The organism is Streptomyces sp. NBC_01498 (assembly GCF_036327775.1).
GTDB lineage: Bacteria > Actinomycetota > Actinomycetes > Streptomycetales > Streptomycetaceae > Streptomyces.
In genome coordinates this window covers 5,057,927-5,288,612 of record NZ_CP109598.1, presented here as the reverse complement: position 1 = coordinate 5,288,612, position 230,686 = coordinate 5,057,927, and the positions used below count along the sequence as shown (strand labels likewise).

191 protein-coding genes, 6 tRNA genes, 4 pseudogenes and 1 CRISPR repeat array (2 of these 202 cut by a window edge) are annotated in these 230,686 nt (G+C 71.3%); of the genes and pseudogenes, 78 read left to right on the top strand and 123 right to left on the bottom strand.

What is annotated here, in order from left to right; genetic code table 11:
* On the bottom strand, positions 1-364 hold the 5' portion of the coding sequence (locus OG875_RS22635; protein WP_330176049.1) for a hypothetical protein. Its footprint begins 254 nt before the window's first position; the window shows 364 of its 618 coding nt (coding positions 1-364); the start codon lies at positions 362-364; the stop codon falls past the left edge of the window.
* 118 nt (positions 365-482) lie between these two features.
* On the opposite strand from OG875_RS22635, the gene OG875_RS22630 reads away from it, so the two are divergent.
* Positions 483-983, top strand: coding sequence for a GNAT family N-acetyltransferase (locus OG875_RS22630; protein ID WP_330176048.1), 501 nt, complete (start codon positions 483-485; stop codon positions 981-983).
* 13 nt (positions 984-996) lie between these two features.
* Here the strand turns inward: OG875_RS22630 and OG875_RS22625 are convergent, their stop codons facing one another.
* Complete coding sequence (locus OG875_RS22625; RefSeq protein WP_330176047.1) at positions 997-3,045, bottom strand: MDR family MFS transporter; 2,049 nt, start codon at positions 3,043-3,045, stop codon at positions 997-999.
* 183 nt (positions 3,046-3,228) lie between these two features.
* Here OG875_RS22625 and OG875_RS22620 point away from each other — a divergent pair, with 183 nt between their 5' ends.
* From OG875_RS22620 to OG875_RS22610, 3 genes and pseudogenes are all read left to right on the top strand, one after another.
* A complete protein-coding gene (locus tag OG875_RS22620; protein WP_330176046.1) occupies positions 3,229-4,242 on the top strand; it encodes a peptidoglycan-binding domain-containing protein in 1,014 nt (337 codons plus the stop codon).
* Positions 4,243-4,635: 393 nt separating this feature from the next.
* A complete protein-coding gene (locus OG875_RS22615) occupies positions 4,636-5,313 on the top strand; it encodes an HAD-IA family hydrolase (RefSeq protein ID WP_330176045.1) in 678 nt (225 codons plus the stop codon).
* A gap of 89 nt (positions 5,314-5,402) precedes the next feature.
* Positions 5,403-5,912: pseudogene (locus OG875_RS22610) on the top strand (PfkB family carbohydrate kinase); the annotation flags it as partial.
* Between the two features lie 76 nt (positions 5,913-5,988).
* Here the strand turns inward: OG875_RS22610 and OG875_RS22605 are convergent.
* Entirely contained in the window at positions 5,989-6,729 is a 741-nt protein-coding gene (locus OG875_RS22605; protein ID WP_330176044.1) for an ABC transporter permease, read from the bottom strand.
* Positions 6,730-6,976: 247 nt separating this feature from the next.
* Between OG875_RS22605 and OG875_RS22600 the strand changes: the two genes are divergently transcribed.
* From OG875_RS22600 to OG875_RS22585, 4 genes are all read left to right on the top strand, one after another.
* A complete protein-coding gene (locus OG875_RS22600) occupies positions 6,977-7,639 on the top strand; it encodes an HNH endonuclease family protein (RefSeq protein WP_330176043.1) in 663 nt (220 codons plus the stop codon).
* Positions 7,640-7,876: 237 nt separating this feature from the next.
* Complete coding sequence (locus tag OG875_RS22595) at positions 7,877-9,637, top strand: alkaline phosphatase D family protein (RefSeq protein ID WP_330176042.1); 1,761 nt, start codon at positions 7,877-7,879, stop codon at positions 9,635-9,637.
* A gap of 312 nt (positions 9,638-9,949) precedes the next feature.
* Positions 9,950-10,387, top strand: a complete 438-nt coding sequence (locus OG875_RS22590; RefSeq protein WP_330176041.1) for a DoxX family protein — start codon at positions 9,950-9,952, stop codon at positions 10,385-10,387.
* A 496-nt stretch (positions 10,388-10,883) separates the two neighbouring features.
* Complete coding sequence (locus OG875_RS22585) at positions 10,884-11,561, top strand: DedA family protein (protein WP_330176040.1); 678 nt, start codon at positions 10,884-10,886, stop codon at positions 11,559-11,561.
* Positions 11,562-11,580: 19 nt separating this feature from the next.
* Here OG875_RS22585 and OG875_RS22580 read toward each other — a convergent pair whose 3' ends face one another.
* Entirely contained in the window at positions 11,581-11,802 is a 222-nt protein-coding gene (locus OG875_RS22580; RefSeq protein ID WP_330176039.1) for a DUF2277 domain-containing protein, read from the bottom strand.
* Between the two features lie 137 nt (positions 11,803-11,939).
* Positions 11,940-12,014 (bottom strand) — tRNA-Val (locus tag OG875_RS22575).
* Positions 12,015-12,203: 189 nt separating this feature from the next.
* On the opposite strand from OG875_RS22575, the gene OG875_RS22570 reads away from it, so the two are divergent.
* The 5 genes from OG875_RS22570 (at position 12,204) to OG875_RS22550 (ending at position 16,370) form a co-directional block, all read left to right on the top strand.
* Positions 12,204-13,010, top strand: coding sequence for a DUF4097 family beta strand repeat-containing protein (locus tag OG875_RS22570; RefSeq protein ID WP_443079173.1), 807 nt, complete (start codon positions 12,204-12,206; stop codon positions 13,008-13,010).
* Between the two features lie 73 nt (positions 13,011-13,083).
* The gene (locus OG875_RS22565; RefSeq protein WP_330176038.1) at positions 13,084-14,448 is read left to right on the top strand and encodes a hypothetical protein; all 1,365 of its coding nucleotides are present in this window, start codon (positions 13,084-13,086) and stop codon (positions 14,446-14,448) included.
* 265 nt (positions 14,449-14,713) lie between these two features.
* Entirely contained in the window at positions 14,714-15,337 is a 624-nt protein-coding gene (locus OG875_RS22560; RefSeq protein WP_330176037.1) for a DUF4383 domain-containing protein, read from the top strand.
* Positions 15,338-15,346: 9 nt separating this feature from the next.
* Positions 15,347-15,565 carry an FmdB family zinc ribbon protein gene (locus OG875_RS22555; protein ID WP_330176036.1) on the top strand — a complete coding sequence of 73 codons (219 nt, stop codon included), beginning with the start codon at positions 15,347-15,349 and terminating at the stop codon, positions 15,563-15,565.
* 166 nt (positions 15,566-15,731) lie between these two features.
* Positions 15,732-16,370: a DedA family protein gene (locus OG875_RS22550; protein WP_330176035.1), complete on the top strand. Its 639-nt coding sequence runs from the start codon at positions 15,732-15,734 to the stop codon at positions 16,368-16,370.
* Here the strand turns inward: OG875_RS22550 and OG875_RS22545 are convergent.
* The 3 genes from OG875_RS22545 to OG875_RS22535 all read right to left on the bottom strand — a co-directional run bounded on the left by OG875_RS22545 (position 16,327) and on the right by OG875_RS22535 (position 21,190).
* Complete coding sequence (locus OG875_RS22545) at positions 16,327-17,166, bottom strand: HAD family hydrolase (protein WP_330177859.1); 840 nt, start codon at positions 17,164-17,166, stop codon at positions 16,327-16,329. The two genes, OG875_RS22550 and OG875_RS22545, sit on opposite strands and share 44 nt — an antisense overlap.
* A 131-nt stretch (positions 17,167-17,297) precedes the next feature.
* Positions 17,298-19,856 carry a phosphoribosyltransferase gene (locus OG875_RS22540; RefSeq protein ID WP_443079281.1) on the bottom strand — a complete coding sequence of 853 codons (2,559 nt, stop codon included), beginning with the start codon at positions 19,854-19,856 and terminating at the stop codon, positions 17,298-17,300.
* 170 nt (positions 19,857-20,026) lie between these two features.
* On the bottom strand, positions 20,027-21,190 hold the full coding sequence (locus tag OG875_RS22535) for an HpcH/HpaI aldolase/citrate lyase family protein (RefSeq protein ID WP_330176034.1): 1,164 nt from the start codon (positions 21,188-21,190) through the stop codon (positions 20,027-20,029).
* A gap of 190 nt (positions 21,191-21,380) precedes the next feature.
* On the opposite strand from OG875_RS22535, the gene OG875_RS22530 reads away from it, so the two are divergent.
* Positions 21,381-22,334 carry a TerD family protein gene (locus tag OG875_RS22530; RefSeq protein ID WP_330176033.1) on the top strand — a complete coding sequence of 318 codons (954 nt, stop codon included), beginning with the start codon at positions 21,381-21,383 and terminating at the stop codon, positions 22,332-22,334.
* A gap of 76 nt (positions 22,335-22,410) precedes the next feature.
* Here the strand turns inward: OG875_RS22530 and OG875_RS22525 are convergent, their stop codons facing one another.
* From OG875_RS22525 to OG875_RS22500, 6 genes are all read right to left on the bottom strand, one after another.
* Positions 22,411-23,142: a TerD family protein gene (locus OG875_RS22525; RefSeq protein WP_330176032.1), complete on the bottom strand. Its 732-nt coding sequence runs from the start codon at positions 23,140-23,142 to the stop codon at positions 22,411-22,413.
* Positions 23,143-23,305: 163 nt separating this feature from the next.
* Entirely contained in the window at positions 23,306-24,439 is a 1,134-nt protein-coding gene (locus OG875_RS22520) for a DUF475 domain-containing protein (RefSeq protein WP_330176031.1), read from the bottom strand.
* Positions 24,440-24,490: 51 nt separating this feature from the next.
* Positions 24,491-25,066, bottom strand: coding sequence for a TerD family protein (locus OG875_RS22515; RefSeq protein ID WP_330176030.1), 576 nt, complete (start codon positions 25,064-25,066; stop codon positions 24,491-24,493).
* Positions 25,067-25,279: 213 nt separating this feature from the next.
* Positions 25,280-25,855: a TerD family protein gene (locus tag OG875_RS22510; protein WP_330176029.1), complete on the bottom strand. Its 576-nt coding sequence runs from the start codon at positions 25,853-25,855 to the stop codon at positions 25,280-25,282.
* Between the two features lie 221 nt (positions 25,856-26,076).
* Positions 26,077-26,655, bottom strand: a complete 579-nt coding sequence (locus tag OG875_RS22505) for a peroxiredoxin (RefSeq protein ID WP_330176028.1) — start codon at positions 26,653-26,655, stop codon at positions 26,077-26,079.
* A 262-nt stretch (positions 26,656-26,917) separates the two neighbouring features.
* On the bottom strand, positions 26,918-27,355 hold the full coding sequence (locus OG875_RS22500) for a DUF3052 domain-containing protein (protein WP_330176027.1): 438 nt from the start codon (positions 27,353-27,355) through the stop codon (positions 26,918-26,920).
* A gap of 580 nt (positions 27,356-27,935) precedes the next feature.
* On the opposite strand from OG875_RS22500, the gene aceE reads away from it, so the two are divergent.
* Positions 27,936-30,680 carry a pyruvate dehydrogenase (acetyl-transferring), homodimeric type gene (gene aceE / locus OG875_RS22495; protein WP_330176026.1) on the top strand — a complete coding sequence of 915 codons (2,745 nt, stop codon included), beginning with the start codon at positions 27,936-27,938 and terminating at the stop codon, positions 30,678-30,680.
* 252 nt (positions 30,681-30,932) lie between these two features.
* Here aceE and OG875_RS22490 read toward each other — a convergent pair whose 3' ends face one another.
* Positions 30,933-31,127, bottom strand: a complete 195-nt coding sequence (locus OG875_RS22490) for a hypothetical protein (protein ID WP_330176025.1) — start codon at positions 31,125-31,127, stop codon at positions 30,933-30,935.
* Positions 31,128-31,262: 135 nt separating this feature from the next.
* Entirely contained in the window at positions 31,263-31,715 is a 453-nt protein-coding gene (locus OG875_RS22485) for a peptidase inhibitor family I36 protein (protein WP_330176024.1), read from the bottom strand.
* Between the two features lie 334 nt (positions 31,716-32,049).
* On the opposite strand from OG875_RS22485, the gene OG875_RS22480 reads away from it, so the two are divergent.
* Positions 32,050-32,949 (top strand): DUF4429 domain-containing protein, encoded by a 900-nt coding sequence (locus OG875_RS22480; RefSeq protein ID WP_330176023.1) that lies wholly within the window; start codon positions 32,050-32,052, stop codon positions 32,947-32,949.
* 18 nt (positions 32,950-32,967) lie between these two features.
* On the opposite strand, the gene OG875_RS22475 is transcribed toward OG875_RS22480, so the two are convergent.
* Together OG875_RS22475 and OG875_RS22470 are read right to left on the bottom strand one after the other, a co-directional pair.
* Positions 32,968-33,993 carry an aldo/keto reductase gene (locus OG875_RS22475; RefSeq protein ID WP_330176022.1) on the bottom strand — a complete coding sequence of 342 codons (1,026 nt, stop codon included), beginning with the start codon at positions 33,991-33,993 and terminating at the stop codon, positions 32,968-32,970.
* The gene (locus tag OG875_RS22470; protein WP_330176021.1) at positions 33,990-34,493 is read right to left on the bottom strand and encodes a MerR family transcriptional regulator; all 504 of its coding nucleotides are present in this window, start codon (positions 34,491-34,493) and stop codon (positions 33,990-33,992) included. The genes OG875_RS22475 and OG875_RS22470 overlap by 4 nt, the downstream gene beginning before the upstream one ends.
* Before the next feature lie 111 nt (positions 34,494-34,604).
* On the opposite strand from OG875_RS22470, the gene OG875_RS22465 reads away from it, so the two are divergent.
* Positions 34,605-35,417 carry a serine hydrolase domain-containing protein gene (locus OG875_RS22465; RefSeq protein ID WP_330176020.1) on the top strand — a complete coding sequence of 271 codons (813 nt, stop codon included), beginning with the start codon at positions 34,605-34,607 and terminating at the stop codon, positions 35,415-35,417.
* Here the strand turns inward: OG875_RS22465 and OG875_RS22460 are convergent, their stop codons facing one another.
* Complete coding sequence (locus tag OG875_RS22460) at positions 35,418-36,089, bottom strand: pirin family protein (RefSeq protein WP_330176019.1); 672 nt, start codon at positions 36,087-36,089, stop codon at positions 35,418-35,420.
* A gap of 40 nt (positions 36,090-36,129) precedes the next feature.
* On the opposite strand from OG875_RS22460, the gene OG875_RS22455 reads away from it, so the two are divergent.
* The 5 genes from OG875_RS22455 (at position 36,130) to fabF (ending at position 41,022) form a co-directional block, all read left to right on the top strand.
* Positions 36,130-37,329 carry a PucR family transcriptional regulator gene (locus OG875_RS22455; RefSeq protein WP_330176018.1) on the top strand — a complete coding sequence of 400 codons (1,200 nt, stop codon included), beginning with the start codon at positions 36,130-36,132 and terminating at the stop codon, positions 37,327-37,329.
* Positions 37,330-37,418: 89 nt separating this feature from the next.
* Positions 37,419-38,342, top strand: coding sequence for an ACP S-malonyltransferase (locus OG875_RS22450; protein ID WP_330176017.1), 924 nt, complete (start codon positions 37,419-37,421; stop codon positions 38,340-38,342).
* A gap of 15 nt (positions 38,343-38,357) precedes the next feature.
* Positions 38,358-39,359, top strand: a complete 1,002-nt coding sequence (locus OG875_RS22445) for a ketoacyl-ACP synthase III (RefSeq protein ID WP_330176016.1) — start codon at positions 38,358-38,360, stop codon at positions 39,357-39,359.
* A 72-nt stretch (positions 39,360-39,431) separates the two neighbouring features.
* On the top strand, positions 39,432-39,680 hold the full coding sequence (locus tag OG875_RS22440) for an acyl carrier protein (RefSeq protein ID WP_330176015.1): 249 nt from the start codon (positions 39,432-39,434) through the stop codon (positions 39,678-39,680).
* A 79-nt stretch (positions 39,681-39,759) separates the two neighbouring features.
* Positions 39,760-41,022: a beta-ketoacyl-ACP synthase II gene (fabF, locus tag OG875_RS22435; protein WP_330176014.1), complete on the top strand. Its 1,263-nt coding sequence runs from the start codon at positions 39,760-39,762 to the stop codon at positions 41,020-41,022.
* Between the two features lie 512 nt (positions 41,023-41,534).
* On the opposite strand, the gene OG875_RS22430 is transcribed toward fabF, so the two are convergent.
* On the bottom strand, positions 41,535-42,410 hold the full coding sequence (locus OG875_RS22430) for an NAD(P)-dependent oxidoreductase (protein ID WP_330176013.1): 876 nt from the start codon (positions 42,408-42,410) through the stop codon (positions 41,535-41,537).
* Between the two features lie 59 nt (positions 42,411-42,469).
* Positions 42,470-42,964 (bottom strand): DUF3145 domain-containing protein, encoded by a 495-nt coding sequence (locus tag OG875_RS22425; RefSeq protein WP_330176012.1) that lies wholly within the window; start codon positions 42,962-42,964, stop codon positions 42,470-42,472.
* A 273-nt stretch (positions 42,965-43,237) separates the two neighbouring features.
* Between OG875_RS22425 and OG875_RS22420 the strand changes: the two genes are divergently transcribed.
* Positions 43,238-44,188, top strand: a complete 951-nt coding sequence (locus OG875_RS22420) for an SGNH/GDSL hydrolase family protein (RefSeq protein ID WP_330176011.1) — start codon at positions 43,238-43,240, stop codon at positions 44,186-44,188.
* 56 nt (positions 44,189-44,244) lie between these two features.
* Positions 44,245-45,255, top strand: coding sequence for an aldose epimerase family protein (locus OG875_RS22415; RefSeq protein ID WP_330177857.1), 1,011 nt, complete (start codon positions 44,245-44,247; stop codon positions 45,253-45,255).
* A 25-nt stretch (positions 45,256-45,280) separates the two neighbouring features.
* On the opposite strand, the gene OG875_RS22410 is transcribed toward OG875_RS22415, so the two are convergent.
* Complete coding sequence (locus OG875_RS22410) at positions 45,281-47,767, bottom strand: beta-glucosidase family protein (protein WP_330176010.1); 2,487 nt, start codon at positions 47,765-47,767, stop codon at positions 45,281-45,283.
* 157 nt (positions 47,768-47,924) lie between these two features.
* Here OG875_RS22410 and OG875_RS22405 point away from each other — a divergent pair, with 157 nt between their 5' ends.
* Complete coding sequence (locus tag OG875_RS22405; protein ID WP_330176009.1) at positions 47,925-48,509, top strand: TetR/AcrR family transcriptional regulator; 585 nt, start codon at positions 47,925-47,927, stop codon at positions 48,507-48,509.
* 159 nt (positions 48,510-48,668) lie between these two features.
* A complete protein-coding gene (locus tag OG875_RS22400) occupies positions 48,669-49,928 on the top strand; it encodes a pyroglutamyl peptidase (RefSeq protein ID WP_330177856.1) in 1,260 nt (419 codons plus the stop codon).
* Positions 49,929-50,091: 163 nt separating this feature from the next.
* Here the strand turns inward: OG875_RS22400 and OG875_RS22395 are convergent, their stop codons facing one another.
* Positions 50,092-50,904 (bottom strand): EI24 domain-containing protein, encoded by an 813-nt coding sequence (locus tag OG875_RS22395; RefSeq protein ID WP_330176008.1) that lies wholly within the window; start codon positions 50,902-50,904, stop codon positions 50,092-50,094.
* A 196-nt stretch (positions 50,905-51,100) separates the two neighbouring features.
* On the opposite strand from OG875_RS22395, the gene OG875_RS22390 reads away from it, so the two are divergent.
* Entirely contained in the window at positions 51,101-53,683 is a 2,583-nt protein-coding gene (locus tag OG875_RS22390; protein WP_330176007.1) for a M14 family zinc carboxypeptidase, read from the top strand.
* A gap of 150 nt (positions 53,684-53,833) precedes the next feature.
* On the opposite strand, the gene OG875_RS22385 is transcribed toward OG875_RS22390, so the two are convergent.
* Together OG875_RS22385 and OG875_RS22380 are read right to left on the bottom strand one after the other, a co-directional pair.
* The gene (locus OG875_RS22385; RefSeq protein ID WP_330176006.1) at positions 53,834-54,262 is read right to left on the bottom strand and encodes an organic hydroperoxide resistance protein; all 429 of its coding nucleotides are present in this window, start codon (positions 54,260-54,262) and stop codon (positions 53,834-53,836) included.
* Positions 54,263-54,419: 157 nt separating this feature from the next.
* Entirely contained in the window at positions 54,420-55,436 is a 1,017-nt protein-coding gene (locus OG875_RS22380; protein WP_330176005.1) for an NADP-dependent oxidoreductase, read from the bottom strand.
* Between the two features lie 93 nt (positions 55,437-55,529).
* Here OG875_RS22380 and OG875_RS22375 point away from each other — a divergent pair, with 93 nt between their 5' ends.
* Positions 55,530-55,967, top strand: a complete 438-nt coding sequence (locus tag OG875_RS22375) for a MarR family winged helix-turn-helix transcriptional regulator (protein WP_330176004.1) — start codon at positions 55,530-55,532, stop codon at positions 55,965-55,967.
* A gap of 104 nt (positions 55,968-56,071) precedes the next feature.
* Here the strand turns inward: OG875_RS22375 and OG875_RS22370 are convergent, their stop codons facing one another.
* The gene (locus tag OG875_RS22370) at positions 56,072-56,815 is read right to left on the bottom strand and encodes an SCO2400 family protein (RefSeq protein WP_330176003.1); all 744 of its coding nucleotides are present in this window, start codon (positions 56,813-56,815) and stop codon (positions 56,072-56,074) included.
* Positions 56,816-56,936: 121 nt separating this feature from the next.
* On the opposite strand from OG875_RS22370, the gene OG875_RS22365 reads away from it, so the two are divergent.
* From OG875_RS22365 to OG875_RS22350, 4 genes are all read left to right on the top strand, one after another.
* Positions 56,937-57,536 (top strand): hypothetical protein, encoded by a 600-nt coding sequence (locus tag OG875_RS22365; RefSeq protein WP_330176002.1) that lies wholly within the window; start codon positions 56,937-56,939, stop codon positions 57,534-57,536.
* A gap of 197 nt (positions 57,537-57,733) precedes the next feature.
* Positions 57,734-58,432, top strand: a complete 699-nt coding sequence (locus OG875_RS22360) for a maleylpyruvate isomerase family mycothiol-dependent enzyme (RefSeq protein WP_330176001.1) — start codon at positions 57,734-57,736, stop codon at positions 58,430-58,432.
* Positions 58,433-59,294: 862 nt separating this feature from the next.
* Positions 59,295-60,341: a rod shape-determining protein gene (locus OG875_RS22355; protein WP_330176000.1), complete on the top strand. Its 1,047-nt coding sequence runs from the start codon at positions 59,295-59,297 to the stop codon at positions 60,339-60,341.
* 308 nt (positions 60,342-60,649) lie between these two features.
* A complete protein-coding gene (locus tag OG875_RS22350) occupies positions 60,650-62,119 on the top strand; it encodes a sensor histidine kinase (protein WP_330177855.1) in 1,470 nt (489 codons plus the stop codon).
* A gap of 312 nt (positions 62,120-62,431) precedes the next feature.
* On the opposite strand, the gene OG875_RS22345 is transcribed toward OG875_RS22350, so the two are convergent.
* The 7 genes from OG875_RS22345 to OG875_RS22315 form a co-directional block, all read right to left on the bottom strand.
* Entirely contained in the window at positions 62,432-64,639 is a 2,208-nt protein-coding gene (locus OG875_RS22345; RefSeq protein ID WP_330175999.1) for a ThuA domain-containing protein, read from the bottom strand.
* Positions 64,639-67,131 carry a PQQ-dependent sugar dehydrogenase gene (locus OG875_RS22340; protein ID WP_330175998.1) on the bottom strand — a complete coding sequence of 831 codons (2,493 nt, stop codon included), beginning with the start codon at positions 67,129-67,131 and terminating at the stop codon, positions 64,639-64,641. The genes OG875_RS22345 and OG875_RS22340 overlap by 1 nt, the downstream gene beginning before the upstream one ends.
* 560 nt (positions 67,132-67,691) lie before the next feature.
* A complete protein-coding gene (locus OG875_RS22335) occupies positions 67,692-68,528 on the bottom strand; it encodes a hypothetical protein (RefSeq protein WP_330175997.1) in 837 nt (278 codons plus the stop codon).
* 120 nt (positions 68,529-68,648) lie between these two features.
* Complete coding sequence (locus OG875_RS22330; protein ID WP_330175996.1) at positions 68,649-70,595, bottom strand: ABC transporter permease; 1,947 nt, start codon at positions 70,593-70,595, stop codon at positions 68,649-68,651.
* Positions 70,596-70,847: 252 nt separating this feature from the next.
* On the bottom strand, positions 70,848-71,657 hold the full coding sequence (gene modA / locus OG875_RS22325) for a molybdate ABC transporter substrate-binding protein (RefSeq protein ID WP_330175995.1): 810 nt from the start codon (positions 71,655-71,657) through the stop codon (positions 70,848-70,850).
* Between the two features lie 181 nt (positions 71,658-71,838).
* Complete coding sequence (locus OG875_RS22320) at positions 71,839-72,237, bottom strand: TOBE domain-containing protein (protein WP_330175994.1); 399 nt, start codon at positions 72,235-72,237, stop codon at positions 71,839-71,841.
* 101 nt (positions 72,238-72,338) lie between these two features.
* Positions 72,339-72,869 (bottom strand): molybdopterin-dependent oxidoreductase, encoded by a 531-nt coding sequence (locus tag OG875_RS22315; RefSeq protein WP_443079172.1) that lies wholly within the window; start codon positions 72,867-72,869, stop codon positions 72,339-72,341.
* A gap of 201 nt (positions 72,870-73,070) precedes the next feature.
* Here OG875_RS22315 and OG875_RS22310 point away from each other — a divergent pair, with 201 nt between their 5' ends.
* Positions 73,071-73,880: a helix-turn-helix domain-containing protein gene (locus tag OG875_RS22310; protein ID WP_330175992.1), complete on the top strand. Its 810-nt coding sequence runs from the start codon at positions 73,071-73,073 to the stop codon at positions 73,878-73,880.
* Between the two features lie 24 nt (positions 73,881-73,904).
* Here OG875_RS22310 and OG875_RS22305 read toward each other — a convergent pair whose 3' ends face one another.
* The 9 genes from OG875_RS22305 to OG875_RS22265 form a co-directional block, all read right to left on the bottom strand.
* The gene (locus OG875_RS22305) at positions 73,905-74,267 is read right to left on the bottom strand and encodes a nuclear transport factor 2 family protein (protein WP_443079171.1); all 363 of its coding nucleotides are present in this window, start codon (positions 74,265-74,267) and stop codon (positions 73,905-73,907) included.
* A gap of 563 nt (positions 74,268-74,830) precedes the next feature.
* Complete coding sequence (gene cas2e / locus OG875_RS22300; protein ID WP_330175990.1) at positions 74,831-75,172, bottom strand: type I-E CRISPR-associated endoribonuclease Cas2e; 342 nt, start codon at positions 75,170-75,172, stop codon at positions 74,831-74,833.
* Between the two features lie 36 nt (positions 75,173-75,208).
* Positions 75,209-76,222, bottom strand: a complete 1,014-nt coding sequence (cas1e, locus tag OG875_RS22295) for a type I-E CRISPR-associated endonuclease Cas1e (protein WP_330175989.1) — start codon at positions 76,220-76,222, stop codon at positions 75,209-75,211.
* A gap of 8 nt (positions 76,223-76,230) precedes the next feature.
* A complete protein-coding gene (locus OG875_RS22290) occupies positions 76,231-77,028 on the bottom strand; it encodes a type I-E CRISPR-associated protein Cas6/Cse3/CasE (RefSeq protein ID WP_330175988.1) in 798 nt (265 codons plus the stop codon).
* Positions 77,025-77,870: a type I-E CRISPR-associated protein Cas5/CasD gene (cas5e, locus tag OG875_RS22285; RefSeq protein ID WP_330175987.1), complete on the bottom strand. Its 846-nt coding sequence runs from the start codon at positions 77,868-77,870 to the stop codon at positions 77,025-77,027. Before cas5e ends, OG875_RS22290 begins: the two co-directional genes overlap by 4 nt.
* Positions 77,867-79,087, bottom strand: a complete 1,221-nt coding sequence (cas7e, locus tag OG875_RS22280) for a type I-E CRISPR-associated protein Cas7/Cse4/CasC (protein ID WP_330175986.1) — start codon at positions 79,085-79,087, stop codon at positions 77,867-77,869. The genes cas5e and cas7e overlap by 4 nt, the downstream gene beginning before the upstream one ends.
* A 168-nt stretch (positions 79,088-79,255) precedes the next feature.
* Positions 79,256-79,987 carry a type I-E CRISPR-associated protein Cse2/CasB gene (gene casB / locus OG875_RS22275; RefSeq protein ID WP_330175985.1) on the bottom strand — a complete coding sequence of 244 codons (732 nt, stop codon included), beginning with the start codon at positions 79,985-79,987 and terminating at the stop codon, positions 79,256-79,258.
* Between the two features lie 236 nt (positions 79,988-80,223).
* Complete coding sequence (gene casA, locus OG875_RS22270) at positions 80,224-81,855, bottom strand: type I-E CRISPR-associated protein Cse1/CasA (RefSeq protein ID WP_330175984.1); 1,632 nt, start codon at positions 81,853-81,855, stop codon at positions 80,224-80,226.
* 365 nt (positions 81,856-82,220) lie between these two features.
* Positions 82,221-85,160 carry a CRISPR-associated endonuclease Cas3'' gene (locus OG875_RS22265; RefSeq protein ID WP_330175983.1) on the bottom strand — a complete coding sequence of 980 codons (2,940 nt, stop codon included), beginning with the start codon at positions 85,158-85,160 and terminating at the stop codon, positions 82,221-82,223.
* A 133-nt stretch (positions 85,161-85,293) separates the two neighbouring features.
* Positions 85,294-86,542: direct repeats of the CRISPR family, unit length 29 nt; unit sequence GTTCTTCCCGCGCGAGCGGGGGTGGTCCG.
* Between the two features lie 202 nt (positions 86,543-86,744).
* Between OG875_RS22265 and OG875_RS22260 the strand changes: the two genes are divergently transcribed.
* Positions 86,745-87,556 (top strand): IS5 family transposase gene (locus tag OG875_RS22260; protein WP_330177853.1). Its coding sequence is split into 2 segments (ribosomal slippage): positions 86,745-87,068 and positions 87,071-87,556, totalling 810 coding nucleotides; the frame shifts between segments, so codons are not numbered across the junction.
* Positions 87,557-88,196: 640 nt separating this feature from the next.
* Here the strand turns inward: OG875_RS22260 and OG875_RS22255 are convergent.
* The 6 genes from OG875_RS22255 to OG875_RS22230 form a co-directional block, all read right to left on the bottom strand.
* Positions 88,197-89,240 (bottom strand): LacI family DNA-binding transcriptional regulator, encoded by a 1,044-nt coding sequence (locus tag OG875_RS22255; protein WP_330175982.1) that lies wholly within the window; start codon positions 89,238-89,240, stop codon positions 88,197-88,199.
* A gap of 46 nt (positions 89,241-89,286) precedes the next feature.
* A complete protein-coding gene (locus OG875_RS22250; protein WP_330175981.1) occupies positions 89,287-90,216 on the bottom strand; it encodes an ROK family protein in 930 nt (309 codons plus the stop codon).
* Entirely contained in the window at positions 90,213-91,934 is a 1,722-nt protein-coding gene (locus OG875_RS22245) for a class I mannose-6-phosphate isomerase (RefSeq protein ID WP_330175980.1), read from the bottom strand. Before OG875_RS22245 ends, OG875_RS22250 begins: the two co-directional genes overlap by 4 nt.
* A gap of 228 nt (positions 91,935-92,162) precedes the next feature.
* Positions 92,163-93,149, bottom strand: a complete 987-nt coding sequence (locus OG875_RS22240; protein WP_330175979.1) for an aldo/keto reductase — start codon at positions 93,147-93,149, stop codon at positions 92,163-92,165.
* The gene (locus tag OG875_RS22235) at positions 93,146-93,985 is read right to left on the bottom strand and encodes an amidohydrolase family protein (RefSeq protein WP_330175978.1); all 840 of its coding nucleotides are present in this window, start codon (positions 93,983-93,985) and stop codon (positions 93,146-93,148) included. Before OG875_RS22235 ends, OG875_RS22240 begins: the two co-directional genes overlap by 4 nt.
* An 86-nt stretch (positions 93,986-94,071) precedes the next feature.
* Positions 94,072-94,395: an L-rhamnose mutarotase gene (locus tag OG875_RS22230; protein ID WP_330175977.1), complete on the bottom strand. Its 324-nt coding sequence runs from the start codon at positions 94,393-94,395 to the stop codon at positions 94,072-94,074.
* 286 nt (positions 94,396-94,681) lie between these two features.
* On the opposite strand from OG875_RS22230, the gene OG875_RS22225 reads away from it, so the two are divergent.
* The 8 genes from OG875_RS22225 (at position 94,682) to OG875_RS22190 (ending at position 104,931) form a co-directional block, all read left to right on the top strand.
* Positions 94,682-95,554 (top strand): FadR/GntR family transcriptional regulator, encoded by an 873-nt coding sequence (locus OG875_RS22225; RefSeq protein ID WP_443079170.1) that lies wholly within the window; start codon positions 94,682-94,684, stop codon positions 95,552-95,554.
* A gap of 104 nt (positions 95,555-95,658) precedes the next feature.
* Positions 95,659-98,946 (top strand): discoidin domain-containing protein, encoded by a 3,288-nt coding sequence (locus OG875_RS22220; RefSeq protein WP_330175976.1) that lies wholly within the window; start codon positions 95,659-95,661, stop codon positions 98,944-98,946.
* Positions 98,947-99,026: 80 nt separating this feature from the next.
* Positions 99,027-100,124, top strand: coding sequence for an enolase C-terminal domain-like protein (locus OG875_RS22215; protein ID WP_330175975.1), 1,098 nt, complete (start codon positions 99,027-99,029; stop codon positions 100,122-100,124).
* Between the two features lie 123 nt (positions 100,125-100,247).
* On the top strand, positions 100,248-101,633 hold the full coding sequence (locus tag OG875_RS22210) for an ABC transporter substrate-binding protein (protein ID WP_330175974.1): 1,386 nt from the start codon (positions 100,248-100,250) through the stop codon (positions 101,631-101,633).
* Positions 101,630-102,562: a carbohydrate ABC transporter permease gene (locus tag OG875_RS22205; protein ID WP_330175973.1), complete on the top strand. Its 933-nt coding sequence runs from the start codon at positions 101,630-101,632 to the stop codon at positions 102,560-102,562. The genes OG875_RS22210 and OG875_RS22205 overlap by 4 nt, the downstream gene beginning before the upstream one ends.
* Positions 102,559-103,473 carry a carbohydrate ABC transporter permease gene (locus tag OG875_RS22200; protein ID WP_330175972.1) on the top strand — a complete coding sequence of 305 codons (915 nt, stop codon included), beginning with the start codon at positions 102,559-102,561 and terminating at the stop codon, positions 103,471-103,473. The genes OG875_RS22205 and OG875_RS22200 overlap by 4 nt, the downstream gene beginning before the upstream one ends.
* Positions 103,474-103,805: 332 nt before the next feature.
* On the top strand, positions 103,806-104,363 hold the full coding sequence (locus OG875_RS22195) for a TetR/AcrR family transcriptional regulator (RefSeq protein WP_330175971.1): 558 nt from the start codon (positions 103,806-103,808) through the stop codon (positions 104,361-104,363).
* A 178-nt stretch (positions 104,364-104,541) separates the two neighbouring features.
* Positions 104,542-104,931, top strand: coding sequence for a PPOX class F420-dependent oxidoreductase (locus OG875_RS22190; protein WP_330175970.1), 390 nt, complete (start codon positions 104,542-104,544; stop codon positions 104,929-104,931).
* A 118-nt stretch (positions 104,932-105,049) separates the two neighbouring features.
* Here OG875_RS22190 and OG875_RS22185 read toward each other — a convergent pair whose 3' ends face one another.
* Complete coding sequence (locus tag OG875_RS22185; RefSeq protein ID WP_330175969.1) at positions 105,050-106,555, bottom strand: GMC family oxidoreductase; 1,506 nt, start codon at positions 106,553-106,555, stop codon at positions 105,050-105,052.
* 285 nt (positions 106,556-106,840) lie between these two features.
* On the opposite strand from OG875_RS22185, the gene OG875_RS22180 reads away from it, so the two are divergent.
* The 4 genes from OG875_RS22180 to OG875_RS22165 all read left to right on the top strand — a co-directional run bounded on the left by OG875_RS22180 (position 106,841) and on the right by OG875_RS22165 (position 110,207).
* The gene (locus tag OG875_RS22180; protein WP_330175968.1) at positions 106,841-107,218 is read left to right on the top strand and encodes a nuclear transport factor 2 family protein; all 378 of its coding nucleotides are present in this window, start codon (positions 106,841-106,843) and stop codon (positions 107,216-107,218) included.
* Positions 107,219-107,462: 244 nt separating this feature from the next.
* Entirely contained in the window at positions 107,463-108,269 is an 807-nt protein-coding gene (locus OG875_RS22175; RefSeq protein ID WP_330175967.1) for a dioxygenase family protein, read from the top strand.
* Positions 108,270-108,563: 294 nt separating this feature from the next.
* Positions 108,564-108,959, top strand: a complete 396-nt coding sequence (locus tag OG875_RS22170) for a (R)-mandelonitrile lyase (protein ID WP_330175966.1) — start codon at positions 108,564-108,566, stop codon at positions 108,957-108,959.
* Between the two features lie 204 nt (positions 108,960-109,163).
* Positions 109,164-110,207: a zinc-binding dehydrogenase gene (locus OG875_RS22165; protein WP_330175965.1), complete on the top strand. Its 1,044-nt coding sequence runs from the start codon at positions 109,164-109,166 to the stop codon at positions 110,205-110,207.
* A gap of 546 nt (positions 110,208-110,753) precedes the next feature.
* On the opposite strand, the gene OG875_RS22160 is transcribed toward OG875_RS22165, so the two are convergent.
* Together OG875_RS22160 and OG875_RS22155 are read right to left on the bottom strand one after the other, a co-directional pair.
* Positions 110,754-111,565, bottom strand: a protein-coding gene (locus OG875_RS22160; RefSeq protein WP_330177853.1) for an IS5 family transposase whose coding sequence is annotated in 2 segments (ribosomal slippage) — positions 110,754-111,239 and positions 111,242-111,565 — 810 coding nt in all. Because the reading frame shifts where the segments join, the coding sequence is not laid out codon by codon here.
* A 436-nt stretch (positions 111,566-112,001) separates the two neighbouring features.
* Complete coding sequence (locus tag OG875_RS22155; RefSeq protein ID WP_330175964.1) at positions 112,002-112,235, bottom strand: hypothetical protein; 234 nt, start codon at positions 112,233-112,235, stop codon at positions 112,002-112,004.
* A gap of 145 nt (positions 112,236-112,380) precedes the next feature.
* Between OG875_RS22155 and OG875_RS22150 the strand changes: the two genes are divergently transcribed.
* The 3 genes from OG875_RS22150 to OG875_RS31055 all read left to right on the top strand — a co-directional run bounded on the left by OG875_RS22150 (position 112,381) and on the right by OG875_RS31055 (position 116,890).
* On the top strand, positions 112,381-113,046 hold the full coding sequence (locus tag OG875_RS22150) for an NACHT domain-containing protein (protein ID WP_330175963.1): 666 nt from the start codon (positions 112,381-112,383) through the stop codon (positions 113,044-113,046).
* Positions 112,995-115,376 carry an NACHT domain-containing protein gene (locus tag OG875_RS22145; RefSeq protein WP_330175962.1) on the top strand — a complete coding sequence of 794 codons (2,382 nt, stop codon included), beginning with the start codon at positions 112,995-112,997 and terminating at the stop codon, positions 115,374-115,376. Before OG875_RS22150 ends, OG875_RS22145 begins: the two co-directional genes overlap by 52 nt.
* A 450-nt stretch (positions 115,377-115,826) precedes the next feature.
* Positions 115,827-116,890, top strand: a protein-coding gene (locus OG875_RS31055) for an IS630 family transposase (RefSeq protein ID WP_443079169.1) whose coding sequence is annotated in 2 segments (ribosomal slippage) — positions 115,827-116,288 and positions 116,291-116,890 — 1,062 coding nt in all. Because the reading frame shifts where the segments join, the coding sequence is not laid out codon by codon here.
* Between the two features lie 3 nt (positions 116,891-116,893).
* Here OG875_RS31055 and OG875_RS22130 read toward each other — a convergent pair.
* Positions 116,894-117,388, bottom strand: coding sequence for a hypothetical protein (locus tag OG875_RS22130; RefSeq protein ID WP_330175959.1), 495 nt, complete (start codon positions 117,386-117,388; stop codon positions 116,894-116,896).
* Positions 117,389-117,397: 9 nt separating this feature from the next.
* Between OG875_RS22130 and OG875_RS22125 the strand changes: the two genes are divergently transcribed.
* A complete protein-coding gene (locus OG875_RS22125) occupies positions 117,398-117,796 on the top strand; it encodes a hypothetical protein (protein WP_330175958.1) in 399 nt (132 codons plus the stop codon).
* Between the two features lie 804 nt (positions 117,797-118,600).
* On the opposite strand, the gene OG875_RS22120 is transcribed toward OG875_RS22125, so the two are convergent.
* The 3 genes from OG875_RS22120 to OG875_RS22110 all read right to left on the bottom strand — a co-directional run bounded on the left by OG875_RS22120 (position 118,601) and on the right by OG875_RS22110 (position 119,026).
* A tRNA-Ile gene (locus OG875_RS22120) sits at positions 118,601-118,674 on the bottom strand.
* 201 nt (positions 118,675-118,875) lie between these two features.
* Positions 118,876-118,948: transfer RNA gene (locus tag OG875_RS22115), tRNA-Asn, on the bottom strand.
* Positions 118,949-118,953: 5 nt separating this feature from the next.
* A tRNA-Asn gene (locus OG875_RS22110) sits at positions 118,954-119,026 on the bottom strand.
* A 201-nt stretch (positions 119,027-119,227) separates the two neighbouring features.
* On the opposite strand from OG875_RS22110, the gene OG875_RS22105 reads away from it, so the two are divergent.
* The 4 genes from OG875_RS22105 (at position 119,228) to OG875_RS22090 (ending at position 124,942) form a co-directional block, all read left to right on the top strand.
* Positions 119,228-119,524: a YtxH domain-containing protein gene (locus tag OG875_RS22105; protein ID WP_330175957.1), complete on the top strand. Its 297-nt coding sequence runs from the start codon at positions 119,228-119,230 to the stop codon at positions 119,522-119,524.
* A gap of 85 nt (positions 119,525-119,609) precedes the next feature.
* A complete protein-coding gene (locus OG875_RS22100; RefSeq protein ID WP_330175956.1) occupies positions 119,610-121,061 on the top strand; it encodes an FGGY family carbohydrate kinase in 1,452 nt (483 codons plus the stop codon).
* 213 nt (positions 121,062-121,274) lie between these two features.
* Positions 121,275-123,008: an ABC transporter ATP-binding protein gene (locus tag OG875_RS22095; RefSeq protein ID WP_330177852.1), complete on the top strand. Its 1,734-nt coding sequence runs from the start codon at positions 121,275-121,277 to the stop codon at positions 123,006-123,008.
* Entirely contained in the window at positions 123,008-124,942 is a 1,935-nt protein-coding gene (locus OG875_RS22090) for an ABC transporter ATP-binding protein (protein WP_330175955.1), read from the top strand. Before OG875_RS22095 ends, OG875_RS22090 begins: the two co-directional genes overlap by 1 nt.
* A gap of 749 nt (positions 124,943-125,691) precedes the next feature.
* Here OG875_RS22090 and OG875_RS22085 read toward each other — a convergent pair.
* The 4 genes from OG875_RS22085 to OG875_RS22070 form a co-directional block, all read right to left on the bottom strand.
* Positions 125,692-126,966: an RNA polymerase sigma factor gene (locus OG875_RS22085; RefSeq protein WP_443079168.1), complete on the bottom strand. Its 1,275-nt coding sequence runs from the start codon at positions 126,964-126,966 to the stop codon at positions 125,692-125,694.
* A gap of 197 nt (positions 126,967-127,163) precedes the next feature.
* Positions 127,164-129,089 (bottom strand): DNA primase, encoded by a 1,926-nt coding sequence (dnaG, locus tag OG875_RS22080; protein WP_330175954.1) that lies wholly within the window; start codon positions 129,087-129,089, stop codon positions 127,164-127,166.
* A gap of 161 nt (positions 129,090-129,250) precedes the next feature.
* The gene (locus tag OG875_RS22075) at positions 129,251-130,537 is read right to left on the bottom strand and encodes an NAD(P)/FAD-dependent oxidoreductase (protein WP_330175953.1); all 1,287 of its coding nucleotides are present in this window, start codon (positions 130,535-130,537) and stop codon (positions 129,251-129,253) included.
* A gap of 271 nt (positions 130,538-130,808) precedes the next feature.
* Positions 130,809-132,140: a deoxyguanosinetriphosphate triphosphohydrolase gene (locus OG875_RS22070; RefSeq protein WP_330175952.1), complete on the bottom strand. Its 1,332-nt coding sequence runs from the start codon at positions 132,138-132,140 to the stop codon at positions 130,809-130,811.
* Positions 132,141-132,281: 141 nt separating this feature from the next.
* Between OG875_RS22070 and OG875_RS22065 the strand changes: the two genes are divergently transcribed.
* On the top strand, positions 132,282-132,995 hold the full coding sequence (locus OG875_RS22065) for a SanA/YdcF family protein (protein WP_443079280.1): 714 nt from the start codon (positions 132,282-132,284) through the stop codon (positions 132,993-132,995).
* A 495-nt stretch (positions 132,996-133,490) separates the two neighbouring features.
* Here OG875_RS22065 and OG875_RS22060 read toward each other — a convergent pair whose 3' ends face one another.
* The 5 genes from OG875_RS22060 to OG875_RS22040 all read right to left on the bottom strand — a co-directional run bounded on the left by OG875_RS22060 (position 133,491) and on the right by OG875_RS22040 (position 139,138).
* Complete coding sequence (locus OG875_RS22060; RefSeq protein ID WP_330175950.1) at positions 133,491-135,272, bottom strand: CocE/NonD family hydrolase; 1,782 nt, start codon at positions 135,270-135,272, stop codon at positions 133,491-133,493.
* A gap of 40 nt (positions 135,273-135,312) precedes the next feature.
* Positions 135,313-136,194: an ABC transporter permease gene (locus OG875_RS22055; RefSeq protein ID WP_330175949.1), complete on the bottom strand. Its 882-nt coding sequence runs from the start codon at positions 136,192-136,194 to the stop codon at positions 135,313-135,315.
* Positions 136,191-137,051 (bottom strand): ABC transporter permease, encoded by an 861-nt coding sequence (locus tag OG875_RS22050; protein WP_330175948.1) that lies wholly within the window; start codon positions 137,049-137,051, stop codon positions 136,191-136,193. The genes OG875_RS22055 and OG875_RS22050 overlap by 4 nt, the downstream gene beginning before the upstream one ends.
* 8 nt (positions 137,052-137,059) lie before the next feature.
* Positions 137,060-138,106, bottom strand: coding sequence for an ABC transporter substrate-binding protein (locus OG875_RS22045; protein WP_330175947.1), 1,047 nt, complete (start codon positions 138,104-138,106; stop codon positions 137,060-137,062).
* A 168-nt stretch (positions 138,107-138,274) separates the two neighbouring features.
* On the bottom strand, positions 138,275-139,138 hold the full coding sequence (locus OG875_RS22040; RefSeq protein ID WP_330175946.1) for an ABC transporter ATP-binding protein: 864 nt from the start codon (positions 139,136-139,138) through the stop codon (positions 138,275-138,277).
* Between the two features lie 86 nt (positions 139,139-139,224).
* Between OG875_RS22040 and OG875_RS22035 the strand changes: the two genes are divergently transcribed.
* On the top strand, positions 139,225-140,076 hold the full coding sequence (locus OG875_RS22035; protein ID WP_330175945.1) for an alpha/beta fold hydrolase: 852 nt from the start codon (positions 139,225-139,227) through the stop codon (positions 140,074-140,076).
* Between the two features lie 112 nt (positions 140,077-140,188).
* Positions 140,189-140,941, top strand: a complete 753-nt coding sequence (locus tag OG875_RS22030) for a GntR family transcriptional regulator (protein WP_330175944.1) — start codon at positions 140,189-140,191, stop codon at positions 140,939-140,941.
* A 143-nt stretch (positions 140,942-141,084) separates the two neighbouring features.
* Here OG875_RS22030 and OG875_RS22025 read toward each other — a convergent pair whose 3' ends face one another.
* Both OG875_RS22025 and OG875_RS22020 read right to left on the bottom strand, forming a co-directional pair.
* Complete coding sequence (locus OG875_RS22025) at positions 141,085-142,260, bottom strand: CaiB/BaiF CoA transferase family protein (RefSeq protein ID WP_330175943.1); 1,176 nt, start codon at positions 142,258-142,260, stop codon at positions 141,085-141,087.
* Positions 142,260-143,267, bottom strand: coding sequence for an MBL fold metallo-hydrolase (locus OG875_RS22020; RefSeq protein ID WP_330175942.1), 1,008 nt, complete (start codon positions 143,265-143,267; stop codon positions 142,260-142,262). The genes OG875_RS22025 and OG875_RS22020 overlap by 1 nt, the downstream gene beginning before the upstream one ends.
* 156 nt (positions 143,268-143,423) lie before the next feature.
* Here OG875_RS22020 and OG875_RS22015 point away from each other — a divergent pair, with 156 nt between their 5' ends.
* From OG875_RS22015 to OG875_RS21995, 5 genes are all read left to right on the top strand, one after another.
* Positions 143,424-144,269: an HpcH/HpaI aldolase/citrate lyase family protein gene (locus OG875_RS22015; RefSeq protein ID WP_330175941.1), complete on the top strand. Its 846-nt coding sequence runs from the start codon at positions 143,424-143,426 to the stop codon at positions 144,267-144,269.
* 92 nt (positions 144,270-144,361) lie between these two features.
* Positions 144,362-145,132: an aminotransferase class IV gene (locus tag OG875_RS22010; RefSeq protein WP_330175940.1), complete on the top strand. Its 771-nt coding sequence runs from the start codon at positions 144,362-144,364 to the stop codon at positions 145,130-145,132.
* A gap of 53 nt (positions 145,133-145,185) precedes the next feature.
* Positions 145,186-145,875: a hypothetical protein gene (locus OG875_RS22005; RefSeq protein ID WP_330175939.1), complete on the top strand. Its 690-nt coding sequence runs from the start codon at positions 145,186-145,188 to the stop codon at positions 145,873-145,875.
* Positions 145,775-146,311 (top strand): hypothetical protein, encoded by a 537-nt coding sequence (locus OG875_RS22000; RefSeq protein WP_330175938.1) that lies wholly within the window; start codon positions 145,775-145,777, stop codon positions 146,309-146,311. The genes OG875_RS22005 and OG875_RS22000 overlap by 101 nt, the downstream gene beginning before the upstream one ends.
* A 160-nt stretch (positions 146,312-146,471) precedes the next feature.
* A complete protein-coding gene (locus OG875_RS21995) occupies positions 146,472-147,104 on the top strand; it encodes a class F sortase (protein WP_330175937.1) in 633 nt (210 codons plus the stop codon).
* Positions 147,105-147,186: 82 nt separating this feature from the next.
* Here OG875_RS21995 and OG875_RS21990 read toward each other — a convergent pair whose 3' ends face one another.
* Positions 147,187-147,966: a sulfite exporter TauE/SafE family protein gene (locus OG875_RS21990; protein ID WP_330175936.1), complete on the bottom strand. Its 780-nt coding sequence runs from the start codon at positions 147,964-147,966 to the stop codon at positions 147,187-147,189.
* A 119-nt stretch (positions 147,967-148,085) separates the two neighbouring features.
* Entirely contained in the window at positions 148,086-148,490 is a 405-nt protein-coding gene (locus OG875_RS21985; RefSeq protein WP_330175935.1) for a VOC family protein, read from the bottom strand.
* A 307-nt stretch (positions 148,491-148,797) separates the two neighbouring features.
* Between OG875_RS21985 and OG875_RS21980 the strand changes: the two genes are divergently transcribed.
* Positions 148,798-149,958 carry an alkaline phosphatase PhoX gene (locus OG875_RS21980; RefSeq protein WP_330175934.1) on the top strand — a complete coding sequence of 387 codons (1,161 nt, stop codon included), beginning with the start codon at positions 148,798-148,800 and terminating at the stop codon, positions 149,956-149,958.
* Positions 149,959-150,176: 218 nt separating this feature from the next.
* Here OG875_RS21980 and OG875_RS21975 read toward each other — a convergent pair whose 3' ends face one another.
* From OG875_RS21975 to dusB, 5 genes and pseudogenes are all read right to left on the bottom strand, one after another.
* Positions 150,177-151,217 (bottom strand): ArsR/SmtB family transcription factor, encoded by a 1,041-nt coding sequence (locus OG875_RS21975; protein WP_330175933.1) that lies wholly within the window; start codon positions 151,215-151,217, stop codon positions 150,177-150,179.
* Between the two features lie 427 nt (positions 151,218-151,644).
* A complete protein-coding gene (gene ppdK / locus OG875_RS21970; RefSeq protein ID WP_330175932.1) occupies positions 151,645-154,392 on the bottom strand; it encodes a pyruvate, phosphate dikinase in 2,748 nt (915 codons plus the stop codon).
* A gap of 371 nt (positions 154,393-154,763) precedes the next feature.
* Positions 154,764-154,862: pseudogene (locus OG875_RS21965) on the bottom strand (transcriptional regulator); the annotation flags it as partial.
* On the bottom strand, positions 154,863-154,973 hold the full coding sequence (locus OG875_RS21960; RefSeq protein ID WP_443079167.1) for an SDR family NAD(P)-dependent oxidoreductase: 111 nt from the start codon (positions 154,971-154,973) through the stop codon (positions 154,863-154,865).
* A gap of 127 nt (positions 154,974-155,100) precedes the next feature.
* Positions 155,101-156,279 (bottom strand): tRNA dihydrouridine synthase DusB, encoded by a 1,179-nt coding sequence (dusB, locus tag OG875_RS21955; protein ID WP_330175931.1) that lies wholly within the window; start codon positions 156,277-156,279, stop codon positions 155,101-155,103.
* Positions 156,280-156,321: 42 nt separating this feature from the next.
* On the opposite strand from dusB, the gene OG875_RS21950 reads away from it, so the two are divergent.
* A complete protein-coding gene (locus tag OG875_RS21950; RefSeq protein WP_330175930.1) occupies positions 156,322-157,923 on the top strand; it encodes an MFS transporter in 1,602 nt (533 codons plus the stop codon).
* A gap of 170 nt (positions 157,924-158,093) precedes the next feature.
* Here the strand turns inward: OG875_RS21950 and OG875_RS21945 are convergent, their stop codons facing one another.
* The 3 genes from OG875_RS21945 to OG875_RS21935 form a co-directional block, all read right to left on the bottom strand.
* Positions 158,094-158,345: a DUF6243 family protein gene (locus tag OG875_RS21945; RefSeq protein ID WP_330175929.1), complete on the bottom strand. Its 252-nt coding sequence runs from the start codon at positions 158,343-158,345 to the stop codon at positions 158,094-158,096.
* Between the two features lie 201 nt (positions 158,346-158,546).
* Complete coding sequence (locus tag OG875_RS21940; protein ID WP_330175928.1) at positions 158,547-158,762, bottom strand: hypothetical protein; 216 nt, start codon at positions 158,760-158,762, stop codon at positions 158,547-158,549.
* Between the two features lie 171 nt (positions 158,763-158,933).
* A complete protein-coding gene (locus OG875_RS21935) occupies positions 158,934-160,316 on the bottom strand; it encodes a glycine--tRNA ligase (RefSeq protein WP_330175927.1) in 1,383 nt (460 codons plus the stop codon).
* A gap of 141 nt (positions 160,317-160,457) precedes the next feature.
* On the opposite strand from OG875_RS21935, the gene OG875_RS21930 reads away from it, so the two are divergent.
* The 4 genes from OG875_RS21930 to OG875_RS21915 all read left to right on the top strand — a co-directional run bounded on the left by OG875_RS21930 (position 160,458) and on the right by OG875_RS21915 (position 164,058).
* Positions 160,458-161,486 (top strand): metal ABC transporter substrate-binding protein, encoded by a 1,029-nt coding sequence (locus OG875_RS21930; protein ID WP_330175926.1) that lies wholly within the window; start codon positions 160,458-160,460, stop codon positions 161,484-161,486.
* Positions 161,487-161,788: 302 nt separating this feature from the next.
* Complete coding sequence (locus OG875_RS21925; RefSeq protein WP_330177851.1) at positions 161,789-162,610, top strand: metal ABC transporter ATP-binding protein; 822 nt, start codon at positions 161,789-161,791, stop codon at positions 162,608-162,610.
* A gap of 2 nt (positions 162,611-162,612) precedes the next feature.
* Positions 162,613-163,533: a metal ABC transporter permease gene (locus OG875_RS21920; RefSeq protein WP_330175925.1), complete on the top strand. Its 921-nt coding sequence runs from the start codon at positions 162,613-162,615 to the stop codon at positions 163,531-163,533.
* A 42-nt stretch (positions 163,534-163,575) separates the two neighbouring features.
* Entirely contained in the window at positions 163,576-164,058 is a 483-nt protein-coding gene (locus OG875_RS21915; protein WP_330175924.1) for a Fur family transcriptional regulator, read from the top strand.
* Positions 164,059-164,466: 408 nt separating this feature from the next.
* On the opposite strand, the gene OG875_RS21910 is transcribed toward OG875_RS21915, so the two are convergent.
* The 6 genes from OG875_RS21910 to OG875_RS21885 all read right to left on the bottom strand — a co-directional run bounded on the left by OG875_RS21910 (position 164,467) and on the right by OG875_RS21885 (position 170,816).
* A complete protein-coding gene (locus OG875_RS21910; protein WP_330175923.1) occupies positions 164,467-165,321 on the bottom strand; it encodes an isoprenyl transferase in 855 nt (284 codons plus the stop codon).
* A gap of 12 nt (positions 165,322-165,333) precedes the next feature.
* Positions 165,334-166,083 carry a DNA repair protein RecO gene (gene recO, locus OG875_RS21905; protein WP_330175922.1) on the bottom strand — a complete coding sequence of 250 codons (750 nt, stop codon included), beginning with the start codon at positions 166,081-166,083 and terminating at the stop codon, positions 165,334-165,336.
* 155 nt (positions 166,084-166,238) lie between these two features.
* Positions 166,239-166,934, bottom strand: a complete 696-nt coding sequence (locus OG875_RS21900; protein ID WP_330175921.1) for a TerB family tellurite resistance protein — start codon at positions 166,932-166,934, stop codon at positions 166,239-166,241.
* Between the two features lie 154 nt (positions 166,935-167,088).
* Positions 167,089-168,900: a 2-isopropylmalate synthase gene (gene leuA, locus OG875_RS21895; protein ID WP_330175920.1), complete on the bottom strand. Its 1,812-nt coding sequence runs from the start codon at positions 168,898-168,900 to the stop codon at positions 167,089-167,091.
* A 513-nt stretch (positions 168,901-169,413) separates the two neighbouring features.
* Positions 169,414-170,379: a GTPase Era gene (era, locus tag OG875_RS21890; RefSeq protein WP_443079166.1), complete on the bottom strand. Its 966-nt coding sequence runs from the start codon at positions 170,377-170,379 to the stop codon at positions 169,414-169,416.
* Between the two features lie 80 nt (positions 170,380-170,459).
* Complete coding sequence (locus OG875_RS21885) at positions 170,460-170,816, bottom strand: cytidine deaminase (RefSeq protein WP_330175918.1); 357 nt, start codon at positions 170,814-170,816, stop codon at positions 170,460-170,462.
* Positions 170,817-171,223: 407 nt separating this feature from the next.
* On the opposite strand from OG875_RS21885, the gene OG875_RS21880 reads away from it, so the two are divergent.
* Entirely contained in the window at positions 171,224-172,627 is a 1,404-nt protein-coding gene (locus OG875_RS21880; RefSeq protein ID WP_330175917.1) for a polysaccharide pyruvyl transferase family protein, read from the top strand.
* A 97-nt stretch (positions 172,628-172,724) separates the two neighbouring features.
* Here the strand turns inward: OG875_RS21880 and OG875_RS21875 are convergent, their stop codons facing one another.
* From OG875_RS21875 to hrcA, 11 genes are all read right to left on the bottom strand, one after another.
* Positions 172,725-173,078, bottom strand: coding sequence for an MmcQ/YjbR family DNA-binding protein (locus OG875_RS21875; RefSeq protein ID WP_330177850.1), 354 nt, complete (start codon positions 173,076-173,078; stop codon positions 172,725-172,727).
* Between the two features lie 53 nt (positions 173,079-173,131).
* Complete coding sequence (locus OG875_RS21870) at positions 173,132-174,436, bottom strand: hemolysin family protein (RefSeq protein ID WP_330175916.1); 1,305 nt, start codon at positions 174,434-174,436, stop codon at positions 173,132-173,134.
* Entirely contained in the window at positions 174,433-174,930 is a 498-nt protein-coding gene (ybeY, locus tag OG875_RS21865; protein WP_330175915.1) for an rRNA maturation RNase YbeY, read from the bottom strand. Before ybeY ends, OG875_RS21870 begins: the two co-directional genes overlap by 4 nt.
* Before the next feature lie 50 nt (positions 174,931-174,980).
* A complete protein-coding gene (locus OG875_RS21860) occupies positions 174,981-176,012 on the bottom strand; it encodes a PhoH family protein (RefSeq protein ID WP_330175914.1) in 1,032 nt (343 codons plus the stop codon).
* Positions 176,013-176,142: 130 nt separating this feature from the next.
* Positions 176,143-177,255 carry a carbohydrate kinase family protein gene (locus OG875_RS21855; RefSeq protein WP_330175913.1) on the bottom strand — a complete coding sequence of 371 codons (1,113 nt, stop codon included), beginning with the start codon at positions 177,253-177,255 and terminating at the stop codon, positions 176,143-176,145.
* 108 nt (positions 177,256-177,363) lie between these two features.
* Positions 177,364-178,272, bottom strand: coding sequence for a ribonuclease Z (locus OG875_RS21850; RefSeq protein WP_330175912.1), 909 nt, complete (start codon positions 178,270-178,272; stop codon positions 177,364-177,366).
* Positions 178,273-178,277: 5 nt separating this feature from the next.
* Entirely contained in the window at positions 178,278-178,637 is a 360-nt protein-coding gene (locus OG875_RS21845; protein WP_330175911.1) for a histidine triad nucleotide-binding protein, read from the bottom strand.
* A gap of 130 nt (positions 178,638-178,767) precedes the next feature.
* Positions 178,768-179,508 (bottom strand): 16S rRNA (uracil(1498)-N(3))-methyltransferase, encoded by a 741-nt coding sequence (locus OG875_RS21840; protein ID WP_330175910.1) that lies wholly within the window; start codon positions 179,506-179,508, stop codon positions 178,768-178,770.
* A complete protein-coding gene (locus OG875_RS21835) occupies positions 179,505-180,578 on the bottom strand; it encodes a nitronate monooxygenase (RefSeq protein WP_330175909.1) in 1,074 nt (357 codons plus the stop codon). Before OG875_RS21835 ends, OG875_RS21840 begins: the two co-directional genes overlap by 4 nt.
* A gap of 164 nt (positions 180,579-180,742) precedes the next feature.
* Positions 180,743-181,876 (bottom strand): molecular chaperone DnaJ, encoded by a 1,134-nt coding sequence (dnaJ, locus tag OG875_RS21830; protein ID WP_330175908.1) that lies wholly within the window; start codon positions 181,874-181,876, stop codon positions 180,743-180,745.
* Positions 181,877-182,893, bottom strand: a complete 1,017-nt coding sequence (gene hrcA, locus OG875_RS21825; protein ID WP_330175907.1) for a heat-inducible transcriptional repressor HrcA — start codon at positions 182,891-182,893, stop codon at positions 181,877-181,879. It abuts the gene before it with no gap.
* A 166-nt stretch (positions 182,894-183,059) separates the two neighbouring features.
* Between hrcA and OG875_RS21820 the strand changes: the two genes are divergently transcribed.
* Together OG875_RS21820 and OG875_RS21815 are read left to right on the top strand one after the other, a co-directional pair.
* A complete protein-coding gene (locus OG875_RS21820) occupies positions 183,060-183,791 on the top strand; it encodes an MBL fold metallo-hydrolase (RefSeq protein WP_330175906.1) in 732 nt (243 codons plus the stop codon).
* A gap of 24 nt (positions 183,792-183,815) precedes the next feature.
* Positions 183,816-184,646 carry a DUF3097 domain-containing protein gene (locus OG875_RS21815; protein WP_330175905.1) on the top strand — a complete coding sequence of 277 codons (831 nt, stop codon included), beginning with the start codon at positions 183,816-183,818 and terminating at the stop codon, positions 184,644-184,646.
* On the opposite strand, the pseudogene OG875_RS31050 reads toward OG875_RS21815, so the two are convergent.
* From OG875_RS31050 to OG875_RS21800, 3 genes and pseudogenes are all read right to left on the bottom strand, one after another.
* Positions 184,624-184,911: pseudogene (locus tag OG875_RS31050) on the bottom strand (Uma2 family endonuclease); the annotation flags it as partial. The gene OG875_RS21815 and the pseudogene OG875_RS31050 sit on opposite strands and share 23 nt — an antisense overlap.
* Before the next feature lie 401 nt (positions 184,912-185,312).
* Entirely contained in the window at positions 185,313-186,545 is a 1,233-nt protein-coding gene (gene hemW / locus OG875_RS21805; RefSeq protein WP_330175904.1) for a radical SAM family heme chaperone HemW, read from the bottom strand.
* Between the two features lie 58 nt (positions 186,546-186,603).
* Positions 186,604-188,757: a SpoIIE family protein phosphatase gene (locus OG875_RS21800; RefSeq protein ID WP_330177849.1), complete on the bottom strand. Its 2,154-nt coding sequence runs from the start codon at positions 188,755-188,757 to the stop codon at positions 186,604-186,606.
* A 315-nt stretch (positions 188,758-189,072) separates the two neighbouring features.
* On the opposite strand from OG875_RS21800, the pseudogene OG875_RS21795 reads away from it, so the two are divergent.
* A pseudogene (locus OG875_RS21795) lies at positions 189,073-189,585 on the top strand (response regulator); the annotation flags it as partial.
* Positions 189,586-189,876: 291 nt separating this feature from the next.
* On the opposite strand, the gene OG875_RS21790 reads toward OG875_RS21795, so the two are convergent.
* Entirely contained in the window at positions 189,877-191,766 is a 1,890-nt protein-coding gene (locus OG875_RS21790) for an AMP-dependent synthetase/ligase (protein WP_330175902.1), read from the bottom strand.
* Between the two features lie 229 nt (positions 191,767-191,995).
* Entirely contained in the window at positions 191,996-193,861 is a 1,866-nt protein-coding gene (gene lepA, locus OG875_RS21785) for a translation elongation factor 4 (RefSeq protein ID WP_330175901.1), read from the bottom strand.
* Positions 193,862-194,061: 200 nt separating this feature from the next.
* On the opposite strand from lepA, the gene rpsT reads away from it, so the two are divergent.
* On the top strand, positions 194,062-194,328 hold the full coding sequence (gene rpsT / locus OG875_RS21780) for a 30S ribosomal protein S20 (RefSeq protein ID WP_330175900.1): 267 nt from the start codon (positions 194,062-194,064) through the stop codon (positions 194,326-194,328).
* 278 nt (positions 194,329-194,606) lie between these two features.
* On the opposite strand, the gene holA is transcribed toward rpsT, so the two are convergent.
* Positions 194,607-195,593, bottom strand: coding sequence for a DNA polymerase III subunit delta (gene holA, locus OG875_RS21775; protein ID WP_330175899.1), 987 nt, complete (start codon positions 195,591-195,593; stop codon positions 194,607-194,609).
* 106 nt (positions 195,594-195,699) lie between these two features.
* Between holA and OG875_RS21770 the strand changes: the two genes are divergently transcribed.
* Positions 195,700-195,960, top strand: a complete 261-nt coding sequence (locus OG875_RS21770) for a hypothetical protein (RefSeq protein ID WP_330175898.1) — start codon at positions 195,700-195,702, stop codon at positions 195,958-195,960.
* A gap of 551 nt (positions 195,961-196,511) precedes the next feature.
* Here OG875_RS21770 and OG875_RS21765 read toward each other — a convergent pair.
* From OG875_RS21765 to leuS, 6 genes are all read right to left on the bottom strand, one after another.
* Positions 196,512-197,357 carry an arylamine N-acetyltransferase family protein gene (locus OG875_RS21765; RefSeq protein WP_330175897.1) on the bottom strand — a complete coding sequence of 282 codons (846 nt, stop codon included), beginning with the start codon at positions 197,355-197,357 and terminating at the stop codon, positions 196,512-196,514.
* Positions 197,358-197,487: 130 nt separating this feature from the next.
* The gene (locus OG875_RS21760; RefSeq protein WP_330175896.1) at positions 197,488-200,046 is read right to left on the bottom strand and encodes a ComEC/Rec2 family competence protein; all 2,559 of its coding nucleotides are present in this window, start codon (positions 200,044-200,046) and stop codon (positions 197,488-197,490) included.
* A 101-nt stretch (positions 200,047-200,147) separates the two neighbouring features.
* Positions 200,148-200,852: a helix-hairpin-helix domain-containing protein gene (locus OG875_RS31045; protein ID WP_443079165.1), complete on the bottom strand. Its 705-nt coding sequence runs from the start codon at positions 200,850-200,852 to the stop codon at positions 200,148-200,150.
* Between the two features lie 711 nt (positions 200,853-201,563).
* Positions 201,564-202,409: a DegV family protein gene (locus tag OG875_RS21750; protein WP_330175894.1), complete on the bottom strand. Its 846-nt coding sequence runs from the start codon at positions 202,407-202,409 to the stop codon at positions 201,564-201,566.
* A 349-nt stretch (positions 202,410-202,758) separates the two neighbouring features.
* Entirely contained in the window at positions 202,759-203,631 is an 873-nt protein-coding gene (locus OG875_RS21745) for a hypothetical protein (RefSeq protein WP_330175893.1), read from the bottom strand.
* Between the two features lie 187 nt (positions 203,632-203,818).
* A complete protein-coding gene (gene leuS, locus OG875_RS21740; protein WP_330175892.1) occupies positions 203,819-206,719 on the bottom strand; it encodes a leucine--tRNA ligase in 2,901 nt (966 codons plus the stop codon).
* Positions 206,720-207,202: 483 nt separating this feature from the next.
* Between leuS and OG875_RS21735 the strand changes: the two genes are divergently transcribed.
* Positions 207,203-208,837: a hypothetical protein gene (locus OG875_RS21735; protein WP_330175891.1), complete on the top strand. Its 1,635-nt coding sequence runs from the start codon at positions 207,203-207,205 to the stop codon at positions 208,835-208,837.
* Positions 208,834-210,432, top strand: a complete 1,599-nt coding sequence (locus tag OG875_RS21730) for an NADH-ubiquinone oxidoreductase-F iron-sulfur binding region domain-containing protein (RefSeq protein WP_330175890.1) — start codon at positions 208,834-208,836, stop codon at positions 210,430-210,432. The genes OG875_RS21735 and OG875_RS21730 overlap by 4 nt, the downstream gene beginning before the upstream one ends.
* A 113-nt stretch (positions 210,433-210,545) precedes the next feature.
* On the opposite strand, the gene OG875_RS21725 is transcribed toward OG875_RS21730, so the two are convergent.
* Entirely contained in the window at positions 210,546-211,445 is a 900-nt protein-coding gene (locus tag OG875_RS21725; RefSeq protein WP_330175889.1) for a methyltransferase type 11, read from the bottom strand.
* 74 nt (positions 211,446-211,519) lie between these two features.
* Positions 211,520-211,592: transfer RNA gene (locus OG875_RS21720), tRNA-Ala, on the bottom strand.
* A gap of 119 nt (positions 211,593-211,711) precedes the next feature.
* Here OG875_RS21720 and OG875_RS21715 point away from each other — a divergent pair.
* A complete protein-coding gene (locus OG875_RS21715; RefSeq protein WP_443079164.1) occupies positions 211,712-212,986 on the top strand; it encodes a glycosyltransferase 87 family protein in 1,275 nt (424 codons plus the stop codon).
* Here OG875_RS21715 and OG875_RS21710 read toward each other — a convergent pair.
* The 8 genes from OG875_RS21710 to OG875_RS21675 form a co-directional block, all read right to left on the bottom strand.
* Entirely contained in the window at positions 212,965-213,198 is a 234-nt protein-coding gene (locus OG875_RS21710; protein ID WP_119295655.1) for a hypothetical protein, read from the bottom strand. The genes OG875_RS21715 and OG875_RS21710 overlap by 22 nt on opposite strands.
* Before the next feature lie 3 nt (positions 213,199-213,201).
* The gene (locus OG875_RS21705; RefSeq protein ID WP_330175888.1) at positions 213,202-213,366 is read right to left on the bottom strand and encodes a hypothetical protein; all 165 of its coding nucleotides are present in this window, start codon (positions 213,364-213,366) and stop codon (positions 213,202-213,204) included.
* Between the two features lie 198 nt (positions 213,367-213,564).
* Positions 213,565-213,637, bottom strand: a tRNA-Ala gene (locus OG875_RS21700).
* Positions 213,638-213,767: 130 nt separating this feature from the next.
* Positions 213,768-214,421 (bottom strand): histidine phosphatase family protein, encoded by a 654-nt coding sequence (locus OG875_RS21695; RefSeq protein WP_330177847.1) that lies wholly within the window; start codon positions 214,419-214,421, stop codon positions 213,768-213,770.
* A complete protein-coding gene (gene rsfS, locus OG875_RS21690) occupies positions 214,418-214,849 on the bottom strand; it encodes a ribosome silencing factor (RefSeq protein WP_330175887.1) in 432 nt (143 codons plus the stop codon). Before rsfS ends, OG875_RS21695 begins: the two co-directional genes overlap by 4 nt.
* A 75-nt stretch (positions 214,850-214,924) precedes the next feature.
* Positions 214,925-216,685 carry an LCP family protein gene (locus OG875_RS21685; protein ID WP_330175886.1) on the bottom strand — a complete coding sequence of 587 codons (1,761 nt, stop codon included), beginning with the start codon at positions 216,683-216,685 and terminating at the stop codon, positions 214,925-214,927.
* A 19-nt stretch (positions 216,686-216,704) separates the two neighbouring features.
* Positions 216,705-217,334: a nicotinate-nucleotide adenylyltransferase gene (nadD, locus tag OG875_RS21680; protein WP_330175885.1), complete on the bottom strand. Its 630-nt coding sequence runs from the start codon at positions 217,332-217,334 to the stop codon at positions 216,705-216,707.
* Between the two features lie 38 nt (positions 217,335-217,372).
* The gene (locus OG875_RS21675; RefSeq protein ID WP_330175884.1) at positions 217,373-217,537 is read right to left on the bottom strand and encodes a hypothetical protein; all 165 of its coding nucleotides are present in this window, start codon (positions 217,535-217,537) and stop codon (positions 217,373-217,375) included.
* 191 nt (positions 217,538-217,728) lie between these two features.
* Here OG875_RS21675 and OG875_RS21670 point away from each other — a divergent pair, with 191 nt between their 5' ends.
* A complete protein-coding gene (locus tag OG875_RS21670) occupies positions 217,729-218,847 on the top strand; it encodes a M48 family metallopeptidase (RefSeq protein WP_330175883.1) in 1,119 nt (372 codons plus the stop codon).
* A gap of 114 nt (positions 218,848-218,961) precedes the next feature.
* Here the strand turns inward: OG875_RS21670 and OG875_RS21665 are convergent, their stop codons facing one another.
* The 8 genes from OG875_RS21665 to OG875_RS21630 all read right to left on the bottom strand — a co-directional run.
* Complete coding sequence (locus OG875_RS21665; RefSeq protein WP_330175882.1) at positions 218,962-220,062, bottom strand: SCO2583 family membrane protein; 1,101 nt, start codon at positions 220,060-220,062, stop codon at positions 218,962-218,964.
* A gap of 72 nt (positions 220,063-220,134) precedes the next feature.
* On the bottom strand, positions 220,135-220,731 hold the full coding sequence (locus tag OG875_RS21660; RefSeq protein ID WP_330175881.1) for an SCO2584 family spore wall biosynthesis protein: 597 nt from the start codon (positions 220,729-220,731) through the stop codon (positions 220,135-220,137).
* 69 nt (positions 220,732-220,800) lie between these two features.
* Positions 220,801-222,093 carry a glutamate-5-semialdehyde dehydrogenase gene (locus tag OG875_RS21655; RefSeq protein ID WP_330175880.1) on the bottom strand — a complete coding sequence of 431 codons (1,293 nt, stop codon included), beginning with the start codon at positions 222,091-222,093 and terminating at the stop codon, positions 220,801-220,803.
* Between the two features lie 94 nt (positions 222,094-222,187).
* Entirely contained in the window at positions 222,188-222,715 is a 528-nt protein-coding gene (locus OG875_RS21650; RefSeq protein ID WP_330175879.1) for a hypothetical protein, read from the bottom strand.
* A 162-nt stretch (positions 222,716-222,877) separates the two neighbouring features.
* Positions 222,878-224,005, bottom strand: coding sequence for a glutamate 5-kinase (gene proB, locus OG875_RS21645; RefSeq protein WP_330175878.1), 1,128 nt, complete (start codon positions 224,003-224,005; stop codon positions 222,878-222,880).
* Between the two features lie 584 nt (positions 224,006-224,589).
* Complete coding sequence (locus OG875_RS21640) at positions 224,590-226,734, bottom strand: hypothetical protein (protein WP_330175877.1); 2,145 nt, start codon at positions 226,732-226,734, stop codon at positions 224,590-224,592.
* A gap of 141 nt (positions 226,735-226,875) precedes the next feature.
* The gene (locus tag OG875_RS21635; protein ID WP_330175876.1) at positions 226,876-228,378 is read right to left on the bottom strand and encodes a bifunctional cytidylyltransferase/SDR family oxidoreductase; all 1,503 of its coding nucleotides are present in this window, start codon (positions 228,376-228,378) and stop codon (positions 226,876-226,878) included.
* A 294-nt stretch (positions 228,379-228,672) separates the two neighbouring features.
* Positions 228,673-230,686 carry the 3' portion of a glycosyltransferase family 4 protein gene (locus tag OG875_RS21630; protein WP_330175875.1) on the bottom strand. It continues 20 nt past the right edge of the window, so 2,014 of the gene's 2,034 nt are visible here — the last part of the coding sequence; its start codon lies off the right edge, out of view; its stop codon occupies positions 228,673-228,675.

Genomic DNA, 230,686 nt, shown 5'->3' with positions numbered 1-230,686 from the left:
CGTCCGGGAAACCCCGGTCGGCGGCCAGCCGGGAGATCAGTTTGTCCGCCTCGACCACAGCCTGGCGCGGGTTGTCCACGAAGCGCTCCTGGAGACCGGCCCAGTGCGCGACGTACTGGTCGCGCGCCTCGGCCGGCAACGGGCTCGGGTTCAGGTCCCCGTGCCGTTCGACCAGCGCGGTCAGTTCGGTCTCGGCGGCCTTGACATCGCCGTGGTGCCGGTCGACCGCGCGGTCGTACTCGGGGCCGAAGCGCCGTTTCAGCCCGCCGCGTCCGCCGCCCGCCTTTCCGGTCCTTTGCAGGACGGCGGCTACGGCCACGGCGATCACCACGATCAGCGCGACGACGATCAGGACAGTGGACATGGTTGCCTTCCCGGATGCGACTCGTGTCTGGGGAGTGTCTGGTGAAAGGGCGCCTCGTAAAGTCGGGTTGCCCGGAATCGGCCGGCCAAACAGCGCGGGCCCGGACAGAGAGATGACCATGAGCTGGCACGTCCGCCCCGAGTCCTTCGCCACTCCCGAGGCCACCCGGCTGCGCCGCGACTACTACGACGAGGTCGCGAGCCGCTACTGGAAGCGCCCGGCGACCGGGGCGGAGATCGACGCGGGGCTGGCCGACGACCCGCCGGACCGGCTCGTGCCGCCGACGGGCGAGTTCGTCGTGGGGCGGTACGACGGAGTTCCGCGGGCGTGCGGAGGCGTCCTGCTGCTGCCGGCCGGTCCGGGGCCCCGCACGGCCGAGTTGACGCGCGTGTACGTCCGGCCCGCCGTACGCGGTACGGGCGGCGGTCGCGCACTGGTCACGGCCCTGGAGACGGCGGCCCGGCACCTGGGCGCGACGCGGGTCGTGCTCGACACCCGGCTGGACCTGGTGGAGGCCCGGGGCCTGTACGCGGCGTGCGGATACGCGGAGATCCCGGCGTACAACGAAGGCCCGTACCGGGAGGTCTGGTTCGGCAAGGACCTCGTCCAAGCACCGTGAGGGCGCCGGGCGTTCAGAGCGCGTGGTCCCCGCGCGGTTCCGGGCCCCTGGGGTGTTCCGCGGTCGAGCCGCAGAGTTCGGCGCTCAACTCGCTTACCAGCTCTACCAGATCGGTCGGGCGGTCCGGGCCCCACCAGTCGCCGAGCAGGTCGGCCAGGGACTCCTCCCGGGCCCGTGCCAGCACCGTCGCCACCTTGAGGCCGTGCTCGGTGAGGACCAGGCCCCTGCCGTCGCGGCGGGCCAGGCCGCGTTCCTCGATCTGGCGGGACGCCTCGCCCACGACCGACAGCGGTAGGGGGACGGTCTCGGCGAGCCGGGCGGGGTCGACGGTGCCGTGGCGCCTGATGCGCAGCAGCATCCAACTGGCCGCCGGGCGCAGGTCGTACCCCGACTTCTCGGTGATCGTCTCGTAGATCCGCCGGCGCCCCTCGCGGGTGCCGAGGACGGACAGCGCGCGGGCGCACTCGTCGCGCGAGGAGCGTTCGACGGGGTTGCTGGCGAGGGTCTCGGTGACCTCGGGGGCGGTGACCGAGCCGCGCAGTTTGTCCTCCTTGAGGAACCAGGAGGTCACGAAGGCCAGCAGCACGACGGGGACCGCGTACAGGAAGACGTCGGTGATGGAGGTCGCGTACGCGTCGAGCACCCCGGAGCGGATCGCGGGCGGCAGGGTGCCCACGGAGCGCGGGTCGGCGGCGAGCTGTCCGGGGCCGACGCCGGGCGGCAGTGGCTGTCCGGCGAGGGAGTCGGTGAGTTTGTTCCGCAGCAGACCGGCGAAGATCGTGCCGAAGATGGCCACGCCGAACGAGGCGCCGATGGAGCGGAAGAAGGTGGCGCCGGAGGTGGCGACGCCCAGGTCCTCGTACCGTACGGCGTTCTGCACGACCAGCACGAGCACCTGCATGACGAGGCCGAGACCGGCCCCGAAGACGAAGAAGTACGCGCTCATCTCCCAGGTGCCGCTGCGGGCGTCGAGCTGGTGGAGCAGGAGCAGTCCGACGGCGATGATGCCGGTGCCCGCCACCGGGAAGACCTTCCAGCGGCCGGTGCGGCTGACGATCTGCCCGGACACGGTCGAGGTGAGCAGCAGCCCCAGCACCATCGGCAGCATGTGCACGCCGGACATGGTGGGGGTGACGCCCTGGACGACCTGGAGGAAGGTCGGCAGATAGGTCATGGCGCCGAACATCGAGAAGCCGACGATGAAGCTGATGACGGAGACGAGGGTGAAGGTCCGGATACGGAAGAGGCCGAGGGGCAGTACGGGCTCCGCCGCCCGCCGTTCCACCCGGAGGAAGAGGACCAGCAGGAGCACGGCGAGGACCGCGAGGCCGATGATCTGCGCGGAGCCCCAGGGCCAGGTGGTGCCGCCGAGGGAGGCGACGAGGACCAGGCAGGTGGCGACGGAGGCGATGAGGAACGTACCGAGGTAGTCGATGGTGTGCCTGGTGGCGCGGACCGGGATGTGCAGGACGGTCGCGATGACGGCGAGCGCGACGGCACCGATCGGCAGATTGATGTAGAAGACCCAGCGCCAGCTCAGGTGCTGGGTGAACAGGCCGCCGAGCAACGGGCCGAGCACACTGGTGGCGCCGAAGACGCCGCCGAACAGGCCCTGGTACCTGCCGCGTTCGCGTGGCGGGACGAGGTCGCCGACGATGGCCATGGACAGCACGATGAGCCCGCCGCCGCCGAGGCCCTGGAGGGCGCGGAAGCCGATGAGCTGGGCCAGGTTCTGGGAGACGCCGCAGAGGGCCGAGCCGATCAGGAAGATGACGATCGCCGTCTGGAAGAGCCGCTTGCGGCCGTACTGGTCGCCGAGCTTGCCCCACAGCGGGGTGGCGGCGGTGGAGGCGAGCAGATACGCGGTGACGACCCAGGACAGATGGTCGAGGCCGCCGAGGTCGCTGGCGATGGTGGGCAGCGCGGTGGAGACGATGGTCTGGTCGAGGGCGGCGAGGAGCAGGCCGAGGAGCAGCGCGCCGATGGAGACGAGAACGGTCCGCCGGCTCTGGCCCTCGCCGGGCGCGGGGGTCGTGGGCGGGGTGCTCACTTCCTGGGCCATCGGCGTCTCCTCGGGTCCGCGCCTGTCCCCATCCTCAGGGGACTGATGACTTATGGCCTGTTATGTCCTGCCGAACGCGGGGGGCGGGCGGGGCGCCGGCGCCGTCGGCGTACGGGGGACGCTGTCGGGCGGCCCGCGGCCGGGCGGCATAATCGCTGACAGGCCAAGGGGAGGGGACCCACATTGACCGGACAGCTCTGTCCCGAGTGCGGCACGCCGCAGGACGCGTACGGCAGACCGGGCGCCGACTGCGACTGCGCGGAGCGGGCGGCGATCGCCGCGGCCGAGGACTTCGACCCACTGCGGATACGGCCGTACGTGACGCTGGAGAACCAGGACGGGGCCGTACCGACCATCCCGCCCCCGCCCCCGCCGATCGCGCGGGCGGGCGACACGTCAGAGGGCGCCGACCCGGCCGAGACGATGCGGCTGTCGCTGCCGGGGCTGCGGACGAGGCCGCCGGGCGCGGGCTCGGCAGGCGGCGCGGCGGCGGAGGGTGATCGGGAGCGGCGGGGCGGGCGCAGGACGTTCGCGATGGCGGCGCTGGCGGCGGCGGCCGTGGCGGTGATCGGTACGGCGTCGTTCGCCGGGGGGCTGTTCACCGACGACGGGAGCGACGAGGCGACGGGGGAGCTGAACTCGGGACTGCCGACGGCGAGCGTGCGGCCGGAGTCGTCGGCGCCGAAGCCGAAGTCCCCGTCGGGGGCGGGCACGGACGCGGCGGGGTCGGCGTCGGCGGACGCGTCGGTCCGGGCGAGCGCCTCCCCCACGGAGTCGGCGGCGCCGGAGACGTCAGGACCGGCCGGGGGGCCGGGTGCGCCGAGCGAGGCGCCGACGCAGACCGGGCAGCCGGGCGGCGCGGGGGCCACGCGGGAGGCGGGAACGGACCCCGCCGGGGCCGTCGATCTGCGGCTGGGGGACAGCGGGCCGCAGGTCGAGGAGCTCCAGCGGCGGCTGTCGGAGGTCTGGCTCTACCACGACGGGTACGACGGCCGGTTCGGCGAGCGCGTCGAGGCGGCACTCCGCATCTACCAGTCGTACAAGCACATCCAGGGCGATCCGAGTGGGGTGTACGGGGCGCACACGCGGGGCGCGCTGGAGGCGGAGACCAGCGGGAAGGGGCGGGACCAGGGCGGGGGCGGCCGGCCCGGCGACGGGGGCCAGGGGAACGGGCCGGGCTGGGACTGGCGGGACTGACGCGGGGGCGGGGCGGGGTGGGGCCGGGTGGGGCCTGCTGGGGAGTTACGGCGAGGAGGCGGCGCGGGGGCGGGGGCGGGTGCGGATGGGCGGTCGGGGGTCTGGGATCGGGGGTCGGCGGGGTGACTCGGGTGGCACGGCTCGGGTGGCGCGGCCCGAGGCCTCAGTGATGTGACGTGACCCGGGTGGTGCGTCCTCCCACCGATTTTGTATAGTCGTTGAACAAAGCGGTTCTCGTCCGTGTCCCTGACCGGCGGGCGGGAGCCGCTCTTGTCTGTGCCCCCGCCCGCCCTCGCCCGCCCCACGCCGCGCTCCCCCGCCGTCCGCCGTCCGCCCTCTGCTTGGAGTCCTCCGATGCCGGCCAAGGCCAACCCCCCGACCACGTCGACCTCGATGGCCCCAACGACCACGGCGACCACGGCCGTCCTGACCGCCCGCGCGCTGCTGCTCGACATGGACGGCACCCTCGTCAACTCCGACGCCGTCGTGGAACGTGTCTGGCGCCGCTGGGCGGTCGAGCACGGTCTGGACCCGGAGGAGTCGCTGAAGGTCGTCCACGGCCGACAGGGCCAGCTGACGATGGCGGTGCTGCTGCCGGACCGGCCGATGGAGCAGAACCACGCGGACAACCGGGTGCTGCTGGCGCGGGAGACGGCGGACATGGACGGGGTGGTGCCGATCGCGGGCGCGCCCGCGTTCATGGCGGCGATCGCCGGGCTGCCGCACGCCCTGGTGACCTCGGCGGACGAGGCCCTCGCCACGGCGCGCCTGACCGCGTCGGGGCTGCCGGTCCCGGCGGTCCGGGTCACGGCGGAGGACGTATCGGCGAGCAAGCCCGACCCGGAGGGCTTCCTCAAGGCGGCGGCGGAACTGGGCGTCGCCGCGGCGGACTGCCTGGTCCTGGAGGACTCGGACGCGGGCATCACGGCGGCGCGGGCGGCGGGGATGCGAATACTGGGCGTGGGCCCCCGGGCGGAGTCACTGTCGCCGACGGCCCATACGCGGGACCTGACGGACGTACGCGTCACGGCGGACCCGGACGGCACGATCAGGCTCCACGTGGGCGGGTAGCTCCGGTCCGCCGCCAGGTCTCGGGGGCGAGTGGCTCCGGCCCGCCGCCGGGCCGCGAGGGGCCGGTTGGGGAGGCCCTCCCGTAGGCGGCTGTCGGCGCGTACGGCGTCGACACCTCCGCCGTACGCCGCGACCCGGACGGCCGCCCGACCGGCGTCTACTTCCGTACGGCCACGGACCGCGCCACCACCGCCCACGAAGTCGCCTACTACCGCGCCGGATCGGCCGCCTCCGCGATGCCCTCGCAGACCATGGACCCCGCCGACCCGTGGTCCGGCCGGCTCCTGCACCTGTCCGGCATCACGGCCGCCCTCTCCCCGGACTGCCTCGCCCTGATGCGCGACCTCACCGCCCGCCGCCCCGGCCGCCCGCTGCTCTCCTTCGACGTCAACCACCGCCCCGCACTGTGGCGTTACGGCCCCGGACCCGGCGCCGCCCCGGGGGTGCTGCGCGATCTCGCGCGCGGCGCCGACCTCGTCTTCGTCGGCGACGACGAGGCCGCCGGACTGTGGGACCTGCACACCCCCGAGGCGGTCCGCGAGGCACTGCCCGAACCGGCCGTCCCGGTACGGCCGCCCACGAAGTCGCCCGCCACCGCGCCGGATCGGCCGCCTCCGCGATGCCCCCGCAGACCATGGACCCCGCCGACCCGTGGTCCGGCCCCGTCGCCCGGCGTCACCCCGCGTCCCGGTACAGCCGCCCACGCGCCACCAGTTCCAGCACCGTGCTCACCGCCACCGCCTGCACCGCCATCAGCGCGACGAGGACGAACAGCTGCACCGCGCCCGCGAACAGCGGTGACGCGCCGCCGAGCAGCATCCCGACGAACGCCCCCGGCAGTGTCACCAGCCCCACCGTCCGCGTCTGGTCGAGCCCCGGCAGCAGCGCGTCCGCCGCCGCGGGCCGGGCCACCTCCAGCCGGGCGTCCCGGTCCGCCAGTCCCAGTGCGAGACCCGCCTCCACCTCGCCCCGGCGCGCGTGGAGTTCGTCCAGGGCGCGCCGTCCGGCGAGCACCGTCGCCGTCATCGCGCCGCCGATGAGGATGCCGGTGACGGGGATGAGGGCGATGCCCTTGACCGGTACGAGCCCGGTCAGCACCAGCGCCACGACCACCGGCGCCACCCCCGCACCGATGGGCGCCGCGGCCCACCACCAGGTCCGGTTCGCCGTGACGCGGCGCCCGGCGGTGCGTACCGCCACCGCGTACATGAGGACGACGAACGCCAGCAGTGCCGGTACGGATCCGACGACCCAGCCGATCACCAGGGAGACGGCGCCGAGTTGGACCGCCGCCCGTACCCCGGCCGTGGCGATCTCCCGCCCCTTCCCGAGATGCGCGAGCGCCGCCGTACCGGCCGCCGCCGCCAGCAGGACGGCCAGTACGACACCGAACAGGACATCGACATGCAGCAGCATGTTCCCCACTTCACCTCGCTCCGTGTCGGACATTCTGCCCGTACGTCAGAAAACGCCCGTGCGACGCGCGTTGACCTCACCGAGAGCCGACAACGGACATCCAAAACCCTTGATGTGACGTGCACATGTCGTCACCCTGTTACCTGATGCCCACCTGGAAGCAACGCGGCATCGCCACGATGGGCGCTCGGGTCCGACACCCCCCGGTTCCGAACGGCCAGCTTCCCCCCACGACAAGGGAGTTCACATGTCCGGTATCTACGCGCGTCGCAGCCGTCCCGTCGGTCGAATAGCCGTCACCGCCGCCTCCGCCGCCCTGCTCGCGGCCACGGCCGTGCTCACCGCCCCCGCCGCCCAGGCCGCCCCGCCCACCCCCATCAGCGCCTCCACCGCGCGTAGTTACCTCGGCCAGCTGACCGTGTCCACCGAGGGCTCCAGCAGTGGCTACAGCCGCGACAAGTTCCCGCACTGGATCACCCAGTCCGGCTCCTGCGACACCCGCGAGACCGTCCTCAAGCGCGACGGCTCGAACGTCTCCCAGGACTCCAGCTGCGCGGCGACGAGCGGCAGTTGGAAGTCCCCGTACGACGGCGCCACGTGGACCGCCGCCAGTGACATCGACATCGACCACATGGTTCCGCTGGCCGAGGCGTGGGGTTCCGGCGCCAGCGGCTGGAGCACCGCGCAGCGCCAGGCGTTCGCCAACGACCTGAGCCGTCCGCAGCTTCTCGCGGTCACCGACAACGTCAACCAGTCCAAGAGCGACCGCGACCCCGCCGAGTGGATGCCGCCGAGCTCCTCGTACCACTGCACGTACGCCCGCATGTGGGTGCACGTGAAGCACTACTACAACCTGAGCGTCGACTCGGCGGAGAAGAGCAAGCTCCAGAGCGTGCTCAACGGCTGCTGAGACAGCTGCCGGGACGGCCGCCGGGACCGCCACTGAAGCGGCCACGGGAACGGCCGCCGAAACGGCGGCGGGCGACCGCTGCCGTGAGAGTCGCCGGACGGGTACCGGCCGCTGCCGGCGGCACCGGCCGGCGGGCCGTCCGGCCTGCTCACCGGCACGTCACCCGGCCGTCACCGGCCGGAACCTGGTCGGGCCCCTCCGTCGTTCCGTACCGTACGGGGCGACGGAGGAGGCACCATGACCGGGCTGCGCCTGGGACCACTGCTGCGCCGTGTCGACGGGGACGCCGGCGGCACGGCCACCATCTGGGTCGAGACGGACGGGCCGTGCACGGCCGAGGTCCGCTGTGAGGGCGGCGCGTACGGCTCGTCGCGCACGTTCCTGATCGCCGGGCACCACTACGCCCTGATCCCGGTGACGGGGCTGACGCCCGGCACCGCGGCGGCGTACGAGGTGCTGCTGGACGACGTACGGGCCTGGCCGCCCGAGGGCTCCCCGCTCCCGCCGAGCGTGATCCGCGTCCCGGCCGCTGTCCGGACTCCCGACGGACCCGGTAGGCCCGACGCCCGGGACACGCCGGACACGCCTGACACGCCTGACACGCCTGACACGGCCGACGCTCCCGGCATGTCCGACGGGCCCGAGCTGCGTGTCGCGTTCGGCTCGTGCCGCTGGGCCTCCGCGCCCGACGACGAGCCCGACCCCGTCGGCCCCGACGCCCTCCACACCCTCGCCGCGACGCTCACGGCCGACCCCGCGGCGGAGCGCCCGGACGTCCTGCTCCTGCTCGGCGACCAGGTGTACGCGGACGAGACGTCGAAGGCCACCCGCCGCCGGCTGGCCGAGCGCCGGGATCTCGACGCGCCCCCGGGCGCCGAGGTCGCGGACTACGAGGAGTACACGCTCCTCTACGACGAGTCCTGGAGCGACCCCCACGTCCGCTGGCTGCTGTCCACCGTCCCGAGCTGCATGATCTTCGACGACCACGACGTGATCGACGACTGGAACACCAGCGCGTCCTGGGTCGCCGAGATGCGGACCGAGCCGTGGTGGCGGGAGCGCATCCTGAGCGGGCTGATGTCGTACTGGGTCTATCAGCACCTCGGCAACCTCTCCCCCGCCGAGCTGGCCGAGGACAAGGTGTACGCCGCCGTACGGGCCGAGCCGGACGGGACCGCCCGGCTGCGGGAGTTCGCGGCCGAGGCCGACGCCGACCCGGCCCGCGCGCGCTGGAGCTACCGCCGCGACTTCGGCCGGACCAGGCTGCTGATGATCGACTCGCGGGCGGCCCGCGTCCTGGAGGAGGGGCGCCGGGAGATGCTGGACGCCGACGAGGCGCGCTGGCTGCGCGAGCAGGCGCTGACCGACCCCGGCGACCGCGACCATCTGCTGATCGGCACCTCCCTGCCCTGGCTGCTGCCGCCGCTGGTCCACGACGCGGAGAGCTGGGACGCGGCGCTGGCGCGGGGCGAACGCGGGCCCCGGTGGGCGCGGTTCGGCGAGAAGCTGCGCCGGGCGGCGGACCTGGAGCACTGGGCCGCGTTCCCGACGTCGTTCGAGGCGCTGTCAGGGCTGATCGCCGAGGTGGGCGGCGGGCCGGACGCGCCCGCGACGGTGTGCGTGCTGTCGGGCGACGTGCACCACGCGTACGTCGCCGAACCGGCCTGGCGTACGGAGCAGCCCCGGTCCCGGGTCGTCCAGCTGACCTGCTCGCCGGTGCACAACTCCATCCCGCGCTGGATCCGCTTCGGCTTCCGGTTCGGCTGGAGCGGGGTGGGGCGGCGGCTGGGCCGGGCCTTCGCCCGGCACGGCCGGGTGGCCACCCCGTCGGTCGGGTGGCGCAAGACCGGCGGGCCCTGGTTCGGCAATCAGCTGATGACGCTGACGTTGCGGGGACGTTCCGCGCGGCTGCGCACGGTCCAGGCGCAGGCGGCACCGGCGCGGGACGGCGGGGCGCGCCTGGTGACCGTCGACGAACGGGAGCTGTCGCCGCGGTGACGGCCGGGGCGGCCCCGGAGCCGTACGCCGGCACCCTTTGACACCGCGATCCCCGTTCCTCATCCCATGCCCGGTTCCTCCGAACCGGGCATTGGTCTGCCCATGCCCGCCCGAAGGGGATCTCCGTCGCAGTCGCGACAAGCCGACCGGAAGTGGCAGGTCAGCGGCCCGGGGTCGGCTTCACGCCGGGGAACGGCCGTACGGCTGAGAAACGTCCGTCCCGATGATGTTGAACTTGCAAGCATTCTTTAGGGCTGCCTAACCTGAAGCCTCTCGTCGGTTACGTCCCGAACCGAAGGAGCACAACCCCCCATGTCCACACGCATCAACCAAGCGCAGCCGTACGCCCTCGGACTCTTCCGCATGGTGATCGGACTGCTCTTCGCCTGCCACGGCGCCGCGACGCTCTTCGGAGTCCTCGGCAAGGAGCAGGCCGAGGCCGGGGCCTGGCCCGGCTGGTACGCCGCCGTCATCCAGCTCGTCGGAGGCTGCCTGGTCCTCCTCGGCCTGGGGACCCGGATCGCCGCTCTCGTGGCGTCGGGGTCCATGGCGTACGCGTACTTCAACGTCCACCAGCCCGAAGGGCTGTTCCCCATGGAGAACGGCGGGGAGGCCGCGGCGATCTTCTGCTGGGCCTTCCTGCTGATCGTCTTCAACGGTCCCGGCGCGCTCGCACTGGACCGGCTCATCGGCTCGCGCGGCACACGCGAACCGGAGCGCCGGGAGCGGCCGGCGGCCGTGACCGCCTGACGGTTGGCAGGGGAAGCGGCGGGCCGGACGGCCGGGCCGTACGCGGTCTCCGGCAGGGCCTCCGAGACGCCTCACGACAGGCCCTCTGGCAGGGCCATGACAGTCACCCCACAGGCCCATGACCGGGCCGACTTCTCTCACTTGATCAACAAGTCGACAGATCGACAGAATTGATCACATTGACCAGAAGGACAACCGGAAGAACAGCGCGACCGGCGGTACAGGCGCCCGGACCCCGTTTCACCGGGGTCCGGGCGTTCCGCTGTCCGGCAGACTCGCCCCGGACACACACATCCGGCCATTCCCCGGCCCCGGCCGAAGCCGAAACGGGAGGTGGACAACACCCGCCACGTGGGAAGGTGGTCCACCGGACGGGCGTACACCGTACGGCCGACGGCTGCTCGCTGTTCGCTTCGCGCGGGAGGAGCGGCCGTCAGGGGGTACGAGGCCGGGAGGTTTCGGCTTCGTGACGGGAACGGGAACGGGGAAAGCAAGAGTGCTGGAGAGTCTGGGCGCGCTGACCGGCAGCCCATGGATCTACGCCGTGGTGGCACTCTCCGTACTGCTGGACGTGTTTGTGCCCGTCCTGCCCAGCGGTGTCCTGGTGATCACGACCGCCACGGCCGCGGCGGCGGGAAGCTCGGCGGTCGCCGACGCCGCCGACAAGGTGTCGCACGTGGCCCATGTGCCGCAGGAAGTGCCGTCGCTGCTCGTGCTGATCGTGTGCGCGGCCGTCGCCTCGGTGATCGGTGACTTCGTCGCGTACCGCCTCGCGTGGCGCGGCGGCGACCGGCTGGCCCGCGCGATCGCCCGCTCCCGCCGGCTGACCACCGCGCAGGAAAACCTCGGTGCGTCCCTCACCGGTGGCGGGCTCCTCGTGGTCATCGCGCGCTTCGTACCCGCGGGCCGCTCGGTGGTCTCGCTGGGCGCGGGCGCCGCGCACCGCAAGCTCAAGGAGTTCCTGCCCTGGTCGGCGCTGGCCGCCGTGGCCTGGACCGGGTACAGCGTCGGTCTCGGCTACTTCGGCGGCCAGTGGCTGGGCGCGAGCTGGTTCGGCGCGGCGGTGTCCGTGCTGGCGCTGTTCGCGGCGGGAACGGTGGCCGCGTACCTCGTCCGGCGCCCGGCACGCGGGCGCGCCGACACCCCGGCGGCCACCCCGGCGCCGGTCCTCTGACCCGGCCCGGTCCGCGCGGTCAGGTGCGGGCCGCGCCCCGCACTTCGAGGCTGTCGAGCAGCCGCGCCGTCGAGGCGGCGATCTCCTCCACGGCCCGGTCGAACGCCTCACGGTTGTGGGCGGCGGGCGCGCGGAAGCCGGAGACCTTGCGCACGTACTGAAGGGCGGCGGCCCGTATCTCCTCCTCGGTGGCCTCTTCGGGGATGACGGGCGGACGGAGGGTCTTGATGCTGCGGCACATACCTCCAGTGTGACCGATCACGGGCCGGGACCGGCATGTACCGGGCTGTATCGACGGCCGGAGGCCACGCCCGGCGACGGAGGGGCACGGGGCAGCGCGAAGGCCCCCGACCGCTGGGCGGTCGGGGGCCTTCGGAGTGGTGGGCGCGGACGGTTTCGAACCGCCGACATCTGCTTTGTAAGAGCAGCGCTCTACCCCTGAGCTACGCACCCGTGGACGAGGCAACAGGTTACATGGCGCACACGGCCCGGCCGCAAACGGCTTCTCGGGCCGGGACCCGGGCGGTCGGCGGCGGGGGGATACCCCCACCACCGAGACGGTGGCCGACCGGATCGTGCGGGGGTGCCGGGATTCGTACGGTGGGGGCACATCCGCAGGACCACCTTGGGGGAACGATCACCGTGGACACCCGCCTTTGCTCACCCGACCGTCGCCGCGGCCCTCGCAGCAGCCGTGTCCGGACGTTCGTCGCCGCCGGGGGTGCCGTGCTCGCCGTCGTCGCCGTCGGTGGGTGCGGGAGCACCGACGTCGACGGGGCGCCCGTCGAGAAGCGGTCGTTCGCCTTCGCCGGGAAGGCCCTGACCATCGCGTCGGGGAACTCCTCGATCGACCTGGTGCCCGCCGATGTGACGGAGATCGAGGTGACCCGGCAGGTCGACGGCTGGGTGTTCCTCGGCTCCGGCCCCGATCCCGTCTGGAAGCTGGACGGGAACACCCTGACGCTGAAGGTCACCTGCGCCGCGCTGGTGAACGACTGCGAGTCGCGGCACAGCGTCAAGGTGCCGCGCGGGACGGCCGTGACGGTGCGGAACGACAACGGCAGCCTGCGCGCCGACGGCTTCGACACCGCCCTCGCGCTGCGCTCCGACAACGGCTCCGTCGAGGTGCGCGACTCCAGCGGCAGGCTCGACCTCTCCAGCGACAACGGCAGGGTGACGACGGAGGGCGTCTCGTCCGTGTCGGTGCGGGCCAGGTCGGACAACGGTTCGGTCAGGCTGGGTCTGACCGCCGTACCGGACCGGGTGGACACGTCCAGTGACAACGGGTCCGTCACCGTCGACCTGCCGAAGTCCGACACCGTCTACCGGGTGGACGCCCGGAGCGGCAACGGGAGCGTCGACGTGTCCGTTCCCACCGGCGAGAACAGCGCCCATGTGGTGAAGGCCCACAGCGACAACGGGAAAGTCACCGTCCGAAGCGCGAACTAACCGGCCCGTGTGTTCGTCCCTACCAGGTGGGAGAATGAACCGGGCAGGGGCGTAATCGGCACGGGAGAGGGATGTGACGGCGACACACGCGCGACCGCACGCACGAGTCGGGGCGGGTGGCGTCCGTGATGTCCTCACTCTGGTCCTGCTGCCGCTGCCACTGCTCGCCGCCACCCTGTCCGGGACCTTCGCGGGCGGGGGCACGCGCCGCTGGTTCGGCGGGCGCGGCGAGAGCCAGCGGGCCGACGCGCAGGCCGCCAAGGACGCCGCCGCCGCCGCCTTCTACGAGCTGGACACCGCCCAGCGTGATCTGCGCATCTCGATAGAGACGATCACCGCCGTGGACAGCTCGCCGGGGGCGCGGCGGATCGCCGAGGAGTTCGCCGCGCTGGGCCGGCGCATCGACGAGGCCAGCGGCGGGTACATCAGCGCGGTCGACGCGCACGACCTCGACAGGGACGATCTGGAGGCCTCCGCCGCCTCCACCGCCCGTACGGAACTGACCAGGGCCAAGGACGAGCTGGTCCGGGTCAAGGGCGAGCTCGACCGTTTCGAGCGCGGTCTCGGGCCGCTGCTCGACAAGGCGGAGACCCAGCTCGCCCGGCTGGCGCCCGCCGTGGAGCGGGCCCGGCAGACCCTGCTCGCCGCGAGCAACGCGCTGGACGCCGTACGCGCCTCCGGGCTGCGGGCCGACGACCTCGCGGCGCGGCTCGCCACGCTCGGTCCGGAACTGACCAAGCTCAACCAGGGCGCGGGCCGGCACGGCGTCGCCGAGACCCTTCAGCGGGCCGACCGGGTGCTGCGGGACGCCGAGGCCGTACGGGCCGAGGCCGAGCGGCTGCCCGAGCGCGCGGCGGAGATCGACCGGCGGCTGGTGACCCTGCGTACCCGCGCCGAGGCGCTGACCACTCGCGCCGGGTCGGTCGAGCCGGTCCTGAGCGAGCTGAGGCGCCGTTTCAGCGCCGCCTGCTGGCAGGATCTCCAGCCCGTGCCCGAGCAGGCGGTGGCCGCCGTGCACCAGGCGGAGGCGAAGCTGAAGGAGGCGGCCACGGCGCGCGAGGAGCAGCGCTGGCCGGACGCGACGGCCCTGCTCAGCACGGTCCGGGCGCTGCTGAACTCCACCGACGAGGCCGTCTCGGCAGCCGGTGACCGGCTGCGCCGGCTCAACGCCGTGTCGAAGGACCCGCAGCAGGAGATCGACCGGACGCGGTTCGCCCTGCGGGACGCCCAGCGGCTGGCGATGGCGGGGCGCAACACTCCGGATCCCCGGCACGCGCGCCCGCTGGACGACGCCGTGGCGCGGCTGGACCGGGCCGTGGCCGGGCTGGAGGGCCGGCATCCCGACTGGTGGCACTTCCTGGTGGAGACGGAGGCGGTGCGTGCCACGGCCGCCCGTGTCGTCGGGAACATCCGCGACGAGCTGGGCGCCGGAGCCTGACACCGGAGCTCCCGGGCACGCCCGAGTTGTCCCGTTGTCGTACCGGGCCGATCCTTGACGTACGTGTCCACGCGGACATCGGATCCACGCAGGTCGGATCCGCGCAGACGTCGGATCCACGCCGATGTGCGCGTGTCCGTGCGGACGTACGCGCCGGCCCGGACGTACGCGTCCACAGCGGCGTACGCCGTCCGCGCGGATGTACGTGTCCGGGTACGAGGGACGTACGCGGATCAGCGGGACCCACCGCCGAAGGGGGCCTTCCATGTCCGGTCAGGGCACACGCCGCACCCGGCCCACGCCGCGCCGGGGACGGGGCGTCCGGCTCGACGAACATCTGCCCGTCGACCACAGTCTGAGCCGGGTGTACCGCGTCGGCGCCGGGCTGACCGGTCTGGTGCTGGTCGCCTTCGGCATCCTCGGGCTGATCGACCAGATCGGTGTCTTCGACACCGGGAAGCACAGCATCGCCGGGCTGAACTCCAACGGCGCGCTGAGCATCCTGTCCATCTGCGTCGGCGCCCTGCTCTTCGTCGGCATGCTGATCGGCGGGAATCTGGCGTCGACGCTGAACATGGTGCTCGGGCTGCTCTTCATCCTGAGCGGGTTCGTCAATCTCGCGTTGATCTCGGGCCCGTTCAACCCGCTGGCCTTCCGCATCCCGAACGTGCTGTTCAGTTTCGTGGTGGGCGTGATGCTGATGTTCTTCGGCATGTACGGGAGAGTCAGCGGCGGCCTGCCGCACGACAATCCGTACTGGCGGGCCCGCCATCCGAAGCTGGTGGAGGACGAGCGGCGCGGCCGGGAAGCGGCCGGGCGGCGCGCGGTCCACGCCCACCGTGCCGTGACCTCCCACAACCGGCAGGGCCCGCGCAGGAGCGCCGGATAATCTGGCTCCATGCCTCGTTACGAGTACCGCTGCCGTCCCTGCGACACCACCTTCGAACTCAGCCGTCCCATGGCCGAGTCGTCGGCGGCCGCCACGTGCCCCGCCGGCCACCAGGACACCGTGAAACTGCTCTCCACCGTCGCCGTGGGCGGCTCGGCCAAGGGCTCCCCCGCCCCGGCACCGGCCGGTGGCGGGGGCGGCTGCTGCGGCGGGGGCTGCTGCTCGTAGCCCGCGTCCGGCGGTGCGACGACCGCGTGTCCGGCGGTGCGACGACCGCCTCCGGTGACGCGGCCGACACTCCCACCAGGCATGCGTCCCCGGACTGCGGGCACCCTCAATAATCCGTGGGGTCCGTCCCAGGACACCGTCCGAGCAGGCACACACCGTGGGAGTCATGATCGCAGGCAGCGTCCAGCAGTGGGTCACCAGCTTGATGGACACGCTCGGAGCACCGGGCGCCGGCCTGGCCATCGCCCTGGAGAATCTGTTCCCTCCCCTGCCCAGCGAGGTGATCCTGCCGCTGGCGGGCTTCGCGGCGGGCGCCGGAAAGATGGGTCTGCTCGCCGCCGTTCTGTGGACGACCGCGGGCTCGGTCGTGGGCGCGCTCGCGCTGTACGGGCTGGGTGCCTGGCTCGGCCGCGAACGGACCATCGCCCTCGCGTCCAAGGTGCCGCTGGTGAAGGCCAGTGACATAGAGAAGAGCGAGGACTGGTTCGCCCGGCACGGCACGAAGGCCGTCTTCTTCGGGCGGATGGTCCCCGTCTTCCGCAGTCTGATCTCCGTGCCGGCGGGCGTCGAGCGAATGCCGCTGCCCGTCTTCCTCGGTCTGACCACGCTCGGCAGCGCCATCTGGAACACGGCTTTCATCATGGCCGGTTACCTGCTCGGCGAGAACTGGACCAAGGTCAGCGGCTATGTCTCCACGTACTCCAAGATCATCCTGGGTGTCGTGGCGCTCGCGCTCGTGGCCTTCGTGGTCAGGCGGGTGGTCAGGTCCCGCAAGGAGAACCGCAAGGAGAAACAGCGCGGTTGAGCCGCCGCAGGATCTCCTCCCCGGCGGCCACCCCCGTCTCGGCCAGGGTCTCCACGTGCGAGGCGCGCCAGCCGGAGTCGGCCAGCTCGCCGTGACCGGGCTGCCAGCCCCGGTCGGCGGCCAGCAGCAGATCGGCGTCGAGAAGTGAGTCCCCGGCCGCCAGGGTCAGTTCGGTGCCGGTCCGCCGGGCGACCTCCCGCATGGCGGCGCTCTTGGTGAGCGGCCGGGGTACGGCGTAGAGCTTCCGGCCCTGGAGGGAGACCGCCCAGCCGCGCTCGCCGGCCCATGCGGCGAGTTCCCCCACCCATCCCCCGGGCAGCAGCGCGCGGTCGACGACGAGATACGCGAACAGGTCCTCGGCGACGCGTTCCTTGAGCAGCCAGGCGGGGTCGGCCGAGGCGATCAGGTGTTCCCGGACCTCCCCGAGCGGGGCGCAGCCCTCGTCGAGACGGTTCCGCACCTCGGCCTGCCACGCGGGGTCGGACTCGCCGTCGACCAGCAGATGGCCGCCGTTGGCGCAGATCGCGAACCGGGGGGCGGGGACCGGCAGCCGGACACGGAGGTACTGCTCCCGGGTGCGGGTCGTGGCGGGGACGAACAGCGCGCTGCCGGCGAGGTCGCGCAGCAGCCCGGCGGCGGTCTCGGTCATGTACGACAGGGGCTTGTGCCCGTAGACCTCGACGCACAGGAGCCGGGGGGCCTCGGCGTCGGGCATGGTGAGGTGGAGGGCGGCGGCCGAGTAGATGAGGGTGCGGTCGAGGTCGCTGGCGACGAGCGTCCGGGCGGGCACGGGCACGGGCGCGTCGGACCGGGCGGGGACCTGCGCGTTGGTCCCCGGGGGGACGGGCGCGTCGCGGGGAGTCCCGTTGCCGGGAGGGTCGTGCGGGGCAGGCACGTTCTCGGAAAAGCCTTTCGGAGCAGGCGAGTTCACGCGCTGGTCACCGCCGTACCGTCGGCGCCCGTGGCGCCCCGGGTGTAGCGGGGGTGGATCAGCCCGACGCAGGTGTAGGGCAGGCCGTCGACCTCCTCGACCGGGACGCCGCGCTGCTCGGCGAGCAGCCGTACGTGGTCGAGGTCGGCGCCCGCGCCCCGCTGGGCGAGGATCTTCCAGGGGACGCGGCGCAGCAGGACGCGGGTGGTCTCGCCGACGCCGGGCTTGACGAGGTTGACGTCGTGGATGCCGTACTCCTCGCTGATCCGTTCGACGGCGGCCCAGCCCTCCCAGGTGGGTGCGCGGTCGGCGGCGAGGAGTTCCTTCACCTCGCTGTCCACCGCGTCCCTGACCTCGTCGAACCGGGCGGTGACGGTGTCCAGGAAGTAGCCGGACACATCGGCGCCGGCGAGTTCGCGGTAGTACTTGGCCCCGTGGAAGTCGTCAGGGCCGACGAGGTCGGCGCGCAGCACCGTGCGCGAGATGAGGCCGGAGACCGTCGAGTTGAGGCAGGCGGAGGGGATGAGGAAGTCCTCACGGGTGCCGTAGGTACGGACGCAGCCGCCGGGGTCGGCGAGGACGGCGATCTCGGGGTGGAAGTCGGGGAAGTCGCGCAGCGCGTCGGCCAGTTCGCGGGTGATGGCGCCCTTGCCGGTCCATCCGTCGACGAAGACGATGTCGGCCGGGCGGTGGTGGGCGGCGAGCCAGCGGACGGCGTTGGTGTCGATGCCCCGGCCGCGCACGATGGACAGGGCGTAGTGCGGCAGGTCCAGGCCGTGCCGGTGGCGGGCCCAGCGGCGCATGAGGACGCCGACGGGGGTGCCGGCGCGGGCGAGCGAGACCAGGACGGGCCGGGCCTCGGCGGCTTCCCGTGAGGCGGGGTCGGGGTACCGGTGCGGGTGCTCGGCCAGCACGGTCTCGGTGACGCTGCCGACGGCGCGGGCGATCCGGGCGGCGGAGGTGGCGAGCGCGGACCGGAAGAGGTCCTGGTAGGCGGCGCTGGGCTGGTACTCGACGGGCAGCGACTCCGCGTAGTGGGCGCCGCCGCTCTGTATCGCTTCCTCGCGCTCCTCCGTCGGGGCTTCGAGTTCGACGTCGGACAGGTCCTGGAGGAGCCAGCCGACGTCGTCCGCGGCGTACGAGGAGAAGGCGGGGCCGCGGAGGGGCGGGGGCAGCATGGCGGGTTCCTGCCGGTCGGGGGCGTGCGCGGAGAGGGAGCCGGGGGCGGGGACTGGAGCGGGGACGTACGAGGGGACGACGCCGAGCAGGACGCGGGGGACCCGGTCGGCGAGCTGGGCGAGCAGACCGCCGGGGGCCCGCAGCTCCGGGGAGTCCGCCGGGGAGTCCACGATCAGCACGACGGCGTCGAAGCCGCCACCGGCGACGTTGTACGCGTACCGGTCGCCGGCGCCGTCCCCGCCGCCTCCCTCGGCGCCCTCCACGGCCGGGAAGGCGGCGGTGTCGTGCGCCGGGAAGACGAGACGGCTGCGTATCGCGTAGCCGGGGTCGTCGACGGCGAGGACGGGCGAGCGGGTGGTGGTCGAGTAGCGCACCTCGGCGCCGGTGAGGGTCCGTTCCAGTTCCAGGGCGAGCCTCAGGGGCGCGTACATCAGCTCCTCGAAGCCGAGGACGAGGACGCGCCGGGCGTCGCCGAGGTGCTCGGCGAGTACGGCGGCCATGCCGGGGGCGGCGGCCTCCAGGCGGGCGCGGTGGGCCGGGGTGAAGCCGTGCCGCCCGCCGTCGGGCAGCCCGGCGGGCCAGCCGAGCGGCACCCGTACGACCCCGTCGCCGCCCGTGTCCCGGGCGTACGGGGGCGGGGGCGACGGGACGGCCCGCGCCTCGTACTCCGCGACCAGGGCCTGTCCCCGGGCCAGGACGTCCCCGGGGAGGCCGACCGTGCCCGAGGCCGTCGCCACCAGGTCGACGCGGGCGCCGATCTCCCGGGCGAACTCGGCGAGCCGCCCCCGGTCGGCGGGCGAGCGCATGTCGACCAGGGCGACGATCACGTACCACCGGCGCGGACGGCGGGCGTGCAGGGCGCGGATCGTGTTGAGGACCGTGTTCCCGGTGGAGAACTCGTCGTCCACCAGGACCAGCGGTCCGTCACCGGCCAGCAGCTCCGGGTCCTCGGGGAGCAGCAGATGCGACGTGGCGTGCGAGTGGGACTCCTCGAAGCCGCCCGCGGTGGGGACACCGGGCACCGGGCGGCGGGTGGAGTGCAGATACGGGGCTCCCGCCACACCGTCGGCCACCGAGTGGCCGAGGCCGGTCGCGGTCTCCGCGTAGCCGACTATCACCGCCTGTCCGACGGCGTCGCCCAGCAGGTCCCGTACGCGTGCGCCGAGGGTCACGCCCGCGCCGTGCACGACCGAGGGCCGCTGCGGGACGTGCTTGCCGAGCACGTTCGAGACGAGTAGATGGGCGCGTCTGGGGTTGCGGCGCAGCGCCATGCCCAGCAGCTCGCGCACCTCGTCGCCGCCGGTGAGCTCCACGCCCAGCCGTTCGGTGACCCATGACCCCGACCACACCACGTGTCCGTACTCCTCTGCCTCGATCGTCCCGTACCTGTCATTGTCGTACCGGTCGTCGTCGTGGGCGTTGTCGCCGTCGTTGTCGTTGTGGTTCTCGTGGGCGTACTGATCATTGTGGGACCGATCATTGTGAGACCGATCGTTGCGGGACGGATCGCCGTCGCGCCCGGTCGTGCTCACTCCACCGGTCGTGCTCACTCCACCAGCCCGGCCGCCAGCAGGTCCACGAAACCGACGTCCTCACGGGCGACACCGAACACCTCCGCGCGCCGCATCGTGCGCTCGGCCCAGGCGCGGTGGGGCTTCACCTCGTTCATCTTGTTCGTGTACGAGGAGCGCAGCACTCCTCCGCCGCCCCGTTCCGGCCGCAGGATGTCCTGGGCGTCGCTGAACTCCTCGTGACTGACCACGGACAGGGCGTGCACGGGCATGACGTGGGAGGGGTGGATACAGGTCTTGCCCACCAGACCGTTGGTCTGGTCGAGCTGGATCTCGCGCAGCAGCCCGTCGAGATCGTGTTCGATGAGGGCGTTGCGCAGCTCCTCGGCACGCCCTTCGAGGAACGGGCTGTGGCGCAGCTGGGGCTTGAACATCCGCTCGTGTAGCCGGAAGTACTCCCACACCGGGCCGGTGATCGTGAAGCCGGTGCCGTCGGAGCGGCCGAGCACGTTCACGACGTCGGCGATGACGGCCGAGACGATGCGGACGTCGTACGCGGTCATGTCGGGCGAGCGGCGGAGCCCGTACGCCGAACAGAAGTCGGTGACGCCGAGCCGGAGCGCCAGCACCCGCTCCCGGTACTTGTCGACGGTGCGGGCGATGCCGGAGAGCGTCTCGGCCCGCGACTCCAGGTGCAGCAGCTCGGGGGATTCGAGCACGGGCATCGCGAAGAGCCGCTGCCCGCTGTCGTGTTCGGCCGAAATCAGCGCTTCGAGGAACGGCACGCCGCGCTCCTCGGTGAACTTCGGCAGTACGAATCCGGACAGGAGGTGGGAGGCGGCGCCGAGCCGGCGGACGAGGTCCGGAATCTGCTCGGGCTCGCGGACCCTCACGAAGAGGAGCGGCAGCTCCACTCCGCGTAGATGAAGATCGGCCAACTGCCGGACGAGGTTCTCCTCGGCCCACTCGACCTCGGAGTCGTCGATGGAGTCCTCCAGGCACAGCACCATGGAGACGACGCCGCGCCCGACCAGTTTGACCACGTCGTCGGCCAGTCGTGTCCTGGTCGCCGGGCTGTAGAGGGTGGCCCCGAGTCCCGCCGAGAGCAGGCGGGCGGGCGAGTCCGAGGTGAACTCGCCGGGCTCCTGGTGGAACAACGCTTGCCGAGCAGCGGGCGAGATATGACCGAAATGACGCATTTTGATCCCCCGTACTGCCACGGTGGTCGCGTTGACATGTGGCCGGTAATAGTACGTATGGACGGGAGTCGGGAGTTCCAAACGCGCATGAATTTCAGGTAACTCGTCCACTTCTCGCCCCTGCCTCCGCCCCGCTCCCCCTCCCTCCACCATGCCCCCACGTTGTCCGCGCGGCCTGCGGGGAGGCAGGATGACGGGCATGACGCACGCGATGGTGAAGGGCTCGAACGTTCCCCTCGACGCCATGGCCGTGAGGGCCGTGCTGCGCTGGACACCGGGGACGGGGGTGCCCGACGTGGACGCGTCGGCCCTGCTGCTCGGTCCCGAGGGACGCGTGCGCTCCGACGAGGACTTCGTCTTCTACAACCAGCCCCGCCACCCGTCGGGCCTGGTCAGGCATCTGCCGAAGAAGCAGGTGCCCGAAGGGCTGACCGACGCCGTCGAGGCGGATCTGGCCGGGCTCGACCCGAGCGTCGACCAGGTGGTGCTCGCGGCGTCCTCGGACGGGGCGACCTTCCGGCATGTGACCGACCTGCGGGTCCTGCTGTACGACGCGGGCCGGGCCGACGGCGATCCGCTGGCCGTGTTCGACGTACGCCCGGAGACGGGTGAGGAGACCGCGATCATCTGCGGTGAGCTGTACCGGCGCGGGACCGGCTGGAAGTTCCGCGCCGTGGGCCAGGGGTATCCGACCGGCCTGATCGGGCTGGCGACCGCCTTCGGCATCTCGGTCGACGAGACCGAGGGCGCCGGCGGGGCGGCGCCGGGCGCGGACGCCGAGGCGGCGACCGCCATGCTTCCGGGCCAGTCCGGCCCGGGTGACCGGACCGCTCCGGTCCACGGCGCGCCCGGGTCATCGCCCGTGCCGCCCATCCACCAGCCGAGTTTCCCGTCTCCGCAGGGCCCGCCCGGCTACGGCTACCCGCAGCCCGCGTCCGCCCCGCCGGCCTACGGCTACCCGCAGCCGGCGTCGGCGAATTCCGGCTACGGCTACCCGCAGGCACCCGCGCCGGGGCCCTCGGCGCCGCCGGTGCCGCAGACGGCCCCCGGCTACGGCTATCCACAGCCCGCCGCCGCGGCGGCTCCCGCTCCGGACCCGAATTTCCGGCTGCCCCCGATGGGCCCCCAGTTCCTCCGCCCGTAGGGACCGTCCGTATCGGCACCCTCCGCCGCCCGGTCACCGGGGGGCGGAGGTCAGCCCGTGATCAGGTCAGGTCTGGTCAGGTCTTCGTCTTGTAGCCCCGGCCCCACTGCAACCCCCACCCGTACAGCCGGTCCAGCTCCGCCTGGAAGCCGTACACGAACTTCACCTCGCGCCGCACCACCAGCTCGCCCTTGACCGTCTGGAGCGAGAACACCGCGCAGGACCGCGCCTGCGGAGCCCGTTCGTCCAACTCGATCTCGATCCGGGGACCGTTGCTCGGATACAGGGTGACGTGGGCGTGTGTGCGGTCGAAGGCCGGAGTGCGGTCGTAGATGTAGACGAAGACGAGCAGCCGTTTGATCTCGTCACGCTGGTCGAGGTTGATGAATATCGTCTCGCCCGACGGGGCGCCGAAGCGGTCGTCGCCGCTGAGCTTGATGTAGGGCGCCTCGTTGAGGCTGCCGAAGAAGCCGCCGAGCGGCTGCACCACACCCTTGGTGCCGTCGGCCAGTTCGTACATGCACCCGATGTCGAGGTCGACGTTGACCACACCCTGGGTGTGCGCCTGCACCACGTCGGGCTTGAAGAGTTTGAAGGGATGGCGCAGCAGTCCGCTCTGCCGGGACCGTCCCTCGATGTCGGACGTCCGCATCCGCCACGACAGATTCACCCGCAGATTCCCGGTGGCCGCGCCCTGCTTGGTGAGCGACACCGTCGGGCGGCGCTTGGTCAGCTCGATCGAGTTCGAGGAGCTGCCCGAGTCGAACTCCACCGCCTTGCCACGCCACAGATTGTCCCAGAAGGCCATGCCTGCCCCCACCCCCATCTTTCCCCGGTCGTCGGACGCGACGGACGCCCCGCGCGGCGCCCCGCGAACATGAACAGCGGGGCGGCCGGAAGGCTTCCGCCTCAGACCGCCCCGCTCAAGAGCGTTCCCGCTGTCCCCCGCTGGTCACACCCCGAGGGCGGACTCAGACGTGGACTGTTGTCCTGTCCTCCGAATCTTCGCCACCTTCAGCCTCAACTCGCTTGTTGCGGACCACTGATGACCAGAAGGAGGCGGCGATCAGCACCACACCGATGAGGCCGGTGATGATCTCGCTGATCTCGTGCTCGATGGTGATGAGCAGGATGAGGGAGAGCGCGCCGATCGCGTAGTGCGCGCCGTGCTCCAGATAGACGTAGTCGTCGAGCGTGCCCTGACGGACGAGGTAGACGGTGAGCGACCGGACATACATCGCGCCGATACCGAGGCCGAGCGCCATCCAGAAGATGTGGTTCGTGATGGCGAAGGCGCCGATGACTCCGTCGAACGAGAAGGACGCGTCCAGGACTTCGAGGTAGAGGAAGAGGAAGAACGCGGCCTTGCCGGCGAGGCCGACGGCCGACACCTGCTTGCCTTCCGCCTTGGCCTTCTCCTCTTCCTCGTGTTCACGTTCCTCTTCCTCTTCGAGTTTGTTCTCGAAGAAGCTGGAGAGGCCGTTGACCACGAGATAGGTGATCAGACCGGCGACACCGGATAGAAGTACGGTCGCCGATTTGTCCTGGTACCCGGTGCTGGTGTGCGCGTGGGTGGCGAACGTCATCGCCGTGACGAGCAGAATGATCAGCGCGACGCAGACCGACAGCATGTCGACCTTGCCCAGCTTCGACAGCGGGCGCTCCAGCCAGCCGAGCCACTTGAACTCACGCTCGTCGAAGATGAAGTCCAGGAAGATCATCAAAAGGAACATGCCACCGAAGGCGGCGATCGCCGGGTGCGCGTCGGTGACCAGCGCCTCGTACTGCTCCGGCTTGTCCAGGGCCAGTTGGACGGCCTCGATGGGGCCGACCTTGGCGCTGATCGCCACGATGGCGACCGGGAACACCAGTCGCATTCCGAACACGGCGATCAGGATGCCGACGGTGAGGAAGATCTTCTGCCAGAAGGCATTCATCTTCTTCAGGATCCCCGCATTGACAACGGCGTTGTCGAACGACAGAGAGATCTCAAGGATGGACAGGATCAGTACGATCCCGAACGCCTCCCACCCCCACTGCCAGGCCGCGAAGGCAAGGCCGAGCGCCGTAATGGCGAACGACCAGCCGAAGGTTTTCAGGATCACTGCCTACCCCATCTTGTGATGAACGGGTTTTCCCCCGCGCAGAGTACTGCTTTACGAAACGTTGACCCCGAAGTCTAGAGCGATGCCCCGCAGGCCCGACGCGTACCCCTGTCCCACGGCCCGGAACTTCCACTCGCCCCCGTAGCGGTACAGCTCGCCGAAGATCATCGCGGTCTCCGTGGAGGCGTCCTCCGTCAGGTCGTACCGGGCGAGCTCCTGGCCGTCGGCCTGGTTGACGACCCGGATGAACGCGTTGCTGACCTGGCCGAAGGTCTGCCCCCGGGTGTCGGCGTCATGGATCGACACCGGGAAGATGATCTTGTCGACATGGGCGGGCACGGCCGTGAGGTTGACCAGCAGCGACTCGTCGTCGCCGTCGCCCTCACCGGTGAGGTTGTCGCCCGTGTGTTCGACGGAGCCGTCGGGGCTGGTGAGGTTGTTGTAGAAGATGAACCAGTCGTCGCCGAGCACCCGCCCCGACTGGCAGAGCAGCGCGCTGGCGTCGAGGTCGAAGTCGGCTCCGGTGGTGGAGCGCGCGTCCCAGCCGAGACCGATCAACACCTGGGTGAGATTCGGTGCGGCCTTGGAGAGGGAGACATTGCCCCCCTTGGCGAGTGTGACGCCCATGATGGTGAGTCCTCCCCGAGGTGACGAGATACCGGATGCGGCGCGCCTGACGCCGTACCCGTCGTGCGTGTGCACATGCGTGTACGTGGTGCTCGTACGGGCCGCGCGCACTCGCCGCTCGTACCTGGTCGTGTGCGGGCCGGGACCCGCACGGTGAGGCGCGTCCGGCGCCGCACGGGAACGCGCGGCGCCGGACGGGGGCGGAACCGCGGCTCAGACGTTGACTCCGAAGTCCTGCGCGATACCACGCAGGCCAGAGGCATACCCCTGTCCGATGGCGCGGAACTTCCATTCGGCGCCATTTCGGTAAAGCTCGCCGAACACCATCGCCGTCTCGGTCGAGGCGTCCTCCGTCAGGTCGTACCGCGCCAGCTCGTTGTTGTCCGCCTGGTCGACGACGCGGATGAACGCGTTGCGCACCTGACCGAAGGACTGCTGGCGGGCCTCCGCCTCGTAGATGGAGACCGGGAACACGATCTTGCTGACGTCCGCCGGGACACCGGCGAGATTGACCTTGATCGCCTCGTCGTCGCCCTCGCCCTCACCGGTGGTGTTGTCACCGGTGTGCTCGACGGAGCCGTCGGGGCTCCGCAGGTTGTTGAAGAAGACGAAGTTCCCGTCGCCGGCGACCTTGCCCTCGGCGTTCGTCAGCAGGGCGCTGGCGTCGAGGTCGAAGTCGGTGCCGGTGGTCGTACGGACGTCCCAGCCCAGACCCACGGTGACCGCGGTCAGGTTGGGCGCGGCCTTGGTCAGCGACACGTTGCCGCCCTTGCTGAGGCTGACTCCCACGAGTCCTCCCTTGATGAGTCTCACAGGGGCGCGGACGGGCCCCGGCCCCGGCCGCTCCGGCAGCCGTCGCCGCGCGTCGCGCGCCCCCTGGTGCGGTTGGCATTCGGATCAACGACTGGATCCTAGTGACCGGTTCCCACCCCTTGTGCGGTTTACGGCGGACAATTCCGTTCCCACAAGGCTTTTCGCCGACGACGGTCACATCACGTGGCGAGTTGTCGTCACAGAGCGGCGAGGGCCTTGACGTAGTCGTCGAGATCGCGCGCGTCCGGCAGGCCGTTGACGACCGACCAGCGCACCACGCCCTCCTTGTCGATGATGAACGTGCCGCGCAGCGCGCAGCCCTTGTCCTCGTCGAAGATCCCGTACGCCCGCGAGATCCGCCCGTGCGGCCAGAAGTCCGACAGCAGCGGGTACTCCAGCCCTTCCTGCTCGGCGAAGACCCGCAGGGTGTGGATGGAGTCGGTGGAGACGGCGAGCAGCTGGGTGTCGTCGTTGACGAAGGTGGGCAGTTCGTCACGGAGCGCGCACAGCTCACCGGTGCAGACGCCGGTGAAGGCGAAGGGGTAGAAGAGCAGGACCACGTTCCTGGCGCCGTCGTCACCGCCCCGACCGCCCTGACCTTCGCGATCGTCACCGTCGTGGCCGTCGCCGTCCGGGCCGCGCCGGAAGTCGGAGAGCCTTACGGTCCGCCCGTGGTTGTCCTTCAGGGTGAAGTCCGGCGCCACGGTGCCGACCGCGATCCCGCCGCTGCCCGTCCCCGCCGCCGCCGCCCCTGTGCCCGTCACTGCCCCGGTCATCCGCCGTCCTCCCCGTCGTTCCCTCGCACCCCGGCTCCGTGGGACCGGGCTCCGGCTCCTCGCCGCTCTCCCGGCCGCGCCGGACCGTGCGCGACGGGCCCCGCGGCCGATTCCGCCAGCCTACGCAAGGGCCCCCGGCGGCGGGTGCCGACGGGGGCCGTCAGTGCGTACGAGGATCACGGGGCAGGTCGTCCGGGCCCCCGCTCCGGCTGTCGCGCTCGGATGCGGTGCCTGCTCGGCGCCCGCTCTCCCGTGCCTGGTCTCAGCGCTTGGACTTCGCCGCCTTGGGCGTGACCAGCCGACTGCCCGTCCAGTCCTTGCCGGCGTTGATGCTCTTGGTCTGAGCCAGGCCGGCGGTCTGGGCGGCCTCGTTGATGTCGCTGGGCTCGACGTAGTTGGCACGGCCGGTCTTGGGCGTCAGCAGCCAGACCGCGCCGCCCTCCTCGATCAGACCGATGGCGTCCACCAGCGCGTCCGTCAGGTCACCGTCGTCGTCGCGGAACCACAGCACGACGGCGTCGGCCACGTCCTCGTAGTCCTCGTCGACGAGCTCCTGGCCGATGACGGCCTCGATGGACTCACGGAGCTCCTGCTCGACGTCGTCGTCGTAGCCGATCTCCTGGACCACCTGTCCGGGTTCGAACCCAAGCCTCGCGGCAACGTTGGTCCGTTCCTCCGCGTGGTCCGCGGTCGCGCTCACGGATTGCCTCCTGATCATGTTTGGAAAATGCTTCAGCCACGCGCGTACGCGGGGTGCTGGCCGTAGTCCACACGGGCCGGGCGGATCGCGCAAGTACCCGACGGCCGAGACCGCCGAAACGGGTACGTTCCGGGCCGCTTCGTCGCATCTCCTGACACCCCTGTAACACCGGCCGTAATCCCCCGGCGGACTTTCCGCCCTCTTTGTCATCCTACGCGGCATCGATACGCCATTCGCGTCCGAACGGCCGAACGAAACCCATGGGCGCCTTGGGCGTAAGATTGCGGTTTCGCCCGGCCCGGAACCCGGGCGGGCGCCATGATCGGGCGGAATCCGCCGCCGGGTGCGGGTTACCCCTCGGTAGAGGTGACGTTTCCGTCGTCGCGGTACACGATGGAGGCGCCGTACGGCCCGCTCCCCGCTCCTCTCCCCCGGCTGCGGCAGAGGCAGGCACCCGCACGCATCAGCGCAGTACCCAGCAGGACCCCCAGGTGCCCCGCGGGGGACGACGTAAACGGTCTCAGGACCGGCGCCGGCCCGGTCGCGAGGCGCGACACGACCCGAACAGCGAAGGAAAAGTGTGGCTTCCGGATCCGATCGCAACCCGATCATCATTGGCGGCCTTCCCAGCCAGGTCCCGGACTTCGATCCCGAGGAGACCCAGGAGTGGCTCGACTCGCTCGACGCCGCCGTCGACGAACGGGGGCGTGAGCGCGCCCGCTATCTGATGCTCCGCCTGATCGAGCGGGCGCGCGAGAAGCGCGTGGCCGTGCCCGAGATGCGCAGCACCGACTACGTCAACACGATCGCCACCAAGGACGAGCCGTTCTTCCCCGGCAACGAGGAGATCGAGCGGAAGATCCTCAACGCGACGCGCTGGAACGCCGCCGTGATGGTCTCCCGCGCGCAGCGCCCCGGCATCGGCGTCGGCGGTCACATCGCCACCTTCGCGTCCTCCGCGTCCCTGTACGACGTGGGCTTCAACCACTTCTTCCGGGGCAAGGACGGGGGTGACGGCGGCGACCAGATCTTCTTCCAGGGCCACGCCTCCCCCGGCATCTACGCCCGCGCCTTCCTGCTGGACCGGCTCAGCGAGGCGCGGCTCGACGCCTTCCGCCAGGAGAAGTCGAAGGCCCCGGACGGGCTGTCCAGCTATCCGCATCCGCGGCTGATGCCGGACTTCTGGGAGTTCCCGACCGTCTCGATGGGCCTCGGCCCGCTCGGCGCGATCTACCAGGCCCGGATGAACCGCTACATGGAGGCGCGCGGCATCGCCGACACCTCGCGGTCGCACGTGTGGGCGTATCTGGGCGACGGCGAGATGGACGAGCCCGAGTCGCTCGGCCAGCTGTCGATCGCGGCCCGCGAGGGGCTGGACAACCTGACGTTCGTCGTCAACTGCAACCTTCAGCGGCTCGACGGCCCGGTGCGCGGCAACGGCAAGATCATCCAGGAGCTGGAGTCGCAGTTCCGGGGCGCCGGCTGGAACGTCATCAAGCTCGTCTGGGACCGCTCCTGGGACCCGCTGCTGGCGCAGGACCGCGACGGTGTGCTGGTGAACCGGCTGAACACCACGCCGGACGGCCAGTTCCAGACGTACGCCACGGAGACCGGCGCGTACATCCGCGACCACTTCTTCGGGGACGACCAGCGGCTGCGCGCCATGGTCGAGAACATGACCGACGAGCAGATCCTGCATCTGGGGCGCGGCGGGCACGACCACAAGAAGGTGTACGCGGCGTACGCGGCGGCGAAGGCGCACAAGGGCCAGCCGACGGTGATCCTCGCGCAGACCGTGAAGGGCTGGACGCTGGGTCCGAACTTCGAGGGCCGCAACGCGACGCACCAGATGAAGAAGCTGACGGTCTCGGACCTGAAGGGCTTCCGGGACCGGCTGCACCTGCCGATCTCGGACAAGGAGCTGGAGGACGGCCAGCCGCCGTACTACCACCCGGGCCGGGACTCGGAAGAGATCCAGTACATGCACGACCGCCGGCGGAGCCTGGACGGGTACGTACCGACCCGGGTGGTGCGCGCCAAGGCGCTCGAACTGCCCGGCGACAAGGCGTACGCGGCTGCGAAGAAGGGGTCCGGCCAGCAGTCGATCGCCACGACCATGGCGTTTGTGCGGGTGCTGAAGGACCTCATGCGGGACAAGGAGATCGGCAAGCGTTTCGTGCTGATCGCGCCCGACGAGTACCGCACTTTCGGCATGGACGCGTTCTTCCCGAGCGCGAAGATCTACAACCCGCTCGGTCAGCAGTACGAGTCGGTCGACCGGGAACTGCTGCTCGCCTACAAGGAGTCGCCGACCGGGCAGATGCTGCACGACGGCATTTCGGAGGCGGGCTGCACGGCGTCGCTGATCGCCGCGGGTTCGGCGTACGCGACGCACGGCGAGCCGATGATCCCGGTGTACGTCTTCTACTCGATGTTCGGTTTCCAGCGGACCGGCGACCAGTTCTGGCAGATGGCCGACCAGCTGGCGCGCGGTTTCGTCCTGGGCGCGACCGCCGGCCGTACGACGCTGACCGGTGAGGGGCTTCAGCACGCGGACGGGCACTCGCAGCTGCTCGCCTCGACCAACCCGGGCTGTGTCAGCTACGACCCGGCGTTCGGCTTCGAGATCGCGCACATCATGGAGGACGGGCTGCGCCGGATGTACGGGCAGCCGCATCCGGGCGAGGACCCGAACGTCTTCTACTACCTCACGGTCTACAACGAGCCGATCCAGCACCCGGCCGAGCCCGAGAACGTGGACGTCGAGGGCATCCTCAAGGGCGTCCACCACTTCAGGAAGGGCGAGAGCGGGTCGATCCCGGCGCAGATCCTGGCGTCCGGGGTGGCCGTGCCGTGGGCCGTGGAGGCCCAGCGGATCCTCGCCGAGCAGTGGGACGTACGGGCCGACGTCTGGTCGGCGACGTCCTGGAACGAGCTGCGCCGGGACGCCGTCGAGGTGGAGCGGTACAACCTGCTCCACCCGGAGGAGGAGCAGCGGGTCCCGTACGTGACGCGCAAACTCTCCGGCGCCGAGGGCCCGTTCGTCGCGGTGTCGGACTGGATGCGCGCGGTGCCGGACCAGATCGCGCGCTGGGTGCCGGGGACGTACCAGTCACTGGGCGCGGACGGTTTCGGCTTCGCGGACACCCGGGGCGCGGCCCGCAGGTTCTTCCACATCGACGCGGAGTCGATCGCGCTCGCGGTCCTCACGGAGCTGGCGCGGGAGGGCAAGGTGGACCGCTCCCTGCTGAAGCAGGCGGTGGACCGCTACCAGCTGCTGGACGTGGCGGCGGCGGAGCCGGGCGTGGCGGGCGGCGACGCGTAGGGCGTCTCCGACCGAGGGTGTGGGTGGCCGGTTCCGTGGACACGGGGCCGGCCACCGCCCGTACGCGGCCAGGTGCCGCCCGTCGGCGCGGGAATGGGCCGGCTGTCGGGTGCCGCCCTGCCCGGTCGGGCGTGGGAGAGCGACGGTACGACAGCCGGCCGCACACCGGTCCGGCCGGACGCTGTCAGGTCCTGTCCGACGGGTCGGACAGGACCCGGGGTCCGTCTCCGTACCCGGTCCCGAAGTGGCCGGTCAGACCAGCCACATGAGCGCCAGGACGGTGTCGACGATGCCGAGCGCGAAGGCGATCACCGCGGGTACGTACGCGGTGCTCCAGCGCCGGCCCATGCCCAGCCAGCCCAGCACGATGGCCAGCGGGCCGAGCACGATCGACAGGACGAACAGGCCCAGGACGGCGAAGACCAGGCCGACTATTCCGATGGTCACGCGGTCCGTCCCGTTCCGTGACCCCATCCGGCCGCGTGAACGAGGGTGCTTGCGTGTCCGGGTGTTTCCGAAGCCCGTCATCATCACTCCCTGTGTCGGTGGATGTGGGCTGTCTGAAACTGCGGGTACCCCCGCTCAGCGTTCCCAGACCTTGAAGGCCCGTACGCGGTAGGGCGACTGCGGGACCCAGGTGCCCTTGCCGGGGTACGTCTCGAACTCGCCGGTCTCCTCGCACTCGTGCGACTGGTAGGTGGTGACGGGCCGTCCGGTGCGGTTGGCCAGGGACTGGGCGTCGGTGCCGGGCGGCAGCGGGACACAGCTCTGGATCTCCGTGCGGAACAGCTCGTGGATCTGCCGGGCGCCCTTGAAGTCCGGCTTTCCCCAGAGGCAGAGTTCGCCGGGTCCGCACGCGCCGCGCGGTACGGCGACTGCGGAGGCGGCCGGGGTGGCGGCGGGCAGCAGGGCCGTCGCTGCGGCCAGGGTCGCCGCGGTGAGCAGTGTGGCGTGCCTGGCGCCGCGCGTGAGGGCGCCTGTGCCCCCGCGCGTGGCGGCGCGTGCGGGCAGGACGGCAGGCGTGGTCGTACGCATGATGGTGAACCCCCGTGTGGTGCCGATCAGTTGTGCGCACTCTGACCCGGCGGCCCGCCCGGCGGGAAGGGGGTCTCGCCGTACACCACCCGAACAGGCGACGGAGCCGCCGGGAGCGCCGGGCCGGGCCGCCGCGCCGAATCGCACGGTGTTGACGCCGACCGGTCCGCCGGAGCACGGCAGCCCCTCGCCGGGGGCCGGCGGGGAACCGCGCGCTCCGGCCCGGGAGGCCCGCGCACGGCCTCCCGCGCACGCCCCCCGGGCACCTGACGCGCGTAGAACTCACCGGTTCGAAGAGGGGACGTGGGAGCGTTCGCCGCCTAGGATGTGGCATATGGGTGATGTGCTGGCCGGAATTCATGCCACCTGGGAGTTCGACAGCGACTCCGTGCTCATCCGCTTCGGACGGGGGATACGTACGCCGAAACTGTTCCAGGCGCTGCGCGAACGGCGCGTCCCGCACGCGGCGTTGGCGTCGGTGACGCTCTCCCCGGGCAAGCGCGGCACGGTGGTGCTGCGCGCCGTCCCCCGGCCGGGCGCCGACCCGTTGATGGAGGCGGCGGACGGTCAGCTGCGGGACTCCGGCGATCCGTACCGGCTGGTGCTGCCGGCGGAGCGCGAGACGCTCGCGGAGTACTACGCGGACGAGTTGCGCGCCGCGCTCACCGCCGCCGGGCCGGCCGACGCCGGGGAGCCCGCCGAGCGTTTCCTGGTGGCCGCTCCCCCGGCGCCCCTGCACTTCAAGGCGTACGACGGCAAGGTGTCCTTCGACGGGTCGAAGGTCACCTTCCGCTGGTTCTGGACCGGGGCGTCGTCCGCGAAGTGGAAGCAGGGCGACCAGAGTTTCGCCGTCCCGGAGCTGAGCGGCGTCGAGTGGCGTTCACCCGAGGTGTTCGACGGCCATCTGCGGATGGTGCGCCGGGGCGAGGACCGGCGGGAGTTCACGCGGGCCGATCACGACCCGACGGCCGTGGTCTTCGGCCTCGGTTACGGGCCTGTGCACGAGTCGCTGCCGTTCGCGGCGGCGGTGCTGGCGGCCGTACGGACGTCGGGGCCGGGCCCCGCCGGGAGCGGTGGGCCCGGCCCCGTCCCGGTGCCGGCGATCGCGTCGGGCCGCCGCCACCCGGCGGACATCGCCGAACGCATCCGGCATCTCGGGGAGTTGCACCGGGCGGGGCTGGTGACGGACGACGAGTTCAGCGCGAAGAAGGCCGAGTTGCTGGCCGAGCTGTGACGCGCGTAGTGCGGATCGCTACTCGCGGGCGGCGGCCGTCGCCGACATGTCGGGGTAGCGGTCGCCGGCGACCCGTCCGGCGATCGGCTCCAGGATCGCCAGCTCCCCGGGGGTGAGGGTGATCCGGGTGGCGGCGGCGTTCTCCAGCAGGCGCGCGCGGCTGCGGGTGCCGGGGATGGGGACGACGGTCAGCCCGTGTGCCTGGGCGCGCTGCTGCACCCAGGCGAGCGCGATCTGCCCGAGGGTCGCGCCGTGCGCGGCGGCGACGGTGCGCACCGGCTCCAGGAGCGCGGCGTTCCGGGCCGCGTTGTCGCCGGTGAAGCGGGGCTGGGACCGCCGCATGTCGGCGCCCTTCAGCTCCGTCTCGGCCTGGGTGAAGGAACCGGTCAGGAACCCGCGGCCGAGCGGTGAGTACGGGACGAGGGCGACGCCGAGTTCGGCGGCGGCGGCGACGGCGGACGTCTCGGTGTCGCGGGAGAACAGCGACCACTCGGACTGGAGGGCGGTGATGGGATGCACCCGGTGCGCCTCGCGCAGTTCGGCCCCGGTGACCTCGCTGAGGCCGAGGTGCTTGACCTTGCCTGCGGCGACCAGCTCGGCCAGGGCGCCGACGGACTCGGCGAAGGGGACGGCCGGGTTGTGCCGGTGCATGTAGTAGAGGTCGATGACGTCGACGCCCAGCCGCCGCAGGGAGCCCTCGACTGCGGTGCGGATGTACGCGGGGTCGTTGCGGATGCCCCGGAAGTCGGGGTCGTCGGAGCGTTCGATGCCGAACTTGGTGGCGAGGGTGATCCCGTCGCGGTGGGCGGCGACGAACGGCGCGAGGAACGTCTCGTTGGCGCCGCGCCCGTAGACGTCGGCGGTGTCGATGAGGGTGACCCCGGCCTCGACGGTCGCTTCGAGGGTGTCCCTCGCGGCGGTCTCGTCGGTGCCTCCGTAGAACTCGCTGATGCCCATGGCGCCGAAGCCCTGGACACCGACGGTGGGTCCGCCGGTGCCGAGGGTGACTTCGGCGATCTTCTCTGTGTTTCCCGTGGTGTTCATGACGCCCTTTCCGACGCGCGGTGCGCACCGGCGTAGAAGTCGATCTTGTGGTCGAGTACGGCGAGGGTGTCCTGGAGTTCGGCGATCCGGGCACGTACGTCGTGCCGGGTCCGCTCCAGCAGGTCCACCCGCTGGTCGAAGGTGTGCTCCCCCTCCCGGACGAGTTCGGCGTAGCGGACCATGTCGGCGACCGGCATGCCGGTGAGGCGCAGTTTGCCGACGAGGCCGAGCCAGTCGAGGTCGCGGTTGGTGAAGCGGCGCTGCCCGGTGTGGGAGCGGTCGACGTGCGGCATGAGTCCGATCCGCTCGTACCAGCGCAGGGTGTGCGCGGTGAGGCCGGTGAAGGCGACCACTTCGCTGATCGTGTACCGGTCCTCGCCGGCCGGGCGGGGATGCGTGGGCGGCGGCGCCACGCATATGTCCTCGGTCTCCGTCCCGGGACCGGCTCCGGTGACGGCTCCGGTGTCCGTCCGGACCGCGGTGCTCTCGATCAGCGTCATACCGTCACCGTAAAACCCTGGAGTGCGCTCGAAGCAAGTGACACCGGGTGAATTGCGTCCCTTCCCGCACCGGCGTCGGCCCGCCGGACGGGCCCGTCTACGCTCGGGACCATGCAGAGCCTGGCGATGATCGAGAACTGGCCGGTGCCGGTGGCCGCGGCGGCCGTCGTACGCGCGGACGGCACGGTGAGCGGGTCGCACGGCCCCCTCTCGCGCCGCTTTCCGCTGGCGTCGGTGACCAAGCCGCTGGCCGCGTACGCGGTACTGGTGGCGTACGAGGAGGGGGCGGTCGAGCTGGACGAGCCGGCGGGCCCCGAGGGTTCCACGGTCCGCCATCTGCTGGCGCACACCAGTGGTCTGGCCTACGACGAGTACCGGGTGACCGCCCCGCCCGGCACCCGCCGGATCTACTCGAACGCGGGTTTCGAGGCGCTGGGCGAGCACCTGACGAAGGTCACGGACATCCCGTTCGGCGAGTATCTGCGCCAGGCGGTCCTCGAACCGCTCGGGATGACGTCGACGTCGCTGGACGGCTCGCCCGCCCGCGACGGGGTCTCGACGGTGGACGACCTGACCGCCTTCGCCGCCGAACTCCAGGCGCCCCGGCTGCTCGACCCCCGTACGGTGCTGGCGGCGATGACGGTGTCGCATCCGGGACTGGCGGGGATACTGCCGGGCTACGGGCAGCAGAAGCCCAACGACTGGGGGCTCGGCTTCGAGATCAGGGACGGCAAGTCGCCACATTGGACGGGCGGTTCGTCGTCCCCGCGTACGTTCGGGCATTTCGGGCAGTCCGGTACGTTCCTGTGGGTCGACCCGGACGCGGGCGCGGCGTGCGTGGCGCTCACCGACCGGGACTTCGGCCCGTGGGCGATCGAGGCGTGGCCGCCGTTCACGGACGCGGTGCTGGCCGAGCTGCGGTAGTCAGGCCCGTGCCGGATCGGGGGCCAGCTCCCAGATCAGCACCTCGGACCGCTCCTCCGCCGCCAGTTCGAGCCCGTCGGAGTCCGTGATCCGCGCGGAGTCGCCGGGGCCGAGTTCCACCCCCGCGAGGACCACCAGGCCGTGTACGACGTGCAGATACGCGTACGCCGCCGCGGGGATCGCGGCCCGCGCGCCCACCGGGAGCCGGCGCACGTGCAGCAGCGCGCCCGCCTCGGGGAGCGCGTACGGCGTGGAGTCGGCGATACCGCGCACGATCTCGTACCGGGGCGCGCCGCCGGGCACCAGGGGTGCGAGCCACATCTGGACGAAGACCAGCGGCTGTTCCCCGTCGTTGCGCTCCACGTGCCGGACGCCGCCGCCCGCGCTCAGCCGCTGGACGTCGCCGGGGCGCACCACCGTGGCGTGGCCGGCGGAGTCGCGGTGGGTCAGCTCGCCCTCGACGACCCAGGTGACGATCTCGGTGTGGCTGTGCGGATGCTCGTCGAAACCGGCGCCGGGCCGCAGCCGTTCCTCGTTGCAGGCGATCACGGCGCCGAACCGGAGGTTGTCGGGTGCGTAGAACTGCCCGAAGGAGAAGGCGTGGAAGGACTCGATCCCGGCGGGGAGATCACCGCCGGGATGACGGTCGTCGGCGTACCGGACGGAAATCACGTTCCCCACGGTAGACCCGGCCCGGCACACGGCCGCCCTGATGAGGCAGTCTTGTCCCGTGCCTGAACCCGCGAACGAAGCCCATCCGCATCCCGCGACCCTGCGCCGGCTGGAGAAGTCCGCCGGCCGGCTGGCCGCGAACGCGATCGCCCGCATGGACGAGAAGCTGCCGTGGTACCGCGCGATGCCGCCGGAGAACCGTTCCTGGATCGGTCTGGTGGCCCAGGCCGGTATCGCCGCGTTCACCGAGTGGTTCCGGCACCCCGAGACCCCGCAGGCCATCTCCACCGATGTGTTCGGCACGGCGCCGCGCGAGTTGACGCGGGCCATCACGCTGCGCCAGACCGTGGAGATGGTGCGCACCACCATCGAGGTCATGGAGTCGGCCATCGAGGAGGTCGCGGCGCCGGGCGACGTGTCGGTGCTGCGTGAGGCGCTGCTGGTGTACGCGCGGGAGATCGCCTTCGCGACGGCGCAGGTGTACGCGCAGGCCGCCGAGGCGCGGGGCGCCTGGGACGCGCGGCTGGAGTCGCTGGTGGTGAACGCGGTGCTGTCCGGGGAGGCCGACGAGGGCGCGGTGTCGCGGGCGTCCGCGCTGGGCTGGAACTCGCCGGAGCACGTGTGCGTGCTGCTGGGCACCGCCCCCGACGGGGACAGCGAGCTGACGGTGGAGGCGATCCGCCGGGCCGCGCGGCACGCCAAACTCCAGGTGCTGACCGGGGTGCTCGGGGACCGGCTGGTCGTCATCGCGGGCGGCAGCGACAATCCGCTCCAGGTCGCGAAGGCGCTGATCGGGCCGTACGCGGCGGGGCCGGTGGTGGCGGGGCCGGTGGTGCCCGACCTGCTGGCGGCGACGCGGTCGGCGCAGGCGGCGGCGGCCGGGCTGAAGGCGTGCGCGGCGTGGCAGGACGCGCCGCGTCCGGTGCTGTCGGACGATCTGCTGCCGGAACGCGCGATCGCCTCGGATCCTGCCGCGCGTGAGCAGTTGGTGGAGGAGATCTACAGACCGCTGGAAGAGGCGGGCTCGGCGCTGCTGGAGACGCTGAGTGTGTATCTGGAGCAGGCGAGCAGTCTCGAAGGGGCCGCGCGGATGCTGTTCGTGCACCCCAACACCGTGCGCTACCGGCTCCGACGTGTGACGGACGTCACCGGATGGTCCCCCTCGGACGTGCGGTCCGCTTTCACTCTGCGGATCGCGCTGATCTTGGGGAGGCTGGCCGACGGGGAATCGCCCTCCTAAGGTTTTGTGGGACACCAACAATTCCCCCGACGGTTCTTCGTCCTTGTCCCCACGGGCGGCGGAGGCCGTCCGCGAGAGAGAGTGTGAGAGTGCTCGTACTCGTCGCTCCCGGCCAAGGCGCCCAGTCGCCCGGCTTCCTGACTCCCTGGCTCGACCTTCCCGGTGCCGAAGACCGGCTGCGGTCCTGGTCGGCCGCGCTCGACCTCGATCTGGTCCACTACGGCACGAAGGCCGACGCGGACGAGATCCGGGACACCGCGGTGGCCCAGCCGCTGCTGGTCGCCGCCGGACTGCTGTCCGCCGGCGCGCTGCGCGACATCGTCGGCGACAGAGCGGGCGCGGTCGCGGGGCACAGCGTCGGTGAGATCACCGCCGCCGTGTACGCGGGTGTGCTGGGCGAGGAGGCCGCGCTGGGCTTCGTCCGTACCCGCGGGCTGGCCATGGCGGAGGCGGCGGGCATCACCCCGACCGGGATGGCGGCGCTGCTCGGCGGCGACCCCGAGGTGACCCTGCCGCATCTGGAGAAGCTGGGGCTGACCCCGGCGAACGTGAACGGGGCCGGGCAGATCGTGGCCGCCGGCACGCTGGAGCAGCTGGCCGCCCTGGAGGCGGACAAGCCTGCGGGCGTACGGCGCGTGGTCGCCCTCAAGGTCGCGGGCGCCTTCCACACCGAGCACATGGCTCCGGCGGTGGCTCGGCTGGCGGAAGCGGCCGGAAAGCTCGACGTGTCAGACCCGGTGCTCCCGTACGTCTCCAACAAGGACGGGCAGACTGTGTCCACGGGCGCCGAGGTGGTCGCCCGTCTGGTGGGTCAGGTCGCCAACCCGGTCCGCTGGGACCTGTGCATGGAGACGTTCACGGAGCGGGGCGTGACGGCGATGGTCGAACTGTGCCCCGGCGGCACGCTGACCGGTATCGCCAAGCGGGCCCTGCCCGGGGTGAGGACCCTCGCGCTGAAGACCCCCGCCGACCTCGACGCGGCTCGCGAGATCGTCGCAGAGCACGCTGCCTAAGGAGCCCGAGAGAGCATGGCGAAGATCAGGCCCAGCCAGGGCGCGCCCTACGCCCGCATCATGGGGGTCGGCGGCTACCGCCCGACGCGCGTGGTGCCCAACGAGGTGATCCTGGAGACGATCGACTCGTCCGACGAGTGGATCCGCTCGCGCTCCGGTATCGCGACCCGCCACTGGGCCTCCGACGAGGAGACCGTGGCGATGATGTCGGTCGAGGCGTCCGGCAAGGCCGTCGCGGACGCCGGGATCACCCCGGAGCAGATCGGCGCCGTGATCGTCTCGACGGTCTCGCACTTCAAGCAGACACCGGCCGTCGCGACGGAGATCGCCGACCGGATCGGGGCGGGCAGGCCCGCCGCGTTCGACATCTCGGCGGGCTGCGCGGGCTTCGGTTACGCGCTGACGCTCGCCAAGGGCCTGGTCGTCGAGGGTTCGGCGGAGTACGTCCTGGTGATCGGTGTGGAGCGGCTGTCCGACCTCACCGACCTGGAGGACCGGGCCACCGCGTTCCTGTTCGGCGACGGTGCCGGAGCGGTCGTCGTCGGCCCGTCGCAGGAGCCCGAGATCGGTCCGACGGTCTGGGGTTCCGAGGGCGACAAGTCGAACACCATCACGCAGACCGTGCCGTGGGACGACTACCGCAGGGGGACGGTCGAGAAGTTCCCCGCCCTCACGCAGGAGGGCCAGGCGGTGTTCCGCTGGGCCGTCTTCGAGATGGCGAAGGTCGCCCAGCAGGCCCTCGACGCGGCCGGGATCACCTCGGCGGACCTGGACGTCTTCATTCCGCACCAGGCCAATATGCGGATCATCGACTCGATGGTGAAGACTCTGAAGCTGCCGGAGCACGTCACGGTCGCCCGTGACGTGGAAACCACCGGCAACACCTCGGCCGCCTCGATCCCGCTCGCGATGGAGCGGCTCCTGGCGACCGGTCAGGCGAAGAGCGGTGACACCGCCCTCGTCATCGGCTTCGGGGCGGGTCTCGTGTACGCCGCGACGGTCGTTACCCTCCCCTAGGCGCACCGGATCTTCCGGACCGTGCTCGTACAAATCCCTCTGCTCACGCTGAAATATCGAAGGAGCGCCCACATGGCCGCCACGCAGGAAGAGATCGTCACCGGTCTCGCGGAGATCGTGAACGAGATCGCCGGCATCCCGGTCGAGGACGTCCAGCTGGACAAGTCCTTCACCGACGACCTGGACGTCGACTCGCTGTCCATGGTCGAGGTCGTCGTCGCCGCCGAAGAGCGCTTCGACGTGAAGATCCCGGACGACGACGTCAAGAACCTGAAGACCGTCGGCGACGCCGCCGACTACATCGCGAAGCACCAGGGCTGAACCAGGCCGCGCGGCTGACGCCACCCGGTGGTGGCGCCGTAAAAATTCCGCACCCTCTACACGTGGAGAAAGAATTCCAGTGAGCCCGACCAATCGCACCGTGGTCGTCACCGGTATCGGCGCAACCACACCGCTGGGTGGCGACAGCGCATCGACCTGGGAGGGTCTGCTCGCGGGCCGCTCGGGTGTCAGGACCCTCGAGGACGAGCGGTTCGCCGAACTGCCCGTCCGGATCGCCGCGCTCGCCGCGGTCGACCCGTCCGAGGTCCTGCCCCGTCCCCTCGCCCGCAAGCTGGACCGCTCGGCGCAGTTCGCGCTGATCGCGGCCCGCGAGGCGTGGGCGGACGCGGGCTACAAGGCCAAGGCCGGTGACGACGAGAACATCGCCCCCGAACGGCTGGGCGCGGTCATCGCCTCGGGCATCGGCGGCGTGACCACCCTCCTCGACCAGTACGACGTGCTCAAGGAGCGGGGCGTACGCCGTGTCTCCCCGCACACCGTGCCGATGCTGATGCCGAACGGCCCGTCCGCCAACGTGGGTCTGGAGGTCAACGCCCAGGCGGGCGTGCACACCCCGGTCTCCGCCTGCGCGTCCGGCGCCGAGGCGATCGGCTACGCGGTGGAGATGATCCGCACCGGCCGCGCCGACGTCGTGGTGGCGGGCGGCACGGAGGCGGCGATCCACCCGCTGCCGGTCGCCGCGTTCGCCAACATGATGGCGATGTCCAAGAACAACGAGGAGCCCACCAAGGCGTCCCGCCCGTACGACAAGGGCCGTGACGGCTTCGTCCTCGGTGAGGGCGCGGGCGTGGTGGTCCTGGAGTCCGCCGAGCACGCGGCGGCGCGCGGCGCGCGCGTCTACTGCGAGGTGCTGGGCCAGGGCCTGTCCGCCGACGCCCACCACATCGCGCAGCCGGAGCCCAGCGGGCGCGGGGTGGCGGCGGCGATGCGGCATCTGCTGGACAACACCGGTATGAAGCCCTCGGAGATCGTGCACCTGAACGCGCACGCCACCTCCACCCCGCAGGGGGACATCGCGGAGATCAAGGCGCTGCGCCGGGTGCTGGGCGACGACCTGGACCATGTCGCGGTCTCGGGCACGAAGTCGATGACCGGGCATCTGCTGGGCGGCGCGGGCGGTATCGAGACGGTGGCGACGGTGCTCGCGCTGTACCACCGGCTGGCCCCGCCGACGATCAACGTGGACGACCTGGACGAGGAGGTCGAGGCGGACATCGTGCGCGACGAGCCGCGGGCGCTGCCCGAGGGCCCGATCTCGGCGATCAACAACTCGTTCGGCTTCGGCGGCCACAACGTGGTGCTGGCGCTCCGTTCGATCTGACCCGCGCGCCGGGCCGGGCTGACGCGTGCGGAAGGTCGCGTACCTGACGCCCGTGCCGGGCCCGGCACGGCCCTGCACGCCCGCGGGCCGGAGTTCACGGTGCCCGGCACGGCCGCCCGCGCGGCGCACACCCGCTTCGTGACGCTCGCACGAGGCCGGCTCGGTTCTCCCACGGCCCATGGGCCCACGGGGGAAGATCGCGGCTGCCGGGGCGACTTCCCCGTACGAGCAACCGGAAGGCCCGGCCCCCGTCGATGACGGGGGCCGGGCCTCCGGCCTTCTCCGGGAGGCACGTTCGGGCGGTACGGCCCGGACCCCGCCGCGTCCGGGCCCACGCCGGGTACGCCGGCGCCCGCGCCGGTCCGGAAAGCGGCGCCGCCCGCGTGGGACCCGCGTCGTACGGCGCCCACACGGCCCGCCCGGCGCTCCGTACACACCTCCGAGGCCCGGCTCCCGTCGTCGACGGGAGCCGGGCCTCCGGCCTTCTCCGGGAGCGCGTACGGGCGGCCCGGTCAGGCGTCGAAGCTGGCGAAGTACGTCGCCGCCATGTCCTTCGCGCCGTGGCCCTGTTCCTGGGCGCGGGCGAAGCGTCCGGCGCCCGCCTCGGCGACGTCCAGCCGCACCCCCGCCGCCTCGCCCGCCGCCACGATGAGGCGGGCGTCCTTGGCGGCCGTGGTGAGGGCGAAGCTGGGTGTGTAGTCGTCGTCGAGGATCGCCGCCGACTTGACGCGCAGATAGCCGCAGTCGAGCCCGCCGCCCGCGACGGCGTCCAGGAAGCCGCGCGGGTCGACGCCGAGCCCGTCCGCCAGGGCGAGCGCCTCGGCGGTCCCGTGGGTGAGGGCCAGCACCCAGCTGTTGCAGACGAGCTTGAGCCGTGTCGCCGCGCCAGACGCGGCGTCGTCGCCCACCCGGACCGTCCGCTGCCCCACCGCGTCCAGTACGGAGGCGACGGTCTCCAGCGCCCCTTCGGGCCCCGCCACCAGGACGACGAGCTTGCCCTGCTCGGCGGGGCCCCGGGTGCCCAGGACGGGCGAGTCGAGGAGGACCAGCCCGTGCGCGGCGGCCAGCTCCGCGAGCGGCGGGAGCTCCGCCGGGCTCACCGTCGACACCTGGAGCCAGACGGTTCCGGGCCGCAGCCCGGGGGCCGCCGCCGCCATCGTCTCGTGGACGGCGGGCCCGTCGAACAGGGTGGTGAGGACGACGTCCGCGCCGCGTACCGCGTCCGCCGCGTCGTCCGTGATCCGCGCCCCGTCGGCGGCCAGGGGCTCCGCCTTCGCGCGGGTGCGGTTCCAGACCCGGACCGCGTGCCCGGTCCGGCAGAGGTTGCGGGCCATCGCCGCGCCGATGAAGCCTGTGCCGAGTACGGCGACTTCCAGTTGATCAGCCATCCGCCCACGGTAGAGGGCGGCGGTCGCACCCGGGGTGAGGAGAGGGGCGGGGCGCGGCCTCAGACGACCTGGTGCAGCCAGCGCACCGGGGCGCCCTCGCCCGCGTACCGGAAGGGCTCCAGTTCGTCGTCCCACGGCTTGCCGAGGAGCTTCTCGACCTCGGCCTCCAGCCGGGTCTCGCCGCTCAGCGAGCGGGCGAGGGCGGCGCGCAGCCGGTCCTCGGGGACCAGGATGTCGCCGTGCATACCGGTGACGGCGTGGAAGATGCCCAGTCCGGGGGTGGCGCTGTAGCGCTCGCCCTCGGCCGCGGGGCTCGGCTCGGCGGTCACCTCGAAGCGGAGCATCTGCCAGCCGCGCAGCGCGGAGGCGAGTTTGGACGCGGTGCCGGACTCGCCGCGCCAGGAGAATTCGGAGCGCCAGGTGCCGGGCGAGGCCGGCTGCCTGATCCAGTCGAGTTGGACGCGTACGCCGAGGACGCCCCCCACCGCCCATTCGACGTGGGGGCACATCGCGCGTGGAGCGGAGTGCACGTACAGAACACCACGTGTGGTCACCGGGACCTCCAGTGTGGGACGAGGTTCGCCTTGCCCAGCGGCCTCAGTAAACAGCATCGAGAGTGAAACCCCGCAAAACGGACAGCATGTGACGGGATGTAACTTACCGGAGCCGGAGGGCGTCGTTGACTCTGGTTCGACGCCTGAAAGCTACCTTGCGCGGGAGGCACGGGGGTGCCGTACTGTCGGTCCCGGAGGCGATGTACGCGAAGCTTTCACTCGCCAGGACGCCGCCGTACGCATGACGACGCCGACGCGGGAGGGTTTCAGACGATGCCGGAGAGCCCCCAGGGACCCGCCGGGCGACGCCCGGGGTACGGCAGGAGCCGCCGGAGGGCGTACGCGCGCGTCGCGGGCCTCTGCGCCGGGCTGCTGGTGGCCGGGACCGCGCTGGGTGGCTGTATCTCCTCGGACGGCGCCGATCCGGACTGGAAGAAGTCGAAATCCGGCCAGTCGCCGCCACCGAAGCCGGTGTGGGACCGCAGCCCCGCCTCGATCGCCGCCGTCGGCGACTCCATCACCCGCGGCTTCGACGCCTGCGGGCTGCTCAGCGACTGCCCCCGGGTGTCCTGGGCGACCGGCACGGACGACGGCGTGCGCAGCCTCGCGGTGCGGCTGCTCGGCGAGCCGGGGGTCGCGGGCCACGCCTGGAACTACGCCCGCTCGGGTGCCTCCGTCGCGGAGCTTCCGGCGCAGATGGCGAAGGTGGCCCCGCACCGGCCCGAGCTGGTCACGGTCATGATGGGCGCCAACGACGCGTGCAAGGACAAGGTCGGTCTGATGACGCCCGTGGACGAGTTCCGGGCGTCGTTCGAGGAGTCGATGCGCAGGCTGCGGGCGGACGCGCCCAAGACCCACGTGTACGTGGCGAGCGTGCCCGATCTCAAGCGGCTCTGGTCCGAGGGCCGGGAGAATCCGGTGGGCCGGCAGATCTGGAAGCTGGGGATCTGCTCGACGATGCTGGGTGACGCGCAGGACATGGGCCCGGCCGCGCAGCAGCGGCGGTCGACGGTTCAGGCGCGGGTGGTGGCGTACAACACGGTGCTCAAGGACGTGTGCGCGAAGGATCTGCGCTGCCGTTACGACGGGGGCGCCGTCTTCGACTTCCGGTTCACCGGGGACCAGTTGAGCCGGTGGGACTGGTTCCACCCGAGCAAGGACGGCCAGGGCAGGCTGGCCGACCTCGCCTACCGCAACATCGTCGCCGTGAAGCCCCCGGTGTAGGGGGGCGGCGAACGGTGGAGGAGACGGACGAGGACGAGACAGGTCTGCGGGCTCCGGTGTCCGAGCCCGCCGGGACGGCGCCCGACGGTACGGCGGTGCGCCGCTGGGTCCTGGAGCGGGCCGGGACGCGTGTGCGGGTGCTGACGTACGGCGGGGTCCTCCAGTCCGTGGAGGTGCCGGACCGTGACGGTGTCCGGGCGAACGTGGTGCTCGGTTTCGAGGACGTGGCGGGGTACGTGGACTGCCCGTCGCCGTACTTCGGCGCGCTGATCGGCCGGTACGCGAACCGGATCGCGGGCGGGGTGTTCACGCTCGACGGGCGCGCCCACCGGCTGCCGCGCAACGACGGGCCGAACTGTCTGCACGGCGGCGGGCGGGGCTTCGACAAGCGGGTGTGGGCGGCGGAGCCGGCGGCGGACGGGTACGGGGTGCGGCTGTCGCTGGTGAGCCCGGACGGCGAGGAGGGCTTCCCCGGGCGGCTCGACGTCTCGGCGACGTACACGCTGGACGCGGCGGGGGCGCTGCGGATCGGCTACCGGGCGGTGACGGACGCGCCGACGGTGGTGAACCTGACGAATCACTCGTACTGGAACCTGGGCGGCGCGGGCACGGGCGGCGCCGGCGGGCATGTACTGCGGATCGCGGCCGGCCGGCTCACGCCCCTGGACGGCGACTCGGTGCCGACGGGGCCGCCGGTACCGGTCGACGGGACCCGTTTCGACTTCCGGGAGCCGCGTGAGGTGGGATCGGGGTACGACCACAACTTCGTGCTGGATCAGGGGCGTTCGCCTGGGTCGGCGGCGGCCGGGCTGTACGACCCGGTGTCGGGAAGGGTGTTGACGGTGACGACGACCGAACCGGGCCTCCAGCTCTACACCGGTGACCACTTCGACGCGGGGCCGTTCAAGCCGGGCGACGGGATCGCGCTGGAGACGCAGCATTTCCCGGACTCGCCGAACCGGCCGGACTTCCCGAGCACGGTGCTGCGGCCGGGCGAGGTGTTCACCTCGGCCACCGCGTACGCGTTCTCGACCGCCGGACCGGCCGTTCGCCCGTCCGGCGGTTGAGGACCCGCCTGGCCCGCCCGCCCGCTCAGCGGTGGACAGTGGCGCTCAGCCTGCGGTCGGTGAGCGAGCGGCCCGCCTGGATCTCGTACGGGCCGGGGACGGCCGTCCAGGTGTGCGCGGTCTCGTCCCAGACCTCGAAGGCGCGGGCCCGGATCGGGACGGTCACCTCGACGCTCTCCCCGGGCCCCGCCTCGGCGGTGGCGAAGCCGGCCAGCCAGCGGACCGGGCGCTCGGCGGCGTCCGGCACGATGCCCGGGACGGGCGCGAGATAGATCTGGACGGTCTCGCGGCCGGGGCGGGTGCCGGTGTTGCGCAGCCGTACGGTGGCCCGGCCGGGGGTGGCGTCCAGCGTCTCGTACTCCCAGTCGGTGTAGCCGAGGCCGTGGCCGAAGGGGTAGGCGGGGGTGGCGCCGGTCCGTTCCCAGGCCCGGTAGCCGATGAACACGCCCTCGGTGTAGTGCAGTTCGCCGTCGGCGGTGGGGGTGGTGTCGTGGACGGGCACATCGGCGAGGGTGACCGGCCAGGTGGTGGTGAGCCGGCCGCCGGGCTCCTCGGCGCCGGTGAGGACGTCGGCGAGCGCGGCGCCTCCCTCCTGGCCGGGGAACCAGCTGAGCAGCACGGCGGCCACGTCGTCCCGCCACGGGAGTGACACGGGTGATCCGGTGTTGACGACCACGACGGTGTGCGGGTTGACGGCGGCGACGGCCGCGACGAGGGCGTTCTGGTGGCCGGGCAGTTCCAGGCTCGTACGGTCGAAGCCCTCGGACTCGACGGCCGTGGTGGTGGCGACCACGACGACGGCGGTGTCGGCGCCCCGCGCCGCCTCGACGGCCTCGGCGATCAGCTCGTCCGGGTCGCGCCGGGGGCCGAGGTGGAGCAGGGAGAAGGCGACCGCGTCCATCGGCGCCCCGGGCAGCCGGGGCACGGTGAGATGGAGCGAGACATCGACGGGCACGCCCTCGGTGAGCGCGACACGGGCGCGCTCCAGGCGTTCGCCGAAGAACGCGTTGAACGGGTCGGTGCTGTCGCCGAGCCCTTCCTCGCCCTCCCAGACCTTCCGCCCGGCGACGGTGAGGACGAGGGGGCCGATGCCCCGCGTGCCGAAGCTGTGCTCGCCGCTCTCGCGCGGGGTGAAGGTGCCGGTGAACTCGACGCTGTGCAGCTCGTCGTAGCTGACGCCGTCGGGCAGGTCCACGCCGACCCACTGGACCATGCCGGAGGGCAGGGGTGTGGTGCCGAGCTCCCGTCCGTCGGCGGCGCGGCAGACGGCGCGCAGCTCGAATCCCCGCTCGGCGACGGCGAGTTCGTCGCTGGGGTCGGCACCGACGTGGTAGCTCAGGGCGCCGTCGGGGAGGGCGGCGGTGAGGCCGTCGAGCGGTGAGACGACATGCGGCGGGAAGACGTGGGCGGAGCCGCCGCCGAGGATGCGGGCGTCGCGGGCGGCGGCGCCGCTGAGGGCGACGGTGCGGGTGCGGGCGGGGTCGAGCGGCAGGGCGGGGTGTCCGTCGCGGGTCTCGTTGCGTACGAGGACGAAGGAGCGCCGCGCGATCTCGCGGGCCAGCGCGTCGCCGTCGAGTGGCGCGGGGAGTTCGGCGCCGGCGACGACGGCGGGCGCGTTGTCGAGGGCGCCGACGCGCGCGGCGAGCCGCAGGACGTTGCGTACGGCGTCGTCCACCAGGGTCTCGTCCACCTCACCGGCGCGGACGGCGGCGGCGAGCGCGGGCCCGTACACGGTCTTGGGGCCGGGCATGGCGACGTCGAGGCCGCCGAGGAGGGCGCCGGTGGTGGAGCGGGCCGCCAGCCAGTCGGAGACGATGAAGCCGTCGAATCCCCATTCGCCGCGCAGGACGCCGTTCTGGAGCGCGGCGTGTTCGGTCATGGAGTGGCCGTTGACCCGGTTGTAGGCGGCCATGACGCCCCAGGGGCGGGCGTGTTTGACGATGGCTTCGAACGGGGCGAGGTACAGCTCGCGGAGCGGGCGCGGGGTGACGACGTTGTCCACGGTGAAGCGGTCGGTCTCGGCGTCGTTGGCGACGAAGTGCTTGACGGTGGTGCCGACTCCGCCGTCCTGGACCCCGAGGACATAGCCGGTACCGATCTCGCCGGTGAGGTACGGGTCTTCGCTGTACGCCTCGAAGTGCCGGCCGCCGAGCGGGGAGCGGTGGAGGTTGACGGTCGGCGCGAGGAGGACGTGCACGCCCTTGCGGCGGGCCTCCTGGGCGAGCAACCGGCCCGCTCTTCGGGCCAGTTCGGGGTCCCAGGTGGCGGCGAGCGCGGTGGGCGAGGGGAGGGCGACCGACGGGTCGTCGGCGGTCCAGCGCACGCCCCGGACACCGATCGGGCCGTCGGACATGACGAGGGAGGCGAGCCCGATCTCCGGGAGGGCGGGCAGCGACCAGTTGTCCTGTCCCGCCAGCAGCCGCGCCTTGGCGTCGAGATCGAGCTTGCTCAGCGCCGTCTCGACGGCCGCTTCTCGTGCGTGGTCGGCCCGGGTGATGGGTGCGCCGGTCACGGCGGTACCTCCTCGTCAGTGCCCTGCGTTCGTGCGGACGATTACATGGTGACCCGCAAATCTGTAGGAGAGTAGGCTTCGTTATCCGTTTGTTACTCATGTACGGTCCGGAGACGGGGTGGTGTGCTGACGGGTACGAGGCGAGAGGACCGGTGGGATGGCGAGGGCCAGAAGCGCGGAACGGCGGGCGGAGATTCTCCGGGCCACCTTCGAGGTGATCGCCGAACGGGGATACCGGGGTACGACGCTGGGCGCGGTGGCCGAGCGGGTGGGGCTGACCCAGCAGGGGCTGCTGCACTACTTCCCGACGAAGGACGCGCTGTTGCTGGCGGTCATGGACGAGCGGGACCAGTGGGACACCGGGGGCGGCAGCCGGGGCGCGGACGGCTGGCGGCTGGAGCTGCTGACGTCGATGGTCGACTACAACGCGATGCGGCCGGGGATCGTGCAGACGTTCTCGGCGCTGCTCGGCGAGAGCGTGACGGAGGGCCACCCGGCCGGGGAGTTCTTCACCCGCCGCTACGTGCAGGTGCGGCGGAACATGGCGGGCGTGCTGCGCGACGAGTTCGGCGACCGGCTGCCGAGCGGGCTGACGCCCGAACAGACGGCGCCGTTACTGGTGGCGGTGATGGACGGGCTCCAGTACCAGTGGCTGCTCGCGCCGGAGTCGGTGGACATGCCGGCGGCGTTCCGGGCGTTCGTGACACTGCTGCGCGGCGGGGCGGAGGGGCCCGAGCGGTAGGCGCGTCCCGCTACGTCCCCTGCGGCCGGGCGCCGTAGCCACCGGCGGGGCGTGGAGGCGATACTTCCGCCACCCGACGGAAGGATTCCCGTGAGACTCGCGCGCACCACCGGCACCACGGCGGGCCGGCTCGGCCTCGTTCTGCTCGCGTCGGCCGCCCTGGTCGCCGTCACCCCTCCCCCGCACGCCACGGCCTCCGCGCCATCCGCGTCCCGCCCGGCGTCCGCCCCCGCCCCGGCGGTCACCGTGGAGGAACGGCGCCTCGACGGTGACGTACCGCGCCGGATACTCGCCGACAGCGGCTTCGACGGCGTCGCACCGGCGTTCGCGAAGGCGCTGCGCGGCCCCGGCTCGTACACGCGGGCCGAGCACGTCGCCGTACGGCACGGCGAGCGGCTCTGGCGGCGCGCGGTGGACCGCGCCCAGGGCCGGGGCCCGGCGGGCGGGGAGCTGAGCCGGGACGACGACCGCCCGCTGTACTGGGCGCGGCTGGCCATGACCCGTGAACTGCGCGCCTGGCACGCGGAGTCCGGGCTCTCCGAGGCGGCGGGCACCCGGCTGCTGGAGCGGCTGGAGAGCGCCTCGCGCGGCCAGGACTCGATGGGCTCCGGCGGGGACCGGGCGCGGGAGCACGACCGGGCGAGAGGCGTGAAGCGGATCGTGGTCACCGGCTTCGACCCGTTCACCCTGGACCGGGACATCCGGATCAGCAATCCGTCCGGGGCGGTCGCCCTCGCGCTGGACGGCACGGTGATCCGTACGGCCGACGGACCGGCGCGCGTCGAGACCGCCGTGTTCCCGGTCCGCTGGGGCGACTTCGCCGACGGCACGGTGGAACGCGCGCTGCGCCGCGTACTGCCGCGCGCCGACCTGTTCGTGACGGTCAGTCAGGGACGGGTGGGGCGGATCGACGTGGAGCGGTTCAACGGGGCCTGGCGGGGCGGCTTCGGGGACAACGAGAACGTCTCCGAGACCGGGCTCGTACCGGTGACGGACCCGGCCACCCGGCCGCAGTGGACAGGGACGACGCTGCCGTACGCGGACATCGTGGCCGCCACGACGGGCCCCTTCCCGGTGTACGACAACACGTCGGTCACCGAGATCCCGGCGGGCGGCACCGCGCCGGTCGTGCGCCCCGGCGGCCCGACCCCGGGCTCGGCGGCCCGCGCCGGGGGCGGCGGGGACTATCTGTCGAACGAGATCGCCTACCGGGCGACCCTGCTGCGCGACCGCCTCGGCCTGGCCATTCCCGGCGGCCATGTCCACACACCGGTACTCCAGTTCGGCCCCGGCAACACCGACCCGGCGACGGGCACGGTGTCGGACCCGGTCTTCGTACAGAACAGGCAGGCGATCACCGCCCAGTTGAGGGCGATCGTGGGGGTGGCGGCGGAGGCGTCGGGGGACGCCGGCAGGTAACGGCCGGCCCGCGCGGCGGCGCGCGGCACCCGCTGCGGGTGTCGCGCGCCGGGCCGGCTGTCGCCGTCAGGCGTCAGGCGTCAGGCGTCAGGCGTCAGGCGTCAGGCGTCAGGCGTCAGGCGTCAGGCGTCAGGCGAGGATCCGGCCCCGTGGGCGTGCCCCGTCACCAGTCCTGTGGGGCGTCCATCGCCGGGGCGGATTCGGGAGCCTTCGCGGTCAGGTCCGCGGGAGGCGCGGTGTCCTCGCCCGTCAGGTCACGGACCATCAGGGTCGCTCCGGCGACCGCGCCCGGCATCAGGAAGACCGCGACCACGGGGACCAGGAAGGCGAGTGTCAGCGGCACCCCGAAGCCCAGGGTGAGCAGCCGTCGTTCGCGCAACAGCGCCAGCCGGGCCTTCAGTTGGACGCCGCGCCGCTGGAGGCCGACCGCCGTGAGCTCCTCGGCCAGGAAGAAGCCGGACACGCAGAAACCGAGCACGGGGACGACGGTCTGCCCGACGACGGGGACGAAACCGAGGGCGAAGAGCAGCACACCGTAGAACGCGACCCGTGCCAGGACGCGCAGGCTGTCCCGTGCGGAGATCAACAGCTCGCGCCAGAGCGGCAGGCCGGACTCGGGCGCGTGCCCGCCCTCGGCGCGGTCCACGGCCTCGGAGAGCGCCTCGTAGAAGGGCTGTCCGACCAGCAGGGTCGCGGCGGTGAACGTGATCACGGCCAGGAACAGGACCAGGACGACCAGCAGGACGGTGAGGAAGCCGCGGAACAGCCCCTGCCACGGCGAGGTCCAGTCGTCGGCGAACGGTGTCGCCCAGGCGGTCAGGTCGTCGGCGCCGTAGAACAGGCCGGCGAGCACCGCCGCGTAGAGCACCAAAGTCACCAGGCCGGGCAGCAGTCCGAGGCCCAGCCATCTGCCGTGCCCGCCGACCCAGCGCTGGCCCTTGACCAAGTATCCGAAGCCCTTGCCGAGTTCACGCATACGGTCAGCCTATCGGGCTTGTTCCACGACGGTTTCGGGGCGGTTCCGGTCGGGTTCCGCCGCGTTATCGGTGAGTTCCATGGAACGGATGGGACGGATGAGAGGGCGATTACCTCTTGTTGTTGACGCGTTCAACCGGTATGACCAGCCTATTGAATCGAACGTTCCCCCCTGTACGACCCGGAGGTACCACCGCATGGGGATGCCCAGACCCGTTCTGCTCGCCACCGCCACCGCCACCGCGGCCCTGATGCTCGCCCCGCTGCCCGCGCTCGCCGCCCCAGGCGCCGACGGCGGCCGTTCGTCGCACCCGGGTTCCGCGCACCCGGTGCGCGACGGCGGCACCACGGACAGCCGCGTGGCGTCGGCCGCGCTCCCGTCGGCGGGCGCCGCCGCCCTGTCGTCGGTGGGCACGACCTCCCTCGGGCTGCGCAAGGACGGCGGCTATCCGCGCCGTAACGTCCTCGCCACGCTGCCCGAGAACCCGGCGGACAAGGCCATCAAGCTCGGCCTTGCGCCGTACCACGCGCTCGCCCCGCGCCTCAACGCCCTTCAGGAGCTGGGGAACAGGGTCAGCGTCGAGGTCACGGGCCGGTCGGCCGGCGGGCACGACCTGTACCTGGTCACCGTCACCGCGCCGGAGAGCGCCAAGGAGGCCGCCGAGCAGGAGAAGATGCGCGAGCGCATCGAGAACTCCCCCGCGTCGGCCGCCAAGGACCGGCGCATCAAGGAGAGTTACAAGACTCCCGTCTTCATCAACAACAACATCCACGGCAACGAGTGGGAGGGCACCGACGCGGCCCTGAAGCTCATCGAGGAGCTGGCGAAGGCCAAGGACAGCCGTACGAAGAAGCTGCTGGCCACGAGCCGTATCCACCTCAACGTCACGGCCAACCCGGACGGCCGGATCGCCGGCACCCGCGCCAACGGCAACGGCATCGACCTCAACCGGGACTTCATCACCGCGTCCCAGCCCGAGGCGCGCGCGATCCGCCAGATAGCCGTCGACAAGCAGCCCGCGGTCATGCTCGACCTGCACGGCTACGTCAACGGCACGCTGATCGAGCCGACGACGCCGCCGCACGGCGAGAACTACGAGTACGACCTGTTCCTCAAGAACTCCTACGCCAACGCCCTCGGCATGGAGAAGGCGGTCAACGACCTCGGCTACACCGCCGAGAAGGACGGCGTGCAGCCGCCCGTCATCCCCTTCCGGGACCAGGAGGAGGGCTGGGACGACTGGCCGCCGATCTTCACGCCCCAGTACATGGCGTTCCAGGGCGCGGTCGCCTCGCACACCGTCGAGATACCGATGCGGGTCAACAACAACGACTACAACAACCTGCCCGTCGAGGAGCTGCGCCGCAGGTCCGCCATCAACACGGACGTCGCGGGCGCCACGATGCGCGCCGCGCTCGACTTCACCCTCGACAACCGCGGGACGCTGATCGCCGACCAGATCGAGACGTTCCGGCGCGGGGTCGAGGGCGAGAAGCAGCGGGTCATCTCCGAGGAGACCGTGCCGGGGGTGCCCAGCATCGGCCCGGAGGACATCTACACGACCGACTTCCCGCGCGCGTACGTGATCCCGGCCGGCGACGGCCAGCGGTCGGCCCCGGCCGCAGCCCGTCTCGTGGACCATCTCGTCGCCAACGACGTGAAGGTCGAGCAGGCCCGCAAGAGCTTCAAGCTGGCGGGCCGCAGCTACCCGGCCGGCTCGTACGTGGTCGACATGAGGCAGGCCAAGCGCGGCATCGCCAACGTCATCCTGGACGAGGGCCGCGACATCAGCGCCGACGTGTCCTCGATGTACGACATCTCCGGCTGGAGCCTCGGACTGCTCTGGGGCGCGAGCGTCACCAAGGTCCAGAAGGGCGGTCTGGACTTCTCCGGGCGCGAGGTGAACGCCGCCGCTCCGGTCGGCTCGGTGGCCCGCAGCGGCGATCTGAAGCTGCGGCTGGACGACCCGAAGGAGTTCGCCGCCCTCAACTCCCTTCTCGCACAGGGTGTGCAGGTGCGCAGGACGGCGGACGGCGCGGCGATCGTGCCGTCCTCGGCCCGCAGGAAGGCCGAGATCCTGGCCGACCGGTACGGCGTCGTCTTCACCGCCACGAAGGACAAGGGCGTCGCGGCGCTGCGCCGCACCCGGGTCGCCGCGGCCGTGAACTCGGGCGAGCTGTTCGCGCTGCGCGAGATGGGCTTCGAGGTGCTGCCCGTGTCGACGGCGACCGCCAACGCGGGCTTCGACTGGTCGGGGGCCGACGCGCTGTACGTGTCGACGGGGCTCAGCCACCGGGGGCTCAACGACACGGCCCGCGCGGCGCTGGGCGAGTTCCTCGCCGGGGGCGCGCCCGTGGTCGCGCTGGGCTCCGGCGGCGCCACGTTCAACGCGGAGGCGGCGCTGCTGACGGCCACTCCGGTGCGCGGCAACGGGAACGCCAACGGTGTGGTCCGGGTGCTCAACACGCCCGGCCCGATCACCGGCGGCACCCAGCCGCACACGTTCGTCTACTCGCCGATCTGGTACACCGCGCTCGGCAAGGGCGTGCGTACGGAGCAGTCGTACGGCGGCGGCAACCCGCTCGTCTCCGGCCACTGGCGTGCGAACGAGGACGGCACCGGCGGTCCGCTGAACGCGGCCGGCCAGGCGGCGATCGTGAGCGGTACGTCGGCGGCGGGCGCTCCGGTGACGCTGTTCGGCACCGAGCCGCTCTTCCGTGACCACCCGAAGGGTTCGTTCGCCCAGGTGGGCCGGGCACTGCTGAACCGGCTGCCGTAGCGGTCGGACACGCGGAGGGCCGCACCCCGCTCGTGGGGTGCGGCCCTCTCGTACGTGTCAGGCGTTACGTGCGTCGCGTGCGTCTCGTACCGTCACGCGGTCGTGCCCGTGCGGTCGTTCGGTCGCGCCGTACTGCCGGTGTGGCGTCGGTCAGGCGACGGTCAGGGTGACCTGGACGTTGCCCCGGGTGGCGTTCGAGTACGGGCACACCTGGTGCGCCTTCTCCAGGAGGTCCTTCGCGGTGGCCGCGTCCACGTTCGGAATGGACGCCACCAGCTCGACCTCCAGGCCGAAACCGCCCGCCTCCGCCTTGCCGAAGCCGACCTTGGCCGTCACCGTCGAGCCGGAGATGTCGGCCTTCTCCTTACGGGCGACGACACCGAGCGCGCCCTGGAAGCAGGCGCTGTAGCCGGCGGCGAAGAGCTGCTCCGGGTTCGTACCGGCGCCGCTGCCGCCCAGCTCCTTGGGCGGGTTGACGACGACGTCGAGCTTGCCGTCGTCCGACGAGACACGGCCGTCGCGGCCGTTCTCGGCGGTGGCGACGGCGGTGTAGAGGGTGTCGATCTTCTGGATGCTCATTCGGGGTTCCTTCTTCTTTGTACGCCGCGGCTCGCGCCCACGGACCGCGACGGCCTGTCACGAGCCTAACGGGTGGGCGCCGGTCGCGGACGAGGACCGGACGGGGAGGGGCGCCGGACGGGGGGTGTCAGGCCGGCCGACGGTCAGCGGTCAGCGGTCAGCCGAGGGTGACGATCATCTTCCCGGTGTTCTCGCCGCGCAGGAGACCGAGGAAGGCGTCGAAGCCCTTCTCGACGCCCTCGACGACCGTCTCGTGGTAGGCGAGCTCGCCCGAGGCGATCCAGCCGGCCACGTCCTTGACGAACTGCGGCTGGAGCGCGGCGTGGTCGCCGACGAGCATCCCCTGGAGGCGCAGCCGCTTGCCGATGACCTGGGCGAGGTTGTGCGGGGCGGGAGTGGCCTCGGTGCTGTTGTAGATCGAGATCATTCCGCAGATGGTCGCGCGCCCGTGCAGCTTGAGCGACGAGATCGCGGCTTCGAGGTGGTCGCCGCCGACGTTGTCGAAGTAGACGTCGATGCCGTCCGGCGCCGCCGCCTTGAGCTGCTCCTTGACCGGGCCGTTCTTGTAGTTGAAGGCGGCGTCGAAGCCGTACTCCTCCACAAGGAGGAGGACCTTGTCGTCGGAGCCGGCGGAGCCTATGACCCGTGAGGCGCCCTTGATCCGGGCCAGTTGGCCGACCTGGCTGCCGACGGCGCCCGCGGCCCCGGAGACGAAGACGGCGTCGCCCTCCTTGAAGGAGGCGACCTCGAAGAGCCCGGCGTACGCGGTCAGGCCCGGCATGCCGAGGACGCCGAGGTAGGCGCTGAGCGGTGCGAGCGAGGCGTCGACCGGCGTGGCGTGCCGGGCGGGCACGTCCGCGTACTCCCGCCAGCCGAGGCCGTGCAGCACGTGGTCGCCGACGGCGAAGCCCTCGGCGTTCGAGGCGACGACCTCGCCGACCGCCGCGCCGTCCATGGGCTGGTCGAGCCGGTAGGGCGGCGCGTACGACTTCACGTCGTTCATCCGGCCGCGCATGTACGGGTCGACCGAGAAGTGCTTGTTGCGGACCAGGATCCGGCCTTCGCCCGGTGCGGCCAGCGGGACCTCGCGCAGGGCGACGTCCTCGGGCTTCGGCCAGCCGTGCGGGCGGGCGACGAGATGCCAGGCGCGGCCGGACGCGGGAAGAGCGGTCATGGGTGCGGTGCCTCCTCGTTAAAGCTTCACCAACTGAAACAACCATGCTCCTAGATATTTCATGCTGTCAAGCAACGAGCGTACGATGAGACCATGGCCACTCAGCACACGGACCCCTTGACCCTCGAAGTCGTCGAACTCATCGGCACGGTCGTGGCCCGCTACTACGAGGAGTACGACCACGCCGCCGCGGAGCACTCGCTCACCGGCGCGCAGGCGCGCGTGCTGGGACTGCTGTCCATCGAGCCGATGCCCATGCGCCGCATCGCGCGCAAGCTCAAGTGCGAGCCGTCGAACGTGACGGGGATCGTCGACCGGCTGGAGTCGCGCGGCCTGGCGGAGCGGCAGCCGGACCCGGGCGACCGGCGGGTGAAACTCGCGGCGGCCACGGAGACCGGGCGGGAGACGGCGCGGCGGCTGCGGGAGGGGCTGACCTTCGCACGCGAGCCGCTGGCGGACCTCTCGGTGGCCGAACGGACGGTCCTGCGGGACCTGTTGCGGCGGATGCTGGGCGACGACGCGGCGGAGTGAGAAGCGCCGGACGGGGCGTTTACACAGAGGTGGTTTCACGTGTTAGGCGCGCGCCGAGAGGTGCCGGGCGTGTGCCGGGCACGGGCCTCGGGTGCGGACGAACCTCAGGTGCAGATGAACCAGAGGAAGCAGTCGTCCTCCTCCTGGGGAGGCGGCGGCGCGGAGGCGGAAGGCGGCGGCGGCTGGTTCGGCCGCCCGGACGTGCTGGGACTGCCCGAGGCACTGGCGGAGCCGGACGGGCCGGGCGAACCGCTGGGGTCCGCCTCGTCGCTCGGCGCCACCGACTCGCTGGGCGACGGGGACTCCCCGCCCGGCGGACCCGACTCCGCCTCCGACGCGGAGGGGTCCGGCGAGCCGTCACCGGTGGGGCTCCCGGTCCCGGCGGTCCGGGTGGGCGTGCCCTCGACCCGCCCCGGCTCCTCGGGCTCCTCGGCGGCCTCCGAGGGCTGCCCGCCGTCCAGTTCGATGGCGCGGTCCTCCTGTACGGAGGTGGCGTCGCCGTCGTCGCCGGAGGACTCCAGGGCCAGTTCGGCCAGGCTCAGCGCGCCGGCCGCCAGACCGAGGCCGAGCACGGTGATCAGGACCGTACGACCCCGGCGCCGGTGGGAGCCGCGCCGGTCCCGCATCTCGCGGCGCTCACGGCGGGACAGCTCGCGCCTGCGGGAGCCACGGGCGGCACGGCGCGGGCCGTCGGCCGTCTCCGGGCGGCTGTTTTCGCGCGCGACGAGGACCACCTCCGCCTCGTGCGGTACGGGGTCGTGGAGCCGCAGCTCCTCGGCGGGCGTACCGCAACCGGCGCACGCCAGGGCGCCGTTGAGGTGCCGTTGGCAGTGATGGCAGTAGTCCATGGCGCCCCGAAGATAATCCGACTGGCAACGGTCCGGGCACCTGTGGTGTGAAGATCCTGTGCGGAATCGACGGTTCCACCAATCCGGCGCCCGACCTGCCCCGAACGTGCACGATGTCGCTATGAATGCCACGACATCGGGCGGAGCCGGCGGTACGTCCCGGCCTTTCGGCCCCCGCGACTTCCAGCTCGTCCTGCTGCGCCGCATGGCCGACCACCAGGGCGAGCTGGTGGAGAACGCCCGCCGTGAACTGGGCGCGTCGACCGCCGACATGCGGGAGGCCAACCGGCGGTGGCAGGCGATGGTCCGCTCCCCCCGCGCCCGTGGCACGCTCTCGCGCTACCGCTCGGTGCTGGGCCGACCGGAGACGGCCTTTCCCCGGCAGATCGGTGATCTGGCGTGCGAGGTGCTGCTGTGGCCCGTGCCGCTCTGGCCCGCGCTCCGCTTCGAGGTGACGGCGGCGCCGGGCGGCGCGGTGTGGAACGAGTGGCTGGTCCGGGCACCGGGCGAACCGGGACCCGAACTGCGTACGGCCGACGATCTGCGCCCCTGGTCCTGCACGGTCACCGAGGTCGCCCACGCGTTCCCGCCGTCACGTCCCCTGGAGGGCACGGCCCCGACCCGCTGGGGCCTCGCGTTCACGGTGCCGGGTGCGGGGCCGTGCGTGGCGGAGTTCACCTGGGGCCTCCTCCAGCGCTGGTCCCCGGCGCCGGGCGGGTGAGTGGCGCGCCGGTCGCTGGATCACCCGGCCCTCGCGGGGAAAGAAAACTCACACCCGAGCGATGATTCCGCGCCGGAAGGCGAGTCTTGTTCCCGGACACCGCGATCCGCGACCGAGGCGGCAGGACCAGCGGCCCATAGACCCGTTGCCCGCGCCCGCGCGCGACTCGCGGGACACGAACGAGACAGGACTTCCCGATGGCTGATCCGACACCGAACTCGCCGAGCACACCGAAGGCGGACCCCGGCCCGAAGGCCGACGTCTGGCCCCTGATCCATGCCGAGCGGGCGGCGCTGGCGACCGACCTCGCGAACCTGAGCGACGAGCGGTGGGCGACTCCGTCCCTCTGCGCCGGGCTGACGGTGCGCGAGGTACTGGCCCACCTCACCGCGTCGGCGAATCTCAACGCCGTCCGCTGGATGGCGGGCGTGATCCGCTGCCGGTTCGACTTCGACAAGATGGTGGCCATGCGGCTGGCCGAGCACCTGGGGGCGGACCCGGCCGAGACGTACGACAGGTTCCTGCGCTCCGTCCCGAGCACGACCAAGCCGCCCGTCGCCGCCCTGGCCATGCTCGGCGAGGTGATCGTGCACGGAGCGGACATCCGGCATCCGCTGGGCATACGCTCGGCCCGCCCGGCCGGGACCCTGACGCGGGTGGCCGAGTACTACCGGGAGTCGGACCAGGTCGTCCTCGCCAAGGGCCGGATCGGCGGGCTGCGGCTCGTCGCGGACGACGGACCGTTCACGGCGGGCTCCGGCCCCGTCGTCTCCGGCAGCACCCTGGCCCTGATCATGGCCATGACCGGGCGCGCGGCGTACTGCGACGACCTCCGGGGCGACGGCGTCGAGACCCTCCGCGCCCGCTGCGTCGCGGGGGCGACCCCGACGAGGTGATCCCCCGGGCCTCGTCGCCGGTCCGTAGGACGGCGTGGGAGTGCGCGGCCGGGGCAGGGGCGTGGGGTCACGGGGCGAGGGCGTGCCCACCACCAGGGCGTGGTCACGGTGGTGAGGGCGTGCCCACCGCCAGGGCCCGGTCACGGTGGTGAGGGCGTGCCCACCGCCAGGGCCCGGGGCAGGTGCTTCCCCACCGCCAGGAAGCGGCCACGGCGCGAGGGCGGGCGAGCCCACCGCCAAGACGTGGTCACGAGGCGACAACTGCCCCACCGCCAGAACGTGGCCACGGTGGTGAGAACACGCGCACGAACGCGAGGCCGTGGCCCCGGCCACGGTCACGGTCCCGGCGTTGGTCCGCGTCCCGGGCGGCATGGCCGGGACGCGCGGTACGCGGGACCGGGCGGCCATGCCGCCCTCCCCCGCCGACGAGCCGCCGCCGCCACAGAGCAGTGGTCGGCGGGCCCGGCCGCTCGCGTCGGACAGCGCGGCGCCGGCCGCGTACCCCGGACACCTTGTGCCCCGCTACCAGCCCCTCCCCCGGCGGTGCCGGTACGCGCCGTACACGATCCGGCAGCCGCCCCGCCGCCCCGGTCGTCACCACGGCACCGGAGCGGCACAGCACCACGGCGACAGGTCACCCCCGCCGGCCGCACACATTCCTGGCGGCGCGTCAGAAGCCCCCGCCGACACGGCCACGGACCAGCCACCGAACGGCCTCGGCCGTGGACCGCCGCGCACCCCGACCCGCACCCCCGACCGGCGCATCCCAGCGCGCGCCCCGGCGCTCCGGCGACCACGATCGAAGAGGACCGGCTGCCCGCCGGTGATCCGCCCTCAGCGCCTCCCGGGAGACGAACCCGCCGTGACCGTCAGCCTTGAGCAGTTGCGCCGTTGCCATGTCGCCGTCGACCTCGGGGCCGCCAGGACCCGGGTCTTCGTGAAGGGGTCCGGGCTCGTCGTGGACGAGCCGAGCGTCGCCGCCGTGAACACCCGGACCGGCGCGCTCATCGCCGTCGGCACCCTCGCCGAGCAGATGACGGGCCGCACGCCCGGCTACATCCGGGTTTCCCGGCCCGTGACCGGCGGCACCGTCGTGGACATCGACATGGCCCAGCGGATGCTCCGGCATCTCCTCGGCGAGAAACTCCGCCGCCAGCTGCGCCGCAGGCCCCGGCTGCGCGCGGCGGCCTGCACCCCTCACGACAGCGACCCGCTCGCGCAGCGCGCGGCGATCGAGACCCTGGCCGGTCTCGGCGCCCGCCGGGTCGAACTGGTCGACACACTGATCGCCGCCGCCGTGGGCTGCGGGCTGCCGGTCGAGAAGCCGACCGCCTCCATGATCATGGTGTGCGGGGCGGCCACCACCCAGGTCGCCGTGCTGTCCCTCGGCTCGATCGTGACGGCCCAGCGCATCCCGGTCGGCGGCAACGCCATCGACCAGGCGGTCGTCACGCATCTGCGCCATCAGCACGAGCTGATGCTGCCGAGCCAGTCCGTACGACCCCTCCAGCTGGCCCTGCGCGTCAACGGCATCGCGGCGGACGGCGGGCCCACGTCGACGGAGATCCACGGCCGTGATGTGGCGACGGGGCTCGCCCGGTCGGTCCGGGTGGACACCGCCGCCGTACGGCAGGCCATCCACACCCCGCTCACCGCCGTGCTCGACGGCATCGGCAAGGTACTGCGCGACTGCCCGCCGGATCTGGTGGCGGACCTCGCCGACACGGGAATCATGATGGTCGGCGGCAGCGCGCTGCTGCCCGGCCTCGACCAGATGCTGCACGACGCGACGGGCATGCCGGTGCAGATCGCGGAGCGGCCGGACGTCTGCGCGATCCTGGGGCTCGGGGCGATGCTGGACGGGAAGATCCAGCCCCTGATGCTCAACCAGCTGACACACACCGGGTGAGACGACCGGACGCGCCCTCAACGCCGACCCGGGCCCCGCGCCCCGACCCGCCCACGACCCGCCCACGACCGGACGAGGCCCGACGACAACGCCCGACGCACAAAACCACACGACGCCACACGACAACATCTGACGTGACGAAGAGCGACGAGACGTGATCCCACATGACGGCAGGCGGCATGGGCGACGACGCCGACCGGACCGACGGCCCTGAGGACGGCGCGCGCGAGGACCCGGACGACGTTCCCGGCCGCCCGGTGCCTCCCGGGATCGCCCGGCCCGCCGGCAGATCCGTCCCCCGGCTGCCCATGCTGCTCGACGCCGTCCTCAACGTCGGCACCGAGGGCGAGCTGGCCGCCACCCTTCAGCACGTCGTGGACAGCGCCGCCGATCTGACCGGCGCGCGATACGGGGCGCTCGCGCTCGCCGGCCCCGCCCAGGGCCGGGGCCCCGACCGGGAGCGGAGCCGGATCGCCGAACTCTTCTCCCACGGACTCAGCGACGACGAACGCCGCCGCATCACCCGGCTCCCCACCGGACACACCGGCCTCCTCGGCCACCCGGGCAGCGCGACGAGCCTCGGTGTCCCCGTCCGGGTCCACCACGACGTTCTCGGCCATCTCTGTCTGGCCCGCAAACAGCAGGGCCCCTTCACCGAGGAGGACCTGGCCCTGCTGCGGGTTCTCGCCTCCCAGGCCGGGATCGCGATCGGCAACGCACGGCTGTACGGGACCGCCCGCCAGCGCGCGCGCTGGATCGAGGGCGCCGCCGCCGTCACGACCGCGCTCCTCTCGGGCGAGACGGCGGCCGACGCGCTGACGACCCTGGCCGAGTCGGCGCGGGCGCTGGCCGGAGCCGCCGCCGGGGTGGTGCTCCAGCCCACCGACGAGGGGGGCATGGAGATCGTCGCCGCCTCCGCGCTGGACGACCCCGGCGACATCGTCGGTACGAACATCGCGCCCGGCTCGGCCGTTCTCACCCAACTCCTCGGCGGCGAACCGGTCTACATCGACGACTCGGCGACCGATCCCCGGATGACCACGCATGTCCGCACCCGCTTCGGGCCCAGCATGATGCTGCCCCTCCAGAGCGGCGGCCGGCTGATCGGCACGCTCGCGCTGCCGCGCAGGCGCGGCGGGCGCCCGTACACCCCGGTGGACCGGCTGTTGGCCAACCAGTTCGCCTCCCAGGCCGCGCTCGCGCTGCTGCTGGCCGATGCCCAGCACAACCGGGAGCGCCTCGCCGTCTACGAGGACCGCGACCGGATCGCCCGTGACCTGCACGATCTCGTCGTCCAGCGGCTGTTCGCCACCGAGATGATGCTGGAGTCGACCCGGCGGCGCGCGGACGAGGGCGAGCTGGCCGATCTGCTGGGGCATGCCGTGGACGAGCTGGACTCCACGATCCAGGAGGTACGGACCACGATCTTCGCCCTGCAACAGCCGCCCGCCGACGCCCCGGCGGGCCTGCGCGGCAAGGTGCTGCGTGAGACGGCGGGCGCGGCGGGGCTCCTCGGTTTCCAGCCGTCCGTGCACTTCACCGGGGCGGTGGACACCCTGGTGGCGGAGCCGCTGCACGAGGGGCTGCTGGCCGCGCTGCGCGGCGCGCTGGCCGCCGCGCACCGGCGGCCGGGGGTGACGTCGGTGGAGGTGCGGGTCGACGCGACGGTCCGGCTGCCGGGCGGGCGGGACGGGGTGCGGCTGGTGGTGAGGGACGACGGGGCGCGCGAGGAACCGGACGACGAGGGCGCTCCGGTGATCTGGGAGGCGGAACGGTAGCCGGGCCGGGGCCGCACGAAAGCCGCCGTACGCCGACGCGAGGTAGGCCGACACGCGCCCCGCGCCCACGCGACGTACGCCGACGCGCGCCTCACTCCGACGCGACGTACACCGGCGGGCCGACACGCCGACACAGGTACAACAGCGGGTCCGGTACGGCCTGTTCGCCGTACCGGACCCGCTGTTCCGAGATCCGGACCGAGGGTCGGCCCTCACCCGGACCGAAGGTCGAGCCCCGAATCGGACGCCTCACCCGGTCCGGAGCCTCACCCGGACAGGGGCCCGGCCCTCACCCGATCAAGGGCTCGGCCCTCACCGCAGCCGGGCCGCTCGGGCCGTCTCGAAGCGGTCCGCCCAGTACCGCGTCCGGTCGAGATACGCCGTCTCGGCCTCGGCCCCGGTCTTCCCGTACGCGCCCGAGAAGGTCTGGTAGCCGTGCCCGCCGGGCGGGTTGCTCGACGCCGGTTCGATCGAGCTGCCCTCGTGCCACTCGTTGAACGAGGTGACGGAGACCCAGGTGGGCGAGCCGCCGACGGCCGGGTCCAGGGCGTTGTTCCACTGCTTGTCGTACGCGGCGCCGTTGTCCCGCGCCACGGTGGGCGTGGTGTTGCCGGGTACGGCCCGGTCGTCGAGGTAGCCGGGCGCCACCGACGGCGCCCAGACCAGGTCGTTGGCCCGCGCGTAGTCCCCGGCGTTCTTCCAGCCGGGCGCGGTGGCGCCGGCGATGCCGTCGTAGGTGTAGAGGCCGTTGAAGTGCGCGATCTTCGAGGTGTCGGTGGTCTGGGCCAGGACGATGTTGCTGTCGGTCACCTGGTCCAGCGCCGACCAGTCGGCCACGTCGAGGCTCTGGAAGACGTAGAACGCGTTGCTGTTGTTGCGCGCCGCGTCCCGGAAGTACGCCGGGTGGTCGCCGTACCGCTCGTTGATGTAGGTGATGTCGTCCACCGTGGAGGCGCCGCTGCGACCGCTGTACGGCTCCAGGTGCCAGGCGACCTTGATGCCGTGGCGCTGGGCCGCGTCCATCACACCGTCGACCAGTCCGTCCTCGTAACTGCCCTGGCCCCACCAGCTGTAGACCAGCACATTGGCACCGGACTGCTTGATCCACTTCATGTGCTGTTCGACGGCGCCGGTGAAGTCACCGGAGTCGTAGGCGCCGAGCGACGGGTAGAGGTCGGCGCCGATGTCCTCGGGCGGGTTCTGGCCGCCCTGCTGCCAGTGCCGCCAGCTTCCGTTGATCTCGGGGCTGCCGTACCAGGGGTAGTAGAAGAGGTGCACGTTCGAGGAGCCGTCCGCCGCGGGCTCCCCGGTCTGGCCGGACAGGGTGAAGCGGTCGATGTCGAACAGCGCGCCCGCTCCCCCGGTGAAGCGGAGGAACAGCGCGCCCGACCCGGTGGCGGTCAGCGTCGTGGAGACCTCGGTGAAGGTGTCCCAGCCGCCGGTCGGCGCGATGTCGACCGCGCCGAGCAGGGTGCCGGTGGCCGAGCCGGAGCGGATCTCGACGGTGCCGCCCGCGCCCGCCGACGAGACGTCGGCGGTGAAGGTGGTCGCCCCGGCGGTGTCGACCTGGGCGTATCCGGCCCAGTCGCCGTTCTCGATGTGGCCGAGGGTCTGGCCGCCGCTGGCCGTGCCGTGGTTCGCGCGTTCCACGCCCGAACCGGAGGTGTACGCCTCGCCCTCAATGGCGGCCGGCCCCGGGCCCGGCTCGCCCGGGTCCTCGCCGCCGCCGTTCGGGGAGCAGTCGGCGTCGACCGCGCCGGCCGCGTACTGGATGCCGCCGAGCAGCACCTGCCGGAAGGCGGGGTCGGCGTACGACTCCTGGGTGTGGCCGAGCCCGGTGTAGAACGACCGGCCCTGGGCCTGCTCGTCGCACCAGGTGATGGGGTGGTCGTCGCCCATCTCACCACCGCTGTAGGTGGATTCGTCCAGGCTCTGGAGGACGTGCACGCTTCCGCGCGGGTTGGTGCGGTAGTTGTACCACTCGTCGGTCCGGGACCAGCTGGGGTCCAGGTGCGAGGTGGCCGGGTGGGACCGGTCCTCGTTGTCGAGGGTGGCCTGCTGGATGGCGGGGTGGCTCTTGAACCGGGCGCCGACCAGGCCCTCGTACTCCGGCCAGTCGTACTCGGTGTCGGCCGCCGCGTGCACGCCGACATAGCCGCCGCCCCCGTCGACGTACGACTTCAGCGCTGTCTGCTGCGCGTCGTTCAGCACGTCACCCGTGGTGCTGAGGAAGACCACCGCCTCGTAGTTCGCGAGGTTGGCCGTGGTGAAGGCGCCGCTGTCCTCGGTGGCGGTGACGGTGAACTCGTCGGCCGCGCCCAGGGATTGGATGGTCTGGATGCCGACCGGGATCGAATCGTGCCTGAATCCGGCTGTCTTGGAGAAGACGAGTACCTCGTACGGAGCGGCCTCGGGCGCCGCCTGTGCCGAGGCTCCGGTGGGCGCCAGGAGCGCCGCCCCGAGCGCGACGGTCACCGCGCACGACATGTGCCGTATGCGTCGGGCGATCTGATGTCTCATCACTCGGCTCCCCCGGACTTGGCCGTCTTGGCCGCCGCACCGGTGGTGAAGGTGAAGGCGTCCAGATCGAAGAGATTGCCCTGGCCCGTCGGGCCCTTGAAGACGAGGAACAACTCGGTGGTTCCGGCGGGCGCGTCGGAGATGTCCGCCGTCACGTCGACGAAGTTCTCCCAGCCGCCGGTCGGCGCGACGTCCAGCGAGCCGAGCAGGGTGCCGGTCGCGGAGCCCGCCCGTACTTCGAGGGTGCCGCCGACGCCGCCGGACGCGACGCGCGCCGAGACGCTGGTCGCGTTGTCCACCGCGTACGGCGTGAACGAGACCCAGTCGCCGTTGTCGGTGAAGCCGACCGTGCCACCGCCCTCGGCGTTGCCGTGGGCCGCGACCTCGATGCCGTTCTGGGCGGAGAAGTGCTCGCCCTGCCGGTGCCGGGGCTGGAGGACGCTGTCGCCGTGCGAGGTCAGACCGCCCGCGTCGGTGTACTCGGCGTCGAAGACCCCGTAGATGTTGGCGGCGGTGTCGTGCTCACCGTCGACGGGGACGTCGATGGTGCCGGTGCAGCCGTTCTTCGAGGTGATCTGGTGCCGGTGCTCGTCGTGGCCGAGCAGATACGTCACCTTGACCTTGGCGCAGTCGATCTCACCGTCCTCGGGGTCGCTGACGGTCACCTCGAACGGCACGCTGTCGCCCCAGGAGAACAGTTCCCCGTCGGTCGGTGTGGTCAGGGTGACGGTGGGCGCGGTGTTGCCCGCGGTCACCACGAGGCTGGCGGAGCCGGTGAGGCCCTCGGGGTCGGTGACGGTGAGGGTCGGCCGGTAGGTGCCGGCCTCGGTGTAGGTGTGGCTCGGGTTCGCGTCGGTGGATGTCGCGCCGTCGCCGAAGTCCCAGGCGTAGGTGAGCGCTCCGCCCTCGGGGTCGGCGCTTCCCGCGGCGGAGAAGGAGACCGCGAGCGGCGTCGGGCCGGACGTCTTGTCGGCGGCGGCCTTGGCGACCGGGCTGCGGTTGCTGCCGGCCAGATACTCGACGCGGTACAGGGCCTGGTTGTTGGATCCGGTGCCGTAGTCGAGGACGTACAGCGCGCCGTCGGGGCCGAACGCCTGGTCCATGACCTGCGTGCCGGTCCACGGGAACGCCTCGATGACGCCGGGCGAACCGTCGGACTTGACCTCGATGGCCTTGATCCACTTCCGGCCGTACTCGGCGGCGAAGAAGCGGCCGTTCAGGGACTCGGGGAACTTCACGTTCGAGTCGAGACCGGCGTCGTACCGGTAGACGGGACCGCCCATGGGCGACTCGGAGCCGCCGCCGAACTCGGGCGGGGAGCCGGCGTCGCCGCCGTACTTGATCCAGGCCGCCTTGGCCGGCGGAAGGGTGTCCAGGCCGGTGTTGTGGAGGGAGTTGTTGGTGGGCCCTGCCGCGCAGTCGTACTTACCGGTGGAGGGGCCGTCCGGGAAAGCCCATTCGCCGTAGGTCTCGGACGTGGTGTTGGTGCCGGTGCAGTACGGCCAGCCGAAGTTCCCGGCCTCGGTGACACGGTTGAACTCGACCTGGCCGCTGGGGCCCCGGTCCGCGCTGGTGCCGCCGGAGTCCGGACCGTAGTCACCGAGGTAGACGATGCCGGTGGCCTTGTCGACGGACATCCGGAACGGGTTGCGGAAGCCCATTCCGTAGATCTCGGGACGTGCGCCGGCCGTGCCCGGCGCGAAGAGGTTGCCGGACGGGACGGTGTAACCGCCGTCGGCCGTCGGCTTGATGCGCAGGAGCTTGCCGCGCAGGTCGTTGGTGTTGCCGGAGGAGCGCTGGGCGTCGAACTGCGGGTTGCGGTCGGCCCGTTCGTCGATCGGCGAGTAACCGGCCGACTCGAACGGGTTCGTGTCGTCGCCCGTGGTCAGGTACAGGTTGCCCTGCGCGTCGAAGTCGATGTCACCGCCGACGTGGCAGCACTGGCCACGGTCGTTGGGAACCTCCAGCACGACCTTCTCGCTCGCGAGATCGAGCGTGTTGTCGGCCTTCAGCGTGAAGCGCGAGAGGTTGAGATGCCCCTTCCACGCCTCGAAGTCGGCCGCGCCGCCGGTCACCGGGGCGTCACCGGCCGGGGTGTCCAGCGCGGGCGAGTAGTACAGGTACAGATACCGGTTGGTCGAGAAGTCCGGGTCGGCCGCGACTCCCTGGAGACCTTCCTCGTCGTGTGTGTACACGTCGAGCTTGCCGGCCGTCTTCGTGTTGCCGGCGGCGTCCGTGACGCGGAGCGTGCCGTCGCGCGACGTGTGGACGACCGAGCGGTCGGGCAGCACGGCCAGCGACATGGCCTCGCCCAACTCGGAACCGCCGAGCGCGAGTTGCACCTGCTGATAGTCCGATGCCGGGATCTCCGCCGCGTGCTCGGGGTGACCGGGGTGGGCGACGGCGGCGGGGGCGGCGGTGATGCCTGCCGAGAGGACGAGGGCGAGCGCCGCGAAGACTCTGGACCACGCGGGTGGGCGTCGTCGGGACATGGGTGTTCCTTCCTGACCAGAGGTGGGGTGTGTCAGGCAAGGCGCGCGCCGTCGCGCTTTGCTGCTGGACGGATAGCGGTGTTGCTGGTGATGGCACGTGGGGTGCGCGGGACAGACGGGGTCTGTGGGAGAGGGGTACGGGGTGACGCGGGACGTACGCGGGGGGATGGGGGGCGTTCGCCCGGACGCCGTGTCCACGGGCCGGGCGATTTGCATGCTGGCAACGCCGAATTAATTTGTCAAGGTCGTGTCAAAATAGATCTCGACCCTCCCCGCGACCGCCCACGCGCGCGCGGGGGGCCGAACGTGCCCCGCGTAGACCGCCCTTGGCCTGCCCCGTTGCCGAGACGATCTTGCGGCCCCGGACACCGGCAACTGCCCACCTTTCGGACAGTGTTGTGTTACTGAACAAATTCTCCGAGGTTACGGCCGACGCGGGCGTGAGGCACGGCCGACCGGCCGGGCCCACCCGTCCGCCCCGGTCCGGCCCACGGCCCCGCCGCCCCGCCCGGCCCGGTGCCCCCGCCGCCTCGCCCGACGCCCCGGCCGCCCCGCCCGTCTCAGCTCAGCAGTTCGCGCAGCGAGACCACCGTGCGCGCGATGAACGCGTCACGGGTCGTCTCGTCCAGCAACCCCAGCGACAGGAACGGATTCAGGTCCTCCAGCTCCACCAGCAGCAGTTCACCGTCCGGCGCACGGCACGCGTCGACGCGCTGGATGCCGTGGTCGAGGGTGTTCCAGTCGATGAACTTCCGCGCGAAGTCGAGATCCACGGCCCTGGCCTCGTACGGCACGAGCTCCCACCGCCGGTCCGGGTCGGGCGCGTGGAGCGCGTACTGGAAGTCGTGGTCGACGAAGTAGAAGGACACCTCGTACAGGAAGGGGATCCGCGGCTGCACGAGCATGTCCCGCAGACCGCCGGCCACCTCGCCGAGCCGGTCGCGCGGCACCAGGCGCATGCCGATGGAGTCCGCGCCGTCCTTCGGCTTGATCACGTACTCGTCGGCGTCCGGCAGCCGGCCGAGGTCCTCGGCCCGGTCCACGGTGGGGATGACGGGCAGTCCCGCCGCGCTCAACTCCACCAGATACTGCTTGCCCGCCATGTCGCCGCGCCCGTGCAGCGGGTTGTAGACGCGTACGCCGTCGGCCAGCGCCCGCTCGCGGAAGGCGTCGTAGCGCTCCCGGTAGTGGATCACCGGTCCGCTGTTGCGTATGACGACCGCGTCGAAGTCGCCCATGAGGCGGGCGGCGTCGGCCGGGTGGCACAGGGCGACGGTGAAGTCCCGCCGCAGCCGGGCGGAGACCAGGATGTCCTCGTCGCAGTAGCGGCGGCCCCGGGCCTCGTAGGCGAGGTCGGTGACGTAGAGGATGCGGGGCGGTACGGCTGCGGCGGACATGGCGCTCCTGAGTCTTACGGATGTGTCCGCAGGTTACGCCGGGTGCGCGGGCGGCCGACGGGCCGGTCCGGCAGTGCCTCCACGGCGCTCCGACGGCGCCCCGACGGTGCCTGGACCGTGTCACAGAGTCACGACCGTCACCTCCGTCGCCTTCACGCTCGTCCACACCGGTACCCCCTCGGCGAGCCCGAGTTCGGCGGCGGCGCCCGGGGTGATCTCGGCGACGAGGTCCGGGGCCCGCTCCGAGGTGATCAGCACCCGGAGCCGGCCGCCGCTGGAGGTGATCTCGCGTACGGTGCCGGGCCAGACGTTACGGGGGCTGCCGCCCGGCCGGTCGCGGTGCACGGACACGGCCTCCGGCGCGACGGTCGCCAGCGCGCGGGTGCCCGGCGGCAGCGGGTCCGCGACGATCAGCGTGCCGCCGCCGGTGAGGGCGAGCCCGTCGGCGGTCGCGGTCCCGGGCCAGGCGTTGCGGCCGAGCATCCGGGCCACCCACGGCGAGCGGGGATGGCGGGCGACCTCGGCGGGCGGCGCGTCCTGCACGACCCGGCCCTCGTCCAGCACCAGCACGCGGTCCGCCAACGACACCGCCTCCACCGGGTCATGAGTGACCATCAGACAGACACCGCCGAAGCCTTCGAGATGGCCGCGCAGGGTGTGCCGTACGCGGACACGGGTCGTCTGGTCGAGCGCGGCCAGTGGTTCGTCGAGCAGCAGCAGCCGGGGACGGGTCGCCAACGCCCGTGCCAGTGCGACGCGTTGGGCCTGCCCGCCGGAGACCTGGGCGGGCTTGCGGTGGGCGAGCCCGCCCACCCCGAGCCGGTCGAGCCAGAGTTGGGCGGTGCGGCGGGCCTCGGCGCGGCCGACGCCCTGGGCGCGGAGCCCGTACGCCGTGTTGCCCAGGGCGCTGAGGTGCGGGAAGAGCGCGCCGTCCTGGGGCACCCAGGCGACGCCCCGGCGGTGCGGCGGGAGCGCGGTGACGTCGACGGCGCCGAGGCGCAGGGCGGCGTGCGCGCGGGGGGTCAGTCCGAGGAGGGCACGCAGGAGGGTGGTCTTGCCGGCGCCGTTGGGGCCGACGACGGCGATGGTGGTGCCGGGTTCGGCGTCGAGCGTGAGGTGGGTGAATCCGGTGACGTCGGCGTGCAGCGAGCAGAGTTCGCGGGCGGTGGGCGGGAGCGTGTCCGCCGCCTCCCCGGGCGGATTCTCGTCGTCCTTCGGCGGCACGGCGGGTTTCCCGGACCCGGGGGCGGGGCGCGGGGTGCCGGTCCAGCGCCCGCGCAGCGCGATCAGCACGGCCATGGCGATGAACAGGAGCAGCAGGGAGACCGAGGTCGCCGCCTCCGGTGAGCTCTGGAGCAGCAGATACACCTGGAGTGGCAGCGTCTGCGTGGTGCCGGGCAGATTGCCCGCGAAGGTGATCGTCGCACCGAACTCGCCGAGCGCCCGCGCCCAGGTCAGCGCGGCCCCGGCGACCAGTCCGGGGGCGACCATCGGCAGGGTGACGGTGGCGAACACCCGTACCGGCGAGGCGCCGAGGGAGGCGGCGGTCTCCTCGTAACGGGGGCGCAGTCCGCCCAGCGCCCCTTCGAGGCTGATGACGAGGAACGGCATCGCGACGAAGGTGGCCGCCACCACCGCGCCCGACGTGTGGAACGGCAGGGTGATGCCGAACGTGTCCTCCATCCAGGGTCCGAGCAGTCCGCGCCGCCCGAACGCGAGCAGCAGCGCGACCCCGCCGACCGTGGGCGGCAGCACCATCGGCAGCAGCACCAGGGACCGGACGAACGCCTTGCCGGGGAAGTCGACCCGTGCCAGCAGCCAGGCGAGCGGCACCCCGAGGACCAGGGAGAGGGCGAGCGCCCAGAAGGAGACGAGGAGGGAGAGTTCCAGTGCCTCCACGGTCGCGGGGCTGGTCAGATGCGTACCGACCTCGCCCCAGGAGGTGCGGGCGAGGATCCCGACGAGCGGCAGCAGCAGGAACGCGACGGCGAGCAGCGCGGGGACGGCGAGCGTGACGGGGGTACGGGTGCGGCCCGGGGCCCGGCGGGTGGGACGGCGGCGGATCATCGGGCTCCTGCGGACGGGGGCCGGGCGCGGGGACGGCGGGTGGGAGCGCGGGTGGGAGCGCGGGTGGGGGCGGCGGGTGGGGGCGGAGGTGTCCGCCCCGGATGATCTCTCCCCGCGCGCGGGCGGACAGTCCGGCCCGGCGGGTGTGCTCCGCCGGGCCGAACCAGCGTTCCCCGCGCGCGGGGAGGGTGTGCGTCTCGTCGTCGATGCTCCTGCGCACCGGTACGCCGTTCCCCGCGCGCGGGGAGGGTGTTACGGCTGCTGGAAGCCCGCGTCCTGGAGGATCTTCTGCGCCTCGGGGGTGCTGAGCCAGGCCACGAACGCCGCCGCCGCGTCGCCGTAGCGGGACGAGGTGAGGGTGGCGGCCGGGTATTCGGCGACGGCGTTCTGCGCGTCGGGGATCTCGATCGCGTCGACCTTGTCGGTGGCGGTGGCGGCGTCCGTCGCGTACACGATCCCGGCGTCCGCCTCGCCGAGTTCGACCTTGCTGAGGACGGCGCGGACGTTGGGCTCCTCCGAGACCGGCTTCACCTTGATCTTCTGCGCGTCGAGGACCTGCTCGCTGTAGCGGCCGACCGGGACCTCGGGCGCGGCGAGGACGACCTTCAGCTTGGTGTCGGCGAGGTCCTTGAGGTTCTCGATCTTCTCCGGGTTGCCCTCGCCGGTGGCGATGACGAGCCGGTTCTTGGCGATGACGGTGGGAGTCCCGGTCTCGCCCTTCAGGCCGTCCATGGTCTTGGTGTCGGCGGTGACCAGCGCGTCGGCGGGGGCGCCCTGCTGGACCTGTGCGGCGAGTTCCTGCGAGCCGGCGAAGGAGAACGTGACCTTGGTGCCGGGGTTCTTCTTCTCGTACGCGGCACCGGCCGTGGCGAAGACGTCGGTGAGCGACGACGCGGCGAGCACGGTCAGGTTGGACTTGGGGGTGCCGCTCAGGGACGCGGTCGGCTTGGCGCCGTCGCCGTCGCTGTCACCGCCGCCGCACGCGGTGAGCGGGACGAGCAGGGCCCCGGCCAGTGCGGTGGCGGCGGCGCGCCGGACGGCGGTGCTGAAGGTGAAGGACATAAGGGTGAGAACTCCCTGGATGCCGGATCCGAAAGCGTGATCCGGAAGACTGATGGGGCTCTGGCAGATTGACGGGGGCCGACCGGGTCGTACGCGACCGGCCCGTGTCGTACGTGACGGGTCCAGGTCGGACACGGTCGGCGGGTCGGACGCGGTCGGCGGGTCCGACGCCGGCGGCCGGTCAGACACGGTCGATGTGCACGCTGGTCGACTTCACGCGGGCGGTGGCCCGCATCCCGACCTCAAGGCCCAGCTCCTCCACGGCCTCCCTGGTCAGGAGCGAGACGAGCCGGTGCGGGCCGGCCTGGATCTCCACCTGGGCCGCGACGTCGCCGAGCTTGACGGCGGTGACGATGCCCGGGAAGGCGTTGCGGGCGGAGCTGTACGGGGTCTCCTCCTCGGCGCCGTTGCCGCTCTGGCCGACCTCGATCGAGAACGCGGCGAGGTCCCGGCCGTCGACGAGCCGGCGCCCGCCCTCGTCGCGATGGGTGGCGACCCGCCCGGCGTCGGCCCAGCGGCGAGCGGTGTCGACACTGACGCCGAGCAGGCGTGCCGCCTGACCGATTGTGTAGGACTGCATGCGCGGAAAGATAGGCCGTCGACCTCGCATGTGCAAGGTTTGAGCTGAATATCCATGGCATATGCGTGTCGTTTTGGAGGAACCCCCAGGACGCAGGCGGGTCATACGGGGACGTGACACGTGCCGACCCAGACGCTGGTGACGGCGCTGATGTAACGGGCACCGCAGCAGTCGGTCGGCACCACCAGCTGACTGCCCATCAGGTCCAGTGGGGCGCCGTCGAGCGTGGTGGCGAGCAGGGCGGGCACCGCGCCGAAGTCGGGGTCGATCTCGCCCCAGGACAGCACCGTGTGATGCCCGTCCCCGCCGGTGACCGACAGCAGGAAACGGGAGCGGTCGCGGCGGCGCCGCACGTCGAACTCCGGCCGCGCGTCGGTGACGACTTCGCGCAACAGGGGCCCCTGGAAGGTGTGGTGACGCGGTCCGGAGTTCGCGCAGTCGAAGACCACGTCCGCACGGTGCTGCCGCCAGCCCCGGCGCAGATCTGCGACGGTCAGCGTCGCGGGCCGCCCCAGCTCACCACGCAGGGCGAAGGTCCCCGCCCGTACGGGCGGAGGACCGCTGGGTGGCAGACCGCCGGGCAAAGGACCACCGGACGGAGGACCGCCGGGCGGTGTTCGGAGTCGGCCCATCGGATCTCCCCCTCCGCGCGACACGGCCGCGACGGCCGCGAAGGGGTGATGCCCACCGGAAGGCCCGCAGAACCGCGTACGTGCGAGGTGGGCGGCTTCTTTTCCTCGCTTTTGCGGTACGGGTGCCAACCACCCTGCTGATGCAGGGAGTTGACGGACACGGCCGGGGCCCGAGCGTCCGGATCGGGTAGCGTCCTGGTCATGACGACTGCCACGACCAGGACCGTCGAGGACGTCCGCGTCGGAGCTCTCCTGCGTGGCTGGCGCACGCTGCGGCGGGTCACCCAGCTCGAACTGGCCCTGAGAGCCGACAGTTCCGCCCGGCACATCAGCTTCATCGAGACGGGCAGGGCCGTACCGAGCAGGGCGATGGTGCTGCGGCTGGCCGAGCGGCTCGACATTCCCGTGCGGGACCGCAACACGCTGCTGCTGGCGGCCGGTTACGCCCCCACCTACCCGGAGACCTCACTGACCTCTCCGGCGATGGCTCAACTCCGCTCGGAACTTGAGCGGTTGCTGACCGCGTACGAACCGCACCCCGCCCTGGTGATGGACGGGACGTACGACGTGGTGACCGCCAACAAGGGCGTGCTGACGCTGCTCGACGGGGTGGCCGCCCATCTGCTGGAGCCGCCCATGAACGCGATGCGCCTGACGCTGCACCCGGAGGGTCTGGCCCCGCGCATCCGCAATCTGCCCGAGTGGCGGGCCCACTTGCTGGAGCGGATGGAGCGGCAGGTCGCACTGCGTTCGTCGGACGCGCTGCGCCGCCTGTACGAGGAGGTGTCCGGCTATCCGGCCGATACCGGAGAACACGGGGAGGACCAGGGTCCGGCCGCCCACCCGTACGCGCTTCCGCTCCGTATCGAGGTGGGCGGCCGGGTGCTCTCGTTCATCTCGACGGCCACCACGTTCAACACACCGATGGATGTGACCGTCTCCGAGCTGGCGGTCGAGACGTTCCTCCCCGCCGACCCGGAGACGGCCGCCGCCCTGCACGCCCTGCGGTGAACCGGCGAGCGAACCGGGGAGTCGTCAGACCCCGGGCACACGGTCCAGGAAGCCCGCGACGCCGCTGATGCGGCCGTCCTCGGCGAGCGTGATCACGTCGAACCCGGCGGCGGGGGACGAGCCGTCGGCCGTGGAGACCAGGTCCCAGGTGAAGCGCACCAGGTTGTGATGCCCGTCGGGCGTCCCGGTGAGCGTGAACTTGAAGCCCGGGAACTGCTGATGGGCACCCGTGATCGCCGCCACGATCCCGTCATGACCCGCCACATCGGCCAGCGGGTCGGTGAAGGTGCCGTCCTCGGTGAAGGCGGCGGCGACGGCCTTGGCCACCTCCCCGGGGGTGGCGGCGTTCCAGGCGGCGAAGTAGCGCTCGACGGCTTCCTCGTACATGGTCACAACAGTGTCCTCTCGTCCCTACCGACGCACCCAACGGCGCACGACCGACCTGCGGGGCAGGGCGTCCGGCCCCACGGGGGCCGCTGTCCTGCCCGCGTACCGCAGCGTGCCGCAGCCGTGGCGGACGGTCGATTACCGCTGAGGTAATGGCGGGTCCGGCACGTCCGAAGTCACCGCACGGCGAGGGGACTTCAACCGGGCCGGGCCCCAATGGCCCAGGTCCCGGCCGACGCGGGCGGGCCCGGCGCGTCGCCGTGGTCGGTGCCGTCCCCGATGACCGGGCTCCCCCGCACGTCCGCAGATGCGACCGTCGACGTTGCGCAGCCCCGTGGCGCCACGCGCCGACGGGTCGCAGGAGAGCCGGCGCAGCGACGAGCGCTGCTGGAGGCGGCCACTCGGAGATCCTGAAGTCCGTACACCGTGTCTGAAGGCGGCATCTCCATCGACCGATCCGCAACCGCCCGGAGTCCCTGGTCGCACCTTCACCGACACGTGATGGTGCGCGACGCCGGGGACGGCGAGAACTGCCGGGCCACTCGACTACAGCCAGTATCTGATCAACCGGCTGCTGGGACCGTGGGTTCGGGCTCCTCCGGGTCCGTGGTCTGTTCGTCTTGAGGGCGGAAGGCGATGAGCGCGAGACCGTCGAAGTCGAAAGGAATGCGGCGGCGGTCGCCGGCGGTGTGCAGGGTGAAGCCCTGTTCGTTGGCTTCGGGATGGAGGAGGACGGCGGCGCCGGGCCCGATGGATGCGGCGACGACGGCCCACAGTTCGTTGCGGACGCGGGCGGAGAGCGTCCCGACGTAGAGGCCGGGAGTGGGTTCGATCATCCAGCGGGTGAGGGCGCCGCGTACGTGATCGGGGACAGCGGTGGTGGCGAGGACGGTCATCGTCGGCATGGAAGCCCCGGGGGTTCGGTGAGGTGTCCGGCGGGGTTACGGAACATCGGGGGCCTCCTGCGGGGCGTAGTTGACGCCCGCCGGTACCGAGCCGGATTTCGGGTCCCAGAGGTTGACCATCTCCACGGCTTCGCCGTCGGTGTGCCCATCGGCGACGTGTTCCGTTTCGCCGGGGGCGAGGAGTGTCTGGACGTCGGTGACGATGCGAGGGAGAAGTTTGAAGAGGCGGAGCTGTTCCCGAAAGCTGCGGCGGGCGGCTGCTTCGGGGTTGGGGGAATCGTGGAGGGAGAAGGCGAGGGGGACGGTGAGTTCGGCTTTGTAGAGGTCGGCGATGTCGTAGACGAAGGCGAGTTGGGTCCCTTGGTGGACGAAGCCGAGGGCCGGCGAGCAGCCGAGAGCGACCAGGGCCGAGTGCACGATTCCGTACAGGCACGAACTGGCGGAGGACAGGGCGAGGTTGACGGGGTCCTGGGTGTCCCAGGAGTCGGGTTCGTAGGAGCGCCGGAAGCGGCCGATGCGGTGCTGCTGGGCGAGGAGTTTGTACAGCGCTTTCATGCGCTGGCCCTCCATGCCGCGTAACTGCTCCAGGGTGGTGGCCGCGGGGACGCCGATCTGGAAGCGGGACGTGTACATCTGGCGTGCGACCGCGAGTCTGCGGTCGGGATCGGTCCACTGGTGGACCTGGCGTTCGAGCCAGCGGGTGGTGAGGGAGGCGGGGACCGTGCCGGAGTAGCAGCGGACACCGCCGGAGCCGGTGCAGACCACGGTGGTGCCGTGGCGGGCGAAGGTGGCGAGCGCGGGCTGGGTGATGGAGGTGCCCGGGCCCAGCAACACGCAGCTCAGTGACGCGGTGGGCAGGTGGACGCGGGTGATGTCGCCGTCTTCGCCGGTGGTTTCGGCGCAGACGCCGGTGTCGTCCTGGACGATACGGACGATGTCGGCGTAGAGGAAGGAGAGCGAGTCACCGACCCGGGGCAGCATCGCCAGGGTGGGTGAGGCGACGCGGCGGCGGGCGGAACTCTGCGTGTGGGGGCGGCGGTTGGCAGCCATGGCGGGTGTCAGGCTCCTGGGTGGGCGGGCGCGAGGCTGAGCAGGCCGCAGCCGTAGGACTTGCTGCGTCCGATGCCGTTCAGAAGTGCGGAGCGCAGGGCGGCGGGGTCGGTCACCTGGGCGGTGCCTTCGAAGAGGGTGACCGCTCGGTCGATGCGGCGGTTGGCACGCGGGGTGGCACCGGCGACGGATTTCGGGTCGGTAGTCGTCGGTGGGGCGGGTGCCGGGAGCACCGTTTTCGGGTTGGTGGCGTGCCAGGTGGTGGCGGTGTCGGTGGACCTGGACACCAGGGTGTGCGGGGCGAGGCCGGAGGCGGTCGCCCGGTCGATCCACCACTGGTCGGCTTCCGGTCCGTGCAGCGGGATGGCCTGTTTCCAGCGGCCGGCGGTGCTGTTGGGGCCGCAGCGGCGTACCGCGTTGGCGGCGAGCCGGTAGCGGAGGAGCAGGCTCGGGCGCAGCGCGGCGAGCAGCGTGTCCATGGGGCGACTCTCGACGCGGGCGTAGCCGTGGGGGAGCCGGCCGGTCGAGGGGGGTGTGCGGGTCTGGACCAGGAGGACCGGGTCGCCCGTTCCGTCGGTCTCCAGCCGGAAGAGGAGTCCGGCCCGGGCCCGGGGAGTATCGCCGAGGTCGTCCGGGACGAGGTTCATGACGGTGCGGTGCAGGTCGGTGATGTTGCGCAGGTCGCGCTGGACGGCGCGGCTGCGGGGGTTGAGGAGTAGTCGGGTCAGCCAGGCTTGTCCGGTCGCCGGACCGGCGGTGGCTGTCGCGGCGCTCTCCGTCGTGGGATCGGTGTCGGTGGAGTTCACGACGTGGCTCCTTGCGGGTGCAGATGGTCGGCGATGGCGTTGAGGTAGGCGATGCCGTATCCGGAGCAGAGGGTCACGGGCAAGGGCCGGGTGGTGCTGTACGCGGGGCGTGCGCGGTGGACGCGGTCGCGGGCGGTGAGGCGAACCGGTTCGTCGTTGAGCATGGTCACGGTGACCGGCGCCGGAGGGCCCTGCGGGCACGCGGGATCCGCGGGATCCATACGGTCAGGGAGGGGCTGATCGCTGATGAAGCGGACGTCGACCGTGCCGGACAGCGGCGGAATGCGGGGGGCACGTCGTGCCAGCGGAAAGCGGCTCAACTCGGCGGCCGGGTCGTCAAAACCGGTGCCGAGCAGCAGCAGGGCGCCCGGCGGGCAGGAGCGGCGACCCAGGTGGAGCGGCCGGCACGGCGCGGCCACGGCGTCGGAGCAGAGCCGGGCGAGGTCTGCGTCGGTGAAGTCGGCCGCGACGGTGAAAGCGGCGTCGGAGAGGTAGTGGCGGGTGGAGACGATGGTTGCCGCGTCCACGCCGCGCCGGGCGCCCTTCGCGGTGGGTACGGTCCGGTGGTGGGGGTAGCCGCCCCCAACCGTGTGGAAGTCGCTCATGACGGTGCCTGGGCGGTCCACCCGTACGGTGAACCGAACCTCGGTCAACCGGGCGAACAATGTCGTGCGGTCTTGCCCGTCGGCGACAGCCTGGGCCCGGGGAATGCCGAGGGCGGAGGCGAGCAGGCCGATCAGTCCGGAGCGGGTCGGGTGGGTGGCGGTGTCCCGATGGGTGAAGGCGCTGTGCTCACCCCAGGACTGCATAGGCGCGGAGAGGTGGAGGAGGAACCCGGTCACGCGCCGGCCGCCTTGGCGGTGGGGTAGGCGATATCGACCGCGCCGGCGATCAGTTCGGGATAGGAGGCGGCCATGGTGCCGAGCCCCGGCAGATGCTTCTCGTCCAGGCCGGCGTGGGCGGCGTACGGAAGTTCCTCGGTGCCCAACAGCCGGTTGATGCGGGCGGCGTACTCGCTCAAGGCCAGTCGGGACGGCAGTCCCCAGCCGTGCTCCCTGGCCCGTACGGGCTCCTCGAACGCGGCGGCCAGGGAGAGCGGCCGGTCGGGCCGCACCGCGACATGGACCAGGTCCGGGTGGGTGTGCGGGGCGGTGGAGGTCTTCTTCGCACCGGGCACGGTGCCGAGGAACGCGGTGGCGAAGGCGGTGGTGAGGTCGCGCAGGGTGCCCACGTCCCGGAGGTACGCGTTGTCGGACGGGGCCAGCGGTGTGGTGGGGCGGTCCTGCGGGCCTTTCAGGGAGGCCACGTTCGACGCGAGATCACGCAGGTCGAGGGTGGCGTAGCGGTAGAAAACACCGGTGCTGAACTCGCCGGTGTTCATATGGGCGCTGCCCGCGTCCTCCGCCCACTGGTTGACGTCGTCCACGGCGGTGAAGAAGTCCGTCTGTACGGAGGTGGCGTGCGTGGTGAAGGCGTGCGCCACCTGTACCGCGCCGTCGACACCTGCCTGGGGAATCTCCGCGAGCATCCGCCCGAACAGGGCGATGGACCCGTTGCGGGAACGCAGGACGTCGTGGACGGCGTCCTTGGGCAGCAACGGTTTGGTGGCGGCGGCCTTGCCCAGGGCCTTGGCCAGCGCCTGCCGGTGCTCCTCGGCGATGTCCGCGAGAGCGGACGCGGCACTGTCGGGCAGGAACAGGAGGGACGCCGTGGTGCGGTCGCCCTTCTCCAGGGCGAGCTTGGTCTCGGCCGAGCGGATCACCTGCGCACCCGCCAGAGCGGCCAGATCCTCCGGCCAGCCCCGGCTTACCAGCTCCCGGAAGACTTGCTCGGGAAGCCGACGGGTACGCAGTGCCTTCTCCCCGATGGCCTCCTCCACCGCCAGGCGCACCGGACGCTTCCACGCCTGGCTGGACACACGCGTACGAGTGGTACCGCCGAACGTCAGGGACTTTGGAGAACCAAGATCATCTCGGTTGACGTTGTTGTACGGGAGGGTCTGGACGACGTGCAGGTCCAGGAAGCGGGGCGCCGATGTGACGGCGGGTGCGATGGGCATCACGGAAATCTCTCTGATGGGCGTGGGAAAGAAGGACGGGCACGGGGCAGGCACGGGTGAATGAGGTGACGGGCCCGCAAGCGGGGAAAAAGCAGGGGCCGACTGTCAGCGGCCTCGTCGCGTCCCACGACAGGACCAAGGCCGGGGTCGTGGAACGGACGTCGGGTGTCAGGAGTCGGGTGAGGACGGCCGTTCCCCGGCCGCCGTCTCCTGCCGGCGCAGCGACCGATAGAACGCCTGGAGCCAGCGGGTCGCCACTGCGTCGCGTTCATAACGCCACACGGTGAGGTCCCGCAGCAGACAGGCGTAGTCCGGGCCGACGCCGGAGGAGCCCAGCCAGCGGACCACGCTGGGCAGCGTCCGGTGAACGCCGTCGAGGTCCTGGCGCACGAGCAGGTGCAGCCGTGACTCGGCGGCGCCTGAATTGAGCTGGTCGGGGCTGCGGCGGCCGACGGCGATCGCGAAGCTCTCGCCCAGGCTGGTGCCACGCGGCCGGAACGCCGTCGCGCTCCCGTCCGCGCGAGAAGTGTCCGAGGCTGGCCGGGTATCGGCGCTGTCGCCGTCCGCGGCGACCGCCGCGGGAACATCCTCGCCCGTCGGATGTTCCCGCGTTCCGGTGTCCGCCGTGTCGGTGTCAGAAGTCTCGGACAGCCGCTGGGACCGTGGGCGGGCGGCGATGAGCGCGGCGATCGCGTAGTACGCACGCTCCTTGTCCACGTAGCCCCGGCCCTCGGGGTCCTCCCGGATAAGTCCGGGCCGCAACAGCGCAGCGTGCATCCGGGCGGGAACTTCGGTGACCGGCTTGCCCAGTCCGGCTCGTAACGCGGACTGTTTCCCCGGCGCCTCCCGGCACAGTTTGCGCACCCGCTCCGCGTACTCGTCGTATCTGAGCAGATCCAAGTCCCTTGGCTGGGGTTGCTGTTCTTGTCCGTGGGTTGTCGCGCTCATCGATTCCGCCGTTGGTGTGGTGGTCGGGGTGCTGCTGGGCTCGTCGAAGGTGGTCCGGCGTCTACGTGCCCGGCGGTACTCTCCGCTTCCGTCATGTCTCTCGGCCTCGGTCGTGGGGAAGTCGCGTGGCCAGCCATGCCTGCCGCGCGCACGAATCCGCGGACCGCACCGAGCACGGAACGCACAACTCAGGGACGGTCGGGGACACTCAGCAGAACGGACACCAGTCCGCGTGCTTTCTCGCGGGCTTTTGCCCCCCGAGGGGTAGCGGCGATCTGGAGCGTCACCGTGTCGTACTCACGCAGCGCGAGCTGCCCGAACGCTCTGGAACTCCCCGCGAAGTCCCGGGCATGGAGCGACTCCCAGAAGCGCTGCTCGGCGGCCGGCCAGTAGGCGGCCAGTGCACGTGCGGGCCACGGTCCGCCGCGCTTGCGCCGCTCCTTGGCGGTCCCGCCGGGACGATCGTTCTCGAACGGGGTGGTGTAGGCGCGCCACGCCGTCTGCAACGCGTATTCCAGCCGGCTCGCCGCCTTCTCCGCCGCATCGCGCCCTTCCCTGAGGCCCAGCTTGAGGGCTCTGTCCGCCGGGTTGTCCGAGTCCCGGAGCAGTGCGAACAGCGGCGGGGTGGAACCGGTGAAGTACGTACGGTCGCGGGTCTGGCCGTCCTGGTCGAAACCGAGGGACTGCACCCGCAGGGCGTCCTCGACCTCTGGCGGCAACTCGCAGTTCAGGTCGCTCAGTGCGGAGGGCCGATGCCCGGAGTCCGTGCGGGTCTCGGTCACCAGCGCGTCCAGGTCCCGCCACAAAGCGCGGTCCGCGTCCGCCTCCCGGGGCCGTTTGAGCAGGTCTCTGCCCTCGTCCCACAGCAGGTACGGGTCTTCGTGCGGCGGTCGGTTGACGCGCAGTGCCCAGGTGATGTGCGCGTCCACCACGCTCCCTCCCCCGGGGCCGCGAGTAAGGAGGACCGCGTGCCGGTACTGCTCGGTGAGCGCCCCCAGTGGCCCCGTCGGCGCGGTCGGCACGGCGAGCGGATCGGGCAGTTCGTCGCGCTCCCAGGGACAGCGGTCGGGCTCGCGGTTCCTGTCGCGGGGCCATCTGTTCGGGTACGGAAGGCCCAGCAGCAGCGTCTCGAAGAGCGAGCGTCCCAACGGATGGTAGGAAAGCACCTTGCGCAACGGACCGGCATAGGCGTTTCCGAACCGCTGTCCCGCCACGGTCCGCGGCGTGCACTGACCCGAAGGCCCGTAGTAGAGCTGCGCCAGCAGATGCAACACGGCGTCGGCCGGCGTCAGCGACACCTGCTCATCGTCGGTGAAGTGCCCGAAGAACACCTGGTTGTTGCCCGCCGGTCGTGCCATTACCAACTTGTTGACGCCCGAACCGGTCGGACACTCCTCGGTCAGCCTGGGGTCCTGCATCCACGGACGCTCGGTGTCGAAGAGACGGAATCGTTTCGCGAAGCGACTGAAGTACTCATTCACCGCGTCCGCATCGAACTGCCCGTCTTCTTCGAGGAGTTCATATCTGCGATCGCTCCACTCCCCCTGGTTCTTCGCCTCGTGGAGACCGGTGATCCGCGCGGCGAGGGCGTACAACACTCGCATCAATCCGGATGCGGCAGGTGGCAACGCGACGGCGAGCCCGCCGATCCGGTGGGCGTCGAGAAACAGGCCCAGGAAGCCGAGACTGCGGGAGCCGGCCGACCCGTCGGCCGCGGGGAGCATCGAGACGGGGGCCCACGGTTCGGTACCAAGGTCGTAGAGTTGGAGGTCGCAGGGATGGAGTTGCTCCACCTCTACGGTGGGCGGTTCGGTAGACACGAGCTGGTCACTCCGGTTGTCACGTCGAACGGTATGTGTTTCGACAGAGCCGTCGCGTCGTGTCGAAGGCGTCTCCGCGGTGGCGGAGGTGGACCGATCCTTCCGGGAGAGCCGGTCAGACACCGAGTCCGATCCCCGCGTCAGTGGGGGCCGCAGTCGTCCCCCTGATTGGGTATCAGGGGGACCACGGTGTGGGCACTGCAAGCCTCCTGACTGAATGCCAGGCAGATACAGCGGGTGAGCCCCCCTTCCACCGACAGTGACATTACCCATGAACGAGCACCGGACAAGCGGCTTTGAGGAATCTGCTCAAAGATCCTTCCGGGCGAGCGATACCGTGATAGGGCGATCTCCAGCTGCCTCCCTCAGTCGACCCGCTCGGACACGAGCCCCAGCTCGTGGTGGAGCGTCAGCCGTCGCTTGCCCAGTACCGGTCCGGCAGGCCCCTCCGGTCCGGAGGTGTGCGGCAGCAGGACGATGCCCGCGAGCGCGGCTTCGTCCTGCCAGCCGGCCGGCGGCTGGTGGGCGGCCGTACACGCCCGACGCCACTCGCCGTGCGCCAGCGGCACGACATAGCCCAGGAGTTCACGCACCAGACCCCTGGAGAAGCGTCCGCCCGGGGAGTCGCCATACTCCGGGAGCGGCACCGTGTGGTGTTCGTCCAGCCACCGGCGTTGCGCTGGATCCTCGAAGACGGGCAGGGTCGCCACGGTGTCCGCGCCCAGCCGCGTCGTGATGATGTCCTCGTCCGCATCGCTGCTGGTGAGTTCCTCCAGCGAGCGGACGTCGTCCGGTTCCGGGATGGTCACCAGGTCCGCCAGCCCCTTGCGTGCCATGGTGTCCGTCAGCCGCTCGATGTCCTCCTCCAGCAGGAGCTTGGGGGTCTTCGACGCGAACTCCTCGTTGTACACGCCGTCGACGAGTTCCTGAACATCGCCGGGCACGTTCACGGGCTTTCCCGCCCGCCCCTCCAGCTTTTCGAGGGTGCGGCGCAGGAGCGACGGCGCGTACACATCACCCCACGCCTTCGGAGGGTGGAGCTCACCCTCGGTGTTGACCGGCACCAGCACCGCCAGTCGGGGGCCACTGCTCCAGGAGGGCCGGTACGGAGCGGTCGTCCGGTGCCGCCAGACCCGTCCGGCCCGCTGAAGGAGCAGCGCCATCGGTGCGAGGTCGGAGACGATCAGGTCGAAGTCCAGGTCCAGAGACTGTTCGATCACCTGGGTGGCGACCAGGATCGTCCCGCGCGGGGGTACGGGACGCCGTACACCTTCCTTGCCGACGCGTCCGAACCACTCTTCGGCTTCACGGGTGATCGCGCTCCGGCGCTTCCCCGGGAAGCGTGCGTGCAGCAGTCGCAGCTGGGGACCCTCCGGCGACCGGGCCCCTTCCGACGGACTCCGGGGCGCATCCGCGTACGACACCCGGTCGTCCCAGCCGGAGTAGTCCGGCCCGTATCGCCCCCGGAAGTGTTCCCGCAGAGCGCTGAACGTCTGCTGCGCCTCGCCGACGGTCGTGCAGATCACGGCGGCACAACCGCCCGCGTCCGCAACGGGGTTCAGCTCTTGCAGCAGCGTGGCCAATCGGCCGTTCCCGGTCGCGGTGTCGTACGTGTGGGCGACGGGGAGCAGATCGATACGGAGGCTGGATGGCCGGTTGGTGCCGATGGGACCGCTGGGGAGTGTGACGGCCGCGGTGGCGGCGTCCGCGTACAGCCAGCCCGGATACGAGGGCGCGGGCAACTCGTTGGAGCCCGGCTTCCGTCCTGCGCCCGACAGATACGCCTCCACCATGCCGGTGGCCGTACGCCCGGTCAGCGTCGCCGAGAGCAGGACCACCGGGACCCGCATCGCCCCGAGCCAGACCAGCAACCGCAGCAGCAGAGCATGGGTGAACGCGTCATACGCGTGCGCCTCGTCCACGACCACCGTCTTGCCCGCCAGGCCCAACTGCCGCAGCGCGTTGTGGCGCAGCGGGAGGACCGCCAGGAGCGCCTGGTCGACCGTGCCGACCGCCAGCGGAGCCAGCAGCCCCCGCCCACGGGTACGCAACCACCGGCCCACCGACAACGAGGCTCCGCCCTGCGCCGGATCGTGCTCATCGGTCAGCGTCTTCGGCTCCCGCAGCGCTTCCGGCGTGTACCGCTCGTTCAGATCGGCAGCGCCGTGCAGCAGCGTCAGCGCCGCGTCCCCCACCAGGTTCGTCCGCCCGAACGCCGCCATCCGTTCGTAGAGTTGATCAGCGGTGGCCCGGGTCGGCAGGAGGAAGGCCACCCCGGGGCACCCCGCCGCCCGGCCCATCGAGGCAGCGGCGGCGAGCGCGACCTCGGTCTTGCCCTCCCCCGGCGGCGCCGTCACCAGAAGGACGCCCGGCCCGCCCTCGAAGACTCCCGCCTCCGTCAGCTCCACATCCACGCTGACCTGCAACGGATGCGGCTCCCGGATCTCCGGGAACCGCCGTCGAAAGCCCCCGACGGTGAACTGCGCCCGGTTCAGACCCGCGCCCATCAACAGGCCCGGCGCCTCAGCCGCCGCACGCGCGGCGTGCGCGCGTAACGAGTCCGGGGTGCCCAGCCCTCCGTCGGCAGTTGCGGCGGCCTGCTGCCGCATCACAAAGTCGTCCTGACTGGCCAGCCAGTCGGCAACTATCACGAGCCCCGCGATCACCACCGCCACCGGCACCGTCAGCCCCGCCCCGGCCGCCACCTCGACCGGATGGCCCATCACTTCCCGTAACGCGACCACGTGCTCCCGACGCTGCGTCTCCCAGCCCCCGGCGCCCAACTCCGGGTAATCCCGCAACGGATCGAAAACGCTCCGCCCCTGCGGCAGACCCGGATACCGCCCGTGATGCCCGCCCAACATCTGCGCCACCCGCACCACCAGCCGCCTCGCCAACACCCCACTGCCCACCGGGTATCCCACCCCCGCCAGCAGCCCGGGCAACACCCGCGCGCTCACCTCCTGATGCCCCAACGAGAAGGCGCCCGTATCCCCCACCACACGAACGGCGAACGCGTCATCGGCCAGCAGAGCCGCACACGACCCATGCCTGAGCGCATCCCGCTGAAACTGAAACCCTCGGTGGATCTTCCCGACATCGTGCAACCCCGCCCAGAACGCGACCATGGACCGCGCCTCGTCCGCACCAACCCCCAACTCCCCGACGATCGCCCGCTGCTGCGATCCAGCCAGAAACCCATCCCACAACGCTCCGGCTACCACGCCGGTGTCCAGGAGATGCCCAACCAACGGATAGGGCTCCAAGAGCCCGTGTTCCTTCCCCCACACCCGAACATCAACCATCTCTCCCCCTCGGCACAGGCCGCCGGTCAGTGCGGGACATTCCACCACCGAGCTCTGACACACTGGCTCCATGAGCTGGCGGCGGCCGAGTCAAGGAATTGCAAAGCCCCTTCAAAACCGCAGCTCATGAAGTGTTCTTCCCGCGCGAGCGGGGGTGGTCCGCGCACCACCCCGGACGGGGTGGCGAGCCACTGGTTCTTCCCGCGCGAGCGGGGGTGGTCCGGTCAACACGGTCAACCTGTTGGCCGCGCTGATGTTCTTCCCGCGCGAGCGGGGGTGGTCCGGCGAGGGCGAGGGCGGCGGAGCACACGGGGATGTTCTTCCCGCGCGAGCGGGGGTGGTCCGTTCTCATTTCCGACTGGCGGCTCTTGGCCTGGGTTCTTCCCGCGCGAGCGGGGGTGGTCCGCTTCGGGCCGTCGCGCCCCCTGTGGTGGAGGGGTTCTTCCCGCGCGAGCGGGGGTGGTCCGACCGGGGCGGGCGGGATCTACGACCGGATCGAGTTCTTCCCGCGCGAGCGGGGGTGGTCCGGGGTAGTTCGGGCGGGCGGCGATGTCGACGCCGTTCTTCCCGCGCGAGCGGGGGTGGTCCGATGAGTGATTCGGCTTCACGGGGTGTCAGCCGGTTCTTCCCGCGCGAGCGGGGGTGGTCCGCCAGTTCTCCGCCTCCGTACGCAGTGCCATGAGTTCTTCCCGCGCGAGCGGGGGTGGTCCGATCAGGGTGAGGGCGGCGCTCATAGCCGCTTCGTTCTTCCCGCGCGAGCGGGGGTGGTCCGCCGTCCACTCGATACACCGTGACCACGGGATGGTTCTTCCCGCGCGAGCGGGGGTGGTCCGCGTACGCGCGGGCCGAGCCGGCGCTGCACACCGTTCTTCCCGCGCGAGCGGGGGTGGTCCGCGTCGGCTCGATGAGCAGCGCGACGAGGTCGCGTTCTTCCCGCGCGAGCGGGGGTGGTCCGGGAGGCACAGGCAAGAGCACCACCGCGCTCTAGTTCTTCCCGCGCGAGCGGGGGTGGTCCGCCCACTTCATCCCCGGGCATCACGCTGTAGGAGTTCTTCCCGCGCGAGCGGGGGTGGTCCGAGCGCGAAGAACGCCCACGGTCATGCCGTCACGTTCTTCCCGCGCGAGCGGGGGTGGTCCGCGCCTGCAGTTGTGCGAGCCGATCGTCCGAACGTTCTTCCCGCGCGAGCGGGGGTGGTCCGCCGAGTAGACCGTCAGGACCTCGCTGAACGTCGTTCTTCCCGCGCGAGCGGGGGTGGTCCGCCGAGCGCCTCGAACTGCGCCTGCCCGGGGGGGTTCTTCCCGCGCGAGCGGGGGTGGTCCGTGCCAGATCGCGTTCACCCTCACGGCGGGCGGGTTCTTCCCGCGCGAGCGGGGGTGGTCCGAAGGTCAGACTCCTATCCCGGAGTTCAACGTCATCAGAGCCAACTCCATGTGTCATTTCCTCGCCGCTACGGGCGAATTCGCACGAGGCGGCGAGTCTCTGACTAGAAAGTCTCACGAAGACGGCACTTACAACGGCTAACACAATGAGGTGGATCGGTCCTGGTGACCTTGTCCGCGTCAGGTGTTCACCGTTGTCTGGGCATGGGGGCCTCGCCGTGGATCGTGTCGGATGGCCTGTGGGAGCGGGTCGAGCCGCTGCTGCCGTACAGGGAACGGCGATTTCGGCACCCGGGCCGCAAGCCGCTGCCGGACCGGCAGGTACTGTGCGGCATCCTCTTCGTGCTGCACACCGGCATCCAATGGGAATACCTACCGCAGGAGTTGGGCTTCGGCTCGGGCATGACCTGCTGGCGGCGGCTGCGGGACTGGAACGAGGCCGGCGTCTGGCAGCAGCTGCACGAAGTGCTGCTGGCCGAGCTCAACGCGGCGGCCCGTCTCGACTGGTCACGGGCGGTGGTCGACTCCAGCCACGTGCGGGCCATAAAAGGGGGAGCCAGACGGGACCGAGTCCGGTCGACCGTGGCCGAACCGGATCGAAACACCACCTGATCACCGACGGACACGGCACCCCGCTCGCCGTGATCCTCACCGGCGGCAACCGCAACGACGTCACCCAGCTCATACCGCTGATCGACGCCATCCCACCCATCAGGGGCCGGGTCGGGCACCCGCGACGCAAGCCGGACTCACTCTTCGCCGACCGCGGATACGACCACGACATCTACCGCGACCAGGTCCGACAACGCCGCATCGTGCCGGCCATCGCCCGCCGCGGCACCCTCCACGGCACCGGCCTGGGAACCTACCGCTGGGTCGTCGAACGCAGCTTCGCCTGGCTCCACGGCTTCAAACGCCTCCGCATCCGCTGGGAACGCCGAGCCGACATCCACGAAGCCTTCCTCAAACTCGCCTGCTGCCTCATCACCCACCGACAGATCAACTCATTGTGTTAGCCGTTGTAAGACGTCTCCGTCTGCGCCCTTGACTGACGTCCCGTCACCGTGCAGCGCGGAACGGGCAACGGCCGCAGGACCCATCGCGATGCGCATCAGCGGCGGCTCGAAACCATGCGGGCGTTCGAACCACTCACGGGCGCCGCGCGGGCGAGCGGATAACACGGCTCCAACATCTCGGCCGAGCATTGGCCGAGCAGACGATCTTGGAGCCGTGAAATGGGCCCCCTCCACAGAGGGGGCTCACCTGTTGTTGCAGGTCAAACGAGTGAAGTTGCGGCGTGTCCCGGTGGGGCGGGTGGGACTCGAACCTATTCCGGTGACGCGTCTCGCCTGCGAAAACGTCGGAACGACGGACATAGGCACTCGTTTCCATAGGGCTGCATCCTCCTCGATCCCGCTCGAACGGAAACCGTTAGGCGTTCGCCACACGCCCTTCTTTGGGGGCCACCCTCTACTTCCGAGCAGCATCGGTGGCTCCTCCGTCGTTCCTCGTCACCGGGGAGCCTCAGACGCGGGCTCTCCATCCTCGCCGCCTCACGGCTCACCACGGGCAGTGACGTCGCGGAGAGGCCTCATCGTCGACGAGCGCACTTCTCAACCCGGTGCCCGCCTCAACGGCGGGTGTTCAAGGCGGTGGTCAGGCGCTGTACGGCGGTCCGCCGCGGAGGCGGTCGTCGGGTTGGGGGCCGTGGCGCGTCACACGGGTCGGGACAGTGATGCGTCGGGAGGCGGGGGGCTCGGAGTCTCGGTGGCCGAGGCGGTCGATGAGGAGGCGGGCGGCTTGTCTGCCGATCTCGTCGGCGTCGTACGAGACGAGTGTCAGCGGGAGACCGAGGATGTCGGAGAGGTCGAAGTCGTCGAAGCCCGCCAGGGGGAGAGTGGTACCGGCCTTGTGGAGGGCTCGGATCGCGCCCTGGCTGATGCGGTTGTTCGTGCAGAACAACGCTGTGGGGCCATCAGGGAGGTCAAGGAGTTCGAGGACCGCTCGCTCAGCCGTCGCGGCATCTACGAGGCCCTGCCGTATCAGAGCGGTGTCAGGCTCCACCGCGGTTTCCTCGTGTGCTGCCCAGAATCCGCGCAGCCGTTCGGCCCCCGTGTACAGCGCCGGCGGGTTGCCGAGGAAGGCGATGCGGGTATGTCCTTCTGTCAGAAGACAGGCTGTGGCCTCGCGGGCGCCGTGGAAGTCATCGACCAGCACACAGTCGGTGTCGAGTCCGGCGGGTGGTCGTGCCGCGAGGACGACCGGGACATGGCGCATGGCGTCTGCCAGGTGCTGCTGCCGGCTGCCGGCGGGGACGACGATCAGCCCTTCGACCCGGTGGTCGACAAGGCCGTCGACAAGACTGGACTCGCGGTCCACCTGGTCGCCGGTGTTGCTGAGCAGCATCCGGAAGTCGTGTTCGGTGAGGACTTCCTGGACCCCGAGCGCGAGACGCGAATAGAACGGGTTGGCAAGGTTGGTGACAACGAGACCGATCATCCTGCTGCCGCCGAGCCGGAGGCTGCGCGCGGTCTCGTTGCGACGGTAGCCGAGACGGTCAACCGCGGCGAAAACTCGTTCGCGGGTGGCTTCGGAGACCCCGGGATCGTTCTTGATCACCCGCGAGACCGTCATGGCGCTGACCTGCGCGAGTTTGCCGACGTCGTGCATGGTCGGCCCGCCTCCCCGGCGAGCGGTCATCCCCGTTCTCCTTCCCGCGTCCGCCGTGGCGTCGTCCCCGACCTGGTCAGCCCGCAACGCGCTCCCGCGCCCGGTGGGCGGCTCCGATCAGCGGTGCGTCCGCAGGCTGCCCGGCGGGCAGCACGCGCGCGGTGGTCCCGCCGCTGAGCAGCAGCCCCGAGGAGAGCGCGGGCTGGATCAAGTCCCACGACCGAGCCATGGAACCACCGATCACCACCGCGGTGGCCTCGAAGCGTTCGATCCACGGTGCCAGGGCCTGGCCGAGGGTTTCGAAAGCGTAGCGGAAGGCTTCCGAAGCGGCCGGGTCGCCCTCCGTGGCCAGCGCGGCGATCTCGTGGACGTCCGGCAGGGGCCGGTTCTCCGCCAGGGACCCGAGGCGGGCGTAGCGCGCGCGGATGGCACGGCGTGAGACGAGATCCTCCAGCGGCCGGTCCCGTACGGTCAGCCGGTGCACATGACCGGCGGGGGGCACCCGCGTGCCGTCGTGCACGGGCCGCCCGTCACGCAGGAACGACGAGCCCACGCCCGTACCCAACGTCAGGCACACCACGCGCCCGTGTCCCGCCGCGGCGCCCGCGTGGTACTCGCCGACGGCGAACGCGTCGGCGTCGTTGAGGAAGCGCAGCCGCTCGGCCCGGGGGCCCAGCCGTCGGCGCAGCCCGGCCCCGACATCGACACCGGACAGGGACTCGAACTTACCCACGCCCGTGAAGCGGCCCATCCCGGTGTCGTAGTCGAAGGGGCCCGGTATGGCCACGCCCCAGATCGGTCCGTGCCCGGCGGGCAGTTCGAGGGCGGCCAGGGCGATGGCGTCGAGGATGCTGTCGGCCGCGACGTCGGAGCCCAGGGGCCTGCGGAGCACCGAGGACGGGAGGGTGCGGCTGGTCGCGGGGTCGACCAGTGCGGCGGTGACATGGGTCCCGCCGATGTCGAGCACGGGGACGGGCGCACCGGCCCGCCGGGCGGCACCGGTCACCCCTCGACCACCAGGGCCTTGACGATGTGCACCTCGTCGTTGCCCACCGGGCGGATACGGTAGGGGCCGGTCGCGGCGGGCACGGTGATGGTCTCCGCGAAGGCCAGGAAGTGGCTGCCCGCGTCGCGGGTCTCCAGGACGACGCCCCGGCCCGCGGAGACGTTGAGGATGTGGAAGCGGCCGGCGGTGTCGTCGGCCATGTCGGCGTCCGGGGCCATGACCATGCGGTGCACCGCGTAGAACATCTCCGGCAGCGCGCCGATGATCTCCTCCCGCCAGCCCTCGCCCGCGCGCAGGGTGCGCGGCTGCTGGATCAGGTCCTTCGTCACATCCTCCCCGCGCCGGCTGGTGTCCAGGTTGGCGAAGCCGTGCGCGTAGGGCAGCGGCCGGGACGCCCCGGCGGCGTCCTTGCGGAGCCAGTCGTAGAAACGCAGGGAGTACAGGTACGGCGTCGCGCTCACCTCCAGCACCAGGTTGCCCGCCCCGGACGCGTGCGGGGTGCCCGCGGGGATCATGAACAGCTGGCCGACGGTGGCCGGGTGGGACTGGACATGGTCCTCGACCGGCAGGGGGGTGCCCCGGGTGACGGCGTCCTCCACCTGGCGGCGCATGACGTCGGGGTCCGCGTGTTCGGTGAGCCCGAGGAGAACCTGGGCGCCGGGCTCGCCGGCGGTGATGTAGTACGTCTCGTGCTGGGTGTACGGCCAGCCGAAGACCTCCCGCATGTACTGCTCCCGCGGATGGCAGTGCAGGGAGAGGTTGCCTCCGCCCATCGTGTCGAGATAGTCGAACCGGATCGGGAAGGAGGTGCCGAAGGCGCGGTGGACGTCCTCACCGAGCATGGCCTCCGGGTGGAGGACACACAGGAGTTGGAAGGGGATCTCGACCTGGGGCCCGCTCGTGTCGCCGACGAGGACTCCCGCCTCGGGGGCGATCAGTTCGTAGCCGAGGGCGGTGTTGCCGCCGTCCGGCGTGAAGCCGAGTTCGCTCGCCGCCCATCGGCCGCCCCAGGGGGTGGAGTTGAAGTAGGGGCGGGTGCGGACGGGTCCGCGGACCAGGTGTTCGACGGTGCTGCGCAGGGCGGCGCCGTCGAGTGAGGCCGGGGCCGACGGGTCCTGTGTGTCGATCCACCGGTCGATCCGTGTCGCGTACGCGTCCCGGTGCCGGTCCAGCACGGGCCAGTCGGTGTAGAACAACCGCACCAGACCGCCGGGTTCGCCGGAGCCGCCCAGGTTGACGCCCACCGGCAGCCGCCCGTGTGCCACGGCGGCCTCGGCGTACCGCTTCGGCAGGTCCGCGTACCACAGCTCATCCGGCTCGCACAGCCCGGCGCCCGGTCCGAACAGCACCACCACGCCGTCGTCCGGGAGTTGTCCGGCCCCGGGAACGGCGTCGAAGAGGTCCGCGACCCGCGCCTCGGAGAGGGGGGTGAAGAAGGGGTCGTCGGCAGGGACGGGCCGGGCGGCGATCCGCTCGGCGGCTGCCGGCGCGTAGTGCCGGCGCACATCCAGCAGCCGAACCTCACGCCCCGCCGAGCGGACGGCGGCGGCCAGGGAGTCGGCCAGGGCGTCCCAGTCCAGTGCGGCGGGACCGTCCACCGACAGCGTGAGCGGACCGGCCGGCAGCTCGGCGACCGCGGCCGGCCACCCCGCGACGACCTGCCCGTCCACGGGCTGGTAGCTGGGGTGTGTGTCGTACGGACGAGACGTGGGCGGCACATCTTCTCCTCGCTGGGCTTCGCTGGGTTCGTTAACGATAACATCAGCCACGTGACGGGGTCCATCTCTCGATTCACACCGGACCCGCCGGTCATTCCGGCGCGACTGAACTGCTGTTACATGGAGATGTGGGTCCGGTGGCGGCTTCGAATGCCGATGACTTCTCCGCGATGCTGGTCTGTTGTCGTTAACATCGGCATCGGGCATTGGACGGCCGGGCCGGGAACGTCACCGGCAGGGGCCTTCGTCCCCTTCGGCGACGACGCCGTCGAGGTCGGCCCATGCCTCCTCCGCCAGGTCGACCCCGGTCCATTCGGCGGCGGCTCGCACCTCGTCGCCGGAGCGGAAACCCGCCACCACACACGCCACTTCGGGACTGCGCAGCGGAAAACGCAGGGCCGCGTGGGGGAGAACCGTCCGGTTGCGGGCGCATGCCTCGGCGAGGCGGTGGACGCGCCGCAGGACCGGCGCGGGAACGGGACCGTAGTCGAAGGTGGCGTCGGCCGCCGGGTAAGGGCGGCTCAGGAGACCGGAGTTGAAGGGCGCCGCGGCGACGAGCGCGACCCCTCGGGCGGCGCAGGCGTCCAGCAGAGGGCGGGCGGTGCGGTCGAGCAGGGTCCATCGCCCGGCCACCATGACGGTGTCGATGTCCGTTTCCGTGACGATCCTCAGAAGCGGGCCGACGGCGTTGCCACCCACACCCACGGCGCCGACGACCCCCTGGTCGCGCAGGTCCAGCAGCGCGGGTATGGCCTCGCCGACCGCGGCGTCGAGGTGATCGTCGGGGTCGTGGACATAGACGATGTCGACCCGGTCCAGCCCCAGCCGGTCCAGGCTCGCGTCCAGGCTCCTCAGTACGCCCGTACGGGAGTAGTCGGGGCGGCGGACGAGGGTGTCCGGTACGGCGAAGCCTCCCGCCGCCAGGTCGGACCCGGTGGGGGCGGGGTGAGGTTCCAGGAGCCGTCCGACCTTGGTGGAGACGGCGAACTCCGCCCGCGGCCGGCGGGCGAGTGCCGCTCCCAGGCGCCGTTCCGACAGCCCCAGCCCGTAGTGCGGTGCTGTGTCGAAGTAGCGCAGCCCGGCGTCCCAGGCGGCGTCGACCGTGGCCCGGGCTTCGGCGTCGCCGATGGCGCTGTAGAGGTTGCCGAGCGGAGCGGCACCGAAGCCCAGGGAACTGACACGCACCTCCGTGCGGCCGAGCCGCGCGACGTTCATGCCGGGATCCCGTACCAGCGCGCGGCGGTGGCACCGAAGACGGCGACGCGTTCCGGGTCGCTCAGGTCCTCGCAGAGCGCGTCGGCCACGGCGACGACCGTGTCGTAACCGGCTGTCAGGAGACAGACCGGCCAGTCCGATCCGAACATGACGCGGTCCGGTCCGACCGTCGACCACAGCACGTCCGCGTAGGGGCGCAGCGCGTGTGCCGGGCCGTCCCCGGCCGGCGTCCGGGTGAGGAGACCGGAGAGCTTCACGGCGACGTTGGGGCAGGCGGCCAGTTCTCGTATCTCGGCGGTCCAGGCGGCCAGGCCGTCCTCGTCGATCACGGGGTTGCCGGAGTGGTCCAGGACGAAGCGCACGTCGGGCAGTTCGCGTACGGTCCGCACCGCGTCCGCCAGTTGGTCGGGTCGCACCAGCAGGTCGTAGCAGAGGCCGGCCGCGGCGAGAGCCCGCAGGCCGCGCCGGACGTCGGGGCGGGACGTCCAGTCGGGCGCCGGTTCGTCCTGGATTCCGTGACGGATTCCCACGAGTGCGGCGCCTCCCGGAGCGTCCCGCAGTTCGGAGAGACGGTCGGCGATCGCGGGGTCGGTCAGGCTCGTCCATCCGACGACGGCCTTCACGTGCGGGTCCCCGGCTGCCAGCGCGAGCAGCTCCGGGGTCTCCTCGGGGCCGGGGAGGGTCTGCACGACGACGGTCGCGTCGACGGCGTGGCGTTCGAGCAGTGGCCGCAGCTCGAACGGGCCGAAACTGCGGTGGAGTTCGGGCAGGCCATGGACCCAGGGCTGGTCACGGACCTCCAGGTTCCACAGGTGGTGATGGGCGTCGATGCGCATGGTCCGTTCCGGGGCTGAGGGAAGGGCGGGTGGGACAGGGGCCTGGCGCGCCACGGGGAAGTCGCGTCGGTCGAGACGAAGCCGCGTCAGTCGAGGTGGAAGATCTCCTCGGCGTCCGCCCACAGTTGGCCGTCGGCGGCGGTGTCCAGCGGCTGCTGGCAGGGATCGGTCAGCGCCCACCACCGCTGTGTGGTCGGGTCGGTGGCGATGGCCGCGGTGTCGGCGGCGTAGTCGTCGCCGGTGTATTCGAGGTAGCTGAACAGCAGCCCGTCGCGCAGGAAGATCGAGTAGTTGCCGATGTGGGCGCGCTTGAGCGCGTCCAGGACACCGGGCCAGGCATCGGCGTGCAGGGCCCGGTACTCGGCTTCCTTCTCCGGGCGCAGCCTGACCACGGCAGCGTGGCGTTTCATCTCTCACTCCTCGTTTCGCAGCCGTGGTCCGTCCACGGCCTGGTTCGCCTGTCGCGGTCGGGTGCGTCCACGGCCTGGTTCGGAACCGGGCTCCCGGCACCCTGCGACCGGCGAAGGATGTGCTTCATTCGACGCTCAGGACCATAAGGATGTGATCGGTTCGGCGCAACGGAGAGACTTGAGATCGTCATCAACTGGACGCTCTGCACCGTTAAGTCGGGTTTCGAAACTGATTACCGTCAACATCTATCCATCACGTAACACGGATGTCATAGTGGCCCACCAGATGAACCAGATTCATTGGCGCAGTGAGAAGGAGTGCATCGTGGCCAATCCGTCGCGCGTCCCGGGTCGGGGAGACGATGACGCCTCACGTCCCTACCGGCCGGGGTACGAGCTGGTGGCCGAGCAACTGCTGGACTACATCTCCGAACAGGAGCTGCGTCCCGGTGACCGGCTCCCCACCGAGAAGGGCCTCGCCGAGATCCTGGGCGCCACCCGCAACGTCACCCGGGAGGCCGTGAAGGTCCTGGCGGCCATCGGCCGGCTGAGTGTGAGGCGGGGAGCCGGGATCTTCGTCGCCGAGGGATCGGGGGGTCTGGTCGACGACCAGATGGCACAGTTCCGGCCGACGAGCATGGAGCACGTCCTGATGCTCCTGGACTACCGGTCGGTGATCGAGTCGGAGACGGCCCGGCGCGCCGCCACCCTCGCCACACCCATCGAGGTGCGCGCCATCAAGGAAAGCGCCCGGACCACCCTGGACTGCGCCGTACGCCACGACGTGCACGCCTTCGCCCGCGCCGACGCGGCCTTCCACGACGCGGTCGGCGCCGCCTCGCACAACGTGTTCCTCCGCTCCAGCGTCGCCGGTGTGCGGCGCCTGGCCGGCCAGTCCGACGTGCTGCTCTTCCACGGTGACGCCCCCGGCTCCCTGGAGGTCGCCGCGCGCCAGCACCTCGCCATCGCCGAGGCGGTCTCCGCGGGGGAGGCCGCGCTCGCCGAGGAACTGATGCTGGAACACATCGCGACCACGCAGAGCCAGTTCGAACGCAAGATCCGCGACCGGCTGTTCAACCTCGGCGACCGCCCCGCCCCCGGGGCACCGGCCGGCGACGGTGCCGCGGATTCCTCACCGCCGCGCACGTCGGCCTCCTAGGACCTCCACCCCCCCATCTCCCCGGCGGCACGAAGCCGCCCGACGGCGCGGGACACCGTGGACGACCGGCGTCCCGCGCCACCGTCCCAGGCGATTGGAACCACATGTCTCTTCCGCCCGCTCGCAGCGGCGGATCTCCACCGCTGCGAAGAACCCTGATAGCCGCCCTGTCCCTGGCCGTGGCCTCGGCCTCCCTGGCCGCGGTGCCCGCCCACGCGACATCCAGGGGCCCCGCCCTGACCGTCTATGTCGCACCTGACGGCAAGGACAGCGGAAAGGGCAGCGCCGGCCACCCCTTCAAGACCCTTGAGCACGCACGTGACTACGTGCGTGACACCAAGGACCGGGTCAACGGCGATGTCCACGTCCGTCTCCTGTCCGGCACCCACCGGCTCAGCCGCACCTTCACGCTGACCGCGCGGGACTCCGGCCGCTCCGGCCAGAAGATCGTCTACGAGGCGGCCCCGGGCGCGCACCCCGTGATCAGCGGTGGCCGGCAGGTCACCGGCTGGACCGCCGCCGACGCCGGCAAGAAGGTCTACAAGGCGAAGCTCAGCGGGCTCGACACCCGCCAGCTCTACGTGAACGGCGAGCTGAAGACCCGCGCCCGCGGTGCCAAGAACCCGGCCGGCTTCAGCAAGACGTCCACCGGCTACACCTTCACCGACGACAGCATCACCGGCTACCAGCGGCCCGCGGACCTGGAGGTCGCCAGTTCCTGGGGCTGGAAGCTCATGCGCTGCCGCGTGGACTCCATCTCCGGCCGCTCGATGACGATGGTCCAGCCGTGCTGGGACAACGCCCACCTCCAGCAGGGCCAGGAGATCCAGACCCCGACCTGGCTGGAGAACGCCCGCGAACTGCTCGACAGCCCGGGGGAGTGGTACCTGGACAGAACGGCGGGCGAGATCTTCTACCTGCCCGAGCCGGGTCAGAACATGGCCACCGCGGACGTGACCGTGCCCGTCGTGCAGGACCTGGTCGACCTGAACGGCACGCGGAGCAACCCGGTCAGGAACGTCGCCTTCGAGGGCCTCACCTTCTCCCACTCCACCTGGCTCGCCCCGAGTTCGCCCGACGGGCACATCGAGGGCCAGGGCGGGTTCCGGATGGTCGGCGAGGACAACCCCGACTTCAACTCCACCCGGCTGAACTGGAAGAAGACACCCGGCGCCGTCAACGTCAGCCACGGACAGAACATCGCGTTCGAGGGCAACACCTTCACCCACCTCGGCGCGGTCGGCCTGAACCTCAACACCGGCACGCAGCGCACGGACATCACCGGCAACGTCTTCCGCCAGATCGCCGCCACCGGCATCCAGATCGGCGGCGTCGAGTGGGGCGACGCCCACCCCGACGACCCGCGGGACATCACCAAGGACACCCGCGTCGCCAACAACGTCGTCACCCGGGTCGCCGACCAGTACAACGGCTCCCTCGGCATCCTGGCCGGCTACACCGACTCCACGGAGATCGTCCACAACAAGGTGTACGACCTGCCCTACAGCGGCATCTCCGTCGGCTGGGGCTGGGGACTGACCGACAAGGGAGGCAACCCCACGTACCCGAACAACTCCGGTGTCCCGGTCTCCGACACCCCGACCATCGGCCGGGACAACGTCGTCGCCAACAACGAGATCAGCGACATCATGCGATCGCAGGCCGACGGCGGAGCGGTCTACACCCTCAGCGACAACCCCGGCAGCCGGGTCTCCGGCAACTACATCCGCGGCGTCCCGTACGCCGCGTACGGCGCCGTCTACCACGACGAGGGCAGCCGTCACTGGCAGAACACGGGTAACGCGTTCTGTGACATCACCTTCCAGTGGCTGCTGATGAACCACGGCATGGACAGCCGGATCACCGGCAACTTCACCACCAACCCCACCTTCAGCGTCCAGAACCGCAGCACGGGCAACAACGTCAGCGGCAACGTCACCGTGGGCGCCTGCGACCAGTTGCCCGCCTCGATCGTGAACAACGCCGGGCTCCAGAAGCCCTACCGCCACCTCGACCCCGGACCGGCCGTGACCGACCGCCGGGCCCCGGGCGCCCCCGGCGCCCCGACCGCACAGGCCGACTTCCCGACGGTGGCGGACCTCCGCTGGCCCGCCGCCACCGACGACACCGCCGTCACCGGCTACTCGGTGTTCCAGGACGGCGCCCTCGTCAACGCCTCCGCCACCACCGGCGTACGTATCCCCGGACTCACCGGCGGCAGGACGTACACCTTCAAGATCACCGCGCGTGACGCGGCCGGCAACGAGTCGGCACCGAGCCGGACCCTGAGGTTCACCATGCCGGCCGGCCGGGACCTGGCACTGAGGAAGCCGGTCACCGCCTCCTCCGAGTCCGAGGCCAACCACCCCGACAAGGTGAACGACGGCGACCTGTCGACCCGCTGGGCCCAGGGCCTCGGCCTGCCCGACCCGTCCTGGATCCAGGTCGACCTCGGCGCCAACCACGACATCGACGGCGCGATCACGACCTTCGAGAAGCCGAGCGGATACAAGTACCGCGTCGAGGTGTCACCGGACGAGGTCCACTGGACGACCTTCGCCGACCGCACCGCCACCAACACCACGGCCCAGACCACCTACGACAACGGCACCCCGGTCACCGGCCGCTACGTACGGCTCACCGTGACCGGCTCCAGCGGCAACGGCGGCAGCGTCCACGACCTCCAGGTCTACGGCGACCCGGCCACCCCCGGCACGGACCACACCGCGCCCTCGCGCCCCGGCAAGCCCGGGGTCCGTCCACTGCTGCCGAGCGTCCTGGACCTCGACTGGACGGCGCCCACCGACGACACGGGCGTCACCACCTACGCCGTCTACCAGGACGGCAAGCGCATCGCCGTCACCGACAGGACCACCCTGCGGGTCTCCAACCTGACCGCCGGGACGGAGTACGCCTTCACGGTCGTCGCACGGGACGCCGCGCTGAACGCGTCCGAGCCCAGCCCCGCGGCCACCGTCACCACCCCCGCCGACACCAACCTCGCCCTCGACAAGTCCGTCACCGCCTCCTCCCAGTCGGACGGATACGCGCCCTCCCTGGCCGTCGACGGCAACCTGTCGACGCGCTGGGCCCAGGGCTCCGGACTGCCCGACCCGTCCTGGATCCAGGTCGACCTCGGAGAGGCCACCAGCGTCTCCAGCGTCATGACCAACTTCGAACTGTCCGGCGGCTACCGGTACCGCCTGGAGTACTCCACCGACGGCGAGACATGGTCGCTGTTCGACGACCGCACGGCGGAGAACACCACCTCGGCGATCAACTACTCGTTCGCCGAACACCCCGTCACCGCCCGCCATCTGCGCCTGACCGTCACCGGGTCCAGCTGGAACGGCGGCAGCATCTACGAGCTCAAGGTCTACGGCGGCTTCTAGCCCCCCGCACGGCGGACGCCCGGCGGCCACCGTCGCGGCCGGGCGCCCGCCGGCTCCTCCCACACAGAGACGAATCCAGGATGAAGATCACCCATGTCGCAGTACACCGGATCGACGTTCCGGCGGCGAAGCCACCCTTCCGGTGGCGGGAGGGCCTGAGCGGCAGCCCCGCGACCGGCGACGGCGCGGTCCTGCACATCGGCACCGACGAAGGAGCCGAAGGGGTCGCGGTGTTCGCCCGCCCCGGAGCCTTCGCCGTCCTCACCGACCTCGTCGACCGGGTGTTCCGCGACGAACTGCTCGGCGCCGACCCCTTCCAGCGGGAATGGCTGTGGCACCGGGTGTGGGAACTGGACCGCATCCACGAACTCCCGCTCCCCACACTGGGCCTCATCGACACCGCCCTGTGGGACCTGGCCGGCCGCTACCACGGCGAGCCGGTCTGGCGACTGCTGGGCGGCTTCCGCGAAGCCATCCCCGCCTACGCCTCCACCTCCACGTTCTCCTCCACCGAGGAATTCCTCGACGTGGCCGACCAGTGCCTGGCCCTCGGCTACCGGGGCATCAAGCTGCACGCCTGGGGCGACGCCCGCCGCGACGCCGCACTCTGCCTGGCCCTGCGCGACCACGTCGGCCCCGACGTCCCCCTCATGTACGACGGGTCCGCGGGCTTCGACCTCCCCGACGCGATCCGGCTGGGCCGGGCGCTCGCCGAGGCCGACTACCTCTGGTACGAGGAGCCGATGCGCGAGTTCAGCATCTCCGCGTACCGGAAGCTCGCCGAGTCCGTGACCGTCCCGCTGCTGGTCGCCGAGACCTCCGACGGAGCCCACATGAACTCCGCGGACTTCATCCGCGCCGGAGCCGCCACCTTCGGCGTCCGCGCCGGCACCACTCTGCGCGGCGGCATCACCGGCGCCATGCGCACCGCCCACCTCGCCGACGCCTACCGGCTGCGGGCCGAGGTGCACGGGTCCGACATCCCCAACCACCACCTGTGCATGGCCATCTCCAACACCACCTACTACGAGTCCCTGGTGACCGCGGAACGCGTCGTACGCGAACGCCACGTGGACGCCCAGGGCCTGGTCCACGCCCCCTCCGGACCCGGCATAGCCCTTCCCCTCGACTACGGCTACAGCGAGGCGCTGACGCCGTTCGTCGAACAACCGCGCTGAGCGCGCGGTCGCCCCTCCCCGGGACGGCGACGGCCTCCGCCGCACCCCGTCCGGCGCACCACCGGAACAGCGCGGGTCCCCTCCCGCCGGCACAGAACCACGCTTGAACAGAAAGGCACGACGATGAGATCCTCCGCATCTCCCAGAGCCACGCGACGCCACGCGGTCGTCCGCACCGCGGCTGCGGCTCTCTCCCTGGCCACCGTGGCCGCGCTGGCCGGCTGCGCCGGCGCCGACACCACCCCGCAGTCCCCCTCCGCCCAGCCCGCGTTCACGCCGGCCGACCAGAAGAAGGGCTCCGAGATCACCGTGTGGGCCGACTCCACCCGGCTACCGGCCGTGGAGGCGTACCAGAAGGCCCACCCGGACAAAAAGCTGAAGATCGTCACCTACGACGGCGGGGCGGACGGCTCGACCTACCTCCAGTCCAAGGTCCAGCTGTTCGACCGGACCGGAAAGGGCTGGCCCGACGTCGTCTTCGGCTCACCCACCGACGTCACCTGGGCCTCGCGTGCCACCACGTCCGGCGCCCAGCCCTTCGCCGCACCGCTGGACCAGAAGCTGGTGCCGAAAGCCACCCTCGACGGCTTCGCCAAGGGCTCCCTCACGCCCTGCCAGTTCAACGGACACACCTACTGCCTGCGCAACGACATCGCCCAGGTCGTCCTCTGGTACAACAAGCCCCTCATGGACGAGTGGGGCTACCAGGTGCCCGCCACCTGGGAGGAGTACGAGGCGCTCGGCAAGCGGGTGGCCAAGGATCACCCCGGCTACCTCGTCGGCTCGATAGGCGACACCAACTCCCACGAGTCGTACTTCTGGTCCGGACAGTGCCCCGCGTTCGACCTGGTGAAGCCGGACACCCTGCGCACCGACCTCCAGGACCCCAAGTGCACCCGTACCGCTGAACTGCTGGACGGTCTCATCTCCGCCAAGGCCGTCACCACCAAGGGCTTCTTCAGCCAGGGCTTCGCCAAGGACAGCGGCGACAAGGTCCTCATGGCCTACGGGCCCTCCTGGTACGGCCAGTACCTCTTCAAGGCCGCCTTCAAGGCCCCCGCCAAGCAGATCGCCGCCGCGCCTCCGCTGAAGTGGGAGGGCGAATCGACCGTCGCCACCGGCAACGTGGGCGGTGGCGTGTGGATGGTCTCCTCGCACAGCGCCAACCTCAAGGCGTCCACCGACCTCGTGACCTGGCTGACCACCTCCGACGCCAACCAGGCCGGCGCGCCCACCTACCCCGCGTACACCAAGGCGGCACAGGCCTGGCTGGCCAACCCGGCCAACAACGGCTACTTCGCCAACGACGTCAGCGGCGCCTTCCAGGAGGCCGCCGACGCGGTGTGGACCGGCTGGTCCAACACCCGCTTCTCCGACGCCACCGCCTGGTCCAGCGTCGTCCTGCCCGCCCTCACCGCCGGCAAGAGCCTCACCGAGACCCTGCCCGCGTGGCAGACCGAGATCGGCAACGAGGCGAAGGCCCAGGGATACAAGGTGGTCGGCAAGTGACCCTGCAGGAGACCGGGCGCGGCGCTGTCTCCGCCCTCCGCCGTGGCGACGCGCCACGGCGGAGGCGCCGCAGCCCGGTCGGCTACCTCTTCGTCGCCGGATACGCGCTGCTACTGCTCGCCTTCGGCGTCTTCCCCACCGGCTACTCCTTCTACCTGTCCCTCACCAACGACCGGGGCCAGTTCACCGGCCTCAACCAGTTCCTGAGGGTCGCCCAGGACTACCGCTTCCTCCCCGCCTTCGGCCACATGCTGGTCTACCTCGCCCTGTGGCTCGTCACCCTGGTCGTGCTGGTGGTCCTGGTCGCCGTGGTGCTGCGCGGCCGGATCCGCCCCGGCACCTCCGCGCTCCTGCGCTTCCTGTACTACCTTCCGGGCGCGCTGGCCGGCGTGGCCAGTGTCCTGGTCTGGCTGTTTATGCTGGATCCGGACGTCAGCCCGGTGTCCTGGCTGCTGGAAAGCATGGGCATGCACACCTTCGCCGCCGTGCTCTCACCCGGGAACCTGCCGCTCATCCTGATGCTGATCGCGTTCTGGACGGGTGCCGGCGGCTGGATGGTCGTGATGTACGGAGCCCTGAACAACATCCCCGACGAGGTGCTCGAAGCCGCCCGCATGGACGGCGCCGGGCCGTGGCGCACCGCCTGGCACATCCAGATCCCCATGATCCGGCAGTGGATCGTCTACATGACCATCCTGGCGTTCGCGGCGGGCACCCAGCTCTTCGTCGAACCGCAGCTGCTCCAGACCGCCAGCCTCGGCCGGGTGAGCCCGACCTGGTCGCCCAACCAGCTGGCGTACGTCTACGCCTTCCAGCAGGGCGACTTCAACGGCGCCGCCGCGATCTCCGTCTGTCTGCTGGTCGTAGGGCTGCTGGCCGCCGGGCTCCTGATCGCCCGCTCGAACCTGTTCACGTTGGATGACAAATGACGCTACCCACTCCCGCCTCACCGACCGCCGGCCGTCTCGTCCGTCCCGGCCGCGCCCTGTCCCTCCTCGTGGTGGGCCTGCTGCTGGCAGGGCTGCTGGTGTTCTTCGTCCTGCCGGTCGTCTGGCTGCTCCTCGCACCCACCAAGACCGCCGGCGAAGTGGTGCGGGACAACCCGCTCTCCTTCGGCTCGTTCGACCAGATCTGCACGGCGTGGAAACACCTGTTCGCCTTCCAGGACGGCGCCATGCTCACCTGGCTCCGCAACTCCGCGATCTACTCGGGCGGTTCGCTCGCCCTCACCATGCTCGTCAGCGTCCCCGCGGGCTACGCGCTGGCCCTGACCGACTTCCGGGGCCGCAAACCGCTCCTGGTGATCACCCTGGTCACCATGATCATGCCGCAGGCGACTCTGGTGCTTCCCGTCTTCCTGGAGCTCAACCGCTTCCACCTGATCGGGACGGTCTGGTCGGTCATCCTGCCTTTCTCGTTCTACCCGTTCGGCGTGTACCTGGTCTACATCTATTTCGGCAGCAGCCTGCCCAGAGATCTCCTGGCCGCCGCACGGATCGACGGGTGCACGGAATGGCAGCTGTTCACCCGCATCGCGCTCCCCCTCGCCAAGCCTGTCGTCGGGCTGGTCGCCTTCTTCAGCTTCGTCGGCAACTGGAACAACTTCTTCCTGCCCTATCTCGTGCTGCCCAACAGCGATCAGTTCCCGATCCAGGTCGGCCTGAACCAACTGCTCACCTCCACACCGTCGTTCAACCCGGTCGCCGGCGCCGGACTGAACATCACCATCCCGGAACTGGCCCTGGCCATCGTCCTCGCGATCCTGCCCGTGCTCGCCCTCTTCCTCGTCTCCCAGCGCACCCTGGTGTCCGGCATGCTCGCCGGCGCGACCAAGGAATGACCGCCGTGTGTGTCGCTCTCCTCCCGATGGACGCACAAGTCACGCCCTTCGGGTCCCGCGCAGCAATGCCCGGCTACGTGGAGCGCCCTCATGGCCCGCCGCTCCCTCACCACGAGCGGCAAAAACGTCGTCGTACGGCCCGGAGGGTCAACCGACCGGCGCCGCGACGCCGCCTGACAACGGGGTACCGTGTTTCCGCCCCGCCCGTGCGACGCCCCTGATGGGCGCCGGCCACGCGGGGCGCCCAGATCTCCGGCCGTCGCCCAGTGACAGTAAGCGCACAATCGTTCGGTATGTGAACGCCGTACTGAACGCTTAGTACGCTGGTCTCCATGACTCCTCACCAGCGTCGCGACATGCGGGCGGACATCCTCGATGCAGCGCGGAAGCTGTTCGGGACCAAGGGCTACACCGTGACCTCGATCGCCGACCTGGCCGAGGCCCTGAGCGTTACCAAGGGCGCGCTTTACTACCACTTCAAGTCCAAGGAGGCGATCCTCTCCGCCCTGGTCGCGGAGCCGGCCGCGGAGATCGCGGTCATCGCGGATGACGCGGCCGGCCGGCCGCCACGGGAACTGCTCGGCGCGCTGATCGACCTGCAGGCCCAGCACCCGGCCGCCTACATGGCACTGCAGTCCGGGGACGTCTCCGTCCTGCAGGAGCACTCCCAGCGACACGACTTCGCCGGGAAAACAGAACTGATCATCATGGCCGTCGCCGGGCCGCACCCCTCACCCATCCACCTCATCCGCGCCCGCATGGCCGTCGCCGCTGTCAAGGAAGGCACCATGGCCGCGCTCGTGGCGGGCCACGGCAAGCTGACCGACCAGACACGGCTGGACCTGCTGGAAGCCGCCATGGCAACCCTCGGCGCGGGCGGCGAACCCTGAGGCATTACGTGGCGAACCTACTGAACGACTGGTATGTTTGCGATGTGCTGAACGATCGGTATTCATCCACCGCACCCGGTTTGCCGGACACCCCTAGGACCACGGTGAACAGAACGACTCCCGAACACACCCTGAGAATTGCCCCCGGCACGCCCCTCCCATGGCGGGGCCCGGCGTCATGACCATTGATCGAGCAGCCCTCGAACGGCTCGCGTCGGGCAAGTATCTGCTGGTCACCACCTTCCGTCGGGACGGCAGGCAAGTGCCGACCCCCGTGTGGGTGGTCCGCGACGGCGACGCCCTCGGCATCTGGACGGTCGCCGACTCCGGCAAGGCCAAGCGGATCCGCAACCGGTCCGACGTCCTGGTCGGCGAGTGCGACATACGCGGCACTCCCACGGGCGAGCAGGTCCCGGGCCGGGCCGTGCTCCTCGATGCCACGCAGACCAAGCACTATCGCGGTCTCGTACGACGCAAGTACGGCGCGACCGGCCGACTCACCCTGCTCGGCAGCCGACTGCGGCGCGGGAGCGAAGGAACCGTCGGCATCCGGATCACCCTCGTCTGAGTGACTCCGTCACGCCGGGGCTCGGGCGGCCCGGGATCTCGGCGCGGGCTCAGCCGGTGGGCAAGCCCTTGGGATTCGTCCGTGCCCGCCCCCACGGCCCGGCGCCCAAGGGTCGGGGTTACGAGGCGGGTGTGGTCATCAGATCTGCGGCCTTCTCGGCTATCGCGAGGACGGTCGCGTTGGGGTTCGCTTCGGGCAGTGTCGGCATGACCGAGGCATCGACGACCCGCAGGCCCTCGATCCCCTTGACGCGCAGGTACTCGTCGGTCACCGCGCCGGCGTCGGTGCCCATCCGGCACGTGCCCCCGGTGTGACAGTACGAGATGACCGCCTCGCGCAGGAAAGCATGCAGCTCCTCGTCGCTTTCCAGCGCCGGACCGGGGAGCACCTCGTGGTCGCGCCAGGACTGGAGGGCCTTCGCACCGCCTGCCCGGCGCGCCAGGCGCAGACCGGCGATCATCCGGTCGGCGTCCCGTTGGTCCGTGAGGAAGCCGGGATCGATGGCGGGCGCGGCATCCGGGTCTGCCGACAGTAGCGTGACGGATCCACGGCTGTACGGCGACAGCAGGCCGACGCCCATGGTGTAGCCGCTGTCCAGGCCGGGCGGTGCGAGCGGCACGTCGATGAACAGGAGGTGCAGGTCGGGCCGGGGTATGTTCTCGCTGCTGCGGACGGCGGCGAAGACGTCGATGTGGTTGCTGTCGCCGGGGGTCATGTCCGCCGCGTAGGTGACCACTCCCACCGGGTGGTCGGACAGATCGGCGCCGACTCCGGGCAGATCCCGCACGACCTCGATGCCGTGCTCGCGGAGCAGGTCCGCTGGTCCCACCCCGGACAGTTGCAGGAGGTGCGGCGAGCCGACGGCTCCGGCGCTCAGCACCACCTCGCGGGTGGCCCTCGCCTCGGACACGACCCCGCCCCTGATGTGGCGGACGCCTGTGCAGCGGTCGCCGGAGAAGGTCAGCCCGACCACCGGGGCGCCGGTGGCCACGGTCAGGTTGGGGCGGCCGGCGGCGGGTGTCAGGTAGGCATCGGCGGCGGACTGCCGGACCCCGCCGGGCGCCGTGAGCTCCGTCCAGGTGATGCCCTCGGGGTCCGCACCGTTGATGTCGTGCGACACGGGGAAGCCCAGGTCCCGGAACGCGTCGAAGGCCGCCCGGGACGCGGGATGGGGAACGTCCACCGGCCCGGGACGCACGGGCCCCGAGGTCCCCCGGTAGGCGGGGTCGAGTCCCCGGGTGCGTTCACTGCGCCGGTAGTACGGCAGCAGATCGGCGGATCCCCAGCCGGGCACCCCCCACGCGTCGAGGGCCGCGGGATGGCCGCGTACGTGCATCATCGCGTTGATCGCGCTGGAACCTCCCAGCACCTTGCCACGCGGATAGACAACCTCCCTGTTGTCCAGCCCCGCCTGTGCGACGGTCCGGAACCCCCAGTCCACCTCGCTGCCCCACAGGCTCAGCCAGGCACCCGGAACAGACATCGCCGCAGGCCCCTCGGCCTGCCCCGCCTCAATCAGCAGCACCCGCACAGCCGGATCCTGCGACAAACGCCCCGCCAAAACCGAACCCGCCGTCCCGGCCCCCACCACCACGAAATCGAAATCCTCCACAGCCTCAGCCATGAGCACGCTCCCCTCGACGACTTGCTGACATTGGCCTCGAAGTTCCGTCACTTACAGATCGAACAACCCTTTAACCTTAACCCTATTGATCCAATTCATCACGATATATGCGACTTCGTGACAGCTAGTGGATAAGCAGCCACGGCGATGACTCCGCGCGGCCGGCGGGGAGGCGAGAAGGCGGCATACCAATCGTTCAGTACGACATTGACATACTGAACGATTGGTATGTACGTTGATCGTGCGGTCCAGGGGATCAGCCCCTGCGAGGGCATGAGGAACGAAATGACTGACGAACAGACGTGGGACCTGGTGCGCCGCTATCACGAGGCGTGGACCACGACCAAGGACTTCGCTGCGGCATCGCGACTGCTCGCGGAGAACCTTGAGACGGACCTTCCCGTCAACGCGTACGCCGACAAGCGGGAGTTCGTGGAGGCGATCCGCAGCTTCGGCGAAAACGTGTCGAGCGTCCGGCTCCTGTCCGCATGCACCGGCCCGGGCGATGCGCTGATGGTCTACGACCTGGTGCTCGACCCGATCGGGACCCTTCGGATCGCCGAGCAGTTCAAGGTCGCCGAGGGCAGGATCACCTTCATTCGCCAGGTGCACGACACGGCGACCATGCGCGCGGCAGGGTTCGCGCCACCCCTGCCGCGGTAACCGATCCGGCTGCCGGGAAGCCGCGATGGTGGCGCCGGCACCGGCCAACGGCGATCCGGTCGGCGACGGACGGCGCAAAGTGCCTTCCCCGGCCCCGTCCCGGGAGCGGACTGACCCGTTCCACCAGTTGCACCGTCGCTGACGCGGACACGCACCCCGTACGGAGCCGACCGTTGTGGACGCGGAAGTCACCCGGATCACCAAAGCCGGCGAGCAAGTTCAAGAAGGAGATGAAGGTAGAAGAATGACTGAATACAACGACCGGGTTGCCGAGGTATCGGCTGAGCTTCTCCAGGCGATACGCGGCGTCCTGCTCAAGAAAAAGGTCACATACGACGAGTACTCGGCCGCAGTCCTGTGGATTCGCGATCTCGTCGACGCCCGCGAAGTGCCGATGTTCATCGACAACCACTTCGAGGCGACCGTCGAGCAGGCCACGTACGACGGCCTCCCCGGCTCGCAGGGAACGGTCGAGGGCCCGTACTACGTCGAAAACGCGCCCATGCTGACGGAGAAGCCGTACGTCATACCCATGCGCGACGACGAGCCGGGTGACGCGATGGTGCTCAGCGGCCACGTCCTGGACCTTGACGGCAAGCCCCTTCCCGGCGCTCTCATCGACATGTGGCACGCCGGCAACGACGGCACCTACTCCAGCTTCGTCGGCGACGCTCCACCGCTAAATCTCCGATGCAAGATGATCGCGGACGAGGAGGGCCGCTTCCAGATCAGGACGATCAGGCCCCAGCCCTACCAGATACCCACGAGCGGCCCCACCGGGCGCTTCCTCACCATGATCGGCCGCCACGCGTGGAGGCCCGCACACTTCCACCTCAAGGTCTCGGCCGAGGGCCACGACCTGGTGACGACTCAGCTCTACTTCCGTGGCGGGGACTGGCTCGAGGGCGACGGCGACGTGTCGGGGGCCGTGAAGGAAAACCTGAAGATCGACGTGACCGAGAACGAGGACAAGGGCGTGGCAGCGCTGTACTCGCTGAGCACCCCGTTCAACTCGTCCGAGTACACCTTCCACCTGCGCCCCACGACCTGACGAAGCGCCACAAGAAGTGGGAGCCAGAGGCCGGAACCGCTGCACACACCGACGAGTACTCGTGTGCCGTCGCGTACGGGCAGACGGCCCGGCCCGGCGACACGGAGCGGGCGCCACGGGTGGAGCCTGCCCCCGGTACTCCCGGACATCCACGGTCCGTCGCTCTTTCACCGTCGTGTCGCTTCACCCCCGGCCGACCAGGAGCGTGAAGTGTTGCGGACGCCGGTCCGCGCTCGCTTCAAGGACAACAGTCCGCGCCGCTTCAAGAACAAACACCAACACAGGAGGACGAAGATGAACGTCGTAAGGAACGGACTCGAAACGATGGCCGGCCCCGCCGAAGGGTTCACCGGGGACGTCTACATCGACGTGATCAGCAAGCCGCTGCCACCCTCCCGGATCATGGGCGGAGTTGTCCACTTCACGCCCGGGGCCCACACGGCATGGCACAGCCACCCTCTCGGCCAAACGATTTTCGCTACCGAGGGAGTCGGCCTCGTCCGGCGCGAGGGAGGCCCGGTCGAGGAGATCCGGCCGGGTGACCGCGTCTACATCGAGCCGGGTGAGAATCACTGGCACGGTGCCACCCCTGGCTGCTTCCACGCACAGATCGCCTACCAGGCGGCCGACGAAACCGGCAATCACACCACCTGGGGTCGCCACCTCACCGAAGGTGAGTACCCCGGGTAGATCCGCAGCGGCAGTTTCCCGTCGTCTGGCATGAAGATCGTCGCGGCCGACGAGCGACCCCGCCAGGAGACACAACCGACGTGCGGCGGGCCACCTGACGAATCGTCCGGCGGCCCGCCAACAAGTGGCACCGAGACACCATCCACTGATCGCCCGCTGACCACCACGACCCGAAACGCCACCACCCCCACTGGAGAGCACCCCATGCGCGCAGCACTCTTGTACGGCGCCGGCGATGTCCGCGTCGAGGATGTCGCCGAGCCCGTCATCAAGCACCCCACCGACGCCCTGGTCCGCATCGCCGCGTCCTCCCTCTGCGGCAGTGACCTGCACCTCTTCGGCTCAATGAGCCCGGCGGACGGGCCCGTCCGGATGGGCCACGAGTTCATCGGCATCGTCGAGGACACCGGCCCCGAGGTCACCACGCTCAAGCGCGGCGATCTGGTCGTCTCCCCGTTCGCGCTCTGCGACAACACCTGCGAGTTCTGCCGCGAGGGCCTGCACACCTCCTGTGTCCACCCGGAGGCGACCTTCTGGGACTTCAAGCCGGACGAGGGCGCTCAGGCCGAGGCCATCCGGGTGACCCTGGCCGACGGCACCCTCGTCAAGCTCCCCGTCGCCGCGGACTCGGCCCTCATCCCCTCCCTGCTGACCCTCTCGGACGTGTACGGCACCGGTCACCGCGCGGCGGTACTGGGCGGCGTCAACAAGCGCACCCGCGTCACCGTGATCGGCGACGGTGCCGCCGGCCTGCTGGCGGTGCTCTCGGCCAAGCTCCTGGGAGCCGAGCAGATCATCCTCATGGGACGCCACCAGGACCGCACCAACCTGGGCCGCGAGTTCGGCGCCACCGACGTCGTCGCGGCCCGCGGTGCGGAAGGCATCGAAGCGGTCCGCGAACTCACCGGCGGACAGGGTACGCACGTGGTCATCGAAGCCGTCGGCCACCTGCCCGCCTACGAGCAGGCACTCGGCGTCGTACGCGCGGGCGGAGTCATCAGCCGGATCGGCGTCCCGCAGTACGAAGAGGCGCCGATCGGCATGGGCAGCCTCTTCATCCGCAACATCCGCCTCGCCGGAGGACTGGCCCCCGTCCGCGCCTATATCGAGGAACTGATGCCCGCCATCCTCGACGGCACCATCGAGCCCGGAAAGGTCTTCGACGCCACCACAAACCTCGACGGCGTTCCCGCCGGATACCAGGACATGGCCGACCGACTGAGCCTCAAGGTCCTCGTCAAGCCATGACCTCGGGACACAGGTGGGGGCGCCCCTCCCCCACCCCGACGCCGCCTTCCCCATTATTTCCACGTCGTCCGTCGCGATTCCGTGCAGGGCCCGCGCCTTGACCCCGACAAGGAGGTAGGCGTGGCCTTCGGCCCCTCGCTCGGGCATCCGGTTGGCGAACCGATGATCGCCTTCCACACGGCAAGGCTCCGTCCACCTCGGACACGTCCACGCGGACTTCCACTCCGGCCACCGCGCCCCATCAGGGCTGCCGGAAGCGAAAACAAGGCCACTCGGTGGACAGGGCGACAGCGTCTTCGACTTCTCCGGCTCTCGGCCCGTGAGGCTGAAGTCCACGGTGGACGCTCGTACGGTGGGCGGCATGAGCCCAGATGAGAAGCCGGAGCGGATTCGAGGGCGGATCGTCTGCACGTAGGCGTGCGCGTAAACAGAGAACTTCTCCGAGTCCGCACCGAGGACTCGTCCGGCCCGACGAATCCCTTCGCCCTTGACCCACCCCCGCGGCCATCGCTGTCCGTGACCCTTGACCAGATCGCTTAACAACGGCTAACACAATGAGTTGATCTGTCGGTGGGTGATGAGGCAGCAGGCGAGTTTGAGGAAGGCTTCGTGGATGTCGGCTCGGCGTTCCCAGCGGATGCGGAGGCGTTTGAAGCCGTGGAGCCAGGCGAAGCTGCGTTCGACGACCCAGCGGTAGGTTCCCAGGCCGGTGCCGTGGAGGGTGCCGCGGCGGGCGATGGCCGGCACGATGCGGCGTTGTCGGACCTGGTCGCGGTAGATGTCGTGGTCGTATCCGCGGTCGGCGAAGAGTGAGTCCGGCTTGCGTCGCGGGTGCCCGACCCGGCCCCTGATGGGTGGGATGGCGTCGATCAGCGGTATGAGCTGGGTGACGTCGTTGCGGTTGCCGCCGGTGAGGATCACGGCGAGCGGGGTGCCGTGTCCGTCGGTGATCAGGTGGTGTTTCGATCCGGTTCGGCCACGGTCGACCGGACTCGGTCCCGTCTGGCTCCCCCTTTTATGGCCCGCACGTGGCTGGAGTCGACCACCGCCCGTGACCAGTCGAGACGGGCCGCCGCGTTGAGCTCGGCCAGCAGCACTTCGTGCAGCTGCTGCCAGACGCCGGCCTCGTTCCAGTCCCGCAGCCGCCGCCAGCAGGTCATGCCCGAGCCGAAGCCCAACTCCTGCGGTAGGTATTCCCATTGGATGCCGGTGTGCAGCACGAAGAGGATGCCGCACAGTACCTGCCGGTCCGGCAGCGGCTTGCGGCCCGGGTGCCGAAATCGCCGTTCCCTGTACGGCAGCAGCGGCTCGACCCGCTCCCACAGGCCATCCGACACGATCCACGGCGAGGCCCCCATGCCCAGACAACGGTGAACACCTGACGCGGACAAGGTCACCAGGACCGATCCACCTCATTGTGTTAGCCGTTGTAAGTGCCGTCGATGTGCGGGGCTGAGATTGTGCAGCGAGCGGCGATACTCCACAGATGTAGGGTCTTGCCGCTCGCTGCATATGTCGACGCTGTGACCGGGGCTGTCTCGCCGCTGCATATCCGGCGCGGCCTGGCCAAGTCTCAGGAACGGCTGCACTTCCTCACCGCCGCCAACCGCGCGGCCGACCTGCTGAGCCAGGCCCGTCGCCCCCGCCTGAACCCTGAACCCCCTTCTGGCCTGTGGTGTGGTGACGCGGCTTCGTTCGTACGGTGCGGGGAGCGCCCTCGCCGCGTTCATCCATCACCTCAACGACCCCATCGAACTCGAAGCCAACGATGGCGACGGCTTCGTCCCCCCTCACCTACTGCTCGCTCTCCGTGACGACGGCACGGCTCATCCACCGCGACCCTTCCTCGCTGTCCAGGTACTCCTCGGCCAAGCGCCACAGCATGTCCGGGCCACCCTGCCGGACTGCCTCCTCGAACAGGGCGCGTGCCCGGTCCGGGTCGAACGCCGCGACAGCCTGGCGTCCGCCCCTGAACGCGACTTCGGCGGGGTGGTCGACACCCGGCGTCACACTCTCGGTACTCTCCATGCCCGTTTCTATCACCGGGGTCTGACACAGGGTCACTGACCTGCCCGGACTGACATCCGTCAAAGTGCGTAAGCGGCTGCGTGATGAGGGAGGAATTTTCGCGGTAAGTCCTCCTTCGCGTCTCAGACCTCCCTACGATGGCCGCGTGGGCGATCAATTGAGCAAGGTTCTGCCGTACGGTGTCGGCACTGCTGGCGTGGTTTTCATTGCGCTCTTCCTTCTGACGGGATTTTTCGGCGAACTCATGAAGGGTTTCGCTGTACGCACCAATGAGGCAATTTCTCGTCGGAAGATCTCAGTGCGTGGGGTCGGTGGTAGACAGCTTCGGCGGTATCGGCAGAGATCCGAGACGTGGCACGGAAAGCATCCACTCGGCTTCGACACCTCCAACATTGACATCCGGCGGATTTACGTTCCGTTGCAATCGGCGGCTGGCAGCGAACGCGCGGACATGAGAGAGACGCTGCGCAGCAGCTCGCGGATTGTTGTGCTTGGAGAGCCTGGGGCCGGTAAATCCTTGCTTCTGAAGACTGAGATTCTTCGCTGGGCAGACAAGGAGGATGACAGTCAGGTTCCGGTAATCATTAATCTTCATCACTGCAATGCTTCGCAGAAGACATTCCGGGAGTTAATTGCGGCGGAGTTCAGTCAGGCCAAGATTTATGGCGCTGCGTCACTCGTGGACAGAATGTTGGACGCCGGGCGCCTGCGAGTTTTCTTCGACGGACTTGACGAGGTGGTCGCGAAGATCGTGAGCGGGTGGAAGGGGAGTTGCGTGAATTTTCCCGTACGCACGCGGACTGTCCCATGATTGTCACGTGTCGGACGGCTGTTTACGACGGGCAGCTGAATCCTGAATTCGGGCACGTTACTCGCATCGCGGAATTTGACGATGCATCGATGCGGCGCTTCCTCAGTAATTGGGATAAAGCGGAGGATCCGCTGAATGTCAATCGCGTCATTGATTCGTTGCGAAGCAACCGCGAGCTCATGCGAATCGCTCGCCGGCCACTCCTTCTCACCATCATTGCGTATCTTCAATCAGGAGATCGCGCGGAATCTTTTGGTCCGTTGCCGAGCTCCCGCGCCGGTTTCTATAAAGAGGCTATTGCGCATCTCCTTGATCGCGACAGGCAATTGGGCCGCACGCGGGCCATTGCCCAGTATCACGCGAACCGCAAGCTGCTCATACTTCAGAAAATTGCACTCACTATGCACGAGGCGCCGACTCAACGTGATGATCGGCTCGCCATATTGGGTGGACGTCTGGAATCAGTCATCCGTGACTTGCTTCCTGATTTCGATCTGGGGACCGATCATCTTATTCCCCTGCGGGACGAGATAGTGGAGCGCAGTCAGCTGTTGAGGCCCCTGGACACCATGAAAAGCCAGTACGGATTTGCGCACCTCACTCTTCAGGAATTCCTTGCGGCGCGGGCGCTCCATGATGCTCCGAGTAGGCTTCTCAGAAATTATCGAAGTGACCCCGGTGCGTGGCGTGAGGTGGTCAAACTGTGGTGTGCCGTGGCCAGTGTCGACTGCACCCCAGTTGTTTCTCATATCTTCGGAAGTGCCCGTCTCGACAGTAAGATTCTCGCTCTGGAGAGTCTCGCGGACGCGCATTCAGTTAATGCGGAGCTGGCTGAAGAGATCATTGGTTACTTTTCGAGTCGTCTGGATATTCCCGGAAACGAGGGTGCCGCTGTCGTCAATGCGCTGGGGGCTCTTGCGGCCAATAACACTCCGCGTGGAAACGAGACACTCGCACTGCTTCGAGCCGTGGCATGGGATCCGCCCTCGGAGCGTCAGGCGGCGGCGCTCCGCGCCTTGGCGGCATCCGATCGCCAAGAGGCGACGGCGTATCTCGCGGAGATCGAGGGAGACAGGGATCGCCGTGCCGGGGCTCGGGCGGCCATACGCTCCATGGGCGAGATCGCCGTTCCCCAGCTGGCGCTGACCGCGATGGGCCGGCAGGAGCTATGGGCCATCGACGCTCTGGGCAAGGTCGGTACGCCGGCGGCGGCGACGGAGCTCGCGTCACTTCTGTGGACCGACGCGCCTACAGCACGCCGAGCGGCGTGGCTCCTGGCTTCACTCATACGCATACCGGATGTTGAAGACGCGTTGAGAGAGTGCGAAACGCCCCAGGCGGCTGACGTGTATCACTGGCTCTGGGAAGCCCGCGAGACTTCCGGGGCTCTTCGCCTTATCGCGGGGCGGATAGGGTTCCTTCTGGACAACGGGCATCTGGACGGGCATGTGACAGCACCGCCCATGCCGGACGAACCCATCGAGGTAAGAGTGATCGATCGGAGGATCGGTAGCCCGATAGCTGCCCTCGGGATCGAGCGTTACCGATATAATCAGGGATATGTTCCGCCGCATGTCCGGCAGGGAAGAATGAATCCGGACGGCTGGCGCGTCCAAGGCTGGGTCAACTCACTGACCGACCAGAATCGGCGAAATGAATTTGCCGATATTTTTCGCAAGCATCGACAGATGCCACCCTTTTATCGCCATCTTTCCGCACTACTTCCACGGGAAGTGGAAACGCTTCTCTTGGTTCGTCTGATCGGGCATAAGAAAACCAGCGCGCCACTGAGTAAGTCCAGTTGGCAAGCCGCGTGCACAGCACCTCCGCGATCGCCGGTACTGCTGAAGAACTTTATGCGATGGGCTCTCTTGAGTACCTTCGCCGTGCTTTTCTCTGCTGCCGCGGCGCGTGCGGTAACCACAGTGACCATGTCTACTTCCTCTTGGATTCCTCCTGCTCGGGCGCCGTGGTCGGTGCTGACTCCACTGGCCAGCTGGATATTTCTGACGTTCTCCGTCGTGGTGGCTGTCCTTTACCTGCTCAATGCGAGGGTGAATTACTCCTCGGACTCCATTGAAATCCTCTCCGCCATGTCTGGAATCTTTCTGGTGCCCTGCTTTCTGCTCCTTTCCATGGAATTACTCACCGCGTGGGTGGGGGTATGGGTTGCATGGAGTGGCGTGCTCCTGATCCTGATCATTGTCGCGTTGAGTTCTTGGGACATAGGCCGACGGGAGAGGAATCTGGCCAACCCCTTTCGTCAGATGCTTTCTGTTGATCTGACTGATGAGGTTGTTTCTCGTCGGACGTCCTCTATCGACTACTGAGAACCGCGCGGGGTCGACCGGTCACGGGCTCGGCGCGGGTGCTGCCGCCCCGGATGACGCTGCGGCCCATGTCGGGCGGCCAGCTGCCCAAGGAGGTGCGGGCGGAGGTTGGCGACGACGGTCTGGTCTATCGGCCGGAGGGTCTGACGACGACGTTCGGCCCGAGAAGGTCTCCTGGCTCCTGGAAGCCATCCTTCCTCTGACCGATGCGGCCCCGGCCGTCCGGTGGGACGGAGACATGCGTTGGCGGACATGTCGATGGCCACCTTCCATAAGATTGCCCCTGATGCGCGGCCAACGAGGAGGCATGGGTGGGCAATCTGGGGGGATACCAGACGATGACGACGCTGGCGAAGAAGGTGGGTGGCCCCGGGGCGCTACTGAACTTGATCGGGTGATGTCGGGCTGTTCGCCGGACAGCGTGAAGGTGACCTCGGTAGTCCTCGTTCGGTGAGATATCCGCAGGGCGGCGGCTTGACCGACGTCGAGAGAGACGCGCGGGAGCGGGTCCGGCGCCAGGCCGTGACGTGCTTCGAGACTGGCGGGAAGACCCGGGAGCTCGCTGCCATGCTGCGGGTCTCGGAACGGTCGGTGGAACGTTGGCGACGCCAGTGGCGCGAGGGCGGCTACGCCGGCGTGGCCTCCAAGGGGTCACCTGGTCGACCCCGACTATCTGACGCGCAGATGACCAGGTTGGAGCGGGAGTTGGAGCGCGGTCCGCTGGCACACGGGTGGGCCGACCAGCGGTGGACGCTGGCCCGCGTGAAGACGGTGATCGGCAGGCTGTTCCCCGTCTCGTACACCGTGGAGGGCAGGTGGCGACTGCTGCGGCGCTATGGCTGGTCCTGGCAGCAGCCGACCCGGCGTGCGATCGAGCGTGACGACGACGCGGTGGAGTTGTGGAAACGAGAGGTGTGGCCGCGGGTAAGAGCACCGCGGCGGCGAACGGCGGTTGGGTGGTCTTCGAAGACGAGGCCGGCCAGTCGATGACGCCGCCGCGTGCCAGGACCTGGGGCCGCAGGGGCAGCACTCCGGTCGTCCGCGTGCGCGGGCGGGTATCGGGTCGAGTCTCCATGGCGGGGATGACCTGCTACAAGCCGGGTGAGAGATCTCGTTTGTCTACGCGATCCGTGAGTACCGGGGCCGCAAAAAACGAACCGAAGGGCTTCGGCTGGAAGGACTACCACGACCTCGTCGTCCGCGCCCACACGCAGCTCGGCGGCCCGATCGTGCTGGTGTGGGACAACCTGCGCATGCACCTGGTCGCGCCACTGAAGGAGTTCTTCGAGTCGAACGCCTCATGGCTCACTGTGTTTCAGCTGCCGGTTTACGCCCCGGACCCCAACCCGCAGGAGGGCATCTGGTCCCTGGTCAAACGCGACATCGGCAACCTGGCCGCCGCCGACCTTGGCCAGGTCACCCGCGCTGTGAAGCGCAAGCTCAAGATGCTGCAGTACAGGCCGGAGGTGATCGACGGATGCCTGGCCGGCACCGGCCTGACCCTGTCGGCGTGATCATCAAAAGATGCCGAAGAAGCGATGCCACCAGCTGGGCCGCTGAACGTGCCAGGGCAGTCGGCTCGGCCCGTCGTAGTCGCTCTCCAGCAGTTCCTCGGCAACCACGACATAGCCAAGCTCGACAAGCGCCCGGTTGACCTTGGCAAGGTCCGCGGCGTCCAGTTCGCCCTCGGTCTGAGCGTCATCCGTTCCAAAGAAGGCGCCCGGGTTGTCGGCGCAGACCAGAGCCAGCGAGCCGAACTTGCTCACACAGACGACGATGCGAGTACCGCATACGGTCGCGTCCCCGGGCACGGCAACGCGTCCGTACTCGCTGGAGTCCTGGGTGTCCTGCTCGGCCGTGCAGCGGGCCGCGAAGTCCTCTTCGAGTCGGGCTACCAGAACACCGAAGTGCATCGCGGTCTCGCCACGGTCGTAGTGCTGCGGACGCTCCAACCACCCCGGATCATCGAGCTTGCGCAGCAACGCCAGCAGATCGGCTTCGCTCTCGGTCATGCGCTCATCTTGGCGCAGCAGCCATCCGCGGAGCAGCTCGGGGCACCACCACACTCACCGTTCCCCGACATCACCCATTCAAGTTCAGTAGCCGTCGTCACTGCCGTTGGCGGGTGGGCCATCGGCCGGGGTGCTGAAGCTGGCGGGAAGAGCGTACTCAGGGCCGCCAAGACTGCGGCCAAGAAGCGGAACGCCCCGTGCTCGACGAAGGGCCAGGTCTTCGACGTCCTGTCCGACGGCGAGGACGACAAGGGCCTCGCGCTCCGGGCAGGTGACCAGTACCGAGTCATGGAACGCGACGGGGAAGCGATACTCATCGAGGTGCTCGGTGGCACGAACAATCTCTACTTCACGTCAGCGCAGTTCCTGGCGTCGGTGTCGGGCTTCCCCAAGGCGGAGAAGGGTTGATCCTCTAAGGCACGCCAGGGGCTGAAGGGGCCGAAACCCGAGCACCCTGCCCGGTGACACGTCGCTGACACACACGCGGCGTATCACCGCAGGTCAGCGCCAATGCTGACGCTTGGTACAGGCAGTAGTTGCTGCCCGGTGTTGGTCTCCATCAAGCTCGGTCAGCGGCATGATCCACTGGAGCACGCCGCAAGCGCCGTATACCGGCTGATCTGCGGCGCTGGTAGCGAGAGCGGCGAGGAACGAGTGGGCGGACGCTGGGCGGAGACCAGGGAGACCGCAGCTGTCCCGCTGCCGTTCGGGTGATCGCTGGGCAGGGGATGAAGGCGCGGGCGGTAAGCGGGGCCGGAGGGCAGAAGAATCGACCCATGAGCGATTGTGCGCTGCCCGTACTGGTTCCCGGTGTGGTCACCCCTGCGGAGGCGAAGCGGCTGCTGATGTTGGCGGAGCAGTTCGGATGCTGGCCCGAGCCGGCTCTGTACCAATCCCGGGGTCTCGCGTTGGCCGCCCGACCGAGGATCCGGAGCGGCGGCCCACGGGCCCCGGCCGAAGGCCGAATGACGGGCGAAACGAGAGCGCGCCCCTGAAGGGCCTCTTCGTCATGGGACGTCAGCCCTGGCCCGGAGACGTCTGAGTGTTCGATCTTCTTGCAGACGCCAGGCGTGCGAGCTGAGAACACGGCTCCAGCATTTCGGGCGAGCAGCGGGCGAGCAAAAGATCATGGAGGCGCAAAATGGGCCCCCTCCTCGGAGGGGGCCCATGTGTTTTTGCAGGTCAGATGGGTGAACTTGCGGCGTGTCCCGGTGGGGCGGGTGGGACTCGAACCCACGGCCGACGGATTATGAGTCCGCTGCTCTAACCGGCTGAGCTACCGCCCCTAACGGCGCGTCGCGCACACTTGTGCGCGCCGTCTGCCGCAGCATAGCCGCTCATACGATCTCCTGCCTCGGATGGTCGGCAACGCCCGACCTTGAGGACTTCAGCGCGCTCCGGTCGGTTCCAGGATGCGTGAGGATCACCCGGAAGACGTGCGTCAGGCACAAAGAAGAGGACCCCGAGGGGTCCTCTTCTTGTCGCTGCTCTCCCGGCTGGACTCGAACCAGCAACCCTCCGGTTAACAGCCGAATGCTCTGCCAATTGAGCTACAGGAGATCGCGCTCCCCCGACTGGACTCGAACCAGTAACCTGCCGGTTAACAGCCGGCTGCTCTGCCAATTGAGCTACAGGGGATTGCTGCGGGTGCCCCGAACGCACCCACCCGGCTCTGCCGGGCGGCGGACGTTCGCTGCGACACATACATTAGCGCAAGCAGGGGGGTGCTCCGCCAATCGGTATCCCGCCGGATCACACTGGGTGAGCCCGGGCCTGGCGGGTAGGCGGACCTCACGGCTCAAGGTCCGATGCCAACGAACCAAAGAAGGGTGGCAGACCATGCGGCGCCTCACGTTCATCGCGGGACTGGCTGTCGGTTACGTACTGGGAACCAGGGCCGGGCGCGAGCGCTACGAGCAGCTCAAGAAGTCCGCGAACCGGATCTCGCAGAACCCCGCCGTCCGCAACGCCGCCGAGACGGCCGCGCTGTCCGGGCGTGAGTACGCGGGCAAGGCGTACCACTCGATGAGCGACCTGGTCGGGGACAAGGTTCCCGGCTCCGTCGCCGACCGGGTCCGGTCGCTGCGCTCGCGGAACGGCAGCGGTGAGGACGACTGGGGCACCACCAACACCTGAGACGTGACCGAGGGCGGCGTCCGCCGGTGGCCGGAGCGGTCCCGGCAGACGCCGCCGTCCCGTGCGTGCGGCAGAATCGGGTGGCATGGGAATAGTCGCCGGATTGGACAGTTCGTCGGGAGCCACCCGCATCGTCGTGTGTGACGCGGACAGTGGTGCAGTGCTGCGGCAGGGGTACGCGGCGCATCCCGTCGATCCCAAGGCCACCGAGGTCGATCCGCAGGTATGGCTGCTGTCGCTCGGCGAGGCCGCGGGCGGCGGGCTGCTGGAGGGTGTGGAGGCCATCGGTGTGGCCGCGCAGCAGCACGGGCTCGTACCGCTGGACCAGTCGGGCAATCTCGTACGTCCGGCGCTCCTCGGCAACGACAAGCGCGCGCAGGTCGCCGCCGCCGATCTGGTCGACGCGCTCGGCGGGCGACGGGCCTGGGCCGAGGCCGTGGGGTCGGTGCCGCAGTCCGCACAGCCCGTGGCGAAACTGCGCTGGCTGGCCCGGCACGAGCCGGACGCGGCGCGGCGTACGGCGATGATCCTCCAGCCGCACGACTGGCTGGTGTGGCAGTTGCTCGGCCGGCCGGCCCGGCGGACGACGGACCGGGGCGCGGCGTCCGGTTCCGGTTTCTGGTCCGCCCGTACGGGTGCGTACCGGCCGGATCTGATGGAGCTCGCGCTGGGTCACCAGGCGGCGCTGCCGGAGGTGCTGGGTCCGGCCGAGGCGGCGGGGACGACGCCCGAGGGGCTGCTGATCTCGGCGGGTACGGGCGAGACCATGGCCGCCGCGTTCGGGCTCGGGGTCGGGATCGGGGACGCGGTCGTGTCGCTGGGGGCCTCGGGGTCGGTGATGACCGTGCACCACGAGGCGCTGGCGGACCCCTCCGGGATGATCACGTCGTTCGCCGACGCCACGGGGATGCATCTGCCGGTCGTGCACACGCTCAACGCCGTGCGGGCGCTGCGCGGGACGGCCGAGCTGCTGGGGACCGAGGACCTGGAGGAGCTGTCGGAGCTGGCGCTCAAGTCCACGCCGGGCTCGTCGGGTCTGGTCTTCCTGCCCTATCTGGAGGGTGAGAAGACGCCGCAACTGCCGCACACGGCGGGCACGTTGACCGGTCTGCGGCGGGAGTCGATGAAGCCGGAGCACCTGGCGAGGGCGGCGTTCGAGGGGATGCTCTGTTCGCTGGCCGACGCGATGGACGTGGTGCGGGGGCGCGGCGTCGAGGTGCGGCGGGTGTTCCTGCTGGGCGCGGCGGCCGGGCTGCCGGCGGTACGGACGTGTGCGCCGGGGATCTTCGGGGCGCAGGTGGTGGTGCCCGAGCCGGCGGAGTACGCGGCGCTGGGGGCGGCGCGGCAGGCCGCGTGGGCGCTGGGGGTGTCGCGGAACACGCTGTCGCCGCACAGCCCGCCCGACTGGGGCGGGGCGGCGGGGCAGTCCTTCGAGGCGGGCGAGGAGGCGGCGGTGGGCGGCGCGGTGCGGCAGCAGTACACGGCCGCCCGGGAGCAGATCCACCCGGGCGCGTTCGCGTCGCTGCCGGGGATGTAGACGCGGGGAAGCCGGCGAGGGACGGTCAGCGTGTCGGCGCGGAGGCGACCGGCGGGAGGTCCGGGCGGGGGTGCCGGCCGGAGATGTAGGCAGGTCCCGGGCTGATTGTCGTTCTTGACCGGTCCTTTGTGGAAAACCCTTGGGTTCCGGCGGGCGGAGTGTCGCAGGATGGGGGCGACCCCCTCCGATCTTGCCGAGCCCGAGAGACAGCACGTGCTGCTACGACTACTGAGAACCCATCTGGCCCCCTACCGGGGGGCCATCGTCCTGCTGGTGGCGCTCCAGCTGCTTCAGACCTGCGCCAGCCTCTATCTGCCCACCCTCAACGCCGACATCATCGACAACGGTGTCGTCACGGGGGACACGGGCTACATCATCCGGTTCGGCGGTCTGATGATCGCCGTCAGCGTCGCGCAGGTCCTCGGCCAGATAGGCGCCGTCTACTACGGCGCGCGTACCGCCTCGGCCCTCGGGCGTGACGTCCGGGCCGCGATCTTCGACCGGGTGCAGAGCTTCTCCGCGCGCGAGGTCGGCCAGTTCGGGGCGCCCTCGCTGATCACGCGGACGACCAACGACGTCCAGCAGGTGCAGATGCTGGTGCTGATGTCGTTCACGCTCATGGTGTCGGCCCCGATCATGTGCGTCGGCGGCATCGTCATGGCGCTGGGGCAGGACGTGCCGCTGTCGGCGGTGCTGCTGGCCGTCGTACCGGTTCTCGGGATCGCCGTCAGTCTGATCGTGAAACGGATGCGCCCGCTGTTCCGCACCATGCAGGAGCGGCTCGACACGGTGAACCGGGTGCTGCGCGAGCAGATCACCGGCAACCGCGTGATCCGGGCCTTCGTGCGCGACGAGTACGAGAAGGGCCGGTTCAAGGAGGCCAACACCGGGCTGACCGAGATGCAGTTGGCGACCGGGCGGCTGATGGCGCTGATGTTCCCGATCGTGATGACGATCGTCAACGTGTCGTCGGTGGCCGTCGTCTGGTTCGGTGCCCAGCGCATCGACAGCGGCGGGATGCAGATCGGGGCGCTGACCGCGTTCCTCGCCTATCTGATGCAGATCGTGATGGCCGTGATGATGGCCACCTTCATGTTCATGATGGTGCCGCGTGCCGAGGTGTGCGCGGAGCGCATCGAGGAAGTGCTGGACACCCGGTCCAGTGTCGTACCGCCGAAGGACCCGGTGCGTACGCTGCGCCGGCACGGTCATCTGGAGGTGCGGGGCGCGGAGTTCCGCTATCCGGGGGCCGAGGAGCCGGTGCTCCGTGAGGTGTCCCTGACCGCGCGGCCGGGCGAGACGACCGCCGTCATCGGCTCGACGGGCAGCGGTAAGTCGACCCTGCTGAGCCTGGTGCCCCGGCTGGTCGACGCGACCGCCGGCGAGGTCCTGGTGGACGGCGAGGACGTACGGGGTCTGGACCCGGCCCTGCTGGCCGGGACGGTCGGTCTGGTGCCGCAGAAGCCCTATCTGTTCTCCGGGACGGTGGCGACGAATCTGCGGTACGGCAAGCCGGACGCGACCGACGAGGAGCTGTGGCACGCGCTGGAGATCGCGCAGGCCAAGGAGTTCGTCACCGCGCTGGAGGGCGGGTTGGACGCGCCGATCGCGCAGGGCGGCACGAACGTCTCCGGCGGGCAGCGCCAGCGCCTCGCCATCGCGCGCACGCTGGTGCAGCGGCCGGAGATCTATCTGTTCGACGACTCGTTCTCCGCCCTGGACTACGCGACGGACGCGGCGCTGCGTGCCGCCCTGGCGCGGGAGACCGCCGAGGCGACGGTGGTGATCGTCGCCCAGCGGGTGTCGACCATCCGCGACGCCGACCGGATCATCGTCATGGACGAGGGCCGGGTGGTCGGTGAAGGACGCCATCACGAACTGATGGCCGGAAATGAGACCTATCGGGAGATCGTGCTCTCCCAGCTGACCGAGGCGGAGGCGGCCTGATGAGCGGTCCTGGTGGACGCGCGATGGCCGCGGGCGCGGGAGCTCCCACGCAGCGGTCGATGGATTTCAAGGGGTCGAGCAAACGGCTGCTGCGTCAGCTGACCCGGGAGAAGACCACCCTGTGGTGGATGCTCTTCGCCGGTGTGCTGAGCGTCGCGGCCTCGGTGGTCGGTCCGAAGATCCTCGGCTCGGCGACCGACCTGATCTTCGCGGGCATCGTCGGCCGGCAGACGCCGGAAGGTGCCAGCAAGGCGGAGACGGTCTCCCGGCTGCGGGAGGACGGCGACAACGGGCTCGCCGACCTGCTCTCCGGGGTGGACTTCACACCGGGGCAGGGCATCGACTTCGACGCGGTGGGCCGGGTCCTGCTGGTGGCGCTGGCGGTGTATGTCGCGGCGGGGCTGCTGATGCTGGTGTCGACCCGGCTGTCGATCCGGGTCATCAATCACACCGTCTACCGGATGCGCGAGGACGTACAGGCAAAGCTGTCGCGGCTGCCGCTGTCGTACTTCGACCGCCAGCAGCGCGGCGAGGTGCTGAGCCGGGCGACGAACGATGTCGACAACATCTCCCAGACGCTCCAGCAGACGATGGGGCAGCTCATCAACTCCCTGCTGACGATCGTCGGCGTGCTGGGCATGATGCTGTGGATCTCGCCGCTGCTGGCGCTGGTCGCACTGGTGACCGTGCCGCTGTCGGTGCTGGTGGCGACGAAGATCGGCAAGCTCTCACAGCCGCACTTCGTGCAGCAGTGGAAGTCCACGGGCACCCTCAACGGCCATGTCGAGGAGATGTACACGGGGCACGCCCTGGTGAAGGTCTTCGGGCGGCAGGACGAGTCGGCGCGGGCGTTCCAGGAGCAGAACGAGGCGCTGTACGAGGCGGGCTTCAAGGCCCAGTTCAACAGCGGGGTCATGCAGCCGCTGATGTTCTTCATATCCAATCTCAACTATGTGCTGGTGGCGGTGGTCGGCGGGCTGCGCGTCGCGTCGGGCACGCTGTCCATCGGTGATGTGCAGGCGTTCATCCAGTACTCGCGGCAGTTCTCGATGCCGCTGACGCAGGTGGCGTCGATGGCCAACCTCGTCCAGTCCGGGGTGGCGTCCGCCGAGCGGATCTTCGAACTGCTGGACGCGGACGAGCAGGAGAAGGACGCTCCCCGGGCCGAGCGGCCCCACGAGCTGCGGGGGCGGGTGTCGCTGGAGGGTGTGGCGTTCCGCTACGAGCCGGAGAAGCCGCTCATCGACGATCTGTCGCTGTCGGTGGAGCCGGGGCAGACAGTGGCGATCGTCGGCCCGACGGGCGCGGGCAAGACGACGCTGGTCAACCTGCTGATGCGGTTCTACGAGGTGACGGCCGGGCGAATACGTCTGGACGACATCGACATCGCCACCATCGCGCGGGAGGATCTCCGCTCGCGCATCGGCATGGTCCTCCAGGACACCTGGCTGTTCGGCGGCACGATCGCGGAGAACATCGCGTACGGCGCCGCGCGCGAGGTCGGCCGCGAGGAGATCGAGGAGGCGGCGCGGGCGGCCCACGCGGACCGGTTCATACGCACGCTGCCCGACGGGTACGAGACGGTGATCGACGACGAGGGGACGGGGGTCAGCGCGGGCGAGAAGCAGCTCATCACGATCGCGCGGGCGTTCCTGTCGGATCCGCTGATCCTGGTGCTGGACGAGGCGACGAGCTCGGTGGACACCCGGACCGAGGTGCTGATCCAGAAGGCGATGGCCCAACTGGCGCACGGGCGGACGAGTTTCGTGATCGCGCACCGGCTGTCCACGATCAGGGACGCGGACGTGATCCTGGTGATGGAGAGCGGCGCGATCGTCGAACAGGGCACGCACGAGGGGCTGCTGGCGGCGGAGGGCGCCTACGCGCGGCTGTACGCGGCCCAGTTCGCCCAGGCGGTCGCGGAGGTGGACTAGGTCCTGGCGGGGTGCGGGCCCGGCTACCGTCCGGGCCCAGGTCCGTCCCGGCCGGGTACGGGCCCGGACGGTACTCGGGACCGTCCGGTCCGGATCCTGCCCGGATCGGGGTCTCGTCCCATCCGGATCTTGCGCCGCCCAGGTCCGGGTCCGCCCCGGCCGGGTCTCGCCGTGCCCAGATGCGGGTACCGCCCACGTCCGGGTCTGTCCTGGCCAGGTACGGGCCCGGGACCGTCCGAGCCCGGTTCCGTCCGGTCCGGATCCTGCCCGGATCGGGGTCTCGTCCCATCCGGATCTTGCGCCGCCCAGGTCCGGGTCCGTCCCGGCCGGGTTCGGGCCCCCGGGTCCGCTCGGTTCCTGCCCGGGCCCGCCGGGGCCCGGATCCTGCCCGGTTCGGGGTTCCGTCCCGGCCGGGTCTCGCCGCGCCCAGACGCGGGTACCGCCCACGTCCGGGTCCGTCCTGGCCGGGTACGGGCCCGGGACCGTCCGGGCCCGGATCCGCCCGGTTCGGGATCTCGTCCCAACCGGGCACGGGTCCGTCCGGTCCGGATCCTGCCCGGATCGGGGTTCCGCCCCGTCCGGGTCTCGCCGCGCCCAGATGCGGGTACCGCCCCGCCCCGCCCCGCCCCGCCAGGGCCTGGGTACCACCCAGGTCCGGGTACCACCCAGGTCCGGGTCCCGCCCGTGAAGCCCGTCCCGGCCGGTGGCCGGGGCCGGTGGCGCGGGACGGGTGAGGCGGGCGGGGGCGGTCAGTCGAGGTAGCCGCGGAGTTGGTCCGCGAAGGCGTGGTCGCGCAGTTTGCCGAGGGTCTTGGACTCGATCTGCCGGATGCGTTCGCGGGTCACGCCGAAGATCCCGCCGATCTCCTCCAGCGTGCGCGGGCGGCCGTCCGCCAGGCCGTAGCGGAGCTGGACGACCTTGCGTTCGCGCTCGCCCAGGGTGGAGAGGACCACCTCCAGATGTTCGCGGAGCAGCAGGAAGGCCGCCGACTCCACGGGGGAGGCCGCGTCGCCGTCCTCGATCAGGTCGCCGAACGCGACGTCGTCCTCCTCCCCCACCGGGGCGTGCAGGGAGACGGGTTCCTGGGCGAGCCGCAGCACTTCGCCGACGCGTTCGGCGGTCAGGTCCAGCTGGGCGGCGACCTCTTCGTGGGTCGGTTCGTAGCCGCGTTCCTGGAGCATGCGGCGCTGGACGCGGACGACCCGGTTGATCAGCTCGACCACATGGACGGGGACCCGGATCGTCCGGGCCTGGTCGGCGAGGGCGCGGGACATCGCCTGGCGGATCCACCACGTGGCGTACGTGGAGAACTTGTAGCCGCGCGCGTAGTCGAACTTCTCCACGGCCCGGATCAGACCGAGATTGCCCTCCTGGACGAGGTCGAGCATCGTCAGTCCGCGGCCGACGTAGCGCTTGGCGACGGAGACCACGAGCCGCAGGTTCGCCTCGATCAGCCGGCGTTTGGCCATCCGGCCGAGCACCACGAGCCGGTCGAGATCGAGGGCGAGCCGGGAGTCCAGGTCGGGGGTGGTGCCCAGCTTCTCCTCGGCGAACAGGCCCGCCTCGACGCGGCGTGCGAGCTCCACCTCCTCGACGGCGGTGAGCAGTTGGATGCGTCCGATCTCGCGCAGATACTGCCGGAAGAGGTCGGAGGAGGGCCCGGCGCTGTCGGCCCTGCCGCGCGGACCGGAGCGGTCCGGGATCTCGTGGAGACGCACCGGGTCCTCGACGACGATCTCCGGGAACGCGCCCGGCACGGGCCCGGCGGCCGGGACCGTCTCGGGGTGGTGCGCGGCGCGGCTCTGCGAGGGAATCCCCGGCGCCAGGCCGGTGTCGGCCGGCGACGTCGTGAGGGACTCGGTCAGGGTCGGGGTCTGGCTCTGCACGGGCGCGGCCTCCAGGGTGATCGCTGCCGGATCGGGGGTGTGCGGCAGCGGGACGTGGGCGGCCGGGCCGCCGTCGGTCCCGTACACGATGAGCGGATCCGCGGGGGGTGAGAGGCCCACGGTGGGTGGGCCGGCCACGCTCCGAGAACACAGGCACCGCAGCCAGTGTGGCGTACCACACACGGCCGCCACGAGGGGTGTGCGTGGACTTTCTGAGTCCCGTGCGTAACCGGGCGGTTACCGGAGAATGTTTGAAACGGCGGGAGTCGGGGCGGGTGGGCCGGAAGGGACGGCGGAGGTGGTCGAGCCGTGCCCGGCGGTCCGGCGGACCACCGTCAGAGGGCCGCGGCGCCGCTGTTGCGCAGGGACTGGCGGTACTGCTGGAGCACCCACAGCTCGTTCTGCACCGCCTGCTGCCGCTCCGGGTCCTGGCCCGATCCCAGCCGGGCCAGCGTGCCCGTCACCTCGTGGATCCGGATGTCGACGGCCCGCAGCCGGACCCGTACCAGCTGCTCCCCCGCGTACGCCTCGTCGATCGTCTTGCCGTGGAAGACCTCCACCGCCAGCTCCGTGACCAGCGCGCGCACGGCGTCGTTCGGCGCGGCCTCCCGGACCCCGGCCAGATACTCCGGCGCGGAGGCCGTGCCCCGCTCGGCGCCGCCCGCGTCCTCGACGGCGCGGCGGACGGCCGCGTAGGGCGGGGCGGTGAACTCGTCCACGCCGTACGCGTCGAAGGCCGGGGAGACCAGCTCCGGGCGCTGGAGGGCGAGCTTCAGGAGCTCGCGCTCGGTGCGGTGGGCGGGGCTGCGGAGGTTGAGCGCGGGGCCGGAGGAGGAGGCGGAGGTGCCTGCGGAGTCGTACGCGGACGCCGGTCCGCCCGGCCTGCCGCCGCGCTCGGACGCCGGTCCGGCCGGTCCGCGTCCGCCCCGGTCGCGCGCCCAACGGGCCATCTGCGCCACGCGTTTGACCACGAACTGGGTGTCCAGGATGCCGAGGATGCCGGCGAGCTGGACGGCGACCTCGTGCTGCGAGGCGCCGTTCTTGATCCGGGCCACGATGGGGCCGGCCTCGTCCAGCGCGGAGGCGCGGCCCGCCGGGGTCTCCAGGTCGTACCGGGAGACGATCTGGCGGATCGCGAACTCGAAGAGCGGGGTACGCGGCTCCACCAGGTCCTGGACGGCCGCGTCGCCCTTGTTGAGCCGCAGTTCGCACGGGTCCATGCCGTCGGGGGCGATGGCGATGTAGGTCTCAGCGGCGAACTTCTGGTCGTCCTCGAAGGCGCGCAGCGCTGCCTTCTGGCCCGCCGCGTCACCGTCGAAGGTGAAGATCACCCGCGCGCTGCCGTTGTCCATCAGCAGACGGCGCAGGATCTTGATGTGGTCGGTGCCGAACGCCGTGCCGCAGGTGGCGATGGCGGTGGTGATGCCCGCCAGATGGCAGGCCATCACGTCCGTGTACCCCTCGACCACCACCGCGCGGCTGGCCTTGGCGATGTCCTTCTTGGCCAGGTCCACCCCGTACAGCACCTGCGACTTCTTGTAGATCGCGGTGTCCGGGGTGTTCAGATACTTCGGCCCGTTGTCGTCGTCGCGCAGTTTGCGTGCGCCGAAGCCGACGACATCGCCCGAGATGTCGCGGATGGGCCACATCAGCCGGCCGCGGAAACGGTCGATCGGGCCCCGGCGGCCGTCCTGGGCGAGCCCGGCGAGCAGCAACTCCTTGTCGCTGAAGCCCTTTCCGCGCAGGTAGCGGGTCAGATGGTCCCAGCCGGCCGGGCTGTAGCCCACGCCGAAGTGCTCGGCCGCCGCCTGGTCGAAGCCCCGTTCGGCGAGGAACTGGCGGCCGATCCCGGCCTCCTCGCCGCCCAGCCGTTCCACGTAGAACTCGGCCGCCGCCTGGTGCGCCTCCACCAGGCGGATGCGCTCGCCGCGCTGGTGGGAGGGGTTGTACCCGCCGTCCTCGTAGCGCAGGGTGATGCCCGCCCTGGCGGCGAGGCGCTCGACCGTCTCGGAGAAGGAGAGATGGTCGATCTTCATCACGAAGGCGATGGTGTCCCCGCCCTCCTGGCAGCCGAAGCAGTGGAAGAGACCCTTGCTCGGACTGACCTGGAAGGACGGGGACTTCTCGTCGTGGAAGGGGCACAGGCCCTTCAGATTGCCGCCGCCGGCCGGGCGCAGTTGCAGATACTCGGACACGACGGAGTCGATCGGGACCGCGTCCCGAACCACCTTCACGTCGTCGTCGTTGATCCTGCCCGCCACGCCAGGATTCTACGGGGGTGCGCCGACAGTCGCGTACGCCCGTCCCGGTGACCGGTCCCGGCGACCGATCCCGTGGGCCGGTCACCGGGACCGGTTCCGTATGCCCGTCCGGGCCGACCGCCCCCGGCTGCCCCCGACCGGCCCCGGCCGGCCCCGGCCGCTCAGCCGCCGGAGGTGCCGAGGGTGTCCAGCGGGGCCGCCGGGTCGGTGAGCGCGTCGAGGTCGAGCCGGGCGCCGGAGCGGATGAGCCGCTGGATGTCGCCGGTGACGTCCCACACGTTGACGTTCATCCCGGCGAGCACCCGGCGGTCCTTGAGCCAGAAGGCGATGAACTCGCGCTTTCCCGCGTCGCCGCGCACGACCACCTGGTCGTAGCTGCCGGGCGGGGCCCAGCCCGAGTACTCCAGGCCCAGGTCGTACTGGTCGGAGAAGAAGTACGGCACCCGGTCGTACGTCACGTCCTGGCCGAGCATCGAACGGGCGGCGGCGGGACCGCCGTTGAGCGCGTTGGCCCAGTGCTCGACGCGCAGCCGGTCCGTCGGCAGGTCGGTGCCGGGGAGCGTGTACGGCACGGAGGCCACGTCCCCGGCGGCGTAGATGTCCGGGTCGGAGGTGCGCAGGGCGAGGTCGACGGCGATGCCGCCGCCCTCCTCGCGGCCGATCATGTCGAGTCCGGCGGCCTCGGCGAGGCCGGTGCGGGGCGCGGCGCCGATCGCGGCGAGCACGTCGTGCGCCGGGTGCTCCTCGCCGTCGTCGGTCCGCACGGCCAGCACCATCCCGTCCTGGCCGACGATCTCGGTGAGCCGGGCGCCGAAGTGGAACCGGACGCCGTGACCGGTGTGCAGTTCGGTGAAGAACTCGCCCAGTTCGGGGCCGACGACCTGGTGCAGCGGGGTGGGGTACGGCTCGACGACGGTGACCTCGGCGCCGTAACCACGGGCCGCGGCGGCCACCTCCAGACCGATCCAGCCGCCGCCGGCGACGACCAGATGGCCGTTGTCGCGGCCGAGGGTGGTGAGGACCTGCCGCAGCCGGTCGGCGTGGGCGAGGCGGCGCAGATGGTGGACGCCCGCGAGGTCGGTGCCGGGGATGTCGAGGCGGCGGGGTTCGGAGCCGGTGGCCAGGAGCAGTTTGTCGTAGCGCACGGAGGTGCCGTCGCCGAGGTGGACGCAGCGGGTGTCGCGGTCGATGCCGGTGACGGTCTGGCCGAGGTGGAGCTCGACCCGGTTCTGGGCGTACCAGGCGGCGTCGTGGACGTGGACGCTGTCGCGTTCCTCCTTGCCGGTCAGATAGCCCTTGGACAGCGGGGGGCGTTCGTAGGGGTGGTCTCCCTCGTCCCCGATGACGATCACTCGGCCGGTGAATCCGTCGGAGCGGAGGGTTTCCGCGGCCTTCGCCCCGGCCAGCCCGCCGCCGACGATGACGAATGTCCGATGTGCGTCGACCACTTGATGCCTCCTCGTTACGCTGCCGCCATCTGTGAGCGTCCCGCACGGAGCGTGATGGCGAAAGGGGGGAGGCTCCACGGGCATGGTTCCGGCTTGATGTGGCTACCTTGCTACACGCGTCACCCCGGGAGGGGGCGGCTCGGCCGGTTCGGGGTGTTGGCCGAATATGACGGGTGCGGGATGACGCGTGCGGAATGCCGGGCGCGGGATGACGGGCGCGCGGACGGCGGGGGTGCGGGACGGCGGGGCCGCGGGTGCGGCCCGGGGGTGGTCAGCCGCGTCCCGTCAGTGTCGTGTGCAGGGAGCGGGCCGCCGCGTCCGTGAGCGAGGCGATCTGGTCGACGATCACACGTTTGCGCGCGCGGTCGTCGGCCGCCGTCTCGAACAGCGCCCGGAACTGGGGGTCCAGGCCCTCCGGCGCACGGGCGGTCAGGGTCCACGCGAGTTCCGCCAGGACGATGCGCTGATCCGCGCGCAGCGACTCCTGGTCGGCGCGCTGCATCACGTAGCGGTGGGCGACGGCCTTCAGTACGGCGCACTCGTCGCGGGCCTCGCGCGGGACGACGAGCGAGGCACCGTACCGGGTGAGCCGGCCGGTGCCGTACTCCGACCGGGTCGCGCCCTCGGCGGCGAGACAGAACCGGCCGATGAGCTGACTGGTGGCGTTCTTGAGCCCGGCCTGGGCGTACGCCGTCCCGTCGTAGCCGTGCGGCCACCACTCCTGGGCGACGAGCCGGTCGAGCGCGGCGGCCAGTTGCCCCGGGTCGGTGTCGTGCGGGACGTAGCGGCCGATCGCGACGGCCCAGATCTCGTCGCGTTCGACGGGCGAGAGCAGGGCCGCCGGGTCGATGTGGCCGGCGTGCAGGCCGTCCTCGACGTCGTGCACCGAGTACGCGACGTCGTCGGCCCAGTCCATGACCTGCGCCTCGAAGCAGGTGCGGTTCGGCGGGGCGCCGCGCCTGGCCCATCGGAAGACCGGCAGGTCGTCCTCGTACACGCCGAACTTCACCGAGCCGGGGTCGGTGGGGTGGGCGCCCTGGGGCCAGGGGTACTTGGTGGCGGCGTCGAGGGCGGCGCGGGTGAGGTTGAGGCCGACGCTGACGAGCCGGCCGCCGTCGCTCTCCGGCGCCGTGTCCTGAGTGACGGATTCGGCGCGGACGAAACGCTTCGGCTCGATGCGGGTGAGCAGCCGCAGCGACTGGGCGTTGCCCTCGAAGCCGCCGCAGTCCTTGGCGAAGTCGTTCAGGACCTGTTCGCCGTTGTGGCCGAACGGCGGGTGGCCCATGTCGTGCGCGAGGCACGCCGTCTCCACCAGGTCCGGGTCGCAGCCGAGCGCGGCACCGAGTTCGCGGCCCACCTGGGCGCACTCCAGCGAGTGGGTCAGCCGGGTACGCGGGCTGGCGTCCCACTCCTGACTCTGCGAGCCGGGGGTCACCACCTGGGTCTTGCCCGCGAGCCGGCGCAGGGCCGAGGAGTGCAGGACACGGGCGCGGTCGCGCTGGAAGGCGGTGCGGCCGGGGCGCTTGTCGGGCTCGGCCGAGAATCGCGCGGTGTCCGCCTCGTCGTAGGCGCTTGCGGGCTGAGGTGCGGTGATGCCTTCCATGGGTCGACCGTAACCGGGCCCGGCACCCGGGGCGCGCACGCAGGGGGCGGTGAGCGGTGAACTCTTCCGCGCCGCCGGGCGTCGTACGGGGTGCGGGGTGCGGGGACACCCATTCCGGAGGGACGACGGGAGTTCATGAACATGCCGAGGATGCCGCGGCTGCCGAAGACGTTGCCGCGGCTGCCACGGCCGCGTATGCCGAGGACGCGGCAGGGGCGGCGGCGCGGGGTGCGGGTCGTCGTGCTCGGGTGCGTGCTGGCGTTGGTCCCCGCGACCTGGATGCGTATGACGGCCGACGCCCGGGTGCGTACGGCCGCCGACGTGCCCGCGCGGGAGGTCGCCGTGGTGTTCGGGGCGGGGCTGCGGGACGGCGCGCCGACGCCGTATCTGGCGCACCGGCTGGACGCGGCGGCTGCTCTGTACGAGAGCGGGAAGGTGCGGGTCGTGCTCGTCACCGGGGACAACAGCCGCGAGGAGTACGACGAACCGGACGCCATGCGGGCGTATCTGACGGCCCGTGGGGTGCCGGACGGGCGGATCGTCAGCGATTTCGCGGGCTTCGACACCTGGGACTCGTGTGTGCGGGCCCGGAAGATCTTCGGGGTGGAGCGGGCGGTGCTGGTGACGCAGGACTTCCACGTACGCCGCGCGGTGGCGCTCTGCCGGGCGGCGGGCGTGGACTCGTACGGGGTCGGGGTCGCCGAACGGCGGGATGTGACCTGGTACTACGGCGGGGTCCGCGAACTCGCCGCCGCCGGGAAGGCCGCCCTGGACGCGCTGACCCGCCCGGACCCCCACTTCCTCGGCCCGGCCGAACCGGGCGTGACGGAGGCGCTGGCGGACGGGGCGCCCTGACGGGCGCCGGCCGCACGGAGAGGCTCGGCGGGTACGAGGCGGCGACGTCACCTTCGTGCCGGGAGACACCGTGCCGGGACACGGCTGAGGACCGGGAGACACCGTGCCGGGACACGGCTGAGGACCGGGAGACACCGTGCCGGGACACGGCTGAGGACCGGGAGACACCGTGCCGGGACACGGCTGAGGACCGGAGGAGACCCCCGGCCTTCGGCGGGGGTCTCCTCCGGCTCGGCGGCCCACCTTCCACCTTCCGGCGGACACCGTCACCGTCGGACAGGCAGACATACGGGCATCCGGACGGCAGACCGGCAAACGGGCGGACAGGCGGACAGGCGGACAGGTGGACAGGCGGACAGGCAAACGGACAAGCCACAGGCCGCAGCCCGCAGGCGGGATCATGGCGCTTCACAGCGCTCGGCCCGCCTCCCGGACGCGGGAGTTCGGCGTACGCCCGGCACGCGTCGAACGGCCCGTCCCGTCGGCCCCCGGCGGCTACCGCTCCGGAATCACCGGCAGCAGAAGGTACGAGGCGTGGTCGCCGCCCGTGTGGACGGTGGTGCGGCCGTCGTACGTGCCCGGTACCCGGTCGTGGTCGTCGTTGTGCAGGAACGGCCCGCAGCCCGTCAGGTCGTTCTTCAGGTTGGACAGGCGGGCGCTCTCGCCCGGGTAGACGTAGTCCCGGCCGCGTACCTGGAGCGCGATCCGGTGGCCCGCCGGGACGACCAGACAGGTCGGCAGGATCTCGATGTCCAGCGCGTAGACCTGCCCCGGCTCCAGCGGTTCGGCCCGGTCGTGCGTGTGGTACGGGCGGTACGGGGTGGACAGTTCCGGGTCCAGGCGGCGGCGCGACGCGCGGAGCCAGCCCTGGGCGACGGGGGTGTGCGGGTCGAGCGCGCCCTGGAAGACGACCTCCTCGCCGTCGGGCGCGTAGACGCGTACGACGAGGAACAGGTCGGCGTCCGTGGTGTCGCTGGAGATGTACAGCCGGGCCGCCAGCGGGCCGGTGATCTCGGTGTCCTCGGTGAGCGGCGGGGTGCTGAACTCCACCCCGTCGCCGAGCGCGTCGAACCCGGCCGACGCCGGGCCGGCCGGTGCCCCGGCCGCGAGGGACGGGCCGTCGGCGTCCAAGTGGAGGGTGGTCCACCGGGTGGACGGCAGCGGCCAGGCGTCCTCGCCGCGCTCGGTGAAGGTCGCGTCGACGTGCCGGATCTGGAGCTGGACCGCCGGGCGGTCCTCCCAGCCGTTGGCCTCGTCCTTCAGATAGCGGTCGAAGAACCTCTTCTGGAGGTCGACGCCGTAGTCCGTGTAGAACAGCGGCCAGTGCGCGTGGCCGTGCATCTCCAGCCACTTGGCGCCGGTCCCGGCCCGGACGAAGCCCTCCACGTTGCCCCGCAGATGCAGTCCCTGGCCGCCCCAGTTCCCGCAGCTCAGCACGGGTACGTCGATGGCGTCCCAGTCGGCCGACCGCTCCCGGTGGTAGCTGTCGTAGAAGGGGTGGGCGGCGATGTCGGCGCCCAGGTCGGTGCGGTTCGCGGCCAGTTCGGCCGCGTCGAGGAGGTCGTCGCCGCAGATGAGCTGTCCCGTGCTGGGGTTGCGTCCGCCGGTCTCGCCCACGCCGTACTGGACGGTCTTGACCTGCATGTCGTACCAGTGGTCCCAGAACGTGGAGCGGATGCCGCCCTGGTAGGAGCCGTCGCGGTAGAAGTCCGCCGCGCCCTCCCAGGGGCAGATCGCGGCCAGGTGCGGGGGCCGCAGGGAGGCGACCTGCCACTGGTTCATCGCGTAGTAGGAGATGCCGTTGAGGCCGACGCGTCCGTTGCTCCAGTCGCGGGTGCCCGCCCATTCGACGCAGTCGTGGAAGTCCCGGGTCTCGCGCGGCGAGAACGGGTCGACGTGGCCGGGCGAGCGGCCGGTGCCGCGCGAGTCGACGCGTACGCACGCGTAGCCGTCCGGCACCCACTTCTCCGGGTCGACGACCTCCCAGTTCTGGTACGTGTTCGAGGTGCCCGCCACAGTGTCCGGGTGCTCCCGCGCCATGGCCTCCCAGGCGCTGGGGTAGCCGCGTTCGAAGGGCAGTCCCTTGGCGTACGGGCCGTACGTCATGATCACCGGCACCGGTCCGTCGGCCACCGGGCGGAACACGTCCGCGCGCAGGACGATCCCGTCGTCCATCTCGATGGGCACGTCCCATTCGACGCGCATGCCGTGGACGATCTCGGTCCGGAACGGCCGTGCGTCGCCGTGGTCGGGCATCTCTCGCTCCTTGGTGCTCATGGTGTTCTCCGGCTCGCGGGGCCCCGGGCCCCTCGGCCGGTCAGCGGTTGACGTGCAGGTGCCAGGGCGCGAGGCGGCGCAGCGCGGCCTCGGTCCCGGTGCGCGCGGCGATGCCGAGCAGGGCCAGCACGAGGACGGCGACGAACGCGGCGTCCTGGTCGAACGAACGGGCGTGGCTGAGGATGAAGGTGCCGAGTCCCGGCAGGCTGGCCAGGAACTCCACCGCGACCGCGCCGACCAGCGCCCGGCCGACGGCGACCTGGACGCCCGCGACGACGAACGGGAGGGTGGCGGGCAGCAGTACGTCCACCACCACCCGGGGCCGTGAGAGCCGCAGCATCCGGGCGAGTTCGGAGAGTTGGGTGGGTACGTTCCGGGCGCCGTCGCCGGTGCTGACGACGCAGGGCAGGAACGCGGAGAGCGCGATGACGGCGAGCCGGGTCTGGCTGGAGTAGCCCAGCCAGATCGTCGCCATCGGGACGATCGCGAGCATCGGCATGGCGTAGAGGCCGCTGACGTACGGCGAGGTGAGGTGGCGCAGCCACGGCACCCGTCCGACGGCGAGGCCGAGTCCGGTACCCGTGACGCAGCCGATGAGCAGGCCGAGGAGGACGCCGCCCAGGGTCTCGCCCAGTGCCGTGCCGAACTCCGACGAGGTCAGGGTCGGCCAGGCGGTCCCGGCGACGCCGGAGGGCGTGGGCAGGTAGTCGGGCAGCCAGAGCCGTACGGAGGCTTCCCAGACGGCCAGGACGAGGACGGCGACGGTCAGTTTGCCGAGCACGTCGGTGCGCCGGGCGACGGGCCGGGCGGCGCGGTCGCGCCGGGGCCGGGACGGCTTCGCGGCGCCCTTCTCCGGGCCCGCCGTTCGCGGGTTCACCGCTTCCGGGGTCGTTGTCTTCGGGGTCGCTGTCTCCGGGGTCATGACTCCACCTCCCGCCACCGTGCGAAGTAGCCCTCGACGGCCCGGCCGCAGCCCATCAGGGCGACCGCCAGGACCGACACCAGCAGGGTCAGTCCGAGCACGGTGGCCGAGTCGAACCGGGTGCTCGCGGCGAGCAGCAGCCCGCCCACACCACTGGCGTTGAGGAAGAACTCGGCGGCCAGCGTGCCGACGAAGGCCATCGCGATGCCCTGCCGTACGCCGGTCATGGCGTACGGCACGGTGTGCGGCAGCAGGACGTCCTTCCAGATCCGCCACTCGCTGCTGCGGTACGTGCGGGCGACTTCGAGCAGGGTGGCCGGCACCCGGTGTGCTCCCTCCGCGGTGTTGACGGTGATGGGGAAGACCGCCGTCAGGAAGACCACCAGCGTCTTGGCCGGCAGCCCGAAGCCGAACGCCGACAGGATCAGCGGGGCCAGGGCGACGATCGGGACGGACTGGAGGGCGAACAGCAGCCAGTCGGTGCTGCTGCGCAGCAGCCGGGCCCGGGAGAGCAGCAGGCCGAAGCCGACCCCGGCGACGATCGCCAGGGCGAGTCCGACGACGAGCAGCCGCCCGGACGAGAGCAGCGCGCTCGGGAGCGTGCCGTCCTCGGTCATGGTGGCCAGGGACGAGAACGAGCGGCCGGGGGTGGCGAAGAGGACCGGGTCCCGTTGGCCGGCCCACTGCCAGACGCCGAGTCCGACGAGCAGGCCGGCCGCCGAGACGGCGAACGGCACCAGCCGGCGGGCGAGACGGCGCGGGCGGCGCGGGCCGGCCGGACCCGCCGCACCGGCCGGGGACACGGAGGTGCCCGGTGGTGCGGCGGTGGCCGGGCGGGTGGCCGGGGGCGTACCCATCAGGTGCCTCACTTGCCCGTCGCGTCGGCGAACACGGACGGGTCGACCATGTCGTCGTACGTCGGCGCCTTCTGCTTCGGGACGTTGCCCGCCGCGACGGCGCCCTCGATGGTGTGCTCGACGGCGGCGCGGTCCAGACCGTCCTCGGTCTTGGGCCAGACGCCGAGCGAGAGGAACTTGGGCAGCGCCGCCTCGGTGACGCTCGACGGCTCCTTGGTGAATCCGGCGGCGACGGCGGCGACCTCCTTGAGGTGGGCCGGGTCGTTCATGTAGGCGATGGACTCGCGCACGCCGGCGACCATGTCGACCCACTGCTCGCGGGCCTTGCCCTCCAGGGCGCTCTTGGGCGCGACGAGCACCGTGTAGTGCTCCAGCGGGTCGACGCCGGCCAGCGTCATGATCTCCTTGGCCTCCGTGCCGGGCTTGATCTTCTCCTGGACGGTGGCGAGTTCGTCCGGGTGCAGGACGGCGACCTTGACCTGGCCGGCCACCAGCGCGTCGACGGTCGGCGGGCCGCCCACGTTGATCGTGCTGACGTCCTTGGGGCCGAGTCCGCAGCTCTTGAGCATGGTGCCGAGGGCGAGGGCCTTCGGGGCCCCGACCGCGTCGACCGCGACCGTCTTGCCCTTCACCGCGTCACAGCTGTCGATGGCCGGGTCGGTGCTGGCCAGCAGGTACGTCGGCTTGGGGAAGCCCATCACGGCGACGACCGAGCCGCCGGTGGCCCGCAGGGCGACCGCGCCCGGCGTGCCGATGATGCCGCCCTGGATCTCCCCGCTCTGCACCGCGCGGCCGACGTCGGCGCCGGTGGTCAGCGGGCGCAGGGTCACGTCGAGACCGCGGTCCTTGAAGAAGCCCTGCTTCTCGCCCACGTACATCACGGTGTTGAGGAAGATGGGCGGGATGCCCGGCAGGCCGATGGTCATCTTGGCGTCGGCCGGGGCGGAACCCGCCGCCGTGTCGGAGGCCCCGTCGCCGCAGCCGGCGAGTACGCCGACGAGGGCGAGAACGGTGGCCGCACCGGCCAGGGCGGACCTGCGCCGCGAAATCTTCATGGGTGTCGCTCCTTGCTTGGTCCGCGCGCGGGCGCACGGCGGGGCTGAGGGTTGGGTGTCACGGTCGGGCGGTGTCGCGGTGGCGGCGTCGCGGTGTGGGGTGTCGCCGGGTGGCTCCGGTGGGGCGGGGGTGCCGGTGGCGGGGAGGCCGGTCCCGGAGGGGACAGGTCAGCGGCCCGTTTCGGCGTTCATGATCAGGGACCAGACGCGCTCGCGGATCGCCAGGAATTCCGGCGCCGCCAGTACGGACCGGTCCCGGTGCGGTGGCAGTGTCACGTCGATCAGCTCGGCGATCCCGCTGGGCCGGCCGCCCAGCACGGCGATCCGGTTGCCGAAGAGGACGGCCTCGTCTATCGAGTGGGTGACGAACAGCATCGTCACGGGGTGGTCCTGCCAGATGCTCAGCAGTTCGAACTGGAGCACCTCGCGGGTCTGGGCGTCCAGCGCGCCGAACGGCTCGTCCATGAGGAGCAGTCGGGGGCGTACGGCCAGTGCCCTGGCCAGGCCGGTGCGCTGCTGCATGCCGCCGGACAGCTGGTGCGGGTACGACTTCTCGAAGCCGGAGAGCCCGACCAGGTCGATCAGTTCCCGGGCCCGGTCGAGGGCTTCCTTCTTTCCCGTGCCCCGCACGCGCAGCGCGTAGGCGACGTTGGCCTCGACCGTCTTCCAGGGGAAGAGGCCGAAGTGCTGGAAGACCATGGCCACGCCGTCCGGTGTGCCGTCCACCGCGTGTCCGTCGATACGGACCTCGCCCTCGGCCGGCGGGACGAGGCCGGCCACCGCGCGCAGCAGGGTGGTCTTGCCGCAGCCGGACGGTCCGACGATGGAGAGCGCCTCGCCGGCGCCGATGGTCAGGTTGATGTCCTTGCATACCGTGCGCTCGCCGAACCGCATGGTCAGCCCGTCGAGCAGCACCGCGGCTCCGGCGTCCGGCCCGGCCGGTACCGCCTTCTCCGCCGCGTTCCGCGTGCTGTCGTGGGGGCCGCCGGGCGCTCCGCCGTGGCTCTGGCGCACCGATTTGATCGTGGTCATACCGGGGATTCTGTGGCTAAGATGCCTGACACGCAAGAGCTATACTTCGAAATCTAGAAAATGCATCATCTTGGTATGAGGTGCCTATGACCACGAGGGCAACCCCTCTCCTTCTGCTGCACACCTGGGGCGGCGACGCCGGAACCTGGGCACCGGCGCTGCGTCATCTCGGCGCGGCCGGGCGGCACTCGGAGGCACCGGACCTGCCGGGCCACGGGGCCCGCGCCGCCGAGCCGTTCACGGTGGACGGGGCGGTGACGGCGGCCTTGTCGGCTGCCGGGGCGGCTGCCGGGGCGACGGACGGGGCGGCGCCTCCGTACGAGGACGAGACCGGGAGTGAGACCCGGGACCCGGACAAGGGCGCCGGGGCCGAGGGCGGGGAGACGTACGCGGACGGCGCCCGACCGGTGGACGTCGTCGGTTCCGGGCTCGGCGCGCTCGTCGCACTCACCCTCGCCCAGCGGCACCCGGGCCGGGTGCGGTCGCTGACCCTGGTCGGATTCCCCCCGGCCGAGGGTCCCGAGGCGGCCCGCCGCCCCGCCGACACACTGGCCGCCCTGGAGCGCGACGGCACGGATCTCTTCGCCCGCAACTACGTGGACAGCACCCTGCTCTCCGCCGACCCGGGCCACCGTGAACTGCTGCGCCGCGCGATGGCGGCCACCCGGCCCGAGGTGCTGCTCGGCTCGCTGCGGGCCACGCTCGACTGGCGTTCCCACGCGCGGGCCGCCCCGCTCGCCGTCCCCTGCCTGGTACTGCGCGGCGCGCGGGACCACCGGGTCGCCGCGCCGGCCGCCGACGCGCTCGCCGAACAGCTCGGCGGCGTGAGCGCGGTGGTGCCCGGGGCGGGTCATGTCGCCTATCTGGACGAGCCCGCGGCCTTCGCCGCCGCGCTCACCGACTTCCACGGCGGCCTCCGGACTGCGCCCGCCGACTGATGCCCGCCCTCAAGTGCCCACACACCACGGGTCCGTTCCGTTCGATGCGACACTCGTCAAGCCCCGCCCCCGGCCGCTCCCGAGCGCCCCACGAGACAGAAGGACCCACGCCATGCCGCCGCAGTCCCGACGAACCAAGACCGCCACGACTGACGGCGTCGTGTCCAAGCGCGCCGCCTCCGTACCGAAGCCGGCGAAGGCACCGACCAAACGCGACCGCATCGCCACCGAACTGCGGCGGATGATCAGCGAGGGCGAACTGCCGCGCGGCAGCCGTATCCAGCAGGACGTGCTCGCCGCGATGTTCGACACCAGCATCACCCCGGTCCGCGAGGCGCTGCGGCTGCTGGAGGCCGAGGGCGTGCTGGTGGGCGAGCCGCACAAGGGCGTCCGGGTGGCGGACGCCGACTACGAGCAGGTCAAGACCGTCTATCTGCTGCGGCGCCTGGTGGAGCCGTACGCGATGCAGCGGGCGGCCCGGCGGCTCTCGCCGCTGGACATCGACCTGGCGGAGCGGCTGGTCGCGGACATGGAGCAGGCGGCGGAGGAGGGTGACCGGGCGCGGCTGAACGCGGCCAACTACCAGTTCCACTTCCTCTTCTACGCCAAGTGCGGCAACGAGGGCCTGGCCGCGGAGATCGACCAGCTCTGGCAGAAGTTCCCCTGGGACGTGCTCCAGGTGCTGCACGACCGGGCCGGCGAGACCTCCCACGAGCACCGTTCGATGCTGGCCGCCGCCCGGCTCGGTGACGGCGACGCGCTGGCGAAGGCGACCGAGTGGCATCTCTCGCGCAGTTTCCTGGCGCTGGGCAAGCATTTGACGGGCCGTCAGATCCTGGACCCGTTCGACGTCGACAACGACTGAGCGAGGCGTTCGACGGCGACAACGGCTGAGCGACTACGACGACCGGGCGGCGCGCCGCCGCCGACGGCACACCGGGCCGCCGCCGTCCCTCGACGGCGGCGGCCCGGGTGCTCTCCGGCCGGTGGCGACGAGCCCGCCGGGCGCTATCCCGCCGGTTCCCGCTCCGCCATGTCCCCCTCGGTCAGGCCGAGTTCGGCCAGAACCTCCGCCGTGTGCTCCCCCAGCGCGGGCACCCGCCGCCCACCCGGCGGCTCCGGCACCCGGTGCAGCGGCGAGGTGACCACCCGGACCGCCCGCCCGTCCGGCAGAGTCGCCTCCGACCAGCGGCCGGTGGCCTCGGCCTGGGGATGGGCCAGTACGTCCCCGATCTGGTTGAGCCGCGCGTACGGCACGTCCGCCGCTTCGAGCCGAGCGGTGACCTCGGCGGTGGACAGGGTGATCAGCCGCGCCTGCACGGCCCGTTCGGTCCGTTCCCGGTGCCGTACGCGCGCGCTGTTGGAACCGAAGTCCGGGTCGTCCAGCAGCGCCGTGTCGGCGAGCACCGTGCGGCAGAGCCGCTGCCACTGCCCCTCGTTCTGCACCGCGATCAGCACGTCCTGGCCGTCGGCGGTGGTGTACGGGCCGTACGGCGCGATGCTGGCGTGCCGCAGTCCGGCCGGCGGGGGCGCCGAGCCCGAGTGCAGTTCGGCCAGCAGCAGCGGGCTCATCCACTCCAGCAGCACGTCGAACAGCGCGACGTCGATCCGCCGCCCCAGCCCGGTCCGTTCGCGGGCGTACAGGGCCGCGGTGACGGCGCTGAGCGCGTACGCCCCGCCCGCCAGGTCCGCGAGGGAGACTCCGGGCTTGGCCGGGGTCTCCGGGGTGCCCGTGGCGGAGATGGTGCCCGCCTCGCCCTGCACCAGCGCGTCGTACGCCTTGCGGTCCGCGTACGGTCCGGTCGGCCCGTAACCGGAGAGATAGCAGCGCACCAGGCGGGGGTTGAGCTCCGCCAGCGCCTCGTCGGTGATGATCCGGTTCAGCGCGCCGGGCGCCAGATTGCAGACCAGGACGTCGGCCCCGGCGAGCAGGTCGCGCAGCGCCCGCCGCCCCGGTTCGGTCTTCAGGTCCAGGACGACGCTGCGCTTGCCCCGGTTGAGCCAGACGAAGTGGCTGGCCATGCCGTGCACGGCCTCGTCGTAGCCACGGGCGAAGTCACCGCCGCCGGGCCGCTCGATCTTGACGACCTCGGCGCCGAGGTCGGCCAGATGACGGGTGCACAGGGGTGCGGCGACGGCCTGTTCGACCGCGATGACCCGGATGCCCCGCAGGTCGCCGGTCATCAGCGGCCGAAGCGCAGCACGGTGCCGACCGCGGGCTGCACGTAGTGGGCGGACATGTCGGTGGACAGGCGCGTGTGGGTGCGCAGTCCGCTGCAGTGCATCGGCATGACGGTGGCGACCTCCAGTTCGGCGAAGGCGGCGGCGGTCAGGTCGACGTTCTCCGCCGGGGTGGTGGGAAAGCCGAGGTGGAAGCCGCCCATCACGGCGCGGACGGGCTTGGGCCCGCACACCGCGCGTGCCTGGTGGATGGTGTTGACGACCCCGGCGTGCGCGCAGCCGGTGAGGACCACGAGCCCTTCGCCGCGTACGTCGATCACCAGGCCCATCTCGTCCATGACCTCGTCGCGGCGGAGCCTGCCGTCCGCCGAGACCTGGTAGAGGCCCGGGTCGCCGGGCGTGAACGCCGGGGCGGCGCCCGCCTCGAAGGCGACCTCGCGGGGGATGACGCCGGTGGTGTGCACCCCGCAGCCGAGGTCGAGGGGGTCCTGGGTCAGGACGGGCACCCCGCCGGAGCGCTCGACCTCGCCGAACCGGAACGCGGCGTTGTAGACGGAGGAGGTGCGGCCGTCGCCCATGACCGCGTAGCGGGGCAGTTCGGCGTCGGCGTGCGTGGCGACCGGGATACGGCGGCCGGCGAGGTCGAGAAAGCGGTGGATTCCACCGAAATGGTCCGGGTGGCCATGGCTGATGACGACATGGTCGACGGACGCGGGGTCCACGCCGAGCACCCGCATGTTGTGTTCGAGGACGGTGCCGGTGAGGCCGACGTCGAACAGGACGCGGACGCTGTGCCGCCCGCGCACCGCCTCGACCAGGAAGCTGATGCCGTTCTCCGCCTGGGGCGGTACGCGCTTGGGGTCGAAGTGCTCGATGAGGCCGTACCGGGAGACACAGTGGTCGTCGGCGCCCGGGATGCCGTCGCCGAGGGGGCTGGCCTGGTCGGGCAGCAGCATGTCCACCTGGTTCTCGACCAGCACGGTAATCGTCACGCTGTCGGCTTCGAACACGCCGCGGTCCTCCCGTGGTTACGAGTCCGGTCCAGGGGTCCGGACGCCTCGCCCGCACCCGTACACGGTGCTCGATCCTGAAGTATGGTGAGTCGCAAGCTACATCATCATCATGGAAAATGCATCATCCGATTCATGATGTGCAAGGAGAGCCGAATGTCCGGTCAGCCGCCCCGTTCCCATCTGTATGTACCCGCCGACCAGCCCCGCTTCCTGAGCGCCGCGCCGCGCTCCGGGGCGGACGCGCTGATCCTCGATCTGGAGGACGCGGTCGCCCCCGCCCGGAAGGACGCGGCACGCGCCGCCGCCGTCGCCTTCGCCGAGGCGCGCGCCGACGGGGGTCCCGAGGTGTGGGTACGGATCAACGAGGGCGCCCGTGGCCGGGACGACGCCCGCGCGCTGATCGCCACCGGCCGCCTGGACGGTCTGTGGGTCCCGAAGGCCACCGCCGGCCCGGACCTGGACGCACTGCTGACGCTGGTCGACGACGCGCCGGGCGTCGGGCTGGGGCTGCTGGTCGAGAGCGCGCCGGGGCTGCTCTCCCTCGGCGCGACGGCCGGGCTGCCCGGCGTACGGCATCTGCAACTCGGCGAGGTCGACCTGCGGGCGGATCTGCGGATGGCACCCGATTCCCGGGCCGGTGACGACCTGCTCGACTGGGCCCGGGGGCTGGCGGTCGCGCACACGGCGGCGCACGGTCTGCGCTCGGCGGTCGCGCCGGTGTCGGTGCACACCTCGGACCCGGACGCGTTCCGCGCGTCGAGCGCCCGGCTGCGCGCGACAGGGTTCCAGGGGCGGGCCTGCATCCACCCGGCGCAGGTCGCCGTCGCCAACGAGGTGTTCGGCGTCGACCCCGGCGAACTGGCGGACGCGCACGCCCTGCTGGATCTCTTCGACCGGCGGATCGGCGAGGGCAGCGGGGTGTTCCGGGACGCCCGGGGCGAGATGGTCGACGCGGCGACGGTACGCCGCGCCCGCGAACTCACCGGCCGCACTGGCTGAGCCCCGGCGCCCGGAACCGAGCCCCCGGGCCGGTCCGCGGGCCCCCGCGACCCCGGCGGCCGGTCCCGGACCACCGCCTCTACCGTGGGCCCATGACACCTGTGACACCGCTCGACGTCGTCGAGATCAACGGCCGTCCCGCGACGGGGGCCGCGTTGCGGGTCCCCGCGTTCAACGCGTACGGGCACTTCACCGCCATGCAGATAAGGGGCGGCCGGGTGCGCGGGCGGGACCTCCATCTCGCCCGGCTCGACTCGGCCACCCGTGAGCTGTTCGGCGCGGGCCTGGACGGGGAGCGCGTACGGGACCTGCTCCGGCACGCGCTCGGCGAGGTCTCCGACGCCTCGGCGCGCGTGTACGCGCACTGGCCGGAGGGCGACGCGGAGGCGCGGGTGATGGTCACCGTCCGGCCACCGCAGACCAAGGACGACCGGCCGCACAGCGTGCTGTCCGTGCCGTACGCCCGCGAGGTCCCGCACATCAAGCATCCCGACTTCGGACAGCTGTACCACCTGCGAGCGGCTGAGCGCGCGGGCTTCGACGAGGCGCTGCTGACGGCACCCGGCGGGCTGGTGACCGAGGGGGCCGTCACCAACATCGCCTTCTGGGACGGCACCTCCGTGGTCTGGCCGCAGGCACCCTCGCTGCTCGGGATCACCATGGCCCTGCTGGAGCCCCGGCTGCCCTCCGTACGGCGCCCGGTGACCCTGGCCGACCTGCCCTCGTACGCCTCGGCCTTCCTCACGAACTCGCAGGGCATCGCGCCCGTCCACCGGATCGACGACGTGGAGTTCACCGTCGACGCCGCCCTGATGGAGACGGTGCGGGCGGCGTACGAGGCGGTGGAGTGGGACGAGATCTGACGCGTCGTGTCCTGTGGTGACGGTGGCTGCCGTCGTGTCCTGTCCCGGGCGTCGTGGACGTCGCGGACCTCGCGGACCTCGCGGACGTCGCGGACGTCGTGGACGTCGCGGACGTCGCGGACGTCGCGGACGTCGCGGACGTCGTGGACCTCGCGGACGTCGCGGACCTCGCGGACGTCGTGGACCTCGCGGACGTCGCGGACCTCGCGGACCTCGCGGACGTCGTGGACCTCGCGGACGTCGCGGACCTCGCGGACCTCGCGGACGTCGTGGACGTCGTGGACCTCGTGGACGTCGTGGACCTCGCGGACGTCGTGGACCTCGTGGACGTCGCGGACGTCGCGGACGTCGCGGACGTCGCGGACGTCGCGGACGTCGCGGACGTCGCGGACGTCGTGGACGTCGTGGACGTCGTGGACGTCGTGGACGTCGTGGGCCGTGACGCCTCACCCGTTCGGCACGACCGGGCGCCCGGCGTGTCGCGCGCTCGGTCTCACGGCTCTGACCTGCGCGGATACCGACACGCAAGCGGGACACGCCACCCGGAAGGGGCTTATCTGATTCTCCCTCAGCAGGCGTGGGCGGCGGGCGGCGTCTTGTCTCGGAGGAGACGAGAACCGCGCGCAGCCCCGGAGGAGAACCATGCGCACCACCGCCCGCCTGTTCACCGGTACCGCGCTGGCGGCCACCACGCTCGGACTGTCCCTGGTGGCCTGCGCCGCCCACGCCGGCGAACGCGGTGAGCTGGACCTGTACCCCTCGGTCTCCGCGCCCGGCGCGACCGTCACGGTGAACACCACCGCGTGCGGCAGGAACGGCCACGGCAAGGGGGACGCGCGTTCGCTCGGGGCGGGCGAGTTCCGCCTGCGGCCGGGCGACTACAAGGACATCGCCGTCGGCCAGTTCCGGGTGCCCGAGAAGACCCGCGCCGGGACCTACGAGATCTTCGCGCACTGCGAGAACGGCGGCCGGGCCCGCGGTGACCTGACGGTCGAGCACCGCCGCGAGCACCACGGCCGGCACGAGCGGCAGCCGTCCGGCCATGTGCGGACCGGGGTCGGCGGCAGCGTCGGGCCCGACACCACCCGGATCGCGGCGGGGGCGGCCGTCCTGGCCGCGGCCGCCGTCGGCGGGACCTGGCTCCTGCGCCGCCGGGCGAGCGGCGCGCAGGACAGCTAGGGCGTGTCGCGAAAGCAGCGCCGTCCGCCCGAAGGGCAGGCGGGACTTTCGCCACACGCCCTGGTGGGGCGGGCGACACCGCCCGCCCCGTACCGCCGTGGTCCCCGCCCCCGGCACGCCCCGCGCTGCCGGGGGCGGCGGAGCACCGTCCGGAGGACCCATGAACGTCGAGGGCAAGGGCAAGGTCTGGCTGCTGGCCGGCGCCGTGTGCGTCGGCGTGTGGCTGGTCCAGAACGGCTCGCAGAACATCACCCCGCCGATTCCGTCGGCCGCCCAGGCGTTCGCCGCCGGGCCCCGGTTCCACACCGACGCCGCCGCCGACCCGATGCCGGTCTCCTCGCCCGTGCGGCTGCGGATCCCCGAGATCGACGTCGACGCGCCCGTCACCCGGCTGGGCCTGGCGAAGGACGGCAGCCTGGACGTGCCGCCGCCCGAGGACGGCGACGTGGCCGGCTGGTACCGGCACGGCGCCACCCCGGGGGCCAGGGGCACGGCGGTCGTCGCGGGCCATGTGGACAACGCGCGCGGCCCCGCCGTCTTCTACAGCCTCGGCACCCTGGAGAAGGGGCAGCGGATCGAGGTCGTCCGCGCGGACGGCCGGACGGCCGTCTTCACGACCGACGCCGTCGAGGTGTACGACAACGAGGACTTCCCCGACCGGAAGGTCTACGGGGAGTCGGACCGGGCCGAGCTGCGGGTCATCACCTGCGGCGGCGGTTTCTCCGAGCGGACGGGCTACCGGGGCAACGTCGTGGTGTACGCGCACCTCATCGGCGTACGGCAGCCGGCCTGACTCCGATTCCGGACCTCACGCCGGTCCCACTCCTGCCGTGACCGTCCCGCCGGGCGCCGCACCCGGTCAGGAAGTCAGGCGGTCAGGCGGTCCACTGGTCGAAGGCGAGCTTCGCGACCAGCGAGAACACCACGACGAGCAGCACACCGCGTACGAACTCGCTGCCCTTGCGCAACGCCATGCGCGCGCCGACCATGCCGCCCGCCAGGTTGAACACCGCCATCAGCGCGGCCAGTTGCCACAGGACGGTGCCTTGGTGGGCGAACATGGCGAGCGCCCCGGCGTTGGTGCAGACGTTGACAATCTTGGCGGTGGCGGACGCCGTCACGAGGTCGAGATGGAGCACGGCGGTCAGCGCCAGGACGAGGAAGGTGCCCGTGCCGGGACCGAACAGCCCGTCGTAGAAGCCGATCCCGCCGCCGACGAGGACGATCGCCGTGAGATGCCGCCCCCGGGTGACGGGCCCGCCCGCCCGCGCCGTACCGAACGCGGGCCGCAGCATCACGAACGCCGCGACACCCAGCAGCACCACCATGATCACGGGCCGCAGCACGTCGCTGCTGATCCCGGCGGCGAAGAACGCGCCCGCCATCGACCCGGCGAGCGCCATCAGTCCGATCCGTACGGCGCTCCGCACGTCGACCGGCGCCTTGCGCGCGTAGGTCACGGCGGCGCCCGAGGTGCCGACGATCGCCACGGCCTTGTTGGTGCCGAGGATGTGCGCGGCGGGTACGTGCGGCAGACCGAGCAGCATCGCGGGCAGCAGGAGCAGGCCGCCCCCGCCCACCACGGCGTCGATCCAGCCCGCCGCTGCCGCCGCGAGGCAGAGGACGACCAGCACGGTGAGGGAGGTTTCGGGCATGATCACGACACTAGGGGACGAGGTGCGCGGCCCTCCCGCCGGATGCCGGTGAGGTGCGGCACATCAGGCGGGATCCCCGCGACCCCGCCGCCTCGCGTCGTACGGCGTACGGCGTGGGCTCAGCCCGTGAGCGCGGCCGGGTCCATCCACACGACCTCCCAGATGTGGTGGTCCGGGTCCTGGAACGAGCGGCCGTACATGAAGCCGTGGTCCTGGGTCTCGTTGGCCGGGGAGCCGCCGTTCGCGAGGGCGGCGTCGACCAGTTCGTCGACTCTGGCGCGGCTCTCCGCGGTGATGCCGACCAGGACCTCCGTGGTCCTGGTGGTGTCGGCGATCTCCTTGGACACGAAGTCCTTGAAGCGGGGCTCGGTCAGCAGCATGACGAAGTTGTTCTCGTTGAGGACCAGACAGGCCGTCCGCTCGTCGGAGAACTGTTCGTTGAACGAGAAACCGAGCTTCCCGAAGAACGTCTTCGTGGTGTCCAGGTCCTTGATCGGCAGGTTGAGGAAGAGCGAATTGATCATCGGGATACCCCTTGTCGGTGTCCGGCGGCGGTTGCCGCTCGGTGGTGACACAGGAGAGACCGGCGGCCCCCGGAAAACTCATCGGCCCTCCGCGCGTATTCTCCCGGCACCGGCCGCCCTCCGCACCGGATGCCGGCCACACCGGGCTCTCCGCGCCCCCGAGGCCGCGTCTCCCGGCCGGCGGCACCGCGTGTTGGCCGTCCCGCGCGGCCGGCGCGTCCTGGTGTTCAGCCCGCGGCCATCCGGCCGTCGCACACTTCTGCTCGCACGCGACCTCACGCCCACCCCACCCCCATGGAGCGGCCCAGTGGAACGTCGCAATTTTCTGCGTGGAGCGATCGTCTCAGGCTCCGCCGCCGCGCTCGGCGGCACTCTCTGGCGCGGCGCCGCCTACGCCGATCCCGCCCAGCCCGGCGCGGGACCGTACGGCGCGCTCGGTTCGGCCGACGCCAACAACATCCGGCTGCCCGCCGGATTCACCAGCCGGATCGTCGCCCGGTCCGGGCAGACCGTGCCCGGCACGTCGTACACCTGGCACAACGCCCCCGACGGCGGCGCCTGTTACGCCGACGGCGGCGGCTGGATCTATGTCTCCAACTCGGAGATCAACCCGTCCGGCGGCGCGAGCGCGCTGCGGTTCTCCTCGGCGGGCGCGGTGACCGGCGCGTACCGGATCCTCTCCGGCACCCGGCAGAACTGCGCGGGCGGCAACACCCCCTGGAACACCTGGCTCTCCTGCGAGGAGGTGGACCGGGGGTACGTGTACGAGACCGACCCGTGGGGTGTCGACGCGGCGGTACGGCGCGACGCCATGGGCCGGTTCAAGCACGAGGCGGCGGCGGCCGACCCGGTGCGCCGCACGGTGTATCTGACCGAGGACGAGACGAACGGGTGCTTCTACCGGTTCACCCCGGCCACCTGGGGCGATCTCTCGTCGGGCACCCTCCAGGTGCTGCGCGCGGGCACCGCCACCTCGGGCTCCTTCACCTGGGCGGACGTCCCCGACCCGGACGGCTCGCCGACCGCGACCCGTGACCAGGTCTCGGGCGCCAAGCGGTTCAACGGCGGCGAGGGGTGCTACTACGCGGACGGCTCCGTCTGGTTCACCACCAAGGGCGACAACCGCGTCTGGCGGGTCGACCCGGCCGCGAACACCTACGAGCTGACGTACGACGACTCGCTCGTCAGCGGCGGCGGCGCCCCGCTGACCGGCGTCGACAATGTCACCGGGTCGTCGTCCGGTGATCTGTTCGTCGCGGAGGACGGCGGCAATCTGGAGATCTGCGTGATCACCCCGGACGACGTCGTCGCCCCGTTCCTGCGGGTCGGCGGGCAGTCGCTGTCGGAGCTCACCGGCCCGGCCTTCTCGCCGGACGGTTCGCGGCTGTACTTCTCCAGTCAGCGCGGGACGAGCGGCAGTTCGTCGGGCGGCATCACGTACGAGGTGCGGGGGCCGTTCCGCACGTAGGACCGTTCCGTACGCGGGACCGTTCCGCACGGGGGACCTTGTGCGGGTAGTTCCCGTACCCGTACGCGTCCCGGACCGTTCCGTACGGAGGACCGCTCCGTACGCGGGACCGTTCCGTACGGAGGACCTTGTGCGGGTAGGACCCGTACCCGTTCCCGTACGCCTATCCGTACAGCACGTTCCGTACGGAGGACCGCTCCGTACGCGGGAGCCGTCCCTCACGCCGGAGCCGGCCGGGTCGTTCCCGCCGGCCCCGGCACCTCCTGGGCGCCGTCCAGCAGGGCGGCGCCCAGTGGGGTGAGCGAGTGCAGGACGGCGTTGCCGTGGCGCAGGGTCACCACCAGTCCGGCCTCGCGCAGCACACAGGCGTGCTGGCTGGCGGAGGCCAGCGACACCCCTGCCCTGCGGGCGAGTTCACTGGTGGTGGTGCCGTGCGCGATGGCGCTCAGCACGGCCGAGCGCGTACGGCCGACGAGCCGTCCCAGGGACGCCGCCGCGCCGGGCCCGCCGTGGCGCGCGGCGGCCGGGGCACCGGCGTGGGTGACGGGGTAGACGAGCACCGGCGGCAGCGCCGGGTCCCGGTAGACGACCGGTGTCCCCCGGCAGAAGAACGACGGCTGGAGCAGCAACCCCCGCCCGTCCAGCCACAGTTCGCGGTCGACCGGATAGTCGGCCTCCAGCACCGGGGCGCGCCAGCGGATCATCGGCGGCAGGGTGGCGAGGAGTTCGCCCGCCCCGCCGTCGAGCAGCGCCCGGCCCCGGATGAGGCGGTCCGCCTCGGCCCGTGCCCTGATGTGCGGCCAGTACGGCTCCACGGCGGCGCGGTGGTACGCGCGCAGCGCCCCGGTCAGCCGCCCGAGGTCCGTCGTACCGTCGGCGAGCGACGTGGCGGCGCCGGCGGGCGACACGGTGGACCGGGCGGCGCCGGGGGCGGAAGCGGAGGCGAGCAGGGCCAGTTCCGTACGGACCTGTGCCGCCGGGGTCGCGCGCAGCGCCTCCAGTCCCTCGGCGAGACCGAAGCGGCTCTCGGCGGGCGTCAGGAAATCCGGGAAATAGCCCCGCCGTGGCACGAGCGCGCCGAGGAGCCGTGTTTCACCTTTCAGGCGGACGCGCGTTTCGGTGCGCCATTCGCCGAAAACGGGGGCGCCCCGACGGTCCCGCAATCGGTGAAAGCTGAGAATCGTTTCCCACAACGGGTCGGGCCCGGCGGCCATCCGGACCCCGCCGAGGTCCGCCCCCGTGAAATGTATGCGCAGCACCGATCCCCCACATGTTGCCTCTGTTGCACGCGCAATCCGGCCCCCGCGATGAGTATGCACGCCATCACAGGCCGTCACCACGGAGTTTCGGCCATACGTGAAACTCGTCGCGCGTATCGGGTGCGAAACGAAAGGCTGTACCAGGTCAGGCGCGAAACCCGAGCCACCGGAGGTGCGCGGCGAAGACCGTGGGGGTTTTGCCCGCAAGGCGGCGGTCGGTGAGGGTCACGGCTCCGCGCCCGGCCTGAGAAACGGGGTGCGGCCGGTGGATGGGGATCCACCGGCCGCACCCCGATTTGTTCGCTCCCCGCTCCTCTTCCATTCCGGGAAGGCCGGGAAAGGGGCGGGGAGAGAGCGAGGGAGAGCGATTTCACTTTCGGTTCCGCGGCGCCCGCCCGGCATCGCCGGACCGGCGGGCGCCGTCCGCTCAGCGGGAGCCCGCCGCCCCGTCGGAGCGTGCCGCCGCCCGCCCGGCCTCCAGGCGCGCCACGGGAATCCGGAACGGCGAGCAGGACACGTAGTCCAGTCCCACCTCGTGGAAGAAGTGGACCGATTCGGGGTCGCCGCCGTGCTCGCCGCAGATGCCCAGTTTCAGATCGGGCCGGGTCCTGCGGCCGGCCTCGCAGGCGGAGCGCACGAGCGCGCCGACGCCGTCGATGTCGATCGTCTCGAACGGGGACACCCCGAAGATGCCCTTCTCCAGGTAGGCGGTGAAGAAGCTCGCCTCGACGTCGTCGCGGGAGAAGCCCCACACGGTCTGGGTGAGGTCGTTGGTGCCGAAGGAGAAGAACTCGGCGGCCTCGGCGATCTGACCGGCGGTCAGCGCGGCGCGCGGCAGTTCGATCATCGTGCCGAGCGACAGCTTGAGGTCGATGCCGGTGGCCTCGCGCACCTCGGCGAGGACCTGCGCGGCCTCGTCGCGGACGATCTCCAGCTCCTGGACGGTGCCGACGAGCGGGATCATGATCTCGGGCCGCGGGTCGCCCTTGGCGTGCTTGCGTTCGGCGGCGGCCTCGGCGATGGCCCGTACCTGCATCGCGAACAGTCCGGGGATGACCAGGCCGAGGCGGACACCGCGCAGCCCCAGCATGGGGTTCTGCTCGTGCAGCTTGTGCACGGCCTGGAGCAGCCGCAGATCGTTCTCGTTGTGGTCCTCGCGGGACTCGGCGAGGGCGACGCGTACCGACAACTCCGTGATGTCGGGAAGGAATTCGTGCAGCGGCGGGTCCAGCAGCCGTACGGTGACGGGCAGTCCGTCCATCGCCTCGAACAGTTCCACGAAGTCCTTGCGCTGGAGCGGCAGCAGGGTCTTCAGTGCCTGTTCGCGTTCGTCGTCGGTGTCGGCGAGGATCAACTTCTCGACCATGGAACGGCGTTCGCCGAGGAACATGTGCTCCGTGCGGCACAGGCCGATGCCCTGGGCGCCGAAGCGGCGGGCCCGCAGCGCGTCCTCGGCGTTGTCGGCGTTGGCCCGTACCCGCAGCCTGCGGCGGCGGTCCGCGTAGGCCATCATCCGGTGCACGGCCTCGACCAGTTCGTCGGCGTCGTCGGCGCCCGCGTGCATCCGGCCCTCGAAGTACTCGACCACCGGTGAGGGCACGACCGGGACCTCCCCGAGGTAGACCTTGCCGGTCGAGCCGTCGACGGAGACGACGTCGCCCTCTTCCACGACGGTCTTGCCGACGGTCATCCGGCGCCGCTTGGTGTCGACCTCCAGCTCCTCGGCGCCGCAGACGCAGGTCTTGCCCATGCCGCGCGCCACGACGGCGGCGTGCGAGGTCTTCCCGCCGCGCGAGGTGAGGATGCCCTCGGCGGCGATCATGCCGTCCAGGTCGTCGGGGTTGGTCTCCCGGCGGATGAGGATGACCCGCTCGCCGGAGCGCGACCACTTGACGGCGGTGTACGAGTCGAAGACGGCCTTGCCGACGGCGGCGCCGGGCGACGCGGCGATCCCGCGCCCGAGCAGTTCGAGCCCCTTCCCGCCGTCCTCGAAGCGCGGGAACATCAGCTGGGCGAGCTGGGCGCCGTTGACGCGGCGCAGCGCCTCGGACTCGTCGATCAGGCCCTGGTCGACGAGCTGGGTCGCGATCCGGAAGGCGGCGCCGGCGGTGCGCTTGCCGACGCGGGTCTGGAGCATCCACAACTCGCCGCGCTCGATGGTGAATTCGATGTCGCAGAGGTCCTTGTAGTGGGTCTCCAGGATCTCCATGATCTGCATCAGCCGGTCGTACGACGCCTTGTCGATGGTCTCCAGATCGGCGAGCGGCACGGTGTTGCGGATGCCGGCGACGACGTCCTCGCCCTGCGCGTTCTGGAGGTAGTCGCCGTACACGCCCTGGTGGCCGCTGGCCGGGTCGCGGGTGAAGGCGACGCCGGTGCCGGAGTCGGGGCCGAGGTTGCCGAAGACCATGGAGCAGATGTTGACGGCGGTGCCGAGGTCGCCGGGGATGCGCTCCTGGCGGCGGTAGAGCTTGGCGCGGCCGGTGTTCCAGGACTCGAAGACGGAGCGGATGGCGAGGTCCATCTGTTCGCGGGGGTCCTGCGGGAAGTCCCGGCCCGCGTCGCGCGCGACGATCTTCTTGAACTGCTTGACCAGCTTCTTGAGGTCCCCGGCGTCGAGGTCGACGTCGGTGGCGGCCTTCTTCGCCCGCTTGGCGTCGTCCAGCGCCTCCTCGAAGAGGTCGCCGTCGACACCGAGGACGGTCTTGCCGAACATCTGGATGAGCCTGCGGTACGAGTCCCAGGCGAAGCGTTCGTCGCCGGACTGGGCGGCGAGACCGGCGACGGAGGCGTCGGAGAGGCCGATGTTGAGGACGGTGTCCATCATGCCGGGCATGGAGAACTTGGCGCCGGACCGTACGGAGACCAGCAGCGGGTCGTCGGCCTGGCCGAGCTTCTTGCCCATGGTCTGTTCGAGGGCGGCGAGGTGGGTGCCGACCTCGTCGCGCAGGGCGGCCGGTTCCTCACCGGTGTCGAGGTAGACCCGGCACGCCTCGCTGGTGATGGTGAAGCCGGGCGGGACGGGAAGGCCGAGGTTGGTCATCTCGGCGAGGTTGGCTCCCTTGCCGCCGAGGAGGCCCTTGAGATCCTTGTTGCCCTCGGTGAAGTCGTAGACGAACTTCTGGTGCTGCGGGGCGGTGTCCCCCGCTGCGGGGGTGTCTTTGCTTTCGGACACGGATCTCGACTCCTCCGGGAGACGCTGGCTGCCCTGACGGCGAGGAACATACCCAGATCGAAGGTGCCTGGATATGTCCACCTGTCCGTCATACGGCCGCAACCACCCGTCCGCCGCCGGATCGAATGCGCATGACGGGGGATCACCGGTCCCGGCCTCCTTCAGGCCCCGAACCGGGCATGACCTTTGCATGACGCAACTCGCTCATCTGAGCGCCATTCGCGACGTCTGAGTTCATCTCTCGAACGCGGATGACATGGCACCCAGTGCCACGCTTTCCGGAAGTGCAGCCACCCGGCGAGCGCTCGTCTGAGCGAAGGATCAATCAGACGTGTCGAGAATCACGCCTGCGGGGTCCACCGGTCGGACGCTCAGAGGTGCGCCTGCCGATCGCCCAGCACGGGCAGGAGCTGAAGCTTCTCGTGGCTCTCGGAGCCGGGGGTCGCGGTGAAGACGAGCAGGGCCTGCGACTAGGTGAGGATGACGTCGGTGCCGGATTCGGCCAGCGCGAGTGCGGTGGCCCGGCCGAGTCCCCGGTTCCCGCCGGTGATCAGGGCGACGGTGTTCTCGTTGGTGTTCATGCGTCCAACTGTCGTCCGGACCGGGGCGCGGATGAAGGCACCACCGATCCAGGGACCGCCGATCCCCCCTTGTGGTCACGCGGCGACGGGTGGCTGTCGGATCGAGGGCCACCCGGCCGGCGCTGACTCAGCCGCCGGACGTGTCCAGTTCCGCGTCGGTGCCGACGCCCGCGCAGTCGTACGGGTCGTTCAGCCAGCCGTCCGGCAGGACCACCCGGTTGTTGCCCGAGGTCCGCCCGCGCGGCCCGTCGGCGCCGTCCGGCCACGGCTGGTCCAGGTCCAACTCGCCTAGCAGCGCGTCGAGTTCGGCGAGCGAGGAGGTGATCGCGAGCTTCTTGCGCATCTCGGAGCCGACGGAGAAGCCCTTCAGGTACCAGGCGACATGCTTGCGGAAGTCGATCACCCCGCGCGCCTCGTCCCCGATCCACTCCCCCAGCAGCTCCGCGTGGCGCCGCATCACCCCGGCGACCTCGCGCAGCGCGGGCCGGGCCAGCTCCCCCGTACCCTCGAACGCCGCCACGAGATCGCCGAAGATCCACGGGCGGCCGAGACAGCCGCGCCCGACGACCACACCGTCGCAGCCGGTCTCGCGGACCATCCGCAGGGCGTCGTCCGCCGACCAGATGTCGCCGTTGCCGAGGACGGGGATCTCGGGGACGTGTTCCTTGAGGCGGGCGATGGCCTCCCAGTCGGCCGTACCGCCGTAGTGCTGGGCGGCTGTCCGGCCGTGCAGGGCGATCGCCGTCACCCCCTCCTCGACGGCGATGCGGCCGGCGTCGAGGTAGGTGAGATGGCCGTCGTCGATGCCCTTGCGCATCTTCATGGTGACCGGCAGCTCCCCGGCGTTCGACACGGCCTCGTGCAGGATCGCCCGCAGCAGGGGGCGTTTGTACGGGAGGGCCGAGCCGCCGCCCTTGCGGGTGACCTTGGGGACGGGGCAGCCGAAGTTCAGGTCGATGTGGTCGGCCAGGCCCTCGTCCGCGATCATCCGGACGGCCTTGCCGACGGTGACCGGGTCGACCCCGTACAGCTGGATCGAGCGCGGGGTCTCGGTCGCGTCGAAGCGGATCAGCTGCATCGTCTTCTCGTTGCGCTCGACCAGCGCCCGCGTGGTGATCATCTCGCTGACGAACAGCCCCTTGCCGCCGGAGAACTCCCGGCACAGCGTCCGGAACGGCGCGTTGGTGATCCCGGCCATCGGCGCGAGAACGACGGGCGGCCGGACGGAGTACGGGCCGACGGCGAGGGTGCCGGGCACGGCGGGGGACGGGGCGAGCGGAGCGGTCATCCGTCCATTGTCGCGCATGGCGCCAGGGGGGCGGACGGGTGCCGGACTTACGATCGGCCCATGCCAGCTCCCCAGCCCACGCCCCCGCCGGAGCCGCCGGGGAAGCCGTCTCAGGAGCGGTCACCGGGGCCGTCTCAGGAGCTGTCGAAGAAGTCCGGGCGGGAGGACGGGCGGGAACGCGGGCGGGAGGGGGCCGGGCCGGAGCTCGACCGGCACCGGCAGCTGGTGATCCTGGGCACCTGCTGCATGAGCCTGCTGATCGTCAGCCTCGACAACACCGTCCTCAACGTGGCGCTGCCGTCGATCCAGAGGGACCTGCACACCACGGTCGCCGGTATCCAGTGGACCATCGACGCGTACACCCTGGTCATCGCCTCCCTGTTGATGCTCGCGGGCTCCACGGCCGACCGGATCGGCCGGCGGCGGGTCTTCAAGACCGGGCTGGTGATCTTCACGCTCGGTTCGCTGCTGTCCTCGCTGGCGCCGAGCCTGGAGCTGCTCGTCGTGTTCCGGATGCTCCAGGCGATCGGCGGCTCGATGCTCAACCCGGTCGCCCTGTCGATCGTCACCAACACCTTCACCGACCCCCGGGAACGTGCCCGCGCGATCGGGCTGTGGGGAGCGGTCGTCGGTGTGTCGATGGCGGCCGGGCCCCTGATCGGCGGGGTGCTGGTGGAGACGGTCGGCTGGCGCGCGATCTTCTGGATCAACATCCCGGTCGGGATCACCGCGTACGTGCTGACCCGCCGGTACGTCCCCGAGTCCCGCGCCGCCAAGCCGCGCCGGGTCGACCCCGTCGGCCAGCTGCTGGTGATGGCCGCCCTCGGCTCGCTGACGTACGCGATCATCGAGGCGCCCACGTCCGGCTGGACGTCGCCGCTGATCCTGACCTTCGCGGGGGTCGCGGTGTGCGCGGTGACCGGGCTGGTGCTGTACGAGCCGAGGCGCTCCGAGCCGCTGATCGACCTGCGCTTCTTCCGCAGCGCGCCGTTCAGCGGGGCGACCGTCATCGCCGTATGCGCGTTCGGCGCCCTCGGCGGCTTCCTGTTCATGAACACGCTCTACCTCCAGAACGTGCGGGATCTCTCCGCCCTGGACGCCGGGCTCTACATCCTGCCGATGGCGGCGCTCTCCCTGGTCTGCGCGCCGCTGTCGGGGCGGCTGGTCGGCGCGCGCGGGCCGCGTGTCCCGCTGGCGGTCGCGGGCACGGCCCTCGGCGCGAGCGGGCTGATGTTCGCGCTTCTCGAGGCGGAGACGCATCTGGGGCTGCTGTTCACCGGCTACGTGCTGTTCGGCATCGGTTTCGGCATGGTGAACGCGCCGATCACCAACACGGCGGTGGCGGGGATGCCGCTGTCGCAGGCCGGGGTGGCCGCCGCCGTGGCGTCGACCAGCCGGCAGATCGGGCAGACGCTGGGGGTCGCGGTGATCGGGGCGGTGCTGGCGGCGGGCGCCGCGTCACCGACGCGCCGGGGCACGATCGACAACGCGGCCTTCGCGGACGCGAGCCGCCCCGCGTGGTGGATCATCGCCGGGCTCGGGGGATGCGTACTGGCGGTGGGTGTGCTGACGAGCGGGGAGTGGGCGCGCGGGACGGCGCGCCGCAACGCGGCCCGGCTGGAGCCGTCGGCGCTGCCGGGCTCCTCCGGCGCGCAAGCCTGAGACGGGCCGCGCCGGGAGCAGTGGCGGGGGTGGTGCGTACGCGAACGGCCCGGACCACGTGCGTGGTCCGGGCCGTCGTGGCGCTGTGCCGGTTCAGCGGCGCGTGCCGCCGACGCGTGCCCGTCCGGTGCGGCTGCGGGCGTCAGTGACGAGGCGTCGGGGGCGGTACGTCAGGACTGGGCGTCCGCCGTGCCGGAAGCGCCGTCCGTCGTGCCGGCGGTGTCGTCCGCCGAGTCGGCGGCGCCGTCCTCGGAGGGTGCCCCGGTCGCCCGCTCGCGCATCTTCCGCACGAGCTCCTGCTTCTTGTCCTCGGCGGCCTTGCGGTCGGCGTTCCGAGCGGGGCCGTTGCCCTGTTTGTCGTCGCGGGACAGTTTCTTGCGCTGTCCGCCCACGCCGAGAAGGTTGTTGCGGCCTTTTGCCACGGGTTCTCCCGAATAGGTGAGGGGGAAGTGATCTGCGGATTCGTCCGGTGAGAGGCGGGCCGTGACCGCCCGTCCTCACTCGTAGATCTGGAAGAACATGCCCGAAACGCTACCACCGGGCGGAGGGCGCGTGTCACCTGCTTTTCGGGCCCCGCCCGCGGCCCCACCGACGGGCTCACCGGCGGCCCCACCGGCGGGCTCTCAACCGCCGCCGGTCACCGTCGGGTCGACGGTCGCCTGGTGCGCCTCGCCGAGATGTTCCTCCGCCTTGAGCCACGGCAGGAACTGCGCCCTGGTGTTCCAGCCACAGGTGTCACAGGTCAACGTCCGCTGCATACCGGCCTTCCGGACATGGACCACGTGCTCACGGCCGTGCTGGTCCCATCGGCGTACCTTGCTGCTGGTCGTGGGCGGCATGGGTGCCTCCGTGCCTCCTGTTGTCGAATGCGGCCAGGGAGCAGTCTGCGGCGAAGCCCCCGGCTCCGTCACGGAACCGGGGGCTTCGAGCCACGACTGTGATCAGCCGCCGTCCTCGGCGGGCGTCGGCCAACGTCCTCGGCGGACCTCAGCAGTCGTCCGCACCGGGCGTCAGCAGCCGAGCAGACGCTCGGCGAGATAGCCCTGGATCTGGCTCAGCGAGACGCGCTCCTGCTTCATGGTGTCGCGCTCGCGCACGGTCACCGCGTCGTCCTCAAGGGTGTCGAAGTCGACGGTGACGCAGAACGGCGTACCGATCTCGTCCTGCCGGCGGTAACGGCGGCCGATCGCGCCCGCGTCGTCGAACTCGATGTTCCAGTTCTTCCGCAGGTCCGCCGAGAGCCCCTTCGCCTTCGGGGAGAGCTGCGGGTTGCGCGACAGCGGCAGCACCGCGACCTTGACCGGCGCGAGGCGCGGGTCGAGCCGCATCACGGTGCGCTTCTCCAGCACGCCCTTCGCGTTGGGCGCCTCGTCCTCGTTGTACGCGTCGAGGAGGAAGGCCAGCATCGCGCGGCCGACACCGGCGGCGGGCTCGATGACGTACGGGGTCCAGCGCTCACCGGCCTCCTGGTCGAAGTACGACAGGTCGTGGCCGGACGCCTTGGAGTGCGCGGTGAGGTCGTAGTCCGTGCGGTTCGCGACGCCTTCGAGCTCGCCCCACTCCGAACCGCCGAAGCTGAAGCGGTACTCGATGTCGGCGGTGCGCTTGGAGTAGTGGGAGAGCTTCTCCTTCGGGTGCTCGAACCAGCGCATGTTCTCCTCGCGCAGGCCCAGGTCCCGGTACCAGTTCCAGCGCTGCTCCATCCAGTAGTCCTGCCACGTCTCGTCCTCGCCGGGCTTGACGAAGAACTCCATCTCCATCTGCTCGAACTCACGGGTGCGGAAGATGAAGTTGCCGGGCGTGATCTCGTTGCGGAAGGACTTGCCCATCTGCGCGATGCCGAACGGCGGCTTCTTGCGCGAGGTCTGCTGCACCTGGGCGAAGTTGGTGAAGATGCCCTGCGCGGTCTCGGGGCGCAGGTACGCGACCGAGCCGGAGTCCTGCGTCGGGCCGAGGTGCGTGGAGAGCAGACCGGAGAAGGACTTGGGCTCGGTGAAGGTGCCCTTGTTGCCGCAGTTGGGGCAGTTGAGGTCCTTCAGACCGTTGGCGGGCGCCTTGCCGTGCTTCTCCTCGTACGCCTCCTCCAGGTGGTCGGCGCGGTAACGCTTGTGGCAGGAGGTGCACTCGGTGAGCGGGTCGGTGAACGTGGCGACGTGGCCGGAAGCCTCCCAGACCTCGGAGGCCAGGATCACCGACGAGTCGAGACCGACAACGTCCTCGCGCGAAGTGACCATGTAACGCCACCACTGGCGCTTGATGTTCTCCTTCAGCTCCACCCCGAGCGGCCCGTAGTCCCAGGCGGCACGCTGTCCGCCGTAGATCTCGCTGCACGGATAGACGAAGCCACGGCGCTTGCTCAGGTTGACGATGCTGTCGATCTTGTCGGCGGCCACGGTGCTCTCTTCATTACGACGACGAACGGCGAATGCTTCAGATTAGCGGCGGGCGCACCCCCTGTATCAAATCGGTGTCCCGCAGTGGCCTTCAGCGGCCCTTGTTGACAATCGTTTCCAGTTTTGTTGAAAATGACTGTCATGAACGTACGACGCCTCATACCCACCGCCGCCCTCACCGGGTCCGTCACCCTCGGCCTGGTCGCGCTGTCCGCGTGTTCCCCCTCCGACGCGGCCGACGGCGCGGGCGGCGACCGGACGAGCGGCGACAGGCTCGCGGTGGTGACGTCGTTCTACCCGATGCAGTATCTGGCCGAGGAGATAGGCGGGACGCATGTCGACGTCTCCACCCTCACCAAGCCGGGCGTCGAGCCGCACGACCTGGAACTGAGCACCCGGCAGGCCGCCCGGCTCGGCGAGGCCGACTACATCCTCTACCTCAAGGGCATCCAGCCCGCCGTCGACGAGGCCGTCGCCGCCGCCGGAGTCCCGGACACCGTCGACGCCGCCACCCTCACGACGCTGGAGAAGCACGGCTCGGAGGTCGGCCACGCCCATGAGGGCGAGGAGCACGCCGGGGAGGACGGGGCGCACGGCGAGGACGCCGGACACGGCGACGAGCACGGGCACGAGGGCGAGGGCGAGGCCGGCACCGACCCGCACATCTGGCTCGACCCCGTGAAGTACGCGGAGGTCGCCCGGGGCGTCGGCGCCTCGCTGGAGAAGGCCGACCCGGACAACGCCGCCGCGTACCGGAAGAACACCACCGCCCTCGTCGAGCGCCTCGACGGCCTCGACAGCGCCTTCAAGGACGGCCTCGCGGACACCGCGACCAAGACCTTCATCACCACGCACTCGGCCTTCGGCTATCTCGCGGAGCGCTACGGTCTCACCCAGGAGTCCCTCGCGGGCCTCTCCCCCGAGTCCGAGCCCAGCCCGGCCCGGATCAAGGAGTTGCGCGCGATCGCGGCCCGGGACAAGGTCGGCACGGTCTTCTTCGAGACGCTCGTCAGCGACCGGACGGCGAAGACCGTCGCGGCCGACGGCGGGCTGCGGACGGACGTCCTCGACCCCGTCGAGGGAATCACCGACCGGTCGAAGGGCGCTGACTACGTCGAGGTCATGGAGTCCAACCTCGCCGCGCTGGAGAAAGCCCTGGGCGCGAAGTGAACCAGCCGACGGCAGCAACGGAGGTACGGGACGTGGCCACGACACGGACGGGCGCGCAGCGGGGGACGGCGACCGGGCGGGCGGGGACGGGCGGGGAGCACACCGGGGCGGGCCAGGACTCCCACGACGGCGCCGGGGCAAGGGCGTCGGCGGGGACGGGGGCCGGGGGCGGGTCCGGGACAGGGAGTGGGAGCGGGACGGGAACCGAGGCCGGGGGCGAGTCCGGGACGGGGAGCGGGAGCGGGACCGGGGGTGCCCAGGGCTCCCGTGAGTCACGTGACTCCCACGACGACGCCGGGACCGTGCCCGGCACCGCCCCGGCACCGACGCCCCCCGCCCCCACCGTCCTGTCGCTGCGCGGCGCCACCGCCACGCTCGGCTCCCGCCCCGTGCTGCGCGGCATCGACCTCTCCGTGCGGCGCGGCGAGGTCGTCGCGCTGCTCGGCGCCAACGGGTCGGGCAAGTCCACCGCCGTACGCTCCCTGATCGGCCAGGTCCCGCTCACCGACGGCGAGGTGACCCTCTTCCGCACCCCACTGCGGCGCTTCCGCGACTGGTCGCGCGTCGGCTACGTGCCGCAGCGCTCCACCGCCGCGAGCGGCGTACCCGCGACCGTCCGCGAGGTCGTCGCCTCGGGCCGGCTCTCCCGTACCGGACTCTTCCGGTGGCCCTCCCGGGCCGACCGGGCGGTCGTCCGCCGCGTCATCGACCTGGTCGGTCTCGCGGACCGGGCCAAGGACGCGGTCGGGGCGCTCTCCGGCGGGCAGCACCAGCGGGTGCTGATCGCCCGCGCCCTCGCCGCCGAACCCGAACTGCTGATCATGGACGAGCCGATGGCGGGTGTCGACCTGGCCAGCCAGCGGATCCTCGCGGCCACGCTGCGGGACCAGGTGGCGGCCGGTACGACCGTACTGCTGGTCCTGCACGAACTGGGCCCGCTGGAGCCGCTGATCGACCGCGCGGTGGTGCTGCGCGACGGCCGGGTGACGCACGACGGCCCGCCGCCGCGGGACGCCGCCGGGCACCACACGCCGCCCGGCGGCGGCACCCCCCAGGCCCTGCCGCATCAGGGCTGCCACTCTCACTCGGCCGACGAGCCGCTCCGTACGGGACTGCTGACCTGATCATGGAAATCCTCGAGACCGCCCTCATGCAGCGGGCCCTGATCGCGGCCGTGCTGGTCGGCGTCATCGCGCCCGCCGTCGGTATCTATCTCGTCCAGCGCCGCCAGGCGCTGATGGGCGACGGCATCGGCCATGTCGCCATGACCGGCGTCGGCCTGGGCTTCCTGCTCTCGACGAGCCCGGTCTGGATGGCCACGGTGGTGGCGATCGTGGGCTCGATCGCGATGGAGCTGATCCGGGCGTACGGCCGCACCCGCGGCGACATCGCGCTGGCCATGCTCTTCTACGGCGGCATGGCGGGCGGTGTCCTGCTGATCAACCTCTCGCCCACCGGCTCCAACGCCAACCTCAGCTCGTATCTCTTCGGCTCGCTCGCCACGGTCTCGGAGGCCGATCTGGACGCGATCTGGATCCTGGCGGCCCTGGTGCTGCTGGTCACGGTGGGGCTGCGGCGGCAGCTGTTCGCCGTCAGCCAGGACGAGGAGTTCGCACGGGTCACCGGTCTTCCGGTACGGGCCCTGAACCTGCTGGTCGCCGTCACGGCCGCGGTGACCGTCACCGTCGCCATGCGGGTCGTCGGGCTGCTGCTGGTCAGCGCGCTCATGGTGGTGCCGGTCGCCGCCGCGCAGCAGATCACCCGGTCCTTCGCCGTGACCTTCGTCCTGGCGGTGGTGATCGGTACAGCGGTCACCCTGGCCGGCACGGTCACCTCGTACTACCAGGACGTGCCGCCCGGCGCGACGATCGTCCTGCTGGCCATCGGCGCCTTCCTCGTCCTCACCGTGATCGCGACGCCCCTGGCGAGACGCCGGGCGCGGGCCTCGGCGGCGGTGGCGGAGAGCCCGGCCGGCGACGGGGTGACCGTTCCCGCCGTGCGGGAGCCCTCGGACGAGGCCACGGCCCGGCGCGAACTGGCAGAATGACGTGACGGACGAGCATTCCGGGCAGAGGTATTGGAGGCACCCGTGACGACTGCGCCTGGCGGTGGGGCGAGCACCGCCCCCGTACGCGGCCGATCGACCCGGCAGCGCGCGGCGGTGGCCGCCGCGCTGGACGAGGTGGATGAGTTCCGCAGCGCGCAGGAGCTCCACGACATGCTGAAGCACCGCGGCGACTCGGTCGGTCTGACGACCGTCTACCGCACCCTCCAGTCGCTCGCCGACGCGGGCGACGTCGACGTGCTGCGCACGACCGAGGGGGAGTCCGTCTACCGGCGCTGCTCGACCGGTGACCATCACCACCATCTGGTGTGCCGGGTGTGCGGCAAGGCCGTCGAGGTCGAGGGACCGGCCGTCGAACAGTGGGCCGAGACGATCGCGGCCGAGCACGGTTTCGTGTCCGTGGCCCACACGGTGGAGGTCTTCGGCACCTGCGCGGAGTGCGCCGCGGGCCCCGGCTGCGACACCGGACAGGACACCCCGCCCGGCCGGACCACCCCGGGCCGCTGACCGAACGGGCCCCGGGCGCACGGGACTCCCGCAGCCGCCGACCGAACACGCGCGTGAGGTAAGGGAACTTCACCGCACGACCGAGCGAAGACCCCCCACCCGCCCGCGCGGGGATCACCGGCCCGCCGACCGAACACACCCCAGCCGTACGCGACTTGCCCCCAGAGCCGCCGACCGAACACGCCCGTGAGGTACGGGACTTCCCCGCACGACCGAGCGAAGACCCCCCACCCGCCCGCGCGGGGATCACCGGCCCGCCGACCGAACACACCCCAGCCGTACGCGACTTGCCCCCAGAGCCGCCGACCGAACACGCCCCGCCCGCGCGGGACTTACCCGCCCGCGCGGAACTTCCCGAGCCGTACGGCCGCCCTCACCCGCGCGGGCGGCCGTCGGCGTACCCCTCCGCTACGCGCCCCCGCCCGGCTCTCCGGCAGAGCCCGACGCCCCCGACGTTTCCGACTCGTTGGGCAGCGCCCCGCCGAAGCGGCGGTCGCGGTGCGCGTACTCCAGGCAGGCCCGCCACAGGTCCCGGCGGTCGAAGTCCGGCCAGAGCACGTCCTGGAAGACCATCTCCGCGTAACTGCTCTGCCAGATCAGGTAGTTGGACGTGCGCTGCTCACCGCTCGGCCGCAGGAAGAGATCCACGTCCGGCATGTCCGGGTAGTACAGGTACTTGGCGAAGGTCTTCTCGTTCACCTTGGACGGGTCGAGCTTGCCCGACGCCACGTCCCGCGCGAGCGCCTGCGCCGCGTCCGCGATCTCCGCGCGTCCGCCGTAGTTGACGCAGAAGTACAGCGTCATGGCGTCGTTGTCGACGGTCTGCTCCTGCGCGACCTGGAGCTCCTGGACGACCGACTTCCACATCTTGGGCATCCGGCCGACCCAGCGGATCCGGATGCCGAGTTCATTCATCTCGTCGCGGCGGCGCCGGATCACGTCCCGGTTGAAGTTCATCAGGAAGCGCACCTCGTCGGGCGTGCGCTTCCAGTTCTCGGTCGAGAAGGCGTACAGGGACAGGTTCTTGACGCCCATCTCCAGACAGCCCTTGAGCACGTCCAGCACGACGCCCTCGCCGATCTTGTGGCCCTCGGTGCGCGGCAGACCGCGTTCCTTGGCCCACCGGCCGTTGCCGTCCATCACGCACGCGACGTGCTTGGGCACCAGCTCGCCGGGAATCCTCGGCGGGACCGCGCCGGAGGGGTGCGGCTCGGGGACCTTGTACTCGCGGCGGGGCCGGCCCAGGATTCCGCGTCGTGCCATGCGCTTGTGCTCCTAGTTCTTCTCTACATATCTGAGTGAGCGCAGACCGCGCTCCAGATGCCAGTGCAGATACGCGGACACCAGCCCGCTGCCCTCCCGGACATGACGAGCCTCGCACGCGTCCGCCGTCCCCCAGTCCCCGGTCAGCAGCGCGCTCAGCAGCCGCACCGCCTCCGGCGAGGGTACGACGCTCCCCGGCACCCGGCAGTCGCCGCATATGACGCCGCCGGCCGCGACCGAGAAGAACCGGTTCGGCCCGTCGAGGCCGCACTTCGCGCAGTCGTCGAAGCTCGGCGCGTAACCGTTCACCGCGAGGGAGCGCAGCAGGAAGGCGTCGAGGATCAGATGGGGCGCGTGCTCCGCGCGCGAGAGGGTGCGCAGCCCGCCGACGAGGAGCAGATACTGCTGGACCGCGGGTTCGCCCTCGTGGTCGGTGAACCGCTCGGCGGTCTCCAGCATGGCCGTGCCCGCGGTGTAGCGGGGGTAGTCGGTGACGATGGCGCCGCCGTACGGGGCGATGGTCTCGCTCTGCGTACAGAGCGGCAGCCCGCGTCCGACGAGTTCGCTGCCGCGTGCGAAGAACTGGACGTCGACGTGGGAGAACGGTTCGAGCCGGGCGCCGAACTTGGACTTCGTACGGCGCACTCCGCGCGCGACGGCCCGGACGCGGCCGTGTCCCCGGGTGAGGAACGTGATGATGCGGTCCGCCTCACCCAGTTTCTGGGTGCGCAGCACGATGCCGTCGTCGCGGAACAGGCTCATGGCGCCATTCTCCCGCACGGGGGAGCGGGCCGGTCCCCCGCCCGGCCTTTGGTCCGGGCGCGCGGTGTCCGCCGGGTCCGGTCAGGAGGAGGGGGCGTACAGGCCGACCCGGCGCGGTCAGGAGGAGGACGTACGGGCGGTCCGACCGGGTCCGGTCAGGACGAGGGCGTACGGGCCGATTCGAGCAGGCGGGCCGTGTCGTCGGCCCGCAGCCGCAGGGCCCCGCCGACGGTGGAGAGCACATCGCGCTCCGCCGCGCTGTACGGGCCGTCGGCGAGCGCGATCCGGGCGCCCTGGAGCAGGATCGACTCCCGGCCCGCGGCGGCCAGGTGCGGGGCGAGGGGCTCCAGCGCCTCGTGCAGTTCGATGGCGAGCGCCGCGCCGCAGGACTCGGGGTCCATCAGGAACCGGCCGGTGTCGGCGGCCAGCGCCTCCACCAGCTCCGTGAGCTGCTGCTCCGTACAGTCCTCGATCCCGGCGGCCCGGACCGCGGAGACGGCTGCCTCGCGGACCGTACGGGAGGCCGTACCGCCTGCGGCGAGGACGGCGAGCGCCACGGTGTGGACGGCGTCGCGGAGCATCGCGGAGAACCGGACGGTGGTGGGGTGGTCGAGGATGTCGGTGCCGAAGTGGCCGTGACAGGCGGCGCATTCGACGACGGGACCCGCCGGGCCGCGCGGCACCAGGGGCACGCCGAGCACGGCGAAGCGCCGACGGCCGGTGCGGCGGCGGTAGTTGCGGTCGCCGCCGCAGTCGGGGCAGAAGAACTCCCCGTCCCCGATGGTGTTCCACGTGGTGTGAATGCCGCAGACGCGCAGCTTCCTGCCGTTCGATCCCTGGCCTGGGAGCATGTCGCGCACCTCCATCACGCTTCGGCAACTTTGCCGCATTGACGTGATGTTAACCACAGCAACGACGCGGCGTCATCACCCGGGCGCCAGGTGACCGCGACATGGCTGAACCCCGCCCACCGGGCTCGGCGGGCGGGGTTGGCGAATCCGCAGGTCAGCGAGTTACGCGGTTGACGGCGGAGACGACGGCCTTCAGCGAGGCACGTGTCGTGTTGGCGTCGATACCGATGCCCCACAGGACCTTGCCGTCGATCGCGCACTCGATGTACGAGGCGGCCTGCGCGCTCGCGCCCTCGCTCATCGTGTGCTCCGAGTAGTCCAGCAGTCGCGCGTCGACACCGACGGCGGCCAGCGCCGCGAAGAAGGCCGAAATCGGCCCGTTGCCGGAGCCGGTGAGCACGGTGTCCTCGCCGTCCACGACCGCCTCGACGGTCAGGGTGTCCGTACCGTCCTTGTCGGTGGTGGTCTGGCCGGACTTCAGCTGGATACGGCCCCAGCGGGCGGCGTTGTCGTCCGCGTTGGGCAGGTACTCGTCCTCGAAGGCGGACCAGATCGCCCCGGGTGTGACCTCGCCGCCCTCGGAGTCGGTCTTCGCCTGGATGATGCGCGAGAACTCGATCTGCATCCGGCGCGGCAGGTCCAGCTTGTGGTCGTTCTTCAGGACGTACGCGATGCCGCCCTTGCCGGACTGCGAGTTGACCCGGATGACCGCCTCGTAACTGCGGCCCACGTCCTTGGGGTCGATCGGCAGGTACGGCACGGCCCATTCGAGATCGTCGACGGTCACCCCCGGGCCCTGGGCGGCGGCGTCGGCCTCCATGGCGTCGAAGCCCTTCTTGATGGCGTCCTGGTGGGAGCCGGAGAAGGCGGTGTAGACGAGGTCGCCCGCGTAGGGGTGGCGCGGGTGGATCTCCATCTGGTTGCAGTACTCGCTGGTACGGCGGATCTCGTCGATCTGCGAGAAGTCGATCTGCGGGTCGACACCCTGCGAGAACAGGTTCATGCCCAGCGTCACCAGGTCGACGTTGCCGGTGCGCTCGCCCTGGCCGAAGAGACAGCCCTCGATCCGGTCGGCCCCGGCCATGAGCGCCAGCTCGGCGGCGGCGACGGCGGTTCCCCGGTCGTTGTGCGGGTGGACGGAGAGGCAGACGTGCTCGCGGCGGGACAGGTGGCGCGACATCCACTCGAAGCGGTCGGCGTGCGTGGAGGGCGTGGACCGCTCGACGGTGGCCGGCAGATTGAGGATGATCTCGCGGCCCTCCTCCGGCTCCCAGACGTCCATGACGCCCTCGCAGACCTCCAGGGCGAAATCCAGCTCGGTGTCGGTGAAGATCTCCGGGCTGTACTGGTAGCCGAAGACGGTGTCCGGGCCCAGGATCTTCTCGGCGTACTCGGAGACCAGCCGCGTGCCGTCCACGGCGATCTGCCGGACCTGCTCGCGGGTGCCGCGGAAGACGACACGGCGGAAGGTGGGGGCGGTGGCGTTGTAGAGGTGCACGGTGGCGCGGTGGGCGCCGACGAGCGACTGGACGGTGCGCTCGATCAGCTCCTCGCGGGCCTGGGTGAGGACGGAGATGGTCACGTCCTCGGGGATGGCGCCCTCTTCGATGATCGACCGCACGAAGGCGAAGTCGGTCTCGCCGGAGGACGGGAAACCGACCTCGATCTCCTTGTAGCCCATGCGCACCAGCAGGTCGAACATCTCGCGCTTGCGGGCGGGCGACATGGGGTCGATCAGGGCCTGGTTGCCGTCGCGCAGGTCGGTGGAGAGCCAGCGGGGCGCGTGGGTGACGCGGTTGTCCGGCCAGGTGCGGTCGGGGATGTCCACGGCCTCGTACGGGCGGTACTTGTGGATCGGCATCCCGGACGGCCGCTGGGTGTGCGTCGCGTTGGTGAGCGGCGTGGGGCGGCCGACGGGCGCGGGGCCCGCCGAATCGGACGGGCGATGGGACATGCGCTCAGACATTGCGTAGGGCTCCTCGTGTGTCCGCTGGGACGGCCGACGGGGCGGAAACACCGCAACACCGAACTCCGCGGGGAGGGGGTCGGCCTACGACTGCGGACCCTCACCGCGGCAGCTAAGGAGAAGCAGCCCGAAACGCATGATGTCAGCAGCCTAGCGGAGCGATCCGGCCCGCGCCGGGCCGTATCAGTATGCGGGATCACCGGGGGTACGGGGCAAATGCCCGCATAGTCCCTTCCGGGGCGGGGGTACGGCGCGGCAGGCGCCCGGCGTACGCGAGGGCTCCGGACACATTTCCCCGCCCGGCCGGGGTACGGCGCGGCACGCGTACGCGAGGGGCTGCGGAGCGGCCCCGCACTCGGCCGCACGCACACGAGACGGGCCTCGCACACCCCCGCCTGCGCGACGGCCCCGGCCCGCTCGGCCGCACGCGCACGAGACGGGCCCGGCGCGCCTCCCGGGTGCTCCGGCGTCGCGCGGCTGCGCCGGCCTTCGGGCGCCGTCGTCCGGCTGGGCTCAGAAGCCCAGCTTGCGCAGTTGCTTCGGGTCGCGCTGCCAGTCCTTCGCGACCTTGACGTGCAGGTCGAGGAAGACGGGGGTGCCCAGCAGTGCCTCGATGTGCTTGCGGGACTTCGTCCCGACCTCCTTGAGCCGCTTGCCCTTGGGGCCGATGATGATCCCCTTCTGGCTCGGGCGCTCGATGTAGACGTTCGCGTGGATGTCGAGCAGCGGCTTGTCCGCCGGGCGGTCCTCGCGCGGCAGCATCTCCTCGACCACGACGGCGATCGAGTGCGGCAGTTCGTCCCGTACGCCTTCGAGCGCGGCCTCCCGGATCAGCTCCGCGACCATGACCATCTCGGGCTCGTCGGTGAGGTCGCCCTCGGGATAGAGGGGCGGGCTCTCCGGCAGCAGCGGGACGAGCAGCTCGGCGACGAGCTCCACCTGGTCCCCGCCGACGGCGGAGACGGGGATGATCTCGGCCCACTCGAAGCCCAGTTCCGTGCCGAGCTGGTCGATCGCGATCAGCTGTTCCGCCAGGACGCGCGAGTCGACCAGGTCGGTCTTGGTGACGAGCGCGACCTTCGGCGTCTTGCGGATGCCGGCCAGTTCCTTGGCGATGAAGCGGTCACCGGGGCCGAGCTTCTGGTCGGCGGGCACGCAGAAACCGATGACGTCGACCTCGGCCCAGGTGGTCCGTACGACGTCGTTCAGCCGCTCGCCGAGCAGCGTGCGCGGCTTGTGGAGACCGGGGGTGTCGACCAGGATCAGCTGCGCGTCGGGCCGGTGCACGATGCCGCGCACCGTGTGGCGCGTGGTCTGCGGCCTGCTCGACGTGATCGCCACCTTCTGGCCGACCAGAGCGTTCGTGAGGGTGGACTTGCCCGCGTTGGGGCGGCCGACGAAGCAGGCGAAACCGGCCCGGTGGGGGGCTTCGGACGGTCCGGCGGACGCCTCGGGAGACGTAGGGGTACGAGCGCTCATGCCGCCCATTCTCCCCGATGGTCCCGCCCGCTCCGACCAGTCGGCCCGGACGGCGACCGGAGGCGGACCCTCCGGATGCCTCAGCCGGCGGTGACGGTCAGCCGTACGGTGCCGTCGGGAGCGGCCAGCAGCACCGGGGTCTCCGGCCCGCCGAGGTCCCGTACGGCGGCCCGGTCCTCGTCGCTGACGGCCCCCTCCCCGGAGACGACGGCGGCGGCCTCCAGCGAGGTCGCGCCGCTCGCGACGGCCATGGCGACGGCGGTCCGCAGCGCGCTGAGCCGCAGCGAGTCGAGCCCCACGGTCCCGGCGACGTAGGTCCGCCCGGTCCCGTCCCGTACGGCGGCCCCCTCGGGCACCCCGTTACGGGCGCGGGCGCTGCGGGCCAACGTGATGATCTTCCGGTCCTCGGGGTCGAGACCGTCGCTCGGCGTCGTCATGCCCCGAGCATAGAGAGACGAGCCGGGGGCGCGCGGCCCGCCCCGGTCAGCCGAGCGGACAAAGGGATGCCCGGCCGGGCCGGCGGGGACCCGCCCCGCGCGTCACGCGTCGGAGCCGTCCTCCGGAACGTACGCCGTCGGCGGGACCGCCGGACCGCGCCTCCCGGAACACAGAGCGCGCCAACCGTCTGACGGAGCGTGGGCCGGGGGAATCAAATGTCTCATCAGCGTCATAGATCACATGAACAGCATCCCAACAAAGCATGAAATACCCATGCCTTCCGGCTTTTCGTCTCGGGTATCGTCCCCTTCCACGCGACCCAGTCACTTGACCAGGACCGGTGCCGTCGGGTGAGAGCGCTTGCCGGGCTACCAGGCGCGTTCCCGAGCACACGAGGAAGAAGGTCATGAAGCGCATACTCATACGCTCCGGCAAGAGCCCGTTCCACGTCGCCAGTCAGCAGGAGTTCATCCAGAAGGACCTGATCGGCACGAACTCGGGGAATCTGCTCTTCAGCGACGCGGCGCACAAGATCCTGCTCACCGAGCGTACGGAGATCACCTCCAACGGTCTCAGCACCGTCCCGACGGCCGCGCGGGCGCAGCAGATAAACGAGCGGTACGACGTCTTCGTCGTGCCGCTCGCCAATGCCTTCCGGCCGTCCTTCAAGGGCGCCCTCGACAAGCTCTCCACCCTCGTCGAGCAGCTGACCATCCCCGTCGTCGTCCTGGGTGTGGGCGCGCAGGCCGGCGAGGACTACGACACCACGCGGCTCGGGCCCATCGACACCTCGGTCAAGCGGTTCGTGAAGGCCGTCCTGGAGAGATCCGCGTCCCTCGGCGTACGCGGTGAGCTCACCGCCTCGTATCTCCAGCGGCTCGGGTTCAAGAAGCACGTCGAGGTCATCGGCTGTCCCTCGATGTTCCTGCACGGCGACACCTTCCCGACGCCCCGCGACCCCGGCACGATCGACGCCCACTCCCGCGTCGTGATCAACATGTCCCCCGGTGCGACCGCGATCGGCGACATGGAGGGACTGGCCCGCCACGCGCTGGAGCGCTTCCCGCATCTGCGGTACTACGCGCAGAACCTCGCCGACGCCGAGATCCTCTTCTGGGGCGACACCTCCGCCGTCAGCGGCCGGGCGACCCGCTTCCCCCGGGGGCTCACCCACCCGCTGTTCGTGGAGAACCGGGTCAGGGTCCCGCTCGACCCCAAGACCTGGATGGACGAGCTGGCGACGTACGACTTCGTCTACGGCACCCGTATCCACGGCAACATCGCCCCGCTGCTCGCCGGCACCCCCAGCGTCGTCCTCGTCCATGACTCCCGGACCCTGGAGCTGTGCCGCTACTTCGGGATACCGCACCGGATGCTCAGCACCACGCCCGCCGACATCCACCCGCAGGAGCTGTACGAGCAGGCCGACTACAGCGAGATGCTGAACGGGCACAAGGAACGCTTCGACCGGTTCACCGGCTTCCTCGACCGCAACGGTCTGGAGAACACCTTCACGCACGGCGACGGCGGCGCCGCCTTCGACCTGCGGCTCGGTGCGCTGGACCTGCCGCCGTCCCTGGGCGTGTGGGACGGCACCGACGACGGCGCGCTGCACTACCGCTTCAGCCGGCTGCACGAGCGCCACACCGTGACCGACAGCCGTATCGCCGTGCTCACGAAGAAGAACAACGAGCTCCAGCGCAGGCTCGCCGCCGTGGAACGGCAGCTGGCCACCATGGAGAAGGGCTCGATACGGCGGATCGGCCCGGCCGTCCGCCGTCAGGTACGCCGCCGGCTGCGCTCCCGGTAGCCGACCGCCCGCGCCGGGACACGTACCGGCCCCGGCCCCGTACCGATCCGGTCCCGCCCGGCCTCCTGAACGGCGGGCCCTCGGCGCGGCGTTCGGGTCACGGCCGGTCCAGCCGCAGGCGCTCCGCCTTCGGCAGGCCGGCCACCACCAGGTCGTAACTGTCCTCGATCAGCTCGCGCACCGTCCGCGCGGGCAGTCCGGCGACCGTGACCGTGTTCCAGTGCCGCTTGTTGAGGTGCCATCCGGGGACGATCCCCGGGTGGGCCTCACGGAGCCGGACCGCCTCGTACGGGTCGCACTTGAGCGAGACCGTCAACGGCTCCTCGTCCAAGGCGGTGAGCGCGAACACCTTTCCGACCACCTTGAAGACCGAGGTCTCCGGGCCGAACGGGAACTCCTCCGCCACCGCGTCGAACTCCAGGCAGAACGCCCGCAGTTCGTCCCGCGCCAACGGCCCGCCCGCCGGGCCGCCGGAGGCGCCGCCCGCACCGCCCCTCGCGCCGCTCACCGTGCCGCCGCCTCCCTCGTCGCGCCCGCCGCCGGCTCGGCCGGCTCCGCCAGGACCGTCACGATCTTGTTCCGCCGGCCGGCCGGGGACTCCGCCGTCAGCCGCAGTGTGCGCCCGTCCGGCAGCTCGACCAGCGCGCTCGCCCCGGCGATCGGCACCCGGCCGAGCGCCTTCGCGAGGAGCCCGCCGACCGTCTCCACGTCCTCGTCGTCGAACTCGTCCAGCCCGTACAGCTCGCCGAGATCGCCGATGTCGAGCCGGGCCGTGACCCGGAAGGAGTCGGTGCCGGTCGGCTCCACCGGCGGCAGTTCACGGTCGTACTCGTCGGTGATCTCGCCGACGATCTCCTCCAGGATGTCCTCGATCGTCACGATGCCCGCCGTGCCGCCGTACTCGTCGATGACCACGGCGACATGATTGCGCTCCTGCTGCATCTCGCGCAGCAGATCGCCCGCGTTCTTCGTGTCCGGCACGAACGCCGCCGGGCGCATCGCCGTCGAGACCAGGTCGGCCTCCGCGTCACGGCTGATGTGCGTCTTGCGGACAAGGTCCTTGATGTAGACGATGCCGACGATGTCGTCCTCGTTCTCCCCCGTGACCGGGATCCGGGAGAAGCCGGAGCGCAGCGCCAGCGTCAGGGCCTGGCGGATCGTCTTGTAGCGCTCGATGCAGACCAGGTCCGTACGCGGCACCATGACCTCGCGCACCAGGGTGTCGCCGAGTTCGAAGACCGAGTGCACCATCCGGCGCTCGTCGTCCTCGATCAGCGACTCCTGCTCGGCGAGGTCCACCATCGCGCGCAGCTCCGCCTCGCTCGCGAACGGGCCCTTGCGGAAGCCCTTGCCGGGCGTCAGCGCGTTGCCCAGGAGGATCAGCAGCTGCGGGACCGGGCCCATGATCCGGGCCAGCGGCAGCAGGACGTACGCCGCCGCGGTCGCCGTGTTCAGCGGGTGCTGGCGGCCGATGGTGCGCGGCGAGACGCCCACGGCGACATAACTCACCAGGACCATCACCCCCATCGCGACCAGCAGCGCGACCCAGGTCGCGAACCGCTCCAGGCAGACGTACGTGACCAGCACCCCGGCCGCCGTCTCGCAGGCGACCCGCACCAGCAGCGCGACGTTGAGATAGCGCGTGGGGTCGGCGGCGATCTGCGCCAGCTTGTCGGCGCCGCGCCGCCCGGAGCGTTCGGCCTCCGCCGCGCGGAAGCTGGAGACCCGGGCGAGCCCCGCCTCCGCGCACGCCGCCAGCCAGGCGACGACGACCAGCGCGACCGCCCCGATGATCAGTTGCGTGATCACGAGACGGTCGGGGCGGGAGAGGGACCGGTCAGGCCCTGTTCGGCACGCCAGCCGTCCACGATGGCCGCCTGGAGGCCGAACATCTCGGCCTTCTCGTCCGGCTCCTCGTGGTCGTAGCCGAGCAGGTGCAGCACACCGTGGACGGTGAGCAGCTGGAGCTCCTCGTCCATGGAGTGCCCGGTCGGCGCCTCCTCGCCCTGGGTCCTGGCGACCTCCGGGCAGAGCACGACATCACCGAGGAGACCCTGCGGGGGCTCCTCCTCGTCCTTCGCCGGCGGACGCAGCTCGTCCATCGGGAAGGACATGACGTCGGTCGGACCGGGGAGGTCCATCCACTGCATGTGCAGCTGCTCCATGGCGGCGGAGTCCACCACGATCACCGACAGTTCGGAGAGGGGGTGGATACGCATCCGGGTGAGCGCGTAGCGGGCGGCCCCGAGGATCGCCTGCTCGTCGACCTCGGTGCCTGACTCGTTGTTGACGTCGATCGACATGGTGCGGTGTGACTCTCCCGATTAGTGCCCGCCGGACCGGAGGCGCCGGTTCAGCTGTGCGGTTCGTTGCCGTTGCGGCTGTCGTACTGCTCGTAGGCGTCGACGATACGGCCGACGAGCTTGTGCCGTACGACGTCCTCGGAGGTGAGCCGGGAGAAGTGCACGTCGGGTACGTCCTTGAGGATCTCCTGGACCTCGCGCAGCCCGCTCTTCGTGCCGCCGGGGAGGTCGACCTGGGTGGCGTCACCGGTGATGACGATCTTCGAGTCGAAGCCGAGCCGGGTCAGGAACATCTTCATCTGCTGCGAGCTGGTGTTCTGCGCCTCGTCCAGGATGATGAAGGCGTCGTTCAGCGTCCGGCCGCGCATGTAGGCCAGCGGCGCCACCTCGATCGTGCCCGCCGCCATCAGGCGCGGGATCGAGTCGGGGTCGAGCATGTCGTGCAGCGCGTCGTACAGCGGGCGCAGATACGGGTCGATCTTCTCGTAGAGCGTGCCGGGGAGGAACCCGAGCCGCTCCCCCGCCTCCACCGCGGGCCTGGTCAGGATGATCCTGGTGACCTGCTTGGACTGGAGGGCCTGGACGGCCTTGGCCATGGCGAGATACGTCTTGCCGGTGCCCGCCGGGCCGACGCCGAAGACGATCGTGTGCTTGTCGATCGCGTCGACGTAGCGCTTCTGGTTGAGCGTCTTGGGGCGGATCGTGCGGCCCCGGCTGGACACGATGTTCTGCGTGAGAACCTCGGCGGGGGTCTCTGGGCCGTCCGCGCCGCCGTTCTCGCTGGCTCTGAGCATGGCGATGGAACGTTCCACTGCGTCCTCCGTCATCGGCTGTCCGGTGCGGAGCACCAGCATCATCTCGTCGAACAGGCTCTGGATCAGGGCGACCTCGGCCGCGTCACCGAGGGCGCTGACCTGATTTCCCCGGACATGGATGTCGACGGCCGGGAACGCCTTCTCGATCACGCGCAGCAACGAGTCACCGGAGCCCAGGATCGTCACCATCGGGTGCTTGGCGGGGATCGTGAAGTGGGCTCGCGCCTGACCGGGCGCGGGGCTGGGCACTGTGGGTGTCTGAGTCATGGGCCGGCACTGTGGCCTGCACATACCTCCCGTTGCGGGGTTCTCGCCACTCGACAACCTCTGGATACCAGCGTACGACCCCGCACTGACAAGCCCGAAGGGCTTTTCCGTGGTCTTTCCGGAACCGGGGTCAGCCGGAGCGCCCGAAGCCGATGGTCGGTACGGCCCTGCGCAGCGGCCAGGGCCGGGTCGGCGCGGGCAGCAGACCGGCCAGGAAGGCGTAACGGCGCAGCGCCGCCGGGTCCTGGTCGGACGACGAGCGTACGTAGCTCCACCAGGCGGCGACCTCCGACCAGCCGGGCGCCGAGAGCGATCCGCCGAACTCCTGGACCGAGAGGGCCGCGGTCAGCCCGGAGAACGCCAGCCGGTCGGCGAGCGGCCAGCCGGCCAGGGTGCCGGTGACGAAACCGGCGACGAACACGTCGCCCGCGCCGGTCGGGTCCAGTGCCTCCACGTCGATCGCGGGCACCTCGGCGGTGGTGCCGGCCGCGCTGTCCACCGCGTACGCGCCCTCCGCGCCCAGGGTCACGACCACCAGCGGCACGAGTTCGGCGAGGGCCCGCGCGGCGGCCCTGGGGCAGTCGGTGCGGGTGTAGCGCATCGCCTCCTGGGCGTTGGGCAGGAACGCCTCGCAGTGCGCCAGGTCCGGCAGGGCGGCCAGGTCCCAACGGCCGGTGTCGTCCCATCCCACGTCGGCGAAGATCCGCGCCCCCTGCCCGGCGGCGCGGGCGATCCACGCCTCGCCGCGGCCGGGGGTGAGGGCGGCGACGGCGGCACGCGCGCGGGGCGGGCACTCGGGCACGGCGCTCTCGGGCGGCGGGGCCTCGTGGCCGTGCGAGACCATCGTGCGCTCGCCCTCGTACGCCATGGAGACGGTGACCGGCGAGTGCCAGCCGGGGACGGTGCGGGAGCGGGAGAGGTCGATGCCCTCGCCCTGTTCCAGCGCGTCCCAGCAGTACTCCCCGTAGTGGTCGTCGCCGAAGGCGGCGGCGAGCGAGGTGCGCAGGCCGAGCCGGGCGAGCGCGCTGGCCATGTTGGCGATGCCGCCGGGGCTCGAACCCATGCCCCTGGCCCAGGACTCGGTGCCGCGCACGGGGGCGCTGTCGAGGCCGGTGAGGATGATGTCGAGGAAGACCGTGCCGGTCAGGTAGACGTCGCAGTCCGGGTCGTCCGGGGCGCGCAGGGCGCGCAGCGGGTCGACGTCGGCGGTGTGCTGGTGCGGCGTTCCTGCACTGGGGGTCACGGTCGCGCTCCGGGCTCGGCGTACGTAATCCGGTCAGTCTGCCCGATGCCACTGACAGTCGCCGGGAGGGCGGGCCGGGACCCGGGGCGGCCGGCCGGTGGCCGGGGCTCAGCCGGAGCGTTTGGGCAGCGGTACGCGGACGAGGTCCGCCGCGACCGTCAGCTCACCCTCGTACCCGGCCGCCCTGGCCTGCCGCTCGAACTCCCGGGGGTCCGGGTAGCGCTGCGAGAAGTGCGTCAGTACGAGGTGCCGTACGCGGGCCTCCCGTGCCACCGCCCCGGCCTGTCCGGCCGTCAGATGCCCGTGGTCGTCGGCCAGCCGGAGGTCCTCGTCGAGGAAGGTGGACTCGACGACCAGCATGTCGCAGCCGTCGGCGAGCGTGCGCACCCCGTCGCAGAGCCGGGTGTCCATGACGAACGCGAAACGCTGGCCCCGGCGCTCCTCGCTGACGTCGGCGAGCGTCACGCCGCGCAGTTCGCCGTCCCGCCGGAGGCGCCCCACGTCGGGCCCGGCGATGCCGTGGGCGGCCAGCGGGCCGGGGAGCATCCGGCGGCCGTCGGGTTCGGTGATCCGGTAGCCGTAGGACTCGACGGGGTGGGACAGCTTGTGGGCCTCCAGGGTGTACGAGGCCGTCCGGGCGAGCACGCCGTCGGTGTCGACGGGTGCCTCGGTGATGCCGACGGTCTCGCGGTAGGCCGTCGCGTAGCGCAGCCTCCTGAAGAAGGCGTGACCGCTCGCCGGGTAGTGCGCGGTCACCTCGTGCGGGACCCGGTCCAGGTTGACGCGCTGGATCACCCCGGCGAGGCCGAGCGAGTGGTCGCCGTGGAAGTGCGTGACACAGATCCGGTTGATGTCGTACGCCGCGACCCCGGCGCGCACCATCTGGCGCTGGGTGCCGTCGCCGGGGTCGAAGAGGATGCCCTCGCCGTCCCAGCGCAGCAGATAGCCGTTGTGGTTGCGGTGCCGGGTGGGGACCTGGCTGGCGGTGCCGAGGACGACGAGTTCCCGTACGGACAAGGCTCCTACCCGGGGGGCCAGTTGAGGCCGCGTCCGCCCAGGACGTGCGCGTGGGCGTGGAAGACGGTCTGGCCGGCGCCGCTGCCGGTGTTGAAGACGATCCGGTAGCCGCTGTCCACGGTCCGCTCCAGGGCGGCGACCTCGGCGGACTCGCGCAGGATGTCGGCGGCGATCGCCGGTTCGGCGGCGGCGAGCGAGGCCGCGTCCGGGTAGTGGACCTTGGGGATCACCAGCACGTGGGTGGGGGCCTGCGGGTTGATGTCCCGGAAGGCGACGGTGGTGTCCGTCTCGCGCAGGACGGTCGCGGGCACCTCCCCGGCGACGATCTTGCAGAACAGGCAGTCGGCCTGTCGTTCTCCCGCCATGGTCCGGGTCTCCTCATCGGTCGGCCGGGCGCCCCTGGTCACTTCCGTACGGAGGCGTGCCCGCCGGGACGTGCGCACGACGGCGCGCTTCCGTACGGAGGCATGCTATCCGCCCGGGGGCGGCCCGCGTTCAGGACCAGCGGCCCGTGCGGCCCAGCAGCAGCGCGCAGGCGGCCGTCCCGGCGGTGGAGGTGCGCAGGACGGTACGGCCGAGCCGGTACGGGGTGGCCCCGGCGTCCGCGAACAGGGCCAGCTCGTCCGGTGAGACGCCGCCCTCCGGGCCGACCACGAGCACGATGTTCCCGGTGGCGGGCAGGGGGGCGGTGGCCAGCGGCGCGCTGCCGTCCTCGTGCAGGACGGCGGCGAGGTCGGCCGCCGCCAGCAGCGCCGCGACGTCCTTGGCGGACGCCGCCTCCGCGACCTCGGGGAAGCGCAGCCTGCGGGACTGCTTGCCCGCCTCGCGGGCGGTGGCGCGCCACTTCGCCAGGGACTTGGCGCCCCGCTCCCCCTTCCACTGGGTGACGCAGCGCGCCGCCCCCCAGGGCACGACGGCGTCGACCCCGGTCTCGGTCATGGTCTCGACGGCGAGTTCGCCGCGGTCGCCCTTGGGCAGGGCCTGGACGACGGTGATGCGGGGCGTGGGCTCGTCCTCCGTACGGAGGCCGGTGACCGTCACGTCCAGCCGGTCCTTGCCGTGGACGGCGGCGACCGTCCCGTGGGCGCCGGTGCCGGAGCCGTCGGTGAGGACGATCTCCTCGCCGACACGCAGCCTCCGCACGGAGACGGCGTGGCGGCCCTCGGGGCCGTCGAGGGTGACGGTGCCGGTGCGCAGGGTGGTGGCGGGGCCGACGACGAAGACAGGTGCGGTCATGAGGGGTTTCCCAGGGTCAACGAGGCGCGGGTGGCTTCGAGTTCACCGACGAGGACGTCGACGAGCTGTCCGGCGGGCAGCGCGCGGGCCATCCGGTGGCCCTGGCCGGCCCACAGGGCCATGCCCTGCGGGTCGCCGACGGCGGCGGCGGCCTTGCGCAGTCCGGCGGTGAGGTGGTGCAGCTCCGGGTAGGCGGGCGGGGCGTAGGGGCCGTGTTCGCGCATGAAGCGGTTGACGAGGCCGCGCGCGGGCCGCCCGGAGAAGGCGCGGGTGAGTTCGGTGCGGGTGAACAGCGGGTTGGTGAGGGCCTGTTTGTGCAGCGCGTGCGCGCCGGACTCCGGGCAGACGAGGAAGGCGGTGCCGAACTGCGCGGCGTCGGCACCCGCGGCAAGGACGGCGGCGATCTGGGCGCCGCGCATCAGCCCGCCGGCCGCGACGACCGGCAGCCGTACGGCTTCCCGTACCTGGGTGACGAGTGACAGCAGTCCGATGCCCGCGCCGTCGGTGGCGGGGTCGTCGCGGTGGGTGCCCCGGTGGCCGCCCGCCTCGACGCCCTGGACGCAGACGACGTCGGCGCCGGACCATTCGGCGGTCTGGGCCTCCTCGGGCGTGGTCGCCGTGACGACGGTGAGGGTGCCGACGCGGGCGAAGGCGTCGAGGACGGCGGGGGTGGGGCAGCCGAAGGTGAACGAGACGACCGGGACGGGGTCGTCCAGCAGGATCGCGAGTTTCGCCTCGTAGCCGTCGTCGTGGCCCGAGTCGGGGTCGCCGAGCGGAGTCTCGTACCAGGTCTCCTCACCGGCGAGCTGTTCCCGGTAGAGCTCGACCGCCGCGCGGTCGTCGTGATGGGGCTGCGGCAGGAACAGGTTGATGCCGAACACGCTGGAGGTGAGCCCCCGGAGCTGTTTGACCTCCTGGTACATCCCGTCGGCCGTCTTGTATCCGGCGGCGAGGAATCCCAGCCCTCCGGCGTCGCCGACGGCCGCGACCAGCGGCGGGCAGGACGCGCCGCCCGCCATGGGTGCCTGCACGATCGGATACCGGCAGATGTCGGTCAACACGGAGGACATGCACGCATGGTGCCATGGCGCCCGCCGGGCCCCGGCGCCGGTCGGCCGGAGGGCGCCGTACGGGCTCCGGGCCGGGCGGGTGCCCGGTGAACGCCGTCAGGCGCCGTACGGCCCGGGAACGAGCCGGTACGGCGCCTGTGGGTGCGGCGTGAACGTCCGCGCGGTCAGCGGCCGTTGAAGGCGTCCTTCAGCCGGGAGAAAAGCCCCTGCTGTCCGGGTTGAAACTGGCCGGTGGGCCGTTCCTCGCCCCTGAGCTTCGCCAGCTCGCGCAGCAACCGCTCCTGCTCCGGGTCGATCTTCGACGGGGTGATGACCTCGACATGGACGATCAGGTCGCCCCGGCCGCCGCCACGCAGATGCGTGATGCCGCGTCCGTGGAGCGGGATGGACTGGCCGGACTGGGTGCCCGGCCGGATGTCGATGTCCTCGACGCCGTCCAGGGTCTCCAGCGGGCACTGGGTGCCCAGCGCCGCCGCCGTCATCGGGAGGGTCACGGTGCAGTGCAGGTCGTCGCCGCGCCGCTGGAACACTCCGTGCGGCAGTTCGTGGATCTCGACGTACAGATCACCCGCCGGACCGCCGCCGGGCCCGACCTCGCCCTCGCCGGAGAGCTGGATACGGGTGCCGTTGTCGACGCCCGCCGGGATCTTGACCGTGAGCGTGCGGCGCGACCGGATACGGCCGTCGCCCGCGCACTCGGGGCAGGGGGTCGGCACGACCGTGCCGAAGCCCTGGCACTGCGGGCACGGCCGCGAGGTCATGACCTGGCCCAGGAAGGACCGGGTGACCTGGGAGACCTCGCCACGGCCGCGGCACATGTCGCAGGTCTGCGCGGAGGTGCCGGGGGCGGCGCCCTCGCCCGAGCAGGTCGTGCAGACGACCGCCGTGTCGACCTGGATGTCCTTGGTGGTGCCGAAGGCCGCCTCGTTGAGGTCGATCTCCAGACGGATCATCGCGTCCTGGCCGCGCCGCGTCCGCGACCTCGGCCCGCGCTGCGACGCCGTCCCGAAGAACGCGTCCATGATGTCGGAGAAGTTGCCGAAGCCGCCGGCGCCGAAGCCGCCCGCACCGCCGCCCGCCTGCGAGAGCGGGTCCCCGCCGAGGTCGTAGACCTGCTTCTTCTGCGGGTCGGACAGCACCTCGTAGGCGGCGTTGATCTCCTTGAAGCGCTCCTGCGTCTTGGGATCGGGATTGACATCCGGGTGCAGCTCGCGGGCGAGCCTGCGGAATGCCTTCTTGATCTCGTCCTGTGATGCGTCGCGGCGTACGCCGAGTACGGCGTAGTAGTCCGTGGCCACTTACGACTCCGCCAGGATCTGTCCGACGTAACGTGCCACTGCGCGTACCGCTCCCATCGTTCCGGGGTAGTCCATGCGGGTCGGTCCGACCACGCCGAGTTTGGCGACTGCCTCGTCGCCCGAACCGTAGCCGACCGCGACGACGGACGTGGAGTTGAGGCCCTCGTGGGCGTTCTCGTGCCCGATTCGTACGGTCATGCCCGAGTCCTCGGCCTCGCCGAGCAGCCGGAGGAGCACGACCTGCTCCTCCAGTGCCTCCAGCACGGGCCGGATGGTCAGGGGGAAGTCATGGCCGAAACGCGTCAGATTGGCGGTGCCGCCGATCATCAGCCGTTCCTCGGTCTCCTCGACCAGGGTCTCCAGCAGTGTCGCCAGGACGGTGGTGACCGTCCCCCGGTCCTCCAGGTCGAAGGATTCGGGCAACTCCTGCACCAGCAGCGGCACATCGGAGAACCGGCGTCCCACGACCCGGGCGTTGAGCCGGGCTCGCAGATCCGCCAGCGACGCCTCGCCGAACGGCGCCGGGCAGTCGATCATGCGCTGTTCGACCCGGCCGGTGTCGGTGATCAGGACGAGCATCAGCCGTGCGGGGGCCAGCGCGAGCAGTTCCACGTGCCGCACCGTGGAGCGGGTCAGCGAGGGGTACTGCACCACCGCGACCTGCCGGGTCAGCTGCGCGAGCAGCCGGACCGTACGGCCCACCACGTCGTCCAGGTCGACGGCGCTGTCGAGAAAGTTCTGGATGGCCCTGCGCTCCGGCGCCGACAGGGGCTTGACGCCCGCCAGCCGGTCGACGAAGAGCCGGTAACCCTTGTCCGTCGGGATGCGCCCCGCACTGGTGTGCGGCTGCGCGATGAAGCCCTCGTCCTCCAGGACCGCCATGTCGTTACGGACCGTGGCGGGGGACACACCGAGCTTGTGCCGCTCGGTCAGCGCCTTGGAGCCGACGGGCTCCTCGGTGCCGACATAGTCCTGGACGATGGCACGAAGCACCTCAAGCCTGCGTTCGCTCAGCATCGCGCCCACCTCCAGGTCTGGTTCCGTCGGATCCGGCCTGGCACTCGATGCGCAGGAGTGCCAGCATTCCCCGGCCCAGTGTACGGCCGTGAGGTACGGGCCTAGCAAGGCCGACCGGTCCGGCCACCGCGCGCGGTACCGTCCGCCCCACCGATAGCGTCGCCGTATGAACGTCCGTTGGGAAGAGCACGGCTGGGAACAGCTCGCGCCGGGGGTGGGCCGGCGGCGGCTGCCCGGCTGGGACGCGACGGTGGGCCTGGTCCTCGGCGAGGACGCCGTCCTTCTGTACGACACGGGCTCCACGCTCCGTGAGGGCGCCGGAATCCGGGCCCAGGCGCGGGCGCTCGCCGGCGGGCGGCGCGTCACGCACATCGCGCTCAGCCACCCGCACTTCGACCATGTCCTGGGGACGGCCGTGTTCTCCGGCGCGGAGGTGTACGGCGCGACGGGCCTGGCGGAGTCGCTGCGGCGCGACCGCGAGGCCCTGCGCGACGAGGCCGTACGGCACGGGGTGCCCGCCGCCGAGGCGGCCGAGGCCGTGGACGTGCTGGTCACGCCCCGGCACGCGGTGTCCGGCGAGCGGGCGCTGGAGCTCGGCGGGCGGCGGGTCCTGCTGGCCGAGGCCGGTCCCGGGCACACCGCGCACGATCTGGCGCTGCTGGTGACGGGCGAGCGGGCGGTCGTGTTCTGCGGCGACCTGGTCGAGGAGTCGGGCGAGCCGCAGGCGGGGAGCGACGCGGTCCCGGACCGCTGGCCCGCCGCGCTGGACCGGCTGCTGGAGCTGGGCGGCGAGGACGCGGTGTACGTTCCCGGCCACGGGGCGGCCGTCGACGCGGCGTTCGTGCGGGCGCAGCGGGACACGCTGGCCGTGCGTTTCGGCACGGCGGGCACGGCGTAGGACGGGCCCCGTTATCGTCTGCGGATGCGCAGTTACCACCCTGATCTGACCCCGCCGTGGAAGCGTTCGACGCCGGTGCCCGAGGTGCCCGCCGAACCGGATCTGGTGGTCGAGGAGGTGTCGACGGGTTTCTGCGGCGCGGTGATCCGCTGCGAGAAGACCGCCGAGGGCCCGACGGTCACGCTGGAGGACCGCTTCGGCAAGCACCGTGTCTTCCCGCTGGTGGAGCGGGGGTTCCTGCTGGAGGGCCGGGTGGTCACGCTGGTGCGGCCGGGCGCCGGGGGCCCGGTGCGGCCCGCCCGTACGGCCTCCGGTTCGATCGCCGTGCCGGGGGCGCGGGCGCGGGTGGCACGTGCGGGGCGTATCTATGTCGAGGGGCGGCACGACGCGGAGCTGGTGGAGCGGGTCTGGGGCGACGACCTGCGGATCGAGGGCGTGGTCGTCGAGTATCTGGAGGGCATCGACGATCTCCCGGCGATCGTCGCGGAGTTCGGCCCGTCGCCGGACGCGCGGCTGGGCGTCCTGGTGGACCATCTGGTGCCCGGCTCCAAGGAGTTCCGGCTCGCGGAGCAGGTCACGGGGGACGACGTCCTGGTGGTGGGGCACCCGTACATCGACGTCTGGGAGGCGGTGAAGCCGTCGTCGGTGGGTATCCCGGCGTGGCCGTCGGTGCCGCGCGGTCAGGACTGGAAGACGGGGGTGTGCCGGGCCCTGGGCTGGCCGGAAAACACCGGTGCGGCGTGGCAGCGCATCCTGTCGTCCGTACGGACCTACCGGGATCTGGAACCGGCGCTGCTGGGGCGGGTGGAGGAGCTGATCGACTTCGTGACGGTCATGGACGACGGTGATATTTGACGGGCGGCAGGGTCCCGAACTTGCTGGTGTCGAGCTTGATGTCGAGGAGGTCGAGCGGCAGAGGTTCACCGAACGGGGTGGTCCGCTTCGTCAGGTAGTCGGCGTGCTCGCCAGTACCGGTGGGTTCGGTGTGGAGCACGCAGTGCGCCTCCATCGGATCGATGATCAGACAGGCCGGGATCCGGCCTGCCGCGTAGATCGACCTCTTGACGCCGTAGTCACGGTCGATGCTGGTCTTGGAGACCACCTCGAGCACCAGGGTGACGGCCGGGCGGGCACCAGACGTCCGGGCCCTCGAAAGCGCCGTGTTCGATCACGACGAGGCCAGGCTGCGGCTGGGCGGATTCCCCGGGGATCGAGAGGTCCTGTGTCTGCACGGGATACCAGTCTTCGATCGGGATCTGCCGCTCCACGAACAGAACGATCAGGTTGTGGACCCAGTCGGGCCCGCCATCATCACGATTTCGCCCCTGAGGAGTTCCGCTTTGAGCCCTGCCGGCGCCTCAAAGCTCGTGTACCGCTCGGCGGCGGTGTCGGTGATCGGTCGCTCAGCCACAGCGGTCATCTCCGTGAGCCTCCACATTCCGCCGCTTCTGTTGACGGCAGACCAGAAAATCGGCGTAGGCAATAACCACCGAATCCGCCCCGATTCACCCAACCGAGTGATCAATCCACCAGGTCCCGCACCACCCCGTCCGCCAGCAGCCGCCCCCGCAGCGTCAGGACCGCCCGCCCCGCCCCGTAAGGCCCCGGCTCCAGCAGTCCGTCCGTCAGGGCCTTGCCGGCCGCCGCCAGGCCCGCCGGGCGCAGCAGGGACAGTTCCACGCCGTCCGACAGCCGCAGCTCCAGCAGGATCCGCTCGACGCGGCGGTCCTCCGCCGTGAGGAGTTCCCGGCCCGCGCCCGGTGAGCGGCCCTCCGCGAGCGCCGCCGCGTACGCCCCCGGATGCTTCACGTTCCACCAGCGGACCCCGCCGACGTGGCTGTGGGCGCCGGGCCCCGCGCCCCACCAGTCGGCGCCGCGCCAGTACAGCTCGTTGTGGAGGCAGCGCCCGGCCTCGGTGGTGGCCCAGTTGGAGACCTCGTACCAGCTGAATCCGGCCGCCGTCAGGGTCTCGTCGGCGATCAGGTAGCGGTCGGCGTGCTCGTCGTCGTCGGTCATGGGGATCTCGCCCCGGCGGATGCGGCGGGCGAGCCCGGTGCCCTCCTCGACGATCAGCGCGTACGCGGAGACGTGGTCGGGTCCGGCGCCGACCGCCGCCGCCAGGGAGGCGCGCCAGTCGTCGTCGCTCTCGCCGGGCGTGCCGTAGATCAGGTCGAGGTTCACGTGGTCGAACCCGGCCGCGCGGGCCTCCGCGACGCACGCCTCGGGCCGGCCGGGGGTGTGGGTGCGGTCGAGGACCCGCAGGACGTGCTGCCTGGCACTCTGCATGCCGAAGGAGATCCGGTTGAAGCCGCCCGCGCGCAGCTCCGCGAGGTACGCCGGGCCGACGGACTCCGGGTTGGCCTCGGTGGTGATCTCCGCGTCGTCGGCGAGGCCGAACTCGTCGCGTACGGCGCCCAGCATCCGTACGAGGTCGGCGGCGGCGAGCAGGGTGGGCGTACCGCCGCCGACGAAGACCGTGCGGACGGGCCGGGGGTCGTCGCCGAGGACCTTGCGGGCGAGCCGGATCTCGTCGGTCAGGGTGTCGGCGTAGTTGTCGCGGGAGGCGAGCACGCCGCCGGAGCCGCGCAGTTCGGTGGCGGTGTAGGTGTTGAAGTCGCAGTAGCCGCAGCGGGTGGCGCAGTAGGGCACGTGCAGGTAGAAGCCGAGCGGCCGGTCCGCCGCGCCGTCGAGCGCGTGCGGGGGCAGCGCGCCGGACTCGGGCATGGGGTCACCGTCGGGCAGGGCGGAAGGCATGACCCCAGTGTCCCGTACGCGGGCCGGGTGCCGTCGCCGTACCCCGCAGAGTCCGGCGCTACACGGCGCGCAGCACCAGCAGCGCCAGGTCGTCCGAGGGCGGGCTCGGGTCGAAGTCGTGCACGGCCCGTCTGATCCGCTCGGCGACGCCCTGCGCGTTCAGTCCGGCGCAGCCCGCCAGGATCGCGGCGAGGCCGTCGTCGTCGTCCAGGAGCAGCCGCCCCGAGCGGCGCTCGGTGACGCCGTCGGTGACGCACAGCAGGGTGTCCCCGGAGGCCAGGTCGAAGCTGAGGCTCTCGTACGCGACGTTCTCGTCCACGCCGAGGAGCAGTTGCGGTTCGGCGGCCACACGCACCGTTCCGTCGGGCTTGAGGAGTAACGGCAGCGGGTGGCCGGCGCTCGCCAGGGTGCAGCGGGCGCCGCCGGCGGTGCCGGGGAGCGGGGCGAGTTCGCCGTAGAGGAGGGAGAGGAAGCGTGACTGGCCGCCGTCGGCGAGGCCGCCGCCCCGGCCCCCGTCGGCGCGGCCCTTCTCCAGGGTGCCGATGTCGCTGAGCGGGCCCAGGTCGCTGAGGCCGGGCAGTCCGGGGTCGCCGCCGGTGAGGTCCTGCCCGCCGGCGACGGCGACCATCAGCGCGGCGGCCTCGGCGGCCTCCATGGCGTCGTCGAGCAGGAGCCGGTTGAGGCGGTCGAGCACTTCGCCGACCGCGTACCCCTCGCGGGCGAGGAGCCGCAGCCAGGGTCTGGCGAGGCCGGTGACGACGGCGGCCTCGGGGCCGCTGCCCTGGACGTCGCCGAGCATGAAGCACCACCGGCCGCCGGGCGGCGCGGGGAAGACGTCGTAGAAGTCGCCGCCGACCACGCCGTCGTCGGCGGGCTCGTACACCAGGTGGCTCTCGACGCCGGGGATCCGGGCGACCTGGCTGGGGAGCAGGCTGCGTTGCAGGACGCGGCTGATGGTGGCCTGCCGGGTGTAGCGGCGGGCGGCGCCGATGGCGAGGGCGACGCGGCGGGCGAAGTCCTCGATGAGCGCGATCACCTCGTCGGGCATCCGGGCCAGCCGGCGGCGTCCGAGGACGAGGGTGCCGAGGGCGCGGTCGCCCGCGACGAGCCGGCAGGCGACGGCCGCGCCGTCGTGCGCGCCGGTCTGGCCGGAGCCGGGCCAGGGGACGGGCACGGGGACGTTGCGGCCCCCGGTGGCGGTGCCGTCCTGGCCGCCGCCCGCCTGGGCGCGCTGGGCGTCGAGGAGCCGGGGCGGTTCCTTCTCCAGGAGGGTGCGCAGGAGGTCGATACGGGACTCGTCGGCGTGCCAGACGCGGGAGAGCCTCGGGGCGCCCGTACGGCCGTGTCCCTCGCCGTCGAGCCAGATGGCGCACCAGTCGGCGAGCCGGGGCACGAGGAGCTGGCCGGCGAGGGCGGCGACGAGGTCCTCGTCGAGCTGTCCGGCCAGCAGGTCGGAGGCTTCGGCGAGGAAGGAGAGGGCGCCCCGGCTGATCCAGTCGGGGTCCTCGCGGGTCGTTCCGCGCGGGGCGGGGGCGAGGATCTCGGCGGCGCGCATGTCGCGGCGCAGGGCGGGTTCGCCCGTGGCGCCGGGGGCGAAGGTGCCCGCCGGGTCCCCGGAGGCCGGGCCGTCGATGGGGAGGTGGACCCAGACGGTCTTGAGGCCGGTGCGGTAGGTGATGCCCCAGCGTTCGGAGAGGGCGGCGATGAGCTGGAGGCCCCGGCCGTAGTCGGGGGCGCCGCCCGCGATTTCGTGGGCGTCGCTGCGTACGGAGCGGGCGGGGTGGTGGTCGGAGACCTCGATGACGAGGGCGGCGCGCGCGAGGTCGGGGGCGGGCTCCGGGGGTACGGCCGCCTCCGGGGCGGCTGGGGCGTCCGGGTCCCCGGGGGTGTCCGGGGTGGTGGCCGGGTCCGGCACGGGGGCCGTGACGGGCATCCCGCCGGGTCTCGTGCCCTCCGGTTCGCACTCCAGCACGTCGAGACGGCAGAGCAGTTCGACGTTGGTGCCGGCGTGCACGACGGCGTTGGTGACGAGTTCGTCGACGATCAGCACCGCGTCGTCGATGAGCCCGTCCGCGTCGTGCCCTCCCGGTGCGCAGTTCTCGTCGCCCTGGCAGAGGGCGCAGGCGGCGAGCAGGCCGAGGCTGGTCCACTCGGCGAGCGCCGCGCGCACGAACCGGCGCGCGGCGGACGGGGCGAGCGGGTTGCCCGGCAGGCTGGTGCGTGCCGTGCGCCGCTCGTCGTCGCGGAACGCCCGACTCCGTACCGGAGTGGTCGCTTCCGGATCATTCGGGTTCCGACAGTCCCCTATAGGCCCCACGTGCGGCTCCTGGTTGTTTCTCTCGTTGCGCCGCTTACGACCCCGACAGAGTGACAGACTGAGCGTGCCCATACGCGTCGAGTCATCGAAATGGGCGAAGAAGCGGGCGAAGAACGGAGCTCAGAGGCCGTTTCCCCCGGCCGCCGCACCCGACACCGTACGCGCCCGGACCCCCAGCACCGGCCATCACCTACTCGGACGCCACCGACGATGAGCACCCAGATACCCACCGACCCGCCCGCTGACACCCCCGTCGCCGACCGGGCGGGAATCCTTCTCGTCGACGACATGGAGGAGAACCTTCTCGCGCTCGAAGCGGTACTGGCATCGCTCAACGTCCCGCTGGTGCGGGCCCGTTCGGGCGAGGAGGCGATACGGGCGCTGCGCCGGGAACGGTTCGCGCTGGTGCTGCTGGACGTCCGGATGCCGGGCATGGACGCCTTCGACACGGCCGCCGGCATCAAGCGGCTGGACCAGGCGAAGGACGTCCCGATCATCTTTCTGACCGGCAGTCATCCCGACAGCGGTTTCACCTTCCGGGGGTACGCGACCGGGGCCGCCGACTTCATCCCGAAGCCGTTCGACCCCTGGGTGCTGCGGGCCAAGGTGACGGTCTTCCTCGAACTGCACCGCAAGAACCGCCAGTTGGAGGCACTGCTGGCCCGGGACCACGCGCAGCTCACCGAGATGGGCCGCAGGCTCTCCGCCATCGGGTCCATGCTCGGCGAGAGGGACGGCGACAAGGACGCCGGCGAGGGCGGCGCGGGGGCCGACGCGGACGAGGACCACGGCGGTCCGGATCACAGTGGTACGGACCACAGCCGCGCAGACGCCCTCGACGGCTCCGGCGTCCCGGTGCGGCCACTGTGCGGCCCCGACGGGAGGGCCGCGCTGCGCGACCATGTGGCCGGGCTCGACAACATACTGCGGGAACTACGCCGTGGGCGGAGCCCCCAGCCGTAGTTCCCGGCCGCCGGCCCCGCCCGCGCACTCATCAACGACGCGTATGCGCCTCTACGCCTCCCGTGCGCCCGCGTACATCTCGTCCAGCAGGTGCTTGTACTCCCGCTCCACCACCGGCCGCTTGAGCTTGAGGCTCGGCGTCAGCTCCCCGTGCTCGATGTCCAGGTCGCGCGGCAGCAGCCGGAACTTCCTGATGGTCTGCCAGCGCTGAAGGCCCTCGTTGAGCTCGTTGACGTACCCCTCGACGAGCTGCTCGGTCCGCGGCGAGGCCACGACGTCGGCGTACGAGGCACCCTCCATGCCGTTCTCCGCCGCCCAGCCGAGCAGGGCGGCCTCGTCCAGGGAGATGAGCGCGGTGCAGAAGTTCCGGTCGGCGCCGTGGACCAGGATGTTGGAGACGTACGGGCACACGGCCTTGAACCGGCCCTCGACCTCGGCCGGCGCGATGTACTTGCCGCCGGACGTCTTGATCAGGTCCTTCTTGCGGTCGGTGATCCGCAAATAACCGTCGACCGACAGTTCGCCGATGTCACCGGTGTGGAACCAGCCGTCCGGTTCGAGGACCTCGGCGGTCTTCTCCGGCAGCCCGTGGTAGCCGTCCATGATGCCCGGACCGCGCAGCATGATCTCGCCGTCGTCGGCGATGCGGACCTCGCAGCCGGGCAGCGGCTTGCCGACGGTGCCGGTGCGGTACGCCTCGCCCGGGTTGACGAAGCTGGCCGCGCTGGACTCGGTGAGGCCGTACCCCTCCAGGATGTGGACCCCGGCACCGGCGAAGAAGAAGCCGATCTCGGGGGCGAGGGCGGCGGAACCGGAGATCGCGGCGCGCAGCCGGCCGCCGAACGCGTCGCGGAGCTTGGCGTAGACGAGCCGGTCGGCGACGGAGTGCTTGGCGCGGAGCGCGAAGGGCACCGAAGCGGTGCCGGTGTGGCGGAAGTTGTCCTGGCCGACCCGCGCGTAGTCGCGCGCGACGCCCGCCGCCCACTGGAAGATCTTGTACTTGGCGGCGCCGCCCGCGCGCGCCTTGGCCGCGACCCCGTTGTAGACCTTCTCGAAGATGCGGGGCACCGCGGCCATGTAGGTCGGGCGGACCACCGGCAGATTCTCGATGATCTTGTCGACCCGGCCGTCGACGGCGGTGACATGGCCGACCTCGATCTGGCCGGAGGTGAGGACCTTGCCGAAGACGTGCGCCAGCGGCAGCCAGAGGTACTGGATGTCGTCCTGGGTGACGAGGCCGGTGCCCGCGATGGCCTTGGCCATGTACGACCAGTTGTCGTGCGGCAGCCGTACGCCCTTGGGGCGGCCGGTGGTACCGGAGGTGTAGATGAGGGTGGCGAGCTGTTCGGCTCTGATGTCGCCGACGCGCTCCTTGACGACGCCCGGGTGCTCCCTGAGATACGCCGCCCCGCGCTCCTCCAGCTCGGCGAGGGACAGCACCCAGCCGTCCGGGTCGCCGTCGGCGGGAATCGCGTCGGCGCTCTCGATCACCACGACATGGGCCAGGTTCGGCAGCCCGGCCCGGCGCTCGCGTGCCTTGGCGAGCTGTTCGGCGTCCTCGGCGATCAGGAAACGGCTCTCGGAGTCGGCGAGGATGTACGCGCACTCCTCGGCGTTCGTCGAGGGGTAGACGGTGGTGGTCGCGGCGCCCGCGCACATCACCCCGAGGTCGGCGAGGATCCACTCGACCCGGGTGGCGGCGGCGAGCGCGACGCGCTCCTCGGGGCGTACGCCCAGCGCGATCAGACCGGCGGCCACCGCGTACACACGGGTGGCGGCCTCGCCCCAGCTGAGGGACTTCCAGTCGTCGGGGCCCTGACCCGTGGCGGGGGGCACGGGGTGGCGGTACGCCTCCGCGTCCGGCGTGGCCGCCACACGCTCCATGAAGAGGGCCGCCACGGACGGCGGCCGGTTCTCGATCAAGGTCTTGGTGTCGCTCACGACGTCCTCCGGGCCCCGCAAAGTCTGCGCGACTGGTTTGTTGTTTAACTGGTGAGTAACCATCGAGCAGTGATCAGAGTAGAGCGGACCCGCCCGGCGCGTAAGGGGACGCGTGCAGTCGCTCCATAACGAACCGGACCGGCGAACGGCGGCCGGGTCCGCGCGCACCCGCACACGGACCCGGCCCGCCCCGGGGCGGCGGAAGGGAGCTACCGCCCGGCGAAGCGCGTCACTTCTTCTTGGCGGCCGACTCGTCGCTGGAGAGCACCGCGATGAACGCCTCCTGCGGGACCTCCACACTGCCGACCATCTTCATCCGCTTCTTGCCCTCCTTCTGCTTCTCCAGCAGCTTCCGCTTCCGGGAGATGTCACCGCCGTAGCACTTGGCGAGGACGTCCTTGCGGATGGCGCGGATCGTCTCGCGGGCGATGACCCGGGAGCCGATGGCGGCCTGGATGGGCACCTCGAACGCCTGGCGCGGGATCAGCTCGCGGAGCTTGGCCACCAGCCGTACGCCGTACGCGTACGCCTGGTCCCGGTGCGTGATGGCGGAGAAGGCGTCGACCTTGTCGCCGTGCAGCAGGATGTCGACCTTGACGAGCTGGGCGCTCTGCTCACCGGTGGGCTCGTAGTCCAGCGACGCGTACCCGCGGGTCTTGGACTTCAGCTGGTCGAAGAAGTCGAAGACGATCTCGGCGAGCGGCAGGGTGTAGCGGATCTCGACCCGGTCGGCGGACAGGTAGTCCATGCCGAGCAGCGTGCCGCGGCGGGTCTGGCACAGCTCCATGATCGAGCCGATGAACTCGCTGGGCGCGAGGATCGTGGCGCGCACGACCGGCTCGTGCACCGAGTCGATCTTCCCCTCGGGGAACTCGCTCGGGTTGGTGACGGTGTGCTCCTTGCCGTCCTCCATGACCACCCGGTAGACCACGTTGGGCGCGGTCGCGATCAGGTCCAGGTTGAACTCGCGCTCCAGCCGCTCCCGGATCACGTCGAGGTGCAGCAGCCCGAGGAAACCGACCCGGAAACCGAAGCCGAGAGCCGCGGACGTCTCCGGCTCGTAGACCAGGGCGGCGTCGTTGAGCTGGAGCTTGTCGAGGGCGTCGCGCAGCTCCGGGTAGTCCGAGCCGTCCAGCGGGTAGAGGCCGGAGAACACCATCGGCTTGGGGTCCTTGTAGCCGCCCAGCGCCTCGGTCGCGCCCTTGTTGAGCGAGGTGATCGTGTCACCGACCTTGGACTGCCTGACGTCCTTCACGCCGGTGATGAGGTAGCCGACCTCGCCCACACCGAGGCCGTCGGCCGGGGTCATCTCGGGCGAGGAGACCCCGATCTCCAGCAGTTCGTGGGTGGCGCCGGTGGACATCATCCGGATGCGCTCGCGCTTGTTGAGCTTGCCGTCGATCACCCGGACATAGGTGACGACGCCCCGGTAGGAGTCGTACACCGAGTCGAAGATCATCGCGCGCGCCGGGGCGTCGGCGACACCGACGGGCGGCGGTACGTCCTTGACGACGCGGTCCAGCAGCACGTCCACGCCGACACCGGTCTTCGCCGAGACCTTGAGCACGTCCTCGGGCTGACAGCCGATCAGATTGGCCAGTTCCTCGGAGAACTTCTCGGGCTGCGCGGCGGGCAGGTCGATCTTGTTGAGCACCGGGACGATGGTGAGGTCGTTCTCCATCGCCAGATAGAGGTTGGCGAGGGTCTGCGCCTCGATGCCCTGCGCGGCGTCCACCAGCAGGACCGTGCCCTCGCAGGCGGCGAGCGAACGGGACACCTCGTAGGTGAAGTCCACGTGGCCCGGGGTGTCGATCATGTTCAGGACATGAGTGGTGCCCTGGTCGGGGCCCGCGTTGGGCGCCCACGGGAGCCGGACCGCCTGGGACTTGATCGTGATGCCGCGCTCGCGCTCGATGTCCATCCGGTCGAGATACTGGGCGCGCATCTGCCGCTGGTCGACCACTCCCGTCAGCTGGAGCATCCGGTCGGCGAGCGTCGACTTGCCGTGGTCGATGTGCGCGATGATGCAGAAATTACGGAGCAGCGCCGGGTCCGTACGGCTCGGCTCGGGCACGTGGGTAGGGGTCGCGGGCACGCAGGGTCCTGATTCTTGAGACGCGCGGCGTCTCGTCTCGGGTCACATCGGATCGATACGTAGGCTCCATCGTCCCACGGGTACGGGGCTGCGCCCGGTTTGGGCCGTTCGAAGGGTGGCTGGTAGCGTGGGCCGCTGTGTCTGCTGTCGTTTCGGCACGGACGCCCATTCGAAGATCATCGAACCTGAAAAGGCATTTCGTGGCGAACATCAAGTCCCAGATCAAGCGGAACAAGACCAACGAGAAGGCGCGCCTGCGCAACAAGGCGGTCAAGTCGTCGCTCAAGACCGCGATCCGCAAGGCCCGCGAGGCCGTCGCCGCCGGCGACGTCGAGACGGCGAGCGTGGCCGTCCGTGAGGCGTCGCGCAAGCTCGACAAGGCCGCGTCGAAGGGCGTCATCCACAAGAACGCCGCCGCCAACAAGAAGTCGGCGCTGGCGTCCAAGGTCGCCGCCCTTCAGGGCTGAGTCGTTCAGGACCGAGCTGTTCAGGTCTGAGCTGCTCCACAGGGCTGAGTGTCTTCTCGCTCACTCTTGATCCATTTTGATCCCCTCGCCGGTACGGACTCAGCGGGCCCTCTCTACCGCTCCTGACCGGCGTCCTCGGATCCGTACGCGACTGCGTTCGCCACGCGGGTACGGATCCACACCAGGTTTGACGCCGAAGGCCCCGGTACGGCGTACCGGGGCCTTCGGCATGCGGGTTCTCCGCCCGGCGGTCAGCGGCGGGAGGTCAGCGGCCGGGGTCAGCGGCCGGCGCGGGCCGCGCGGGCGATCGCGACGACGGCCTTCTCCAGCGCGTACTCGGGGTCGGCGCCGCCGCCCTTGACACCCTCGTCGGCCGCCGCGACCGCGATCAGCGCGGTGGCGACCCCGTCCGGGGTCCAGCCGCGCATCTGCTGGCGCACCCGGTCGATCTTCCACGGCGGCATGCCCAGTTCCCGGGCGAGGTCGGCGGGCCGGCCGCCGCGCGCCGACGACAGTTTGCCGATGGCGCGCACGCCCTGGGCGAGGGCGCTGGTGATCAGTACGGGCGCGACACCGGTCGACAGCGACCAGCGCAGCGCTTCGAGCGCCTCGGCGGCGCGGCCCTCCACCGCCCGGTCGGCGACGGTGAAGCTGGACGCCTCGGCGCGGCCCGTGTAGTAGCGGGCGACGACCGCGTCGTCGATGGCGCCCTCGACGTCGGCGGCGAGCTGGGACACCGCGCTCGCCAGCTCGCGCAGGTCGCTGCCGATCGAGTCGACCAGCGCCTGGCACGCCTCGGGGGTGGCGGAGCGGCCCAGCGCGCGGAACTCCGAGCGGACGAAGGTGAGCCGCTCGGCGGGCTTGGTCGTCTTCGCGCAGGAGACCTCACGGGCACCGGCCTTGCGGGCCGCGTCCAGCAGGGCCTTGCCCTTGGGGCCGCCGGCGTGCAGCAGGACGAGGGTGATCTCCTCGGCGGGCGCGTCGAGGTACGCCTTGACGTCCTTGATCGTCTCGGCGGACAGGTCGTGCGCGTTCCGTACGACGACGACCTTGCGCTCCGCGAACAGCGACGGGCTCGTCAACTCGGCGAGGGTGCCCGGCTGGAGCTGGTCGGAGGACAGGTCGCGCACGTCGGTGTCGGGGTCGGTCGCGCGGGCCGCCGCCACGATCTGCTGGACGGCGCGGTCCAGCAGCAGGTCCTCCTGGCCCAGCGCGAGGGTGAGCGGGGCGAGCGGATCGTCGGGGGAAGTCTTCCTGGTGGCCATCGCGGTCCAGCATCGCACGAGCCACCGACAGCGCCGGGCGGGCCCGGCACGGGAGGGTGCGCAGGCGGGCGACGGCGGGTGCGCGCGGGTGCGGGAGAATGGCCGGGTGAGCGATGCGCGACATGTCCTGGTGCTGCCCGACCGCGACTCCGCCGAGGAGGTGGCCGGTGAACTCGCCGACCGCTTCGGGGTGTTGGAGGAGCCCGAGCTCGTACGGGACGCCCTCGCCGGGGAGGACGACGCCGAGGACGCCCAGTGGCTGGTCGTGGTGGAGGACGCGGGGGCACGGCTCGACCCGGCGGCCCTGGACGCCTTCGCCGCCGAGTACGAGGGCTGGCTGGAAGCGCCGTCCGCGTCCCAAGACTGACCGGGGCGGCGGCCACGGCTCGCCGGGGCCGGTCCGGGCGGTGCCTTCGGACACGCGTGTCCTGCTGGCCGGGCGGGACCGCGGGCGGCGTCCTCGGGGAGGCCCGTCGCGCGAGCCGAACGGAAGCGCGGGCGACGTGGAACGGCCGAGGTCCGTCGGCCCGACGGGGCAGCGGGCACGGCTCGCCGGGGCCGGTCCGGGCGGTGCCTTCGGACACGCGCCTCCTGCCCGCCGGGCGGGACTGCGAGCGGCGTCCTCGGGGAAGCGCGCCGCGTGCGCCGGACGGAAGCGCGGGCGGCATTGAACGGCCGATGTCCCGTCGATGCGGCCGGGCGCACAGCGGCGGATCGTGGTCGTCGCGGGCGTACGCGTACGGCTCCGGGCAACACGGCGGGCGCGGCGCTGCGTGCCGGTGTCGCCGCCCCGGACAGGGCATCGCGGGCGGACAGGGCATCGCGGGCGGACAGGGCTTCGCGGACATGACCGCCCGGGGCTCGGTGTGGGCCGGGCGGACATGACCGATCGGGGCGCGGTTCGGGCCGGGGCGTCGGCTAGCCGCAGGTGCCGGACGTCCAGTTGGTTCCCTCCTTCCGCTGATGGGGCATGACGCGTGGGACCCGGTCCAGGACCAGGCCGAACCGTTCCCGGTAAGTGGCCAGGATCTCGGCGTCCCCGGTCAGCTCCCGCTCGTGCCGCTCGCCGTCCGCCGTGGTGACCAGCCTGTGGCCGCCGAGGGTGATCCGGCCGTCGTGGGTGTTGCGGGAACAGACCAGGGACCGGGTGAAGTGCGACTCCGGCGACGTGCGGTGGTACCAGGCTCCGGCGGCGAAGTCGGCCAGGGCGCGCGGCCGTCGGTCGAGCCGGAACTGGGGTTTTCCGTCCCGCAGCACATCGAGGTCCCCCTCCGGGGCCTCCACCACCCGGAACGTCCCGGCCGGGTCCTCCTGGTCGCCGCGCTCGTCGAACGCCAGCGGGTGGGTGCTGTGACTCCCGAAGCCGACATCCGCCAGCCACCGCTCACCGTCGCCGCCCGCCCCGTCCGGCGACGGGGTCTCGACCAGCAGCGTCATGTGGTCGTACGGGATGCCCAGTCGGCCGTCCGAGGTGAACACCCGGGCCTGGAGAAGCGTCACCCGGAAACCGAGTTCCCGCAGCAGCACCGCGAAGGCGCCGTTGAGTTCGTAGCAGAAGCCTCCTCTCCGCCGGTCCACGACCTTGGCGACCAGTGCCCGTTCCTCCAGGACGATCTCCTCCGCGAGGTGCACGGAGAGGTTCTCGAACGGCACGGTCCGCAGGTGGCGTACCTGAAGGTCCCTCAGCGCCGCCGCGTCCGGTGCGGCGGGCCGGTCGGCGCCGATCCGGCGCAGGTAGTCGGAGATGGTCCGAGACATGTCCATGGGCCCAGTCTGGCCCGGCACCCTCCCTGCCACCACGCACCGCCCGCCCGCGTCCCGCCCCCTGTTTCCGGTTGGCAGTTTCCCCCGTCCCCCGTCCCCCCGTCCCCCGTCCTCGGTCCCCCGTCCTCGGTCAGTCGGGTCCGCGCGGCACGGCCCGCAGCCCGGCCCCGGCTCCCGCCACGGCGACGGCGCCGTCCTTGTCGGTGCGTATCACCACCGCTCCCCCGGCGCGCAGCGCGCGGACCGTGCGCGGCGCGGGATGGCCGTACAGGTTGTCCCGGCCGCAGGAGATCAGGGCCAGCCGGGGCCGCACCGCGCGCAGCAGGGCGGGGTCCTGGAAGGCCGAGCCGTGGTGCGCGACCTTCAGCACGTCCACCGGCGGCAGCGCCGGGTGCTCGCGGAACAGGCCGCGCTGGGCGGGCGGTTCGAGGTCACCGAGCAGCAGCAGCGTCGGACCGCCCGCCGTACGGACCAACAGCGTGACGCTCGCGTCGTTCGGACCGCCCGCGACCGGCACCGGCCCGGCCCTCGGCCAGAGCACCCGCCAGTCGAGCCGCCCGACCCGGCGCCGCTCCCCGGGCACCGCGCGCACCAGCGGAACCCGCGCGGCCCGTGCCGTACGCCGCACGAACTCGCTCTGCTCCCACGGCTCCTCAAGCGTCGTCGTCTGGATGGCCCCGACCTCCCGGCCCCGCAGCACCCCGGACAGTCCGCCGACATGGTCGGCGTGGAAGTGGCTGACCACGAGCAGCGGTACGCGGGTGATCCCGAGGTCCCGCAGACAGCGGTCGGCCAGCCGGGGGTCGGGGCCGGCGTCCACCACCACCCCGGCGCCCTCGCCGGCCGCGAGGACGAGCGTGTCGCCCTGGCCGACGTCACACATCGCCACGGCCCAGTCCGGTGGCGGCCAGCCGGTGACCACGCGGGTGAGCGGGGCCGGGCGTACGACGGCCAGCAGCAGGAGCACCGCGCAGCCGGCTGCCACCCAGGGGCTGCCGTACAGCCGCCGCACCGCGTACACCACGACGAGGGTGACGACGGCCAGCAGCGCCCCGCCCCGCCACCCGTCGGGCCACTCGATCTCCGCCCCGGGCAGCGCCGCGCCGGTACGGGCGACCGAGGCGATCCATCCGACGGGCCAGCCCGCGCACCGGGCCAGGAGTTCGGCCACGGGCATCGCGACCGGGGCCGCGGCGAGCGCCGCGAAGCCGAGCACCGTGGCCGGGGCCACCGCCAGTTCGGCGAACAGGTTGCACGGGATCGCGACGAGGCTGACGCGGGCGGCGAACACCGCCACCACGGGTGCGCAGACCGCCTGCGCGGCAGCCGCAGCCGCCAGCACCTCGGCGAGCCGGGGCGGCATCCCGCGCCGTTGCATCGCCTCGCTCCAGCGGGGGGCGACGGTCAGCAGGGCGCCCGTGGCGAGCACGGACAGGACGAAGCCGAAGGTGCGTGCCAGGGCGGGGTTCCAGAGCACGAGCAGCAGAACGGCGGCGGCCAGTGCCGGGATCAGCGAACGGCGCCGGCCGGTGCCGATGGCGAGCAGGGTGATCAGTCCGCAGGCCGCCGCCCGCAGCACACTGGGATCCGGGCGGCAGACCACCACGAAGGCGAGGGTGAGCGCCCCGCCGCACAGGGCGGTCGTACGCAACGAGAGCCCCAGGCGTGGAGCCAGCCCGCGCCGCTCCGCCCGCAGCGCGAGTCCCGCCGGCCCGATGAGCAGGGCGAGCACGATCGTCAGGTTGCTGCCGGAAACCGCCAGCAAATGAGTCAAATCGGTCGCCGTGAACGCTTCGGCCAGTTCGGGCGAGATCCGGGAGGTGTCGCCGACGACCAGTCCGGGCAGCAGGGCGCGGGCGTCGGGCGGGAGTCCTTCGGTCGCCTCCCGCAGCCCGGCGCGCAGATGTCCGGCGGTGCGTTGCGGGCCGGTCGGCGGGCGTACGACCTCCGGCGGCCCGGCGCCCTCCACCTTGAGCAGCGCCGCGAACCGCACGTCCCCCTCGATGGGCGGGGTGAGCCGTCCCGTCAGCCGGAGCCCGGTCGACGGCAGCAGCCGCTGCCACGCGGCGGTTCCCTTTCCCGCCCGGGTGATGACCAGCACCGGCGTACGGACGGTGGTGGCGGCTCCGTCACCGGCCGACACACGGGTGAGGTCGGCGTTCAGGAGCAGGCCCGCCGATGTCAGCCGGTCGCCGTGGACCCGTGGCGGGATGGGGCGCGGGTCGGAGGTGACCGTCAGGTCCACCGTGACGCGGGCGTACCGCTCCGCCAGCGCGGGCACCGGGCCCAGGCGCCGGTCCGCGTCGTGCAGCCACGCGGACCCCGCCCCGGCGACGGCGCAGAGCAGCACGGCGGCCAGGGCGACCCCGTTCACCCCGCGCCACCAACTGCCCCATCCTGAAGCCGGTTCCGGTCCCGGTCCCGGCTCCGACGCCGGTTCCGGTTCCTGTGGCGAATGCGGCGACTGCGGCGCCGCGAGAACGGCCCGCACGAGGAGCACACCCGCCCCGGCGAGCCCGGCCGCCACGAAGGCGGCGATCCAGCTCCCCGGCACACCTGTCGCCACCGCCGCGGCGCCCCAGGCCGCCAACGCGGGCGGAACGAGCCGCAGATCGGCCGGACCCTCCTGATAGGGCGCCGAGGCGCCCAGCCGATGCCCGGACGCTGCGTGGACAGCGGCGCGGGCCACGGCCCGGCGGTTCGTCGCCGGGCCATTCGGAACCGGGTGATTCGTGACCGGGAGGTTCGGAACCGGATTGTTCGGGACGGGGCGATTCGTGACCGCGCGGCTCATGGCCGTACACGTGGCTCGATGTCGGCGAACCGGCGCTCACCGATCCCGTTCACCTCGCGCAGTTCGCCGACGGACCTGAACCCGCCGTGGCGGGTGCGGTAGTCCACGATGTGGCGCGCGAGTACCGGGCCGACACCGGGCAGGGTGTCGAGCTGTTCGACGGTGGCCGTGCTGAGACTCACCGGTGCCCCGTCCCCCGCCGCGCCCCCGGCGCCCGGCCCGGCCGAGCTTCCGCCGGGCGCGATTCCCGTGCCCGGCACCGGTGGTGCGGGACCGCCCACGACCACCTGTTCGCCGTCCACCAGAACGCGCGCCCGGTTGAGTCCGGTCAGATCGGTGCCCGGTTCGACGCCGCCGGCGGCCCGCAGCGCGTCGGCGACCCGTGACCCGAGGGGCAGCCGGTGGACGCCGGGGCTGCGTACCGTGCCGCTGACATCGACCACCACCCGCCCGGCGGGCGACACGGCGGGCGCGGGCACCGCGACGGAAGCCGGCGGCGCCACTCCGGGCGACGGTGCGGGCTCGCGCGCCGCCCCCGTCACCGCCACCTCTTCGCGGACCGTCTCCGGAGCGCTCACCGGCTGCGGCCGACCGGACCAGAAGTGCTGGACCGCCAGCACGACGGCCACGAGCAGCACCACCACCAGCGCGGCCAGGGTCTTCGGCTCAAGCCCGCATCTGACCTGCACCCAGAGCGGCAAGCGCTCGCGGAGAGCCAGCCATACCCGCTCCCGTCGCCCGCCCCCCGGTTCTCCCGCCTCCGGGCGGTCCCCCGCGCCCGCGCCCTCCGGCAACAGTCCCCGTCGCGGGCCTGAAGGAACACCGGTGTCGGTGTCGGTGTCGGTGTCATCGTCCGCTCCCCGGACGGGAGTTGGCGCCGGCGCCGGGCCGCCCACGGCCGCCACCCGGGCGGCGTCGGCGTCGGCGGTCCCCACCGTTCCCCGCCCCACGGGGGGTCCGGCGCTCGACCCCACCGGAAACAGGGCCTCGGCACGGCGACGCGACACCGTCGTCACCGACGGGGCCGTGGCTGAGGAAGAGGCCGGGCCCGCGGGTGGGCGCGCGGACGGCCGCACGGGTGTCGTACCCGCACGTCCGTGGCGCGCGCGGGACAGAGACGGGAAGCGGCCGTTGCGGGCGCCGCGCGCCCGGCCGCCGGATGTCGATGCGCGACCGGGGCCGCTGGTCACTGAGTGTGATCGAGAAGTCATGCACCAGACGGTAGGCAGGTCTGCCGCATCCCGCCGACGAGGCCGAATTTCTGTGGACAACTCACCAGTTGTGCATAACTCGGCCACCCGAACGAGGGATTCCGCCCCCGGCCCACATCAACGCGGCGTGAAACCCGACCGCCTCAGCGCGACGGGATCAGGCGGCGTCCGGATGGAGCGAGCGCGACCTCAGGACCCGGTTCAACGCGGTGAGACCACGGCCCCCAGCAACCCGGGACCGGTGTGTGCCCCGATCACCGCGCCGACCTCGCTGACGTGCAACTCGCCGAGGCCCGGCACCCGTTCCCGCAGCCGGTCGGCGAGCGCGGCGGCCTTCTCGGGCGCCGCGAGATGGTGCACGGCGATGTCGACCCCGCCATTGCCCGCCCGCTGCGCGACGATCTCCTCCAGCCGGGCGATCGCCTTCGACGCCGTACGCACCTTCTCCAGCAACTCGATCCGGCCGCCCTCCAGTTGGAGCAGGGGCTTCACGGCGAGCGCCGAGCCGAAAAGCGCCTGCGCCGCCCCGATCCGGCCGCCGCGCCGCAGATAGTCCAGCGTGTCGACGTAGAAGTACGCGTACGTCCCGGCCGCTCGTTTCTCGGCCGCCGCCACGGCCTCGTCCAGTGTGCCGTCCGCCTCGGCGGTCTCCGCCGCCGCCAGCGCGCAGAAGCCGAGGGCCATCGCCACCATCCCGGTGTCCACCACCCGTACCGGCACCGGCGCGTCCCGCGCGGCCAGGACCGCCGCGTCGTACGTCCCGGAGAACTCCGCCGACAGATGGAGCGAGACGATGCCCGTCGCCCCGGCGTCGGCCGCCGCGCGGTAGGCGGCGGCGAAGACCTCGGGGCTCGGCCGGGAGGTGGTCACCGAGTGGCGTTTCTGAAGCGCGAGGGCGAGCGACCGGGCGGAGATCTCGGTGCCCTCTTCGAGGGCCCGGTCGCCGAGAACCACGGTCAGCGGGACCGCGGTGATGCCATGGCGTTCCATCGCCTGGGGCGGCAGGTAGGCCGTTGAATCGGTGACGATCGCGACATGGCGGGACATGAGCGGGAGGTTACCCGCCGCGACCACCGGTCGGCAGCCCGGCCCCGCCACGCCCGTCGAATCCGAAGAGGTCCCCATCGGCTTTCGCCCTCTTCCCCTGCTTCGACGTACTCGGTCCCGACGGGGTCCACACCACTGGCAGCCCGCCACCACGCTTTTCGTGTGCCCGGCCGGGCCACCCGTAACCCGGCCCGGCCCGCACCCGTGTCCTCACCCGCGGCACCCGAACCCGCCCCCACGCCCGCATCAACGCCCGCATCGACGGGGCACACCACCACACCGACACCGCCCACCGCATCCGTCAGCGGACCGACGGACCGGCCCATCACTCCGTCACTTCATCACTCCGTCAGTTCGTCGTCTCCGGGCGCGTCGACTTCTCCTGCCACGGGTACGTCGTCCGCCGCGGGTCCGGCGGCTCGATCGCCTGCCGCCCCTCACCCACGGGCGGCGGCTCGGGCCACGTCTGATCCGCGAGTGTGGGGTCCGCGCCCGCCGGCCGCCCCGTGCGCCCCGCCGGCTCCGGCCCGCTCGCGGGCTCCGGCTCCGGCCACTCCGTGGGCCCGGGAGCGGCCTGCGGAGCGGGATCCGACGCCGTCCGCCGCTCCCCGCTCCCGTCCCGCGCCGGGTCTGCCGCGTGCCCGTCCCGCGCCGGGTCCGCCTCCGCCGTCGGCTCCACCGCCGACCAGTGCCGCAGCGCGCCCGTCTCGACGTCGATCTGTTCGCTCAGCAGCGTCAGCTCGTCCTCGGAGAACTTCCGCGCCCGGTCCCTGGCCGCCCAGCGCAGCGCGTCGGCGGACTTCGTGATCCGTTCGGTCCGCTCCCGCAGCTCCGGGACGCGCCGGGCGATCGTCGCCCGGTCGGGATCGCGCTCCAGTCGGCGCAGCTCGTCGTCCAGCTCACGCCCGTGCACGCTCAGCCGCTGGAAGAGGCTCAGCGCCTCGGCCAGGGAGGCGTCCTCGGACTCGTGCGCCCGCAACGCCTCCTGGGTGGCCCGCATCGACGTGCGCAGGGAGAGGCGCAGCTGTGCCAGCTCGGCCGGGACACCGGTCTGGCCGAGGCTTTTCGCTCTGAGGGTGGTGTCCTCGACCGTGCGGCGGGCCTGCGTGATCGTACGGTCCACGCCCCGCTTCGCGGCACGGACCGCCTTGACGCTCACGACCACGCCAAGTGCCACGAATGCGACAAAGAGCAGCGCCACGATCAAAAGCACGGCCTCCATGAGGATGCCTCTCCGGTGTCGACGTCGGTACTTCCACCGTAAACGCAACGGGCGGCCCGAGGGTTCCGGGGATACCCCCAAACTGCCCGTAAGGGAAACCCCCGTGTCCGCGGAACCGTCACGAAACGGCTCCGTGGACAGCTGCCCGCGCCTGCCCGACCGGGGCTCACCCGGTCACGTTCGGGGCTTATCCGGTCACGATGTTGACGAGCTTCGGCGCCCGTACGATCACCTTGCGGACGGCCGCGCCGCCCACCGCGGCGACCACGGCCGCGTCGCCCAGCGCCAGCGCCTCCAGCTCCTCGTCCGAGATCGACGGGGAGACCTCCAGCCGCGCCCTGACCTTGCCCTTGATCTGGACCACGCAGGTGACGGACTCGTCCACCACGTACGCCGGATCGGCCACCGGGAACGCCTCGTGCACGACCGAGCCGGTGTGCCCCAGCCGGCGCCACAGCTCCTCGGCGACGTGCGGCGCGAGCGGCGCCACCAGCAGCACCAGCCGTTCCGCGACGGAGCGGGCGACCGGCCCGCCCGTCTTGGTGAGGTGGTTGTTCAGTTCGGTGATCTTGGCGATGGCGGTGTTGAAGCGCAGCGAGGCCAGGTCCTGGCCGACCCCGTCGACGGCCTTGTGCAGGGCGCGCAGCGTCGCCACGTCGATCTCGTCGTCCGGCGCGTCCACGACCGTGACCTCACCGGTCGTCTCGTCGACGACGTTGCGCCACAGCCGTTGCAGCAGCCGGTACTGGCCCACCACCGCGCGCGTGTCCCACGGCCGCGAGACGTCCAGCGGGCCCATCGCCATCTCGTACAGCCGCAGCGTGTCGGCGCCGTACTCGGCGAAGATCTCGTCCGGGGTGACCGCGTTCTTCAGGGACTTGCCCATCTTGCCCAGCAGTCTGCTGACCTGCTCGCCCCGGAACCAGTAGGTGCCGTCGCGTTCCTCCACCTCGTGCGCGTCGACCGCGATGCCCCGGCTGTCGCGGTAGACGAACGCCTGGATCATGCCCTGGTTGTAGAGCTTGTGGAACGGTTCGACCGACGACACATGGCCCAGGTCGTACAGCGCCTTGGACCAGAAGCGCGCGTACAGCAGGTGCAGCACGGCGTGTTCGGCGCCGCCCACGTACAGGTCGACGCCGCCGTGCGGCATGCCGTCGCGGGGCCCCATCCAGTACCGCTCGACATCGGGGGCGACCAGGTTGTCGTCGTTGTGCGGGTCGAGGTAGCGCAGCTCGTACCAGCACGAACCGGCCCAGTTCGGCATGGTGTTGGTCTCCCGGCGGTAGCGCCGTACGCCCCTGCCGTCGCCCAGGTCCAGCTCGACGGCCACCCAGTCCTCGTTGCGCGACAGCGGCGTCTCGGGCCGGGTGTCGGCGTCGTCCGGGTCGAAGGTGCGCGGCGAGTAGTCGTCCACCTCGGGCAGTTCCAGCGGCAGCATCGACTCGGGCAGCGCGTGCGCGACGCCGTCCTCGTCGTAGACGACGGGGAACGGCTCGCCCCAGTAGCGCTGCCGGCTGAACAGCCAGTCGCGCAGCCGGAAGTTGACGGTGCCCTCGCCGATGCCCCGGTCGGCCAGCCACGCGGTGGTCTTCGCCTTGGCATCGACCACGCCCAGTCCGTCCAGCGTCAGTTCGGCAGACGCGGAGTTGACGAGCGTGGCGTCGTACGCGACGAACGCGTCGTCCCACTCCCCGGGGTCGGTGCCCCGGCCGTCGGTCGGTGCCACGACACAGCGCATCGACAGCTCGAAAGCGCGTGCAAACGCAAAGTCCCGGCTGTCGTGCGCCGGTACGGCCATGATCGCGCCCGTGCCGTACCCCATCAGGACATAGTCCGCGACGAAGACCGGGATCGATTCGCCGTTGGCCGGATTCGTCGCGTACGCGCCGGTGAAGACGCCCGTCTTGTCCTTGGCGTCGGCCTGCCGTTCGACGTCGGACTTGGCCGCTGCCTGCTTGCGGTACGCGTCGACGGCCTCGGCGGGCGTGGCGTGACCGCCGGTCCACACGTCGTGGGTGCCCTCGGGCCAGGCGGCCGGAACGATCTTCTCGACCAGCTGGTGCTCCGGCGCCAGCACCATGTACGTGGCACCGAACAGGGTGTCCTGACGGGTCGTGAAGACGGTGACGGTCCCGGCGTCGCCGACGGGGAAGTCGACGCGCGCGCCCTCGCTGCGCCCGATCCAGTTGCGCTGCTGCTGCTTGATGGCGTCCGGCCAGTCCAGCGCGTCGAGGTCGTCCAGCAGGCGGTCCGCGTAGGCGGTGATGCGCATGTTCCACTGGCGCAGCTTGGACTTGAAGACCGGGAAGTTGCCGCGCTCGGAGCGGCCGTCGGCGGTGACCTCCTCGTTGGCCAGGACGGTGCCCAGGCCGGGGCACCAGTTGACGGGGGCGTCGGAGGCGTACGCCAGCCGGTGTCCGCCCAGGACGTCCGAGCGCTCGACCGCCGTCAGCTCGCTCCAGGGGCGGCCGTCGGGCGTCGGGCGCTCGCCGCTCTCGAAGCGCGCGACCAGTTCGGTGATCGGCCGGGCGCGGTCGGCCTCGGGGTCGTACCAGGAGTTGAAGATCTGTACGAAGATCCACTGGGTCCAGCGGTGGAACTCCGGGTCGATGGTGGCGATCGCGCGCCGCTTGTCGTGCCCCAGGCCCAGCCGGCGCAGCTGCCGCCTCATGTTGTCCATGGCGGCCTCGGTCGACACCCGGGGGTGGGTGCCGGTGCTGATCGCGTACTGCTCGGCGGGCAGGCCGAAGGCGTCGAAGCCCAGCGTGTGCAGCACGTTGTAGCCGCTCATGCGCTGGTGGCGGGCGTAGACGTCGGTGGCGATGTAGCCCAGCGGGTGGCCGACGTGCAGGCCGGTGCCCGAGGGGTACGGGAACATGTCCATGACGTACTTCTTGGGGCGCGCGACGACGGCCGGGTCCCCGGCCAGGTCGCCGGAGGGGTTGGGCGCCTCGTAGGTGCCCTCGGTGTCCCAGAAGTCCTGCCAGCGTGCCTCGATGTCGGCGGCCATGGCAGCCGTGTAGCGGTGCGGCGCGGTCGGCGCGGTCGTCTCCGCGCCGGGGGCTGCCGGATTCGTCTCGCTCATGTCCTCTGAAGCTCCATCGATCGTCTCTGCCGCGGGAACGAAAAAACCCCTCGCACAGGAGGGGGCGCCACGCTGATTCCGATCCGGATCGGTCATCCGTCGGTACTGATCAGCGCGGCTCGCTAAGCAGAAGGCGTACGGCACGCATGCGAGCAGGGTACCGCAGCGGGCGCGGCGCCCGCACGGCGGATACCGGGCGGAGAGGGCGGATTCGGGCAGTGACGCGGACCGGTTGCGGGGTGGCGACGGTCCGTTCGAAGCCCATACAAGATCGTTCGAGTCGCCAACAGGCCATCCGCGATATGTGATTCATCGAACCTTCGGCACCCGAGTTACTCCGCGTATCACCCTTATCCGGGGCAACCGCAGAGGCAGTTGACGCTCAATTCCCTCGGTAAACCTGCAAACGGCGAACCGCCCAGTAGGGAGCGACTTAGCATGCCGCAACGGGACCGCTTTGCCGAGACATTCGGAGTTGCCCCTATGAAGCTATCCAGCACCATCCGCTCCTCGCTCCCCCCGGCCCAGGGCATGAGTCCCTCGGTCCGGGGTGGGGTGTCGGTCGCCGCACTCGTCCTTGTCCCCCTCCTCGCGGTCGCGGGGAGTGACGGGTTCCGCGCGATGCTCGACTTCACCACCGGCGTGCTGTCGCTCGTGTCCCTCACGGCGGCCGTCGCCTGGGGGCTCGTGGCCACGGACCGGCTGCTGCTGTCCCCGCGGCACCGGCTGCTCGCCCAGGGCATCCACCGGTTCACGGCGATGGCCTCCCTCGGCTTTCTGCTGCTGCACGCCACGGTGAAGGTCTCGCTCGGCCATGTGGCGCTGATCGGCGCCGTCCTGCCCTTCGGGCTCGGGATCACCGGCACCAGCGGCCTCATCGGTTTCGGGTCGCTCGCCGGTTTCCTGATGGTGATCGCCGCCGCGACCGGCGCGCTGCGCAGCGCCTTCGCCACGCCCGGCCGGATCGCCGGCCGCTGGCGCGCGCTGCACATGCTGGCCTACCCGGCCTGGTGCTTCGCGCTGATGCACGGGCTGTACGCGGGCCGCGCCGCCGCGACCTGGGTGATGACCATGTACTGCCTGGCGCTCGTGGCGGTCATCGGCGCCGTCTCCGTACGACTGCTGCCGCCGCCGGTCCGGCGCAGGATCGCCGACCTGATCATGAAGGCGCCGGGCGGTCTGCGCGAGGCCCCCGAGGCGGAGCAGCCTGGCCGCCGTGACCTGGCCCGCGACCCGCTGCCGGGCGCGGCGAACGCCCCGCAGGTGGAGTTCGAGCAGCGGTTCCCGCGCCGCCGGCCCGCCTCCGCGCCGGCCTCCCCTCCGGCGTCGGCGACCTCGCTGGGCGCGACGCGGGTCCCGCCGCGTATCGCCCCGCCGTCGCCGCCTCTTTACGAGGCGGGCCGTCCGGGGGCCGCCGACCCGTTCGCGGACACCTTCGTACCGGACCCCCTCACGGTCCCGTCCGTCGCTCCGTACGCCGCCACTCCGCCGGCAACGCCGTCGGTGCCCTATCCGGACCCGCTCGCGGACACGTACGTCGACCCGGGGGTGCGCACCGGGGCGGGTGCTCCGGGCGGCGCGGGGTCCGGTCCCGGTACGGGCCTGTCGGCCGGGTACCGCGCCGTCTCCTTCGGGAGCGATTCCCCGGGCCCGTCCACGGGCGAGATCCCGTACGCCGAGCGCATCCCCATGACCGAGGAGATACCGGTCATCGAGGAGCCTTCGGCGGCCGGGGCCGGCATGTGGCCGACGCCGTCGCCGCCGCCGCCCGCCCAGGCCCGGCTGCACGAGCCCGCCGTCGGCACCGGGTCGCCCCTGACCGACCCGTACCAGCAGCCGTCCCCGTACCAGCAGACGGACGCGTATCAGCAGGCCGATGCGTACCAGCCGTACCAGCAGCAAGAGACGTACCTCGGGACTGAGTCGAACCGCCCCTCCGACACGTACCTACAGTCGGCCCCCTACCCGCAGCCCGGCACCGCCCCCGGGCCCGACCCGTATCAACAAGCCGACCAGTACCGGCAGTCGGACGGCGCGGTCCGGCAGCCCCCCGCCGGAGGCGCGGGCACCCCGAGTGCCGGTGAACCCTGGTACCCATCCGCAGGAGACCGACAGTGAACGCCCCTCTCCCCGATGTCCCCGAAGTCCGTGTCGTCGGCCTTCCCCAGCTGACACAGGGGTTCGACCTCGTCGAACGGCTCGACCTGGCCATGCACCTCAAGGTGCACGGGCCGCTGTCGCCGCTGACCGGGGAGCTGCTCGCCCAGCTCGCCGAGAACATCTCCCTCCTCGGACGCGGAGGCGCCGGCTTCCCGTTCAGCAAGAAGCTGCGCGCCGTCGCCAAGGCATCGATCCGGCGCGGGGTGCGCCCCGTCGTCGTCATCAACGGCAGTGAGGGCGAGCCGGCCTGCCGCAAGGACACGGTGCTGCTCAACCGGGCGCCCCATCTGATCCTGGACGGCGCCCTGCTGGCCGCCGAGGCGCTGGGCGCGCGCACCCTGGTGGTCGCCGTCACCCGCAACTCCACCGAGATATCCATGCGGGCCGCGCTCGCCGAGCGCGGTCTGTCCGACCGGCGCGGGCAGCAGCTGCGGGCGCGCGTGATCCGTACGCCCGAGCGCATGGTCTCCGGTGAGGCGTCGTCCGTGATCCGCGCGGCCAACGGCGGGCCCTCGATGCCGCCGGGCCGCCGCGAGCGGGCCGCCGAGTCCGGTGTCGGCGGCGCCCCGACGCTGCTGTCCAACGCCGAGACGTACGCCCAACTCGCCATCGGCGCCCGGATCGGCGCCCGCCGCTACGGGCACACCGGGCTCGACGCCGAGCCGGGCACCGTCATGCTGACCGTCTCGGGCGCGGTCGCGCGCCCGATGGTCGTGGAGGTGCCGACGGGGGTTCCGCTGCGCTACGTCCTCCAGCTGGCCGGGGCGCCGCCGCTGCCGCAGGGCGTACTGACCGGCGGATACCACGGCAACTGGATCGACTCGGTGGCCGCGCACGACGCCGTCGTCTCGCGCGAGTCGCTGGCGGCGGTGGGCGGCTCGCTGGGCGCGGGCGCGATCCTGCCGATCGGCCCCGAGACCTGCCCGCTGGGCGAGGCGCTGCGGGTGGCGAACTGGCTCGCCGCCGAGACCTCCGGCCAGTGCGGCCCCTGCCGGCTCGGTCTGCCGGCCGCTGCGGGCGGGCTGAGCGACGTACTGAACGGCGGCGGCCCGGCGGCCCTGGAGGCGCTGCGCGCGGTGACGCAGGCGGTACGGGGGCGGGGGGCCTGCAAGCATCCCGACGGGTCCGCGCGGTTCTTCATGTCGACCCTCTCCGCCTTCACCGACGACCTGGCCGCCCATGTGCTGGACGGCGGCTGCGGACGTGAGACGACCGGGGTGCTGCCGCTGCCGGGTCCCGGCTACCAGACCGAGGTGGAGTCCATCCCGAGCGGCGAGAAGCTGGCTGTGGACTGGACGCTCTGCCAGGGGCACGGGCTCTGCGCGGACATCGTGCCGGAGCTGATCCGGCTGGGCCCGGACGGTTTCCCCGCGCTGGCCGACGCCTCCGTACCGATGCATCTGCGGGGCCGTGCCCAGCGCGCGGTACGGCGCTGCCCGGCGCTGGCGCTGCGTATCGAGCAGCCGGCGCCGCAGCGGCCGGCGCTGCCGGGGGGCGGCCCGGCCGCCCTGCCGCCGGGCGGTGGCAGAAAGGCCCTGGGCAGCGGACGCTGACGCGTCCTCTCCGGGAGAAGCCGGGCCGTCCTTCGGAGGATGCCGCCGGGCACGCGACTTCTTGAGGAGGCGCGCGCCCGGCGTCCCCCGGAGGGTGCCCGGCCTGCGCGGTGTCAGCTCGGCCGGTGGACCGACACGACGAACGAGACGGTCACCGTGAGCGGGCTGTCCAGCGACGCGACGCTCCGGTGCACCTCCTCGGCGGCCAGGTGGTGGGCGCTGGGGCCCATCAGGATCAGATCGCGCACGGACTCCCCCGTCAGTGCGATCTCCCGTTCCACGAGGTCCGCGCCCTCCTGCCGGAAGTGACCGGACAGCGTACGCCGGAGCCGGTCCTCCTTCGCGGCGTCGACCGACAACATGCCCAGACCCGCCGGGAGTCCGGCGAGATGGCGGGCGGTCGGCGTGACGACGACCAGGGCCCCGTCAGGGCGCAGGACGCGCCGGAACTCCGGGCCGTTGCGCGGCGCGAAGACATTGATCACGACGTCGGCGGCGCCGCTCACCACGGGCAGTGGCTTCCAGATGTCCCAGGTCGCGGTGCCCGCCCTCGGATGGACCCCGGCGGCCCGGCGCAGCGCGAACTTGGAGAGGTCGAGCCCGAGTCCCACCGCGCCGGGCAGGGCGTCGAGCACGGCGGCGAGGTAGTAACCGGTGCCGGCCCCGGCGTCCAGGACGGTGCCGTCCGGCGGGCAGAGCCCGGCGACGGCCGCGGCGAGGGCGTCCGCGAGCGGCGCGTAGTGCCCGCCCTCCAGGAAGCGGCTCCGGGCGCCCACCATGTCCGCGCTGTCGGCGTTGGCCACGTTCACATTGCCGGTCAGCAGACCGAGGTAACCCTGGCGGGCGACGTCGTACGAGTGACCCCCGGCGCAGCGCAGTGACGTGACGCCCCGCAGCGTCGGGCCGGGCGCCGGGACTCCGGGCGGGGGCCCGAGCGGCCCGTCGCACACCGGGCATCGCAGCACGCCGAGCAGCCGGTGCCAAAGGGCGGGCGCGGCGGGCGAGTTGGGCACGACGTTCCTCCGGAACGGGCTGTCAACGAGAAGAACCCGCCCGGACATGGCGTCCGGACGGGAACTTCGAGAAGTGGAGCTAAGGAGAATTGAACTCCTGACCTCCTGCATGCCATGCAGGCGCTCTACCAACTGAGCTATAGCCCCTTGTGAGGTACCGCACTTCGGGCATCCCCTCGGCGGCGGTGCCAACATTACACGGTCTCTCGGGCTCACCGCCAAATCGTTTCCGATGTGCACCAATAGCACTGCTATTGTCACCGTTCGTGACCGTTCTCGTTCCCGTGCTCGCCCGGGTCACCGCCGGTCGGCGGTCCGTGCTCCTCGGCACCGTCGTCTGTCTGTTGTCCTTCGCGGGTTTCTGGATCGCGCAGCGTCTCGCCGCGGTCTCGATGATCGATCTGATGGTCTACCGGGCCGAGGGCCGCACCGTGCTCGACGGACTCGACCTCTACGCGATGCGCGCGACCTACGCGGGTCTGCCGACGACCTATCCGCCGTTCGCCGCCCTGCTGTTCACCCCGCTGACCCTGCTGCCCGTCCCGGAGATGCGCACCCTCGCCACGGCGGGCAATCTGCTGCTCCTCGTGGCGTTCACGCGGCTGTCGCTGCGACTGACGTTCCGGGACTCGGTACGGCCCGGGGCGGCGCTGTGGGTGGCGGCGGTCGCCGTCTGGTGCGAGCCGGTGTGGACGACCCTGCGCTACGGACAGATCAATCTGCTGATCGGTGTCGCCGTCCTGTGGGACCTCACCCGGCGGGACGGCCACCGGCTGGCGGGCCTCGGGATCGGCCTCGCGGCGGCGGTCAAACTGACCCCCGGGCTTTTCGCCGTGATGCTGCTGGTCACCGGTCTGCTGCGGTTCCGCGAGGCGGGCTGGAACCCCTGGCTGCGGCGGACCGCGACGGCGGCGGGGGCGTTCCTCGCCGCCACGCTCGTCTCCGCCGTGATCCTGCCGTACGACTCACGCCGCTTCTGGACCGACATCGTCTTCCGGGCGGACCGGGTGGGCCGGGTCGAGGGGGCCGCGAACCAGTCGCTTCGGGGGGTGTTCGCGCGGGTGCTGCACACCACCGAGCCGTCGGCCTGGTGGCTCCCGGTGGCCGCCGTCGTCGTCGTGGCCGGGCTGACCGTGGCGGTGCGCGCGGCGCTGCGCGGGCGGACGGCGGAGGCCACCGTGGCCTGCGCCGCGACCGCGCTGCTGATCAGCCCGGTCTCCTGGTCGCACCACTGGGTGTGGTGCGTGCCGATGGTGCTGCTCCTGGTGGCGCACGGCAGGACGGAGTGGGCGGTGGCGACGGGGATGGGTTTCCTGTCGTACGCGCTGTGGCGGGTGCCGCACGGGGCCGTCGAACGGCTTGAACTCGCCCAGAACCGCTCGCAGATGACGCTCACGGCGCTCTATCCGGCGATGGCGCTGGGGCTGCTGGCGTATCTGGCCGCGGCCGGCCGTACGGAACGGACACCCGCACCCGGCGCTCGGGCCGAGGAGCCGGGAGGGACGGCGGAACCGGTGGTCTACGCGGTGGCGAAGGAGTAGAAGCGCTTGAGCGTGCAGTGCTCGTCGAGGAGCCGGCCGTAGATGGGCTCACCCTCCAGCTCGCGGTAGGTCTCGATGGGGTCGCCCTTTATGATCAGCGCGCGGGCGCACTCCTCGCACCAGTACTGGAACTCGGCGTTGAGCGGTTCCATGTCCCGGACGATGGGGGTGCCGCTGCCGCACCAGTCGCATTTTCTCCTGTGCGCACCCATCACTCAGCTCCAGCTGTGGCCGCAGGCCGTGCACACGTAGGAAACTCCACCGTTGTCGCCGAGTACTTGGGCCACATGGAACGAACCGCACGACGGGCAGCTGAGGCCGGCGGCCGAGGCCGCCTCCGCGAGCAGGGCACCGACCCGGTCGATGCTGCTGGCGGGCATCGCGCTCTCTCCTCCCCGTCCGTGCCGTCGTCCCCTCCGGCCGTCCGATTCTGTCACGCCTTCGCCAGGAGGACAGTGCGATCAGGCCGGACGTTCGGTGGGTGGCCGAAATCGAGCGGCGCCGCGTGCGTACGGCCACGGCGGGAGGTCCCGGTACGACGAAATCCCGCCCTCGTGACGAGGACGGGATTCAAGGGGTGGAGCTAAGGAGAATTGAACTCCTGACCTCCTGCATGCCATGCAGGCGCTCTACCAACTGAGCTATAGCCCCTCATGTTCTTCGCGCCGTGCGCTGTGAACAAGAAGAACTTTAGCCTGCGACCAGGCGGAAAGTGAAATCCCGTCCGGTCGGCCGGGTCCCCCCGGAGAACCGGGACCGGGAATGGCCGCGGGCGTCCGGATCAGTCGTCGTCGCCGAGCACCGGCTCGGGCAGTGTGCCCGCGTTGTGCTCCTGGAGACGCCAGCCGCGCGCCCCTTCGCCCAGGACGGACCAGCAGCAGTTGGAGAGCCCGCCGAGTCCTTCCCAGTGGTGTGCCTCAAGACCGAGCAGCCGGCCGATCGTGGTGCGGATCGTGCCGCCGTGACTGACCACGACCAGGGTGCCGCCGTCGGGCAGCTTGTCCGCGTGACGCAGCACGACGGGCGCGGCCCGGTCGGCGACCTCGGTCTCCAGCTCGCCGCCCCCGCGCCGTACGGGCTCACCGCGCTTCCACGACAGGTACTGCTCGCCGAACCGCTCCAGGATCTGCTCATGGGTCAGGCCCTGCCAGTCACCCGCGTAGGTCTCGCGCAGCGCCGCGTCGTAACCGACGGACAGTCCGGTCAGCGACGCCAGTTCCTGGGCGGTGGCCACCGCGCGGCGCAGGTCGGACGCGATCATCGCGTCCGGCCGCAGCGACGCGAGCAGCCGGGCGGAGCGGCGGGCCTGCGCCAGGCCCGCCCCGGTCAGCTCGATGTCCGTGGTGCCCTGGAAGCGGCGCTCCAGGTTCCACGCCGTCTGGCCGTGCCGCCACAGGACGATCCGGCGGCCTCTGCCGCCCGAGCCGCCGTTCAGCTCAGCTCCCCGTTCGCGGAGCCGGTCACCTCGGCGTGCTCGGCGCCCTTGCCGCGGGTCTTGACGGCGTCCTCGGGCAGGGACAGCTCGGGGCAGTCCTTCCAGAGGCGTTCGAGCGCGTAGAAGACCCGCTCCTCGCTGTGCTGGACGTGGACCACGATGTCGACGTAGTCGAGCAGGATCCAGCGGGCGTCGCGGTCGCCCTCGCGGCGCACCGGCTTGGCGCCGAGTTCCTTGGAGAGACGCTCCTCGATCTCGTCCACGATCGACTTGACCTGGCGGTCGTTGGGCGCGGAGGCGAGGAGGAACGCGTCGGTGATCGACAGCACATCACTGACGTCGTACGCGATGATGTCGTGCGCGAGCCGGTCGGCCGCCGCCTGGGCGGCGGCGTTGACGAGCTCGATGGAGCGGTCCGTGGCGGTCACAGGCGATGCTTTCGTCGGCGGTCGGGAGACCCCCAGGGTCTCACGGACCGCCGACAAGCCCGCGCGCCCCGGCGGTCAGCCGCCTTCGTAGTCCCCGCCGAGGGTGACCAGGACATCGGCGTTCGGCGCCGCCTTGCCCTTCTTGACCGCGCCGACCGGCAGACCGAGTGTCTTGGCGACCTCGTCCGCCTGCCCCTTGTTCTTGGCGTCGGCATAGGTGACCTGCGACGACTCGACCGGGTCGGCCGTGCCGGCGTCGACGAAGGCATAGCCGCCGTTGATCATCGAGACGCGGGCGGCCTCGCTGTCCGCCTTGTCGCCCGTGGCGTTCTTCACACCGACGCGCAGGGTGGCGCCCTGCTCGGGGGCGCTGACGCTGCCGCCGAGGACGTCCTTGACGACGGTCTCGGTCGCCTCCTCACCGAGGCTGCCGTCCTCGGCGACGGGCAGCAGGAGCGTCTTGTGGTCACCGGCCTTGGCGTGCGCCGCGAGCTTCGCCAGGGCGGCGCCCAGGTCCTGCTCGGTCATCGGCGGTTCCAGGATCTGCGCCAGGGTCTCGACGGTGATCGTCGCGGCCCTCGTGTCGTCGGAGATCTTCCGCAGTACGCCCTGCATGACCGCGCCGAAGCGCTCCAGCTGCTCCGCCTCGGGCTCGTCGGGCGCCCGGTGGGTGGCGTACGCGACGGCGGCCTGTCCGTTCAGCGACTGGTCCTCGCCCTTGGTGACGAGCGGGTCCTCGCCCTTCTTGGCGGCGGGGATGTCGGCGTTCGTGGTGATGTCGATGTTGCCGACCAGATCGACCAGGTTCTCCAGATAGGGGGTGTCGAGCCGCCAGGTGCCGGAGATCCGGGTGCCGAGCAGGGTGTCGACGGACTCCCGGGTGCCCTGGGAACCGCTGTCGGCCACGGACTTGGCGAGGGTGCCGGCGATCCCGGTCTCCCCGTCGGCCACGAGAAGGGAGTTGGGCAGCAGGACGGTGGTGCCCTTCTCGGTGGTGGAGTTGTTGACGAGCAGCGCCGTGGAGGTGGCCTTGCTCTTCGTGTTGTGCAGATTCACCATGATCACGTCCCGCTTCTGCGGGCCGGTGGCGGTGTTCTGTGTCTTCTCGTCCGACGCGAGACCGGGCAGCATGCCCGCGTACCAGAGGTAGCCGACACCGCCGGCGACGACCAGCGCCAGGACGACGGCCAGGGCGAAGACGCGGCTGCGTCCCCGGCGGCGGGCCTCCTCGCGGCGCTCGGAGCGGCTCTCGGTGAACTTCAGCCAGTCGATGACGTCTTCGGACTCGGCGTCCGGCTCCTCGATGAAGGAGAACTGTTCTGTCCGGTAATCGCCGTCGGGACCGCCGTCGGGACCGCCCCCGGTGGCAGTGGCGCGGCGCTGTCCGGGTACGGCGGGCTCGGGAACGGGCGGTGGGGAGAGCGGGGGCGAGGGCGCTTCCTCGGCCGGGGCCTGATGCGGCGGGGCCGCCGGCGGCGCCTGGTGTTGCTGTTGCTGCGGGATGTTCCACTGCGTGGTGTCGACCGCCGCCTGCTGCCGGCCGGTGTCGTAGCCGTAGCCGTAGTCCTGCTGTTGCTGTTGCTGTTGCTGGGCGTACGGGTCGTACGCGGTCTGCCCGCCGTACGGGTCGTAATACCCCTGCGCGCCCTGCTGTTGCTGCCCGTACGGGTCGTACTGCTGCTGGTCCTGCTGCTGTTGCCCCTGCTGCGGGTGCTGTTGCTGCTGCTGTTGGTGTTGCTGCTGATACACCGGCTGCCCGTACTCGTCGTAGCCCACGATCTGCGGCTGCCGTGTGTCATACGGGTCGTACGGGTCGTACGGCTGCTGGTCGTTCACCGGTGCCCCTCTCCGTGGCTCATTCGCCGCGGTACAACTGGCGCTTGTCGATATAGCGCACCACACCGTCCGGCACCAGGTACCAGACCGGATCGCCCTGCGCGACCCTTCCCCGGCAGTCGGTCGACGAGATCGCCAGCGCCGGGACCTCCACCAACGAGACGCCGCCCTTGGGCAGTCCGTCGTCCGTCAGGTCGTGTCCGGGCCGGGTGACACCGATGAAGTGGGCCAGCGCGAACAGTTCGTCGGCGTCCCGCCAACTGAGAATCTGGGACAGCGCGTCCGCCCCGGTGATGAAGAACAGATCCGCGTCGCCGTGCAGGGAGTGCAGATCCCGCAGCGTATCGGTGGTGTAGGTCTTGCCGCCACGATCGATGTCGATACGGCTGACCGAGAACTGCGGGTTGGAGGCCGTCGCGATGACCGTCATCAGATAGCGGTCCTCGGCCGGGGAGACCGCCGACTGGCTCTTCTGCCACGGCTGTCCCGTCGGGACGAAGACCACCTCGTCGAGATCGAACAGCGCGGCCACCTCGCTGGCCGCCACCAGGTGACCGTGGTGGACCGGGTCGAACGTGCCGCCCATCACACCGAGACGGCGTCTGCCGCCGCCCTGTCCCGCGCCGGCCGGCGCCTGCACCTTTTCCATGCCCCCGGAGCCTACTGGCACGGCGCCCCGGCCCCGTCTCAGCGGTCGCGGTTGAAGCGGGTGGTGATCCACAGCAGGAGAAGCAGCGCGAACAGCGCCCCACCGCCGGTGAGGTACGCGTTGAGGCTTTGGTGATTGCCCCCGTGCTCGCCACCCTCGGCGGCGAGGGTGACCAGGTTGGCTGCGGTGCTGGAGAGGCTCATCTTCGGCAGGACCCATTCGATCGGAAGCGGAGACTTCGCGCACATCGTATGCGGGGCCCCCGGGCACGCTCACGCCGACTCGGACGTTGGAGGGGCGACGGCGTACGGCCGCCCGGCACACGGCGGTCGCAGCGCATACCGTGGGGCCGTCAGGGGGACGAGCCGACGACTCGTACGAACAGGGGAATTCCATGACCGAAGACAGCCACGAGGCAGCCAGTCACGAGAATGTGCCGAGCAGACAGCGCAAGCGCTTCCCCGGTATCTCCTCACGCGCGTACGAGCATCCGGCGGACCGCTCGGCCCTGGTCGCGCTGCGCAAACTGAGCGGTTTCGACACGGTCTTCAAGGCGATGAGCGCCCTGCTGCCGGAGCGGAGCCTGCGGCTGCTCTTCCTCTCCGACTCGGTGCGGGTCAGCGATGTGCAGTTCCCGCATCTGCACACGATGCTGCTGGACGCCTGCTACATCCTGGACCTGGAGAAGGTCCCCACGATGTACGTCGCGCAGAACCCGATGCCGAACGCCATGTGCATCGGTCTCGACGAGCCGATCATCGTGGTCAACACGGGGCTCGTCGAGCTGCTGGACGAGGAGGAGATGCGGGCGGTCGTCGGCCACGAGGTGGGCCACGCGCTGTCCGGGCACTCCGTCTACCGCACGATCCTGCTGTTCCTCACGAATCTCGCGCTGAAGGTCGCCTGGATCCCGCTCGGCAATGTCGCGATCATGGCGATCGTGTCGGCGCTGCGCGAGTGGTTCCGCAAGTCGGAGCTGTCGGCGGACCGGGCGGGGCTGCTGGTCGGCCAGGACCCGCAGGCGTCGATGCGCGGTCTGATGAAGATCGCGGGCGGCAATCATCTGCACGAGATGAACGTGGACGCGTTCCTGGCGCAGGCGGCGGAGTACGAGGCGGGGGGCGACCTGCGCGACTCCGTGCTCAAGATCCTCAACGTGCTGCCGCGTACCCACCCCTTCACCACGGTGCGCGCCGCCGAGCTGAAGAAGTGGGGCGAGAGCCGCGACTTCCAGCGGATCATGGACGGGCACTACCCGCGCCGTACGGAGGACAAGGAGACCTCGGTCGGCGACTCGATCCGGGACTCCGCCGCGCACTACGCGGACACGGTCCGCACCAGCAAGGACCCGCTGATGAAGCTGGTCGGCGACATCGCGGGCGGCGCGGGCGACCTGGGGGGCAAGCTCCGGGACAGGTTCACCGGCGGCTCGTCCGGCCCGGGGGACGGCGGCGCCAAGGGCGGCACGAACGGCACCGCGAACGGCACCTCCGGCGGCTCCGACGCTACGTAGCGGCGGGCGTCCGGGGCGGGTCCGTACGAACCCGCCCCGGACGCCCGATCCGGCCCGGTCCGGCCCGGTCCGGTCCGGTCCGAACGGCAGGCTCCGACCGTCCGGCGACAGACCCTAACCACCCGGCAGCGCGCCCTTGTCGAGTACGCCGCAGAGCCCGGCCGTCGGTGGCCCCGTCCCGAACGGATCGGTGCCCGCCGGACCCACCGGCCGCGCCCTGGCGCCCGCCAGCAGCGGGCGCAGGGTGCCCGGCGCCTCGGCCGAGCACGCCTGCGGCCCCGCCTGCACCTGGCTGCTCAGCAACTCGGTCCGGTGCGCGGCCAGATCCTCGCGGTCGAAGCGGAAGTGCAGGGTGCGCCGGACGGCGAACAGCGACGCGTCCGCTCCCGCCGCCCCGCCGGGCGGGCGCAGCGTGTAGACGAAGGTGTGATCGGCGAACACGTCCATCGTGCCGGCCGCCGACTCCGCGTACCGGAGCGTGCCCCGGACACGTACGGTCGGCTCCGCCAGCGACACGGCCGCCGCGTCGAAGCGCACCAGCCAGCCGGCGGGCACGTGTCTGCCGTCGTCGGCGGGCTCCGCGAAGGTCTGGTCGAACTGGGCGAACTGCGCCGGGTCGAGCAGTGCCCGCACCGAGGTCCGCCCGCCGCCGGTCAGCACGTCCGGGTCGACGGAGGAGGCGACGAGGTAGTCCTTGGCGGTGCTCAGCGCGGCCGTCACCTCGTTCTCGGTGAAGTGCGGGGTGCGCCGGGCCGGGGGCAGTTCGATTCCGGCGGCCCCCGCGCCGAACCGCGCCGCCGGGCTGTCCCTCAGCAGGTTCGCGGGAGTGCCGCCCGGGACCGCGCCGGCCGGGGCGAGCGGAATGACCGTCATCCGCAGCTGTTCCGCCGAACGGGTGATCGCCGGCTGGTACGGGGGCCTGACCGCGACATAGACGGCGGTCCCGAAGGCCACGGCGACGATGAGGACCAGCAGCAGCACCTGGACCGACCCCCGGCGGGGCGGTGGTGAACCGGCCGGCGGCCGGTCGGCGGGGTCCCTTCGGCGTACGGCGTGGGACCGGTCGCCCATGCGTTCGCGGGCGGAGAACTCCTGGAGCGGGGCAGCGCGGACGAACGATTCGTCGAAGACGACGGACCGGTACTCGTCCTCACCGCCGGGCGTCTCCTCAGGCGTGCCCTCGGGCGGATCTCCGCGACCTCCGCGACCTGCCATGGCTTCAGGTTAGGACGGACACGCGGAACAGGAATCCGGGAGCGCCGGGGGGCCGCCGGTACGCCGCGCGGGTCATGGCGCGCTGCGTGGTACCGCCGAGACCTCCGGGACCGAGTACTCCGTCGAGGCGGTGGGCCCGTCCCCGCCGCGCGAGGCGTCGACGCCGGTGGTGGCCGGCGGGGGCACCCGGTCCTGCCGGTGGCCGCTCGCGGCTCCCCGGTAGACGGCGGTGAACGCCAGGGCGACCATGCCGATCCCCATCACCACGGCGAGGATCCAGGCGACGGGCCGGTGCCAGCGGGCGCTGCCCCGGTAGGGGCGCAGGGCGCCGCCGTGGGGTCCGTAGGGGCCGAACCCGCCGTGCGGGTCGTCCGGGTCGTACGCGGCGCCGTACGGCCGCCCGTCGCCGTACTCCCCCGGCCCTCGGCCGTCGTCGTAGCGGTCGTCGTCGGGTCCGCCGGGCAGGGCACGCGCGCGGGCCGCCTCGGCGTCGGCGCGCGCCTCGGCCGCCGCCAGCAGGCGCTCGACGGCGGTGGGTTCGTGAACGGGTGCGGCCCGGATGAAGTCCTCGTCGAACACCACGGAGGCGAAGTCCTCGTCCGCGCCTCCGCGGTCGTCGTCGGGCTCCCAGCCGTCCGGGAACGGCTTGCCCCCCACGTCGTCCGGCACCTTCTCAGAGTAGACCGGGCCGGGCGTTTTCGGCAGAGACAGTGGAGATTACGCGGGATTCCCCGGGAACTACCGGGTGTGACCGTCGCCGGTGACGATGTACTTGGTCGAGGTGAGCTCCGGCAGCCCCATCGGCCCGCGCGCGTGCAGCTTCTGCGTGGAGATGCCGATCTCGGCGCCGAAGCCGAACTGGCCCCCGTCGGTGAACCGTGTCGACGCGTTGACGGCGACCGTCGTGGAGTCGACCAACTGGGTGAAACGGCGGGCCGCCGCCTGTGACGTGGTGACGATCGCCTCGGTGTGGCCGGAGGACCAGAGCCGGATGTGCGCGACGGCCGCGTCCAGCGAGTCGACCACGGCGGCGGCGATGTCGTACGACAGGTACTCGGTCTCCCAGTCCTCGGCGGTGGCCGCCACGACCGTGGCCTTCGTGCCGCCCGCCGCCTCCGTGAACTCCAGCACCCGCTCGTCGGCGTGCACGGTGACCCCGGCCTCGGCCAGCGCGTCCAGCGCGCGCGGCAGGAAGGCCGCGGCGACGTCCTGGTGGACCAGCAGGGTCTCGGCGGCGTTGCAGACGCTCGGGCGCTGCGCCTTGGAGTTGATGAGGATGTCGACGGCCATGTCGAGGTCGGTCTCGGCGTCCACGTACACGTGGCAGTTGCCGGTGCCGGTCTCGATGACGGGAACGGTGGACTCCTCGACGACCGTACGGATCAGCGAGGCGCCGCCGCGCGGGATCAGCACGTCCACCAGGCCCCGGGCGCGCATCAGTTCACGTACGGAGTCGCGGCTGTCGCCGGGCACGAGCTGGATCGCGTCGGCCGGCAGTCCGGCCCCGCCGACGGCGTCGCGCAGCACGCGCACGAGGGCGGTGTTGGAGGAGTACGCGGAGGACGAGCCGCGCAGCAGCACCGCGTTGCCGGACTTCAGACAGAGCGCCGCCGCGTCGACGGTGACGTTGGGGCGGGCCTCGTAGATGATCCCGACCACGCCGAGCGGGACCCGCACCTGGCGCAGGTCGATCCCGTTGGGGAGGGTCGATCCGCGCACGACCTCGCCGACCGGGTCGGGCAGCGCGGCCACGTCCCGTACGTCGGCGGCGATGGCCCGCACCCGCTCGGGGGTGAGGGTCAGCCGGTCGACGATCGCCTCGCTGGTCCCCGCCTCCCTGGCGCGCTCGACGTCCTCGCCGTTGGCCCTGATGATCTCCTGGGTGCGGACCTCCAGGGCGTCGGCGATCGCCAGCAGCGCGTCGTCCTTGACCGAGCGGGGCAGCGGAGCCAGATCGGCGGCCGCGGAGCGGGCGCGGTAGGCGGTCCTGGTGACCGGGGTCAGGTTGTCGTACGGCGAGAGCGAGGTCATGCCCGCAGGGTAGTGCGCCCGACGCGGGCATTTCCCCCGTATCCCGTAGTGCGAGACGGCCGCGCCCCCTCCGGGTGGGACGCGGCCCCGGCCGTCAGAACGGGTGGACGCCCACCGGTGCCGCCGGCGGCGGACCGTACCCCTCCGCGATGCGCAGGTGGTAGGTCTCCCGGTCGATGACTTCGAGGCCGACGATCTCCCACGGGGGAAGCCGGGCGCTGGACCGGTGTTCGCCCCAGAGCCGCAGGGCGACGGCCGCCGCGTCGTGCAGGTCCCGGGCCTCTTCCCAGTAGCGGATCTCGGCGTGGTCGACGGCGTACCGGCTGGTCAGCAGGAAGGGATGGTCGTGGGCGAGCTGTTCGAGGCCCCGTCTGACCTCGGTGAGCGGCGCCTCGGGCCCCGACACGCTGAGCGTGATGTGCCAGAGCTTGGACAGTGCGCGGTCCTCCTCGCGCGACTGTGCCTTCCGGGCCGTGCCCGGGTCCCGCACGTCGTCGAGCCCGCCGAAGTCCGGCCCGGCTCCGACGCTGGTCAGTGTGCGCTCTTCCCCCGCGGCCCTCCGGGCGTGCAAGGTGCCTCCTCCTGACCCGGGGGACCCCGCCCCCGGGCGCGTTCGTCTCACCGGCGGCCTCCTGTTGCTGCGTCGTCGTACTGCTACCCCGCCTCTTTCCCCTGAGACAAAGTTGACCAGCCCGGGACGGGAGATGGGGTCGTTTCGGTAAAGGTCCCTTCCGAAAGACCGGACTTTCAGCCGTTTCACCGGCGGTCGGGGCGGTCGGGACGGTCAGGGACGCAGAACGACCAGATCGTCCCGGTGGACGACCTCCCGCTCGTAGGCGGGGCCGAGGTCCCGTGCCAGGTCCCGGGTGGAGCGGCCGAGGAGCTGGGGAATCTCCTTGGCGTCGAAGTTCACCAGGCCACGGGCCACGGCCAGGCCCGCGGTGTCGCGCAGCTCGACCGGGTCCCCGGCGCTGAACTCGCCCTCCACCGAGGCGATCCCGGCCGGGAGCAGCGAGGTGCGGCGCTCCACGACGGCCCGGACGGCGCCGTCGTCGAGGGTCAGCGCGCCCAGGGGGGTCGAGGCGTGGGCGAGCCAGAGCAGCCGGTCGGCGGAGCGGCGGCCGGTGGGGCCGAAGTACGTGCCGGTGTCGCGTCCGGCGAGTGCGTCGCCCGCGTGGCCGGCCGAGGTGAGGACCACGGGGATCCCGGCGGCGGCGGCGATCCGGGCGGCCTCGACCTTGGTGACCATGCCGCCGGTGCCGAGTCCGGCCTTGCCCGCGCTGCCCATGGTGACGTCGGCGAGGTCCTCGGGGCCGTCCACGCGCGCGATGCGTGAGCTGCCGGGTCTGCTGGGGTCGCCGTCGTACAGGCCGTCCACGTCCGAGAGCAGGACGAGCAGGTCGGCGCGGACGAGATGGGCGACGAGAGCCGCCAGCCGGTCGTTGTCGCCGAAGCGGATCTCCTCGGTGGCGACGGTGTCGTTCTCGTTGACGACGGGGACGGCGCCCATGGTGAGCAGCTGGTCGAGGGTGCGGTAGGCGTTGCGGTAGTGGGAACGGCGGCTGGTGTCGTGGGCGGTGAGCAGGACCTGGCCGACGCGGAGCCCGTACCGCGAGAAGGACGAGGCGTACCTGGCGACGAGCAGCCCCTGGCCGACGCTGGCCGACGCCTGCTGACGGGCCAGGTCGCGCGGGCGGCGGGTGAGGCCGAGCGGGGCGAGGCCGGCGGCGATGGCGCCGCTGGAGACGAGCACGATCTCCTTCTCGCCGCCGGAGCGGACCTTGGCGAGCACGTCGACGAGTGCGTCGACCCGGTCGGCGTCGAGCCCGCCGGCGGCGGTGGTGAGCGAGGAGGAGCCCACCTTGACGACGATCCTGCGGGCTTCCGTTACGTGCTGCCTTGCCACTGTCACGGCCCGAATGTATGCCAACGGCCGGGATCGCCGCGCCCCCGTTCCACGCGCTGGACAACGAAACACCGGCCCCCGGAGCGGGATGTGCGGGGTCTTCGCGGGGGCGGGTGTACGGGCTGCGCCTGCGTCCGTGGCGGGGCGCCGGGCGAGTTGGGGGCGGGGGGCGCGTACGCGGTGCGGGGCGGTGGCCTCCTGGGCGCCGGGAGGAGCCCGTACGCGGAGCGGGCACGGCCGGGCTTCCGCGCACCGGGAGGGGCCCGTACAGGTACGGCCCGCACATCGGCGAAGGCGCCAGGTCCGCCGGGGGCGGGCGGAGCCGGTACGTGGCACGAGGCGTCCCGGCCGACGTCCCTCCCGCGCACCGGAGCACCCCCTGCACGCCCGTACGGCCCGCGCATCGGCCGACTACACCGCCGGAGACGAGGCGGGCGCCCGCACGCGGAGCGGGCACGGCCGACCCCCCGGGTGGCTGGGAGGAGCCAGCTTGGCGTCCGCACCGCCGGGGGCAGAGCGGAAGCCCCTGCGCGTACGGCCCGGGACCTCCCCCTCAAGGGGAGGTCCGGGCCGGGCGGGTGGGGCGGGGGTCAGCGGGCGACCGGGGTTTCCGCTCCGTTCGGCTCCGTGGTCTCGGCGGCGGCCTCCGCGGCCTCCGGGTCGGCGGCCGGCTCGCGCTCCGGTTCCGTGCCCGGCTGTTCCTGGGCGCTCAGCCGCTGCGCGACGCCCGTGTTCCGGGCCTCGGCCTTGGCGGTCAGCGCGGTGACGGCGGCGTTGAACTGCTGGATCGAGGTCGGCTCGTCGGGTCCGAGCAGATAGGTCTTCAGCTCGCGCCTCGCCGGAGCCAGCCGGTCGGCCGCCGGATCGGCGACGGCCGTCAGCAACTCGTCCAGTTCCGCCGCGCTGTTGGAGAGGATCACCGCGGCCCGTACGGCCGTGTTCTGCCGCCTGAACTCCTCGGCGCCCAGCTGGGCGGAGTCGGTCACGGCGTACGGCTTGCCGCTCGCGATGAAGTCCGAGACCACGCTGGAGATGTCCGAAACCATTCCGTCGGACTGGTTGAAGCAGTCGTACAGCCGGGGCTGGGCGCCCGTGACGACGCGGTGCTCCCACCGGCCGAAGGTGCGCCAGTACGCGTCGTTCCACTCGGCGCGCAGCGTCTTCGCCCGCTCCAGCCGCTCGGGGTCGGCGAGCGAGACGCGTGACTCCTCGGACTCGTCGCCGCCGGAGCGGCCGGTGACGGTGAGCGTGGCGAGTGTCTGCTCGATACGGGTCAACTCGGCGCGGGCGGCGGTCTGTCCGGCCTCGGCGTCGGCGACCTCCCGGGCCCGGCCGGGCTCGGCGGCCCGCGCCGTGTTGGCCGCCTCGATCATCGCCGTGATGCGGTGGTGGACGGTCTTGGCCTTCTTGTTCCGGATGCCGGTGAAGGGGTGCGGCTTGTAGATGACCCGGACCGGCTTCTCGGCGTTCAGCAGCCGCTTGACGATGTTCTCCCCGGCCAGCAGGAGCGAGGTGTTGCCGGGGTTGTCGTCCCAGCCCTCCCAGGTGGGGGCGTACAGGATCGTCGGTACGGGGTGGGCCGGGACGCCCGTGCCGGTCCTGATCGGGGCGAGCTGCGGGCGGCCCACCTCGACGATGTCGTCGTCGCGCACGCCGACGTCGGCCAGCGCGTAGCGGTCGCGGCCGGCCCGCCCGGCCGTCCACACCTCGTCGTAGACCTTGCTGAACGGGTTGACACTGGCGATCTTGTCGCTGTCGCCGTGGCCGATGAAGACGTGCTTCATGGTGGGCACGCGCAGCAGGTGGATGTTCTTGCCGACGTTCGCCGCGTAGAGCGCGACCCGGACCGTCGACAGGTCCATGTTCATCAGGTGGGTGCCGCCGGGGACACAGATGACGGGCAGCCAGGTCGGGCCGAGCTGCGTCATGATCGCCTGCTCGCGCAGGACGACCAGCGGCCGGCCCTCGGACTGTTCCAGGGTCTCCAGCCACATGTTGACCTGGTAGGCGGACTCCTTGGAGCCGGAGAAGTACAGGACCACGGAGGGCTGGTACTCCCGCAGCCAGTTGTCGACGGCGCCGAGGACGGCCGGCGCGGGCGGGACGCGGCGGCTGCGGCGCAGGTACGGCACCAGCAACAGGATGTAGACCAGGCCGAGTACGAGGGTGAGGCCGAGGCCCGCGTAGCCGTACAGGTCGATGCCGCTCCGCGCCGCGACGAGCAGGCCGGCCAGCGCGAACACGTCGAGGTGCAGCATCTTCTCGGCGGAGCGGCTGACCAGGGAGTTGGGCGGGGCGTCCGGGATGCGTACGGCGTGCAGGTCCACGTTGCGGGTGACGACCGGCATGGCGCGGCGCAGCCGGATCAGGGTGGCCAGCGCGCCCTGGGGTGCCTGGAGGCCGTAGAAGAGCAGGAATCCGGCGACCGCCGCGTAGAACAGGGGTTCTTCGGCCAGTCCCATCCGGGCCAGGAGCAGCACGAGGAGCAACTGGCGTACCAGGAAGCGGATCGAGAGACCGGCCCGCACCTTGTTGAGCCGGTTGATCAGGTAGCTGTTCCGCTGGTGCAGGAACCGGTCCGCGCCGTAGGTCGCGGCGCAGGCGGCCGCGAAGAACCAGAGGTTCGGGATCAGCGCGGCGAGCATGACGCAGGGGTAGCCCAGGGCCATGAGGGCTGCCGCGGCGAGCTCGGCCCGGCTGCCCACGCGGGCCAGGCGGATGGCGGTCGAAATCACGAAGAACCTGCTCCAGGAGGGGGTGCCGGTTATTTCACGGTTGGCGGGAATTGTGAAGTCGGGGCTTCACGCACACGGGCCTCTGCAATTCGCCCGAAAGGCGACTGCAAAGGCCCGTAAATGCAAACTTGTGGAGAATTATTACACATCTTCCTGACGGTCAAGAACCGAGGCCAGCGCCTGCTCGAATCCCGACGCCTCCGAAGAGGCTTCCCGGGTCGGGTCCTGCTGCCGTACGTCGATCACATGACCGGTCAGTTCGGACAGGAGAACGTCGAGCGAGGTGCGCGCGACGGCCTCGGAGGAGAGCAGCGAGCCGGCCGGCTCGACGCCGAACGCCTTGGTGCGCATGGGGGTCGCGGTGCGTTCCGGATTGACGCAATTCACCCGGATGCCGTCGGCGGCCCATTCGTCCGAGAGAGCCTGGGTGAGATTCACCATGGCCGCCTTGGTGGACGAATAAAGGCTGTATTCGGCCCGCCCGCGCGTGTAGCTGCTGGAGGTGTAGAGGAGCAGTTGGCCCTTGGTCTCGGCCAGGTACTTGTACGAGGCACGGGCGATCTGGACGGGCGCCAGGTAATTGACGTTCAGCGCTTCCTGGATCGTCGTGTTGTCCGTCTCGGCGAGCTTTCCGATACGCAGGACGCCCGCCGTGTTGATGACGTAGTCGATCCGGCCGGTCGCGGAATACGCCTGGGACAGCGCGTCGTCCACGTGCTCCGGGTTCTCCACGTGGGTGCCGGTGGTGGAGCGGCCGAGGGCGTACACCTTGGCGCCGTACCGCTCGGCGAGGGCGGCGATGTCGGCGCCGATGCCGTACGAGCCGCCGAAGACGACCAGCGTCTTGCCGGAGAGCAGTTCGCGGTAGGCGGCCTCGTCCGCCTGCGCGGGGGCGGCGGTGGAGGCGAGCTGGAACAGCTTGTCGGCGATGAAGACGTCGACGGGCTGGGTGACCTTCATGTTGTACTCGTCGCCCGCGACGACGTGGATGGGCACGTCGGGCAGATAGCGCAGGACCACCGAACAGTCGTCGGTGGCCTGGAAGGTGGGGTCGCCCGCGGCGATCTCGTACGCCTTGCGGATGGTGGACAGCTTGAACGCCTGCGGCGTCTGGCCGCGCCGCAGCCGGGAGCGGTCGGGCACCTCGGTGATGAACTCGCCGTCGCTGCCGTGGGTGCGGGTCACGATGATGGTGTCGGCGGACGGGATGGCGACGTCGACGGCCTCGTAGCGGTCGAGGGCCTCCACACAGTCCTTGATGACGCGCTGTGACAGCAGCGGGCGTACGGCGTCGTGGAACAGGACGTTGCGGTCCTCGCCGTCCGCCAGGCCCTCGCCGAGGGCCGAAATGGCGCGCTCGGTGGTCTCGTTGCGGGTCTGGCCGCCCTCGATGACCTTCGTGACCTTGGTCAGACCGGCCTTGGTGACGATCTTCTCCACATCGGCCACGAAGCCCGGCGCCATCAGCACGATCACGTCGTCGATCGAGTCGGACTGCTCGAAGATCGACAGCGTGTGCTCGATGACAGCCTTCCCCGCGATCTTCAGCAGCTGCTTGGGGATCGACAGGCCCACGCGCTGACCGGTACCACCGGCGAGCACGACGGCCGTGGTGCGGAGGGGGGCTGCATGCGGCACAGACACAGAACGACCTACCTTGAGACGAGTGGGGACGCCGTGATGGTCGCACTCTCCGTGACCGTCTCGCAAGGCGGACGCCGGATACCCCTCACCCACAGGAAACCATCTGTTCACCCTCTGGCCAGCCAGATTAGGTTGAGTTCCGGCCAAGTGCGGCGTGACCGATGCCACATCGGCACACCGGCCCGGCCGGTACCTCCACGGGACCTCTACCTCGCGCCCGCCGTTTCACGACCGCGAAATAAGCGTCATGTAAGGGAAATCCCCTGCTGGCGAAGGGTTCCCGTTGTTTCCGCGCTATTTCGCCGGCGCGTCCGCCACATTGACGACAAGGTCGTTGGCGCCCATGTACATGATGCGTACGCGCACCCACTGGGCCGGCCGGCTCCTCAGTTTACGGGCCACTCTGCGCAACGGTCCCCACGGCCTGCTCTTGCGCACCTCGGTGACGGGGTATTCGTAGATCGGCCGCTTCTCGACGACGTCGTCGAGCACCCGCGCGACCTTCACCGGGGCGGCGTCGGGGGCGTACTTGAGCAGCAGGTCCCACGACTCCGACCCGGCGATCTGACGGCCCGCGGGCCCCGAGGCGGGGAACGTGAAGCGGAAGCCGCGCTCCCCCTGCCTGCTGCCCGCGTACGTCAACTCCTCGGCGGGTTTGCCCCGTCGGCGTACCACCAGCGAGGGGCGCCGGTCCATCGTGCCCGCGCCGAACAGCTCGCCCGCGACCGTGATGCGCTTGCCCTCGACGTGGATGTCCCCGGCCTCGGCGTGCACCGGCCGGACCCAGGCGCGGAAGGCCAGGTGCTTGCGGGGGCGGGACGCGTACGGCACGAGATGGTGGACCGGGTCGCCCTGGCGTGCGCGGGCGCACGCGCCCATCGCGCCGCGCTGGTCGACGGAGCGGGCGGTGATCCGTACCCGCCGCCCTGTTTCGGGGAGTTCGGCGAAGCACTCCCACACTCCCTCGCTGAACGCCGCGTCCGCCGGGATCGTGACCGTGCCGGCGGCGGAGAGCGGGAAGGCGCGCTCCTCCGTGCGGGCGTCCGCGCGTACGCAGATCAGCCTCATGCCCTCGTGGGCGGCGGCGGCGCCGGGGGCGACGAGCGCGAAGGTGAGGGCGCCGCCGGGCTCCACCGCGCAGTCGGCGACCGGGACGAAGTCGCCCAGGGCGGCGCGCTGGGCGGAGACCGTACGCAGTTCGCCGAACAGCTCCTCGTACTTCTTGGCGACCTGGCCGGGGTCGAAGCGGGACGCGTTGCGTACGGCCGCCTCGCTCATCCGGCGGCGCAGCGGCTCGTCGTCGATGAGGGTGAGCAGCGCGTCGGCGACCGCGCCGGCGTCGGACACCGGCACCAACAGGCCGTCCGCGCCCGGCCGGATGATCTCGCGGGGGCCGTAGTCGCAGTCGCTGCTGACGACGGGCAGCCCACAGCGCATCGCCTCCACGAGGGTCATGCCGAAGGACTCGTGACGTGAGGTGGACGCGGCGATGGCGCCCTTGGCCCACTCGGGCTCGATGGGCGAGACGGAGCCCATGAGGCGCACGCTGTTGTAGAGGCCGAGGGTGTCGATCTTCTTGCGGAGGTTCTCCTTCTCCGGGCCGCCGCCGTAGATCCGCAGGTCCCACTCCGGGCGTACGGCGACGACCTTGGCGAAGGCGTCGATCAGCACGCCGTACTGCTTCTCGGCGGAGAGCCGTCCTGCCGCGACGATCGTGGTGCCGGAGCCGGTGGACGGCTCGATCGGCGGCTCGGGAACGCTGTTGGGGATGGCGAGCACCCGGGTCGCGGGCAGCGGCATCTGCTCGCGGTACACGGCGGCGTCGCCCTCGGAGACGGTGACGTAGGCGTCGAGGGCGTCGATGTGCTGGTACATCTCGTTGCGCAGCGCGGGCTTGTGGTGGTTGTACGTCATGTGTTCCTGGCCGATGAGCACGGCGCTCACCGGGGCGAACTGGGCGACGTACGCGGAGAGTCCGGGTCTGGTCCCGATGACGACGTCGGCGTCCGAGCGGGCGTAGTGCTCCCTGACGCGTTCGTCGGTCAGCTTGCTGTACTCGCGGTAGCGCGCCTCGTGGCGCGGGAAGTGCTCGGCGGGCCTGAGATGGAGCGGGTGTTCCTTCTCGTACTCCGGGGACTCCTTCCAGGTGTGGATGAGCGGGACGAGGGTGAGCCGCGGGTCGACGTCGAAGAGCGGGACGGGCCGGTGCCGGAAGACCGACACGATCTCGACCTCGTGCTGGTCGGCGAACTCCTCGGCGAGGTTGAGCGTGGTGCGGATGGTGCCGCCGATGCCGTAGATGGTGTGG

Bases quoted from the DNA above. Each gene is read 5' to 3' on its own strand.
- OG875_RS22630 (WP_330176048.1), top strand. From the start codon at position 483: ATGAGCTGGCACGTCCGCCCCGAGTCCTTCGCCACTCCCGAGGCCACC.
- OG875_RS22625 (WP_330176047.1), bottom strand. From the start codon at position 3,045: ATGGCCCAGGAAGTGAGCACCCCGCCCACGACCCCCGCGCCCGGCGAG.
- OG875_RS22615 (WP_330176045.1), top strand. From the start codon at position 4,636: ATGGCCCCAACGACCACGGCGACCACGGCCGTCCTGACCGCCCGCGCG.
- OG875_RS22605 (WP_330176044.1), bottom strand. From the start codon at position 6,729: ATGCTGCTGCATGTCGATGTCCTGTTCGGTGTCGTACTGGCCGTCCTG.
- OG875_RS22600 (WP_330176043.1), top strand. From the start codon at position 6,977: ATGTCCGGTATCTACGCGCGTCGCAGCCGTCCCGTCGGTCGAATAGCC.
- OG875_RS22595 (WP_330176042.1), top strand. From the start codon at position 7,877: ATGACCGGGCTGCGCCTGGGACCACTGCTGCGCCGTGTCGACGGGGAC.
- OG875_RS22590 (WP_330176041.1), top strand. From the start codon at position 9,950: ATGTCCACACGCATCAACCAAGCGCAGCCGTACGCCCTCGGACTCTTC.
- OG875_RS22580 (WP_330176039.1), bottom strand. From the start codon at position 11,802: ATGTGCCGCAGCATCAAGACCCTCCGTCCGCCCGTCATCCCCGAAGAG.
- OG875_RS22560 (WP_330176037.1), top strand. From the start codon at position 14,714: ATGTCCGGTCAGGGCACACGCCGCACCCGGCCCACGCCGCGCCGGGGA.
- OG875_RS22555 (WP_330176036.1), top strand. From the start codon at position 15,347: ATGCCTCGTTACGAGTACCGCTGCCGTCCCTGCGACACCACCTTCGAA.
- OG875_RS22550 (WP_330176035.1), top strand. From the start codon at position 15,732: ATGATCGCAGGCAGCGTCCAGCAGTGGGTCACCAGCTTGATGGACACG.
- OG875_RS22535 (WP_330176034.1), bottom strand. From the start codon at position 21,190: ATGCGTCATTTCGGTCATATCTCGCCCGCTGCTCGGCAAGCGTTGTTC.
- OG875_RS22530 (WP_330176033.1), top strand. From the start codon at position 21,381: ATGACGGGCATGACGCACGCGATGGTGAAGGGCTCGAACGTTCCCCTC.
- OG875_RS22525 (WP_330176032.1), bottom strand. From the start codon at position 23,142: ATGGCCTTCTGGGACAATCTGTGGCGTGGCAAGGCGGTGGAGTTCGAC.
- OG875_RS22515 (WP_330176030.1), bottom strand. From the start codon at position 25,066: ATGGGCGTCACACTCGCCAAGGGGGGCAATGTCTCCCTCTCCAAGGCC.
- OG875_RS22505 (WP_330176028.1), bottom strand. From the start codon at position 26,655: ATGACCGGGGCAGTGACGGGCACAGGGGCGGCGGCGGCGGGGACGGGC.
- OG875_RS22485 (WP_330176024.1), bottom strand. From the start codon at position 31,715: ATGCGTACGACCACGCCTGCCGTCCTGCCCGCACGCGCCGCCACGCGC.
- OG875_RS22480 (WP_330176023.1), top strand. From the start codon at position 32,050: ATGGGTGATGTGCTGGCCGGAATTCATGCCACCTGGGAGTTCGACAGC.
- OG875_RS22475 (WP_330176022.1), bottom strand. From the start codon at position 33,993: ATGAACACCACGGGAAACACAGAGAAGATCGCCGAAGTCACCCTCGGC.
- OG875_RS22470 (WP_330176021.1), bottom strand. From the start codon at position 34,493: ATGACGCTGATCGAGAGCACCGCGGTCCGGACGGACACCGGAGCCGTC.
- OG875_RS22465 (WP_330176020.1), top strand. From the start codon at position 34,605: ATGCAGAGCCTGGCGATGATCGAGAACTGGCCGGTGCCGGTGGCCGCG.
- OG875_RS22455 (WP_330176018.1), top strand. From the start codon at position 36,130: ATGAGGCAGTCTTGTCCCGTGCCTGAACCCGCGAACGAAGCCCATCCG.
- OG875_RS22445 (WP_330176016.1), top strand. From the start codon at position 38,358: ATGGCGAAGATCAGGCCCAGCCAGGGCGCGCCCTACGCCCGCATCATG.
- OG875_RS22440 (WP_330176015.1), top strand. From the start codon at position 39,432: ATGGCCGCCACGCAGGAAGAGATCGTCACCGGTCTCGCGGAGATCGTG.
- OG875_RS22430 (WP_330176013.1), bottom strand. From the start codon at position 42,410: ATGGCTGATCAACTGGAAGTCGCCGTACTCGGCACAGGCTTCATCGGC.
- OG875_RS22420 (WP_330176011.1), top strand. From the start codon at position 43,238: ATGCCGGAGAGCCCCCAGGGACCCGCCGGGCGACGCCCGGGGTACGGC.
- OG875_RS22405 (WP_330176009.1), top strand. From the start codon at position 47,925: ATGGCGAGGGCCAGAAGCGCGGAACGGCGGGCGGAGATTCTCCGGGCC.
- OG875_RS22395 (WP_330176008.1), bottom strand. From the start codon at position 50,904: ATGCGTGAACTCGGCAAGGGCTTCGGATACTTGGTCAAGGGCCAGCGC.
- OG875_RS22390 (WP_330176007.1), top strand. From the start codon at position 51,101: ATGGGGATGCCCAGACCCGTTCTGCTCGCCACCGCCACCGCCACCGCG.
- OG875_RS22385 (WP_330176006.1), bottom strand. From the start codon at position 54,262: ATGAGCATCCAGAAGATCGACACCCTCTACACCGCCGTCGCCACCGCC.
- OG875_RS22380 (WP_330176005.1), bottom strand. From the start codon at position 55,436: ATGACCGCTCTTCCCGCGTCCGGCCGCGCCTGGCATCTCGTCGCCCGC.
- OG875_RS22375 (WP_330176004.1), top strand. From the start codon at position 55,530: ATGGCCACTCAGCACACGGACCCCTTGACCCTCGAAGTCGTCGAACTC.
- OG875_RS22370 (WP_330176003.1), bottom strand. From the start codon at position 56,815: ATGGACTACTGCCATCACTGCCAACGGCACCTCAACGGCGCCCTGGCG.
- OG875_RS22365 (WP_330176002.1), top strand. From the start codon at position 56,937: ATGAATGCCACGACATCGGGCGGAGCCGGCGGTACGTCCCGGCCTTTC.
- OG875_RS22360 (WP_330176001.1), top strand. From the start codon at position 57,734: ATGGCTGATCCGACACCGAACTCGCCGAGCACACCGAAGGCGGACCCC.
- OG875_RS22350 (WP_330177855.1), top strand. From the start codon at position 60,650: ATGCTGCTCGACGCCGTCCTCAACGTCGGCACCGAGGGCGAGCTGGCC.
- OG875_RS22345 (WP_330175999.1), bottom strand. From the start codon at position 64,639: ATGAGACATCAGATCGCCCGACGCATACGGCACATGTCGTGCGCGGTG.
- OG875_RS22340 (WP_330175998.1), bottom strand. From the start codon at position 67,131: ATGTCCCGACGACGCCCACCCGCGTGGTCCAGAGTCTTCGCGGCGCTC.
- OG875_RS22335 (WP_330175997.1), bottom strand. From the start codon at position 68,528: ATGTCCGCCGCAGCCGTACCGCCCCGCATCCTCTACGTCACCGACCTC.
- OG875_RS22330 (WP_330175996.1), bottom strand. From the start codon at position 70,595: ATGATCCGCCGCCGTCCCACCCGCCGGGCCCCGGGCCGCACCCGTACC.
- modA (WP_330175995.1), bottom strand. From the start codon at position 71,657: ATGTCCTTCACCTTCAGCACCGCCGTCCGGCGCGCCGCCGCCACCGCA.
- OG875_RS22320 (WP_330175994.1), bottom strand. From the start codon at position 72,237: ATGCAGTCCTACACAATCGGTCAGGCGGCACGCCTGCTCGGCGTCAGT.
- OG875_RS22315 (WP_443079172.1), bottom strand. From the start codon at position 72,869: ATGGGCCGACTCCGAACACCGCCCGGCGGTCCTCCGTCCGGTGGTCCT.
- OG875_RS22310 (WP_330175992.1), top strand. From the start codon at position 73,071: ATGACGACTGCCACGACCAGGACCGTCGAGGACGTCCGCGTCGGAGCT.
- OG875_RS22305 (WP_443079171.1), bottom strand. From the start codon at position 74,267: ATGTACGAGGAAGCCGTCGAGCGCTACTTCGCCGCCTGGAACGCCGCC.
- cas2e (WP_330175990.1), bottom strand. From the start codon at position 75,172: ATGCCGACGATGACCGTCCTCGCCACCACCGCTGTCCCCGATCACGTA.
- cas1e (WP_330175989.1), bottom strand. From the start codon at position 76,222: ATGGCTGCCAACCGCCGCCCCCACACGCAGAGTTCCGCCCGCCGCCGC.
- cas7e (WP_330175986.1), bottom strand. From the start codon at position 79,087: ATGCCCATCGCACCCGCCGTCACATCGGCGCCCCGCTTCCTGGACCTG.
- OG875_RS22265 (WP_330175983.1), bottom strand. From the start codon at position 85,160: ATGGTTGATGTTCGGGTGTGGGGGAAGGAACACGGGCTCTTGGAGCCC.
- OG875_RS22255 (WP_330175982.1), bottom strand. From the start codon at position 89,240: ATGACCGCTCGCCGGGGAGGCGGGCCGACCATGCACGACGTCGGCAAA.
- OG875_RS22240 (WP_330175979.1), bottom strand. From the start codon at position 93,149: ATGAACGTCGCGCGGCTCGGCCGCACGGAGGTGCGTGTCAGTTCCCTG.
- OG875_RS22235 (WP_330175978.1), bottom strand. From the start codon at position 93,985: ATGCGCATCGACGCCCATCACCACCTGTGGAACCTGGAGGTCCGTGAC.
- OG875_RS22230 (WP_330175977.1), bottom strand. From the start codon at position 94,395: ATGAAACGCCACGCTGCCGTGGTCAGGCTGCGCCCGGAGAAGGAAGCC.
- OG875_RS22225 (WP_443079170.1), top strand. From the start codon at position 94,682: ATGAACCAGATTCATTGGCGCAGTGAGAAGGAGTGCATCGTGGCCAAT.
- OG875_RS22220 (WP_330175976.1), top strand. From the start codon at position 95,659: ATGTCTCTTCCGCCCGCTCGCAGCGGCGGATCTCCACCGCTGCGAAGA.
- OG875_RS22215 (WP_330175975.1), top strand. From the start codon at position 99,027: ATGAAGATCACCCATGTCGCAGTACACCGGATCGACGTTCCGGCGGCG.
- OG875_RS22210 (WP_330175974.1), top strand. From the start codon at position 100,248: ATGAGATCCTCCGCATCTCCCAGAGCCACGCGACGCCACGCGGTCGTC.
- OG875_RS22200 (WP_330175972.1), top strand. From the start codon at position 102,559: ATGACGCTACCCACTCCCGCCTCACCGACCGCCGGCCGTCTCGTCCGT.
- OG875_RS22195 (WP_330175971.1), top strand. From the start codon at position 103,806: ATGACTCCTCACCAGCGTCGCGACATGCGGGCGGACATCCTCGATGCA.
- OG875_RS22190 (WP_330175970.1), top strand. From the start codon at position 104,542: ATGACCATTGATCGAGCAGCCCTCGAACGGCTCGCGTCGGGCAAGTAT.
- OG875_RS22185 (WP_330175969.1), bottom strand. From the start codon at position 106,555: ATGGCTGAGGCTGTGGAGGATTTCGATTTCGTGGTGGTGGGGGCCGGG.
- OG875_RS22180 (WP_330175968.1), top strand. From the start codon at position 106,841: ATGACTGACGAACAGACGTGGGACCTGGTGCGCCGCTATCACGAGGCG.
- OG875_RS22175 (WP_330175967.1), top strand. From the start codon at position 107,463: ATGACTGAATACAACGACCGGGTTGCCGAGGTATCGGCTGAGCTTCTC.
- OG875_RS22170 (WP_330175966.1), top strand. From the start codon at position 108,564: ATGAACGTCGTAAGGAACGGACTCGAAACGATGGCCGGCCCCGCCGAA.
- OG875_RS22165 (WP_330175965.1), top strand. From the start codon at position 109,164: ATGCGCGCAGCACTCTTGTACGGCGCCGGCGATGTCCGCGTCGAGGAT.
- OG875_RS22155 (WP_330175964.1), bottom strand. From the start codon at position 112,235: ATGGAGAGTACCGAGAGTGTGACGCCGGGTGTCGACCACCCCGCCGAA.
- OG875_RS22130 (WP_330175959.1), bottom strand. From the start codon at position 117,388: ATGACCGAGAGCGAAGCCGATCTGCTGGCGTTGCTGCGCAAGCTCGAT.
- OG875_RS22105 (WP_330175957.1), top strand. From the start codon at position 119,228: ATGCGGCGCCTCACGTTCATCGCGGGACTGGCTGTCGGTTACGTACTG.
- OG875_RS22100 (WP_330175956.1), top strand. From the start codon at position 119,610: ATGGGAATAGTCGCCGGATTGGACAGTTCGTCGGGAGCCACCCGCATC.
- OG875_RS22090 (WP_330175955.1), top strand. From the start codon at position 123,008: ATGAGCGGTCCTGGTGGACGCGCGATGGCCGCGGGCGCGGGAGCTCCC.
- OG875_RS22070 (WP_330175952.1), bottom strand. From the start codon at position 132,140: ATGGAAGGCATCACCGCACCTCAGCCCGCAAGCGCCTACGACGAGGCG.
- OG875_RS22065 (WP_443079280.1), top strand. From the start codon at position 132,282: ATGCCGAGGATGCCGCGGCTGCCGAAGACGTTGCCGCGGCTGCCACGG.
- OG875_RS22060 (WP_330175950.1), bottom strand. From the start codon at position 135,272: ATGAGCACCAAGGAGCGAGAGATGCCCGACCACGGCGACGCACGGCCG.
- OG875_RS22055 (WP_330175949.1), bottom strand. From the start codon at position 136,194: ATGACCCCGGAGACAGCGACCCCGAAGACAACGACCCCGGAAGCGGTG.
- OG875_RS22050 (WP_330175948.1), bottom strand. From the start codon at position 137,051: ATGGGTACGCCCCCGGCCACCCGCCCGGCCACCGCCGCACCACCGGGC.
- OG875_RS22045 (WP_330175947.1), bottom strand. From the start codon at position 138,106: ATGAAGATTTCGCGGCGCAGGTCCGCCCTGGCCGGTGCGGCCACCGTT.
- OG875_RS22040 (WP_330175946.1), bottom strand. From the start codon at position 139,138: ATGACCACGATCAAATCGGTGCGCCAGAGCCACGGCGGAGCGCCCGGC.
- OG875_RS22035 (WP_330175945.1), top strand. From the start codon at position 139,225: ATGACCACGAGGGCAACCCCTCTCCTTCTGCTGCACACCTGGGGCGGC.
- OG875_RS22030 (WP_330175944.1), top strand. From the start codon at position 140,189: ATGCCGCCGCAGTCCCGACGAACCAAGACCGCCACGACTGACGGCGTC.
- OG875_RS22025 (WP_330175943.1), bottom strand. From the start codon at position 142,260: ATGACCGGCGACCTGCGGGGCATCCGGGTCATCGCGGTCGAACAGGCC.
- OG875_RS22015 (WP_330175941.1), top strand. From the start codon at position 143,424: ATGTCCGGTCAGCCGCCCCGTTCCCATCTGTATGTACCCGCCGACCAG.
- OG875_RS22010 (WP_330175940.1), top strand. From the start codon at position 144,362: ATGACACCTGTGACACCGCTCGACGTCGTCGAGATCAACGGCCGTCCC.
- OG875_RS22000 (WP_330175938.1), top strand. From the start codon at position 145,775: ATGCGCACCACCGCCCGCCTGTTCACCGGTACCGCGCTGGCGGCCACC.
- OG875_RS21995 (WP_330175937.1), top strand. From the start codon at position 146,472: ATGAACGTCGAGGGCAAGGGCAAGGTCTGGCTGCTGGCCGGCGCCGTG.
- OG875_RS21990 (WP_330175936.1), bottom strand. From the start codon at position 147,966: ATGCCCGAAACCTCCCTCACCGTGCTGGTCGTCCTCTGCCTCGCGGCG.
- OG875_RS21985 (WP_330175935.1), bottom strand. From the start codon at position 148,490: ATGATCAATTCGCTCTTCCTCAACCTGCCGATCAAGGACCTGGACACC.
- OG875_RS21960 (WP_443079167.1), bottom strand. From the start codon at position 154,973: ATGAACACCAACGAGAACACCGTCGCCCTGATCACCGGCGGGAACCGG.
- dusB (WP_330175931.1), bottom strand. From the start codon at position 156,279: ATGCGCGACAATGGACGGATGACCGCTCCGCTCGCCCCGTCCCCCGCC.
- OG875_RS21950 (WP_330175930.1), top strand. From the start codon at position 156,322: ATGCCAGCTCCCCAGCCCACGCCCCCGCCGGAGCCGCCGGGGAAGCCG.
- OG875_RS21940 (WP_330175928.1), bottom strand. From the start codon at position 158,762: ATGCCGCCCACGACCAGCAGCAAGGTACGCCGATGGGACCAGCACGGC.
- OG875_RS21930 (WP_330175926.1), top strand. From the start codon at position 160,458: ATGAACGTACGACGCCTCATACCCACCGCCGCCCTCACCGGGTCCGTC.
- OG875_RS21920 (WP_330175925.1), top strand. From the start codon at position 162,613: ATGGAAATCCTCGAGACCGCCCTCATGCAGCGGGCCCTGATCGCGGCC.
- OG875_RS21910 (WP_330175923.1), bottom strand. From the start codon at position 165,321: ATGGCACGACGCGGAATCCTGGGCCGGCCCCGCCGCGAGTACAAGGTC.
- recO (WP_330175922.1), bottom strand. From the start codon at position 166,083: ATGAGCCTGTTCCGCGACGACGGCATCGTGCTGCGCACCCAGAAACTG.
- OG875_RS21900 (WP_330175921.1), bottom strand. From the start codon at position 166,934: ATGCTCCCAGGCCAGGGATCGAACGGCAGGAAGCTGCGCGTCTGCGGC.
- leuA (WP_330175920.1), bottom strand. From the start codon at position 168,900: ATGTCTGAGCGCATGTCCCATCGCCCGTCCGATTCGGCGGGCCCCGCG.
- era (WP_443079166.1), bottom strand. From the start codon at position 170,379: ATGAGCGCTCGTACCCCTACGTCTCCCGAGGCGTCCGCCGGACCGTCC.
- OG875_RS21885 (WP_330175918.1), bottom strand. From the start codon at position 170,816: ATGACGACGCCGAGCGACGGTCTCGACCCCGAGGACCGGAAGATCATC.
- OG875_RS21880 (WP_330175917.1), top strand. From the start codon at position 171,224: ATGAAGCGCATACTCATACGCTCCGGCAAGAGCCCGTTCCACGTCGCC.
- ybeY (WP_330175915.1), bottom strand. From the start codon at position 174,930: ATGTCGATCGACGTCAACAACGAGTCAGGCACCGAGGTCGACGAGCAG.
- OG875_RS21860 (WP_330175914.1), bottom strand. From the start codon at position 176,012: ATGACTCAGACACCCACAGTGCCCAGCCCCGCGCCCGGTCAGGCGCGA.
- OG875_RS21845 (WP_330175911.1), bottom strand. From the start codon at position 178,637: ATGGCGGGAGAACGACAGGCCGACTGCCTGTTCTGCAAGATCGTCGCC.
- OG875_RS21840 (WP_330175910.1), bottom strand. From the start codon at position 179,508: ATGACCGCACCTGTCTTCGTCGTCGGCCCCGCCACCACCCTGCGCACC.
- OG875_RS21835 (WP_330175909.1), bottom strand. From the start codon at position 180,578: ATGTCCTCCGTGTTGACCGACATCTGCCGGTATCCGATCGTGCAGGCA.
- hrcA (WP_330175907.1), bottom strand. From the start codon at position 182,893: ATGCTGAGCGAACGCAGGCTTGAGGTGCTTCGTGCCATCGTCCAGGAC.
- OG875_RS21820 (WP_330175906.1), top strand. From the start codon at position 183,060: ATGAACGTCCGTTGGGAAGAGCACGGCTGGGAACAGCTCGCGCCGGGG.
- OG875_RS21815 (WP_330175905.1), top strand. From the start codon at position 183,816: ATGCGCAGTTACCACCCTGATCTGACCCCGCCGTGGAAGCGTTCGACG.
- hemW (WP_330175904.1), bottom strand. From the start codon at position 186,545: ATGCCTTCCGCCCTGCCCGACGGTGACCCCATGCCCGAGTCCGGCGCG.
- holA (WP_330175899.1), bottom strand. From the start codon at position 195,593: ATGGCCACCAGGAAGACTTCCCCCGACGATCCGCTCGCCCCGCTCACC.
- OG875_RS21765 (WP_330175897.1), bottom strand. From the start codon at position 197,357: ATGGACATGTCTCGGACCATCTCCGACTACCTGCGCCGGATCGGCGCC.
- OG875_RS21750 (WP_330175894.1), bottom strand. From the start codon at position 202,409: ATGTCCCGCCATGTCGCGATCGTCACCGATTCAACGGCCTACCTGCCG.
- OG875_RS21745 (WP_330175893.1), bottom strand. From the start codon at position 203,631: ATGGAGGCCGTGCTTTTGATCGTGGCGCTGCTCTTTGTCGCATTCGTG.
- leuS (WP_330175892.1), bottom strand. From the start codon at position 206,719: ATGAGCGAGACGAATCCGGCAGCCCCCGGCGCGGAGACGACCGCGCCG.
- OG875_RS21735 (WP_330175891.1), top strand. From the start codon at position 207,203: ATGAAGCTATCCAGCACCATCCGCTCCTCGCTCCCCCCGGCCCAGGGC.
- OG875_RS21710 (WP_119295655.1), bottom strand. From the start codon at position 213,198: ATGGGTGCGCACAGGAGAAAATGCGACTGGTGCGGCAGCGGCACCCCC.
- OG875_RS21705 (WP_330175888.1), bottom strand. From the start codon at position 213,366: ATGCCCGCCAGCAGCATCGACCGGGTCGGTGCCCTGCTCGCGGAGGCG.
- nadD (WP_330175885.1), bottom strand. From the start codon at position 217,334: ATGGAAAAGGTGCAGGCGCCGGCCGGCGCGGGACAGGGCGGCGGCAGA.
- OG875_RS21675 (WP_330175884.1), bottom strand. From the start codon at position 217,537: ATGAGCCTCTCCAGCACCGCAGCCAACCTGGTCACCCTCGCCGCCGAG.
- OG875_RS21670 (WP_330175883.1), top strand. From the start codon at position 217,729: ATGACCGAAGACAGCCACGAGGCAGCCAGTCACGAGAATGTGCCGAGC.
- OG875_RS21665 (WP_330175882.1), bottom strand. From the start codon at position 220,062: ATGGCAGGTCGCGGAGGTCGCGGAGATCCGCCCGAGGGCACGCCTGAG.
- OG875_RS21655 (WP_330175880.1), bottom strand. From the start codon at position 222,093: ATGACCTCGCTCTCGCCGTACGACAACCTGACCCCGGTCACCAGGACC.